This window comes from Streptomyces atratus (genome assembly GCF_014648655.1).
Lineage (GTDB): Bacteria > Actinomycetota > Actinomycetes > Streptomycetales > Streptomycetaceae > Streptomyces > Streptomyces atratus.
This window is the reverse complement of sequence record NZ_BMRN01000009.1, coordinates 1-227633: the sequence shown is the minus strand read 5'-3', so window position 1 is coordinate 227633 and position 227633 is coordinate 1. Positions and strand designations below refer to the sequence as shown.

Sequence of the window (227633 nt, the reverse complement as noted above, 5' to 3'; positions counted from 1 at the left end):
ACGGGGGTAGGCGCCGCAGCGGCACAGGTTGCCGCTCATCCGCTCGCGGATCTCGGGGGCGTCGAGCGGCGCCGGGGCGGATACGGGCGCGGTGCGAGTGGTGACATGGGACGGGAAGCCGTCCGCCGCCTCGCCGAGCATGCCGACGGCGGAGCAGATCTGGCCGGGTGTGCAGTAGCCGCACTGCAGGGCGTCGCGGTCCAGGAAGGCTTCCTGGACGGGGTGGAGCCGGTCGCCGTCGGCGAGGCCCTCGACGGTGGTGATGCGGGCGCCGTCGTGGGCGACGGCGAGCAGCAGGCAGCTGTTGGCGCGCCGTCCGTCGACGATGACGGTGCACGCCCCGCACTGTCCGTGGTCGCAGCCCTTCTTCGCGCCGGTGAGGCCGAGGTCTTCGCGGAGCGCGTCCAGGACCGTGGTTCGGTGATCAAGCGTCAGGGTCTGCTCGGTTCCGTTGATGTGCAGTGTCAGGGTGGAACGGTCGCCGGTTGCTCCCGGCTGTTGCGCACCGTCGTCCCGCCCGCGAGAGGGGTCCACTCACTCGCACCTTTCAGGGGTGGCCTTTTGTCCGCTTTCTATCAGATATGTAATACCTTCCTGCTTCATTGCTCCGTCGTCGGGCCGTGGCCTCTCGACTCTCTCGGCTCTCTCGGCTCTCTCGGCTTTTCAGCTCTCCCGGCTTTTCAGGCGGAGGCGTACCTCTTCCTCCTGATCTCCGGAGACCGTCCCGACGACCCGTACGTCGAAGGCATGGGCCAGGCTCCGCCGGAGCCGTTCGACCGCCCAGTAGCCGCCCTGCACATCGATCGACACGGGTCCGCCGAGTGAGACCGGCCCCGAGACCACTCTCTCCTCGGTGACATCGACGGTCGCCACCCATGCGGTGGGGCGCCTTTCCGCGAGTTTCTTCGGTACGTCGACCGAGGCCCGGTCAGTGGTGAAGGCGGCCCGCAGCGCGTCGAAGACCATCCGCGCGTCGCCCGTATCGCACCCGCTGATGACGACAGAGACGTCCTCGACGTGCGGGCTCTCCTCCGTCTGCTTCTCCTTGATGCTGTTCACCGCGGTTCCTTCCGCTCTGCGTTGTGTGATGCGTCCCCGCGCTGGGGGCCGACGGTGTGGACGGGTCCTCGACGGAGGCGATGCCTGCCGCGAAGATCCCGAAGCGTGTGCATGCCGAACCGGCGAGCAGTCCGAGCCCGGCCCCGACAGCGGCCGGTCGGCTGCGGCCGCCGAGGAGCGTCGCACCCACCCCGCCGACCGCGGTCAGGGTGCGGGCGGAGCGCAGCAACGCGCCGGCCCACCCCTGTCGGCAGGTCTCGCCCACCATGCAAAGCCGACGCTCCGCGGCCCAGCGGATCACCCCCGGTCAACTGTTGGTGGACCGGCCACCGGCCGAGCGGATTCGGCGCTCCCATCGGTTCCCTCCAGCGGTTCGAGGATCCTCTCCAGGCTCACCCCACGGCTGGGTGACGGCGACACGAAGCCGTCGGCAAGCGGATGACCCAAGGCACCGGGAACCCCCGCTGATCGCCCTCGTGAGACCGAAACACTTTTAGGTTTATATCCACTTAAAACATGAATTCACAGTCATTACCGAGTGATGCCTCCTCCTCGGGGTATCCGGGAGGCATGGACGTATCGAACGGAGATCTCAGTTCGCTGGCCCTCACCCTCGCCGACGGGCGGGGCGCGACCGGCGTGATCATGGGAATTGTCGGAGTGGCGCTGGTGGGCGTGCTGATCGGTGCCGTCTGGCTGGGCAGGCGGCGCCGAGCCCAGGAGCTGCCTCCGCCCCGGCCCGAGGAGCAGCCGCTGCGGCCCGACCACCGGAGCCATATCGAGCAACGCGACGTCCACGGCGACGACAGCTTCCCGCCCGACGGCCGGGGCCTGTCCCCCTATGAGCTCGGTGACCACGGAAGCGAGACCATCCATCGCGACAGCGACGAGCAGCGTGACAGGCCTCAGGGAGACCAGGGGACGCAGACGCCTCAATGAGCGCTGCGGCGAGGCAGGCGGCAGTGCCGCGTGTTGCGGGAGCGACCGCTCGCGGTGAGGCTGGTGAGGCTCCGACGGCCGCCGTCACGCGCGGGCCGCAGAACCGATGAAGGCAGTAGGACCATGACCGGAAGCCATCCTGGAACGGCGTCGATGCCGGCGCCGCTGACCGGATCCGCAGCGCCCTGCTGGGTCAACCTCATGACCCGCGACCTGGAATCCGCGCAGAAGTTCTACGCCGCCGTGCTGGGCTGGACCTTCCGGCCGGGCAAGCTGGGGCAGGAGTTCTCCGTCGCGCGCCGCGGGGATGTGCCGGTCGCCGGCATCGGCGCGGTGGCGACCGCCTACCGGGTGGCCGTGGCCTGGACCCCGTACTTCGCCGTCCCCGACGCCGACGCGGCAGCCTCACGCATCCGTGAGCGCAGCGGCACGGTCGCGGTGGGACCGCTGGCACTCGGCAAGGGGCGCGGGGCCCTGGCGGCGGACCTCGACGGTGCGGTGTTCGGTATCTGGGAGCGGACCGAGCCCGCGACGTCGCCCCCCGCGCCGGACGACCGCTCGCACGCCTGGCTGCGCCTGCACACCAGGAACGCCTTCGATGCGGCGATCTTCTACGGCGGGGTGCTCGACTGGGCGAGCGGGCGGCCCGGGTGCTGCGAGGTGTCGTACGAGAAGGACGAGGTCATCGTCGAGTGCGAGGGGCGTCAGCTCGCCCGGATCAGCTCCGGTGCGGTGGAGGCGGCACCCGATCCGCTGGTCCGCCCGCACTGGCAGGTCCACTTCCCCGTCGCCGACCTGGCGGCCACGGTCGAGGCGGCGCGGCGGCACGGCGGCAGTCTGGTCGAGCAGCGTCCGCTGGGGCAGGGCAGCGAGGCGACTCTGCTGGACCCGGACGGCGGACTCTTCACGGTCACGGACGTCCCGGGCCCCACTGCTGGCGATTCCGGCTGAACGGACCACCCTCGCACAGCGGTCATTTCTCGTGTTCGGGTGAGGGTGAGGAGCGGGCCGGCGCCCAGGCCGGGAACACGAACCAGCAGACCAGGAACCACAGCGCCATGCCGCCGACCAGCCACAGGGCGAGTGGGTTGTGCAGGGCCACCCGCAGGATGAGCAGCAGCGCGGAACACATGGTGCACAGCAGCAGGACCAGCCCGAGCACCGTCAGCCGTGACGCCCAGGTGACCGTCTGCGGCTTCAGCCGTCGTCCGGTGAGCAGCCGGTGGTACGACACGGGCCCGATGAGGGCGGCGACGGTGGCGGAGCCCGGCATCACGGTGACCACGTAGATGGTGCGGTCGGTGTCCGACAGCTCGGTGAAGCGCGGCTGGCAGACGACGGCGAGCAGGAAGCCGAACAGGATCTGGACGCCCGTCCGGGCCACCCGCAGTTCCTGGAGCAGTTCGTTCCACTGCCGGTCCGCCCGCTCCTCCGGCGTCTCGTGGCGGCCTGTGTCGCGGCCCGGGCCGCAAGGCAGGTGGGATGCCGAGGTCACCGTGAGCCTCCGTCCGAATGCGCGGAGTACTGCGCCTTCCCCTCCTTTCCCACCGTAGACCTCACAGCGGGCGCACCGGGCCTCGACGACCGGCACGACCCCGCCTAGGATCTTGAGTACGGCATCGCGCGTCGGTCACCGGCCGGGTGAGGCGTGGAGGTGCCCGTGAGATGCCCGTTGGAGGCATTCCACAGTGTCAGTCGAGTTGAATCACACCATCATTCACGCCCGGGACAACCGGGAATCAGCCGAGTTCCTGGCGAACATACTGGGTCTGGAAGTCGGCGGGGAATGGGGCCCGTTCATACCGGTCGCCACCGCGAACGGGGTCACCCTGGACTTCGCGACCATTCCCGAGGCGTCGATCGTCATGCAGCACTACGCCTTCCTCGTCTCGGAGGCGGAGTTCGACACGGCGTACGCCCGCATCAAGGAGCTCGGGATCACGTACTACGCGGATCCGCATCAGAAGCATCCGGGCGAGATCAACCACAACGACGGCGGCCGAGGCGTCTACTTCCTCGATCCCGCCGGTCACGCCATGGAGATCATCACGCGTCCGTACGGGGGCTGGACCTCATAACACGACGTACTGGAAGGGGGGTTCGGCCGGGTTCCGTGCACGGGTTCCGGCCGGGCCGTTCCGCGTCGGGTCAGGCGATCGGCAGTACCAGTTCGGGCCGGTCCCACATCACCGCGGGTGGATTGGCCGCGAGGGTGCCGGTCCGCCGGGCCCCGACACTGCGGTAGAAGCCCTCGGCGGGCGGGTGCGAGACGATGCGGACGCCGGGCAGGCCGACGCGCTGCGCCTCGTCGCGCAGATGCCCGATGAGCAGCCGCCCGATGCCGAGCCCCTGCGCATCGTCGGCGACGAACATGAGGTCGAGTTCCGGCGGGGCGAGGATCAGCGAGTAGAAGCCGAGGAGCCGGTCGGTGCCGGGCTCGATGGCCGCGAAGACCTGGTGGGTCTCGATGTAGTCGGGCCCCACCCGGTATCCGGCGACCATGGCGGCGTAGGGCCCCTCATAGGCGCGGGAGGTCCTGACGAGCCGGGTGAGCCGTTTCGCGTCCCGTGCGGTCGCCCGCCTGATGCGTACGGTCTCGCTGCGCGCCCCGCCACCCGGACGCGTAATGATCGGTGTCATGGAGTGAGTATTACGCATCCGGCTGCGGGGCACCCACTTCCGGGTCCGCGGGCTCCCGACTGTCACGGGGCTCCCGGGCTCCCGACTGTCACGACGGTCCGCGTGCCGCGCGCCACTCCTCGACCATGGCGTCGATGTCGAACGGTTTGAGGTTCAACAGGGGACCCGGCGGCGGCCGTCTGATGGCTGCCCGGATCTTCTCGTTGACCTCCGTCAACATGCGCCGCACCTCGGCCTCCGTCCGCGCCCCGGGCACGGCGTCGCACACCTCCTCCGCCTCTTTGCGCAGCGCCAGTGTCGGCGGGAGCACCGACACCCCTTCCCGCTGCATCTTCTGCTTGATCCACCAGGTCTCGTCGTAGGGAGCGTCGAGCCCGTCGAGCGGCTTGCCGAAGCCCGGCAACTGCGAGAAGTCGCCGCGCTGCTCGGACTCGCGGATCTGCTTGTCGACCCATGATTCGAAGCTGACGCCCGCAGGCTTGCGTTCGGTCAACGTACGCCCCTCTCGGAGGATTCGTGATCCTGCCCTTTCACGATACCGAGGGGCCACAGGAGCACCCGCTGTGCCCACGTCGTCACCTCGCAACGGGCGTCGCCGCAACGCCGCTTCGGGTTCCGGGGAGGGTCACGACCCCGCACCCGCTTCAGTGCGCGTGCCCGCCGGTTGCCCCCGCCCCGCTCTCCTCATGGCCGACGACACCCTTCCCCGATGCCGCCACCGGGACGGTGAACGCCGCGGTGCGGACCTTCCCCTCGTGCTGGAAGTCGAGGAAGAGCCGGTACGTACCCGCACTGGGCGCCGTCGCCGTGAAGGACACCACGGGCCCCGGGCCGCCCTCGTTCGGGTGGACGTGCAGATAGGCCAGGTCGCCCGAGCGCAGCGCGACCAGGTGCCCGTACGCGCCGAGGTAGGGCTGCAGATCGGTGACGGGCCGGCCTTTCCTGCTGACGGTCAGCTTCAGCTCTCCGCCCTGGCCGGCGCGGAGTTCGCCGTCGAGTGCGACGCGGTAGCCGTCCACCTCGGCGGCGGCGCGCGGAGCCGGCAGAGCCGTGGGGCGGTAGGTGCCGGAGACGGCCAGATCCGCGCCCAGCGTGAGGTTCTCGGCACCCTCGGCGGCCGGCGTGAAGTCCGCGAACGCCCGGTAGCCACCGGCCTTGGGCAGGTCGACGGGGGTCGACCAGGTGCCGTCGGCCGCGCGGACGGGGTGCAGGTGCCGGAATTCGGTGAGGTCGCTCGACGCAAGGATGAAGTGCAGTTCCTTGCCGTGCTCGCGTTGATAGGCGGTGACCTTGCGGCCGCTCTCATCCGTGACGGCGAACCTGATCTCGGTCCGGGTCCTTGCTCGTATCGTGGGTGTTTCGAGGGCCAGCGCGTAACCGCCGTCGGAGATCTGCAGTCCGCCGGCCACTTGATCCGCCGCCCCCTTCGCCCCGCCCTCCTCTCCCGCGCCGTGGCCGGCGTGCTGCCGCGCGGGGCGGTCCTCAGCGGCCACGAGCGGGTCGATACCCCTGCCCACGCCGTACGCGGTCCCGAAGGTCGCGGCGAGCGCGGCGGCGAAGGCCGTGATCCTCAGTGCGTTGTTCATGACGGTGTCCTCCATCGGGTCCATCGGGAGGCGACTCTTCCCGACGGGACTCAACATACCCCCTGGGGGTATCAAGTCAACCCGGGAGTGCGCCATTGCTTCCCGATTGCCCACGCCTCCGAGCCGGACAGGCCGACGACACCGGGAGGCCGGGGTCCCGGCGCCCGGCTCAGGCGGACACCACGAGCCCGCCGCGCAGCCGCTCCACCGCGGCCTCCGGAATCCTCAGGCCGTCGCGCACATACCCGTCGAGCCCGCCCCACCTCTCGTCCATGGCGTCCAGCGCCATATCGAGATAGCGAGGGCGGACCTCGGTGATCGCGGACGCGATCTCCGGGTCACCGCCCGCATCGAGGAAGCCCTGTACGTATGGGGCGTAGGCGACCCGAACGACCGGGTTCACCGCGAGGAACTCGGCCCGCACCACATCCCGTGACGCACCGACCAGCATCAGCAGCAGCGCGGTGGCCCAGCCGGTACGGTCCTTGCCGGCCGTGCAGTGGAAAAGCACCGGGCGGGCACGGTCGTCGGCGGCCGTCTCCACGAAGGCCCGGTAAGCGGCGGCGGCACGCGGCGAGAGCACCATCTGCCGGTAGGTCTCTGCGAACATCCCCTCAGCCTTCCCGCTCCCCAGCAACCGCTCCGCCGCGACCGGATCGGCGAGCAGTGCACGCAGCCGGGCGGGCGCCACGCCCGGGTTGTCGCCGAGCACATCGGCGACGAAGAGCCGCGCACCGGGCGGCAGCCGGTCGGGGGCAGCCGCACGCTCGTCGGCAGTGCGCAGATCGACGACGGTACGGATACCGAGCGCGGCCACCGCCATGTCCTGCGCCGCGTCCAGACCGCTGAGCTGGCCGGAGCGCAGCACGGCGCCCGGCCGGACCCGACGGTCAGGGCCCAGAGCGATGCCGCCCAGGTCGCGAAGATTGACGACGGTGGATGCCGGGACGGCCCTGGCGGTTTGCACGATGAATTTCCCCTTTTCCCGACACGTATCCGAATTGATTCGGCCTGGCCGGATCAAACGTCGCACGCGGTCGGGAGATCGACAAAGTAAAACGCCGGAGAAGCACCGATCGACGACATCGAAGGAGATAAAGGAAATGTGAAATTGCAACCCCCCCCCTCCAGGTCAGGAGCACAGGACATCGAGATGGTGTCCTGGTCTTAATGGGCCGCGCTTCCGCAGTAAATCGCTCGACATGGAACCTCGACATGGAACAGTGAGCCCTTTCCAACCTCACGTTGATGCGCGGTGAAGGACGAGGACGGCCATGCCGAGGTCGGTGATGCGGTTGGTGCTGCAGCGGAGCTTTCGCAGGACTCGCCGGCCCTTGAGAGCGGCCATGGCCTGTTCGCCGAGGCAGCGGATCTCGGCGCGGGTGCTGTTGTTCCGGCGCTTCCACCCCTTGAGCCGCCGGCCTCGGCAGGGTACTCGGATCGGGCGGCCGGCACCCTGGTACGCCTTGTCGGCCCAGCACTTGAGTTCCATACCAACGAGCGCGTCGATGATGCCGTGGGTGCGGGCGGCGGCGGTCAGGCCGTGGTTCGCCCCCGGGAGTGCGGGCGAGGCCCGCAGCAGCCGCCCGAACGGGTCGGTGAGGACTTGGATATTCATGCCGTGGCGCTTGTGTTTGCCGGAGCGGTACGGGGTGTCGGCGGCGATCCGCTCGATGGGCAGCAGGGTTCCGTCGAGGACCACGAAGGCCGGCCGGCTTGCGGTCCGCATCGCCTCTGCCGAGCTCGGTGCGAGCGCGGCCGGGACCTCTGTCGCCTCGCGCACATAGCGGTGGACCGTCGCGATCCCGACGCCGAACCCGGCGGCGAGCTGAGCAGCGCCGGTGCGACGGCGCGTTACCGGCGGGCGATGATGCTGCTCGCTTCGGCGGGCGGAAACCGGGTGCCGGTGATCGCCCAGCTGGTCCAGGCCGATGAGGACACCGTGCGCGACGTGATCCACCGCTTCAACGAGATCGGCCTGGCCTGCCTGGACCCTCAGTGGGCGGGAGGCCGTCCCCGCCTGCTCACCCCTGACGACGAGGACTTCGTCATCCGGACGGCCACCACCCGCCCCACCAGGCTCGGCCGGCCCTTCACCCGCTGGTCGATCCGCAAACTCGCCGCCTACCTGCGGGAAGTGCACGGACGTGTCATCCGCATCGGCCGTGAAGCCTTACGGTGCCTGCTCCGGCGCCGCGGCATCACCTTCCAGCGCACCAAGACATGGAAGGAATCACCCGACCCTCATCGCGACGCCAAGCTCGACCGGATCGAGCAGGTTCTGGACCGCTTCCCGGACCGGGTCTTCGCCTTCGACGAGTTCGGGCCGTTGGGGATCCGGCCCACCGCAGGCTCCTGCTGGGCGAAGCAGGGCAAGCCAAACCGGCTGCCGGCGACCTACCGCCGCACCCACGGCGTCACCTACTTCCACGGCTGCTACTCCGTGGCGACGACCGCCTGTGGGGCGTCAACCGCCGCCGCAAGGGCACCGCCAACACCCTGGCCGCGCTGAAGTCGATCCGCGCCGCCCGACCCGACGGCGCCCCGATCTACATCATCCTGGACAACCTCTCCGCCCACACCGGCGCCGACATCCGCCGCTGGGCGAAGAAGAACAAGGTCGAGCTGTGCTTCACCCCGACCTACGCATCCTGGGCCAACCCGATCGAGGCCCACTTCGGCCCGCTGCGGCAGTTCACCCTGGCCAACTCCCACCACCGCAGCCACCCCACGCAAACCCAGGCACCGCACCGCTACCTGCGCTGGCGCAACGCCAACGCCCGCCACCCCGACGTACTTGCCGCCCAACGCAAGGAACGCGCCCGCATCCGCAGCGAGAAGGGCATCCGCTGGGGCGGACGCCCCCTCAACGCCGCAGCCTGACCGACCGCGAACCGCAGCCCCGGAGTGCCGAAAGGGACAAGTTCACGAGAAGGACAGCGACAGAAGGACGACTCAGGAGGCGGACGGCTCGATCTCCCCCGCAAAGACGATGACCTGGTCGATGAGGCTCCGCCGCAGATGGACGACGTCCGTTCCCGCCAGGCGGGGGCCTCCATCCGGCGTGGTGAAGACCCACTGGTACCGGGCCCACTCGTCAGGCATGTCCACCGCTGAGCAGCGCACCATCGTGCCGGTCCCCGCCGGGTGGCGCCGGATGTCCAGCACGAACCCCTCGACCGCCGCGATTCCGTCGCTGCGACCCAACGGCCCCCAGAAGACCACGTCTGAGGTCAGGGCCTGGGAGAGCAGGGCTGTCACATAGCTGTCGTCCGAGGCGTTAAAGGCGGAGATGAACGTGTCGATCGCGGAGCGTGCCGTCTCTTCCTGCATGCCCCAGTAATACCAGCCGTTGCGCGTGCGCTCGTCCCGCGAGCCGCCTTCCGATCACGGTGGACCATCCCGGTCACAGCACTAGCGACGGGCCGTGTCGGGGCTGACCCCCAGCAGACGCGCCGTCTGCCCGATTGTGCAGGACTGCATGTGCGACAAGACATTCGGACTGATATCGCAACTGCAATCCATACACTCGATCCATGGAGCAAATACCAGGCTCGTTGGAGGAAGCGCCAAGTCACCGGAGCCACGCCGGGTACGCGACGGTGTGTGAAGGATCAAGTGCGTTCGGAGAGGGCAAGGTCACAGACGGAGCCCCTGCTGCTCGTCTGAGACCTGACCTAGCATCTGGGCATGACGGTCCTGCCTGCCGACGGGCTTTCGTTGGCCGCTGAATTCCCTCACCCCGCCCATGAGCAGTGGCAAAGCCTTGTCGAAGGTGTGCTGCGCAAATCGGGCAAGGATGTTGCGGGTTCGGCCGCCGAGGAAGCGCTGTCCACCACGGTGGAGGACGGGCTCATCACCCGCCCCCTCTACACCTCGCGCGACAGCGCGCCCGATGCCGGATATCCGGGCTTCGCCCCCTTCACCCGCGGCGGCAAGGCCGAGGGCAACGCGGCGGGCGGCTGGGACGTACGCCAGCGGCACACCCTGTCCGATCCTGCGCGTCTCAACGAGGCGGTGCTCGCCGATCTGGAGAACGGTGTCACCTCGCTGTGGCTGACCGTGGGCGGTATCGGCGGCGTTCCGGTGTCCGCCCTGGCGGGGGCGCTGGACGGCGTATATCTCGATCTGGCTCCCGTGGTGCTGGACGCCGGAAGCGAATTCGACGCTGCGGCGGCGGAGTTGCTACGGCTCTACGCGGAGCGGGGCGTCGGTGCGCAGACCGCGCGCGGCAACCTCGGCGCCGACCCGCTCGGGCAGGCCGCCCGCAGCGGTGCCGAACCCGCCCTGACGGCGGCGGTCCACTGGGCACAGCGGTGCGCGCAGGAGTTTCCCGGACTGCGGGCCCTGACCGTCGACGCTCTGCCGTACCACGAGGCCGGCGGCTCGGCCGCCGAGGAGCTGGGCGCTTCGCTGGCGACAGGTGTCGCCTATCTGCGGGCGCTGACGGAGGCCGGGCTCTGTGTCGAAGAGGCCTGCGCGCAGATGGAGTTCCGGTACGCGGCGACGGCCGATCAGTTCCTGACCATCGCCAAGCTGCGGGCCGCTCGGCGGCTGTGGGCCCGGGTGTCCGAGGTGTGCGGGGCCGCCGACGCCGGGGCGCAGCGCCAGCACGCGGTGACGTCCCCGGTGATGATGACGCGGCGCGATCCCTGGGTGAACATGCTGCGGACGACGCTGGCATGTCTGGGCGCGGGTGTCGGCGGGGCCGACTCCGTCACCGTGCTGCCGTTCGATCACGCCCTGGGTCTGCCGGACGCGTTCGCCCGGCGCATCGCCCGCAATACGTCGACGATCCTGCTGGAGGAGTCGCATCTGGCCCGGGTGATCGACCCGGCGGGCGGTTCCTGGTACGTGGAGCGGCTCACCGCCGAACTCGCCGACGCCGCCTGGGCGTTCTTCCAGGAGATCGAGCGGTCGGGCGGCCAGGCGGCCGCCCTGCGGTCGGGGATGATCGGCGAGCGTCTCGCGGCCACCTGGGCGGCGCGCAGCAGGGATCTGGCGCGCCGCAAGGAGCCGGTCACCGGCGTCAGTGAGTTCCCGCAGCTGACGGAGCGCCCGGTGGAGCGCGAGGCGGCCCCCACCGAGGCGTCCGCCACGGGATCGGGCGGTCTGCCCAGGGTCCGTCGTGACGAGGCGTTCGAGGTGCTGCGCGCCCGGTCGGACGCCCATCTCGCGGCGACCGGGCAACGGCCACGGGTGTTCCTCGCCGCGCTCGGCCCGGCCTCGGCGCACACCGCGCGGGCGTCCTTCGCCTCGAACCTGTTCCAGGCCGGCGGGATCGAACCGGTCCACGGCCCGGTCCCGGTCGACGCGGCAACGGCCGCCGACGCGTTCAGGGCCGGCGGGGCCACCGTGGCGTGCCTCTGCTCCAGCGACACCCTGTACGCCGAGCAGGCCGGGGCGGTCGCCGAGGCACTGGGCTCGGCCGGTGCCCAGCGGGTGTTCCTCGCGGGCCGACCCGGCGGGTACACCGGTGTCGACGAGTACGTCTTCGCCGGCTCCGATGTGGTGGCCGTGCTCTCTTCCCTTCTCGACCGTATGGGTGTGGCGTAATGCGTATCCCTGACTTCTCCGACATCGAGCTCGGACCGGGCGGCGCCGCCGAGGTGTCCGAAGACCAGTGGCGCGCCTCGGTGAAGGAGTCCTCCGGCCGTTCCGACGGCGACCTGCTGTGGGAGACACCGGAAGGCATCACGGTCAAGCCGCTGTACACCGGGCGCGACCTGGAGGGGCTCGACTTCCTCGGTACATATCCAGGCATGGCCCCGTTTCTGCGGGGCCCCTATCCGACGATGTACGTCAACCAGCCCTGGACGATCCGGCAGTACGCCGGGTTCTCCACCGCCGAGGAGTCCAACGCCTTCTACCGCCGCAACCTCGCGGCCGGCCAGAAGGGCCTCTCCGTCGCCTTCGACCTGCCGACCCACCGCGGCTACGACAGCGACCACCCGCGGGTGACCGGCGACGTCGGGATGGCCGGCGTGGCGATCGACTCGATCTACGACATGCGTCAGCTCTTCGACGGCATTCCGCTGGACAGGATGTCGGTTTCCATGACGATGAACGGCGCGGTGCTCCCCGTACTCGCGCTGTACATCGTGGCCGCCGAGGAACAGGGCGTCGGGCCCGAGAAGCTGGCCGGGACCATTCAGAACGACATTCTGAAAGAGTTCATGGTCCGCAACACATACATCTATCCGCCGAAGCCCTCGATGCGGATCATCTCCGACATCTTCGCGTACACCTCGCAGAAGATGCCCCGCTACAACTCGATCTCCATCTCCGGCTATCACATCCAGGAGGCGGGCGCGACAGCCGATCTGGAGCTGGCGTACACCCTCGCGGACGGGGTGGAGTATCTGCGGGCCGGGCGGGACGCCGGTCTTGATGTGGACGCGTTCGCACCGCGACTGTCGTTCTTCTGGGCGATCGGCATGAACTTCTTCATGGAGATCGCGAAGTTGCGGGCGGCCAGGCTGCTCTGGGCCAAGCTGGTCAAGGAGTTCGAACCGAAGAACGCCAAGTCGCTGTCCCTGCGCACCCATTCGCAGACGTCGGGGTGGTCGCTGACCGCGCAGGACGTGTTCAACAACGTCACCCGGACCTGTGTGGAGGCGATGGCCGCCACCCAGGGGCACACCCAGTCGCTGCACACCAACGCGCTCGACGAGGCGCTCGCCCTGCCGACGGACTTCTCGGCTCGGATCGCCCGGAACACCCAGCTGCTGCTCCAGCAGGAGTCGGGCACCGGCCGGGTCATCGACCCGTGGGGCGGCAGCGCGTACGTGGAGCGGCTGACGTACGACCTGGCGCGCCGGGCCTGGCAGCACATCCAGGAGGTCGAGGCGGCGGGCGGCATGGCGCAGGCCATCGACGCGGGCATCCCGAAGCTCAGGGTCGAGGAGGCCGCGGCCCGTACCCAGGCGCGCATCGACTCCGGGCGCCAGCCGGTGATCGGGGTCAACAAGTACCGTGTGGAGACCGACGAGCAGATCGATGTGCTCAAGGTCGACAACTCCTCGGTGCGCACCCGGCAGATCGAGAAGCTGCACCGGCTGCGCGAGGAGCGCGACGAGTCGGCGTGCCAGGCCGCGCTGCGGGCGCTGACGGCGGCGGCCGAGCGGGCCCCCGGCCCCGGTCTCGAAGGCAATCTGCTGGCACTCGCCGTCGACGCGGCACGCGCGATGGCGACCGTGGGTGAGATCTCGGACGCCCTGGAGAAGGTGTACGGGAGGCATGCGGGCCAGATCCGTACGATCTCCGGTGTGTACCGCAACGAGGCAGGTGAATCCCCTTCCGTGGACCGGACCCGGGAGCTGGTGGACCAGTTCGAGCAGGCAGAGGGGCGCCGTCCGCGCATCCTGGTCGCCAAGATGGGGCAGGACGGTCACGACCGCGGCCAGAAGGTGATCTCGACGGCCTTTGCCGACCTGGGCTTCGACGTCGACGTCGGCCCGCTGTTCCAGACACCGGCCGAGGTGGCACGGCAGGCGGTGGAGGCGGACGTGCACATCGTGGGCGTCTCCTCGCTGGCCGCCGGGCACCTCACGCTCGTACCGGCGCTCCGCGAGGAGCTGGCCGCCGAGGGCCGCGACGACATCATGATCGTGGTGGGCGGGGTGATTCCGCCGCAGGACGTCGAGGCATTGCACGAGGCGGGGGCGACGGCGGTGTTCCCGCCCGGCACCGTGATTCCGGATGCCGCGTACGACCTGGTGACGCGGCTCGGTGCCGCGCTCGGCCACGAGCTGTGAGCCGCTGACCCGATGCCTCCGAAAATCGACATCGACAGCTATGTGAAGGGGGTGCTCGACGGGAAGCGGGCGTACATCGCGCGCGCGATCACTCTCGTCGAGTCCACTCGCCCCGATCACCGGGCGCTGGCCCAGCGGTTGCTGCGCGAGCTGCTGCCGCACTCCGGAAACGCCCGGCGCATCGGCATCAGCGGCGTGCCGGGGGTCGGGAAGTCCACCTTCATCGACGCGCTCGGCACGATGCTCACCGGGCTCGGTCACCGGGTCGCGGTGCTGGCCGTCGATCCCTCCTCCAGCCGTACCGGCGGCTCCATCCTGGGCGACAAGACCAGGATGGAGCGCCTCGCGGTGGACCCCGCGGCGTTCGTACGTCCCTCTCCGACCGCCGGGACGCTCGGCGGGGTGGCCAAGGCGACCCGGGAGTCCATCGTGGTGATGGAGGCCGCGGGGTACGACGTGGTGCTGGTGGAGACGGTCGGCGTCGGCCAGTCGGAGACGGCGGTGGCCAATATGGTCGACACGTTTCTGCTGCTGACCCTGGCCCGTACCGGCGATCAGCTCCAGGGCATCAAGAAGGGCGTCCTGGAGTTGGCGGATGCCATCGCGGTCAACAAGGCGGACGGCCCGCACGAACGCGACGCACGAGCGGCCGCGCGCGAACTGGCGGGCGCACTGCGGCTGATGCACCCGGTCGACGCGGCCTGGACGCCTCCGGTCCTCACCTGCAGCGCCCGGGAGTCGACCGGTCTCGACACGCTGTGGGAGCGGCTGGAGCAGCACCGTGCGCTCCTCGGATCGACCGGCCGGCTCGCCGCGAAACGGCGTGACCAACAGGTCGACTGGACCTGGACGATGGTGCGGGACGAGCTGCTGGAGAGCCTGCACGGCCATCCGGAGGTGCGCGCGCTCACTCCGGAGCTCGAACAGCGGGTACGGGACGGCGAGTTGACGGCCACACTGGCGGCCGAGCAGATCCTGGGGGCGTTCCGGGGCACGGCCCCGTCGGCAGAGGGCGGTGCCCCTGGGGGGTGACGGGCGACGCGCGGGCGCCCTTCGCGCGACGACGGCAGTTCGACGACAGGAGCTACAGATCGAGCTGGTACTCGACCGACTTGTGAGTCGGCTCGTAGCCGAGCGCGTCGTTGACGCTCCGCATGTACGTGTTGCTGTCCGCGGTGTCCGCCAGCAGCCCGTCGAGGGCGGGGTGGCGTTCACGGGCCTGCAGGATGGACTGCGCCTTCATCCACCGTGCGAGGCCGTGCCCCCGGTGTTCAGGGAGGACTCCGGTGCCGTAGTGCAGGCCGTCGCCCTTTCCGTCGCCCGGGACGACCAGTTCGGTGAAGCCCGCGATCGTGGAGTCGGACTCGGCGACGGCTGCAACGGTGTGGAGCAGCTCGCCGCGTGCCGCGACGGCAGCTGCGGCGGCCCGGACCCGGTCCACGTCCCAGACGACCGTGCCGTAGTCGGTGTCGTCCATGGGCATGTCGTCCATGGCGCGGCGCGATCCGGTGAACGTCGCCTCGAGGTCGTGCGGTACGGCGCCGTCCCAGGCCACCAGCCGGTAGCCCGGGTGCGGCTGTCCGACGATCCCGCGGAGAGCACCGGTGTCGGCCTTCGCCAGCGGTAGGCGGGCGTACGTCAGGGTGAGGACCTTGCGCAGCCCCTTGGCCCGCAGAAAATGATCGCCGGAGGAACCGGCCTCGACCTGTGCGATGACGCTGCGTCGGCCCTCCTCGCGGGCACCGGCGACGGCCGCGTCCAGCAGCTGTGAGCCGATGCCGTTGCGGCGCTCCGCCGGGTGGACGTGGAGTTCCAGTTCGGCGAGATGGTCCTGGCCCTCACGGGTGAAGACGCGCAGGAACGCCGAGCCGACGGGGCTGCCCGCGGGGTCGGACGCCAGCCACACCAGCCGGTGGCTCGCGCCGGCACGGTCGGGGTCGGTCAGTGCGGTGATGCGTATCGACAAGATGACTCCTCCGCGCCGAGGGCGCCGGTCAGGACGGGTGAGCGGGCGTGCGGCCCGGAGAACCACATCACTCCGCGAGCGCCGCGGCAACCGGATATCGCAGCCGTGGCCGGTGCGCCGTGGTACGGTGCGGTTGGTACTTGTGTACGCCTCGTTTCGAGGCGCCGGTGCCGATTCACTCTCGTAGAGCTGCTGTGCCAGTCCTTTCCTGACCGGTGATCCAGCTTTCCCGCACCACTTCTTCCTGTCCGGTACGGGCTTCCCCCCGTCCGGGCTTTCCTGCCCGGCGTCCGGGGCGTGATCTCTTCCGCCCCCATGCCGACCGGGCCCCTTCATTCGCCATGTCCGCGAAAGGACCACCCGTATGACCAGCACCCTCGAACACCCCGTTGCTCAGCAGGAATTGCCCACCGAGGCCGCCGGTGTCCTCGACATCACGCACCAGGGGAACGGCGCACTGCGCGTCCGTGGCGGCCACCCCTCCCCCGGCGACGTACAGGTCTCCCCCGCCCTGATCCGCCGCCACGGCCTGCGCAAGGGCGATGTCGTCGAAGGCTCCTGCGACCGGCCCCGCACCCTGTCCGGGGTCGTACGGGTCAACGGCCGCTCGCCGCAGGCGCTGCGCGGCCGGCCCCACTTCCGCGACCTCACCCCGCTCCACCCCCGGCGTCGGCTGCGTCTGGAAACACCGTCCGGCAGTCCGGCCATGCGTCTCGTCGACCTGGTCTCCCCGATCGCCAAGGGGCAGCGCGGACTCGTCGTCGCACCGCCCAGGACCGGCAAAACCGTGCTGCTGCAGCAGATCGCGGCGGCCGTCGCCGCCAACCACCCCGAGTGCCATCTGATGGTGGTGCTGCTCGACGAACGCCCGGAGGAGGTCACGGACATGCGCCGGTCCGTACGGGGCGAGGTTCTCTCCTCGACGTTCGACCGGCCCGCGAAGGAACACATCGCGCTCGCCGAACTCGCGGTCGAACGCGCCAAGCGTCTGGTGGAACAGGGCCAGGACGTCGTCATCCTGCTGGACTCCCTCACCAGGCTGTGCCGCGCCCACAACAACGCGTCAGCCGCGGGCGGACGCACCCTGAGCGGCGGCGTCGACGCGGCTGCCCTGCTCGGCCCCAAGCGGCTCTTCGGTGCCGCACGACTCACCGAGGAGGGCGGCTCCCTCACCATCCTGGCCACCGCGCTGGTGGAGACCGGCTCCCGCGCCGACGACTACTTCTTCGAAGAGTTGAAGAGCACCGGCAACATGGAACTCCGGCTCGACCGCACGCTGGCGGACAGGCGCACCTACCCGGCCGTGAACATCCAGGCGTCCGGCACCCGGCGCGATGAACTCCTCGTCCAGGAAGCCGAGTTGCGGGTGGTGCGCGGACTGCGCCGCGCGCTGCACTCCCGGGGCCCGCAGACGGCGCTCGAAACACTGCTGGACCGGATCCGGCACACTCCGGACAACGCGGCATTCCTCCGTACGGTCCACCGCACCCTCGCGGATACCTGAGCCTGCCCGAGCCGCGCCGGACGGCGCAATAGCATGGACCGCCCTTGCACGATCCGTCCCTCACGAGCACAGGGAGAGCAGGCACATGGAATTCCGCCGACTCGGCCGCAGCGGTCTGACCATCAGTGAGATCGCCTACGGAAATTGGCTCACCCACGGCTCCCAGGTGGAGGAGGACGCAGCGGTCGCCTGTATCCGCGCCGCCCTCGACGCCGGGATCACCACCTTCGACACGGCGGACGTCTACGCCGAAACGCGGGCCGAAGCCGTCCTGGGCCGGGCGCTCAAGAACGAGCGCCGCGACGGACTCGAGGTGTTCACCAAGGTCTACTTCCCGACCGGTCCCGGGCACAACGACCGGGGGCTCGGCCGCAAGCACATCATGGAGTCCATCGACCACTCGTTGCGCCGCCTGCAGACCGATTACGTGGACCTCTACCAGGCGCACCGCTATGACCACTCGACCCCGCTGGAAGAGACCATGGAGGCATTCGCCGACGTCGTCCGCTCCGGCAAGGCCCTCTACATCGGTGTTTCGGAATGGACGGCCGACCAGCTCCGCGCCGCACATGGGCTGGCCCGCGAACTGCAGGTGCCGCTGATCTCCAACCAGCCGCAGTACTCGGCGCTGTGGCGGGTCATCGAAGGCGAAGTGGTGCCGGCGTCCGAGGAGTTGGGCATCGGTCAGATCGTCTGGTCACCGATCGCTCAGGGCGCCCTCACGGGCAAGTACAAGCCCGGTGCGCCGCTCCCGGCCGGCTCTCGGGCGACGGACGACAAGGGCGGCGCGAACATGGTCGCCGGCTGGCTCCGTGACGACGTGCTGGAGCGTGTCCAGCGGCTGCGGCCGCTCGCCGACCAGGCCGGTCTGAGTCTTGCCCAGCTCGCGGTCGCCTGGGTGCTGCAGAACTCCAACGTCTCCGCCGCGATCATCGGCGCCTCCCGGCCCGAGCAGGTGGCGGAGAACGTCGGGGCGGCGGGTGTGACGCTCGACGCGGAGCTACTGAAGGGCATCGACGACATCCTGGACCCGGTGGTGGAACGGGACCCGGGGCTGACGGCCGGGCACGAGAGCAACAGCTGATTCGACCGGCCCGCTTGTGTGGGGCAAGGGCCTCCGGAACAGCGGCCCCTGCCCACACCTCGGACGCCCGGGGCGAACCGGCGGCCTGTCGCCGCCCGGCATCGGTCACAACCCTTCGACGAGATCGCGCCCGTCGTGCAGCGCACCCCGGCCCCGACCGGACAGCTCGCCGGCCGGGCGCGCCGACGCGTTCAGGGCAGGGCCCCGGACCCCGGGGCCGACGTGGCCCTGAAGCGCAAGGTCGTCTCCGCGTTCCTCGCCGCCTCGCGCGCCGGGGAGCCTTTCTTTCCGAGTTGTACGAGGTCAGGTACCGGTGTGCAGCGCGGCGGTGTGCTCGCGGACCTGCGCCGGTGTGAGGTAGGAGTCCGTGTACTCGAAGTCGCGCAGTTTGGCCGGGTTCCGGGACTGGAAGCCGGTGCGTACGAAGTCGTCGCCCGCGATGGCGTTGAGCATCCAGTTGGTCATGACCCGCGCCTTGGCCACATTGGTCCGCAGCGCGGACCAGTGGTAGCCACGGGCGACGGCCTGCGCGACGATTCCGTGCATCTCGATGCCGATCGGCTTGGAGACCGCGTCCTTGCCGCCGAGGTCCACGACAAGACCGAGATCCTTGTGGACGTACGGCTTCAACGGCTGGTGCCGCAGCGTGGCGATGAGGTTGTCGGCGAGCCTGCGGCCCTGGCGCATGGCGTGCTGCGCGGTGGGCGGGCAGACCGCCCCGTCGCCCTTGCTCAGGTCCGGTACGGCCGCGGCGTCGCCGAGCGCGAAGATGCCGTCGAAGCCCGGCAGCCTCATCTCGGGCGTCACCGCTAGGCGGCCGCGTACGGTCTCCGCCTCGAATGTGGCGACCAGCGGACTCGCGGTGACACCCGCCGTCCAGATCAGTGTGCGGCAGGGCACCACCCGGCCATCGGTGAAGGTCACCTTCTCCCGCCCGGCCTCGGCGACCGAGACTCCGAGTGACACCTCGATGCCTCGTGCGCGCAGCACCTCCAGGGCGCTCCGGCCGAGCTTGTCCCCCAGTTCGGGCATCAGCTTCGGGGCGATGTCGATGAGATGCCACTTGATCAGCTTCGGGTCGAGCCGCGGGTAGTGCCTGACCGCGTTTGTGGTGAGGCGCTGCAGACAGGCTGCCGTCTCGGTGCCCGCGTACCCGCCGCCGACCACCACGAACTGCAGGCGCGAAGCCCGCTCGTTCTCGTCGTGGCTGGCATCCGCGAGATCGAGCTGAGCGATCACGTGGTCACGCACGTACGCCGCCTCGGCCAGCGTCTTCATACCCCGGGCGTTGTCGAGCAGGCCGGGGATGTCGAAGGTACGGGTGACGCTCCCGGGGCTGAGCACGATGTAGTCGTAGGGCTCGTAGACGACCTCGTCGGTGATCTTGCGAATGACGCAGATCTTCGCCTTGGGGTCCACTCCGATGGCCCCGCCCGGGATGATCCGGGTGCGGTGCTTGCGACTGCGGCGCAGCGACACCGCGACCGATTGCGGGGTGAGCACCCCTGCCGCCACCTGTGGCAGCAGGGGCAGGTAGAGCTGGTACGAGAACGGGGCGACGAGCGCGATCTCAGCCTCGCCGGGGATCAGCCCGCGCTCCAGACGGCGTACGCACTCCACCCCGGCGAATCCGGCGCCGACAACGAGAATCCTGGGTCGTGCCACAGTGTTCGTCCCTTCTCGGCCCCGCACGGTCGTCCGTTCGCCTGCCCCGTCGCACGCGCCCGTCACGTCACATCTTTGCGAGCCGCATCCGACTTCGCCTGCTGGGGACAGCGGACGGACGACACCACCGCGTCAGCGGGCCAGGAAAGTGACGGCCGTGCAGGTGCCGCCGACCGCGCCCACGAGCACGACACCGGCGGCCACGCAGCGTGCCTTGAGCCTGCGGTAGCGCGCCTCGTATTCGCCGCGCAGTCCGATGGCGCGGGCGGCGACACGGCAGAGCATGGCCCGCGACGTGGCGAGGCGATCCGCGGTGTAGACCCGTTCCACGTCCTCGCGCTGTGCCGTGGTGAGCCAGGGCAGCTCGTCGGTGAAGCGGCCGGCCTGTCGTCGCGCCTCCTCGACCTCGGCGTTCCACAGCAGATAGCCCTCCAGTTGTGCCAGACCGCGGGCACTGTCCTTGTCGGGGTCCACTCGATCTTCCTCTCCCGTCGCCGCGGTGCTCACGCCTGCCTGTCCCCCGGGGTCCACGTCGTCCCGGTGCCGGGATGGTTGAGGCCTTCGTCGAGGGAGCGCACCGAGGGGTGGTGCAGGTCGAACGCCGGGGATTCGGAACGGATCCGCGGCATCGTGAGGAAGTTGTGCCGCGGTGGCGGGCAGGAGGTCGCCCACTCCAGCGAACGACCGTAGCCCCAAGGGTCGTCGACCCCTACGTTCTTGCCGTACTTCGCGGTCTTCCACACGTTGTAGAGGAACGGCAGCATCGACAGGCCGAGCAGGAACGAGGAGATCGTCGAGATCGTGTTGAGCGCGGTGAAGCCGTCGACGGCGAGGTAGTCCGCGTAACGACGCGGCATGCCCTCGGCACCCAGCCAGTGCTGCACCAGGAACGTGCCGTGGAAGCCCACGAACAGCGTCCAGAAGGTGATCTTGCCGAGCCGTTCGTCCAGGATCTTGCCGGTGAACTTCGGCCACCAGAAGTGGAATCCGGCGAACATCGCGAAGACCACGGTGCCGAAGACGACGTAGTGGAAGTGCGCGACGACGAAGTACGAGTCCGAGACGTGGAAGTCCAGTGGAGGCGACGCCAGGATCACACCGGTCAGACCACCGAAGAGGAAGGTGACCAGGAAGCCGATCGACCAGAGCATCGGCGTCTCGAAGGACAACGATCCCTTCCACATCGTGCCGATCCAGTTGAAAAACTTCACACCGGTCGGTACCGCGATGAGGAAGGTCATGAACGAGAAGAACGGCAACAGCACACCGCCGGTGACGTACATGTGGTGCGCCCACACGGTCGCCGAGAGGCCTGCGATCGCGATCGTCGCGCTGATCAGGCCGATGTAGCCGAAGATCGGCTTCCGGCTGAAGACCGGAATGATCTCACTGACGATCCCGAAGAACGGCAGCGCGATGATGTACACCTCCGGGTGACCGAAGAACCAGAAGAGGTGCTGCCAGAGCAGCGCGCCGCCGTTGGCCGCGTCGAAGACGTGCGCACCGAACTTGCGGTCCGCCTCCAGCACCAGCAGGGCCGCCGCGAGGACCGGGAAGGCCAGCAGGACCAGCACAGCGGTGAGCAGGACGTTCCAGACGAAGATCGGCATGCGGAACATCGTCATGCCGGGGGCGCGCATGCAGATGATCGTGGTGATGAAGTTGACCGAGCCGAGGATCGTGCCGAAGCCGGAGAAGGCCAGACCCATGATCCACAAGTCGCTGCCGATGCCCGGCGAGCGGACCGCGTCGGTCAGCGGGGAATAGGCGAACCAGCCGAAGTCGGCCGCGCCGCTCGGGGTGAGGAAGCCGGCCAGTACGATGATCGAGCCGAAAAGGTACAGCCAGTACGCGAACATGTTCAGCCGCGGGAACGCCACATCGGGCGCGCCGATCTGCAGCGGCATGATCCAGTTCGTGAATCCGGCGAACAGCGGCGTCGCGAACATCAGCAGCATGATCGTGCCGTGGATCGTGAACGCCTGGTTGAACTGCTCGTTCGAAAGGATCTGGATCCCGGGACGGGCCAGCTCGGCGCGCATGACCAGGGCCAGTACACCGCCGACGATGAAGAAAGCGAACGATGTGAGCAGGTACAGCGTGCCGATCGTCTTGTGATCGGTGGTGGTCAGCCACTTGATGACGACGTTTCCCGGTTCCTTCGCCCGGACCGGAAGCTCGTTCGCGTACGCCTCCTCTTCCTCGGCTGCCCCTGTTGTGCCCGTCGTCGTCACTGGGACGCTCCTTCGATTGTCATTCGCGAGTGGACTGAGCACTCGGCAGGGGCGCCGCCTCCACCGGCCGGCCGACAGGCCGATCCCGCGCGCGTCACACCAGATTCCAGGTGCAGCAAATCAGCCGCAGGGCCACTATGTGCGGCCCTGCGCCCGCCGTCGCGTGACTTTCACTCGTCAGGGCGTCCTGGGGTCCGGGCCTCGGCCCGCTCGCACACGGCCGATGCCGGTGCGGACTTCCGCAGCAATGACGGACGTCTCGGAGCAGCCCGAACTTCCGCACCGTCCAACGCTGTTACCGCCGAATCGGGTGAACGCCCGGATCGATGACCGATCCCGGGCGGCCCGGCTGCAGCTCAGGCCAGCCCGCCCGTCGCGCGCACGTTCTGGCCCGTGATCCACCGGCCGTCGTGGCCGGCCAGGAAGGCAACCACATCGGCCACATCGGAAGGTTCGCCCAATCGGCCGAGAGGGGTCATGCCCGCGACTGCCTCGAGCGCCTGCGGCTGGTTGGTTCCGCGCAGCAGATCGGTGTCGGTCGCGCCGGGCGAGACGGTGTTGACCGTGATCCCGCGTGCTCCGAGTTCGTGGGCGGCAATGGTGGTGAGTTGCTCGACCGCACCCTTGCTGGCGGCGTACGCAGAGATGCCGGGGCCCGGCCGCACGGTGTTCGCAGTGGAGATGTTCACGATGCGGCCGCCGTCGCGCATTCGCCGGGCCGCATGGCGGATCGTCATGAAGACCGTTCTGGTGTTGACCGTCATCACCTTGTCGAACACCGCCGGGTCGGTATCCGCGATGAGGGACGGGGTGAGGCACAGTGCGGCATTGTTCACCAGGATGTCCAGGCCGCCCAGCTGTGCCTCGGCGGCTTCCATCAGCTGCTCCGGCGCATCCGGGTCCGCGAGATCGAGCCGGATGGCCCAGGCCTTGCCACCGTTGTCCTGCACCGTGCGGACGACCTCTTCGGCCGCGTCGTCGCTGGTGGCGTAGTTGAAGACCACATGGGCCCCGTCTCGGCACAGTCGCTCGACGATCGCGCGGCCGATGCCCCGCGACCCTCCGGTGACCACAGCGTTCCTGCCTGTCAGCACGGTCTCTCCCCCTCCAGGAGCGGTTGACCCGGGTCCTTCGAACCTACCGGCACAGCGGCTCCTTGTACCCGATTACGCGGAGAATCATCGGCGCCGGCCCAGCGCCTCCGGTGCCGGCTCGGGACACGGAACCGCCCCGGCCGGGCATGGTGCCGACCGGGGCGGGAGGGGTGAGGGGGCGCCGGTATGCGCCCCCTTCCGCGACTGTTTCGTCAGCCGATGGTGGCGATGGCCTGCGTGAACGTCGCCGACGGGCGCATGACAGCCGAGGCCTTGGCCGGGTCGGGCTGGTAGTAGCCGCCGATGTCGGCCGGCGAGCCCTGCACCGCAATCAGCTCGTCGACGATGGTCTGTTCCTGCTCTCCCAGCGTCTTCGCGAGCCCGGCGAACGCCTGCGCAAGCTGCGCGTCGTCGGTCTGCTGCGCCAGCTCCTGGGCCCAGTAGAGGGCCAGGTAGAAGTGGCTGCCGCGGTTGTCGATGCCACCCAGCTTGCGGCTCGGCGACTTGTCCTCGTTGAGGAAGGTGCCGGTCGCGCGGTCGAGGGTGTCCGCGAGGATCTGGGCGCGCGAGTTGCCCGTGGTCGTCGCCAGGTGTTCGAAGCTGGCCGCGAGCGCGAAGAACTCACCCAGGCTGTCCCAGCGGAGGTAGTTCTCCTTGACGAGCTGCTGGACGTGCTTGGGCGCGGAGCCACCGGCACCGGTCTCGAACAGTCCGCCGCCGTTCATGAGCGGGACGATGGAGAGCATCTTCGCGCTCGTGCCCAGCTCAAGGATCGGGAACAGGTCGGTCAGGTAGTCACGCAGCACATTGCCGGTGACCGAGATGGTGTCCTCGCCGCGGCGGATGCGCTCCAGCGAGAACGCGGTCGCCTTCACCGGCGACATGATCTCGATCTGCAGGCCGTCGGTGTCGTGGTCGGCGAGGTACGTCCTGACCTTGGCGATCAGCTGCGCGTCGTGGGCGCGGTCCTCGTCGAGCCAGAACACGGCCGGGACGCCGGTGGCGCGGGCGCGGGTGACGGCGAGCTTCACCCAGTCCTGGATCGGCAGGTCCTTGGCCTGGCACATGCGGAAGATGTCGCCCGCGCCCACGACCTGCTCCAGCACGACATTGCCGCTGCCGTCGACGACCCGCACCGTACCGGTGGTGGGGATCTCGAAGGTCTTGTCGTGGCTGCCGTACTCCTCGGCCTTCTGCGCCATCAGGCCGACGTTCGGCACCGAGCCCATGGTCGACGGGTCGAAGGCGCCATTGGCGCGGCAGTCGTCGATGACGACCTGGTAGACGCCCGCGTAGCTGCTGTCGGGGAGCACCGCGAGGGTGTCGGCCTCCTTGCCGTCCGGGCCCCACATGTGACCGGAGGTGCGGATCATGGCCGGCATGGAGGCGTCGACGATGACATCGCTCGGTACGTGCAGGTTGGTGATGCCCTTGTCCGAGTCGACCATCGCCAGCGCGGGGCCCTCGGCGAGCTCGGCCTCGAAGGATGCCTTGATCTCGGCGCCCACGTGCGGCACCGAGTCCAGGCCCTTGAGGATGCCGCCGAGGCCGTCGTTCGGGGAGAGACCGGCCGCGGCGAGCACCTGGCCGTACTTGGCAAAGGTGTTCGGGAAGAAGGCACGGACCACGTGGCCGAAGATGATCGGGTCGGAGACCTTCATCATGGTGGCCTTGAGGTGGACGGAGAACAGCACGCCCTCGGCCTTGGCGCGGGCGACCTGCGCGGTGAAGAACTCGCGCAGGGCCGCGACACGCATGACCGCCGCATCGACGACCTCGCCCGCGAGCACCGGCACCGACTCACGCAGAACGGTGGTGCTGCCGTCGTCGCCCGCGAGCTCGATGCGGAGCGAACCGGCCTCGGCGATGACCGTGGACTTCTCGGTGGAACGGAAGTCGTCGACGCCCATGGTGGCGACGTTCGTCTTCGAGTCGGCCGACCAGGCGCCCATCCGGTGCGGGTGCGCCTTGGCGTAGTTCTTGACCGAGGCGGGGGCGCGGCGGTCGGAGTTGCCCTCGCGCAGCACCGGGTTCACCGCGCTGCCCTTGACCTTGTCGTAACGCGCGCGAACTTCCTTGTCCTCGTCGGTCTGCGGGTCGTCCGGGTAGTCGGGAAGCGCGTAGCCCTGTGCCTGCAGCTCGGCGATGGCAGCCTTCAGCTGCGGGATCGAAGCCGAGATGTTCGGCAGCTTGATGATGTTGGCCTCGGGCTTCTTCGCCAGCGCTCCGAGCTCGGCGAGCGCGTCGTCGATGCGCTGGCTCTCCTCGAGGTGCTCGGGGAAGCTGGCGATGATGCGCCCAGCCAGCGAGATGTCACGGCTCTCGACATTGACCCCGGCCGTCGAGGCGTAGGCCTGGACCACGGGCAAGAACGAATACGTCGCCAGGGCCGGGGCCTCGTCGGTGTGTGTATAGATGATGGTCGAGTCAGTCACCCTGTGCTCCGCTCCACGTCTGCAACATTGCTTGACATCAAGATATCTCGTGATCGCTGCCGACTCGACAGGGCCCTGCCCCCTCATTCGGCGGGGGCCGCCGTGGCCGCCGGGTTCAAGGACGCCCCGACGGGGGGACTACCTCCCCGGGCGGCACCGGACCAGGCGCGGAGCCGTCGCCGAACGGGCGGCCGCCCAGCTCTTCCCGGTGGTGCGGAGTCAGCCAGCCCGACAGATCGGGGCCGACGGGCACGATGCCGGTGGGGTTGATGCCCGTGTGGACCCGGTAGTAGTGCTGCTTGATGTGGTGGAAATCGACCGTGTCGCCGAAACCGGGGGTCTGGTACAGGTCTCTGGCGTACGCCCACAGGACGCGGTCCTCGGCCAGCTTCGAACGGTTGCACTTGAAGTGTCCGTGGTAGACGGCGTCGAAGCGCACCAGTGTGGTGAACAGCCTGATGTCGGCTTCGGTGAGGGATTCGCCGACGAGATAGCGCCGGTCCGCAAGACGCTCGGACACCAGGTCCAGGCGGCCGAACACATCCTGGTAGGCAGCTTCGTATTCGGACTGCTGCGCCGCGAAGCCCGCGCGGTACACGCCGTTGTTGACATCACGGTAGATGCTCTGCATGACCTCGTCGATCTCGTCACGCAGGGCCTCGGGATACAGGTCGGGGGCGCCCTGCCGGTGCAGCGCGGTCCACTCGGTCGCGAAGTCCAGCGTGATCTGCTGGAAGTCGTTGGTGACGAGTCTGCCGCTGGGTACGTCGACGATCGCGGGCACGCTGACCCCGCCGGGGTAGTCCCGCTCCCGTGCGTTGTACGCCTCGCTCAGGTAGCTGATGCCGAGCACCGGGTCCCTGCCGCCCTCGTCCAGGGTGAAGCGCCAGCTGCGGTCGTCCTGGATCGGATCGGCGACGGCCAGCGAGAGGGCGCTCTCCAGCCCGAGGAGCCGCCGGGACACGAGTGCGCGGCTCGCCCACGGGCAGGCGCGGCTGACGACCAGCCGGTAGCGGCCGGCCTCGACGGGCCAGCCGTCCCGGCCGTCGGCGGTGATGCGGTCGGCGAAATGGCTCCTGGACCGTTTGAAGGCCTTGTGCCCGTACGCCGCGTTGCTATCGGTCCCTGCGCTGGTGGTCGCGCTCATCTCGCTCTCCTTCATGGCGTTCTCCCTACGGACGGATTACGGACGGACCGATGTGCGCGACTGCGGCCGCGACGCTCCCCGCGTACGTCTGCCAGCCCGACGAGCAGAGCGACCAGGACGAAGGCGACCGCGACGACGAGCCCGTGGTCGTACGCGGTGGCCCACCCGTACCCACCCACTTGCGCGAAGAACATCGAGCCGACAGCGGCGATCCCGATCGCCGAACCGACGCGCTGGCCGGTCTGGAGGGTTCCGCCGGCGCTCCCCGCGCCCGCCACCGGCACCTGGGACAGGGTCAGTGTCTGGTTCGGGGCGACGACCAGACCGCTGCCGACACCGGCCAGGAGCAGTGGGGCCACCATCGCCCACCCCGCGCCCCGCCCGGGCACCAGATGCGCGGCAAGCGCGGTGGCCGCCAGTCCGACGGCCACTGTGGACAGCCCCGTCAGGACGAGGGGGCGTCCGAACCGACCGACGAGCCGGCCGCCGGGGCTTGCCGTGAGGGCGGCGCCCACGGCGAAGGGCGTGATGGCGAGTCCCGCCTGCAGGGCGGTGTAGTGCAGTCCGCTCTGCAGGTAGAGCGTGGTGATGAAGAAGATCGAGGTGAATCCGGCGAAGTACAGCAGACTCAGCAGACAGCCCAGCCAGTAGGAGCGGACCCGGAAGAGCGACAGGTCGACGACCGGTCGCGTGCCCCGCCTGCCGCATCGGGATTCCCAGCCGACGAAGGCGGCAAGCAGCGTCACGGCCGCCACGAGCAGCAACCACTTCAGGTTGCCGGGCCACTGCTGCGACTGCACGAAGGGCAGCAGCAGAGCCAGCACACCCGTGCCGAGCAGCAGCACGCCGAGGGGGTCGAGGTCACGCAGCCGCACCCGGCCGGCCGAGGGGGTGTCCGGGAGCAGGCGCCGGGCAAGCAGAAGGCAGACGGCGCCGAGCGGCAGATTGACGTAGAACACCCAGCGCCAGCCCTCCTCGGCACCGGCCGCCTGGATCAGCAGGCCACCGGAGAGCGGGCCGACAGCGGTGGAGATGGCGACCACGCTGCCGAACATGCCGAAGGCCCGGCCGCGCTCCTGGCCGGAGAACATCTGCTGGATCAACGCGGAGATCTGTGGCGAGATCAAGCCTCCGGCGAGGCCCTGCACCAGACGGGCGACCACCAGCCAGAGGCTGGACTGAGCGGCTCCGCAGGCTGCTGATGCCAAGGTGAACAGGGCGAGCCCGGCCATGAACACCACACGGCGTCCCCGCGCGTCACCGAGTCGTCCCGCGGGGATCAGGAACAGGCCGAAGGCGAGCGAGTAGCCGGAGAGGACCCATTGCAGGTCGGACTCCGGGGTGTGGAGCCCTTCCCGGATCGACGGCAGGGCGACATTGACGATGGATACGTCCAGCAGGGTCATGAACCCCGCGATCAGACACACTGCGAGCGCCTGCCACCGGCGCGGGTCGGGCGTGCCGGGGCCGGGGGCAGAGTGAGTATCCCACCCCGCAGCACCCGAGTGAGCTGCACTCTCTGCCATGGCTCGCACCCTAGGACCAAGGGCCCCGATACTCATCCCGGCAGGGCCGCGACGGCAGTTTTCCGGCATCCGTTTCAGTGGACGGGAGGCACCGGGCGCAGGGCACGGCCGTGTCCCAGGGGCAGGACACGGCCGTCGACGGTCCGCACGGGCTCCGGACTGTGGCGTTCGAGAACCGGTCGGCCGGACGCGCCGCCCGCAGCGGCGGTGCGGTCACACCCCCGGCAGGCGGTGCGCGGACCGTCGCAGGTAGAAGGCCCAGGTCGCCACCAGGCAGAGGCCGTAGTACCCGAGGAACGCCAGATAGGCGGCCTGTCCGTTGTGTGTCTCCAGGAAGGACTGCCGGAAGGCCAGGTTGACCAGCACTCCGCCGAAGGCGCCGATCGCCCCGGCCACCCCGATCAGTGCCGTGGTCCGCCGCTGTGACCTCTGCTCGGCCTCGGCCGGCGACGTGCCGCCCGCGATTTCGGCCCGCGCCCTGGCCCGGAAGATCGCCGGGATCATCTTGTACGTCGACCCGTTGCCCGCGCCGCTGAGCACGAAGAGGGCGACGAACCCGCACAGGAAGAGCGCCAGCGAGTGCTGCCGGGACGCCTCCAGCACCACGCCCGCGCCCAGCGCCATCGCCGCGAAGGTCCAGAAGGTCACCCGGGCGCCGCCGAACCGGTCCGCCAGCAGCCCGCCCAGCGGGCGGGAGAGCGAGCCGAGCAGCGGCCCGAGGAAGGTGAGGGAGGCCGCCTTCACCGGGGTGTCGAACTGCGCATGGAACTGCACCTGGAGGACCTGACCGAAGGCGAAGCCGAAGCCGATGAACGAGCCGAAGGTACCGATGTAGAGCACCGACATCACCCAGCTGTGAGCGTCTCCCAGCACCTCGCGCATCGCTCCGCGTTCGTTGCGCGCGCCTGTGAGGTTGTCCATCCGCAGCGCCGCACCGAGCGCCGCCAGTACGATCAGCGGCAGATAGACCAGCACCAGCAGGCGTGGGTGGCCGGCACCCGCGGTGGTCAGCACCAGCAGGCCGAGCAGTTGCACCACCGGTACCCCGAGGTTGCCGCCGCCCGCGTTCACCCCCAGGGCCCGGCCCTTGAGGCGCTGCGGGTAGAAGGCGTTGATGTTGGCCATCGAGGAGGCGAAGTTACCGCCGCCCACCCCGGCCACGGCGGCCACCGCGAGCAGCGTGCCGTAGGAGACGCCGGGCCGCAGCACGATCCCGGCCAGCACGGTCGGTACGAGCAGCAGCAGCGCGCTGAAGACGGTCCAGTTGCGCCCGCCGAAGCGCGCCACCGCGAAGGTGTACGGGATGCGCAGCACCGAGCCGAGTGCGGTGGGCACGGCGGTGAGCATGAACTTCCCGGCCGCGTCGATGTGGTACTCCGGGCCGAGGAAGAGCACCAGCACCGACCACAGGCTCCAGATGGAGAAGCCGATGTGCTCGCTGAGCACCGAGTAGACCAGGTTGCGCCGGGCGATCCGGGCGCCCGCCAGGGTCCAGAAGTCGGTGTCCTCCGGATCCCAGTCCTTGATCCGGCGGGTGCCGGCATCGGCGGCGGTCGCGGTGACGCTGCTCATCGGCACACCTCCGCAGGCGTCGCCGCGACCATGCGCACCGGCCAGACCCTGAGGTGGGCCGTGGAGCCGTCGGGAGCGTGGTCCTCGTCCAGGCAGCGTCCGGTGCGCAGGTCGAAAGCCTGCTTGAGCATCGGCGAGATCACCACCGGTACGCTCCCCCGGCTGCCGAGCAGGCCGCGCGAGATGACGTGGGCACCGCTGAACGGGTCACGGTTCGCCAGCGCGTGCACCGCGCCACCGCGTTCGCGGAAGACCGCCACCTGCTCGTCCTGCGGGCCGACGAGCACCGCGACGCCGCGCCCCGGGAGCAGGTCCTGGTACCGGCAGACCGGTGTCCATGCCCGGCCGTCGTCGACCTCCACCGTGTGCTCGGCGTTCTCGGGCGCATTGGCCTCGCTCATCGTGTGCGTACCTCCGGGGCAGGGCCGGTGATCAGGGCCGGTGCGAGGGGGAACCCGTCCTCCTCGGGACGGGCGGGGCGGATCCGGTCGCGCTCGTGGACGAAGCGCACGGTGGGGTCGGGAGTTCCCGGGGCGTTGGCGAAGGAGACAAAGCGGCGTACCCGCTCGGGGTCGGCCAGGGTCGCCGCCCATTCGTCCTCGTAGGTCTCGACGTGGCGGGCCATCAGTTCGTCCAGCTCCGCGCAGATGCCCAGCGAGTCGTCCATGACTACCGCGCGCAGGTGGTCGAGTCCGCCCTCCAGGCGGTCCAGCCAGGGAGCGGTGCGCTCCAGGCGGTCGGCGGAGCGGATGTAGAACATCAGGAACCGGTCGATGGTGCGGATCAGGGTGTCGTGGTCCAGGTCCGCCGCCAGCAGATCGGCATGACGCGGCGTCGTTCCGCCGTTGCCGCCGACGTAGAGGTTCCAGCCTTCCGAGGTGGCGATCACCCCGAAGTCCTTGCTCTGCGCCTCCGCGCACTCCCGGGCGCAGCCGGAGACCGCGGACTTGAGCTTGTGCGGTGCCCGCAGGCCCCGGTAGCGCAGCTCCAGTTCGATCGCCAGGGCCACCGAGTCCTGTACGCCGTAACGGCACCAGGTCCGACCGACACAGGACTTGACCGTACGCAGCGCCTTGCCGTACGCGTGGCCGGACTCGAAGCCGGCGTCCACCAGACGGCGCCAGATGCCCGGCAACTGGTCGACTGTCGCACCGAACAGGTCGATCCGCTGGCCGCCGGTGATCTTGGTGTAGAGGCCGTAGTCCCGTGCGATCTCGCCGATGGTGATCAGGCCGTCGGGGGTGATCTCGCCGCCCGGGATCCGGGGCACCACCGAGTAGGATCCGTTGCGTTGCAGGTTGGCCAGGAAGTGGTCGTTGGTGTCCTGCAGGGCGGCCTGTTCCCCGTCCAGCACATGACCGTTGCCGAGGGCGGCCAGGATCGAGGCCACGGCCGGTTTGCAGATGTCGCAGCCCTCGCCGCTCCCGTGCTCGTCGATCAGGCGGGAGAAGCCCGTGATGCCCTTGACCCGGACGATCTCGTAGAGCTCGGCGCGGGTGTGGGTGAAGTGCTCGCAGAGGCCGCGGGCCACCTCGATCCCGCCCGCCTCCAGCTCCTCGGTCACGATGGATCCCAGCAGCTTGACGCAACTCCCGCAGCCGGTACCGGCCTTGGTGCACTTCTTGACCTCGGGGACGGTGCGCATGCCCTGCTCGGAAACGGCCGCCCGGATCGTACCCTTGCTGACGTCGTGGCAGGAGCAGACCACCGCTTCGTCGGGCAGCACCAGCGGGCCCTGCCGTCCGTCGGCGGCCGGCACGAGCAACTGTTCAGCAGGTCCGGGCAGTTGAGACTTTCCGACAGCGAGCGGGCGGAGCGTGGCATAGGACTCGGCGTCGCCGACCAGTACGCCGCCGAGCAGTCGGCCGTCCGCGCTGACCACCAGCTTCTTGTAGATTCCGGCCCGGCTGTTGGCGTACAGCACCTCCAGGGCGCCCTCGGCGGTGCCCAATGCGTCACCGAAGCTGGCCACGTCCACGCCCAGCAGCTTGAGCTTGGTGGAGGTGTCCGCGCCGGTGAATTCGGCGCCCGTACCGGCGAGCTCACGGGCCGCCGTGTCGGCCATCGCGTAGCCGGGGGCGACCAGAGCGTAGACCCGGCCGTCGACGGCGAGGGCGCACTCGCCGATCGCCCAGATGTGCGGGTCCGAGGTGCGGCAGTGCTCGTCCACCGCGATACCGCCTCGCTCGCCGACCGGCAGGCCGCAGTCGCGGGCGAGCTGGTCGCGCGGGCGCACACCCGCCGAGAAGACCACCAGGTCGACGGCCAGGTCGGTGCCGTCGGAGAGCGCCATGGTCCGGGCCCGGCCGTTCTCGTCGGCATCGATCCGCTGGGTGCCGGCGCCGGTGTGCACGTGAACGCCGAGGTCCTCGATCTTGCGCCGGAGCACTGCTCCGCCGCCGTCGTCGACCTGGAGGGCCATGAGCCGGGGTGCGAACTCCACCACATGGGTCTCAAGACCCATGGCCCGCAGCGCTCCGGCTGCTTCCAGGCCGAGCAGGCCGCCGCCGACCACCACACCGATCGTGGCGTGCTGGGCGCTCGCGGTGATCGCCTCCAGGTCCTCGATGGTCCGGTAGACGTGACAGCCTGCGGCGTCGTGGCCGGGCACCGGCGGCACGAACGGGTAGGAGCCGGTGGCCAGCACCAGGGCGTCGTAGCGCAGTTCGGCGCCGCTGCGAGTGGTGACGGTGCGAGCCCCGCGGTCGATCGTGGTGGCCGGGTCACCGAGACGCAGGTCGATGCCGTGCTGTTCGATGAACCCGGGCGGGCACAGGGTCAGTTCTTCTGCCGATGTGCCGGAGAACCAGCTGGTCAGGTGTACTCGGTCGTAGGCGGGACGGGACTCCTCGGCGAGTACGGTGACTCGCCAGCGGTGTGGTTGTCCGGCGGCCGGCTGCTCGAACAAGGCTTCCAGGAAGCGCTGTCCGACCATGCCGTGGCCGACCAGGACCAGGGACTTCTCGATCACGGGCGGGCTCCTCGGGTGACGGTACAGACGGTCATGGGGCGGAGGTGAGCAGATCGAGGGGATCCGGCGGCAGCGGATCGTCGCGCTCGTAGGCCCGGGTCAGAGTGCCGACCGCGGCCAGGTCGCCCAGCAGGATGCCGCCGACGAGCCGGTCGCCGCGCAGCACGAGCTTCTTGTACGAGCCGCGGGTCGGGTCGACCAGGCGCAGTACGTCGGTGCCGGGAAGGTTCTCGCCGACTTCGCCGAAGGCCGCGTACTCCACGGGCCCTGCGCTGAGCCGGGTCAGCGGGCGTGAGCCGGTGTACCGGGCATCGTCGTCGGCGCCCGCCAGCCGGGCCGCCAGCAGATCGGCCTGGTCCCAGGCCGGGCCGGTCAGCCCGTGGACGATCCCCCGGTGTTCGGCGCAGTCGCCGATCGCGTGCACCCCGGGGGCGGAGGCCGCCAGCCGGTCGTCCACCACCACTCCCGAGCGCACCGTGAGCCCGGCCGCGCCGGCGAGCCCGGTGCGAGGGCGCACCCCGCAGGCGAGCACCACCAGGTCTGCCTCCAGCACGTAGCCGCCAGCCAGTTCGACTCCGGTCACGCGTGCTTCCCCGTGCAGGGCGCGGGCCCGGTTGTCCGGGTAGGTCTCCACACCCAGCGCGGCAAGGGATCCGCGCAGCGCGTGCCCGGCCTGCTCGTCGAGATGGCGGTCGATCAGATGCGGTGCCTGGTGGACGATCTCCACCGGGAGGCCGAGCGCGGCCAGTGCCCGGGCCGCGCTCACCCCGAGCACCCCGCCGCCGATCACCACGGCGCGCTCGGCACCGGCGGCGTCCTCGGCGAGCCGGGCGCAGTCGGCCAGTGTGCGGAACGCGTGCACCCCGGCCTTCAGACCGTCCGGCGCGTGCAGCCCGCGCAGCGGCGGGAGGACGGGGTTGGCGCCGGTGGCCAGGACCAGCTCGTCGTAGTGGACCGACTCACCACCGGCCAGCCGCAGTTCGCGCTCGGCCGGGTCCAGAGCGACCACTTCGCAGCCGCTGCGCATGAGCGTCCCGGCGCCGTAGGGCAGTGCGATGGCCTCCGGGTCGTAGCGCCCCGTCAGGACTTCGGCCAGCAGTACCCGGTTGTAGGGGCCACGCGGCTCGGCGCCGTACAGCACCACTTCCCCGTCCCCGCCCAGTGCCCGGTACTGCTGCGCGAAGCGGGCGCCCGCCATGCCTGCGCCGACCACTGCGATGCGCCGGCTCATCGGACCCGCTCCACACGCACGGCGCACACCTTGAACTCGGGCATCCGGGACACCGGATCGAGTGCTGGGTTGGTGAGCGTGTTGGCCCGCCCGGCACCGGCCCAGTGGAAGGGCATGAAGACGGTGTCGGGCCGGATCGTGTCGGTCACCCGGGCGGGGGCCACCGCACGGCCGCGCCGGCTGGTGACCGCAAGCGCCTCCCCGTCGGCCACGCCGAGCCGCGCGGCCAGCTGGGGGTGCAGCTCCACGAACGGCCCGGGCGCGGCACGGTTCAGCTCGGGCACCCGGCGGGTCTGGGCACCGCTCTGGTATTGCGACAGCACCCGGCCGGTCGTCAGGTAGAGCGGGTACTCGTGGTCCGGCTCCTCGGCGGCCGGACGGTGTGTGACCGGGGCGAAGCGGGCACGGCCGTCCGGGGTGGCGAAGCGTTCCAGAAACAGCCGGGGCGTGCCGGGGTGCTCCTCTCCGGGGCAGGGCCAGAAGACCCCCTCCTCGGCCCGGATCCGCCGGTAGCTGATCCCGGCGTAGTCGGCCGGGCCGCCGGCCGAGGCACGGCGCAGCTCCTCGAACACCTCCTCCGCCTCTTCCGGGAAGCCCTTGTCGACGCCGAGCCGCGCGGCCAGCTCCCGCAGCACATGCAGGTCGGTGCGTACGCCCTGCGGAGGAGTGAGTGCGCGCCGGCGCAGGATCACCCTGCCCTCCAGGTTGGTCAGCGTGCCGGTCTCCTCCGCCCACTGCGTGGCGGGCAGCACCACGTCGGCGAGGTGCGCGGTCTCGGAGAGCACCAGATCGCTGACGGCAAGGAAGTCCAGGGCCCGCAGCCGTTCGGTGATGTGCCCGGCGTTCGGCGCGGAGACCACCGGGTTGGAGCCCATCAGCAGCAGCGCCCGCGCACCGCCCTCGGTCCCCAGGGTGTCGAGCAGTTCGTAGGCCGAGCGGCCCGCACCCGGCAGGTCGTCGGCCTCGACCTCCCAGACGTGGGCGATGTGCGCGCGGGCGGCCGGGTCCTCGATCGAGCGGTAGCCGGGCAGCTGGTCGGCCTTCTGGCCGTGCTCGCGTCCGCCCTGTCCGTTGCCCTGGCCGGTGAGGCAGCCGTAGCCGGAGCCCGGCCGGCCGGCCTTGCCCAGTGCGAGGCAGAGGTTGATCCAGGCTCCGACGGTGTCGGTCCCCTTGCTCTGCTGCTCGGGGCCGCGCGCGGTGAGCACGATGCCGCCTGCGGCGTCCGCGAAGAGCCGTAGGGCCTCGCGCAGTTGGTGCACGGGGACACCGGTCAGCCCCTCCACCCGCTCCGGCCAGTGCGCCATCGCCGCGGTGCGGGCCGCTTCGAAGCCGGTGGTGCGCTCGGCGACGAACGCCTGGTCCACCCTGCCGTCGGCGACCGCCAGGTGCAGCAGGCCGAGCGCGAGCGCCAGGTCGGTGCCGGGGACCGGTTGCAGGTGCAGGTCGGCCTGTTCGGCGGTGCGGGTGCGACGTGGGTCCACCACGATCAGGGTGCCGCCGTTCGACCGGAGTTCACGGAAGTAGCGCAGCGCGGGCGGCATGGTCTCGGCCGGGTTGCCGCCGACCAGGATCACGCAGTCGGCCTTCGCGATGTCCTCCAGCGGAAAGGGCAGTCCGCGGTCCAGGCCGAAGGCGAACCTGTGCGCGGCGGCCGCCGAGGACATGCAGAACCGGCCGTTGTAGTCGATGTTCGGAGTGCGCAGCGCCACCCGGGCGAACTTGCCGAGCAGGTACGCCTTCTCGTTGGTCAGGCCGCCTCCTCCGAAGACCGCGACGGACTCCCGACCGTGGCGCTGCGCGGTCGCCGCCAGACCGGCGGCCACCCGGTCGAGCGCCTCGGTCCAGGACGCCTCGCGCAGCTCGCCGCCCCGCTTGTCGCGGACCAGCGGCGCGGTCGGGCGGACACCCGCGCCGAGCACCGCGGTGGCCGATTGGCCCTTCCCGCAGAGTGCGCCGCGGTTGACCGGGAAGTCGGGGCGCGCCAGCACCTGCGCCTCGCCGCCGTCGTGCGGCGCCTGCAGGCGCATGCCGCACTGCAGTGAGCAGTACGGGCAGTGGGTGTCGGTCGTCGTCATGTCTCTGAGCGTCGGTCCGCACCATTACGCAGCCGGGTCGCACATGTTGCGCCGGGGGTACGGCTGCTTCACTTCCCGTCGGGCCCAAGGTGACACGGCGGAAATCTTGCGTAACGCCGGGGCGGCCTCCGCTTACGCCGGTGTGATCGGCGCGCAACCAGGACGAAACAGCGCCGGCCGAGCCTGCACGACATGGACAGCACTCAGCCCTCGGGCCCTTTGGTCGGCTTCACGGTCGGAGTCACCGCCGCGCGCCGCCGTGAGGAACTCGTCGCGCTGCTGCGCCGACGGGGCGCCAGGGTGGTCGAGGCGCCGGCGCTGCGGATCCTCCCGCTGGAGGACGACGCGGCGCTGCGCCGGGCCACCGCACGCTGCCTGACCGGGCCGCTCGACTACGTTGTGGCGACCACCGGGGTCGGCTGGCGCGGCTGGCTGAGTGCGGCCGACGGCTGGGGGTACGGCGCGCGGCTGGCCGAGGTGTGCCGGGAGGCCGTGGTGCTCACCCGTGGCCCGAAGGCGACCGGTGCGGTGCGCGCCGGAGGCCTGAGCGAGACCTTCTCCCCGGTCAGCGAGGCCACCGACGAGCTGCTGACCTGGCTGCTCGCGCGCGACCTGCCCGGCAGACGGATCGCCGTGCAGGAGCACGGTGTGCCGCTGGACGCGTTCACCGCCGCGCTGAGCGAACGCGGAGCCGAGGTGATCCCGATTCCGGTCTACCGCTGGGGCCCGCCCGAGGATCCGTCGCCGCTGCGCCGACTGGTCGAGCAGACGGTCCGCCGCGAACTGCACGCGCTCACCTTCACCAGCGCCCCCGCGATCACCGCATTCCTCGCCGTCGCGGACGAACTCGGTCTCCACGAAGAGGTGTTGACCGGTCTTCGGGAGGATGTGCTGTCGGTCTGCGTCGGTCCGATCTGTGCCCGGCCGCTGGAGGAGGCAGGAGTTGCCGTGCTGTGCCCAGAGCGGGGCCGGCTCGGGGCCATGGTGCGGACCATCGAGGCCGCACTGCCCGCCCGTGGCAGGCGTGAGTTCCGCTCCGGCGCCGGCGTGTTGGTGCTTCAGGGGAACGCCGTACTGATCGACGGCGGGCCGGCCGTGCAGCTGCCTCCCCTGCTCGCGGCGGTATTGCGCGCGCTGGCCGAGCAGCCGGGGCGAGTGCTCAGCCGGGCCGAACTGCTGCGCCGCGTCTGGGTCACCGGCCAGGCCGACCAGCACGCCGTGGAGGCGGCCGTCGCCCGGTTGCGCGCGGCACTGGGCGGACACGCCCGGCTGGTCCGTACGGTGCCCAAGCGCGGCTACAGCCTGGCGGCAGCGATATGACGGACGCGCCCACAGCCCCCACCCTGCTGGCCGTCGCACACGGCACGCGCGACCGGGCAGGCGTCGCCACTTATCACGCGCTGCTCGACGAGATCCGCACCCAGCGGCCCGGCCTGACGGTCCGCCTCGCCTTCCTTGACCTCGCCCCGCCCACGCCGGCCGAGGTGCTTGCCGACGTGCACGGCCCGGTGGTGCTGGTACCGCTGCTGCTGAACACCGGCTACCACATCCGGGTCGACCTCCCCGCCGTACGGGCCACCGCACCGCAAATGGACGTTCGGATGGCCGCAGCGCTCGGTCCCGATCCGCTGCTCGCCGCCGCTCTCGGCGACAGACTCACCGAGGCGGGCTGGTCCCCGACGCGATCCGGCTCGGATGCCGTCGTGCTCACGGCCGCCGGGTCCACCGACCCTGCGGCCGGCGCGGACACCGAGCTGATGGCCGGCCTGCTCCGGCAGCGGCTCGGCCGGCCGGTCGTCCCGGCCTACCTCTGCGCGAGCACGCCGACCCCGGCCGACGCGGTGGGTGCCCTGCGCGCCGCGGGCCACCGCCGGGTGGCGGTGGCCCGCTATCTCATGGCTCCCGGCCACTTCGCCCTCCGCGCGCAGAGAGCCGGTGGCTGCCTCGTCTCCGCCCCGCTCGGCGCGCACCCCGATGTGGCGCGGCTGGTGCTGAAACGCTTCGACGAAGCGTCCGGGCATACGGCGTAGCAGCGAAGTACCGCTTGGCCGTTCCCGTTACGGGCCGACTGGTCGAGTGCTCGTCAGCCGCGTGGCATCCGCACCGGAGCCGTGCTCACACCGCGGCGCCGGCGGTCGCTGTGCCTGTGCAGATTCTCGATCTGCTGGACGAGGCGGTCCACGCGGTCGGCGAGTTCGCGGCGGTCCTCCACCCGGGGGCGCACGTCGGCAAGTGGCCCGATGGGGCGTGCCGGGTCGTTGTCGCCGAGGGCGTCCCGCAGCAGCAGGAGCCCGTCCAGAGCCTCTCCAGGACCGACTACGGCGCCTGCGGGCCTCTGTGCTGTCGGGTGCGCCTGTCTGATGCACGGCCTCCTCGATTGCGCTCAACGCAGTCGAGGCCGCGAGGAGGGAGGCCGGCAGACCGGCGGTACCGGGCGCCTCCGAGGCGGCACGCTGATCGCATTCGGGCATTTTCAACCTTTCAGGATGAAATCAGTGCCATCGTTCGCATGACATCGCACCTGTTCACCTGGCCGATGCGGTCAGCCTCGCTGTGGCAGGGTGGACGGTGCTGCAGGCCATCGGAGGCTGACGTGACCGTGCTCGTCTGGATCAATGAAGGCACCTGGCGGGCCGCGGTGGACGCCGCCCGCTCCCACGCCCGAGCCGGGGACGAGATCACCTTGCTGCACGTCACCGGCGACGACGTCGCCGAAGCCGCCCACGGCGCATTCGTCGGTCTGCTGGGCCGTGGCCACCGCGAGCGCGACCCCGGCGACCAAGTGGCGGCCCTGTCCGCGAGCGCAGCCGCCGAACTCATGGATGCGGCCGCCGACCGCCTGGGTCGGCCCGCGGTGCGCCTACAGGCCCACGGCCACGCCGAAAGGGAGGTCGTCCACGCCGCCGAGGGCGCGGGCCTGCTCATCTGCGCCCGCGACGGTGACCGGCACCGTCCGGGGCCCCGCAGCCTGGGCCCTGCGACGCGCTTCGTCGTCGACCACGCTCCTTGCCCGGTCCTGTTGGTCTGGCCGGAACCGCCGCCCGGCATCGACTCGCTGCCACAGCGGCCGCACCCTTGACGGCTCGGCCTTCTCGTCCAGTGGTCAGCCGACGAGGCCTTGTCGACTGCCGGGGGCTTCACCTGACTGCCCGGTTCACCGGGTGATTCTCCCGCCGGAGCGCGGGCTCCGGCACGGTCGGCAGTGCGGGATCGGGAGCACGGACAGTGGCGCTGAGGTGCGGTGCGGCCCGGCCGGGTACAGGGTGAGGGCATGAGCCCGACCCCGCCGTTCGTGAGGCACAGGTCTCGAAGACCCGGGGCGGTCGTCGACAATCCGATGGGGGCGAACGGCGAGGAGCCGAAGCCCACCCGTACGAGCTGAAAGCCCAACAGGCCCCAGGAAAGCAGGGCCCGCTCAGGCGTGTCCGGGGCAGCGAAACCGAGGAGGTGTTCGTCATGGGACACGGTGGCAACGTGATCGCGGAACTGACGGCCGATCATCGTGAAGTGGAGGAGCTGTTCCAGCAGATCGAAGCGCAGCCCGTCGACCATCCGCAGCGGCGGGACCTGGCTGACCGGCTGACCGCGGAACTGGTGCAGCACTCAGTGGCCGAGGAGATGCACCTGTACCCGACCGTGCGCAAGCACGTCCGCAGCGGTGCGGAGCTGGCGGACAAAGAACTCGCCGAACACACCAAGATCGAGCGCATGCTCAAGGACCTCGAAGACCTGAACGCCGACGATCCGCGGTTCAACGACATCGTCGCGAAGCTGAAGCTCGAGTTCGCCGCCCACCTTCGCGAGGAGGAGAACGACCTCTTCCCGAAACTCGCAGCCACCTGCTCACCCGAGAAGCTGGACGAGCTGGGGCAACTGGTCCGCCGGGCCAAGGAAACCGCACCCACCCGCCCGCACCCCGCCCTCCCCCACACCCCGCCCGCCAACAAGTTGATCGCGCCCGGTGCAGGGCTCGTGGACCGCGTACGCGACCTGCTGAGCGGCCGCAAGACCACGGGCTGAACCGTCCCGGTGGCTCGACCTGGACCCCGAGCACTCGGCGTACTCCGACTGCACCCACTGGGACTGGTTCACCCTGCCCCGCGACACCGGACAACGGGCGGTCGCGGGACCGTACGTCGACTACCTGTGCTCCGACGAGTACAGCCTCACCCTCTCCGCACCGGTGCCGGTCGGGGGACGCTTCATGGGAGTGGCCGCTGCCGACGTCTGCCTGCGGCGCTTCGAAGCAGTCGTCATGCCGCTGCTCCAACGCCTGCCGGGACCCGCCCGCCTGGTCAATGCGCGCGGCCGGGTCGCCGCCTTCACCGACCCCCACCACCTGGTCGGATCACTCACCAAGGACCCGGACCTCGCGGCGGTACTGGCCGGACCGGCAGACGGCGCCGAACACGGCGGGCCGCGAATGCGGTCCTGCGACGGCGTCCCCCTCGTCCTGGTGACAACGGAACTCCCGGCAGAACGCCCCTGAGCCCTGTTCTGCCGGAGGCCATCAATGGGTGCTCCGGCCCGGGGCCGAGTCGCCTGCGGGCCGGCACGTGCCGCGCCGCTCTGTGCTGCGACAGCTGCGGCGCGCTGCCGCCGCGGTCACCGACGCACTCACCCATGTCGACCGAGGTCGCCCCACCCCGGTATCCACCCAACCGGCCCGGCATGACCTACCGTTCGAGCGCGGACGCCTCCGCTCGCCCCATGGCCGCAGTGTCGCCGACGAGCCCGCGCTGTTGCGCCACGCTGCCTCTCTCAGGCCAGGATCACGTGAGCTCGCAGACAGACTGTCGGAATTCCTCTGAAACTCCGGCTGCCTCTGGGTGCCACGGAGACCGGAAGGCCCAGCCCGCCGACGGAACAGCAGGCAGCAACAGCCCCGTTACTTCCTTACGAATCCCGAGCGGCACTGTCCACCGCGTCCGTAGGGGGCCACAGCGCGGACCTCGCGTCTGCGGGATCTGCTCGCGGGTATCCACCCCGGCCTGGAACGCGCCGTGGATCCCACGACGAAGTCCGGACTCATCCTGCCGGGCCGCTACGTCACCGCGGGCGAGATCCGACGCGCCGGAACCACCTGGGCAGGCACGGCGTCAGCAAGCAGACCGTGGCGCAGGCCCTGGCGGACGCCGCCGTGAACTCCGCGCAGGCCCACCGCGTCGCGCCTCCCGGCGAACGGCGCACCGCCGAACTCATCCGCGAACTCGCCGCCGGGCCGGCGGCCGGCAGGGCCCGCCTCAAGGCACCGGAAGACGAGATCGAACAGCTGGTCACCGCCCACCCTGACGGGGCCCTCATCCCCAGCCCGGCGGGAAGTGGGGCCGGCCTCACGGGCGACGGCGACTGAGACCCAACCGTCCCCTCGGGTGGGACGTCCCATTTTCTCCCGGAAACGCGTGGGACGGAATCTTTGTCCGACGGCTGGGAAACGCTGAGCGGCACAGGGTCTCACTCAGCCGATCCTGAAGACACCCGCATAGGAGAGTCCATGAATCGCACGATCCAGCGCAGCCTCGTGGCCGCGATTGCGGCGATCGCTGTGTTGCCCGCTGCAGTCGTTTCCACCGACACCGCCGCCGCACAGCAGCGGCACACGGCGCCTCACCAGCAGATCCCCCACCGACGCACGGCCCCGCCCCGACTGTGGGCGCCCAGCCACTCCACGACCCGGCCCGTTACCTTCACCGGCTACGTCCAGGGCCGTGTGGTAACCCGCCACATGCCGCTCAGGATCCGCTCCGGCCCGGGCACGGGCTACCGGGTCATCGGCTCGCTGCGTCCCGCCAGCACGGTCCACATCTCCTGCAAGAAGTACGGGCGCAACGTCCGCGGCAACCACCGCTGGTACAAGCTCTCCCACAGCAAGGGCTACGTCTCCGCCCGCTACGTCCGCAACGTGAGCGCCATTCCCTGGTGCTGAGCCGCTGTGCCCGCCCGTCCCGCTCACGGGGCGGGCGGGCCCGTTCCACGAAGCTCACGAGCAAGCGAGGAGACCCCCATGTCCCTTTCCCTTCCATCCAGTCCGGGCCGCAGAGCCGTCCTCGGCTTTGGAGCTGCGGTCGCACTGGCCGCCACACTCCCCACCGGCAGGGCAGAAGCCCGGCCGAAGGCTCAGCCGGCCAGCCTGGCTCCGGCGGGCAAGCCGTGGATCCAGGGTGTACGGCTGCACCACTCCACGGTGCTGCAGTCCTTCGCCTTCGACGAGCGGCACGGTCACATGTACGCGCTCCAGGTCATGGAGGGCGGCGTCCGGCTGCCGGGCGAGCCGCGCGCGTACACCCGTGCCGAGCGCGCGGCCCGCGGCGACATGTGCCTGAACCGGCTCACCATGGGCGGCGCGCTCACCGGCGATATGTACCTGCTGGGCTTCGGCCACGGCAGCGCCCTCGGCGTGGAGGACACGGCCCGCCGCGCCGGCGCTCTGTGGACGGAGTGGGATGCACAGCCGGCCTCCGGCTACGGCCGCGGCATCTGCCGCTTCACCTTCACCGCGGGCCGGGTCCTGACCCGCTCCAGCCGCAGGATTACCACGCATCGCCCGCTCCCCGGCTCCACGAATAACCAGGTGGCCCTCGACCCGGCGCACAACCGGCTGCTGCTGCGGTACAAGGTGGGCGGCAGACCGCGCTACGGGGTGTACGGGCTCAAGCAGTTCGCGGCCGGGGACTTCCGGCCGGTCACCTGCTTCGCTCAGCCCGGCGCCGAACTGGGGCTCCCCTTCCAGGGCATGGCGCTGTACGGCCCGTACGCCTACCAGGTGCTCGGCCACGGATACGGCGCCGACAACCCCGCCGGCTCGGCCGGCGACGTCCGTCTGTTCCGTATCGACGTGCGTACCGGCCGCGTGGTGCAGCAGGTGCTGGACCACACTGCGAGGGGGCTCTACCCGCGTGAGCCGGAGGGCCTGGCTGTGCTGCGCCGGGGCGGGCCCTGGCTGTGCCTTGGCTTCACCCAGGGCCCGCCCTCGGACCGCACCTTCTCTCTGTACTACAAGCCGATCGCCCGATGAATCCGGCCGTGCGTGTGGCCACCCTGACCCCAGGGCACACATCACGCGATCCGGAATGAACCGGATGCCTGATAGAAGGATTGGGAACGGCATGAAGGAGCAAGCGACGGCCCGCCGACAGCAACTGCCCGACTCGCTCGGCCCCGACGGACTGCTGCTGGTGGAGCGGCTGCGCGACCTCAAACAGCAGACCGGGCTGAGCCTGGCCGCGCTGGCCACACGCACCGCCCACAGCAAGTCCTCATGGCACCGTTATCTCAACGGCGTCAAGCTCCCGCCGCGTACCGCTGTCGAGGCGCTGGGGCGACTCGGGGGCACGGAGATGGCGCCGCTGGTCGCCCTGTGGGAGAACGCCTGCCGGGCCGAGACCAGACCGCTGAGCGCGGCGCCCCAGCCCCCTGCGCCGCGGCTGCCGCTCGCGGCAGCTGCCCGGATACGACGGCTGCGGACGGCCGTCGTGCTGGCTGTCTCCGCCGCGCTGGGCGCCGTGGCCTGCGCCGTGGGTGTCCCGGCCCTGTCGGGCGGCAGCCCGGAGCGGCAAGCGGCGTCCTGCCGCAAGGAAAGCTGCCGGGGGCAGTATCCGGGCTCCTCCCGCTGCAACCGGGATGCCCGCACCGAGAGCACCGTCACTGAGGATGCCTACGCCGTACGGCTCCGGTTCAGCCCGTCCTGCGCCACCGTCTGGTCCGAGGTGGAGACGGACGCGCGCGATGGCGCCCTGGAGATCTCGATCCGATCCGGAGCGGACGAACTGCTCGCCTCGCACCGGGACAGGGTGACGCACGGCAAAAGCAGCCCGATGCTGCCCGCGACCAGCCCGAAGGGGGCCGAGGCGTGCGTCGAGGTGGCGGACCGGCTGGCCTGCACCGGGGCCGTACAGCTCTCCGCCGATCTGCGGGAGGCCCACTGACGCTCTCCTCCACCCATGTGCCTTGTGTGGGTAGGCCCGTGAAGCTTTCATGCGGAGCAGGGCCCGTCACGTAGGCCTTCGCTCTAGTCGATGAAGACGCTCCAGGCGACCGCGTTGAGGTTGTCCCGCAGGAAGATGTCGGTTCCTGCCAGGCGCTCGTCCCAGGAAGGCATCAGCTCCGCCGCGCGCGTGACGACCGCGTCCATCCAGACCTTCAGTTCGGCCTGTCGGTTGTTGTGTGGAACCTTGGCGGCGGCCGCGCCTTCCTTCAGGTCGACCGTCCGCAGCGCCTCGGCGGCGGCGGTGCGCAGGTCGCGGATGAACTCGCGGTTCGTCGCCACGTCCTCGGGGGTGCCGGGCAGGGCCATGTGGCCGGTCACGATGGTGTCGAAGTCGTACTCGAGCAACTCATCCATGGCGTCGTAGTACGCGGGCACGTGCGCGGAGAAGTACAGCCGGAAGAACGGTGCGCTCTTCGGCGTGAAGCTGTCGATCGCTCCCATGAGCCTCTGCTGCGGGAGGTGGATGAACAGGTTGCCGGCCACGTGCCAGTCCCCCGTGCAGTCGAGGACGAACCGGACCCCGTCGATGTCCATCTCCTTGTGCCGGCCGCTGAAGGTCTCGGTGGGCAGCGGGCGCCGGTCGTCCTTGGCCTCCTTGATGAGGTCACCGGTGATCTGGTGCGCGATGATCTTCAGTCCGTCCCGGTTCAGCAGGCGAGCGGCCCCGATGTGGTCGGCGTGCGCGTGGCTGTAGATGAGGTGGGTGAGGGGCTTGGGGGTGACCGACTCTATGGCCTCCAGCAGTTTGTCCCCGAGGAACGGTGAGGCGTCCACGAGGACAACGCCGTTCTTGGTCAGCAGGAACATCGTGTTGATCATCCCTTGCGTGACGAGGCAGGCATCGCCGCCCAGGTCGGTGACGGCATACCCGGTGGACTCCGGGATGTCCGGTCCGAGGGCGAAGTCAGGCACAGGCTTGAACTCGGTCACGGCGATCTCCTCTTTGCGGTTCCGTCCGGCGGACGGGCGTGGCGATGCGGCTGCGAACGGAGGGCGTTCGGGGCCTGTTCGACCCCAGGAGGTCGAGGCCCGGGACGGCGAGCTCGCCGATGGCGGCGATGGGCGTTCCGGCTTGCCGCCACTCTTCGAGGCCGAGTCGGCCAAGCGGGCGGCGTTCCTTGAGCCCGCACCCCGTCGGCCAGCTGGACGGTGCGGGCGCAGGCCCCTGCGGAGTCCCGCCGTACAACGCCGAGAGGCCGACGGGGCCATATCCAGAGTGGCAGGCGATACGCGGCTGCGCAGGAGTTGTTGGAGGCATCGGGAGATCCTCGATCCATGCAGATGCCTGCTGCCTCGATGGGCTCTTACGGCGGCGGCCTCTACAGGGGGCGGGGGCGCCTTGAGGCACAACGGAACGCGACACCGCCCTCGGAGCGGGCTGCCGCTGGAGGTTTTCTTGAGCCGGTATACGCCCGGGGCGAGGTCGGGGAAGGTCGGCTTGCCCTGGGTGTCGGCCTTCCCGCGCCCGGCCTCCCGGCCTGCGGTGCCCAGGAGGAGGAACGAGGCTCCTGCGCTCCGACTTCGTCAACGGCATCAAGAAGTTGCCGGTCGAGGTCACTCCGGCCTGAGACGGAGCAGCCGCACGGCCACCTCGCTACACACATGGCGGCCCGTCAGAACGAGTGTCGTCCGGACGTCGAGACGACCTGCCGCCGTCCGGGCCGAGATCGAGGGAACACGCCCACCATCCCGGTACGGACCCACGGAACGGCAGGTCAGCGGCGTTCGTGAGCGCACGACGCGCTTCACGTCGTGCACCCCTGAAAACAGGTCGACCCAATCCACCCGATATCGCAGAAACCAGAAGCGCCAGCAGGTCAGAGGCCCTTTGCTTCCGGCCCCATCAACCGGCACGAGCGTGAAATAACCGAAAGATCATTCGCGCAGGTCAGCGGCCGTCGACCACCCATCGTGGCAGGTCACCGCGCTGACCGGTCGCTTCCGGGACATCTGATCAGCCGGAATCGGCAGCTCTGCGCTCCAGCGTCAAATGCCTTTGCCACCCCGTCGACACTTGCCACCTCGACAGGACCTGACCTGCCCAACAGTGCTCCTGACGCCTCATCAGAACGAGCGTCATTTCAGCGTCAAGATATCGCCCGTAGCGCCCACACCGCACATAATGCGCACGAGCAAAATCGCAGGTCAGGCCGCCTTTGCGACAGGTTCAAGGATCGCAACGCACTCCACATGGTGCGTGATCGGAAGCGCGTCACCGGAAGTGACATCCAGGGAACCTGGAGGTCAGACGCAGTATGACCGCTTCCGAGAAGCGGCCCGCATGTGCCCGGAGCGTCAAACGAGTCACGGCCGAGACGGGTCGGCCCTGCTCGACGGGTGTCGAAGGCAGTCCCGCACACTGCCGGAAACAAGGACGTCAGATGTGCGGAATCACCGGTCGATGCTCACCCCCGGGCGCCGGCCGCCGTCGACCGGATTCGGGGTCGTAGTGGCGGAAGTAGTCGTAGTGGAGTCCTGTTTCCGAGTCGAAGTACTGACCGGGGAAGCGCAACGGTGTGTACGTCGAGCTTGTCGCTGTCCAGACAGTTGTGCCCCACAGAGTGCTACGGGTGTGCCACGTGACGTCGCCTCTTTCGTCGACGAGTTGGCGGCCGGGAGCGGTTCGGGGACACGCCCGACGCACTGCCCGCGCCGCCGGACCCGGGGCTCCGATTGACGGCACGGCCGGGGCGGTGTGACGATGCGCCGATGTCGGACCTGCACGCCCGGATGGCCGCCCGGGTCGGTGACCTCACGGCCGTCGTGGTCGCGCGCTGCGCGGCGGAGGCGCCGTTCTACGGGGCGCTGCCCCGCGCCACCCTCCAGGGCGAGGTGGCGCGGTCCATCGCGGCTGTGCACGCGCTGTTGCTCAGGGCACTGCGCGACCGCGACGGGGGTCCGATGGGGCCGGGCGACCTGACCCGGCTCATCGAGTGGTCGGCGCGCCGGGCCGAGGAGCGCGTCCCCCTGGAGGCGGTGATCGCCGCGTACCTGATCGGCGCCGAGGTGTGGTGGCAGACGCTGACCGAGGTCGCGGAGCCCGGTGAGCTGGCCGGTGCGGGCGGCAAGCTGCTCGCCTGCCTGCACGCCGCGCTGCCCGCGGTCGTCCTCGCCCACCAGAACGCCCAGGAGGACCTCCACAGCGAGGACAAGCGCGTACGGCGGGCCCTGCTCGGCGCCCTGCTGGCAGGACGGCCGTACGAGGAGCTGGCGGGCATGGCGCGGGTGGCTGTGGTGGGTGAGTACGAGGTGGTTGCCTTCGCGTTCGAGTCCGACCCGCCGAGCAGATTGGTGCAGTCCTCGCTCGACGCCTTCACCGGGATCCCTGTGCTGATGGACCACGTCGCTCGGATCGCCTTGTTGCCGGGCAGGTCCGACGTGCCGGGCCTGGTGGCCCGGCTGGAGAAGGACGTGGGGCAGCCCGTGCGCGCCGCCGCCGCCCGCTCCTCCGTACCGGCGGCCATCTCCTCGGCGGCGCAGGAGGCCGGCCGCGTGCTGGATCTCGTCCGGCGCCTGGGACGCCCGCCCGGGTGCTACCGCCTCGACGACGTGCTGCTGGAGCACCAGCTCGCGCGCCCCGGGGACGGCCTGGTGCGGCTGGCGGCCAAACTCGACCCCTTGGAGGAGCATCCGTACCTGCTTGAGACGCTGCGCGTGTTCGTGGAGCGGGGGCTCAACCGCCGCCAGACGGCGTTGGAGCTGTGCGTCCACCGCAACACCCTGGACTACCGGTTGCAGCGAGTGAGCGCGCTGACGGGCCTCGACCTCGCGGTTCCCGCGCAGGCGCGGCTGATCCAGGCGGCGCTCGTCGCCAGGGACCTGGCCGGGCCCGCGGATCACCGCGGGGTCACCGGATGGCAGGGATCCGCAGGAGCAGCGGAAAGCGGATGAACCACGGCCGGCGTCGGCGAGCGCTCGGCCTGTCATCTGTCAGAGCCAGGCGCCGAGTTCCTCGTGCCGGGGTGCGAGGACCGGGCCGGCGCCGGGGTGGTCGAAGACCATGACGGGCCGGTCCGCGTTCCAGCCGGACCAGCCCGGCTGTCCGGTAGCGGCGAAGGCGACCCAGGCCCGGTGCATGGCGTCGGCCAGTGGCTGGGGCGCGCCGGGCCCGGTCAGGTCCTCGGCGGCGCGCAGGTTGTCGAAGACGAAGCCGAGTTCCAGCGCATGGCACGCGCCGAGCCCCATCACGGGCGAACGCCAGCAGAATTCGTAGACGAAGGTGCGGGCGGGCCGGGAGTCGGCGAGGCGGTTGAGCGGCCCCCGCAGCAGCAGGTCGGTGGCCATCTCTCCCAGGATCTCACCGGGTTTGGCGTGCGGCCGGGTGGCTCGGTACAGGCGTGCCACGCGTTGCGGGACACGGATCTTCAGCAGTGCCAGCCGCAGGGTGAGCCGGCTGATCTGGTCCACGGTTCCGCCGGGTACGAACCACAGCCGGTACTCCTCCCGGTTGCAGCCCAGCAGCAGGTCGGCCTCGGGAAGGGGCGGGGCGGCGGGCACCACGTCGCCGTCGACCACGATGTGGAAGCCGGGACCGCCGCCGATGGGGTCGGACCGGTCGACGACAGCGGCCTGCGCGTCCAGCAGCAGGTCTCGGTCCACCGCCGCGAACGCCTCGGCGGTGGCCGGGATCCGCAGTCTCTTCGCCATCGACCGTACGGTCTTCGCGCCCTCGCGGCGCGACACCGTGTGCGGCGGGCCGCTCTGCAGGATCGCCCGGCGGAACAGCCCGGCCGCGCCGGGGCTGGTCATGAGGGCCGCGACGCTGATCGCGCCGGCGGACTCCCCGCACACGGTGACGTTCGCCGGATCTCCGCCGAAGGCGGCGATGTTGTCGCGGACCCAGATCAGGGCTGCGATCTGGTCGAGGAGGCCCCGGTTGACGGGGGCGTCGGGGAAGACCCCGAACCCCTCGACGCCGAGCCGGTAGTTGACGGAGACGAGGACCACCCCGTCGCGCGCGAAGGCGCCCCCGTCGTAGAGCGGCAGGTTCGCCGAGCCGTTGCGCAGGGAACCCCCGTGGATCCAGACCATGACGGGCAGCCGGCCCTCGCCGACGGATGGGGTCCAGACGTTGAGGTTGAGACAGTCGTCCCCGGCGATGCTCGGATCGGGTATCAGCCGGTCGAGGGGCGGGCGGTAGGGGCGTTTGGGGGCGGTCGGCCCGTACTCGAGAGCGTCTCGTACCCCTTCCCAGGACTCGACCGGGGCGGGAGCGCGGAAGCGGTGGGCGCCGAAGGGCGGGGCGGCGTAGGGGATGCCGAGGAAGGTGGCGATCCCGTTGTGGAAACGGCCTCGGACCTTGCCCTGCCCGGTGGTCGCGATGAGGTCCATGGCGGTCCTTCCATGTGCGAACGGGGGCCGGCCGCCCCTGGTCGCGGGAGCGTCAGGGGCGGGCGGCGTGGATCGGGACGGCCGCCGGTCACGGCGGAAGGGATCTCCGGGAGCGGGTCACCGGTTTGCGAGGCCGTTGCGGCGGACGTCGGACCAGGTGTCGCTGTCGGTGCAGATCCCGCAGCCGGCCCCGAAGAACTGTGCTCTCGCCGTCTGGTCCCCCATCAGGTGTGCCTTGAACCAGGCGGTGGTGGGCGCGGCGAACGGGCCGGGGTCGCCCACGACCGTGAGGTGATCGGCGCCGCGCAGTTCCCCGTAGATGGCCGGTATGTGGTCGGCGTCGTTGTAGAAAGCCTTGACCAGGAAGGGGAAGACGATGCTGTCCTTCTGCCCGGCCAGGAGGAGCGCGGGTACGTGTACGTCGTCGATGTCGGCGAGCGGCCCGGGCTGGATGGGCAGGATGGTGTCGATGCGCGGGTCCGCGCCGACGACGATGGCGGCGGCGCCGCCCTGCGAGTGACCGGACGCGCCGATGTGCTCCAGGTCGACACGGTCGTGGAAGGGGCTGCCGGGGTCGGCGTTGCGACGGGTGAGCAGGTCGATCCCGGCGCGCATGGAGATGCCGAGGTTGGACTGCGGGGTGTTGGCGGCGGCGACGATGAAGCCCTGACTGGCCCAGTGGAGCAACAGGTCGCGGTAGACGACCGGGAAGGCGAAGGTGCCGTTTCCCCACACGATCACGGGGTGGCGGCGGTCGCTGGTCGCGATGTCACGCGGGTAGTACAGGGTGGTCACCGCCCCGACCTCCACCGCGGTGGCGTAGGGGCCGGGAGCGCCGTAGTCGGCCGCGGCCGCCTCGGCACTGGCACCGGCGGGGGAACCGGTGGACGCCGCTGCCGCTCCCGCGCCGGCAGAAGCCGTCAGCAGGAGCAGGAGCGAGGTCAGGGGGACGAGCAGTTTTCTCCAGAGCACAGCGGACTCCCGATGTCGTCACGGTGAACTGGATGTTTCATCCGGCTCACGCCTTGTCTGATCGCACATCCTGAAGCACGGTTCGAGACCCGTCTCTGCGCAATCGCGGCAAGCAGCGACGTCGGAGTTTGTGCAACATGCCGAGAGGCCTGAGCGTGGTGAGGGTGCCATGCTCGGTTCCGCCGCTACGACAAAGAGCCCGCCGCCCGGTCCCGAGAGGAGAACGCCGGGAACGGAGAAAGCCCCGCGCACCGTCCGTCCCGCATGACCTGCACGGTCAATCAGGTGACGCTCCATCAGAACGAGCGTCACATGAGCGCCACGAGCGTCATTTCAGCGTCCAGATATCGCCCGTAACACCCACAGCGCGCCACCTTCTCCGGCCGCCAGGCGAAGACGACGGCTTGGACGCGGTCGCGCAGGTCCAGCTTCGACAGGATGCGGCCGACGTGGCTCTTGACCGTGGTCGGGCTGAGGAACAGCCGGGAGGCGAGTTCGGCATTACTGAGGCCCGTCGCGAGCAGGCGGAGCACCTCGAGCTCGCGCGGGGTCAGGCCGGACGGATCGCGGTGTGGGGCGATGGTCTGCGGTTCGTCGTGATGGGCGAAGCGCTCGATCAGCCGACGAGTGATCGTGGGCGCGAGGAGAGCGCCGCCGGTCTGCACCAGGCGTAAGGCGGAGACCAGATGTTCGGGGGTGACGTCCTCGATCAGGAAGCCGCTGGCGCCGGCCGCGAGCGCGGCATAGACGTAGTGGTCGAGGTCGTATGTGGTGAGGATGATGACCCGCGTTCCGTCCGGGCAGGCGTCGCCGATGATGCGCCTGGTGGCCTCGATGCCGTCCATCTCCGGCATCCGGATGTCCATGAGGACGACGTCGGGCCGCGTACGGCGGACCGCTGCGACAGCCTCGGCCCCGTCGGCCGGTTTTGGTGCGCCTCGAGCGCAACCAGCAGAGCAGCACTGCGCAAGCCTATGAGCGTGTACGCACGTGACCTTCGCTGCCGCAAGGTCGATACTGCCGATGGCAGCTTCTCACCGACCCGCGTCCAACCGCTGCGGGAACCTGACAGCCCGTCGCCGAAGTCAGCATTGAGTCAGCATCAATACCGTCGGAGTCCGCTTCCGACCGCCGCATAGCGCCGAGATCAACAATCTGAGCCGGATCATCCGACCAGCCAGAACACAGGCCAGAGACCCACCTGCTAAGGTCCCCAGGAGGTACCCGTGAGGATGCTCATCAACGTCCCAGAAACCGTTGTCGCGGACGCGCTGCGCGGTATCGCCGCCGCTCACCCCGGGCTGACCGTGGATGTCGAGAATCGTGTCGTCGTACGGCGTGACGCGCCCGTGGCCGGGAAGGTGGCGCTCGTCTCCGGGGGCGGGTCCGGGCACGAGCCGTTGCATGCGGGGTTCGTCGGGCCCGGGATGCTGTCCGCGGCCTGCCCGGGAGAGGTGTTCACCTCGCCGGTGCCGGATCAGATGGTGCGGGCCGCCGCTGCGGTCGACAGCGGGGCGGGGGTGTTGTTCATCGTCAAGAACTACACCGGTGACGTGCTGAATTTCGAGATGGCCGCCGAGCTCGCCGAGGACGAGGGCGTGCAGGTCACCCAGGTGCTCGTCAATGACGACGTGGCGGTGACCGACAGTCTGTTCACCGCCGGGCGGCGGGGCACGGGCGCGACCCTGTTCGTCGAGAAGATCGCCGGGGCGGCGGCCGAGGAAGGTGCGCCGCTGGAGCGGGTGGAGGCCATTGCCCGGTCGGTGAACGAGGCATCGCGGAGTTTCGGCGTGGCACTCAGCGCCGTCACCACGCCCGCGAAGGGGTCCCCCACATTCGATCTGCCGCCGGGCGAGCTGGAGCTGGGTATCGGAATTCATGGCGAGCCGGGACGGGAGCGACGTCCGATGATGACGTCGCGGGAGATCGCGGACTTCGCCGTGGACGCGGTCCTGGAGGATCTGCGACCGCGTGGACCCGTGATCGTGCTGGTCAACGGGATGGGCGCGACGCCGCTGCTGGAGCTGTACGGGTTCAATGCCGAGGTCCAGCGGGTGCTGTCCGAGCGGGGTGTGGTGGCGGCTCGTACGCTCGTGGGGAACTATGTGACCTCGCTCGACATGGCGGGCTGCTCGGTGACGCTCTGCCAGGTGGACGAGGAGCTGCTGCGCCTCTGGGACGCGCCGGTGGAGACGCCTGCGCTGCGCTGGGGCCGTTGACCCGCCGGACAAGGAGATCATGTGCTCGACGCCGATTTCTTCCACCGCTGGATGACCGCGGCTGCGGATTCCGTGGACCGCGAGGCGAACCACCTGACCGAGCTCGACTCGGCGATCGGGGACGCCGATCACGGCAGCAATCTGCACCGCGGATTCGCCGCGGTGAGGGCAGCCCTGGACAAGGAGCCGCCGCAGACTCCGGGGGCCGTGCTGATGCTCGCCGGGCGGCAGTTGATCGCGACGGTCGGCGGGGCTTCGGGCCCGTTGTACGGAACGCTGTTGCGACGTACCGGCAAAGCTCTGGGCGACGCGCCCCGGGTGGCACGGCAGCAGTTGGCGGAGGCGCTCGGGGTGGGCGTCGCGGCCGTGGCCCAGATGGGCGGGGCGCAGGCCGGGGACAAGACGATGCTCGATGCGCTGCTGCCGGCCGCCGAGGCGCTCGGTACCTCGTTCGGCGCCGCCCGGGAAGCGGCGGACGCGGGGGCGCTGGCGACCGTACCGATGCTGGCGCGCAAGGGCAGGGCGAGCTATCTGGGTGAGCGCAGTATCGGACATCAGGATCCGGGTGCGACGTCCTCCGCCCTGCTGATCACCGCACTGGCCGAGACCGATGGTGCGAGTGGCGGTGACGCGTGAGCGGCGGGAAGCAGGTCGGGATCGTGCTGGTCTCGCACAGCGGCCCGGTGGCCGAGTCCGTCGCCGAGCTGGCCAGGGGTCTCGCGGCAGGTGGTGCGACGGCTCCGGTGGCCGCCGCCGGTGGCACTCCCGCGGGTGGTCTCGGGACCAGTGCCGAGCTGATCGCCGAGGCGGCCAGGTCGGTGGACGGCGGAGCGGGGGTGGCGATACTGGTCGACCTGGGCAGCGCGGTGCTCACGGTCAAGACGATGCTGGCCGAGGGGGACGAACTGCCGGACGGCTCGCGGCTGGTGGACGCGCCGTTCCTGGAGGGCGCAGTGGCTGCCGTGGTCACCGCGTCGGCAGGCGGCGATATCGCGGCGGTGGAGGCTGCCGCGTCGGAGGCTCACGAGTACCACAAGGTGTAGGCAGACGGGTTCCGCGGTCGTGAGGCCGCCCAGCCCCTGCGTCCATGGGTGGTGCGGGGCGGCCCGGGGCCTGTCCGGCTGTGATCGCCGGACAGGCCCGTGGTCCGTCAGGCCGCCGACGCGGCCCCGGCTGCCCCGATTCTGATCTGCACCTTCTGTGTCGTTCCGTTGACCGTCACAGCGAGCGTGATCGTGCCCGGTCGGAGCGCGGTGAGGGTGCCGGTGGACGGGTCGAGGACCGCCGTGTGGCGGTGACGGGCGTCGTCCCGGTCGCCGATGTGGACGTTCGGGGATCCGTTCCAGTCCGCGGCCAACGGGAAGCCGACCGGAATACTGCGCGTTCCCTGGGTGACGGTCGCCGTGACTCTCGCACGGCTTCCGGTGCCGAGGACCGGGGGTGCTTCGATTGCCAGGGCGTCGACATGCGCTCGGGTCTGTACGGAGACCCAGTCGGGCTCGCCCTGCCACGGCCGCTGCCGCTCCGCGGCCTGTTCACCGGACGTGATGTGGTCGGCGCCGACCAGCGACCAGCCGGTGAAGCCGCCCTCGTCCGTCGGTCCGGCCGGTGCCTTGCCGGAGTTGCCGTTGATCAGATACGGCACTCCGTCGACGTGCGAGGCGTGGAAGACGCCGACATGGCTGCCGATGAAGGCCGCGCCCTTGCCCGTCGTACGGCGGAAGTCGGCGAGCCACTGTTCGACGAGCGCTGCCTCCTTGCGGTCCCCGAGCTGGCTGCCCTTCTGTACGGTCGGGTCGCGCGGCGGCACGTGCTCGATCAGCATGACCGATTCCACGGTCCGGTCCTTCGCCGCCGCGTCCAGCTGGGCGCGGAGCTGCTTGATCTGGGCGAAGCCTCCGCCGCGCAGGCTGAGGCTGGATGTGTCGAGCGTGACGAAGCGGGTGCCCTTGTGGTCGAACGTCCGCTGGGCGGGCCCGAATTCGGTGACGAAATTGTCGATCCTGCCGCCCATCACTTCGTGATTGCCCGGTACGTAGTACCAGGGCAGCGAGTCACCGAGTTCCTCGGTGAGGATCCGGTGGGCGAAGGCCAGGTCGGCGGGCGATCCCTCGTCCACGAGGTCGCCGTTGATCACGAGAAAGTCCGGGCCGGCCGCCTTGATCTCGCGCAGGGTGCGCCGTGCCTGGGTGACGATTGCGCTGTCCGGGTCACGGGCGACGAACTGGGCGTCCGACATCACCGCGAACCGCCAGTCCCTGCGCTCGGTCACGGCTGCCGGGTCGATCAACGGGTCGGTGGCAGCCGCCTGTTCGGGAAGGTCGACGGTGGGCGGCACCTGCGCGGTGAGCTCGTCGATGACGATCTCACCCGTGTACTGCTTGGCGGCCGCGGTCTCCGCGAGGTAGAAGCGGGACACGGAGAGCGGCATGGCAGCTCCCGGCGGTACTGCGAAGGTGACTTGCCGCCAGCCGGCCCAGGTGACGTACGGTCCGCGCAACAGCTGGTCGGAGCCTGCGGCGTCCTTGAGGTGCAGGGTGGGCCAGGCGCCCTTGCCGTCACCCTTGATCCACAGCTTGAACGACTGGGGCTGGCCGGGCACGGTGACCGGCTTGGGCGGGGTGGCGTAGGCGGCGCGGGTCGCGGTGGACTGGGTGAAGTCGTAGGTGAGCTTCAGTCCGGTGCCGGTGTGGCCGTCGGGCGTGGCGGCGAGGGAACCGCTCGCCCGGGCCTGGCTGAACTTCCAGGACCCCGCGTCGTCGAAGGAGGAGACTGCCTGCTCGGTGAGGCCGACGCTGACGGCGAGGACGGTGGTGGTACCGGCCACGGTTGCCTTGATCTGTCCGGCGCCGGTGCCGGTGCGTGAGGTGACGGTGAAGGAGCCCCGGCCGTCGTCGCGGATGTCGAAGAGTGCGTGGTCGTAGTCGAGGGTGATGTCGTGCGGTTCGACGGGGGCGCTGGTGCCGTGGGCGTCGAGTCCGACGATGCCGAACGTGCCGGTGGCCCCGGCGTCGGCGAGGCCCACCCGCTGGGTGGTCGGCTGGATCCGGGCGAGCTTGTCGAGGACGGTCAGGGATGTGCTGCCGCGCGCCGGTCCGTGTTCGGCGCGTACGTCGGTGGTGCCGCTGCGGCGCGCGGTGAAGAGCCCGTCGCCGTCCACCGTACCGACGGTGCCCCGCATCGTACGCCAGCGCGGGTCGCCGTCTGCGGGGCCGTACGTCTCGTCGTATCCGGTCGCGGTGAGGCGTCGGGTGAGTCCGGGGAAGACGCGGTCGGGGTGACCGCCCTTTACGGGGTCTACGCCCGGTGCGGAACCGGCGGGTGTACGGGGCTGGACCCAGAAGCCCTTGAGCCGGCCGCTGCCGTCGGGAGCGGTGAGGGCGAGGCCGTTGGGGACGGTGCGTTCGCTGCCGTCGGACGGGCTGTTCTCCACCCGGAGAGCGTCGCTGCCGGGCTCGCGCGCGACCAGGGTCGACGATCCGCCGCCGTCGAGATTCAATGCGCTGTACGAGCCGGCGCGCTGCATCATCAGACCGAGTTCGGTGAGGGTGACGCCGCCGCTGTCGGCCTGCCGCCCGTCGACGGTGAGGATCTGCATGGTCCGGCCGTCCTTGGAGAAGCCGACGGCGGTACGGGGCGCTGCGGTGTTGTTGCCCTCGCCGTCGTGGTTCTGTGCGACTCCGTCGACGACGAGAAGTTCACGGCCGCCGACCGCGGTGCGCGGCACGGGTCCGCTGTCGGTGCGTGCCCGGTAGGTCAGGGACACCGGGTCGCCGGGCTTCAGGGCGTCGAGTGCGACGGCCCCTGCTTCACGGCCGACCAGGACGGTGGTGTCGTCTGGGACGGCTCCCGATCCGGGGGTGTCCGAGACGGAGAGGACCTTGCCGTCCCGCACGACCGCTTCGGTGACCGGGGTCGCGTTGTCCACGGTCAGGGCACGGTCGGCGGTTCCCCAGGCGGAGGTGTAGGCGCCGACTCCCCCGGCAGGCACATTGGCGGCGTTGTACGCGGCGAGCGGCTGCTGCCCGGCGGGCAGGGTGAGCGTCCCCTCGAAGTACAGGTTCAGGATGCGGCCGGCGCCGTCGGGGCCGATGCCGACGGCCCGGTTGATTCCCGGGGCGGGCGACTGGACGGTGATCCCGTCCTTGATGCCGATCCCTTCCGGTGCACCGGTCTGGTTGATGTCGAAGAAGTCGGCGTTGATCGCGGCGACGGTGCGGCGGCCACGGCCCGCGTCGTGGCCGGCGGCGAGTTCGGAGACCGTGTGCCGGTCGGAGACCTTGCCGGAGGAAAGGTAGTCGGCGTGCACGCCGGTGCCGGTGAGGTCGACGGAGAGGGAGTCGACCCGCAGCCACTTGTCGGATTCGAGCCGGTCGTACGAGTCGATACGGACACCCGGGGCGATCGGGCGCGACGTACGAGCGGTCTCGATGCCGTCGCCGTCCGCGACCGATCTGGATTCCCCTGCCGGGTTGCTCGCGGGTGGTGGGGCGACCGGTCTGAGGATTTCGGCGGAGGTACGGGGACGGGGGTCGGGGGTCGAATCGGCGAGCGCGGGGGAGATCGCGCCGACCGTCATCGCGGATACCGTCGCGAGCAGCACGAGCGGTCGCGCGACCGTTCCGTACCCTCGCGCCGCCCTCCCACGCGGTCCGGTCGTCCTGCCGACTATGCCAAGGACCACAAATCCTCCTGGAATCCCGATGGTTGCGCGGCTCGGCCCGCGGGCAGAAAGCGCTGTCGGCGGACAGCATGGCCGTGCGAACAGCCGCGCACCAGGGGGCATCGGGAACCTCAGGGGAAACAGGGCGCGTCGACTCGATGGCGGCGGTGATCACGGGAAAGGGGTGTCGTCCGTGGCGGCGTTCGGTACCGGGACGCAGACTTGGCGGCATGCCATCCCAGAAACGTGCCACGCGCAGTGCGGGTCTCCTTCTGTTCCGCCGACCGGACGGGGCCTCGTCCGGCAGTGCCGGTTTCGAGGTGCTCATCGGACATATGGGCGGCCCGTTCTGGGCAGGCCGGGAGAACGCGGCGTGGTCGATCCCCAAGGGTGAGTACGGCCCTGCCGAGGAACCCGCGGCCGCAGCCCGCCGTGAGTTCGAGGAGGAGTTCGGCCGTCCGGCGCCGGACGGTGAGTGGGTGGCGCTGGGTGAGGCCCGTCAATCCGGCGGCAAGACCGTGACGGTGTGGGCGATGGAGGCGGATCTGGATACTGCGGCGGCCGTTCCCGGGACGTTCACCATGGAGTGGCCGAGGGGGTCCGGTGTGCTGCGCGAGTTCCCGGAGATCGACCGGTTCGCCTGGTGCACGCCCCAGGAGGCCGCGGAGCGGCTCGTCACGGGTCAGCGGATCTTCCTCGACCGGCTGCGGGAACACGTGGAGTACGGACGGGTGACGCCCGCTCAGGACGGGCCCTGAGCAAGGGTTTCGCCGTCTGTGCGGTTGATCTCCGGGCTGTGCAGGTGGTGTTCAACCGCGTCCTGGCTCACCCGGAGCCGTTCCCGGCCGGACGGCCGCCGTGCAGGGCGGGGCTGCCGGACGGGCGGAAGGGACTGCGTCACGCGAGGGTGGCCCCTGGGGTCCCCCGGCGACGCTCAGCGTCGCGCGGCAGCGTCCGTGCCCGGAATCGGCGAAAGAAGTAGTACGAACCCATGGCGTTCGGTGCAGCCAAGGCCGTTGGAGCCGCCCACGGGCTTTTCGGGCAGCTCCGGCCGACGGCCCGGCCCAGGAGAATCGGCGGCCTGCGGCGGCAGCCCGCCGGGCGAGGTCAGTGCTGTGGGTTCTCGCCCTGGGCCGCTTCGATGCTGTTGTGCAGATCGCTCGTCGCGTCGAGCGCAGCGGCGCCGGAGACGACCAGGCAGGCCAGCAGAGCCGCAGCGGCCGCCCGGCCGACGCGGGGTCGCGAGGCGCTCCGGCCGAGGAGTGCGGCGACGCGGCGCGGTACGGGCCCGGCCGCTGCGGCGAGGGCCACTCGTGGGCGAGACCGCGCGGCGCCTTCGGCGGCGCGTGCGGCGAGGGCTGCTCGGCCGATGGCCCGGGCGGCGACCCTGCGGTCGCCGACGGCGGAGGCGGCAGCCTCGTCGGCGCAGCGCTCCAGGGCGTAGCCCATGGGCGCGCGCAGGGAGCGCAGCGCGGGGTGGCAGAGTGCCGCCACTTCGGCGGCGGCGATGAAGAGGTGGTGGTGGCCCGCGAGATGGGCGCGTTCGTGTGCCAGCAGGGCGTCGCGTTCGGCGGGGTCCAGGGCCCGCAGCATCCCCGTGGTAACGACGATCCGGCCGGGAGTGCCGGGACGTCCGGGCAGCGCATACGCGTCGGGGCGGCTGTCTCGCAGGACGGCCAGCTCGCCACCGCTGTACTCGGACGGCTGCGCGGACCGGTGCAGCTCCGCCCAGTGGCGGCGGGCGGTGCGGGTGACGGCGGCGGCGCAGCCCGCGAGCAGAGCCAGTGCGGCAGCCGCGAGGGGCACTGCGACGGCGGGAGCGGCATCGGAGAGCGGCCTGACGAGTTCACCGAAGGCGGAGACGGCGGAGAACCGGGTCGCGCCGGGCACCACCAGCAGGGCCAGGGCGAGCAGGCTGCACAGGGCGAGGCCGATGCCCGTCGAGGCAAGCAGTCGTACGGCCCGCACCGGCGACAGGGCGTCTGCCAGGCGACGGGCTGCGGGTACCGCGACGAAGGGCATCAGCAGCGGAACCCACACGGCATAGATCACCGGGCTTCTCCGTCGAGCAGGTCCCGGAGCAGTTGCTCGTCCTCGTCGGTGAGCTGTGACACGAATCGGGCCAGCACCGTGCTGCGGTCCTCCTCCTTCTGCAGTTCGCTGTGCATCCGGCGGGCGGTCAGTCCGGGTGCGTCCTCGGTGGGGGTGTAGGCGAATCCGCGGCCTGCGCGGGTTCGGGTGACCGTACCCTTTTCGTAGAGACGCGACAGGATCGTCGTGACGGTGGTGCGGGCGAGAGCCGCCCCGATCGCACCCTGCACCTGGCCAGGAGTAAGCGGGGTTTCGGCCGCCCACAGGGCCGCCAGGATCGTGGACTCCAGCTCGCCGGAGGGGCGCCGCTCCGATGCGGCGTGGTGCGGCGACGGGCGCTCCGGTCCGGCCTCCGTTGCCGGTCCGGGGGCCGGTTCGCGGTACGAACGGGGGGCGGGTTCTCCGCTCGATATCCCCTTCACCTGGGACATGGGAACTCTCCTCCGCCTTCGGGCGTCTACAGTGATGTAGACCGTCTACGTCACTGTAGTCAGTCCGGGCGTTCCCTGGAGCCGCCCGCTCACCATTATGGGAGAACTTCCACCGTGCCCGTATTCTCACTGGCGGCTGCGCCACAAGCGGTGAACCTGCTCGATGCAGGTTCACTGCTCGGAGCGTTCGGTGCACTCGGCATCGCCGTCGTGCTCTTCGCCGAGACAGGACTTCTCGTCGGCTTCTTCCTGCCCGGCGATTCCCTCCTGTTCACGGCGGGCCTGCTGTGCGTGTCGGGCACCCACGGCCCGGTCCAGCTGTCGTTGCCGCAGGTGCTGATCGCCGCCGTGGCCGGCGCGCTGCTCGGTGCACAGGCGGGCTACTGGATCGGTCGCCGCGGTGGCCGGGCCCTGCTGGCCCGCAGTCGCGCCAAACGGCTGCACGAGGGCGCCGCCCGCGCCGAGGAGCTGCTCGGCAGATACGGCCATGCGCGGGCGATCGTGCTGGCCCGCTTCGTACCCGTCGTACGCACGGTGCTCAACCCGCTGGCCGGGGCGCTCAACGTCCCTGCCGGGCTCTTCACACTGTGGCAGGTCGTCGGCGGGGCGGTCTGGACCGTCGGACTGGTCCTCGCGGGATACGCACTGGGGTCCTCGGTACCCAACGTCGACCGCTACCTACTGCCGATCGTCGCTGTCGTGGTCGTGGTCTCCCTCATCCCGCTCGCCGCCGAACTGCTCCGCTCCCGCGGCCGGGGCACTGCCGAAGGAGACAACAGCTGATGCTTCTCGCCTCCACCGCCACCTCGATCGACGGCGGCCTGTACACCTGGATCACCGAGCTGGCCCAGCGGTCCCCGACCGCTCTGGATTCCGCCATCCGCGTCTGGTCGGACTACGGACTGGCGCTGTTCGCCCTGCTGATGCTCGCGTCCTGGTGGCGCTCCCGCTCCGCAGGCCCCGCCCGTACCGCCATGGCGCTCTGTACCCCGCTCGTCGTGGTGGCCGCGTACATCGTCAACGATCTGGTGAAGTCGGCCTTCCATGAGCAACGGCCGTGCCAGACCCTGCATGTCGTGACGGTGGAGGCATGTCCCGCACTCGGTGACTGGTCCTTCCCCAGCAACCACGCCGCCATCGCGGCGGCCGCGGCGATGGCGATCTGGCTGACCGATCGCCGGCTCGGGGCGCTTGCGGTGCCTGCCGCTCTGCTGATGGCGGCGTCCCGGGTGTGGATCGGTGTGCACTACCCGCACGATGTGCTGATCGGGCTGGCCACCGGCGCGCTGGTCGCCTGGCCGCTGACGGTCGCGGCGCGGCGCTGTGCCCCGGCGGTCGTCCGGCTGCGCGAAAGCCCGCTGCGCCCCCTGGTGGCGACACGGTGACCGAAGACGCTTCGGCGGTCGCGCGCGCCCGGTCCGTGCCCGTCGCGTTACCGCTACGTGCACCACTGGGAGCCGTTGTGATCGGGCTGCTCGGACTCATCGCGCTCGCGGCTCTCGTCCTGGCCACCCGGCACGGCTCCCCGCCCGCCCTGGACCGGGCCGGCCACGACTGGTCTCTGCGGCATCGGCCGCCGGGCCTCGTGACGACCGCCCGGGCCGTCACGGCCACCGGTACCGGAGTGTTCGCGTACGGGACAGCGGTGGTCGCCGGGCTGATCGCCGGCCGTGACACCCGCCGACGGCTGGGGTACGCGGCAGGCGCCCTGGCCCTCCTGCTGCTTGCGCAGGGTGTCCGCTACGCCCTCATGGAGCTGATCGCCCGGCCCCGCCCGCCGCTGGGCGACTGGGCCACGCACGCCTCGGGCTTCGCCTTCCCTTCCGGGCACGCGACGACGTCCTCGCTGATGGCCGGCCTGCTGCTCACGGCGCTCGGTCTCCGGACGCGCGGCGGGACCGGGCCGCGTCCCCTCCGTACCGTCGTCGCCGCGCTGGTGGTCTGCTGGGCCGCGGCCGTCGGTCTGAGCCGGGTTCTGCTCGGCGTTCACTGGGTGACGGATGTACTCGCCGGATGGCTGTTCGCCACAGTCTGGATCGGGCTCGGGACCGCGCTGATACGGAAGACACTGCCGCTCCCGCAGTGACCGGTCCGTTCAGGCCCCACCCCCATAGAGGTTCCGTGTGATGCCACTCATCTCTCCCGCACGTGCCACCCGTGTCATCCGTCCACCGGTCGTGCCGCGTCTGCTCCCGCTCCTCCAGCGACGGCTGACCTGGCAACCGGAATGAACAACAGCAGCGCAGGCGCGGTACTGGCGGCGACCAATCCGCCGAGCAGCCCTCAGGTGCTCCTGCCCGTTCTCGGGTACAGCCTGTTGCAGAAATGCGGGGCGGGGCCAGCGGACTCGGTGCTGCGCCGCAGGGCCGTCGCCTCCTGGGGTCTTTTGTTCGGACCCCGGTCCGATCCAAATGAGAGGCCCTGGCTAGCTCCCGTGGCCGGGCAGGCGGATGACGGCGAGGCCGCCGTCGAGGTCGACGCTGGAGCGGTGGGGCGGCGCGCCGTCCTCCTCGTCGTCGCGCAGCAGCAGGGCGCTTTGGCGCTCCTTGAGTTCGCTCTGTTTGCCGGGCGAGAAGGTCGCATGCAACTGCTCGAAGCCGGTCGCCGACACCTGGCCCCGGCGTGCGCCGTTGCGCCAGGGCAGCAGACCGGCACGGCCTGCGCGCAGCATCAGCTGGTCGAGGAAGGCGACGACGGTCAGCCCGATCACCAGTCCGGGCAGCGTCATCAGCGCGACGAATTCCATCTGCCCAGTCTCATCGCTGTACGGTGCGGTGCACATCGGTCGCGGGTATGACCGTGCGGGCCGTCGCACTGCTCGACGGCCCGCACGGTCCTGGGGATCAGGGCTGTGGCCGGTCAGCCGTTGGGGAGGATGACCGCGCGGCCGTTGATCTTGCCGTGATGCAGCCGCTCGTACGCCAGGGGCGCCTCGTCCAACGTGTAGGTCTCGACGTGGACCTCGACCGATCCGGCACGGGCGAGGTCGAGTACCTCGGCGAGCTCGGAGCGCGACCCCCAGTACGGGGAGGTCACCGTCGTGCTGTACGGCAGTGAGCCGAAGCCGACCGGCAGCGCACCGCCGCCGAGGCCGACGATCGTGACATCGGAGTCGATGGCGGCCGCGGCCCCCGCCGTGGCGACGGTGGGAGGTGCTCCGACGAAGTCGAGGACGACCTGTGCGCCGGCACCGCCGGTCAGCTCACGGATCGTCGCCGCGGCGTGTTCGTCGGAGAGCACGGTCTCGTGGGCGCCGACAGCGCGGGCCAGGGTGAGCTTGTCCTCCGAGACGTCCAGGGCGATGACCCGGACGGCCGTCATGGCGCGCAGCAACTGGATCGCGACGTGGCCGAGGCCACCGGTGCCTATGACGACGGCGGTGGCACCGGGCACCAACTTGGGCAGGGACCGCTTGATCGCGTGGTACGGGGTGAGGCCCGCGTCGGTGAGCGGCACGGCCTGGACCGGGTCGAGGTCACCGAGCGGCACCAGGTGGCGGGGGTCGTCGACGATCATGTACTCGGCCATGGCGCCGGGCGAGCCGAGTCCGGGCGGGGTGATACCGAGTGCCTTGGCGCGCAGGCAGTAGTTCTCCTTGCCCTCGGCGCACTTGATGCACGTACCGCAGCCCCAGGGTCCGTAGACCGCGACGGACTCGCCGATCGAGAGGCCGCTCACTCCGTCGCCGAGTGCGGCGACGGTGCCGACGCCCTCATGGCCGAGGGTGAGCGGCAGCGGGAAGGGGATCTGCTCTGCGGGCCGGCTCATCACGGCGATGTCGGAGTGACAGACACCTGCGGCGGTGACCTTGAGCAGCACCTGGCCGGGGCCGGGCGACGGGTCGGGCACGGTGACGACTTCGGGTGCTGAGCCGACGGCGCGGTACTGAACGGCCTTCATGGGGTTCTCCTCACTGCTTTCTTTGTGTTCTGTCGCTCGCCCCCGTTCCCCCGTCCGCCGATCAGGAGGCGGAGTAACCGCCGTCCACCAGGTGGTAGCTGCCGTGGATGAAGGAGGCGCGGTCGGAGAGGAGGAAGGCGGCGAGTTCGGCGACTTCCTCCGCCTTGCCGAGGCGTCCGGCCGGGTGCAGCGAGATGAGGTGGTCGCGGTCCTGGCCGTCCGTGTTGCGCAGCAGCGGCGTGTCGATGAAGCCGGGGCCGACGGCGTTGACCCGGACGTTCTGTGCCGCGTATTCGAGGGCGGCCGTCTTGGTGAGGCCGACGACACCGTGCTTGGCTGCCACGTAGGCGGGCGATCCCGCGAAGCCGTTGGTGCCGAGGATCGACGACATGTTGACGACGGCGCCGCCGCCCGCCGCGACGATTGCGGGAAGCTCGTAGCGCATCGAGTGGAAAACGCCGCTGAGGTTGGTGGCGACGACCCGGTTCCAGTCCTCGATCGCGTACTCACCGGTGGGGTTGCTGGGGCCGCCGATGCCCGCGTTGTTGACGGCGAGGTGCAGGGCACCGAACGTGTCGACGGCGAATCGCACGCCGGCTTCCACGGACGCCGGGTCGGTCACGTCCATGGCGACCGCGGCGGCCTTGGCACCGGCGCTCTCCAGTTCGGCGACCGCCTCGCGGGCGTTGGCCTCGTCGTAGTCGGCGACGACGACGGACGCGCCGCCTGCGGCCAGCCGGTGGGCCAGGGCCAGTCCTATGCCGGAGGCGCCACCGGTTATGAGAGCGGTCCTGCCGGCGAACTCTTGGTCGGCGGGGGTGAGGGGGGTACTCATCGGATTGCGTTTCCTTCCGTGGTGCTGTGCGGCGCCGGCCCGGCGGGAAGCTGCGTGAGCAGTTCCCCGGAGAGGGCGTCGAAGGCCTGCCCGACCAGTCGGGGCAGGTTGTCCGGTTGTCCGCCGCGGGCCCAGGCGGCCTGGGCCGCGAGGAGTGCCCCGGCGCCCGCGGCGACCGTGACGGCGGGACGGATGTCCAGCCGCGGGTCGACTCCGAGCCGGTCTGCGACGATGGCGACCGAGTCCTCCTGGGCGTCCACCCGGATGTGGTGGAATGCGGCGTAGAGGGTCGGCTCCTGCTCGGCGAGGACCAGCAGGTCGAAGATCCGGTCGCGGCGGTGCCACGGCTGTGCGTCGGGGTCGTCGAGCCAGGCGAGGACGGCGCGGCGGTAGGCGGTGAGCGGGGGCTCCTCGGCGGGGCGTGCGCGCAGGGCGTCGTTGATCCGGTCGCCGTCGCCCCGGAGCGAGTCCAGGACCGCGCCCTCCTTGCTGGTGAAGTACCGACTGAAGGTCCGCCGGTCGACGTCCGCGCGTTCCGCGATCTCCTCGACCGTCACATTCTTCAGGCCTCGGTCGAGTACGAGCTCGAACGCGGCCTGCGCCAGTGTGTCCCGGGTCCTGCGGGCCTTGCGGCTCCGTCGCTCCGGGGTCTTTCGTTCCGGATTCATGAGTGCACCGTACACCTAAAAAATGTCCCGACGCGACAGAAGTCTCGTCAGGACATTGGATCAGTGCCCGGTTACCCCGCCGGCTGCTCTACCGGCCGCTGAAGGTCTCAGCGGCCCGACGAGCACCGTGGCCGGTCGTCACGGGCCGGTGGCGGCTGCCTGCCGGTGCCCGGCGCAGGGCGAGGGCGGCGATGTCGTCGCGTCGCACACCTCCGGAGAAGGACTCCAGGTCGGCATGGAGCGCGTCCAGCACCTCGCGCGGCCCGCGGCCCGCCCAGTGGCCCAACCGGGCGTCCAGCGGATAGAAGGCGCCCGATGCGTCGCGGGCCTCGGTGACCCCGTCGGTGAAGGCCAGAAGCGTCGCGCCGGGCGGGAAGTCCAGCCGTTCCGCGACCCGCGCCTCCGCGCTGAGCTCCGCCATGCCCAAGGGAACGGATGTGCGCCGCAGCGGAAGCGGGCAGGCCACGCCGTCGTGCAGCAGCCGTGGCGGCAGATGGCCGCAGTTCACGGCCTGAACCCGGTCCTCCCCGTCGAAGCCGAGCACCAGAGCGGTGACGAAGCGTTCGATCTCTCCGGTCTGGGCGGAGAACGCGTTGTGCCGGGCGACCGCGTCCTCCAGCGCATCGACCACTCCGGTCAGGGTGGGCTGGCGAATGGCCGCTTCCCGGAACGCTCCGAGCACGGCGAAGCCTGCCCCGATCGCGGCGAGCCCCTTGCCCTGGACATCCCCGATGATCACCCGGGTTCCGTAGGGCGACTGCACGACCTCGTAGATGTCACCGCCGACCAGGCGGTCCTCCTCGATCGGCGTATAGATGCCGTGGGCAAAGATCTGCTCGGTCAGGATGGGCAGCGGGCGCAGAATCTGCCGCTGGAGCGCAACGGCGGCGGAGCGCAGTCTGGCTATTTCGGCGGCATGACGGAGCCGCAGCGCGCAGGAGCCGACACCCAGGAAGCAGGCCAGCACGGTGAAGGCGACGCTGCTGGTGATGTCCCAGAACGTCCCCCCGGTCACCAGCCGAGAGCAGACGACGACGGTCATGATCCAGGTGGCCACGCCGACGGTCTGCCGGATCGTTCCGAAGACCGAAACGAGTGCGGGCACGACCACGAGGAGCGGTATGAGGCGCAGCTCGTCGCCGGTCCGGACGTCGAGGACGGCGACCAGGGCGGTCAGCAGCGCCAGCCCGCCGAACAGTGCCCCATTCCCGATCCGGGGGGCGAAAACGGCTTCCTCCCCCGCGTCCGTACCAGGGAGCGCCGCTCCACGCGTCGCCGCTCGCTGCTGGAGCCCGATCGTCACGGCCCATTCCTCCCGGGATCTGCCGGCCCCGCGCCGACGTTCGCTCCCAGTCCATCCGGTTCACAGGAGGCAGCACACGAGGCTTACGGCCCCTTGGAGCGCGCCGAAGGTCCCGGAACCGGGAATGGCAGTGACCTTCGGCCCGGAAGTCCCGGGACGAAGGTCACTGTGTCGCGGTTCAGCGCACGGCTGCCGCACGGGCCTCACCGTCGCGGCGGGCGCCGCCGGTTCCCGGCAGGCGTGTCGGCGGATGTTCCGGTACGAGCGCCGAGAGGAAGGACGTCCGGCGGCGGAGCACGAATCCCAGCGATTCGTAGAGCCGGACGGCATTGGTGTTGGAGGCGGAGGCGTGCAGGAACGGTGTTTCGCCGCGCTGCCTGATCTCGTGGGCGACGGCGAGGACGAGCCCGCTGCCGAGTCCCTGCCCGCGCACGGACCCGTCCGTGCAGACGCCACTGATCTCGCTCCAGCCGGGTGGGTGGAGGCGTTCGCCCGCCATCGCGACGAGCGCTCCTTCGCGGCGGACGCCGAGGTAGGAGCCGAGCTCGACCGTACGGGGCAGGAACGGCCCCGGGCGGGTGCGGGCGACCAGGTCGAGCATCTCGGGCACATCGGTGGGTCCGAGCCGTACGGCCTGCGGAAACGGGGCCGCCGCGACCCCGGCGTCGACGAGCTGGACACCCTCGGCGTGAAAGGTGATCTCCCAGTCGTCCGGCGGCGGTTCACGGAAGGCGGTGATGGTGACGGCGCCACCGGGGCCGGCGAGCGCTGCTGCGTCGGCCCAGTCCTCGGCCTGCGGCACGTCCGGGATCGCGACCCAGGGGGCCACGTCCGCCGGGTAGCGCAGGATGCGGCCACGCTCCTCGGCGAAGTGGGCGTGCGGGCCGGTCAGTGCGGCGCGGACCGGGTTGTCCAGCGGATGCGTGTCATCCCCGGTGACATCGGGCGCGCTCATGCGATCGCCTCGATCACGATCTTCCCGCGCGCATGTCCGCTCTCCACGGCGCGCAGCGCTTCTCCCGCCTCAGCGAGCGGGAAGGTCCCGGTCACATGCGTCCGCAGGGCGCCGGTGACGACGAGGTTCGCCACCTCGTCGAGGACCGCCGCGGTGCGGGCCCGTGCGACGGCCGCCCCGCCGAGCTCCACAGCCAGTGGCTTGCCTCCGGCGCTGATCAGCGTGGCCGGGTCCGTGAGCAGCGGGGCCACGGCCCTCAGGGTGTCGCCGCCGACCAGGTCGAAGACCGCGTCGATGCCGTCTGGTGCCGCTGCCCGGACCCGGTCGGCGAGAGCAGCGCCGGATTCGACATGCACCGCGCCGAGCGACTCGATGAATTCCTTCTTGGCCGCGCTCGCGGTACCGATGACATGGACACCAGCGTGGCGGGCGAGCTGTACCGCGGCCGTTCCGACACCGCCTCCGGCCCCGGTGATCAACAGGGTCGACCCGGGGGCGAGTCCGAGCTGGCGGATGCCGTCGTACGCGGTGGCCACCGCGACCGGCAGCACGGCCGCGTCGGTGAACGACAGCTCGGCCGGCTTGTGCGCTGTCACGGCGACGGACAGCAGCGTGTACTCGGCGTACCCACCGGTCAACGGGTTGCCGAAGACCTCGTCCCCGACCGCGAATCCTTCGACCCCCGGACCCACGCCCTCGACGACTCCGGCGGCCTCGCTGCCGAAGACGGTGGGGAACGGCTGCGGCTCACTGCCGGGCCTGGTGTACCCCGTACGCAGCTTCCAGTCGACCGGGTTGACCCCGGCCGCCCGGACGGCGACGAGCAGCTCGCCGGGGCCCGGCACCGGCACGTCCTGCTCGATGAGGGCCTCCACCTCCGGTCCGCCGTTGCGGGTGAACACGTACGCCTTGGGCATGAGCTCCCTCTCTCCTGGTCATGGCAGCGACGGTTCACGGCACCGACGGCCGGGCCGGTCACCGGTCGCTACAGCAGCAGGAAGGTCCTTTTCCGTGCACGTATTCCCGGGCCGGTGAAGTGTTCATCGGGCCGCAATGATTCAGCGGACGCCGCCCGTGACCGGGTCCACGACCTTGTTCACGAGGAGTTCGAGAAGCCGCCGGTCGTCACCCGCGGTGCGGCGTTCGGCGGGTGTGTCCGGGTTGACGTCGAGCAGCACGTGGGTGGCGCCCAGCTCGCCGAGTTCCGCCAGATCGGCCCGGATCCGGTCGATCGTGCCGTGCCCGGCGGGGCGTTCACTGCCGAGGAGTGCGTCGGTGACACGGATCTGTAACCGGGGCACGAGCGCGGGAGCCGGGCGCCGGACCCGTTCGGCCTCCTCGGTGATCACCGGCAGCCCGGCCCGGATCGCGTCGAGCGGCAGCCGGTACGGGTGCCAGCCCTCACCGAGCCGGGCGGCGCGGCGCTGGGCAGCGGCCGAGTTGCCACCGACCCAGACGGGCAGGCAGGGGGCGGATGCCGGCGCGGGCGCGGTCCGTACCCCTTGGTACGAGACGTGCTCACCCCGGAACGTCGTGGGGTCCTCGGTCCATGCGGCGCGGATGGCGGCCAGGTATTCGTCGGTGATCCGTCCCCGCTCGGCGAAGGGCACGCCCAGCGCCTCGTACTCGGCCCTGGACCAGCCGATCCCCGCGCCGAGGATGAACCCGTCGGCGTTCAGGTTGTCGATATTGGCTGCGAGCCGGGCCGTCTGCAGAGGGTGCCGGTACGGAATCACGGTGACGGTCGTACCGAGCACCAGACCTGGTACCCGCCCGGCGATGTGCGCGGCAAGTGCGAACTGGTCGTAGAACGGGGCGGGATACGTCTCGTGCACGTCGGGGGTGACCGCGATGTGATCGGAGATCATCGCGAAGGAGTACCCCAACTCACGTGCGTCCACGGCCTGTTGAAGGAGACTTTCCGGGGTGGTGCCGACACCGAAATTGAGTGTGTTCACGCCGAATTTCACGATCGGAGCCTAACAACCGGACGTGTGCGGACGTCGATGCGGGGAAGGTGGGGACGGCCGCCGACTCGCCCTTCGCCTGGAGTCGGTTCGGCATGCTCGGTCGACCTGGAAGCAGCTCTGCCGCTCCTGCGCCACGGTCGCCATGTCCGGTCTCGACGCACTCGTCGACAGCCTCGCGGCTCATGGGTCGACGAGCACGGCACCGGAGGGAAGGCTCGAGTTCTGAAGGTCGTCGAAACTCCGCGTGATCGGTCACTCCACAGACATGGGCTCGGCAGACATGGGCTCGGCACGCGGAGTCCTTCGGGCGGAGCCGATGCGCCGGTGTTGCGCGCCACCGGGGGGGGCGAACAACCCCCAGGGTTCTGCAGTCCGGGCATCGGGCCGCAGTCGGGGCACCGTCGATTTCGACTCAACTACCGCTGGATATAAGCCGGTCGGTCCCGATGCGCCGTCGGCTGTGGCAACCTGGAGGCGACCGCCCCACCGGGCTCCCCCGTACCGGTGGGGCGGTTCTGGTGTCCGGTGCGCCTCGCCTGCACAGACATGACGAGGGATCACGACGATTCCCGGCCATTGATGCCGTGTGACCTGATCGACTTCCGCTTTTCCGCATGGGAGCCCCCTCCGGGGGCAGACGCATACACCTCACCTACGACCAGGGGAGCGTGACGAGATGACGGCGCACACTGCGCAGACTGCCGGTGCGGAGCGAGCGGAGAGTGCACGGTCGACGCCGACGCGGGAGCCTGTCGGGGACATCGGCGACCTGCCGTGGATCGAGGACGCGGGGAAGATCGCCCCGCCGGATGCGCGTGAACTGTCCAGGCTGTTCTTCGACCGGCTCCAGGTCCTGGAGGAGGGAACCCCCGCCCATCAATACGCGCGCAGCACCCTCATCGAGATGAACCTCTCCCTTGTACGGTTCGCCGCAGGACGGTTCCGCAACCGGGGCGGCGGCGACATGGAGGACATCGTCCAGGTGGGCACCATCGGGCTGATCAAGGCCATCGACCGGTTCGATCTCTCGCGCGAGGTCGAGTTCACCTCCTTCGCGGTCCCTTACATCACCGGCGAGATAAAACGGTTCTTCCGTGACACCAGCTGGGCGGTGCATGTCCCGCGCCGGCTGCAGGAGTTGCGCGTCGACATCGCCAGGTCCAAGGAGTCCCTGGCCACGCAGCTCGACCGCGACCCCACCGTTCCGGAGCTGGCCGAACAGCTGGGGCTCAGCGAGGGCGAGGTCACCGAGGGCATCGTGGCGGCCAACGGGTACACGGCCGGTTCGCTGGACATGCCGGCCGATCCGGCGGACGCGGGCCGGCGAAACGCACCGGGGCGCACCTTCGCCGATGTCCTGGGCGGACCCGATCCCGCCATGGAGACGGTCGAGAATCTGCATGCACTCGCGCCGCTGCTCGGCGATCTCGACGATCGTGAGCGTCGCATCATCGACATGCGTTTCGGCCAGGAGATGACCCAGTCCCAGATCGGCACGGAGCTCGGCATCTCGCAAATGCATGTGTCGCGGCTGATAAGCAGGATTCTGCGGAAGCTCCGCAGCGGAATGCTCGTCGAGGAGTGATCTGAGCGGATTCAGCACCGAAGAGGGCGTCCGGTGGCGGCGTGCGCGGCTGCGCGACGGGCCGAGGAGCGGGAGCTGGGTCCGCCGGTCGGCCGACTGGCTACCGAGGGACCGTGGTACGGCCGTCCTGCCGGCGCGGGCGACGGACCGAACGGGCCTTACTCGGCCCGGGGTTGCCGTTCACAACACGCAGGGCTACCTGTTCGATGCCGTGGTACGGCACGAGGTGCAGGTTCTGACGGCTCTACGGGCCCGGCGGTGCCGGAGCGGATTGCTCCGGCACCCTGGGCGGACCGTCCGGCGGGACTCAGTCACCGTCCTTCTCCGGGGCGCGGCCCGCGTAGTAGGTGGCGATCATGTCCTCGCCGCCGTGCCCCGCCGCCTCGGCGCGGGCGAAACGGTCGGCCGACGCGGCGACCAGGTCCAGCCGCACCCCCGACTCCTGCGCCGCGTCCAGGATGAGGCGGCTGTCCTTGAGCGCGTTGGACACGGAGAAGCTCGGGGTGAGGTCGCCGGACAGAAGGGCGGCGGACTTGCCCTGAAGGTAGGCGGAGTCCAGCGGGCCGCCTCTCATGACGTCGAGGAACGTCTGCGGGTCGATCCTCAGTCCTTCGGCGAGGTTGAGGCATTCCGCGATGTTGTTGACCATGGTGATCACCCAGGTGTTGACCACGAGCTTCAGCCGCGAGGCCGCTCCGGGAGTCTCCGCGACCCAGACCGTTCGCTGCCCGATCGCGTCCAGCACCGGGTTCACCGACGCCCGGGCGGTGGAGGGACCGGACACGAAGACCGTCAACGTGCCCTGTTCCGCAGGTTGTTTGGTACCGGAGACCGGTGCGTCCAGATAGACCAGACCCGCGTCCGCCGCACGCCGGGCGAGATCGGCGGTGGCGTCGAGCCCGACGGTCGAGCTCTGGAGGAGCACCTGGCCGGTACGCAGCCCGGGCGACGCGGCGGTCAGCGCGGCGGCGACGGCAGGGCCGTCGTTGAGCATGGTGAGGATGACATCGGCACCGCGTACGGCTTCCTCGGCCGTCTCGACGACCGTGGCGCCGTCGGCGGCGAGCGGGGCCGCCTTGGCCTGCGTACGGTTCCAGGCACGGACGTCGAGTCCGGCCCGGAGCAGACTCCGGGCCATGCCTGATCCCATGATTCCGGTGCCCAGGACGGCGACCGTCGGCCGCCGCGGGGCGGCATCGGCAGCGCTTGAGGTCATGAGAGGACTCCCTTCATCGGCCGCGCCCCGGTCGGCTCGCGGCGCAGTGGGCTCTCAGGATTGCCGCAGCGCGCCTTCGAGGACGGCAGCGTGCACGGCCCTGGCGAGTCGTGCACCCCAGCGGGAGCGGGGCCCTGCGAAGGGTTCGCCGGGGGTCGCACCCGGGGAGGGGGCGGCGATGCAGACGGCGTCGGTGGGGGTGCCGGAGCAGTCGAGTCCCGCATCCAGGAGTGCCTGGACCTTGGCCTCGGTCGCAGTGGCGACCGCGTTGACGAGTGCGGCGTCGGAGAGGGCCACCGGCAGGGTGACGACGATATTGACCGTGCCCGGCCGCGACGGTCCCTCGGTGCCCTCGGTCGGGGCCGCCGCCCAGCCGCGTACGCCGAGTCCGCAGGTCGCGGTCGCCGTCACCCCCTCGTCGGCCGCGACTGTGTACGCCGTGACGTCGGCGGCCGTCATCATTCCGGCGCCAAGTCCGCCGAGGTGTTCCGCGGCGGCGATCTCGGCGAGGTGACGGTCGGGATCCAGACGCGGATAGCCGCCGGGCACCTGGGCGTTGAGGATCCAGGAGCGCGGGCCGATGCCACCGCCGAGCACGGCGCTGCTGCACACCCGCCACCCCGGCCCGAGGCGCCACACCAGATGGTGAATGTCCAGGCCGTCCTCGTGCCGGGTCAGCAGTTCACCGCGCTGTTCGGGCAGCCGGATGCGTACGGAACGGATGAGGCACCCCCGGTGGCACGGCAGGAGACGGCAGGACGGCGCAACGACGGTCGGCCCTTGGCCCGTCGATCATATGCGCCGGGGATCTTCGGTCAGTGACGGGCACGCTGCCGGGCCGGAGACGTACCGGAAGCGTCTCCGCGCTGTTGCCCACGAAGCCCGCACGGCGGGGCAGCGCGGTCCCGGGGACGGCCGGATCCAGCTGGGGGAAGCGGGTGAACAGCTGCTCCAGGGCGATCACGGCCTCCATCCGGGCGAGCGGCGCGCCGAGGCAGTAGTGCGGTCCGTGGCCGAGCGAGAGGTGCCGGGCCGCAGTGGCCCTGACCGGTCTGGTCACGTCGAACCGGTCGGCGTCGGGGCCGTGTGCGGCCATGTCCCGACCGGCGGCCGAGTATCCGGCAAGCACGGGTGTGCCTTGCGGTATGACGGTGCCGTCGAGGGTGAGGTCGCGGGTCGGACAGCGGAACGGGAGGTAGCTGACCGGGCTGTCCCAGCGCGGTGTCTCCTCCACCACGTCCGCCCGGCGTGCCCCGCCGGACCTGACCAGACCGAGCTGGTCGGGGTGGGTGCACAGCGCCCGTACGGCGTTGGTGATGAGGTTCGGCGTGGTCTCGTGTCCCGCGGTGATCAGCAGGAGCGGAGTGCCGATGAGCTCGTGCTGACCGAGCCTGCCGCCGCCCTCGTCGCGGGCGGCGATCAGGGCGCTGGTCAGGGCGCTGGTCAGATCGCCGCCCGGCTGCTCCGCGCGGGCCGCGGCCACCGCTCCGAGCAGGGCCACCAGCTCCCGGTTGGCGGCCATCGCCTCCTCGGGGCCGGTATCCGTCGCGACCATCTGGCTCGACAGATGGTGCCGGTCGACAGCACCGGCAGGAAGGTGCCCTGCCGGTGTTCACGCGGTTTTCCGCACGGTCAGGAGTCCGAGCAGTTACCGCTCGGTGATGCCCCCTCCGTGCTGCGCGTCGATCGGAGCCCGGATGCGGTTCTCCGGCGTCGCGCCCGCCCTACCGGCCCCGCCACGGCACCTGCCGCGCCGGATCCTCCGGCCGCTACGGCCGCTCCGGCAGGAAGCGCACCGAGGGCCGTCCGTCCGGGCCGTCGGGAGTGACCCGCGCCCTGACCCGGTAGACGTCGGCGATCAGCTCCTCGGTGATCACTTCCGCCGGGGTCCCGGCGGCCACTACCCGCCCCTCCTTCATGACGACGATCCGATCGCAGAACATCGCGGCCAGATTGAGGTCGTGCAGAGCGATCACACCGGTGAGGGGCAGCGAGGTGATCAGCGACAGCAGGTCCAACTGGTGCTGGATGTCGAGGTGGTTCGTCGGCTCGTCGAGCAGCAGTTCACGCGGCTGCTGGGCCAGTGCGCGCGCTATCTGGACACGTTGCCGCTCACCTCCGGAGAGGGTGTGCCAGGACTGCTCGCCGCGATCGGCGAGACCGGTCCGATCCAGGGCTTCGCGCACCGCGTCGTCGTCCGCCCGGCCGGGTGCCGACCAGGCCCTGCGGTGCGGGATGCGCCCGAGGCGTACCACGTCCAGGACGCTCAACTCGACCTGGGTGACCGCATGCTGGTCGACCACGGCGACCCGCTGGGCCACGGTTCGGCGACCGATCTCGTCGAGCCGCCGGCCGTCGAGGGTGACCACGCCCGCATCCGGGGCGAGGACTCCTGCCAGCACCCGCAACAGGGTCGACTTGCCGGAGCCGTTCGGCCCGATCAGCCCGACGGTGGCGCCGGGCGGCGGGGTGAGGTGGACCCCGTCGAGGATGAGGCGGCCGCCCGCCTCCCGGCTGACCCGCTCGGCACGCAGCCCCTCAGTGGCTCCACGCGTCATGTGATCCTCCGGCTGCGGTACAGGACCAGGACGAACGCGGGCACGCCGATGAGGGCGGTGACGACTCCCACGGGCACTTCCTGCGGGTCGAGGACCGTCCTGGCGAGGGTGTCGACCCAGACCAGGAACACTGCCCCGGCCAGGGCGGTGACCGGCAGCAGCCGCCGGTGCCCGGAGCCGCTGAGCGCACGGGCGGCGTGCGGCAGGACCAGACCGACGAAACCGATGGCGCCGGCCGAGCTGACGAGCGCGGCGGTCAGCAGCGCGGTCGTGCAGAGCAGCACGATCCGGGTGCGCGCGACATGGACGCCGAGTGTGGCGGCGGCGTCCTGGCCGAACGCGAAGGCGTCGAGCGTACGGGCGTGGCCGAGGCAGATCAGCAGCGTCACGACGAGAACGGCGGCGCAGATCCACACATCGCTCCAGCCGACCCCGCTGAGCGAGCCGAGCAGCCAGAACAGCACCCCGCGGGTCTGCTCTGCGTCGGCGGCGGTCATCACGACGAACGAGGTGAGCGCGGAGAACAGTTGCATGGCCGCGACACCGGAGAGGACGACCCGGTCGGTCGTGCCGCCCAGGGTGTGACTCAGCAGCAGAACGAGGGCGAACGAGCACAGTGCGCCGATGAACGCGCCGGTCGAGATCGACATCGCTCCCCCGCCGACACCGAGGACGACAACCACGACCGCGCCGGTCGACGCACCGGAGGAGACGCCGAGGACGAACGGGTCGGCGAGCGGGTTGCGGAGCAGGGACTGCATGACGGTTCCGCACACCGCGAGCCCGGCGCCGCACACCGCGGCGAGCAGGGTGCGCGGCATGCGCAGGTTCCAGATGATGCCGTCCCGGATCGGGGTGAGCCGTGACCGGCCCCAGCCGAGGTGGGAGGCGACCGTGGACCAGACATCGGCGACGGAGATACGGGCGGGGCCGACGGTGACGGCGACCGCGACGGACAGCACGAGCAGTGCGATGCCACAGGCCCACAGGGCTCCGCCGCGCAGCTTCCGTATTCCCGTGCCACTGCGCACGGCTGCTCGGGAGGCCCGTGGCGCGTCCACCGCCGTGGCCCGTTCGGTGTCCGTCACCCCGCGAATCCGAATGTGCGCAGCCCGGCGGCGACGCGTTCCACACCCTCGACCGTCCGGATGGACGGGTTCATGGCCTGGCCGCTCAGCAGGACGTATCGCTTGTGCCTGACGGCGTCCATGTTCTTCGTGACGGGGTTGGACTCCAGGAATTCGATCTTCTTCGCGGCACTCTCGGCGGTCTGTGCCTTGCGGGTCAGGTCGCCGATGACCAGGACGTCGGGGTTGCGGTCGGCGACGGTCTCCCAGCTGATCTGGGGCCATTCCTCATGGGTGTCGTCGAAGACGTTCTTCGCGCCGAGTTCCCTCGTGATGATGCCGGGAGCTCCGCAGCAGCCGGCCAGGTACGGGGCCTTGGAGTCGGAGAACCAGTAGAGGAGGGTGGCGTCGGAGGCGTCGACGCCCTCGGTCGCCTTCTTCACCCGGGCCCGCAGCTGCGCCACGAGCGTGTCGCCGCGTTTCTGCACGCCGAACACCTTGGCCAGGTCGCGCACTTCTTCGTACACGCTGTCCATGGTCAGTGGCGCGGTACGGGCTCCGTCGCCGCCGCCGCTGTTGTCCTTGCCGGTGCAGTCGGCGGGCGAGACATAGGTGGGGACGCCGAGATCCTCGAACTGTTCGCGGGGCGCGACGCCGCCCTTGGCGAGCGTCGACTCGAACGACGCGCTGATGAAGTCGGGTTCCTGGTCGAGGACCTTCTCCGACGACGGCCGGTTGTCCGCGATCCTGGGAACCTTGGCGTTGGCCTTCTCCAGGCCCTTCATCACCGGGTCGGTCCAGGTCGAGGTGGCGGCCAGCCGGTCAGCGAGGCCGAGGGAGAGCAGGATCTCCGTCGAGCCCTGGTCGACCGAGACGGCCCGGTGCGGTGCGGCTTCGACGGTGACGGTGCGTCCACAGTTCTTCAGCGTCACGGGATACCCGTCGGCGGAGCCGGACTTCGCGGCGGAGCTGCTCGTTCCGCCCCCGCAGGCGGTCAGCAGGACGAGTCCCGCCGAGAGCAGGGCGATGGTGCGGACAGGGCTGGCTATGGACGGCACGGAGTCCCTCTGCGTCTCGGGGCTCATGCGCGGAGCCCGCTGTACGGAGTCCTGCACCCGGTACCGGGTCGCAGGTGCCAGCAGGTCTTCGGACTCGGGCTCCTACGGACGGGACGCCTTCCCAGGACACCCGCGGGTGGTCCCAGTGGCCGTGGCCCCGCCCGTCCCCCTCACCGCTGCGCGTCAGTTCCGGATTCTCACCGGATTCCCTGACCCCTACGTGGAGTTTGACTGGCTTCGGCAAGTTATCACGAGCCTCCGCGCAGCTCATGGGCGGTGTGGCCGGTGGTACGCCGGGCTGGGCTCCCGTCGCACCACCTGCCCGATGCCTACGGACGCTGAAGAGCGATCACGGCGTTGTGCCCGCCGAAACCGAAGGAGTGGCTGACCGCGCGCCGGATGGGCTGCCGCAGGGGTTGCCTGGTGACGCAGTTGATGTCGAACTCGGGCGCCGGGGTGTCCAGATTGGCGATCGGCGGTACGACTCCGCGCTGGAGCGTCAGGACGGTCAGTCCGGCCTCGATCGCTCCGGCCGCGCCCATGCAGTGGCCGAGAACGCCCTTCGGGGCGGTGACGGGCGGCCGGTGCGGGTAGACCCGGCCGATGAGGGCGGCCTCGGTGGCGTCGTTCATGGGTGTCGCCGTGCCGTGCGCGTTGACGTGCTCGACGTCCTCGGCCGCCCAGCCCGCGTCGTGCAGCGCCGCCTCGACCGCGGCCTGGGCGACCGCGCCGGAGGGGTGCGGGCTTGTGGGGTGGTGGGCGTCGGTGGTGGCACCGGTCCCCACGAGCAGTGCCCGCGGCGCGGCGCCCCGGGCTGCGGCGTCGTCCGCCCGTTCCAGCACCATGACGGCGGCGCCCTCGCCCATGACCAGCCCGGCACGGTCGGCCGCGAAGGGCCGGCACCGCCTGGCCGGTTCGCCGTCCGCCCGGGCCGCGGCTCCGGACCGGGCGAATCCCGTCATGGCAACCGGGTAGACGATCGACTCGGTGGCTCCGGCGATCGCGATGTCGCACTGCCCGGTGACCAGCAGATCGCGAGCCACGGACAGTGCGGTGGCGCCGGACGAGCAGGCGGTGCACGGTGCCATGCTGGGGCCGGTGGCCCGCAGCTGGATGGCGATCTCGGCCGCGGGCATGTTCGGAATGGTGAGCAGGATGCCCGACGGCGAGGTGGCATCCGGTCCGTGCCGGTCGAGTACGACGGCCTGCTCGGTCAGTGAGGCGGAGCCTCCGCTGCTGGTGCCGACGACCACCGCGACCCTGCTGCCCTCCCACTGCGCCGGGTCGAGGCCGGCGTCGGCGACCGCCTCCCGGGCGGCGAGAACGGCGAACTTGACGTACTTTCCCATCCGGAAGGACGTGCGGCCGCCGATCGCGGCGTCCAGATCGATACCGTCGACCGTGCAGGCGAAGTCGATCGCGCACCCTTCGAGTGCCGCGACGGTACGCACCGGCGAGACTCCGGCGCACACACCTTTCCAGGTGGATTCGGTGTCGTTGCCGACCGGGGTGATCATTCCCAGGCCTGTTACGGCGATCGCGGGCCTGTTCATCGGGCGTTGCTCGTCGGTGCCTCGCCGCCCAACGGCGCCCCGCTGCCGGCTGCCGCGTCGATGTATCGCGTGATGGCGGCAAGGGTGGCGTCCTTGGAGAGCTCGTCGAAGTCCCTGTCGCCGCCCATCGTCTCCCGGATGAGGACGGCGAACTCGGCGACGGCGAGGGAGTCCATCTCCAGGCTGTCCATCGTGGAATCCGGGCGGATCTCGGCGACGGGCACTTTGAAGGTGTGTGTCAGAACCTCGGTGATCTTGGGATGAATCGCACTCATGAGCTTCCTCTCCGTCATTCGGTACGGCTGCCGGGGACGGCGGGGCACCGTCCCGACGCCGAATCAACTGGGTGACGTGCCTCCAGTTACGCCTTGTGCCGAACCGATTCGCCACCGCCCTGCTGCGGCTGCGTGATCCACCGGGCCAGAACGGCGGCCGTACCCCAGAAGACCAGCAGCACAACGCGGACACCGAGCGCCTCGGCCGTCTCCCGTACCCGCTGCGTCCGCACAGCTGTTCCCGTCCCCGTCACGGCCCTCACCGCCCCCCCGGGGTCGTCGCCCGGTCCCCGTCCGGCTGCCAGGCCCCCGCCGGATCGTCGTACGCATCGACGTAATCGGCCCCCGCGATGGGCCAGTCGGCGAGCAGTTCCTGCGGCAGCGCGAACGAGTCGGCGAGGGCGGGCAGATGAGCGGCGACGACGGTGATCACCTCTTCCAAGGCATCCGGCAGTCCATTGACCTGATCGGCCGTCAGGTATCCGGCGGCCAGCAGATCACCGCTGTTCCGGGCGATCCGGTCGAGTGCGAACAGCCGCTGCAGCTCGACCAGGCGCCCACGGGCGGGCCCCTCCGGCAGACCTGCCACCGCGTCCGCGTACGCCTCGGCCGCCTGCCGGTGGGCGTGGGCCTCGACGCCGCGAAGGGCGGGGCCGGATGCGATGTTCCACCGCTCCAGCGAGTCACCGTGCGGTGCGCGGCCCAGCCTTTCCCTGGCCCGGCCGAACCAGATCTCCTCCAGCACAGCCAGGAGCCTGCCGAGGAACCCGGGGTCGGTGAGATCACCGGGTTCGCCGCCGAGGGGAGCGCCGTGCGCGGCCGGTTCGGTGGCGAAGAGCATTTCCGCGGCCGCCTTGGCGTGGATGGCCAGGTTGTCGCCCTCGGCGGTGATGACACCTTCCACTCCGGTGATGAGCTCGGTCATGCCGTTGTTCTCCAGGAGCGCCTGGGCACCGCACCGTTCACGGCATTCGACGATCACGGATCTGGCCTGCCAGCTGATCCATCCCTTGGCGACGGCGACCAGCCGCTCCGCCTCCTCCCGGCCCGGGCCCGAGCCGTCCTTCCGTCCCTCCCAGCGGTTCAGGGCCCTGCGGTGCAGCAGACTCATCGCGAAGACCGTGGCCATGGCCCGGGCGAGCGGGCCGTGGTGGCTGCGGTGGGCCATCACCGGTACCTGACGCGATCCGCGGGGCCCGGAGATGTACCGATGGCCGCCGTAGCGGACGGCGACGGCGAGCGTTGCGCGCGCGGAGCCGACCGCGCAGGCACTCATGGAGATCTTGCCGGAGGTGACGCGCCCGATCGACGCGAGGAGGCGACGTCTGCGGCTGCCGACGGCGCTGCTGAACCCGCCGTCGTCACCGATCCGTCCGTGGTCCCCGCCGAGCAGCGCGTCGCGCCCCACGAAGACCTGGTCGAAGGAGGTCAGGCAGTGGTCCACCGGGCTCCCCATGCGTGCGGGAAGTCTGCGGACCCGTACGCCGGGCAGGGCCCGTACGGCATCGGTGAGCGGTACGAGGAAGAGAAAGACTCCGTGATCGGCGCCGTCGACGAGCAGACGCGCGGCCACAAGACCGGTCTTGGGGCCGCCTGCCGGACTGGTGTTGGGCATGAACTTCTGGGCGCCGGCATGCGGTGTGTGCAGCACAAACCCGTCACGTGCGCGGTCGTAGGCGGCCGTGGTCTCGACGGCCGCCGCGTCATTGCCGTGCGCCACCTCCGTACAGAGAAAGGTGCCGATGCTGCGCAGTCGGAGGAAGTCCGACAGATCGCGCCGACCGCCTTCTTCGTGATCGAGGAGGCTGCCGAGGAAGAGGTTGTAGTGAATGCCCGCGACCGTGGTGAGGGCCGGGTCGACCGGGCCGAGCCATTCGTGCAGGGCCGCGAGGGCGCGGGGGTCGGCGGCGAGCCGGGCGCCGCTGTCGAGGCAGTCGTTGAGGATGCGCAGCCGCTCGTAGGCGAGACGCAGGCGTTCGTCGGGGGCGCGGTGGCCCGGGCGGCGGAACGGTTCCGTGCTGATCATCCGCTGCCAGAAGCCGTGCTCCTGGCGGAAGTTGTCGCCCAGGAGCACACCGGTGAGGAGTTCCATGGACCGTTCGGTGGAGAGGTCGTCGATCGATGCGGTCATGGGACAAGAACGATCAGCCGGCGGCGAGGACACCGGGGGCCCTCTTCGACGGGCCGTCCGCGTCGACGCGCTGGAAGGCGAGCGCGACGTTGTGTCCACCGAAACCGAACGAGTGGCTGAGTGCCCGCTCGACGTGCTGCGTGCGGGGCTCCTTGACCACACAGTCGAGGTCGAACCCGTCCGGCAGCGAGTCCAGGTTGGCGATCGGCGGGACGAGACCGTGCTCCAGAGTCAGTACGGTGGCCACCGCATCGATCGCCCCGGCCGCGGCGAGGGTGTGCCCGAGCACACCTTTCGGGGCGGTCACCGACGGCCGGTGAGGGAAGAGCCCCGAGATGAGCGCTGTCTCCATCGCGTCGTTCAGCGGGGTCGATGTGCCGTGCGCATTGATGTGGTCGACCTCGTGGGCCGCCCAGCCCGCCTCGTGCAGCGCCACCTCCACGGCCCTGCGCGCACCGGCTCCTTCCGGGTCCGGGGCCGTGGGGTGGTGGGCATCGGTGCCGGCACCCGCACCGGTCAGCAGGGCGCGCGCCCGTCCCCCGCGGGCTCGCGCATCGAGTGTCCGCTCCAGCACGAGCACGGCGGCACCCTCACCGATCACGAAACCGTCCCGGTCCGCGGCGAACGGCCGCGACGCGCCCGCCGGATCGCCCGTACGCAGGGAGAGCGCTCCCATTCCCGCGAAGGCGCTCACCACCAGCGGAGTCAGTACGGACTCCGCACCGCCTGCCACCACCACATCGCACCGGCCACTCGTCAGCAGGTCACGGGCCACGGCGATCGCGGTCGCCCCGGATGCGCAGGCCGTGGCCGGTGCCAGGCTGGGACCGTGGGCCCGCAGGGCGATGGCCACCTCCCCGGCGGCGGCGTTGGGCATCATCATCGGGACCAGGAGCGGCGACACCGCCTCAGATCCGCCGCCGTCCAGCTTGCGCAGATTGTCGACGAGCACGGACACCCCGCCCACACCGACGCCGAGCACCACTGCCACCCGGTCGCCGTCCCACCGCTCCGGTGACAGCCCGGCGTCCGCCACCGCCTGCCGGGCGGCGACCAGCGCCATCTTCACGAACCGTGCCATGCGCCACGCCGAGCGTCCGCCGACGGCCTCGTCCAGGTCGATCCCGTCCACCGGACAGGCGAAGTCGACCGGGAGACCTGCCAGTTCCTCACATCGCCGTGCCACGGACACACCGGCGCACAGTCCCGCCCAGAAGGTGTGCTCGTCCGCGCCCGCAGGGGTCACCAGCCCCACTCCCGTCACCGCGACACCCATGTCGACCCGCCCCATGATCCGCCCCTCCTCCGTAATCGATCACGTCTACCGGATGTCGAACGGCAGTCGCCCCGGCGAGGATGCGCCCACTGAGCCGAACGGGTCACCGACGCCGAGTGGACCGAACCTCGCCGCGCGCCCGGGGAAGGCGTTCACCCGTCCGCAGCAGTCCACCGCGCTGTGTGCATCGGCAGGGCATCCCCTTGGGACATGGAAGCGGACGGTAACCAGTCTCAGTCCCCAAAAGCGCGCGCGGAACTGGAGGCGCTGCGCGCCAGGGTGGCGGTGCTGGAGGCCCGTGCCCCGGCACGGCACCGGCTGCGGGCCCGTTCGCTCTTCGCCGTGCTGCTCGTTCTTGTCGCGGCCGTCCTCACGCCGCTGAGCATCGTGGCCACCTGGGCGAAGAACGAGATCGGCGACACGGACAACTATGTGGCGATGATGGCACCGCTCGCCTCCGACCCCGATGTGCAGTCCGCGGTGGCCGATCGCGTGACCGGCGCCGTCATGAAGCACCTCGACGTGAAGGCGCTGCTGGCCGACGTCGCCCCGGCGGACCGGCCGGTTGTCGACAAGGCGCTCTCGCGACTGAGCGGCCCCCTGACCACCGGGGTTTCGGACTTCGTGCGCGGGACCGTGGAGAAGTTCGTCGCAGGCGACGCCTTCGCGACGATCTGGACCGACCTCAACCGGGCCGCCCAGTCCGCGACGATGAAGGCACTTTCCGGGAGCGGCGGCGGGGCGGTGAAACTCACCAATGACACCGTCACCATCGACCTGGCACCGGTGATCGACCGGGTGAAGCAACGCCTCGTCGACCGGGGGCTGACGGTCGCCGCGAAGATCCCGGAGATCCACACCGACTTCACGGTGCTGACCTCCGACTCGGTCGGCAAGGCCAAGAAGTGGTTCCGGGCCCTTCAGATCATCGGCTTCTGGCTGCCGTTGGTCACTCTGGTCCTTGCCGCGGGCGGGGTGCTTCTCGCGGTACGCCGCCGTCGCGCACTGGTCACGGCGGCGCTCGCGATCGCGGCGGGTGCCGCGGTGCTCGGGCTGGCCGTGTGGGTGGGGCGTGCCTTCTATCTCGACAGTCTCCCGTCCGAGGTGTCCCAGCCGGCCGCCGGTTCCGTCTTCGACGCCCTGGCCGGCCCCGTACGCGCCTTGGTCCGCCTGATGGTCACGCTCGGCATTGTGGTGGCCCTCGCCGCCTGGCTCACCGGTGACGGCCTCACCGCCACCCGCGTCAGGGCGATGTGGAGCGGCGGCATCGGTGCCGTACGGGACGCGGCCGGTGTCACCGGCGGCCCGGTCGGCAGGTGGGTGCACCGCGCCAGGCTCTGGCTGAACTGGACGGTGGTCGTGGTGGCCGCCGCGGTCCTGGTGGCGTGGGACCGGCCGACGGGCCTGGTCACCGTATGGATCGCGCTGTGCGCGCTGTTCGCCCTCGCCGTCATCGAGTTCCTCGACGACGACAGCACACCGCATCTGGCGGCGCCCGGGCAATGAGCGGTTCCTCGAGCACGGTCGACAGCCTGCGCAGGCTACGGGCCCGGGTGACCTCGGACGGTGGCGTCACCGGCAGCAGGTCTCGGTGCACCGGGTCCACGACGGTGGCCGCCGGTTCCCGGCACCGCGTTCCGCGCTGAGGTCCGGTGGCTTCGGGCGTCCGTGTGACGGCGGAGGACCGGCACGGCAACACCGTCGACTCGGTGCTGCCCCGGGCCGTCCCGGCCGGCTGACCCGGGCCGGCTCCATGACGGTGCCACCGCCTCGCGAGGGGCGGTGGCACCTTCGTGTTCAGCCCCGGGCGAGTGCCTCCTTCAGCTCCGCCTCGTCCGGCGGGTTGGCACCGGCCCGCGCGACGGTCACGGCGGCGGAGGCCGCGGCGTGACGCAGGACATCGGTCGCGGTGTCCCGGTCCAGCGCACGCAGCCGTTCACGGCCGTCCGCACCGAGCAGCCCGTGCGAGGCGAGGGCGTGCAGGGTGCCGGACATGAAGGCGTCGCCCGCCCCCACCGTGTCGACCACGTCGGTGGGCAGCGCGGCGACCGTCACCTGCCCGTCGGGAATGACGGCCAGGGCACCGTCGCCTCCTCGGGTGACGAGGACGACGGCCGGGCCGGTGGCGCGCCACCGCTCGGCGACCTGCTCCGGCTCCTGGCCCGGATACAGCCACCGCAGGTCCTCGTCGCTGGCCTTGACCAGATCGCTGAGCGCGACGCAGCACTCGACCTTGCGGACAGCCGCGTCGTGGTCCCCCATCAGCCCGGGCCGCACATTGGGGTCGTAGCTGACGGTCGCGGACGTCCGCAGCGACTCGACGGCGGCGAGGACGGTGGCCGCTCCGGGCTCCATCACCGTGGCGATGGAGCCGGTGTGGACGTGGTGGGGCGCCCGGTCCAGGGAGACCGCGTCGAGCGTCCAGGTGATCTCGAAGGTGTACGCGGCCTGGCCGCCGTCGTCCAGGGTCACGGCGGCGGAGGGGGTGGGCTCCGTGGCACCGTCCGTGCGGATCTCGACCCCGGCGCCGGTCAGATGGTCCCTGATCAGCCGCCCGTTGTCGTCCGGGCCGAGCTGGGTGAGCAGGGTTGCGCCGTGCCCGAGCCGGGCCAGACCGTACGCGACGTTGGCCGGGCTGCCTCCCGGGTGGATCTGGTCGGCCGCACCCGGCAGCCGGACGATGTCGGCGACGCATTCGCCGATGACCAGCAGGTCGAGTCTGTCGAGCATGAGCTGGGGTCTCCTGGAGTGCGGTGACGAAGGTGTCCTGGTAGGCGGTGCGGCCTCCGAACACATTGAGCCCGATCCTGCCGCCTGCATAGCGCGTCCGTCACATCGATGACCGGACGGCCGTCGATGAACGCCTCGATCCGTTCGCCCCGGGCCCGGATCCGCAGCCGAAGGGTCACCCCGGTGGGCAGCAGCAGGGGCACTTCGGCGAGTACGGTCGTCCGTCCGCCGTCCCTGCGCAAGAGCCGGGCCGTCCGCAGATTCGGGTCGAGGTTCACGGCGTAGCCGTCGGCCGTGTCCTGCGTGGCGCAGAGCAGCACGGAACCGGTACCGCTGGTCCTGTCCGGGCCGCCGAACCGTACCGGCGTCGTCAGTTCCAGGTCGCCGTACACGGTGCTGGAGACGGCGGTCGAGTCCCGGTCGAAGGTTGCGGTGCGACCGGCGCCCGTGGTCGTCCAGTGCCCGGCCGGGACCACGGCGGGACCACGGGGAGATCGCCGAGCCCGCCGCTGCGGAACTCGCCGCCCGACGGGATCGTGGGCGGTTGCGGACGGAACACGCGGCCCGTACGGCGGGCGGGGCGGGCGCACCCTGTGGCCGCGTACGTCAAAGCCGCCGGGTGGCGGCCTCCAGCGCCTCGGTCACGAGTGTCAGGAACCGTGCATGGGCCTGCGGACTGCAGACCGGCTCCGGATTCCAGGGCAGCACCCGGGCGACGCCCTCGATCGCCGACCACTCCTCGTTCGTCCGGAGCTCGTCCAGGGGTGTGGCATTGGCGCGGATGTCGGCGAGCACGATGGCGGGGCGCAGCGCCGCGGCGTCCGCCCAGCCGCCCGTGGACCAGTTCACGCCGGGCCCCTCGGCCGGCTCCACCAGGTCGACGCCGAGCTCTGCCAGCACACGCAGCTCGGGCCACATGCGGGGGCGGGCAAGGTGCGTCCGGTCCTGTCCGGCCGGGGAGAGGGCGACCACCCTGGGCCGGTCCGGTCCGGCGGCGAGCGTGCGCAGCCGGTCCCGGGCAGCTTCCAGGTCCTGTGTCGCCGTCGTGGCTTCCTCGGCGCCGAGTGAGCGCGCCAGCTGCGCGAACCGGTCACCGATCTCCGCGAGGGTGCGCGCCTGGCCCACGTCGATGACGACGACCGGGACGTGCTCCTCCAGATGCTTGGCGGTCTCCGGGGCGAGCCCGTAGACATGACCGCCGCCGTAGCTGACGGCCACCACGAGGTCCGGCTCACCGCTCAGCAGGGTGTCCACGTCCAGGGTGCTGCCCGCACCGAGGTAGCCGACCTCGGCCAGCGACATCGATCCGGTCTTCGCCGCGTCCGGCACGGCTCGGTCGTCGTGATCGGAGCCGAATATTGCGCTCGGGCGCATCCCGTGGTCCCACAGGGTCGCTCCGGCCTGGACATAGGCAAGCACCCGCGCCGGGCGCCGCCCGGCGGTCGACAACTGCCCACGATCGTCGGAGAACTGCCACACGGTCTGCTCCCTCACGTCACACACCCCTCGACACCGCCGCTTCGCCCCGTTTTCCGGGTCGTACACCAGTACCTGCCCAGCCGGCCCCCGTGACACCCCCTCCCATGGCCGGTCCGGTACAGATGACGCGAAGACGCCCGCCGGTGGCCGGGGCCGGCGCCCCGGCACCGATCCGGCCCCGGTCGAGGACCTCCCCGCCGCCCGTCAGGGCGTGCGTGTGATGCTGATGGGATGACTGGCCGATCCGACATCGTCGTCGTCCGCCGGCCGGGTCGGCGCGGTGGCACCGAGGACGGGCCGGCCCGTCTGCTGACGGCCTGCCATCGGCGGACCCGGGCCGAGAAGGGCGAGGCCGTCGTCGGCTCGGCCGAGCTGCCCGACCGGTACCGGGCCGAGATCTCGGACCCGCGGACGGCGTTCCACGACGATGTCGTGCTGCCGGCCCTGAACGGTGACACCCCTGTGGGCTGTGTCGTGGTCACCGCCGACGCGGCGAGGGGCCCTCGCCGCGTCGGCGTACGACGCCGCTGTCGACCGCACGGAGAACACGGCCGAGCGGGACTTCCTGCGGAACCGCCGCCGGTCGCTGCCGAAAGGCTGAAGGGATTGTTCAGCCGGCGTCGACACCGAGTCCGGTCAGGAATGCCGCAGCGGCCGGGGCGGGGCGGAAGCGGCTCCAGACCAGCCGCTCCGTGCGGGCGGGCGCGTCGCGGACGAACAGCACATGTACGCCGGTCAGTTCCGCCGCGAAGGCGGCCGGAAGCATGGCGATGCCGAGCCCGCTGCGGACCAGCCGGACGATGAAGTCGGTGCCGCTGACCTCGAAGGCCACCTCGCGGGTGAGCCCCATCGCCGCGAACGCCTCCTCCGACTGCGCCCGGGCCGCGGTGCCGTCGGGGTAGTCGACGAACATCTCCTTCGCCAGCCGTTCCAGACCCACTTCCGCCTCGCCGGCCAGGGAGTGGGTGGGGGCCACGACGGCGACCAGTTCGCCCGTGGCGAGTTCGTGATCGCTCACGCCCTTAGGCCGGTAACTCGGCAGCACGCCCAGGAACGCCACGTCGAGCACGCCGTCCCGCACCTCCTGGACCAGGTCCTTGCTCGCCCCGTCGCGCAGGACGATGTGCACCTTCGGGTAGCGGAGGTGGAACGCCCGCAGCGCGGCCGGGATATCGACCGCGGCGACGGTCGGGATGGCTCCGACCGCCAGACGCCCGCGGACCTCCCCCGCCGTGGCGGCCACTTCGGCACGGGCCCGCTCCGCCGCGTCCAGCGCCTGCCTGGCCTCCGGCAGGAACGCCTCGCCCGCCGCGGTGAGCCGCACCTGACGGCTGGTGCGGTCGAAGAGCCGGGCCCCCAGCTCCTTCTCCAGTCGCGCGACCTGATGACTCAACGCGGACTGGACGACCAGACACCTCTTCGCGGCGCGGGTGAAGTTCCCCAGTTCGGCCACCGCGACGACGTACCGCATCTGCTGAAGTTCCATCCATCCATCGTGAACCACGATCGATGGAATGAAAAACATGTGTTGGACTCATGGATGGTGGATCCCCGACGCTGAGGGACATGGCTCATTCCACACACGGGACCCGAAGCCGGGCCGTCCCGCGCACTCTCCCCGATCCGCCCGCTCTCGGGCGCGGTCTGGTCCTGCTGATGGCCCTCGCTGCCGGACTCTCGGCCGCCGGCAACTACTTCGCGCAGCCGCTGCTCGACATCATCGAGGTGAATCTGCACATCGGTGTCACCGCTGCGGGGCTGATCGTGACCGCCGCCCAGGCCGGTTACGCGCTGGGCCTGATCCTGCTCGTTCCCCTCGGGGACGTCATGGAACGCCGACGACTCGCCGTGATTCTGTTCGCGCTGACCGCTTTCTTCCTCCTGGCCACGGCCGCTGCCCCCACCGGCCCCCTGCTGATCGCCGGGACCCTGCTCACCGCACTGACCTCCGTCGGCGCGCAGGTCGTGGTGCCGTTCGCGGCGACGCTCGCGGCCCCGGCCGAACGCGGCAGGATCGTCGGCGTCGTCATGTCCGGTGTCCTGCTCGGCGGGCTGTTCGGGCGGATGGCCTCCGGCGCGCTGTCCGAGCTCGGCGGCTGGCGGACCGCGTACTGGGTGAACGCGCTGCTCATGGCCGTCATGGCGATACTTCTGCACAAACGGCTCCCCCGGCTGCCCCGGCAGCGCGACGCGGCCCCGATGTCATACACCGGACTTCTGCGCTCCACACTGTCCCTGCTGCGGCAGGAGCCTCTGCTCCGCTGGCGGGCAGCCATCGGCGCGTTCTCCATGGCCTCGTACAGCGTGCAGCTGACCGCGCTGACGTTTCTGCTGACCCGGCCCCCTTTCCGCTGGAACGCGGCCGCCATCGGACTCTTCGGTCTGGTGGGCGTCATCGGTGTGGTGGGCATGAACTTCGCGGCCCGGTTGAGCGACCGCGGCCGGGTACAGGCGGTGTCGGGAACGGCGGCCGCGCTCCTCACGCTCTCCTGGCTGCCGCTGCTGGCCGGCGAGTCCTCCCTGCTGTGGCTGGCCGTCGGGGTGATCTCGCTGAACATCGCCCAGCAGGCGGGGCTCAACAGCGCACAGAATGTGATCTACGCGCTCCGCCCGGAGGCCCGCAACCGGATCAACTCGGGATTCATGACGCTCTTCTTCATGGGCGGGGCAGCCGGAGCCGCACTCGCTTCGGTGGTCTGGGCACGGGCGGGCTGGAGCGGTATCTGCATCCTGGGCGGTTCGCTGGCCGCCGGAAGCCTCGTGCTGTGGGTCCTGGAACGCGTCCGGATGACCTCCGCCGCACGTCCCGGGTCCATCGCCGTCACTCGTTGACGGTCGTCAGCAGCACTACGGCGTCCTCCAGCGCCAGCAGCCCGTGCCGCTCCTGCGGGATCGGGTGGAGTCCTCCGGCACTCAGCTCCACATCGCCGGAGGGCGCCGTGAGACGCACTCTGCCGCGGAGCACCTGGAGAGATGCCGCGGCGGGTGCGTTGTGCTCGTCGAGGGCGGAGCCGGAGGTGAGGGCGATGACGGTCTGGCGCAGGGGTTCCTCATGCAGCAGGCGGTGGGCGCTGCGGCCGTGTGCTGAGGTGCGGGCCGCGGCCAGATGCTCGTCGGCGAGGGCATTCAGATCGTCCATATGCCCACTGTGCCGCAGCCCTCGTCCCCCCGCGATCCTGCCGCAGGCCCACCGCACGGATTACCCGGGCGCCCCCTCCGGCTCCCGCGCGGTGGTGGGCAGCATCGGGCAGGGCCAGTGACAGCAGGGCCACGGCGCGGGGCCGTCGGGTGCCAGGTGCCAGGTCCGTCGGTGTGCCGAAGACTTCGTCCCGGACGGGGCGGGCCGTCAGCGGTTCGCGGTCCACCGGTACCTGACGTCCGGTTCCTTCTCCTCGTTGCGGCTGCCGTCGTCGAACCCGACCGCGGTGAAGCCGTGCCGCTCGTAGAAGGCCCGTGCGTCGGCGTTGCGCTGGAAGACGTACAGAGTGAGCTCGTCGGGGGCGATCTCGCGCGCCTTGGCCAGGAGCAGCGAGCCGATGCCCCGACGCCGTACATCGGGTCGCAGATACAGGTGTTCCAGCTCGCTTCCGTCGAGGGAGGCGAACCCCAGTACCTCCCCGGTCCCGGTCTCGGCGATCCACACCGTTGTTCCGGGCAGGACGACATGGGTCATCCAGGCCAGCGTGTCCTCGTCGCTGTGCACCTTCGGCAGGTACGGCATGGCTGCGGCGCGGGAGGCGAGGAAGAGCCGGGTGAGCGGCTCCGCGTCCTCGGCGGCGGCCTCGCGCAGCAGGACACGGTCGGCCTCCGCGGACCCCTTCGGTGCCATCTCGTCTCTCCCTGTTCGTCCGGAACCCGCCTTTGACGTCATCGGCGGTGAACTGCTCGTCATCCTGGACGAACATATGTCGGGCCGAGCCAAGCCTCCACAGGATTTGGGCTGTTCATCGAGCCGGCCCTCCCCTCCGCGCCGGTGGGTGTCCACGGCGGGGCAGTGGCGGACCGGCGCAGGCCACCCGTGAAAATAAGGGGGAGGAAGATCGCAAGGACCGATACGGAGGAGTGGGCAGATGCCGCACGAACGAGCTGGACAGCGGGCCCGGCCGGAGGATCTCACCGATGTGGCCCGGCTGGTCACGGCTTATTACACGCTGCACCCGGATCCGGCCGAGCCCGGCCAGCGGGTGGCCTTCGGTACCTCCGGCCATCGCGGGTCGTCCACGGCCACCGCGTTCAACGAGGACCACATCGCCGCCACCAGCCAGGCCATCAGCGAGTACCGGGCGCTGCAGGGCACGGACGGGCCGCTCTTCCTCGGCGCCGACACCCATGCGCTGTCGGAACCGGCCCGGATCACCGCCATCGAGGTGTTCGCCGCCAATGACGTGACCGTGCTCATCGATCCGGCCGACGGCTACACCCCGACCCCGGCGGTGTCGCACGCCATCCTCACCCACAACCGGGGCCGGACCTCGCAGCTCGCCGACGGTGTGGTGGTCACTCCGTCCCACAACCCGCCCGGTGACGGCGGGTTCAAGTACAACCCGCCGAACGGCGGCCCGGCCGGCTCCGAGGCCACCGGCTGGATCCAGGAGCGGGCCAACGAGATCATCGCGGCCGGAATGAAAGACGTACGACGGCTGCCCTACGTCCGCGCACGGGCGGCGTCGACCACCAGGACGTACGACTTCCTCGGCAGCTACGTCGCGGACCTGCCGTCCGTGCTCGACCTGGACGCGATCCGCTCGGCGGAAGTACGCATCGGTGCCGACCCGTTGGGCGGAGCGTCGGTCGCGTACTGGGGCCGCATCGCCGAACAGCACCGGCTCGATCTGACCGTGGTCAATCCCCTGACCGACCCCACCTGGCAGTTCATGACGCTGGACTGGGACGGAAAGATCCGGATGGACTGCTCCTCGCCGTACGCGATGGCCTCGCTGATCGGGCAGCGCGACCGCTATCAGATCGCGACCGGGAACGACGCCGACGCCGACCGGCACGGCATCGTCACACCCGACGCCGGGCTGATGAACCCGAACCACTACCTCGCCGTCGCCATCAACTACCTGTACGCCCACCGCGAGCAGTGGCCGGCGGCAGCGGGCATCGGCAAGACTCTGGTCTCCTCGGGAATGATCGACCGGGTCGCCACCGGCCTCGGCCGTGAGCTGGTCGAGGTGCCGGTCGGCTTCAAGTGGTTCGTGGACGGACTGGTCGACGGATCGCTCGGGTTCGGCGGCGAGGAATCGGCCGGGGCGTCCTTCCTGCGCCGAGACGGGTCGGTATGGACGACCGACAAGGACGGCATCATCCTGGCGCTGCTCGCCTCCGAGATCCTCGCGGTGACGGGCAAGTCCCCGTCCGAGCACTACTCGGCGCTCACCGGCCGGTTCGGCGAGCCCGCTTACGCCCGGATCGACGCTCCCGCCGACCGCGAGCAGAAGGCGGTTCTCGCACGGCTCTCCCCCGAACAGGTCACGGCCGACACCCTGGCCGGTGAACCCGTCACGGCCGTGCTGACGGAGGCGCCCGGCAACGGCGCACCGATCGGCGGCATCAAGGTGACCACCGAGAACGCCTGGTTCGCCGCCCGTCCATCGGGAACCGAGGACGTGTACAAGATCTATGCCGAGTCGTTCCTGGGCGCCGATCATCTCGGCCGGGTGCAGGAGGAGGCCAGGGCCGTGGTCTCCGCGGCGCTGGACGCCTGAGTCCGGCCGGGGCCGCCGCCTCGGGCGGCCCCGGCTGTTCGGCGGGCTCAGCGCACGATGTCCACGAAGACCGGGTTGGTGTAGAACCAGGTGTCGAGCCATGGGTTGCCCTTGCCGGGCTCGTGCGGGAGCGGGCCGTGCGGGTCGACCGACGCACCGAGGAATCCCGTTCCGTGGCGCTCGCCGTCGCTGCCGCGCAGCCGCAGGTAGAACGGCTCGTCCGCGCGCCCGACCGGGATGCGCAGGGTGTACGTGCCGCGTCGGCCCGCCACGTCGGCGGTGTGGGCGAGCAGGGTGTCCGGAGCGTGCCAGTCGTCGCGGTCGGCGGCCGGACCGCGGACCGCGCCGCGGATGACGTCGACGTGCTCCAGGCGCGGCAGCACACCGTACGGATTGCGGCGGGAGGCGGCCGTCACCGTGACGGTGAGGGTGAGCTTCTCGCCGCGCCGGGCGCGCAGCCGGCCGCCGAGTGTGGCGCTGTTGCCGTGCTCGCCGCGCACCTTGACGTCGATGCCGTCGATGAGATGGCCGTGGTCGACCCAGACCCGGCCGGCACGCAGTCCCTCCATCACGTGCCGGTAGCCGTACCGGGTGACGCCGACATGCGTACGGCTGAACTGGCCCGGCCAGAAGTCGCCGCCGGGCTGCGGCTCGGTGGTGTTGTACGGGTCGGGGACGTGGCCGGTGTTGTCGAAGTTCTGGCCGGGCGGCCAGGCGCCGTTGACCCAGGTGTCCTGGGCGACGCGGTGGACGTCGGAGTTGGAGGTGATCGTGAAGAGCTTTCCCTCCGCCAGCATCGCGTCCCACAGGCCGCCGACGGTCGCGGTCGCCCAGTCGAAGCCCCCGTAGGTGACGTACGCCTCGCGCGGGTAGCCGGGCCAGGAGTCGGCGGAGGGTGAATTCGTGTACTCGCCGCGGATGTTGGTGTCCGGGTGCCAGCCCGGGATCGCCCCGGCCTGGGCGCCCGGGGCGCCCTCCATGCCGATCATGATCTCGGGGGCCGCGTCGCGCCAGCCGCGCATCTCGTGCGGGGAGTCGATGCCGAGCCGCATGGGATGGTTGGCGAGGACGAGCACGTCGTCGACGTACCGGGTGCGGCGCTGTTCGGCCAGCCACTTGAGGGCCTTGACCGCGTGCGCCTCGTTCCGCTGGGTGTCGGGGTGCGTGGGGGCACCGGCGGTGTAGCCGAGCAGTTTGCCGTCGAAGGCTTCCTCGAAACGGGTGAGGAGGTCGACTTCATGCCGTCCGGGCGGCGAGAAGACGGTGCAGTGCTCGGCACCGGGGATGTACCACTCCAGGCCCTGGAAGATCAGCATGCGCTTGTTGTCGGCGCGGGCTTGGAGGATCTCCCGGTGTTCCTGAGCGGCGCCGAGCTCGGCGTGCCCGATGTTGCTGTGCTCGGTGAAGACCATCCAGTCGAGGCCGAACTTCTGCCCTGCCGAGGCCAGCTGGGAGAAGGTGTATTTGGCGTCATGGCTGTAGACGGAGTGGTTGTGGTGATCGCCGACCAGATAGACCAGGTCGGGGGCGTGTCCGTGACCGTGTCCCTGGGACCGGCCTCCCCGGCTCTCGGCCAGCGCGGGCAGCGGCAGCGACGCGGCGGCGAAGGCCGCACCGAACAGACCGGCTCGGCGCATCAGCCCTCGGCGGCTGAGCCCCTGGGGGTCGAGCGACTCCGCGGGAACCTGGGGGTCGGCCCATTCGGGCACGGGGTGGGACATGGCGCGACATTCTCCTCAGTACAGGGCGGCAACGGCCCGAGGCCCGGATCGCGACGCCGCTGTGGTGAGGGTTTCTTGATTCCGGAAATGCCGGGTGAACCCGGCCTGAAGGGCGGGGGGCGCACCTGTGGCGCGCCGGATGCGGTGGCTGGGGGCCGGCTGGGCGGAGTCCGTTCAGCGCGATACGCCGGGCATATAACAGCACGTATCGCTACAATTTGGGCATGGGAGAACGGCCTGTCACGCCGACTGCGCCCGAACTCGTTCTCGAAACCGACGCAGGACCGACTGTGATGAGTCCGAGCCGGGATTACCACGTCGGGCGCGACCCCATGAGCGACATCGTCTTCGACGACGCACGGGTTTCGTGGCACCACGCGGTACTGCGGCCCGTGGCCGACCACTGGTCACTGGAGGACGAGGACAGCACGAACGGCACATACACGGAGGGCAGACGCATCCATGAGTCGGGCGTGGGCCCCGGCAGCGTCATCCGGTTCGGTCATCCCGCGGACGGGCCCTGCGTCGTTCTGGTGGGTCAGGAACCCCCGGCCCCCGCTCTGCATCCGGCGGACCGCCCGTCCGCCGTCTCCATGCCCGCCGCCACCGTTACGTTCCGGCAGCCGACCACCGTGCGCCCGCGGCCCGTCCACACCGTACGCATCGGCCGCAGCGCCGACAACGACCTCGTCGTAAACGACCTGACCGTCTCGCACCGGCACGCCGAACTGCGGGCGCATCCGGACGGCACATACGAGATCGTCGACCTCGGCTCGCACAACGGGACATATCTCAACGGCCAGCTGGTCGGCCGCGCCCCGGTCGCCGCCGGTGACATCGTCGGTATCGGTCACTCCGAGTTCTCCCTGGTCGGCGACGTGCTGCAGGAGTTCGTCGACACCGGTGAGGTCTCACTCGATGTGCAGGACTTGGCGGTCACCGTGGACCGGGGCCGCAAGACGTTGCTCGACCATGTCTCCTTCCCGGTCGGCGAGAAGTGTCTGCTCGGCGTGGTGGGTCCGAGCGGCTCCGGTAAGTCCACCCTGCTCAACGCACTGACCGGCCTCCGCCCGGCCGACGAGGGCAGCGTCCTCTATGACGGCCGCGATCTGTACCACGACTACGCCGAGCTGCGCCATCGCATCGGGCTCGTCCCGCAGGACGACATCCTGCACTCCCAGCTGACCGTGTGCCGCGCCCTCGGATACGCCGCCGAGCTCCGCTTCCCGCACGACACAGCCCCGTCCGAACGCCGGGCCAGGGTCACCGAAGTGATCCGGGAGCTGGGTCTGAAAAAACGGTCGGAACAGTCGATCCACAGCCTCTCCGGCGGCCAGCGCAAGCGCGTCAGCGTCGCGCTGGAGCTGCTGACGAAGCCGTCGCTGCTCTTCCTCGACGAGCCGACCTCGGGGCTCGACCCCGGCATGGACCGCTCGCTCATGCATGTGCTCCGGGGGCTCGCCGACGACGGGCGTACGGTCATCGTCGTCACGCACAGTGTGCTCAGCCTCGACGTCTGCGACCGGCTGCTGGTTCTCGCCCCCGGCGGGAAGACCGCCTACTTCGGGCCTCCGGAAGACGCACTCGCCTTCCTCGGGTTCGAGCAGTGGCCGGAGGCGTTCGAGGCATTCGAGCACGACCGGGACCGGGATTGGTCGGCGGAGTACCGCGCGTCCCCGTTCCACCGGCAGTACATCGCGAACTCCACCGCGCAGCCGCGGCTGCCCCACGCCGCGGTCGCCCCGGTAGCGCCGCCGCCGAAGACCCGGAGCTGGGGCGCCCAGCTGTGGACGCTCGTGCGCCGGTACGCCGCCGCACTGAGCGCCGACCGGACCTTCCTGGCCGTCATGATCGCTCTGCCGTTCGTGATGGGCGCGATGACCCGGGCCCTGGCCGGCAGCCGGCTGACCCAGGACACGGCGATCAACGCGCTGCTCATCCTCTGTGTGGGCGGCGTGCTGACCGGCGCCGCCAATGCCGTGCGGGAACTGGTCAAGGAACGGGCGATCTACCAGCGGGAGCGGGCCGTCGGGCTGTCCAGATCGGCGTATCTGATGTCCAAAGTGGTGGTCCTGGGCACCGTTACGGTCCTGCAGGCGGTGGTTCTGACCCTGGTCGGTCTGGTGGGCGTCGACCTGAACGCCCCGGGCGGCAAGGGCGTCCTCCTGCCGCCGCTGGTCGAAGTCACGCTGGCCGTGGCCATGTTGTCGTTCACGGCGATGATGCTCGGTCTGCTCATTTCCGCGCTGGTGCGCAAGGAGGAGGTCACCATGCCACTGCTGGTGCTCCTCGCCATCGTTCAGGTCGTCTTCTGCGGTGCGCTGCTGAAACTGCACGGGGTGCCCGGCCTGGAGCAGGTGGCGTGGCTGGTGCCGTCCCGGTGGGCGCTCGCGGCGATGGGCGGGACCATCGGGCTCGCCAGGATCGTGCCGGGAAAGGTGAGCTCGGATCCTCTGTTCGAGCACTCCGCATCGGTGTGGCTGCTGAACATGGGGATGCTGGTGGTGCTGTCGGTCGTCTTCGGACTGGTGGTCGCGCGGCTGCTGCGCCGGCACGAACCCGCCGTCATGCGGAAGTAGCGGAAGCAGGCACCCATGGTGACTCCGGAGTTCCGTCCCACCCATGTCGTCCCCCGGGACGGGCTGCCCGCCTGGGAGGGGCCGGATGTGTCCCGCCCCACCGAACCTCTCGACCCGCTGCTCCCCGTGCAGCTCATCGACCGGCGCGGGGACTGGGGGCAGGTCCTGTGCGCCAACGGCTGGTCGGCCTGGGTCGACGGCCGCCTACTCGTCTCCGTACCGCAGGGGCCGCCGCTCGCCGGGCAGCCACTCGCCCGTACGGCGGATCCGCGCCCCCTGCTGGCCCGGGTCCAGGAGTCGCTCGCCCAGTACCGGCGCGCCACGGAGGAGCTGGCCGATGGGCGTATCGACGGGGAGACCTTCCGCCGCCGTACGCAGGGGCTGCGGGTGGGGATGGTCGTGGACAGCGAGGCGGTGTGGCTGTACGACGCCGAGCACGAGCGCTGGGTGTACTGCAACGGGACACGGCTGAGCACCTACGCGGCCTCGGCCGGACCGGGCAGGCCGAGCGGGGCCCCGGCCAACGGGCCGGCGGAGGCGGTCGAAGCGGATCCGACACAGGTGGTCACGCCCGAGCAGTCGGCCGACGCCCGAGCGCCGGAAGAGCACGACGAGGAACCGACACAGATCGTCCACCCGGTCGATGAATCCGGCCCACCCGCCTCGCATCCGCCCACCCGGGCGGGTGACGGGTGATGGCCGGCGAGCCGCGGCCCCCGGCTGCCGCGCACTCCTCGCGGGGTACCGAGCCGCCCGTCGGCAGGCCTTCCGGTCTGATCGGGAAGCAGATCGCGAGCTATGTGGTGGAGAGCGAGATCGGTCGCGGTGGCATGGCGGTGGTCTACCGGGCCAGGGATCTGCGACTGGACCGCACGGTCGCTCTCAAGCTGCTGGCACCCGAACTCGCGCGCAACGACACATTCCGCAAACGCTTCACCCATGAGTCGCGGGTCGCGGCCGCGATCGACCATCCGCATATCGTGCCGGTCTTCGAGGCCGGTGAGACCGAAGGCATTCTCTATATCGCCATGCGTTACGTCGCAGGTCAGGACCTGCGCGCTCGCATCGACCGCGAGGGGCCGATGCCGATCGGCACGGCGGTCCGGATCGCTGCGCAGGTGGCCTCCGCACTCGACGCCGCCCACGATCACGACCTGGTGCACCGGGACGTCAAGCCCGGCAACATCCTGGTCGCGGCGGGCACGGACAGCGACCACCCCGAGCATGTGTACCTGACCGACTTCGGTCTGACGAAGAAGTCGCTGTCACTGACCGGATTCACCTCGGTGGGCCAGTTCGTCGGAACACTCGACTATGTGGCGCCCGAGCAGATCTCCGGCCGTCCGGTGGACGGCCGGTGCGATGTCTACAGCCTGGCGTGTGTCGTCCACGAGACCCTGGCCGGCGGACCGCCGTTCCGGCGCGACGACGACATGGCCCTGCTGTGGGCCCACCAGTTCGACCCGCCGCCGCCCCTGAGCGGGCTGCGCCCCGATCTCCCGGCCGCGGTGGACGACGTCCTGGCGAAGGCGCTGGCCAAGAGCCCGGACGACCGGTACGACTCATGTCTGCAGTTCGTGGCCGCCCTGCGCTCGGCCGCCCGGGCCGGTGCCCGGGACAACCATCCGCCGCCCCTCGTCGACCGGCGGGTCGCCGCACGGACCCCGGAGCCCGAGCCACCGCCCGGGCCGCCGCACTGGGCGCTGCCGGTGTTCCCCGGGCTCCGGCGGTAGGCGCGGTGGTCAGCCGGCCACTTCGCCGCGCCGGAGGACCCTGGAGCCGAGCAGGCTGCCGAGGAACCCGGTGACCAGCCCCCAGAGCGCGGCCAGAGCGAGTGCGCTCCCTACCCGGGGGCGCAGGGTGACCTGCCCGCCGAGGCTGCCGTCGACATCTCCGATACCCAGCAGCGACAGTCCGAAGTGCGCGGAGATCCGGGCGGTCAGGCAGATGGTCAGCACGGTGAGTACGAGCCCCACCGCCATGTGCATGGCGTGCTGCCGGGGCGGCATCCGAGCGGGCGAGCGAATCGCCATGAGGAACGCGGCGGACAGGGTCAGGACCGCGGCGACGACCACCAGCCACCAGGACCGCGCGTCGGCATCGGCCAGCGTGGTGACGTCGAGGGTGGAGATGTCCGGGGAACGGAGTACGGAGTCGAGCACATGCGGCACGGGCAGCCCGAACGGACCGTCCACCCGTCCCTCCCACGACGCCCCGAGCCCCAGCGTGAAGGCGAGCCACACAAGGTTCGGCAGCCCCAGGAGAATCACGGCGAACGTCTCGGCCGGGTGACCGCGGGTCACCGCGACGACGAGCCCGACGACCAGTCCCAGTACGACGTATGCGAGCAGCAGAGCCACCATGGCATACGCGGCAGGGCGCACCGACTCCTGGAAGCGCACCAGCCGGGCGGGGAGCGGCGCCGCCCGCGACACGAGGAGAGCGAGGACGAGGACCCCTGCCAGCCAGATCAGGCCGAGGACGAGGGTGAGGAGGACATCGGCCCGGAATCCGACCTCGGGGGACGCGTCGAACACGTCGCTGATGACCGTGCCGGTCGGGCCCCCGACCGCGACGGCGAACGTCTGGCGGGCGAGCAGCGAGAGGCCGATGAGCACCAGCGCCCAGAGCACTGCCACCCGGGCGGCCCAGCCCGCCAGTTCTCGGGTGCCCGCGACGGCCCGGTGACTCAGCGGGCGCAGAAAGCCCGCGGCAATCACCAGCGCTCCGGCGAGGGTCACCGAGAGCGGCAGCACCGAGAGGTCCGCGCGGGTCCTCGCGAGGTCACCGGCGTTCCCGGAGAGGTCGACCGTGCCGCCCGCCGCCATCACGACGACAGCCGCGACGACGCGCGGGAAAGCACCGTCCGGCAGAGCGGTCGCGCCGGCCGCCCACAGTCCGAGCGCGGCCGTGACAGCCATGACCACCAGCCCGGCGAGCACCATGACGAGGGCATCGCCCCAGCCGTGTGCGGCGCTGCGTGCCGTGCCGCTCCGGTCCCCGGCTCCCTGTTCGCTCACGGGGCCACGCTAGGCACGGCGCCGGGCACTCCGCCCCTTGGGAGAGCCGGTCGGCGTCGGCTTGCGGGCCTCGCGAGCACGGGGCACACAATGTGCATGTAAGGGAAAAATCGTGACAGATCCCTACCGCCCGGAAGAAGAACCGTGAGTGACCGACCCCCGCCGTCCGGCCGCCCCGAAGGACCCCCCTCCGGCCCTCTCTCGGGCCCCACGCAACAAGGACCTGTGCCACCGCCACCGCCGCAGCGTCCCTCCGGACCACCGGCCGCAGGCGGCTCCGGCGGCGCGGGCGGACCCGGCGGCCCCCGTCATGCGGCGCAGCCTTCCGGCTCCGGCGGGGGTCCCGGGCGTCCCTGGTGGCGGTCGGTGCCCCTGGTGGTGTCGATCGCCGCTGTGATCGTGGCCGCTGTGGTGCTGACCGTCGTCCTCACCCGCCCCGACGGCGGATCGGTGGCGCGCGGCGAGGTCTTCCTGCAGGCGGCCGGCTCGACCGGCCCCGATCCGTACACCCCCTCGACGGCGCGGTCCAGTTCCGGGGCGACGACACCGACCCCGCTGCCCAGCCTCTCCGGGACAGCGGCGAACGTCACGCAGGCGGTGCGGGGCTCGACGCCGGGGCTGTACGGAGGCACCCGTAACGTCTCCAGCTGTGACGTGGAGCATCAGATCACCGCGCTCACGGCAGATCCCGGCAAGAACAGTGCGTTCGCGTCGGTCCTGGGGATCGATCCCTCCGGCGTCCCCGGCTATCTGCGCTCGCTGACCCCGGTCCAGCTGCGGCTGGACACCCGCGTCACCAACCACGGGTACCGCAACGGTGCACCCACCGGCTTTCAGGCAGTGCTCCAGGCCGGCACGGCCGTCCTGGTCGACGACCGCGGCGTGCCACGGGTGCGCTGTGCCTGCGGAAACCCGCTGCTCCCGCCGGTCGCGGTGAAGGGCGGCGTGAAGCTGATGGGCGACGCGTGGCCCGGTTACCGCTCCTCGAACGTCGTGGTGGTGGAGCCCGCGCCGCAGACGGTGAAGGCGTTCATCATGTTCGACCCGAGGAGTGGCGACTGGTTCAGGCGCGACGCGGGTGACACCGGCGGCCATGACAAGAAGACCGCCCCGCCCTCGAAGACGATCTTCCCGCCCTGCTCGTCACAGCCTCCCGGCGCCTCCACCGGGCCCTGCCCTTCGACGTCGGCCTCGGCCTCGGCCTCGTCGAAATCCCCCTCTTCGGAACCACCGTCCGCGTCCTCTTCCTCGACCACCGCGCCGCCCTCGCCGTCTTCCGCCTCCTCGCCACCCACCACGGCAACGGCCACCGAACCGCAGGCTCCGGTGCCCCCGTCCACCGGGACGCCGCCCCCACCGCCGTCGTCGGACACGGGGTCGGCCCCCGAGTCCGTGGCGACGCCCGCCCGGCCTGCCTCCGGTGGCACCCCGTCGGCCGGCGGGCCGGCGGGCGCCCAGGACGGGCGCGGAGCGGCGTGAGCCGTCGTTCTTCCTTGATCCCGGCGGCTGTTCATCCGTCTGCCACTGAGCAGTGGCGAAGCGGGGAGGGTACGCCGACGCTTGTCCCTACCCGCCGATACGCGCGGTGGACGGAGCCCGATGGGGGTGAATCCGTGGCAGAGCCGGACACCGGTGCACCGGACCCCGGGTCGACTCCGGTCGACGATTTGGGGGCGGCGGTCCTCCACACGCTGTTCGCCCAGTCCGCGGTGGGCCTGCATGTTCTGGACACGCAGTTGCGGGTGGTGCGGGCGAACCCCCTTTCCGACGTCGTCCCCGCCGAACTCCTTGCGGGGCGTCACTTCACCGACGCGTACCACCTCGAACAACCGGGCAAAGCGGAGCGGATACTGCGCGGAGTGCTGGACACCGGCGTGGCCTCGCGCGACCAGGTGATCCGCGGCCGGCTCCAGGACGCCCCCGGCCCCAGTCGCAGCCTCAGGGTGTCCGTCTACCGTCTGGACGATGCGGACGGTCGCACCCTCGGCCTGCTGGCCGCGGTCGTCGATATCAACGAGCAGGAGAAGGCGCGCGTCCGGGCGGCGTGTCTCGCCGCGGTACGCACGCGGGTGGGCAGGTCACTCGATGTGGCGGCCACCTGCGAGGGGCTCGTCGAGGCCGTCGTTCCGGTGTTCGCCGACGTCGCCGTGGTCGAGGTGGTGGACGAGGTCCTGCGCGGTTCGGATCCGCCGACCGGACCCCTGGGGAGCGATGTCCCACTGCGCCGCGCGGCAGTCCGGGGCCTCGGCGCCGACGGTCACCGGGACGGCCTGGTCGGAGAGATGCGCAGGCTGCCCGCCCGTACCCCCTATGCTCTGTCCGCGTCGGATCTCCGGCCCCGTCTCGTCCAGATCGGTCCCCGGACACCGTGGCTCGACGCGGATCCCGACAGCGCCCGGATGATCGAAGCGACCCGGGCCCACTCGTTGATCGTGGTCCCGCTGAAGCTGCACGGCACGGTCCTCGGTCTGGTGAGTCTCTACCGGTGCCCGGGGGCGGAGCCCTATGAGGAGAACGATGTCCCGCTCGCTCTGACCGCAGCCGCTCATGTCGCGCTGAGCGTCGACAACGCACGGCGCTACGAGCGCAACCATGTGATCGCGTCGACGGTCCAGCATCGGCTCCTCCCCCAGCGCGACGGTGACCGGATCGCCGTGGAGACGGCACACGTCCTGCTGCCCGGGCGCAACAGCGGCTGCTGGTTCGACACCATCGGTCTCTCCGGTGCGCGCACCGCTCTCATCATCGGCAATGTCGAGGGTCCGGGCCTCCAGGCGGCCATCACCATGGGGCAGCTGCGGACCGTCATCCACGCGCTGGCCGGTCTCGACCTGGAGCCGGACGAAGTGCTTGCCCGGCTGAGCGACATCGCCGGCCGCCTGGCCGTCGAACGGGCATCGCTTCCGCCCGACGACCGGCTGCACCGGGAATCGCCCGAGGCAACCTGCATGTACGCGGTCTACGACCCGTTCTCCCGTACCTGCACCATCGCACGGGCGGGGCATCCGACACCGGTTCTCATCACGCCCGACGGCACCACGACCATCCTGGACGTACCCGAAGGGCCCTCGCTCATCTCCACCGACAGTTCACCGTTCGCCACCGCCGCCTTCGAGCTCGACGAAGGCAGCGTTCTGGCGTTCTTCACCGGCACCCTCCTGACCGGCCACGGATCCTCCAACCTGGTACGGGAAGCGCTCGCGCAGCCCGGCCGGAGTCTGCAGGACCTGTGCGACGACGTCGTCTACACCCTCCCGGCCGAGGACTGTCCCGAGGGCGCCGCCCTTCTCCTCGCACGTACCGGCGTCGTCCCGGCCGAACGGGTCGCGACCTGGGAGCTGGCCCACGACCGGACCACACCCGCCATCGCCCGTACGCTCGTGCGCGACCGGCTCGACGGCTGGAACCTCGACGAGGAGACGGCCGAGGCGACCGAACTCATCGTGAGCGAACTGATCACCAACGCCGTCCGCTACGGCACCCCTCCACTGCGGCTGCGGCTGATCCTGGACCGCTCGCTCACCTGCGAGGTGCACGACAGCAGTCGGGTGTCACCCCATCTGCGCCATGCGCGCACCGTCGACGAGGGCGGACGCGGACTGTTCATCGTCTCCCAGCTCGCCACCCACTGGGGCACCCGTTACAGCAGCGACGGCAAGGCCCTGTGGACCGAGCAGGAGATCCCGTCCGTGGCAGATGAGTCCTGACCTCGGCGTGCGGCACCCGCTGCGCACGGCCGCCTTCCTCGTGGCGGCCATGTGCACGCTGGTGATGGCGGTGACCGCGACGGCGCGCAGCACCGTGGTGTCCCGTCGCTAAAGACGCCGTTCGCCTTCCGGAGTCCGCAGGAGATGAGCTGCGTCCCGCACCGCGGCGGCACCGGCAAGCGGCTCTTCCTGCTCGACCACTTCATCACCGTCGCGGGCGGGAGCGGGATCGACGCGGGCAAGGTCAACGCCCGTGACCGGGTGCTCGAGCGTGCGCACCGGTGCGAGCAGCAGCGGGGCAGTCCGGTGAATTTCGTCGCCGTCGACTGCACGACGACCGGAGACGTACGCGGGGCGGTCGACGCGCTCAACGCGGAGCGCCCCGCTCGGCGGCCGACGATCACTGAGAGGTGCGGCGCCCCGCGGCCGGGTCGGCCGCGGGGCGCCGCGATCAGGGTGGTGACGGCCGTTCGCGGGACGGGGAGCGGTCGCCGGTCGGGTCAGTCGCGACCGTCGTGGTGGTTACGGCCGTCGTGACCCTTGCGGCCATCGCGGCCGTCGTGGTCCCGGCCATCGTGGTGGCGGTCCCGGTCGCGGCCGTCCCGGTCGCGGCCGTCGTGGTCCCGGCCGTCGTGGTGCCGGTCACGGCCGTCGTGGTCCCGGCCATCGTGGTGACGGTCCCGACCGTCGTGGTCGCGGCCACGGCCATCGCGGTCCCAGCCCCAGCCGTCGCGGTCGCGGCCCCAGGACTTCGAGTCGATCCTGCGACCGTACGCGTCCCGCAGAGTCGCCGTGTCACTGGCGTCCCATACGTAGTTGCGACGGTCCTGGTAGACATCGCGGCCGGTGTCGCGGCCGACTCCGGTGTGCACACGCACCGAGGAACGGCCGGCCAGCCGCAGGTCGAACCGGTAGGTGCGGCGGCTCTCGTCGCTCAGGGTCCAGCCGCGGAGGTTGACCGAGTGACGGCCGGTGTTGGTGACGGTGACCCACTCACCGTTGAGGCTCTGGTTGGAGCCGTTGTCGTAGCCGGGGCTGTTGTACTGGATCGCGCCCAGGACCACGGCCGAACGCAGGTCGGTCCGGGTGTGGCCGTGACCGCGGTCGCGACCGATCCCGTGGTCGTGTTCGTCTGCGATCGCCGGTAGTGCGGCGGCGGCCACCAGTGCGCCGGAGGCGAGAACGGCAGCGGTGAACCGCCGTGCGGAACGGGACATGAAGACCCCTCAGATGCGGGCCCGGACCGTGCGGTCCGAGCGTTTTTCGGTCTCGGCCTGTTGCCGAGAACGCACACTGTGGCCCGACTGCCCGAGTCACGAAAGACGCACCGATACGTGTTACGAAGTACGGATATTTCCGTCACACACGTCTGTAACCGGCACGCATCCAACCCCTCCGAGTACCTGTCAACCCCTGCCTGCTGCACCCATCCGCGCGACACCGAACCGACGCAGCCAGTGGCGGCATCCCATACCCGGCACACACCCACGCACCCCCTGCGCGACCGGTCCGGGAAATCCGTAACAGCCACCGCCCATACAGCCTTGAACACCCGTTCCCTTACCCGAGGAAAGAAGAACGACAGTTCTACCGCGGAGCCATTGCACCGCGAGAACAACAGTGGTTGAGTGACAGAGAAAGATATGAATCGAGGTTCAGAACATCGCTTGCGCGCCCCGCCGAGCCGGCCATCGTCGCGGGTATCGCCGCAGGTGAGCTGCCTGCGGCGCATACACAGCTGTCGGCCGCCGCCGCGATCGGGGCGGTCGGCGAGGCACTTCTCGGCCCGTTGTCTCCGGTCGGCGAGCGGACCGACCCGGGACCGGTCGTGGAGGGCATCGCCACGCTGCGCCTCAGAGCCGTCGTGGCCGACGGCACCTGAGCGCGAGCCGCACACCGCCGCACCAACTCCCCCGCAACCCCGCCCATCGACCCAGGACAGGAACCGCGATGACCGTCACCCCGCACCGGACCGACGTTCGGCCCGAGGCCCCCGCGCCTCACCCCACTCATGCGGTCACCAACCAGGCCCCGCCGCGGACCGGCCTCGACGAGTACGGCACGAATCTGCCGCTCGCACAGGCCGTCCGGACGTTCGGCGCTGCCTGGCACGAGCCGGAGCTGCACGGCATCGGCACCCTGGTCGGTTCCGAGCGGTTCCAGATCAGTGCGGAGCTCGCCCACACCTCCCCGCCCGTCCTGCGCACCCATGACCGTTACGGCAACCGCGTCGACGAGATCGACTTCCACCCCGCGTACCACGAGGTCATCGGCGCGGCAGTGAGTCATGGCACGCACACCGCGGGCTGGGCCGACCCGAAGCCCGGAGCAGCGGTGGCGCGGGCGGCTTCGTTCATGCTGTTCGCCCAGATCGAGCCCGGCCACGCCTGCCCGATGTCCATGTCGCATGCCGTGGTCCCGGTCCTGCAGCGCGATCCGGACGTGGGACGGAACTGGCTGCCCGGCCTGCTCAGCCGTTCCTACGACCCCCGGCCGATCGCCCCGGGCAGCAAGTCCGGGCTGACCTTCGGCATGGGGATGACGGAGAAGCAGGGCGGCTCCGACGTGCGAGCCAACACCACGCGGGCCGTCCCGCTGGCCTCCGACCCCGAGGGCCGGGCCCATCTGCTCACCGGCCACAAGTGGTTCCTCTCGGCCCCGCAGTCGGACGCCTTCCTGGTCCTGGCCCAGGCCGAGGCCGGGCTCACCTGCTTCCTCGTACCGCGGGTACTGGCCGACGGCACCCGTAACACCGTCCGCATCCAGCGGCTGAAGAACAAGCTCGGCAACAAGTCGAACGCCTCCTCCGAGGTGGAGTTCGACGGCACCTGGGCGGTACGGGTCGGCGAGCCCGGCCGCGGCGTCCCCACGATCATCGAGATGGTCAACCACACCCGGCTCGACTGTGTGCTCGGCACCACCGCAGGCATGCGCCAGTCGGTGTCCGAGGCGATCTGGCACGCGCACCACCGCAGTGCGTTCGGTGCCCGGCTGGCCGACCAGCCGGCCATGACGGCGGTCCTTGCCGATCTGGCGCTGGAGACGGAGGCCGCGACCTGGACCTCACTGCGCCTGGCCCATGCGTACGAGACCGACAGCGGCGAGTCCGAGGTGATGTTCCGCCGGCTGGCCACCGCGGTGTCCAAGTACTGGATCTGCAAGCGGGGCCCGCACCACGCCTACGAGGCGCTGGAGTGCCTGGGCGGCAACGGCTACACCGAGGACTGGCCGCTGGCCCGGCGCTACCGCGAGCAGCCGGTGATGGCAGTGTGGGAGGGGTCCGGAAACGTCGTCGCGCTCGATGTGCTGCGGGGCATCGCCAGGACCCCGCAGTCGCTGGACGCCTTCTGGGCCGAGCTGGAGACCACGGACGGTGCCAATTCCGTACTGGACGCACACATCCGTCGGGTACGCCAGGAGCTGACCGCGGACCTGCGCGACCCGATGGCCGCGCAGACCCGCGCCCGGGCGACCGTCGAAGGCATGGCGCTGGCTCTGCAGTCCTCGCTGATGCTGCGTCACGCCCCCGCGGCGACGGCCGAAGCGTTCGTCGCCGCCCGGCTCGGCGAGGCCCGTGGCCATCAGTACGGCATCCTGCCGCGCGGCACCGATGCCGCAGCGATCGTGGAGCGGCACTTCGGCGGGACCATCTGAGGCCGTCGCCGCCGATCCCCTGGTGCGGCAACGACGGGTGGGCGGGGGCCGAAGAGAGCCCCTGCCCGTCGTCGTACTGTGTATCCGTCGGCACGGGCGTTAGGTTGGCTCCCATGGAGTCGAGACCCCGCACGCTGTGGCTGCGCACCGAACCCCTCCACGCAGTGATCTACTTCGACGAGGAGTGCCGGGGCATCGGCCGGTCCGTGGGCCTCAAGGGGTTCTGGATGGGCTACTTCGCCACCCGTACGGCCCCCATGGGGCCGGTCCTCCCCGAGACCGCGACCGCTGCCCTTGCCGTCTTCGCCCCGGGCATGGTGGCCCGGGCGCTGCCCGCCGCTTGGCAGATCGTCACCCCCGAAAGACTCACGGACCTCCGCGCACAGCTTGCCGCGCGGGCGCTGCGCAGGCTGGTCCCCGGCATCGACACTCTTGCCGAACAGCTCACCCCGCCGCTCGCAGCGATGGTCGAGGACGCATCGGCCCTCGCGCGTCCGCTGTTCTCCGCGAACCGCCCGCTGTGCGAGCGCGCCGACCCGGTGGAACGTCTGTGGCAACTCACCACCGCACTGCGGGAGTTCCGGGGCGACGCACACGCCGCCGCCCTTGCCGACCACGGTCTCGACGCCCCCGAGGCGCTCGTTCTCGCCGCCGCCACCGACCGTGTTCCGCGCGAGGGCATCCAGCTCGACCGGGGCTGGAGCGACATGGAGTGGGCGGCTGCCGAGGAACGGCTGCGCTCCCGCGGGCTGATCGACGCGGAGTCGGCTGTCACGCCGCGCGGTCGTGAGGAACGAGACCTGATCGAGGACGCCACCGACCGGCTGGCCGCCCGGCTGCTGCGCCCCCTCACCGACAGCATGGTGGACGCGCTGCTCGCCGCTCTGGAGCTGCCGACCCGGCAGGTGCTGGAGGCTGAACTGCTGCCGTTCCCGAACCCGATCGGCCTGCCCCGGTCCGTCTAGACGAACTGCTCCGCAGGGCGTCGGCGGGTCCAGCCGAGCAGGATCACCGAGCACACCGCCGCGAAGGCACACCAGGTCGAGACGAACTCCAGCCGCCAAAGCGCCGCACAGACGGTGGCCCCGACCGCGACCAGCACCCCGAGCCTTCGCAGCAGGCGGTCCCCGGCCAGTAGCAGTGATCCCACCGTGGCCAGGAGGTACCCGCCGACGAGCAGCCCGGAGCCGGGGAGGTCGAGGACGTAGCCGAGGGTGTGCCCACGGATCTCTGCGGTCACGGGACGGGTCGCCAGACAGTACGCGAGCGGGACGGCGGTCGCGATTCCGGCCGCGAGGGGCACCAGCAACCGGCGTCGGGCGTGCGGCGGCGCGGCGCACAGCACACCCAGCGCGGTGGGCCGAGTCGTCCTTCTCCAGGAAGGTCGCCGTGCCCCGGTACGTCACGGTGATCGGTCCCACCCGCACCTTCACGAAGCTCTTGATGGTGTCGCCGTCGAACTCCTCCACGGTCGCACCCGGCATGCAGTGCGAGACTCGTTCGATGTCGATGGGCGCCCGCCAGGCCTCGTCGACCGGGACCGGCACGGTGAATGAGTTCTGCAGCTCCATGGTCTGCTCCTCACATGAATCACAGGTTCACGAATCACAAGGGTCACGACGTCATACGGATTTCAGCCGCGGCGGGTGGATCGCCCCGACCGTGTCCGCGAGCGGGCTGCCGGTGCCGCCCCAGCGCAGTGCGATGATCTCCGCCGCGATCGAGACGGCCACCTCCTCGGGGGTACGCGCGCCGAGGTCGAGGCCGATGGGCGAGCGCAGCCGGGCCAGTTCCGCTTCGCCGAGACCGGTCTCGCGCAGCCGGGCCAGGCGGTCCTCGTGGGTCCGGCGGCTGCCCATCACGCCGATGTACGCGGCCGGGGTGCGCAGGGCCACCTCCAGCAGCGGGACGTCGAACTTCGGGTCGTGGGTGAGTACGCACATCACGGTCCGCCCGTCGATCTCCGTATCGCTCAGGTACCGGTGCGGCCAGTCGACGACCACCTCAGCAGCGTCCGGGAAGCGGCGGGGGTCGGCGAAGGCGGGGCGGGCGTCGCAGACGGTGACGCGGTAGCCGAGGAACACACCGATCCGGGCCACCGCGGCAGCGAAGTCGATGGCGCCGAAGACCAGCATCCGGGGCGGCGGGGCGAACGACTGGAGGAACACGGTGACGTCGTCCTCGCGCCGTTCCCCGTTGGGGCCGTAGTGCCGCAAGCCGGTTGCGCCTTGGGCGAGTTCGCCTCGCGCGTCGGCGGTGACGGCGGCGTCGAGACCGCTCGCGCCCAGCGATCCGGAGACGGTGTCCGGCCGGACGGCGAGGGCGGCGCCGCGCGGGGCGGGGCCGTCGGTCACGGTGGCGACCACCACCGGGCGGTGCTCGGCGACCGACACGGCGACCTCGCCGAAGGAGGTGTCGTACACCGCCGTCACGGGACGCACGAGGAGTGTGATCTCGCCGCCGCAGGTGAGGCCGACGGCGAAGGCGTCCTCGTCGCTGTAGCCGAAGGTCTGGAGCTGGGCCCGGCCCGTTTCCACGACCTCCTTGGCCAGTTCGAAGACCGCGCCCTCGACGCAGCCGCCGGAGACGCTGCCCACGACCTCGTCGTCCGGGCCCACGGCCATCGCCGCTCCGGGGCCGCGCGGTGCGCTGCGGCTGACCGCGACGACGGTGGCGAGCCCGAACGCTTCCCCGGCGGTGTACCAGCGGCTGAGCACCGGAAGGATCTCACGCATCGGCGGCCGCCCCTCGGACCACTGCCGCCAGCCGCTCCAGGGCGGCCGGGCTGTGGCCTTCGACGAAAGCGTCCACGTGCGGCAGCGCCGCCGCCATGCCTGCCGCGAGCGGTGCATAACCCGGGCGCGTCTTGCGGGGGTTGGCCCACACCACGCGGTGCGCCAGCCGGTGCAGTCGGTACATCCGGGCCGCGAGCAGTGCGCGGTCGCCCCGCTCCCAGCCGTCGGAGAGGACGACCACCACCGCTCCCCGTGCGCAGGAGCGCTGCCCCCAGCGGTCGAGGAAGTTTCGCAGCATCTCGCCGAGCCGGGTGCCGCCGCTGCGGTCGGGGACCGCGTCGGCGACCGCGGCCAGTACCGCGTCCGGATCCCGGTGGGCCGTCTCGCGGGTCACCCGGGTCAGCCGGGTGCCGATCGTGAACACTTCGGTGGGTGTGCGAGCCGCCGCGGCGTGTGCGAGGCGCAGCAGGGCATCCGCGTACGGGTCCATGGAGCCGCTGACGTCCAGCGGCAGCACGACCCGTCGCGGCTCGGTGGTGGGGGTGCGGTGGCGCAGCCGGGCGGGTTCGCCAACGTGCCGCAGGACTTCGCGCACCGTGCGTCGGGGGTCGACATCGCCGCGCCGGGACGGGCGCAACCTGGGGGTGCGGCGCGGCTCGCCGCTGAGTGCGAACGCGGTGTCCATCCGCCGTCGGAGGCGAGCCCCTGGACGGTCGTCACTTCGCCGCCGTCGGCCTGCACCTCCAGTACGGAGCAGCTCGTGACACTGTCGCCGTCGAGTTCGACGGCGCACGCCCCGCAGTTGCTCGTGTCGCAGCCGACGGGCGTGCCGGTGAACCCCAGGTGGTCGCGGAGGCAGTGGATCAGCAGCAGCCGGGGCTCGACCTCGTCCTCGTACCTCGTGCCGTCCACCGTCATCGAGATGCGGGTCATATGCCCTCCCCAGGGCTCAGGCCGTGGTGTCGGACCATGCGTACGGCGGTGCGACGGGCCCGCTCGCGGGTCCGGCTCCGACCGTTTCCAGTTCATGGTCGGCGGCCTTCATCAACTGCGCGGCGACGTCCTTCATGGCGCGGCTCGCCGCGAGTTCGTCGCCGATGACGGGAACATCCACGTCCTGCGGGTTGCAGCGGGCGACACCGTGTCCGATGAGCTTTTCGGAGCCGGTGTCCAGTACCGCCTCGGCCCTGGTCGTACCGTCCTCCTCGGACAGACCGACGCGGACCTGCCACTCCAGCGTGCGAGTCATCGCGCACCTCCTGTGACCGCGCCCGGCCTCGGTCCGCCGCCACGACGCGGTCCTGTGACCAGGATCCACCCGGCCGGGGCCGTTCGCGCGTTCCGGCTCGTCCTGCGGGGATCACACCACCGCAATAGGATGCGTGGAGTCACTTCCACCGAGTGCGGAGCGGCCCATGAACCGGCGTCGTCCTTCTCGTTCGGCGAGCGCCGGCGAACTGCTCCCCACTCCGCCACAGCTCACCTCACGGGCACGCCGTGAGGTGAGCTGCATCAGGCGCGGGTGAAGCCGGGCGAGGCACTGCAGCGCGGGATGCTCCCTTCGGCGCTGCCCGCCCTGCCCGGTCTGCGAACCGCTGGCCGGCGTCCGCCATCGAAGCCGCAGCAGGGCCATGACGTGGAGGCGGCCGCCTCCAAGGGCCGGATCCGCATCGCCATGCGGGCGACGCGGTGGGCGTGCTCGTGGTCACTCCGCTGCTCGGTGGAGCATCTGGCGCCGGGAAGTGTGGCCCCCTTCCGGCCGGCCCCGACCGGGAAAGACCTCGACAGCCTCTGGCCTCGCTCCCCCGGGCGGCCGGGACACCGCTGCACAGGCCCCTCAACGGAGGAAGTGGCGCGCCAGGAAGTCGTTCCGGAATTTGCCCTCCGGGTCGAACCGGGCCGCCAGCCGCTCAAAATCGGCGTACTTCCCGTACAGCGTGCGCAGTGTCCCGGGCGTGGTGGTGAACACCTTTCCCCAGTGCGGCCGCGCACCGAACGGTGCCAGAGCCTCCTCGATCGCCCCGAGCACCGGTGTGACAGCGGCCGTGTCCGGTACCCAGGTGAAGTGGAAGGCCACCGAGTCCCTGCCGCCCGCCGGGCTCAGCCACAGATCGTCGCGGGCGACGGTGCGGATCTCGGTGATCTGCAGCAGCGGGGCGATCCGCTCCCGGAGCCGGCCCAGTGCCGCGTACGCGGCAGGCGCGTCCTGCCGGGCCACGAAGTACTCCGACTGCAGTTCGTCCCCATTGCTGGGGGTGAACTCCAGACGGAAGTGCGGAAGGCGCCGGTGCCACGGTCCGGCAACGCCCTGCTGGCGGGTGCAGTTCTCGGCCGGCATCCCGGCGATCGGATGGCGCGGCCCGTCCGCGAGCCGCGCGCCGAACCACTCCTCGGGCGCCCGCTGCGGCCCCTCGGAACCCACCCGCTGCTTGAGCCACACCTGATTGAGCGGCCCCTCACGCCAGTCGGTGAAGACACTGACGCTGTACGCGGCCGACATCACCTCGTCGAAACTGCTCGTGAGCCGGGCCTCCTGCAGATCCTCGTAGACCCACTGCTGTACCTCGAAGGCGGGCACCACGTCCAGCGTCAGCGCGGTCACCACGCCCAGCGCGCCCATGGCCACCACGGCTCCGGGAAAATCCGCGTCGCCACGCCTCAGTGACACGTTCCGGCCGTCGGCCGTGACCATGTCCAGCGCCCGGACGGCCCCCGCAATGGAACCGTTACCGACTCCCGAACCGTGGGTTCCGGTCGCGCAGGCCCCGGCGACCGAGATGTGCGGCAGCGAACCGAGGTTGTGCAGGGCGTACCCGTTCTCGTGCAGGACGTCGGCGAACTCCCCCAAGCGCAGCCCCGCGGCGACGGTGACCGCCCCTGCCTCCCGGTCGATCTCGACCCTGCGGGGCAGCCCGGCCACCGACACCAGATCGCCGCGGGTGTCGGCGACGGTGTTGAAGGAGTGCCGGGTGCCGAGCGCGTGCAGCGCGGCCGAGGCGGACACCGTCTCCCGCAGCTCGGCCTCGGAACGGGGCATACTCAGCCGCCGCGCCCCGAACGTGATGTTTCCGGCCCAGTTCTTCTCCGCGGGAGTCACCGCACGTCCCCACTTCCGGTCATGGCCGGGTGCCGTGATCCCGACGGTGCATCCTCCCAGACAAACCTGTTGGTAAGGCCATACAACTGGTGACGTACATGTCCGCACACCATCCGATTCCGGCACCTTCCAAATGCGAACAGTCGCCCACAGACCGAGAGATCCAGCCCGGAACGGGACGAGTTCCGAGCCAGTGCGCATGTCTGAACTTCACTGGAACTCCAGCGAAATGGCACGTGTGTGGATATCGTGCAGCCAGCGAGGGCGCATCCGTCAGTCCATGGGATCGGCGGATGCGTCCCGTTTATGGCGATGCAACTGTGACTGGGGGGTTCATGGGGCATGTCGAGCTACCCGATTCGGACAGAACAGGACCTGTGGGACTGGCAGGGGCGCCTCCTCCACGGACTGCTTCAAATCGGCCTCGCAACAAGGAACTCAACGATCTACGGAGGGCGCCGACCGTACAGCGCGAACGTTCAGGACCGGCCGCGACGAAGAGAAGGACGGGCCGGTGTCTGCCGGTCGTCATCGGGGCCGAACTTGTCGGCCTGGGGATTCCGGCATGGCTCGTGCTGGGGGCCGGAGGGCAGTCGCGGGCCGCGGTCGCCGCGGCCGTGGCCGCGCTTGCGTGGTCGGGTGTGCGGGCCGCGCGCGGCCGGTACGCGGACCGGCCTCCGGGCGATCCGCCCGGGGTGCTGAGCACGACAGGCGACTGGCTGCTGCTCATCGGCGTACTCGCCGTGCTGAGGACCATGACCGGCGATTCGGCCGATCCTGCGACGGCGGTCGTGGCCCTGCTGCCCGGCCTGCTCGTGGGCATTGCCATATGGGGGGTGCGGCGGCTGCCCTGGCCGGGGTGGCAGCAGCGGGCGGTCCGGCGGGTACTCGTGGTCGGTGAGGCTCCGGGTGTGGAACGCGCGGTGCAGCTGCTCGGTTCCCGTGCGGACCATCCGTACTCGGTCGTGGCCGCCATACCGGTGGGGACCACGCCGCTGGAGTGCGAGGTCCAGGTGCCGGGCCGGCTCGCACCGGCACCGGCCGACGACGATGCGTCGACCGTACTGGGCGGAGCCTTCGCCCATGACGCGGACCTGGCTCTGGTGGTACCCGGGCCGCAGCTCTCCGAGGAGCGGCTGCGCCGGCTCTCCTGGGGCCTGCACGACGGCGGGCTCCCGCTGTCCGTGCTGTCGGAACTCTCGGGCATCGCGGCCGGCCGGGTACGGCCCTCCGCGGCGGCCGGGCTGACCCTGTTGCACATCGCACCGCCGCTGCGCCGGGGACCACAGATGGTCCTGAAGGCCGTGGTGGACCGTACCGGCGCCGCACTCGGTCTGCTGGTTCTGGCACCCCTGCTGCTCCTGATCGGGGCGGCGGTGCGGCTCGGCTCGAACGGGCCGGTCTTCCACCGCCAGATCCGCCACGGGCAGCACAACCGGCCGTTCACGATGTGGAAGTTCCGGACGATGGTGGTGGACGCCGAGAGCCACAGGGCGCAGCTGGCCATGGCGAACGAGAACGACGGCCCGATGTTCAAGATGCGTCGCGACCCCCGGGTGACCGGGATCGGCCGTCTGCTGCGCCGGACATCTCTCGACGAGCTGCCGCAACTGCTCAATGTGCTCCGGGGCGACATGTCGCTGGTCGGTCCGCGGCCTCCACTGCCGGATGAGGTGTCCCGCTACGACGAGCGCGAGCTCCGGAGGCTCGCGGTCAGGCCGGGGCTGACCGGTCTGTGGCAGGTCAGTGGGCGCTCGGACCTGTCCTGGCAGGAGACCGTCTCGCTCGACCTGTGGTACGTCGACAACTGGTCGGTGGCCACGGACATGGGACTCATGGCCCGTACGCTGCGCGCCGTCACCGACGGCCGCGGGGCGTACTGAGTGCGGCGGCCGTCGATGCGAAGAGTGCGAAACCTCCGGCCGTGCGGGGCCGGAGGGACGGGCGGCCGTCGCGTTGCGGCGGCCGGCCCGTGCCGGTCGGCCCGTCGGGTCCGCTCAGACCTGTGCGGTCTGCCGCTCCAGCCACCATGCGTAGGTACGGGCGATCCCGTCGCGCAGTGGAATCTGCGGTGCGAAGCCGAGGGAGGTGAGCCGGGAGACGTCGAGCAGCTTACGCGGGGTGCCGTCGGGCTTCGATGTGTCCCATTCGACACGACCCTGGTACTCCGTCACATCCCCTACAATGTCGGCGAGTTCATGGATCGTCAGGTCCTCACCGCAGCCGACGTTGACGGGCTCGTCACCGTCGTAGCGCTCCAGCAGCAGGAGGCACGCGGCGGCCAGATCGTCGACGTGCAGGAATTCGCGGCGCGGGCTGCCGGAGCCCCAGAGCGTGACCACGGGCGAGCCGTCGCGTCCCGCCTCGTGGAAGCGGCGGATCAGCGCGGGCAGTACGTGCGAGGTCTCCAGGTCGAAGTTGTCGCCCGGACCGTAGAGGTTGGTGGGCATGGCACTGATGTACGAGGCGCCGAACTGCCGGCGGTAGGACTGGGTCTGCACGATTCCGGCGATCTTGGCCAGTGCGTATGCCTCGTTCGTCGGCTCCAACGGGCCTGTGAGCAGGGAGCTTTCGGGGATCGGCTGCGGGGCGCGCTTGGGGTAGATGCAGGACGAGCCGAGGAAGAGCAGCCGCTCGGCCCCGGCGGCATGTGCTCCGGCGATGACGCTCAGCTGGATGCGCAGATTGTCTTCGAGGAACTGCACCGGATACGTGTTGTTGGCCATGATCCCGCCGACCTTGGCGGCGGCCAGCACCACTGCGTCCGGACGGACCTCGCGGAGAAACGCCTCGGTCCGCGCGGCGTCGCGCAGATCGAGGTGATCCCGATCGCGGGTGATCACCTCGTGTCCGGACGCGATGAGGCGGCGTACCACCGCCGAACCGACCAGACCGCGGTGGCCCGCGACGAATATGCGGGCGCCGGGTCGTAGGAGGGGGCGGACGGATTCCTGGGGAGGGCCGAGGGGATCAGTCGTCATGGCTCGGATTGTGCCAGCAGCCGCGGGCCGCGGTGACGTTTTGCCGCAGATCACTCAATTCCGATATTTCGGTGAGAACCAACAGCCTTTCAGGCGAACACAGAGGGGGAGTCGTGGCGAAGACCGCGCTCATCACCGGCGTGACCGGACAGGACGGTTCGTACCTGTCCGAGCTGCTGCTCGAAAAGGGGTACACGGTCCATGGACTGATACGCCGCTCGTCGAGCTTCAACACCGAGCGGATCGACCACATCTACCAGGGGCCGGAGGAAGAGAACCGTTCGTTCGTCCTGCATCACGCCGACCTCGCCGACGGGGTCGCGCTGGTGAATCTGCTGCGCGACATCCGGCCGGACGAGGTCTACAACCTGGGTGCGCAGTCGCACGTCCGCGTCTCGTTCGACGCTCCGCTGTACACCGGTGACATCACCGGCCTCGGCACCATCCGGCTGCTGGAGGCCGTCCGCGCGAGCGGTATCGACACCCGTATCTATCAGGCGTCCTCGTCGGAGATGTTCGGCGCCACCCCTCCGCCGCAGAACGAGAAGACCCCCTTCCATCCGCGGAGCCCGTACAGCGTCGCCAAGGTCTATTCGTACTGGGCGACCGTCAACTACCGTGAGGCGTACGGGATGTTCGCGGTCAACGGGATTCTCTTCAACCACGAGTCCCCGCGCCGCGGCGAGACGTTCGTGACCCGGAAGATCACTCGTGGGGTGGCCAGGATCAGGGCAGGTCTGCAGACACACCTCCACCTGGGCAATCTCGATGCCGTGCGCGACTGGGGCTACGCCCCCGAGTACGTCGACGCGATGTGGCGCATGCTGCAGTGCGACAACCCGGACGACTATGTGGTGGCCACCGGCGAGGGTGTCAGCGTCCGGCAGTTCCTGGAGTACGCCTTCGCACACGCCGGCCTGGACTGGCGGGAGCACGTCCGCTACGACGCCAAGTACGAGCGCCCCAGCGAGGTCGACGCGCTGATCGGTGATGCAGCCAAGGCCGAGGAACTGCTCGGCTGGAAACCGGCCGTGAAATCGCGGGAGCTCGCCAGGATCATGGTCGAGGCGGACATCCGTCAGCTGTCCGACCAACTCGCCGGAGCGGCTGTGCGGGTGGACCGATGAGAGATCCGGGCACATCCGACAGCCGCACCGCCCTGCCGGTCACCTGTGTGTGGACCGGTTCGGCAATCACCCACAGCACCCGGCCGTCGCACCCCACGACCGTGCCGGGGACCAATACGGGCACGACCTCGCTCTCCACCGGCTGCCCGGTGGTCCCGAGGGCGTCCGTACCGGTCCGGGCCCCGGGCCCGGACCACTCACTCGCCCATGCCGGCAGCGGGACGGACATTTTCCGCCGCCGGTCGGACGAGGCAGGAACCGCGGCCCTGCGGCCGCAGCTCGTTCTCACCTTCGGAGCTGAATGATGAACGGAAGTACGGGGCGCAGACCCATCGGACGCGGCAGGGCACGTGCCGCGGCCGCCGCGCTCTGCCTGCTCGCCGGAGCCCTGACCGCCGCCGCGTCCGGGGGCTCCCCGGCCGCGGCCCTCACACCGCCGGTCTCCCTGACCGCGGACGACCTCACCACCTGGCAGACCAACGGCATCGTCTGGTCGATGGCCGCGTCGGACGCCGGTGTCGTGTACACCGGCGGGACCTTCTCCACCGTCCGGCCGCCGGACGCGGCCGCCGGAACCTCCGAACAGCCCGCGGTGAACTTCGCCGCGTTCGATGCGGCGACCGGTGCACCGACCGGCTGCAGTCTGTCGTTCACGCTCTCGTCGGGGACAGCGACCGTACGGGCCCTCGCACTCTCCCCCGATCAGAAGACCCTTTACGTCGGCGGGCAGTTCGGGGCGGTGAGCGGGGTCGGAGTGAGTAATATCGCCGCGATCGACACCGCGACCTGCACCCCGCGCCAAGGCTTCAAGGTCTCCGTCTCCGCGACGGTACGGGCGCTGGCCGTCACGGCCGACACCGTCTATCTGGGCGGTGACTTCAACACAGTGGCGGGGCAGACCCGGAACAAGTTCGCCGCGGTCACCACGGGCGCCGCGCTGAAGCCGTGGACGGCCAATACCGACGAGGTGGGCCGGGCCGTCGAGCTGACGCCCGATCAGAAACACGTGCTGATCGGCGGTGACTTCTTCACCGTCAACGGCACCGCCTCGCACGCACTGGCCGTCGTGGACGCCACCACCGGAGCCGTCGCCAAGAGCTACCCGGCCGGCTTCATTCCGAACACCTCCACGGTGCAGGACCTGACCACGGACGCCACCGGCTTCTACACCGCCAACGAGGGCACCGGAGGCGGTGTCTTCGACGGCCGGATCGCGCTGAACCTCGGCAACTTCGAGCAGCGCTGGCGGGACACCTGCCTGGGCGCCACCCAGGCCGTCCTCGTGCACAACGGCGTTCTGTACAGCGGCAGTCACGCGCACGACTGCGCCAGCATGGGTGAGTTCCCGGACCAGCCGCGCAAGCATCTGCTGGCCCAGTCCGTCGACGACCCGAAGCTGCTCCCCTGGTTCCCGGACACCAACGACGGCATCGGGGAGCCGGTCGGACCGCGAGTGATGGCGCAGACCGACAAGGGCGGCCATCACTATCTGTGGGTGGGCGGCGAATTCACCACCGTCAACGGCTCCGCGCAGCAGGGCCTCACCCGGTTCGCCGACGGCCCCGACACCGGGGCGCCGTGGGTGCCGAACGTCAGCCTGTCCACCGTTGCCGCGGGCGAGGTCGAGGTCAATTGGCAGACGAGCTTCGACGCCGACGACGGTGAGCTCACCTACCGGATCTACAAGGACGGTGCGAGTACCCCGGTGTACACCACGACGGGGTACTCGCTGTTCTGGGACCGGCCACAGCTGAGGTGGACCGATACGGACGTGGCCGCGGGTGAGACCCACTCGTACCGGATCAGTGCGAGCGACGGCACCAACACCAGTGCCAAGTCGCCCGCCCTGTCCGCCACCGTGGCGTCAACCGCCCAGAAGTACCCCGCCAAGGTGCTGGCGGACGGTGCTTCGCTGTACTGGCGGTACGACGAAGGCACCTCGACCTTCGCCGCAGACACCGGCAGCGGGCTGGACAACGGATTCCTGCGCAACTCCCCCGCCTACCGGCAGACTCCGGCCGCTGTGGCGGGTGCTTCGACGGCGATCGGCTTCAACGGTTCGAACCAGTACGCGTACAGCAACAAGCGTCATGCGCAGCCCACCAGGTTCTCGGTGGAGACATGGATCAAGACGACGACCACGAGGGGAGGGAAGATCATCGGCTTCGGCAATGTGACCATGCAGAACAGCACCCAGTTCGACAAGCACGTGTACATGCGCAATGACGGGCGGCTGATCTTCGGGGTCTACAGCGGCGGTGCCAGGACCGTCACGACACCCGCGGCCTACAACGACGGTGCCTGGCACCATGTCGTCGCCACGCAGGGCACCGGAGGCATGGCTCTGTACGTGGACGGACAGCTCCGCGCCTCGAACGCCCTGTACACCGCCAATCAGAACTACAGCGGCTACTGGCGGGTCGGCGGGGACAATCTGAACAACTGGCCGAACCAGCCGACGAGCAGCTTCTTCGCCGGGCAGATCGACGAGACCGCCGTCTACCCGACCGCGCTGAGCGGCTCGCAGGTCAGCGCCCACTACGCCCTGAGGACGGGTGGATGAGGTATCCGTTCCCGGCCGGCGCCGCCGTCGTCGTACTGACGGCGGCGCTGGCCGCCTGCAGCTCGTCCTCCGACGGGCACAAGGCGGCGAGCGATGGAAGGCCATCGGCCACCCGGACCCCTGTCACGGCTCCGTCGGCAGGTCCCGGCGCCGTCTCGCCCAGTGACCCTTCGGCTCCGCGGACGAGCGAACCACCGAAGCTGCCCACCGATGAACTCACCCCGGCCACCGGCTCCTTCAGCAAGAAGCAGAAGGAGTATCTGGTCGACCGCGTGCCCAGGGGCATGGACCCGGCGGCCGTGCTACAGACCGGTCAGGAGACCTGCGACAAGCTGACGTACCTCGTGAAGGTCGACCGGGACACGGCGGTCGGCGCGATCGTGACGGGCGAGATCGCCGATGCGAAACCCGCCGTCGAGCACCTCTGCACCCAGCACGAAGAGCTGGTGCGGGAGGCTTCGCAGGGGTACGCGGACGGTACGTACAAGGACGAGCAGATCCGGCCCGGGCGCTATCACGACGTCACTCCCACCAAGAACTGCACCTGGCAGATCACCGGGGCGAACGGCAAGAACCTGGTGTCGGGCTCCTCCGCCTCCGGGAAGCGGGCCGAGATCACCGTCCCGGAGGCGGCCCGCGCGTTCACCTCCACAGGCTGCTACGCCTGGCTGCCCGAAGGAGACCATGGATGAGCAAGCTGCCGATAGCCGTGGCGATCCCCACGAAGAACGAGGGGCTGAACATCGCCGAGGCGGTGAATTCGGTGCTCGGCCACTTCGAAGCGGTCGTCGTCGTCGACTCGCACAGCACGGACGACACGGCGAAGATCGCCGAGGAGTGCGGGGCCGAGGTGATCACGTACACCTGGGACGGCGGCCATCCGCGAAAGAAGCAGTGGTGCCTGGACCATGTCCGCACGGACCTGGACTGGATTCTGCTGCTCGACGGGGACGAGCGGCTCAGCCCCGGTCTGCTGGCAGAACTGCGCCAGATCTTCGCCGATCCCGGCGCGCCGAAACCCGCGGCGTACGACATACCGCTGGGTTACTGGTTCTCCGGGAAGCGGCTGCGGCACGGCTACACCATCCGCAAGCGGTCACTGACCGACCGCACCCGCTGCCGGTACCCGGAGGTCGGGGATCTCGAAGCGCCGGGCATCGGTGAGGTCGAGGGCCACTACCAGCCGGTCGCCGAGTCGGCCGGCTCGCTCCGCAATCCGATCGAGCACCAGGATCTCGACCCGGTCACCGCCTGGTTCGAGCGGCACAACCGCTACTCGGACTGGGAGGCGTGGCTGGAGCACCACCCCGAGGTCAAGGAGCAGGTGCGGAGGGTGAAGTCGCGCCAGGGGCAGCTTTTCCACAAGGCGCCCTTCAAGCCCCTGGTGTCGTTCGCGTACATGTATGTGTACCGGCGGGGATTCCTCGACGGGCGGGCGGGCTTCGACTTCGCGCTGGCGATGAGTTTCTACCGCTGGCAGATCGCGCTCAAGTCCCGTGAGGGGAAGACCGTTTGAATCAGCGGCCCTTCCGGCGGACCACGTCCTCGTAGGTCCGCCGGAGGGTCCGGGTCACGACCTCGATGGTGAACTGCTCATTGACCAGGTCCCAAGCGGCCTTTCCCGCCCGGGCGTTGGCCTCGGGTTCGAGGAGTTCCAGTATCGCCCCGGCGACCTTGAGCGCGTTCTTCCCGTCCTCGCCGACCCGGCTGTCGATCACCCGGCCCGCCCCGGCCCGCGCGACATCGGGGCCGAGGCCACAGGTGCGGGTGATGACCACGGGGGTACCGACCGACATCGCTTCGAGGACGGATACGCCCAGGGGTTCCTCGATCGACGGCAGTACGTACACATCGGCCTGCCGCCCCGCCGCGAGGACCTCTTCGTGGTCGAGCGCTCCCACATGGTCGAGGGAGTCCATCACCTCGAGTCTGCGGGCGAGTTCGAGCGTCGCGGGCAGCGCTCCGGTGTCGGGGCCGGCCAGTACGAACCGGGCGTCCGGGTGCTCGGCCAGGACCGTCGGCATCGCGGCGACGAAGTCTTCCGGGCGCTTGCGCTCCTGGATCCGGGCCAGGAAGAGGACCGTCGGCGGCCGCCCCGACTCCCTGGCCGGCCCCAGCTCCTGCGGCCGTACTCCATTGACCAGCCGTACGGTGCGGGTCAACGGCACCGGTGCGGCAACAGCGTTCACATCGAGGCGTTCCCTCTCGGTCAGGTGCAGCACGGCGTCGGCGTCCCGCAGCACCTTGCGCACCCCCAGCAGGTCGGTCAGCTGGGCAACCCGCTTCTCGGTCGGGTCCACCATGCCATGGGTCTGGACGACCAGGGGTGTGCGGGAGGCCAGCGCGAGCAGTGCGACGGGCAGCGTCACCAGGTCGCGCATGAGATGGACATGGACGAGATCGGCGCCGCGCATCATGCGACGGGCGGCGAGCAGGAGCGCACCGGAGGTGATTCCGCTGACCTCGAACATGGGGAGCAGATGGCGGGCCCGGAAGAGATGGACCGGCACTCCCTCGACCTCGCGCGGCAGCCGGCCTTCGAAGCCGTCACCCAGCGCCATGATGCGGGCGTCGTCGCCCCCGGCCCGCTGGACCTTCGACAGGTTGAGCGCCACCCTTGTCGGGCCGCCGAACGCATGGTCCGGGGTGTGCAGTGTGACGACGTGCAGGATCTTCACCAGGGTTCCCCTCAACCTCGGCCGACCTTTTACAGACTAGTCATCCAAACCCCCCAAGTGGGCTGATTCGTTAGAGTGTTCACAGGTCCACGGAACGGGGAGCAGATGACGTCCGTGCACGAGGCGGCGTCGTCCGCACCCGTACCGGAGCACGGCCCGCGAGACCCGGTCCAGCCGCCGGCGAAGCCCATGTCGTGGGCGATGCTGTCGCGGGCCCTGGCCGTGCCTCTCATCCTCGGCCTGGTGTGCTTCCTGCCCGCGGTGATCGCGGCGCAGCCGGGGACGGGCGTCCGGGACACCGCGTACTGGCTGCAGTTGGTACTGACGTGTTACGCGGGAGCCCGGCTCGCCACGATGATCCTGTCCACGCGGCGGCGTCTGCTGCAGGGCGTGTTCTGGATGTTCGTGTACATCGCGATGGGGGTGGCCCCGTTCGCCCAGACGGTCATCGGGCAGACCCCCACCCCGATGGTGGGACCGCGGTCGGATCTGATGACGGCCATCGCGCTGATCCTGGTGGGGTGCGCCGCGTTCGACCTCGGGGCGCTGCTGGCGTCCCGGCGTCCGCTGCGCCGCCGGGTCACCGCACACGCCGGAAGCGGTCCGGCCACCGCGCACCGGATGCGGCTCAGGCTGCTGGTGGTGCTGGCCTTCGCGGCGAGCGGCTACTACATCCTGAAGCTCGGCGGGCCCGCGATCTTCTTCACCAGCCGCCAGGAGATCAGCGCCTCGGTCGCGGTCAGCGGGGTTGCGTCGAGCCAGTCCAACGTGGGATCGGCCTTCCTCAAGGGCTTCGGTACGGTACCCGCGCTGCTGGGGCTGCTCTTCTGCACCCGCCGCCTGGTGACCTCGCGCAGGGCCCGGCGTTCCCCCTCGACGGTTCTGGTCTGGTGCGCGCTGGCAATCCTCAACGTTGTCGTCAACAACCCGATATCCAATGCCCGTTACTGGTTCCTGACCGTACTGGTCTCGCTCCTGTTCACCGCGTTCCCGAGCAGCGCGGCGATGTACCGGTCGGTGCTGGCCATGGGGGTGGTCGGGGCGCTGGTGCTGTTTCCGTACGCGGACCGGTTCCGCTACGACAGCGCCGGGTACCGGCCGGTGGATTCGTCGTCGGTCTTCGAGCCGCTGGCCACCAAGGACTACGACCAGACGGTGATGTTCGCCAACACCATTACCTGGGTCGACACCCGCGGCCACACCTATGGGCGTCAGCTGGCGGGCTCCGCCCTCTTCTTCGTGCCCCGGTCGGTGTGGAGCGGCAAGCCGGAGGACACGGGGGTCCGCGTCGGCCAGTGGATGGGGATGAACATGACCAACCTGTCGGCGCCGCTGTGGACCGAGCTGTGGGTCGACTTCGGTGCTCCGGGCATGGTCGGCGGTCTCGCACTGATCGGGTACGTCGCCGCACGCACCGACCGGCGATACGCGCGGGCGGTGTCCCGGGACGGCCCGGGCCCCGGCAGTGTTCTGGCCATCGCCGCGCCGTTGATCGCCGGGTACACCTTCATTCTGTTGCGCGGACCGCTGTTGCAGTCCGTCGGGAAACTGGCGATCGCGGCGCTCTGTCTGCTGCTGATCACAAGCTTCAGGAGCTGGAGCGGACAGCGCTCGCACTGACGGGCACCTGTTCCACCGCGGTGCGGCGCCTGAGCCGGGCCACCCGGGTCCAGGTGGCCACCGCCTTGCAGACGGATCCCAGGCACAGGCCCCAGGCCGCGCCCGGCACCCCGCCGAGCACATAGCCGCCGGTGAGGAAGGCGACGGCGGCGAGCGAGAAGACCACCTGGATGGAGAGAGTGGTACGGGGGTCGAGCATCCGGAGCGCCAGCAGCCCGCAGGTGCCGACAGCCATCGCCGCGTACTGGCTGCCCGTTGCCGGGAGCAGGGCGGCGGCCGTGGGCCAGGTGTCGCCGAGCAGATGGCGGCCGATTCCGTCGGGCAGCAGGGCGAGTGCGGTGGCCCAGGCGGCGGCTGTGACGGCCAGGACCGCGGCGAGCGTCGCTGTGGCACGTATCCTGCGCCGTTCGGAGGCGAGCCGTCCGAGCAGTGGCGGGCCGAAGCCGGTTGCCGAGGTGAACAGCACGTTCAGCGGCCCGAAGACAGTGGTGGCACCGCGCAGGGCGCCCACCACGAGTGGATTGCCGACCATGCCGAGCCCGAGCACGGAGAGCTGGCTGGTGGCGTTTCCCACCCCGAACTCCACCACGAAGCGTCGTCCCAGATGCCCTCTCCGCAGCAGGACCTTGAGCCGCAGGGGCGTACCGGCCACTCTGCGGTGCAGCAGGGCGGCCGACAGCAGGAGAGCGGGCAGCGCGGACAGCCCCCAGACGCTGACGAGCCGGGCCGCCGCGGCACCGTACGGCTGTACGGCCAGCGCGCCCAGCACACAGACCAGTCTGAGTACATCGCCCGCCAGCGCCAGGTGCGGCAGGTGCAGGGTGGAGAAGGCGTAACGCATGGTGTCCTGTCCCAGCACCACCGGCAGGACGAGCCCCAGCATCATCAGGGCATGTGCGGTGGCTCCCGGCAGCGTCAGGCAGACGGTGGCGAGCAGGGCGCCGAGCGCGGCCGCGGTGAGCAGGGTGAAGGCGACCGCCGACCGGCACGCGCCGCGCACCTCGTCGCTCTCGCCGCGCCGCAGCACCAGCGGCTGCCCGGTGTAGGCGCCGGATACCCCCAGCAGCACGGTGAAGACGAGGTAGACCGCCGAGAAGCGGGCGAAGTCGGCCACCGTGGAGAGCCGGGCGGCGGCCACCAGTACCAGGATGTTGGTGAGCGCCGCCACGCCCTGGTCCGCGACCGAGCAGACGATCGCGGTCCGTGCCTTCATCTGTGTCCCGCGGTGGGATCGAAGGTGCGCAGGCCGAGCGTCTCGGCCGGGTCGCCGGTGTGCTCCCGGCCGCCGCGGCCACCGTCGTCCCGGCCGGTAGCGGAGCCGGACCGGCCGCCCCCCGTGCGGCGCCGGCCGGCCTTCTTGCGGGCCCGGCGCTCGTAGCGGCTCCGGCCGGGGTGCAACAGGGCGCCGAGCACGGAGCCTCCGGCCGCCCCGATGATCTCGCGGATCCGCTCCAGGTCGCTGCGGTGCACCTCGCGCGGGTCGCAGACCACCACGACACCCTCCACCCGGTCGATCAGTGCGACGGCATCCGCGTACGAGAGCACGGGCGGGGCCAGCACGATGACGACGGCGCCCGGCCGGTCGCCCTCGGCGACGATCCGTCCGACGGGCGCGGAGGTCAGGGCACGCGGGACGTTGTCCGTGCGCCGGCCCGCTATCAGGGTGAAGGCGCCCGACCCGGGTACGTCCACATTCATCCGGCTGTCCGACGGCCAGGCCCGTTCGCTCCCCGATGCCCAGCGCGGCCCGGCGCCCTGCACGGCCGGGCCGAGGTCCCTGGCCAGTGAGGGGGTGCGCAGATCGGCCTCGACCAGGAGTACGTCACGTCCCATCTCGGCGAAGGCCGCGGCCAGGTTGACCGCGGCGGCGGCCGCCGCGGCGTTGTCCCCGCGCGGGGCCGTGACCAGGAGTCTGCGGCGCTGGGCGAACGACGGGTCGTAGGCGAGCCGGAAGGCGACCGCCCGGTACTCCTCGGCGAGTCGGCTACCGCTCCGCCCGATGGCGAGCAGCGCGCCCGCGGATGCCCGTTCCCTGGGCAGGGTGCCGAGCAGCGGCGCGCCGAGCGAACGGACCAGCTCCCGGGTGGAGCGCACGGCCGGGTCGAAGACCAGGCGTACCCACGAAAGGAGCAGGCCGAGCGCGAGGCCGACGACACCGCCGAGTCCGAGCAACAGGGGCAGCCCCGCACCGGTGGGGTCCGTGGGCGCGACGGGCTTCTTCGTCAGATAGCCGGGCGTGGTGTCCAGGGCCCGCAACTCCGAGATCTTCCTGCTCAGTTCGGAGATCGAGACCACGAGGTTGGCCCGCGCGCTGGTCACGTCGTTGCTCGTCCCGGCCTGCTCCGCCAGCTCATCGCGCTGTTCGGTGAGGGGCTTCAGCTGGGCGCGGTAGCCGTCGACCATGTTGGCGATGCTGTCCTCGGTGCGCTGTCTGCGGATCTCCAGATAGGCGTCGGCGAGCGCCTCGGCCCGCGCCTTCGCCAGCGCGGGGGTGCGGCCGGTGTAGGAGAAGCGGAGCACGAGCGTGTTCGGCGGGTTCGTGACCTGGAGACCGGACAGCAGGGTCCCGACCTCCACCCGGTCGCCCTGCCTGGCCAGGGAGCCGACGGCCAGGGTGCCCACGGTGTCGCTGACGGCGGTCTGCCGCTCGGAGCCGATGTTGATGCCCTTGTCGGCGGAGGCGCCCGCGGCGAAGGGGTCCGAGACGGCGGAGCGTACGACCACCTCGCCCGTCGATGTGTAGTTCTCCTCGCCGCTCAGGGCGAGCCAGCCGCCGCCGAGGAGTCCGAGGACGACGCCGGAGGCGAGCAGTGCGCGGTAGCGCAGGAGCTGACGGAACTGATCCCTCAGCAGTGCGGGTTCGTCCTGGTCCTCCAGGGCGCGGAACGGCTGGGTCATCGGCGTGGTCTCCCTTGTGCGTCCGCGAGGACCTCGGTGAGCAGAGCGTCGAAGCGGGCCAGGCCCGCCTCCCGGCTCAGGTGACGTGCGACGTACTGCGGTCCGTTGGCGCCGATCCGGTCCGCTTCGGCCGGCGCTTCGAAGAGCTTGCGTACGGCTGACAGCAGCGCGGCGGGATCCTCCGGTGCGACGAGGATCCCGGCGCCGGACCGGTGGACCTCCTGGGCGGTGCCTCCCCCGTCGGCGACCGAAGCGACGACAGGGCGGCCCGAGACGAAGTACGAGGTGAGTTTGGACGGGACGCTCATGTCGAGCACGGATGCCCGCTGGGTCACCGCCAGCACATCGGCGGCAGCGAGAATGTCCGTGAACTCGTCCGCGCCGGCCGGCGGCAGGAAGTCGAGATTGCGCAGGCCCGTCGCACGCCCCAGCAGCGCCGCGCGCTGATTCCCGTCCCCCATCAGTACGAAACGTATCTCCGGTGCCAGCCGGGCCGCGTCGATCAGGACCTCCAGGCCCTGTTTGAGTCCCATGTTCCCGGAGTGCAGGACCACGGGAGCGCCCTCGCTCCAGCCGAGTCTTGCCCGGGTCCCCGCACGGTCTGCCGAAGGCGCCTGCACATGCGACCAGTTGGGAACGATACGGATACGCCCCGGGTCCACGCCGTACTCGGTGACACGCGGGACGAAACTCTCGTGGATGACTCCGACGAGGGCGGCGCCGCGCAGCGCGTAACGTTCGGCCGCCGAGGCGACGGCTGCCGCCCGGCCCCCGCCCCGGATACCGCTCTGTGCGGCGGCGGCGCCCATCAGATCCTGCACGACCGGTATGTGCGGGACTCGGTGGCGGCCCGCCAGCCGGGCCCCGATGACACCGCCCGCAAGGCTCGGCATCTGGGAGATCACCGCGTCCGGCGGACGCGAAACGGGCGGCGACAGCAGACCGTGCCCGAGCACCGTGGCCTCGAACGCCGCTCTGCGCAGGGCCGTCTGGCGCGGCGGCACATAGTGTCTTCGCCGGTGGACGGTGACCCCGGCCCGCTTCTCGGCGACCCGCCACACGCCCCGGTACTCCGCTTCGGTACGCCAGGACGGATAGTGCGGCATGCCGGTCAGTACATGGGTCTCTGCCCCGGACGCGGCCCAGTGCTCGGCGAGCTGCGCGGCGTACGGACCGATGCCCGTCAGCTCCGGTGCGTAGTTGGTCGAGACGACCAGCAGAGTGCGGTCTTCGAACGGCTTGTGACGATCGGCATCGGACATGGACGCTCGCCCTTCCCCCCGGACATTCTGTGTTCCCCCCAAGGAACAGCCCCAAAAGTGAGCTTATCCGTTCACGAGATGCGCAAGTGGTCTTCACAGTAAGGTCGTTGCACCATCAACACCGATACCGATATCCCGCAGCACCGGATGCCATGTCCGGACAACTGCCGCTGGACACGGACATCACGTTCACCGTGGGGGGAGAGAACGGATGGTGCACAGGGTCGGCTACGCGCCGGGGGTCTACGACCTCTTCCACATAGGACACCTCAACATCCTGCGGCATGCCCGCAGCCAGTGCGACTACCTCGTCGCGGGCGTCGTCTCGGACGAGATGGCCGCACTCGCCAAAGGCCACAAACCGGTGATTCCGCTGCCGGAACGGCTGGAGATCGTACGCAGTGTCCGCTACGTGGACGCTGCGTTCGTCGAGACCGTGCCCGACAAGGTCGAGACCTGGCAGCAGGTCAGGTTCGACGTCATCTTCAAGGGGGACGACTGGCGGGACACCGAGAAGGGCAAGCGGCTGGAGCGCGACTTCGCCGAGGTCGGCGTCGAGGTGGTCTACTTCCCGTACACCGTGCACACGTCCAGCACCCAGCTGCGCCGGGCGCTGGACACGCTCGTCAGTCCGCAGTCCGGAGCGCTGTCAGCTCCCTGAACCACTTGGCGAGGAACGCCACCAGGAACAGTGCGTGCACGACGGCGAGCACCGCATAGCCGATGCGGAACGCGGTCCGGTCGCCGAGCAGCAGGAACACCAGACAGAACACCCCGTAGTCGGCAGGCAGCAGTGCCACGGCCCGCACCCGGGACACCGGGGCCGCGGCACCGCTGCCCGCCGTGGGCAAGGCGGCCGCCTTCCCCAGCTGTTCGCGCAGCAGCCCGGCGCAGAAGGTCAGCACGGCGGTGAACAGGAAGCCCAGCGGCAGGAGCAGCCAGCCCTCGGCCGGCAGATCGAAAAACCGCTGGAACGAGATCAGCACGGCGGTGTGTACGAGGATCATCTTGGCGCAGTCGACGACATGGTCCAGCCACTCGCCGTCCGGACCTCCCCTGCCGGTCAGCCTGGCCAGCTGCCCGTCGGCCGAATCGAAGGCGAAGCCGATGACGAGCCCCGCGTACACCGCGACCGCGAGCCCCCAGGACGGCCGGACGAGAGCCACCGAGGCGATGGCGGTGAAGGTGAATGCCGCGCTGATCAAAGTGACTTGATTGGGTGTCAGTCCGATGCGGTATGCACCTGCCGCGAACACCCGTCCGGCCGGGCGGTTCACGTACCGCGAGTACAGCGACACCCCCTTGGCCGTCTTCTGTGCGCCGCGCAACTCGCGCAGAACCGTTCCCGTGCTTCCCATACGCCCCCCAGCGTGTCGCCGTTGCCGGCGGCATCGGCAGAGCACTGCGGACGCTGCCGTCGGAGCCGCATCATGGCACGCGGGCCTCATTTCGCGTGGCCACTCGCCCGCTCCGGCCGGCGCTCCGCCTCCGTCGGGCCCGCACCGGGTGCGCAGGCCCGACCGACCGTGCCTCAGGCGGGCGCGGTGCGGCACTCCGGGTGGCCCCAGCCGTTCGGGTTCTTGGCGATCATCTCCTGTGCCGCGTAAGGTTTTCCGCAGTGGCAGCGGCCCGCGAACTTGGCCCGGATGGTTCCACCCAAGCGTGCGGAGCGTGCCGCGCCCCCTGCCTTCTTCGCCGGGGCACTCCTGCCCCGCCCCTCGGTCGCCCGGGCCGGAGCGGGCGTCGGCAGCTGCGAGCCGTGCGCGGTACCGGCCGGCCGCTGCGCCACAGCAGCCTCGCTGGCCGCCTGGTCGGCGAGGGCGTTGAGCGGATCTCCGTCCACCTGATGGGCGGGCACATAGACGAAGTCCACGGTCCGGCCGGTCAGCAGGGCGTCGATGCGGGACACCAGGTCACGGTTGGCCACCGGCTTTCCGGCCGAGGTCTTCCAGCCGTTGCGCTTCCATCCCGGCAGCCACTTCGTCACCGCGTTCATCGCGTACTGCGAATCCATCCGTACTTCGATCGCCACGGACGGATCCGTGGACTCCAACAGCTCCTGCAGTGCCGTGAGTTCGGCGACATTGTTGGTGGCGGTTCCCAGCGGACCCGCTTCCCAGCGCTCCGGTCGCCCCTGCGCATCGGCCACGACCCACGCCCAGGCCGCAGGCCCCGGATTGCCCTTCGATGCCCCGTCACACGCGGCGATGATGCTCTCGTTCATGCCCTCGATCATGCCAGCGCCACACCACCCCCACGGCACATCGTAACGCTGAGTGACGATTCGAGGTGCGGTGAACCGGCGACGCTGGTTCTCTGATGGAGCAAGCTCTTCCCAACCGCACAAGGAGCGATGATGAGCGTTGCACGTGAATCCGGTGACCGTGCGCAGCAGCTGCGCGAGAAGGCCCGGCACATGACCGAGGCCGCTGAGCGCACCACCGACCCTGAGCAGCGCCGGCGGCTCCAGGAGAAGGCCCAGAAGCTGCAGGAGCAGAGTGACCAGCAGGGCACCAAGGGCAGCGAGAAAGTCCGCCCGCCGAAGTAGTACCTGCGTCACGTAGCACCTGTGTCACGTAGTACCTGTGTCACGCAGTACCTGCCTCAGAGAAACGGCCGGCGTCTTGCTGCCCTTCCATGAGTGAGTGGCAAGCCGTCGGCCGCTCGGCCCCCGATACCCCGGCACATCGGCAACGAACCGATCGGTTTCTCGTTCCTATGCCGTTTCAGTACGGGTGTCTGTTCGCCTTGTTCACCCAGGCCTCGTAGGACGTTGCCCCCAGCTCGGGGTGGAGCTGTTCGAGAGTGCCGCTCCGCCGACCCGGGGGTTTCGCGAAGTCTTCGTACTGGAAGACATCGTCAAAGCCGATCTCCTGAGTCGCCTTCCAGTCGCAGCCCCGTGTGGTTCGCCGAGCCGGGGACTGCCCCCGAAGCGGACGCACGTGCGGTCGCCGTTGCCGACATCGCGCACCGCGGTATCGACGAACTCTCCGGGCTGCGCGCCCGCGGCACACGGGCGAAGTTGTACGCCTTCCGCGGTGATGCCGTCCACCGCTGTCCGGCCACGATGCCGCCGACCGCGCCGGGTAGATGGAGCACGGACTGACCGAGGGGCGGCAGGACGTTCCCGGTGCCGGGTTTCCTATTGCGTGCGCAATGGGAAAACGCTTTCAGTGCAGCTATCGTAGCCCTATGCAGAGCCAGGTCAAGCGACGTTCCGCCCGTCCCCGCCCGCCGTCCGCCGTGACGCTCCAGCAGGTCGCGCAGGTCGCCGGGGTCTCGCTCGCCACGGCTTCGCGTGTCCTCAGCGACAGCAACCGCAACGTCACCCAGGAGCTGCAGGAGCGCGTCCTGGAGGCGGCCGCCCGGCTCCGCTATGTGTCCAACGCGCCGGCCCGCGCGCTCGTGCAGTCCACGACGTCCATCGTCGGTCTGATCGTGCACGATGTGAACGACGCCTACTACTCCGCCATCGCGGCCGGCGTCATGGAGGTCGCCCGCGACCACAAGCTCCTCGTGATGCTGGCCGGCACCTTCCATGAGCCCGGACTCCAGGCAGAGTACGTTGCACGGCTGCGGGCTCAGCGGGCCCGCGCCGTCGTCCTCGCCGGCTCGGGCTTCACCGGCGGGAGCCCCGCGCTCACCCAGGAGCTGGAGGCGTTCGCGGCGCAGGGCGGCCGGGTGACCGCGGTCGCGCACCAGGATCTTCCGGTGGACACGATCGTGCCGGGAAACCGCGAGGGCGGCCGGGCGGTCGCCGAGCATCTCGCCCAGCTGGGGCACACGGAGATCGGCATCATCTGCGGACCGCTGGCGCTGGTCTCCGTGCAGGACCGGCTGCACGGCTTCCTGGAGCGGGCGGCCGAACTGGGCATCTCCGTTCAGGAGCGCCATCGCGTCGAGGCCGACTTCACCCGGGACGGCGGGCGGGCCGCTGCGGTGCGGTTGTTCCGCAGGTCGCCGGGGATCACCGCGCTCTTCGCACTCAATGACGCCATGGCGCTCGGGGCGCTCGCGGCGCTCCGTGACGACCTCGGGCGAAGCGTGCCCGCCGATGTCTCCGTCGTCGGCTTCGACGATCTTCCGGTGGCCTGCGACGTCACACCCGCGTTGACCACGGTGCGGCTGCCGCTAGAAGAGATCGGCCGCCGGGCGCTGCTGCTGGCCCTCGGCGACGCGACGGCTTCGCCGCGCACGCTCGCCGTGCCGTCGCGACTGGTGGTGCGTGCCAGCACGGCACCGCCACCCCGCCCGACCGGCTGAGGCCCTCGTCCGGACCACTGGATTGACGATTGACGCATTGAATCGACAACTCCCCTGCTTAGCGCACTGAGTTGCCGATCGGTTCGCTGCAACCCCCTTGAAATAATGCGTTAACCGCCACCACGCTGTGATCAACGCCGATTGACGCGTCAAATCCGAGAGGGTGGCGGCTGGATGGGTACGTCCGGACCCAAGTACCAGCGCATCAAGGATGAGTTGCGGGCCGAGGTGGCACGTGACGAGTACGTGGCCGGCGCTCCGTTCATCACTCAGAACCAGCTGCACGAGCGCTTCGGGGTCAGTTCCACCACCGCCGTCCGGGCACTCAACGACCTTGTCGCGGAAGGATTGTTGGTACGCCGCCGGGGTCTGGGTACCTTTGTCGCCGATCCTTCGGACCGGACCGCGGAACCCGCCTCGGCCCACAGATCCGGTGTGGTCGCCTGCATCATCAGCGGCCAGGGGCCGTACCAGTCCGAAGTGCTGCGCGGGGTCGATTCCGGCTGTTCGGAGCGCGGGCTGCGGCTGTTCTTCTCGGACTCCGCGGTCCGGATGACCGACACGGCGCACGCCGATCACGCCGCTTCCCTCGCCCGCCAGGACCAGGCGCTGCACCAGGCCGTCGAGGACCGGGTCGACGGCATCATCCTCTACCCCGTCCGGGGCGCGCCCGATCTCGACGTGCTGAACGAGACCGCTGGCACCAGCTGCGGGCCCTCGCCCGGAGCCGGTATCTGCCCAGCACCTTCGACAGCGACATCACCCTGGTCGACTGGGAGCGCACTTTACCGAGGTGCTGGAAAACGCTTACCAACCTCGGTGGCTCACGCCCTCGGCCTGGGCGGCCCCCTGTGACTGTGTCTCCCCATCGTGTACTGCTCGTCGGCGCGGGCAACATCGCCCGCGCCGTCCATATGCCGACGTTCCTCGAACTTCCCTCGGACTTCACAGTGGTCGGCGCCGTCGATGCCGATCCCCACCGCGGCCCGCGCCTTCGCCGCCGACTTCGCGCTCCCCTACCACTCCACCGATCTCGCTGAGGCCAACCATGTGACACCGGCCCGGCTGGAGAAGCTCCTGGCCCTGGCCGACGGGATGTCACTGCCCTGCGTGGGCTTCGACGAGCTCCCGTGAACCACCACCGCGCCGCACACATTTCATTCAGAGGGGCCCTTCACTCATGCATGAGGACCGCACACTGACCGAGGAACGGCTCGGCCGCGCCCTGCGCGAGCGCATCCGCCCCGCTGTCCATCCCCGTACGGCACCCCTTGACTTCGAGGTCTGGCACGCCTCCGCGAACCGGTGCCCTTCGCCGAGGCGGTGGCCGCCCCCTACGAGCCCGGCGCCATCGGCGAGGACTGGGGGCCTGCCTGGGGCACAAGCTGGTTCCGGCTGACCGGCCGCGTCCCGGCCGACTGGGCGGGTGAGACCGTCGAAGCGGTGATCGACCTCGGTTTCGCCCGGGACCGGCCGGGGTTCTCCGCGGAGGCGCCGGCCCACCGGCCGGACGGCAGCGTGGGGATCGTGACGCTGCGGCTCACGCCGAGCGAAGACGCGTGAGGGGTACGGGGTGGCTGCGCACCGCTGCGGACCCGCCCAGTACCCTCCTTTCCATGAACGCCGGGGGGCCTGTGCGCCGAGTGATCGACGACCGTTTCGAGCTGGTGAACCGGCTCGGCAGTGGCGGTATGGGCATGGTGTGGCGAGCCCATGACCTGGCTCTGCATCGCGATGTGGCGCTCAAGGAAGTACGGCCTCCGGACCCCGCGCTCGCCGAGAACGATCCGGAGGCGGCCCGGCTGCTGCGGGCGCGGGTGCTGCGCGAGGCCCGTGCGCTGGCCCGGCTCGACCACCCTGGCGTCGTCACGGTCCACCACATCGTGGACGGCGGCGAGCACACGTACCCGTGGATAGTGATGGAGCTGGTGCCCGGCGCCTCGCTCGCGGAACGCCTCGCCGAGGGCACCCTCACCCCCGTCGAGGCCGCCGACCTCGGACGCGGAGTGCTGTCCGCGTTGCGCGCCGCCCACGCCGCCGGTATCCACCACCGCGACGTGAAACCGGCCAACGTACTGCTGCGGGCCGACGGCCGTCCGGTGCTCACGGACTTCGGCATCGCCGCGATCCGTGAGTCCACGAGCCTGACGGCGACCGGCTCCATCATCGGTTCCCCCGACTACATGGCGCCCGAGCGGATTCGCGGCGAGGAGGGCGATCCGTCGTCGGACCTGTGGTCGCTCGGCATGATGCTGTACGTCGCTGTGGAGGGCCGGCATCCGCTGCGCAAGGCCACCACGCTGGCGACGCTGGCGGCCGTGCTGAACGAGGAGATACCCCCGCCCCGGCAGGCCGGTCCGCTGACTCCCGTACTGAACGCGCTGCTGACCCGGGACACGGCCGCGAGGCCCGGGGCCGAGGAACTGGACCGGATGCTGGCGTCGGTGAGCGCGCCGGTCGGGGCGCCTCGGCAGAGCCCGGCGGCCCCGCAGGACTCCGTACCGCCCGGCCAGGAAACGCCCACACGGCAGGACGCGGTGCCGCCCGGCCACGGCCCGGCCGGCCCGACCACCGTCCTGCCCACCGCCCCCGTCCGGCGCCCGGCCACCGCGCCCGAGACCGGTCGTCGGCCCGTCGCCGCGCCCGCGCGGCCCGAGCCCGCGACGCTGGGGACGCACGAGATCCGCCGCCGGGTCCGGCGGGGCCGCGCCATCACGACGGCCACCGCCCTCACGGGGACCGCCCTGACCGGTGTCCTCGTGTGGTCGCTGCTGCCCGCCCCGGACACGAACGCTTCCGGCGGCACGCCGCCCGTTTCGGACCGCACCTCCAGCAGCCCGTCGGCCACCGGGACAAAGAAGGCGAAGGAGACGGAGACGGCGAACGAGGCGAAGACCAAGGACCTGCTGACGCCGACCGGGGCACGGTCCGTCATCGCCGCGCTCAAGCCGGTGATGGGCGGCAGCCGGGTCACCTCGTTCTCGCTGTACGAGGAGCACGCGCGCGTCGAGGCCCCGGTCAGGACCGACAAGGGCCTGTACGACGTCTACGAGTACCGGGACGGCGAGGCCACCCGCGAACGAGCGGGCGGCACCCTCATGCCGGGCGCCAAGGCGGTGGACCTCGACAAGTTCGCCTGGGACGCCCTCCCGGGGCTGATACGCCGGGCGGACAAGGAACTCGGTGTCACCGAACCCACCAGCCACTACGTGGACATCGATCCGGCATCCCCGTTCGACGACTACCAGCCGACCCTCAGCGTCTATGTCTCGGACGAGTACGGCGGCGCCTATCTGCGGGCCGACATCAACGGCAAGGTGCTCAAGAAGTATCCGCGCAACGGCTGAACCGGGCGCGGGTCAGCCGAGCAGCCGCACCAGCACCAGCAGCACCGCCGCGAGGGCCACGCCCATCACCAGCGTCCAGAAACCGGCCGGGAACCCGCCGACGCGCTCCTTGACCTCGGCCGGCGGGGAGACGCTGTTCGCGCGGGCCAGCCATTCGCGCGGCGGGTTGCCGGGGATGACGACCCGCCAGGGCTGCTCGGGGTCGTACTCGACGACGGCCCTGGACCGGTGCAGCAGGCCCTGCAGGTCGAGGGGGTGAATGACCTGGACCCGGTACGCGGGGAGCTCGTCGGGCATCACGGTCAGGTCGAAGGCGAACACGGACTCCACCGACCGCCCGTCGAGGACCGGCCGGCCGGTCCTCTTGTCCACGGTCTTCACTCCGTTGACCACGGCGGGCGCGAAGGCCCGCGGCCCGCCGGAGCGCAGCCCCGACATCGCGATGTCCGTCCGCAACGGCTCGGCCACATCACCGAGAATCGTCAGGACCAGGACCGTCGCGGGGATGCCGGCCAGCAGCAGCCAGCGGGGGCCGTCCATGGCGCCCTGGATCAGCGCGGCGAAGGAGAGTCCGATACAGAGGGCGGCCACCAGCCTGAGCGAGGAGAAGAGCCTGCGCAGTGACGATATCGATCGGTTCATCAGCGGCGCAGCAGCTTTCGGTGGGGAACCGCGACCCGGGTTCGGGCGGGGTCGCCGGGGCGGTCGGTGTCGTACACGGCGAGGACGTCTCGTCGCAGGGCGCTGCGTTCCACGACGGCCGGGACCTCGTGGCGCACCCCGGCCTTGTCCTCGAACACCACGGTGACCTCGCCGTACCTGCGACCCACCGGCCGCCACCCCTCGAGCACCGCATCGGCCGTGGTGTAGCGGCGGGAGAGCCTGCGCAGCCCCGCGGTGCGACGCAGGCTCACCGCGGCACCCCACCAGGCGGCGAGGCAGCCCACGCCTGCGGCGGACCACAGGAAGGTGAGCCAGTCGGAGACGGAGAACCGGCCGACCGGGAAGAAGATGTGGAAGTCGGTGACGGTGCCGTACTCGACCCGGCCGTCCGCCACCGCGTCGTACCAGCCGGCGGCACAGGCGACCGCGGAGAGTGCGATCATCGCGCCGGGCACCGCGCGGTGCAGGAACCGGGCGGAGAGCAGACCGAGGGCGGCGGCGCAGAGCATTCCGGCGAACGGGGCCACGGCCGCGAACTGGTCGCTCGCGCAGCCGCCGGTACCGTCGCAGCTCCATTGCACTGTGGACGCCTCGTAACTGGCGATGTGCCACATCATCCAGACCTGCCACACCATCAGCGCGCAGGCGATGACCCGCATCGCCTGTGCGTAGGCTCTCTGCCGCACTGTCCGCCCTCGTCCTTGCCACGTCCCGGGGGCATGACGTGCCCCGGCGGACCATATACGTGCTGTCCACACTCTGTCCGTGATCCACAACACTCGGCCGGACCGCACCAGGGCTCAGTCGGCCCTCTCCAGCGCCTTCGTGCCCGGCCGGTGCCGTAGACGCCCAGGAGCTCCGCCTCGGCCCGGGGCCGGAGCGGAGCTCCCTCGGCAGAGCCGGCGAGATCACCGCGCTCCACGCCTTCGTGTCACAGGGCCGCGTCGGGACCGCCCTTGGTGACGCGGCGCCTGCGGGCCGCCGCCACCAGGCCCGCGCCTGTCAGGACGGTCACGCCCGTGAATCCGCCGATGCAGGCCAGGACCACGGCGCTGGTGCCCGTCGGGGCCATGAGCGACTTCGCGGGTGTCCGGTCTCCGGCGGCCTGCCGGATGAGATCGGCGACGACATCGGGGTGCGACATCATCGCGACATGGGAGGAGTCGACCTCGACGGTATGCGACTTGGCGCGCTTGGCCTCGAAGCGTTCGAGATCCGGGGCGATGGCCTTGTCCCGGGTGGCCACCAGTGCCCAGGACGGAATGGTCTTCCAGGCCGCCGCAGCCGCCGTTTCCATGAACGCGGCTCCGTTGATGGGGCGTTGAGTGGCGGCCATCACGGCCGTGGTGCCCGACGGCACGTCCGCCGCGAAGACGTCGTGGAACCTGTCGGGCTGGATGTACAGATCGACCCCCTCCTTTCCGTCGGCCTCCGGGAACGGCATCGGCTTCAGAGCCGCATTCAGCTCGCTTCCCGCGAACCTCGCCGACAGATCCGACAGCCTCTCCCCCTTGTCCGGCATGAGCGCGGACACGAACACCAGCGACTTCACCTGCGGGTTCCCCGCGGCGGCGTTGCTGATCACCGCACCGCCGTAGGAATGCCCGGCCAGCACGATCGGGCCCCTGATGCTCTTCAGCACGCCGGCTATGTACGCGGAGTCACCGGCGAGCCCGCGCAGCGGATTGGCCGGGGCCATGACCTTGTACCCGTCACGCTGCAGGCGTTCCACCACACCGTTCCAGCCCGAGGCATCGGCGAACGCGCCGTGTACCACCACCACCGTGGGCTTGGTGCCGGCCGGATCGGCACCGCCATCGGCTGCGGCAGGTCCGGCGGCCGCGGCAAGGGAGGCTGCGGTGAGCGCCACGGCGACGGTCCGCGCGCGCCGCCCGCGTATCCACATCCGCGGGGCGAGGAAGGCTGAGACGGTCATGCTGTTCTCTCTTCGTCCAGAGGCGGTTGGTGGGCTCAGCGTTGCCAGGCCCGGCCCGGACGGCGCGGCGCGCGAAGCAAGTGAGTGAAAACGGGCGACCGTCCGAGTGAGCGGTATGCAGCACGGAGTGACGGGGCCGTGCCGTGCCGATCAGCCGTACGGGGAGCGGAGGCGGACCGGGTGAGGTATCCCGGAAGCATGGCTTCCCGGCGGTTCCTGCAGTCGTTCCCGAAGACCCCAAGGCGCAGGAAGGCTCTCGTGGCGATGCCGTTCGCGCTGATCGCCGTCGTCACGGTGGTTGACGTCATCGCGCCGCCGGATGTGCACCTCGGTCCGTTCCTGGTGGCGGCTCCTGCGGTGGCTGCCTCTTTCACCGGGCCGCGCATGACCGCTTTCGTCGGTGCGGTCGCCGTGCTGGCCCAATCCCTGGTGGCCGTCGCGCGCACGAGCATCAACGACCTCAATCACACCTACCAGATCATCGCGCTCATTCTCATCTCTGTCTTCGTCACCTTCTTCGCCCATCTGAGAGAAAGGAACGAGCAGGCGGTGTCCCAGCTCCGTTCGGTGGCCGAGGCGGCGCAGCGAGTAGTGCTGCGGCCGCTGCCCAGGCGCAGTGGCCCCCTGCGCATCGCCTCGGTCTATCTGGCCGCGGAGGCGGAGGCGCAGATCGGCGGCGATCTGTACGCGGCCGCACGCACCACCGACGGAACCCGCCTGATCATCGGCGATGTCCGCGGTAAGGGACTGTCCGCGATCGGTGAGGCAGCCAGCGTCCTGGGTGCCTTCCACGCTCTTTCCCGCCAGGAGGCGCAACTGCCCGATCTGGTGGCGCATCTGGAGGCGAGCATCGCACTGGACGAGAACCACGCCGTTCACGAAGGCGTGGACAACGACCGGGACCTTGCCGAGTCCTTTGTCACCGCGGCCGTTCTCGACATCCCCGATGCCGCCACCGAGCTCCAGCTGGTCAGCTGCGGTCATCCACCGCCGCTCCTGCTGCGCGCGGGAGAGGCGAACCCGCTCAATGTACGGGCGCCCGCCCCACCGCTCGGTCTGACGCACCTGCTGGTCACCGAACACACGGCGCAGACGTTCACCTTCGGCGTCGGCGACACCCTGCTCCTGTACACGGACGGTGTCATCGAGTCCCGGGACCGGTCAGGGGCCTTCTATCCGCTCCCGGAACGGGCCGCATCGCGGTGCGGCCAGGGCCCGGACTCCCTGCTGGAATCTCTGTGTGCCGACCTCGTCCGCCACGCCGGCGGCTGCCTGGGCGACGATGCGGCGCTGGTCGCCATCGAACGGCTTCCGGCCTCCGGGTGACACCGTCCGCCCGCATGGTTTCAGGCCCGGCTGCCTCGCAGCCGGCGCGATACGGCGCGCAGCCAGGGGTGGCGTTCGTGGAGTTGCGCCGCGCGCCGGTCGAGCTCCTTGCCCAGGCGTTCCGTGCGCTTGTCGATGTCGAGTTCGTCCAGAATCCGGTCGACCTCGGCAAGCAGGGCTCCGTGCAACTGCCAGTCCCTGGGATGCTCCTGAACGTCTTCGAGGAGCAGGTTCGCCACCCGGTCCCTGGTCGCACGGCTGATGGCGAGTGCGCGGGCGAGCCGGTCCTCAGCCTCCTCGGCGTTCTCCGCGACCGGAGTGGTGATCAACTCCGAGAAGCTCTCGATGGCACCGGCCATCTGCCCGAACAGCTCCGTCAGGGATTCGGCCACGTCGGCGGGGAACAGCGTCTCCTCGGTGCGGGCCTTGGCCAGATCGGTCAGGGTGCGTGACAGCACCCGCAGTACGACGGCGCAGATCTCCAGGGTGTCGAGACCTGTACGCAGCACGACCCGGTAGACCAGCCCTTGCCGGACGCGCGGGTTGAGGGTGAGGCCTTCCTCCGCCTGTCGCAGCGAGGCGTCGACCTCCACGATGTCATGGTCCAGCCGGCGGGCCTGGTGGAGGCGGTCGGCCGCCCGCTGGACCGGGATGTGACCGCTCACGTCCTCCCCCATCGTGCGGAACATGTGTCCCATCGCGCGGGCCAGACTGTCGATGGAGGCACCCGCGGACTGCACCCACACGGGTGGCGCGAAGAGCAGGTTGAACAGCAGTCCCACGCCCGCACCGATCAGTGTCTCCAGCACGCGGTCCCAGGCTGTGGAGGCGACCTGCGAGACGCCCAGCACGAGCATCGCGCTGATCGCCACCTCGGGTACGAACTCATCGACCCGCACCAGCCGTCCGATGATCAGCGAGGCGAAGATCGTCAGTCCGAGGCTCCACCAGTTGAGCCCCACCAGGGAGCTGAGCGCACTGGCGATGAGCACCCCGACGATGACGGAGTTCACCCGGCGGATCCCCGTGGTGAGGGTCGCGTAGAGGGTGACCTGTACGACGAGGAGCGCGGTGAGCGGTGCCGTGAGCGGTGCCGGATGCGGAAGGGTCCACACCGCCACGACGTAGGCGATGACCGCAGCTGCCGTGGAACGCAGGGTCTGCGCTCCGACGGGCTCGGTCGTACGCCGGACGAGCTTGATCACGGGTTCGGATACTCGTGCCATCTCTTTCCCATGCCCGCCGGTACGCCGCAACAGCGCCTCGGCGCACCGAACCCCACCGTACGGGCGTGCCGATGGGCGGAGCTGCGGATGTCGTGGCTCAGGAGGGCGGTTCGACGGCGCCGATCAGTTCCCCGCCCGTGGCGGTGGCCCGCATCTCGTCGGACAGGCACTCGGCTCGCGCCCGGTACGAGGGTTCCTCTTCGGTGGCGCGACGACGAGGACGTCGTCGCCCCGTGCCGTGCACGCGTCGATGAAAGGAAGGAGCGGGTGGAAGTGACCCGATCCGCTGGTGGCGAAAAGTGCGCGCATGGGGCCGAGCCCAAGGGCGGCCGCCCCCTGCCCACAGGCCCACTCTCCGCCTGATTCCAGCGCCTTGCCCGGGTACGTACACCGCCACCGTCAGGCCGGACGGTCGTCGCTCCCGTGCCGGTCCTGCACCTTGATCCGGTACAGCCACAGCAGTACGGCCACGACCAGAACGGCAAGTGCCACTCCCAGTTCGGTGTAGCCGCCGTAACCGGTGATGGAGAAGCCGGTCGCACCCACCACCAGCACCACGGTGAGGAACCCGGCCAGCGTCCAGGCCAGGGGCACGAAGAAACGGGGCAGCCGGATGGGCCGCAGGGCGTCGGGACGGTCCTTGCGCAGAAGCGCGAAGCCGGACACCGCCAGCACATGGGTGAGGATGTACCCCAGGTTGCCGGTGACGATGATGGCCAGCGGGGTCTGAAGCACCGTCAGCACGAAGACGTTCAGCACCAGGGCCACCAGCAGTGCCCGGGCCGGCACCCCGCGCTTGTTCAGCACCCCCACCTGCTTGATGGTGAGCCCCGCCTTGCCCATCTCGTACAGCACCCGGGAGCCGTCGGCGAGACCGGTGATCATGATGAGCAGCAGCGAGGCTATGAGGAAGACCACCATGAGGTCGGAGGCGCCGCCCACCAGGTCCTGGAAGGCGCCGACGAAGAAGGTGGTGGGTTCCTCGCCGATGGCCTTCTCACCGACGTACCCCGACAGGGTCAGCGGCAGCAGGATGAAGACGCCGAGGGAGAACAGCACACCGGCGCGCAGGGCCCGGGTGGTGTCGCGCACCGTGTCCTTGTACTCGGGGGCGAAGGTCGCGCACACCTCCACGCCGAACGACGTCCACGCCATGACGTACAGCCAGACCAGCGCCTCGCGCAACCCCGCGGCGCCGTGCAGGTTCCAGTGCAGGCCCTGCGCGCTCCAGTCACCGGAGAACAGCGGCAGGACAATGAAGACGGCGAGCGGCACCAGCAGCGCACCGCCGGTGACGTAGACGACCCACATGGCGACATGGAGGCCGATCATCGCGGCGCCGAACAGCAGCAGCATCACGAGAAGTCCCACCGCTATGGGGAAGTCCACTTTCACCGGCCCGAACTCCACGCTCCAGTCCTGGCCGGGGAACCACTGGGCCTGGACGAAGGAGCCGATGAGCCCGGAGTAGACGGCGAGGGCCGTCGTCCAGGGGAACCAGTAGCCGATGCTCGCGATCGGGCCCACCACGGGCGCCCGTTTCTTCCAGCCCTCGGTCGCGTAGTGCGCGATCCCGCCGGAGGAGTCGGGGAACATCGCGGCCAGTTCGGTGTAGATCCAGTTGGTCGCGGTGGCCAGCACCATCGAGGCCGCCCACAGGGCGATCGCACCCCAGGCGCCGAGGCCGCCGATGGAGGCGCCGAGCGAGGCGATGAGTGCCGCCGGCATGGTCAGCGACATCGCGAATCCGTCGAACCAGCTCATCTTCTTCGGCAGTGCCGGGGCGGACGCACCCGCCGATGCCGAGGAATCCGAAGGGTCCGGTGAGGGTGGGGCTGGGGTCTTTGGCTGGGATGACATGGGCTTCCCCTCAGGATGGGCGCAGACAGGAGAGTCGTTGGGGCCTGGTTATAGATGAAGCGAAAAACACCTGTCAATACTCATGAACAAGCAATGATCGACTTCCCATTTTGCTGATTCAGCAGTCTTGACAGTTCCTGATTGCTCAGCGAGTCTCCAGTCATCGCTTCGCACCCGACCCGGGCCGGCGCGGTCCAGAGCCGACGCGCCCGTTCCCGGTCAGGAACAGGACAGAGAGGCCAACGCATGACCACCCCGACCGCCGACCGGCACCAGCTCTTCATCAACGGCGCCTACACCGACGGCACCTCCGGGACCACCCATGAGGTCATCAGCCCCGCGACGGGCGAACTTGTGGGCACCTTCCCGCTGCCCGCGGCCGCCGACGTCGACACGGCTGTACGTGCCGCGAATGCGGCCCAGCCGGCCTGGGCCTCGACCAATGTGTGGACCCGTGCCGAGCTCTGCCACCGCATCGGTACGGAACTCGGCAAGCGCGTGGACGAACTCGCCCGCCTCCAGTCCCTGGAGCAGGGCAAGCCGCTCGCCGAGTCCGTCGCCGACATCGAGGAGGCGGCCAAGCTCTTCCACCTGCACGCCGAGGACGCCGTTCGGCTGCACGGCGAGACGCTGCCCTCCACCGACAACACCAAGCGGATGTTCACCTTCCAGCGCCCGGTGGGCACTTGGGGGATCATCACGCCGTGGAACTTCCCGCTGCTGATGCTCGCGGAGTTCGTCGCCCCCGGTCTCGCCACCGGCAACGCCCATGTCGTCAAGCCGCCGGCCAACACCCCGCTCACCGTCCTCAAGGCGATGGAGGCGTTCGTTGCCGCCGGACTGCCCGACGGCCTCGTCAACATCGTGCCCGGAGAGGGCGACACCGGCGATGTGCTGGTACGCCACGAGGGCATCCACGCGATCGGCTTCATCGGCTCCACCGCGACCGGTGCGAAGATCCAGTCCGCCGCCGGACTCAAGCGCTCCATCATGGAGTGCTCGGGCAACGGGCCGCTCGTCGTCCTCGCCGACGCCGATGTCGAGGCCGCAGCCAAGGCCGCCGTCGACGGCGCCTACCCGTGCGCCGGACAGGTCTGCTGCGCCACCGAACGCGTCATCGTGCACGCCGACATCCACGACGAGTTCGTCGAGGCCGTCCTCCGCGAGGCCCAGCGCATCACCCTCGGCGACCCGTTCGACCCCAAGACGGTTCTCGGCCCCCTCAACAACGAGGGTGTCGCGGCCAAGATGGACCGCCACATGGCCGACGCACGTGAGCGCGGCGCACGCATCCTGCTCGGCGGCAAGCGCGCTTCAGGGCACCCCACGGACCTCTACTACGAGTTCACCGTGGTGGACGGGGTGCCCGAGGACAGCCTGCTGTCCCGCGAGGAGTCCTTCGGCCCGGTCGTCCCGATCATCACCGGGCGGGACGAGGACGACCTGTTGCGCATCGCCAACGACGACAAACTGGGCCTCCAGGGCGCCGTCTTCACCCGCAGCATGACCTCCGCCTTCCGCTTCATCGAGGAAATGGCCGTCGGCCAGGTCGTCGTGAACGAGAGCAACAACTGGTGGGACATCAACATGCCCTTCGGCGGCGCCGGCAGCCGCTCCACCGGCTGGGGTCGCATCGGCGGCAAGTGGACGCTCATGGACATGACCGACACCCGTACCGGTGTCATCAGTCTCTGACCGTTCCTCGCCCACTCCACCGTCCGCCGACCGGGGTCCCGACCAGCGTCGGGGCCCCGGCCCGCACTGCCCCACCACGCCGGCAACGAGGTACCCGCCAGATGACTACCGCAGCCCCCCGCCCCACCGACCACCGCAACCGACTGCGTGACACGAAGGCCGCCCCCTACTGGCTGGACCGGCCCGAGCACCCCACACCGTTGCCACGGCTGACCGCCGACACCACCTGCGATCTCGCCGTCGTCGGCGGCGGTTACACCGGGCTGTGGACCGCCCTGCTCGCCAAACGCGCCCGCCCCGAACGAGACGTCCTCGTCCTCGAACAGAACACCTGCGGCCACGCGGCCAGCGGCCGGAACGGCGGTTTCTGCTCCCCCAGCATCACCCACGGTCTCGCCAACGGCGCCGACCGCTGGCCCACCGAGGCCCGGCTGCTGCACCGCCTGGGCATGGAGAACTTCGACGCCTTCCAGCGCGACCTGGACACCCATGGCATCGACTGCGGGTTCATGCGCAGCGGCAAGGTCACCACCGCCGCCACCCCCTGGCAGGCCGAAGGGCTCAAGGGCGCCCATGCGCTCGCCCGCCGGTACGGCGAACAGGCCATGCTGCTGGACCGTGACGAACTGCGGAGCTACGTCGACTCCCCCCTCTGGACAGCCGGCCTGTGGTCCCCCGACTACGCGCTCCTCGACCCCGCCCGCCTCGTCTGGGGCCTGCGCGCCGCCTGCCTCGACCTCGGGGTCCGCATCGCCGAGCGCACCGAAGTCACCGCCCTGACCACCCGTCATGCCGGCCGGGTCCGCCTCACCACCCCCTACGCCGCGGTCGGTGCCCGGCAGGTCGCCCTCGCCACCAACATCTACCGGCCCCTGCTCAAGCGCCTCTCGCTCACCATGATTCCGGTCTACGACTACGCGCTGACCACCGAACCCCTGAGCAATGAGCAGCTCGCCGCCATCGGCTGGAGCGGCGAGCACGGAATCACCGACGCGGGCAACCAGTTCCACTACCTCCGCAAGACCGACGACAACCGCATCCTGTTCGGTGGTTACGACGCCATCTATCACTACGGCAACCGGGTCGAGGAGCGTCTCACCCAGCGCCCCGCCACCTTCGACGTCCTCGCCGCCCAGTTCGCCGAAGCCTTCCCTGCCCTCGCCGGCGTCCGCTTCTCGCACTCGTGGGGCGGCGTCATCGACTCCACCACCCGCTTCTGCATGTTCGCGGGCACCGCCGCGCGCGGCCGGATCTCCTACGCCCTCGGCTTCACCGGGCTCGGCGTCGGCGCCACCCGCTACGGCGCCCAGGTGATGCTCGACCTGCTCTCGGGCCGGCGCACGGAACGACTCCGGCCCGCCATGATCCGCCGCCCCCCGGTGCCCTTCCCCCCGGAGCCGGTCCGCTATCTCGGCGTCGAGGCCACCCGGTGGTCCATGGCCCGCGAGGACACGCACGGCCACCGCAACCTGTGGTTGCGCACCCTGGACCGGCTCGGCCTCGGCTTCGACTCCTGAGCCGGGCAGGATAGGCCCGTACTACCGAAGATCCAGGCCCGCACACCGTGGTGGGCCGTACATGAGAGCCGGAGCAACATCATGAGCACGCTGGGTGGCAGCCCCCTGGACGACACCGACCGTCAGATCATCGCCGCGCTTCAGGCGGACGGCCGCCGCCCGTACAGCCAGATCGCCGAGGAACTGGATATTCCGGCCTCCTCCGTGCGTTACCGCGTCCAGCGCATGGAGGAGAACGGCACCCTCCAGATCGTCGGCATCGCCAACCCGCTGACCATCGGCTTCGACCGGTTCGCCATGGTCGGCATCCGGGTGAGGCCGGGCAGCGCCCAGGAGGTCTGCCGACGGCTGAGGGATTTGCCCGAGACCTCCTACGTCATCATGACCGCGGGTACCTACGACGTGATGGCGGAAGTGATCTGCCGGGACACCGATCACTTCACCGACCTGATGAACCGCAGGCTGCATCTCATCGACGGAGTCGTCTCGACCGACTCGTTCTTCGTACTGGAAGTGCACAAGTTGGCCTACGGGTGGGGGGTCGGCGAGGTGGACACCTCGCTGCTCGACGCCCCGCAACCGCCTCTGAGCGCCGGTCTCGACCAGCGCGCCTGAGAGCCTGTCGGGTGACCTCCGACCGGGCGGCCACGCCCGGTCGGAGGTCACCCGACAGGCTCTGAGCCGTGCCGCCGGCATCAGCTCGCGAATCCCACGTGCACATGGTCGTGATGGGTGTCGTCGGTGAAGAACTGATTCACCGTCGCGCCCCCGGAGAGCTGGATCGGTCCGCCCACGTTGTACGAGCCGGCCGCCGCCGCATCCCGCATGAAGGACTCGGTCAACCGGCGCGGAGTGGCCGGATCGACGACCTTGTGCCCGTCGATCCGCCATACGTCGAAGGCCCGGCCCGGTGGATGATCGCTGGGCCGGTCGGTGCCGAACACGTACAGCGGATGCCCGGAGCGGAATACGGAGACGTCCATCCGGTAGGTACCGGCCAGTCCCAGCAGGGCCCGTAGGACGGTCGGGTGGATGCGCCCACTGCGGATGTCGGCCTCCGCCGCGGGCGGCAGGCCGATCCGCGGGTTTTCCAGCACCTGCCTCGCCACCGTGGGCAGCGACGCCGCAGCGGCGCCAGGACGGCCGGGGTGGAGCGCGGTGACCTCCCAGCGGGGCCGCGCCCGGCTCAGCCGTACGTCGACGGTCGTGCCGCCCGCATGCCCGGGGGTCCATTGCCGGCACACCACCATCACACTGGCCGAGTCCGCCAGAATCCCGCCGTACTGCGCGTCGATCACCTGGAGCGCGGCCTCGTCCGCGTCGGGCCGCAGCGGGCCCGCCCGGTCCACCAGTGACGGCGCCGCGCCCAGCGCGGCCACCCGTCTCTTCGCCGCCGCCGCACCGCCCTGCCCGGCGGGCCACGCACCGATTGCCTCCACCACCTGTACGGCGCGCAGTTTCACGGTGGGGTCCACGTCGGCGCGGTCGGGGCGCCAGGCCGTGGTCGCGGGCAAGGACGCGAGTGGAGACGCGGACGCGGACGTCCGGGACACCGACTCGGACGGTCCGGCCGCAGTCCGGGAGGTTGCCGAGCAGCCCGTGGATCCCGTGAGCAGTGCACCGGTTCCGAACAGCAGTGCACGCCGGCCGAGTGGTTGTCGCATGCGTTGCCCCGTTCCCGATCGGGGCCCTCATCCACGGAGATTCGGACCCGTACAGATTTCGATGGTCAGGCATGAATAGCTTCATCATCTTCCATTCACCCGGGCGCGACTGCCAGCATCGGCGCACCGCCACCCCGTGAGGGAGAAATCCGATGAATCGTCCCCGTTCTCTGCGCTGTCTGGCCGCTCTGGCCGTGGTGGCCCTCGCGGCCACCGCGTGTGGTCGCTCCGGCCAGGGCGACGCCCCGTCCGGCAGTACCTCGCAGGCCGCCGCCGGCCGGACCGCAGCCGAGCTGCTCCCGGCGGAGTACCGGCAGAAGGGTGTGCTGCGGGTGGCCACCGCGGTGGGATATCCACCGATGGAGATGTACGAGCCCGGGACCACCCGGCTCACAGGTGTCGACCCCGACCTGGCCAAGGCCATCGCCACGCGGCTCAAGCTGAAGCTCGAACTCACCAATGCCGCCTTCGACGGGCTGATCCCCGGTCTGGCATCCGGACGCTTCGATCTGGTCATGTCGTCCATGACGGACAGTGCCCAGCGGCGCCAGGCGGTCGACTTCGTCGACTACTTCCGCACCGGCGGCGTCATCATGACGAAGAAGGGCAACCCGCAGGGCATCAAGTCCCTCAACGACCTGTGCGGAAAGACCGTCGTCCTCGCCAAGGGCAGCTCGAACCTCCACATCGGCGAAGAACAGAACGCCAAGTGCGAGGAGAAGATGCGGATCTCGCAGAGCGAGGACGCACCGACCGGGCTGCTGCAGCTGGACAGCGGACGCGCAGTCGCGACCATCGTCGACTATCCCGTCGCCAGGATGTTCACGAAGAAGAGCAGCGCTTACGAGGTTCTGCCGACGCAGTACGGCACCGCCCCCTGGGGCATCGCGACCGCGAAGAGCCAGGGCGGATTGCGCGATGCCGTCCACAAGGCCCTGCAGGAACTGATCGACAACGGCGATTACAAGAAGATCCTCGACACCTGGGGAGTCGGCGACAGCGCCGTGCCCGAGGCCACCGTGAACGACGGGCAGTGAGTACGGACATGACCCACCGGAAAATGCCCGGCGCCGCCCTCGGCGCGGCACCGGCAGCCGCAACAACGGATGCGATACCGCCGGAGGAGGACCTCTCCCTCCAGGTGACCCGGCGCCCCCGTCCCGGGCGCTGGCTGGCGGTCCTCGCCGCCGCACTGTTCGCGGTGTGGCTCGCCTACACCGTCATCGTCAATCCCAACCTGCACTGGGACATCGTCGCCAAGTACCAGTTCGACGGCGTGATCCTCAAGGGTCTCGGGGTGACCATTCAGCTCACGCTCGTCTCGATGGCTCTCGGCATCGTCATCGGGGTACTCGTCGCGGTGATGCAGCTCTCCGACAGTCCGGTTCTGCGTCTCACCGCCGGTGCGTACACCTGGTTCTTCCGGGGCACACCACTGCTGGTCCAGCTCATCTTCTGGTTCAACCTGGCCCTGCTCTTCCCGGTGATCAGCATCGGTGTCCCGTTCGACGGCCCGAAACTCATCAGCTGGCAGTCCAACCAGGTCATCACCGGATTCGTGGCGGCCCTGCTCGGCCTCTCCATCAACGAAGGTGCCTACATGGCCGAGATCGTGCGGGCGGGCATTCAGAGCGTGGACCCCGGACAGCGCGAGGCCGGTGCGTCCATCGGCATGTCCAACCGTCAGATCCTGTCCAGGATCATCCTTCCGCAGGCGATGCGGGTCATCATCCCGCCGTTCGGCAACCAGTTCATCTCCATGCTCAAGACGACCTCGCTGGTCTCCGTCATCGCGGGCGCCGATCTGATGACCGTCTCCCAACACCTCTATCTCGCCAACTTCGAGGTGGTGGCGCTGCTACTGGTGGCTTCCCTCTGGTACCTGGTACTCACCACGATCGCCAGCATCGGCCAGCACGCCGTCGAACGCCGCTACAGCCCCGGCGCCGCCCCGCCGCTGCGGCGCAGGGTCCTGGCGAATCTCGTACCCGGGCGTGCCAGGAAGGAGGCAACGGCATGAACGACGTAATCCTCAGGGCCCGTGGGGTCCGTAAGCGATTCGGTGCCACCGAGGTGCTGAAGGGCATCGATCTCGATGTCCGCAGCGGAGAGGTGCTGTGTGTCATAGGCCCTTCCGGGTCCGGGAAGTCGACACTCCTGCGCTGCTTCAACCACCTTGAACAGATCGACGCGGGGCGGGTGTGGATGGACGGTGAACTGATCGGTTACGAACAGCACGGCCCGTCCGGCCACGTCCTGCGCGAACGGCGCCCCCGTGACATCCGGCGCCAGCGCGAGCGGATCGGCATGGTGTTCCAGCGGTTCCACCTGTTCCCGCACCGCACTGCGGTGCAGAACGTGATGGAGGGGCCCGTCGCCGTCAAGGGACTCTCCCGTGTGCAGGCCGAGAAGCAGGCCCGGGAGCTGCTGGACCATGTCGGTCTCGCGGACCGGGCGGACCACTACCCGGGGCAGCTGTCCGGCGGGCAGCAGCAGCGCGTGGCAATCGCCCGCGCACTGGCCATGGAGCCGGCACTCATGCTCTTCGACGAACCCACCTCCGCTCTCGATCCCGAACTCGTCGGCGAGGTCCTGGGCGTCATGCGCGACCTGGCCCGCAGCGGGATGACGATGGTCGTGGTCACCCACGAGATGGGCTTCGCCCGCGAGGTCGCCGACCGTGTCCTGTTCATGGATCAGGGTGCCGTCGTCGAAGCCGGGACCCCGGAGCTTCTGTTCACCGACCCGCGGCACGAGCGCACGCGGGCCTTCCTGTCGACGGTGCTGTGATGGGCCGCCCCCTCGATCTGCTGCTGCGCGGCGGCACACTTGTCGACGGAACCGGCGCACCCGCCAGGGAGGCGGACATCGCGGTGACGGACGGACGGATCGCCGTACTCCCCGCCGGCACCCCGGCCGCGGCGGCCGAGACGCTGAACGTGACCGGCCAGGTCGTCACTCCCGGCTTCATCGATGTGCACACGCACTCCGACGCCCTCGCGGCACCTCACGGCGCCGACGGCACCGCGGAGCCGGTCGACGACCTTCGCCTCGCACCATTGCTGCAGGGCGTCACCACGGAGATCTGCGGCAACTGCGGGACGAGCCTGTTCCCTTCGCTGCCAGAGCGGCTGCCTTCACTCGCCGAGCATCTCAGAGTGACGTTCGGGCTCGGACCTGTACGGCCCGCGGTGGACTTCGACGCATTCGCCGCCGGACAGGACCCTGCCCTGCGCCGCAACCACATCGCTTCGCTGGTCGGACACGGCACGCTGCGCGCCGGGGTGATGGGCTTCGAGGCCCGCCCGCCCCGGCCCGACGAGCTGGACACCATGTGCGCGCTGCTCGACCGGGCGCTCGGCCAGGGTGCGGCCGGCCTGTCCACGGGGCTGATCTACCCGCCGGGCACCTACGCCGACACCGAGGAGATCGTCGCGCTGGCCGCGGTCGCCGCGCGTCATGGCAAGCCCTACGTCACCCATCTGCGCGACGAGATGTCACAGGTGGAGACCGCCCTGGAGGAAGCCCTGGAGATCGCGGTGCGCTCCGGTGCCCCGCTGCAGATCTCCCATCACAAGACCGCGGGCCGGCACGCCTGGGGCGCCACGCTGCGCACCCTGCCCCGGCTGGAAGAGGCCCGTGCCGAAGGCGTGGACGTGCTGTGCGACGTCTACCCGTACACCGCGGGCAGCACCGTTCTGCACGCCATGCTGCCACCTTGGACGAGCGAGGGCGGCGTCGGTGCCCTGCTGGAACGGCTGCGCCGGGCCGATACGCGCGACCGGATCCGGACGGACATCGCTCAGGGCGTCAAGGGGTGGGAGAACACCGTGGGCAACGGTGGCTGGGACCTCATCACCGTGGCCGCCGCGCAGGCGCACCCCGAGGCCGAGGGCCGCAGCATCGCCGACCTCGCCGCCGGGCGCGGCGTCCACCCGGTCGACTACGCGTGCGACCTGCTGCTGGCCGAGCAGGGCGAGGTGACCATCATCAGCCACTCCATGCGCGAGGACGACGTCGAGCGGGTGCTCGCCAGCCCGCTGTCGATGATCGGCTCGGACGGCGTCCCCAAACCCGGTCGCCCGCACCCTCGTTGGGCGGGAAGTTTCGCCCGTGTACTCGGCCATTACGGCCGCGACCGGCAACTGATCCCGCTGGAGATCGCGGTGCACAAGATGACCGGTCTGCCGGCCCGGCGGTTCGGGCTCACCGGCCGCGGTGTGGTCCGCGACGGGGCCCTCGCCGATCTGGTGGTCCTCGACCCGGCGTCGGTGCGTGACACCGCCACCTTCGACCGGCCGCTGCTGGCCCCCGAAGGCATCGATACCGTCGTGGTGGCGGGGCAGGTCGCGGTAAGGGGCGGCTGCCCGACCGCGGCGCGGGCGGGAGAAGTGGTGAGGATCCGATGAGTCTGGCCCAAGTGGCTGCGGCGGCGCGGCGCTCGGCAGCGCTGCCGCTCACCCTCGCCGTCGCCGCCGTCGACATCGATATCGACGGCGGCGAGACGGTGGGGGTCGACGACCGCACCGTGCTGCCGGTCGCGTCCGCCTCGAAGCTGCTGCTGCTCGCCGAGGTCTCACGCCGACTGGACACCGGGGAGCTGCTCGCCGACCGGCCCGTCGAAGTCCTCGACGAGGACATGGCGGACGGCACCGGGCTGCTGCGCCGGATGAGCAGGCGCGGCTGGACCGTCGAGGACCTGGCCTGGCTGACCGCTTCGGTCAGCGACAACACCGCCACCAACGCGCTCCTGCGCCTGGTGGGGCGCGAGTCCACGGCCCGGCTGGCGGAGGAACTCGGGCTCGACCGCCTCACACTGCACGACAAGGTCCGTGACATCCGGGGCCCTGATGTGCCGCCCCTCTTCGCCACCGGCACCGCCCGGGACCTGGCACGGCTGGTGACACATGCGGTGCGCGGCACGATGAGCTCCCCGGCAGCCTCCGCACGGTTGCTGGAGTGGATGCGCGCCAACACCGACCACGGGCTGGTCCCCGCCCTGGTGGATCACGACCCGTACGCCCCCGGCTTCCCGAACCCCTTGCCCGACGGGCTTCTGGTGGCCAACAAGACCGGTACCGACACCGGGGTCCGCGCCGATGCCGGTGTCATCGTCGGTGCGCGCCGGCTGGCGTACGCGGTGGTGGCGCACTGGGACCCGGCGCTGGGCCCCAGCACGGAGCGGGCGGCGGTGCACGCCATCCGGGACGTCGGCCGCACCCTCGCGGCCTGTGCCCGACGCCGCGCCGCCGAATGAGAGCGGCGCTCCCCGCCCGTCAGGACCACTGCACCTCCAGCAGCGACCGGATCTCCTCGGCGGCCGACCGCAGCTCCGCGAGGAAGATCCGCAGCAGCGGGTTGCGGTTGGTGGGCCGGGTGGCGACCCCGATCCGCCGGTGCAGTCGGGGATGGTCCAGTCGGCAGACGTGCACACCCGTGGCGTCGCCGAGCCCGAGGGCCGGGACGAGCGCGATACCCATGCCCGCGCGGGCCAGGTTGATCGTGACCTGGTAGTGATCGCTGCGGCAGCGGACCCGCGGCCGGAACCCCTCGGCCGCACATGCGCGTTCCAGGACCGGTTCGCCGGTGTGGCCACCGTGCGTACCGATCCAGCTCTCCCCCTCCAGAGCGGCGAGCCGGACCGCGGTGCGCCGACCGAGGCGGTGCCGCAACGGGAGGACCACCAGCTGCGGCTCGTCGAAGAACATCTCCACGTCCACGGCCGCCTGCCGGCACCAGGGGTCCAGCGGATGCTCGAAGACGACCGCCGCATCCAGCCGGCCCGCCTCCAGATCGGGCACCAGCTCGTGCGGCTGCCCCAGGATCAGCTCCACCTCGACCTTGGGCCTCTCGGCCGCGAAGACCGACAGCGCCCGAGGAAGCAGCTCCAGGCCCGAGGAAGCGAAGAAGCCCAGCCGCAGTACCCCGGCGCCGCCTTCGGAGTGCGCCAGGAGATCGTCCCGTGCGACGGCCATCAGGTCGGCGACGGCCTGCGCGTGCTCGGCCAGCCGCTCACCGGCTGCCGTCAGCCGCAGGCTCTGCGGCTGACGTTCCACCAACGCCACCGCGAGTTCCTGCTCCAGCCGGGCGAGTTGATGCGAGACGGCGGACGGGCTCAGATGCAGCGCCTGGGCGGCGGCCACGATGGTGCCTGTGCGGGCTATTTCCAGCAGGACGAGCAGTCTGGCACTGTTCAGCATCGGGTCAGGTTAGGCCGTGCCGACGCACTGCGTCGCCCCGGCACCCGACCGCAGGGCCGCCGGCGGCGCGACGGGCCCGGCGGGCTCGTCCACGTCCAGGCGCAGCAGGTCCTCCTCGGTCTCCCGCCGCACCACGGTGCGGGCACGGCCATCGGACACGAAGACGACCGCGGGGCGCGGCAGCTTGTTGTAGTTGGACGCCATGGCATATCCGTATGCGCCCGTGACCGGCGTGGCCAGGAGGTCACCCACCGCGACCTCGGCCGGCAGGGCGGCATCGTCGACGATCACATCGCCGCTCTCGCAGTGTTTGCCGACCAGCCGTGCCCGCAGCGGTCGCGGGGCGCGGGGGCGGCCCGGCAGGAACGCCTCGTAGCGGCTGCCGTAGAGGGCGGGGCGTAGATTGTCGCTCATCCCGCCGTCGACGCTGACGTATGTCCGCACGCCCTCGATCCGCTTGATCGTGCCCACCCGGTACAGGGTCAGTCCCGCACGGGCGGCGATGGACCGGCCGGGCTCCACTGTCACGTCGCCGCCCCAGCCCGCATCACGCACCGCAGTGCGCACCCGGGCCGCCCAGTCGGCGAACGAGGGTACGGTCTGCCCCGCCTCGTACGCGACTCCGAGGCCGCCGCCGACGGTGAGCCGGTGCACCCCTGTCTCCGCGGCGAACCGTGCGACGGCCGCGGCTCCTGCCGCGAGCTCCGCCGTGTCCAGCACCTGCGAGCCCACATGCGCGTGGACGCCCTCCAGAATCATCGCCGGGGAGCCTGCGGCCCTCCGCACGGCGGCCGCGGCGGCTGCGTCGACGAGGCCGAAGCCGAACTTCGAGTCGTTGCCACCGGTCCGGATCGCCTCGTGTGCGCCTGCGGCGACACCGGGCGCCACCCGCAGCTGGACTCGGGCGGGCGGAAGTTGTTCCTCGGCGTGCAGGAGCTCGATGCGGTCCATCTCGTCGAAGCTGTCGACCACCACGTGCCGCACCCCGGCTGACATGGCCGTGCGCAGCTCCGCCTTGTCCTTGTTGTTGCCGTGCAGCACGATCCGTCCGGCCGGAACACCCGCGTGCAGCGCCACCCGCAGCTCGCCGCCGGAGGCGACATCGAGCAACAGTCCCTCCTCATGGGCCAGCCGTGCCATGGCCGTGCACAGGAATGCCTTGGAGGCGTAGGCGACGTTGTCCCGGCCGAAGGCCGCGACCGCCTCCCGGCAGCGTCGGCGCAGGTGCTCCTCGTCGTACACGAAGAGCGGTGTTCCCCAACGCTGTGCCAGTTCGGTGAGCAGGACCCCTCCGACGGCGAGCCCTTCCGGGCGGATCTCGGAAGTGAAGGGCAGCAGACCCGCTTCGATGGCTGACGACATGATTTCTCCCCCGTAGGCCGGTTCTCCGCCATCCTGCGGCCTGCACGAGGGGTCATAAAAGCGCATTCTTCTGTGGCTGAGCCTCGCTGTTTTCGATGCTTGTGCCGCGTCGAGAGCCGCGGGATGGCCTCCCGGGCCGGGGAAACCCGTCACAAGGTCGTGATCAGTCCGCCGTCGATGACGAAGTCCGATCCGGTGACGTTGCCCGAACGGCCGCTCGCCAGCAGCAGTACCAGATCGGCGACTTCTTCCGGCCGGGTGAACCTCCCGCTCACCGCTCGGGCCGCGAACTCCTGGGCGACGGTGTCCGGCGCGGTGCCGTCGGTCGCTGCGACGGTGGCCGCGATGCCTCCCTCCCCCAGCCAGAGATCAGTGGCGACGGGTCCGGGGCTGACGGTGTTCACCCGTACCCCGTGCGGGCCGACCTCCTTGGACAGGGCCTTGCAGAAGTTGGTCAGGGCAGCCTTGCTCGCGCAGTAGTCGATGACCGAGGGGTCGGGCAGAAAGGCGCTGACCGAGCTGACGGTGACGACAGAGCCCGAGCCGCCCTTGATCAGGTGCGGCAGAGCGGCACGCGTGGCGCGGACCGCGGTGAGGAGGTTGACCGTCATCGCCCACATCCAGTCGTCGTCGCCGACGGAGAGGAAGCCGCCCGCTCGCGGACGTACGGCCCCGACGTTGTTGACCAGGATGTCCAGCCCGCCGAACCGGGCGACCGCTTCCGCCACCGGTTCCGCGGAGCCGTCGGGCTCGGTGAGGTCCACCTGCACGAAGTGGACGTTCTTGCGCTCCGCCAGCTCGGACAGGGGTTCGGTGGGATTGCGGGAGGCGGCGACCACACGCGCGCCCTCGTTGGCGAGCGCTTGTGTCACCGCAAGGCCGATTCCCTTGCCGGCGCCGGTGACCATGGCCACTTTGTCTGTCAGGTGCAGATCCATCACGGTCTCCTAGCAACGAACGGCACCGACGGCGGCGAGTCCAGGCGTGCCATGAGAGGCACGACGGACTCAGCGTTTCCGGTGTCGGCAGTGATGGCGCGGCCCGGACAGCAACGGAGTGACGCAGGCCGACCGTCCGGGTGAAACCGGCTGTCGGGAGGGTCCGCCCCTCTTCGCTGCTACCTGACACCTTGGTGTGTCGTCGTCACGCGTTCTTCAGCAACGTCCAGGGCATGGCGCACCGCCCCCATCGCAACGGCTCGTTCGCCGAGCACCGATGCGTTCAGCTCGACCGGCACCAGGGTGTGCGATCGCAGATGCCTGCGCACAGGGCCGAGCAGGGTGTCCCCCGCTCGCGACACCCCGCCGCCGATGACGACCCTGCCCGGATCGAGGACGAGGAGAAGTACGGCGAGTCCTCGGGCGAACCGGGCGGCCACGCGCTCCACCGCCTCGACGGCGGCCCGGTCGCCCGCTGCCGCCGCTGCGAAGAGCGGTGCGATGTCATGGGCATCACCCACAGGAGCGCCGGCCTCCAGGGCCAGCCGGTGAATGGCCTCGGCGCCGACGAGCCGCTCGAACGGCCCCATGCCGTCGGCCGGGCGCGGTCCGGGACGGGTGTCGGGATCACCGACGAGGTCGATGAAGCCCAGTTCACCGGCGGCGGCCGAATTTCCCCGGTAGGGCCTGCCGTTGATGACGATGCCGGTGCCGATGCGCCGCCCCCACTGAACGAAGACCAGGCAGTCGGTGCGGGTGTCCGTGCCACTGCCCGCTCCGGTGGGGGCAGCGGCGCCGCGCCAACACTCGGCGAGCACCGCGAGGTTGACGTCGTTGTCGATGGACACCGGGCAGTGCAGCCAGTCGCGCAGCAGCGAAACAGCGGGCAGCCCAGCCCAGTCGGGAATGCTGGGAGCGAGCAGCACCTCGCCCCGCTCGCGGTCGACGATGCCCGGGGTGCCCGTACTCACCGCCCACAGGCTCGACAACGGCACACCCGCCTCCGCCACTGCCGCCGTCAGTGCGGCGCGGACGGTGGCGAAGAGCTGCGGCCCGGCCGCTCCCTCGTCCACGGCTGCACGATGAGTGGCCAGCACCTGACCTGCCAGGTCCGCGATCACCACCAGCACCTTGTGCGCACCGATGTCGACCCCGGCAACATGTCCCGACTCGGCACGGAACCTGGCGTACTGGGCGGGGCGGCCGAGCTGCTGCGGTCCCGCAGCCGCGGTGAACTCCACCAGGCCGCAGTCCCTCAGCTCGGTCAGGGCCCTGGTCACCGCGGGCCGTGACAGCCCGGTGAGCGATGCGAGGTCGGTGACGCGGGCGGTGGGCGTGTCCCCCTCCCGCAATGCGGCCAGCACCGCGGCCACGTTCATCCGGCGCAGGACGTGCGGACCGGTGGCCGCTGCTTTCCGGACTGGCATGTGCTTCAACTCCCTTGCCCGACCGTGCTGTCGGCACTGTACCCAGCGCTTCGAGAACCCGGGCTGTCGGCCCTCTTGACGGCCGCGGCACACCCACCCATATTAACGAATGCTCCGTTAGTAAATCTGATGTCTGTCCGCACCATGTCCTCGGCAAGCCCCCGCATCCCTACCCCGGACGAGGTCAAACCTTGAGAAGCCTCAGATCCTGGATCGTCGCCTGCACGGCCGCCCTCGCTGTGCCGGCCGCGGTGCTGAGCACTCCTGCCGCTCCCGCAGAAGCCGCCCCCAGCGACAGGCCCGCCTTCGCCCCCGGGCCGGCCGAGGCAGCACTGCGCCGCCTCCTCCCCCGGCACGCCGGGCAGTTCGACCTCGTACCGGTGAGCCGACCCGCATCCGGTGACTACTTCACCGTCTCCGGGACCACGGGTCATGTGCGCATCCAGGGCACCAGCCCCGCCGTGCTCCTCAGCGGCGTCAACCGGTACCTCAAGTACACGGCCGAGGTGGACATCGGCTGGCCCGGTGACAGCACGTCGAAGCTTCCGAAAAAGCTCCCGGCACCTTCCGGCACGGTCCGCCAGGACGCCTCGGTGCCGCACCGGTTCGCCCTCAACGACACGGACGACGGCTACTCCGGTGCGTACCGGAACTGGGCCTCGTACGAGAAGCAGATCGATGTCCTCGCACTGCACGGCGTCAACGAGGTGTTCGTGCAGATGGGCGCGGATGCCGTGTACTACGACACCTTCCAGGAGTTCGGGTACGCGAAGAAGGAGCTCACGTCCTGGATTCCGGGACCGGCCCACCAGCCGTGGTGGCTGATGCAGAACATGTCCGGGTTCGGCGGCCCGGTCACCGAGAAGCTGCTGGATCAGCGGGCCGCACTCGGCCGCAGGATCGCCGACCGGCTGCGCCGACTCGGCATGACGCCGGTCCTGCCCGGCTATTACGGCACGGTCCCGCCCGGGTTCACGGACCGCAACCCCACCGGCCCCGTGGTCCCGCAGGGCGGCTGGGTCGGTTTCGAACGGCCGGACTGGCTGGACCCGCGCAGCGAGATGTTCCCTAAGGTCGCCGAGGCCTTCTACCGTCACCAGCGCAAGCTGTTCGGCGACTCCGCCATGTACAAGATGGATCTGCTGCACGAAGGCGGCAGGCCGGGCAACGTGCCCATCGCTGACGCGGCCAAGGCCGTCATGAACGCCCTGCAGACCGCGCACCCGGGTGCCACCTGGGTCCTGCTCGGCTGGCAGAACAACCCCTCCACGCAGCTCATCGACGCGGTCGACAAGAGCAAGCTCTTCATCGTCGACGGACTCGCAGACCGCTACAACGGCCTGGACCGCGAGGCCGCCTGGCACGGCGCACCCTATGCCTTCGGGACCATCCCCAACTTCGGCGGCCACACCACGATCGGGGCCAACACCGCTGTCTGGACAGCCCGGTTCAACGAGTGGCGTACGAAGCCGAACAGTACGCTCCAGGGAATCGCGTACCTGCCGGAAGGTACCGGCGGCAACCCCGTCGCGTACGAACTCTTCACCGAACTCGCCTGGAGCACCGCCCCGTTGGACCACGCGGCCTGGTTCGCCGACTATGCCGAACGCCGTTACGGCGGCGCCGACCCGCATGCCGCCAGGGCCTGGGAACTACTGCGGACCGGCCCCTACAGCACTCCGTCCGGCACTTGGAGCGAGTCCCAGGACAGCCTCTTCACCGCACGCCCCGGGCTGACCGTCGGCACGGCGGCCAGCTGGAGCCCGTCGTCCATGCGGTACGACGCGACGACGGTGCAGCAGGCGCTCACGGAGCTGCTCCGAGTCGCCCCCGATCTTCGGAAGTCGGATGCGTACCGCTTCGATGTGGTGGATGTGGCCCGACAGGCCCTGGCCAACCGCAGCCGTACGCTGCTGCCGCAGATCAAGTCCGCGTACGAGGGGAAGGACCTCGCCCTCTACCGGCAGCGGACCACGGAGTGGAAGCAGGACCTTGCCCTGCTCGACCGGCTGCTGGCCACCGACCGGCGGTTCATGCTGGGGCCCTGGCTCAAGGACGCCAAGTCCTGGGGCAGCACCGATGCCGAGCGGGCCGCCGCGGAATTCGACGCCCGCTCGGTCCTCACCACCTGGGGCCATCGGTCCGGCAGCGAGTCCGGCGGGCTGCGCGACTACGCGAACCGCGAATGGTCGGGCCTGGTCTCCGACTTCTATGCCAAGCGCTGGACGCTCTACCTCGACTCCCTCGACACGGCCCTGGTCACTGGGCAGCCGCCCGCAGCGATCGACTGGTTCGAGCGGGACAACGCCTGGAACCTGGAGCTCAAGAGCTACCCGGCGAAGCCCACGGGCGACCCGGTGGCGCTGGCCGAAACTGTACGCGCAGCACTTCCGGCACCTGTCGTTCCGGCTGCCGGTGACTGATTGACCGGGGCGGGGTGCAGACATTCGCGCTCGGGCGCGGCCACCGCAGGGGGGCCGCGTCCGACCGGCCTGCGTGCAGGCAGGCTGCCGCTTTCCGGTCTCAGCGGAGTCTGGCCGTTGTTCCCAACGGGCTGGTGTGGCCCGGAGAGGGCGGCGTCAGAACGGGGGTTCGGTGGAGAATGTCCCCGTCCAGACGGGTGTGCCCGGCTCGGATTTGCGCTGCTGAAGGAGGGCCACAGCGTCCTTGACTCGGCCGAGGCCGATGAGGTGGCCGGCCAGAGAACCGCTGTTGGCGGGGGCGTGCGGTTCGAGGACTGCGACGGCCTCCTCGGTCCGTCCGGTCTCGGCGAGCAGGTCGGAGATGGTCCAGGCCGCGTACCATGTGTCGCCCTCGGGATGCGCCCGCGCCTGCTCGATTGCTTCATCGAGCAGGCCGCAGTCGGCCATGAGTCGAAGCCGCATCCTGAGGAAGTCCCACTCCTCCTCGCCGTCGCGGCGCACCTTGAGGGCGTCGAGACAGGCCAGGCCGTCCTGGGCGCGGCCTTGGTCGGAGTACAGGGTGCACAGCATGTCGACGATCCAGTCCTCCGCGCCGCCGGGTGAGTCCGCGAGCCTGCGCATCACCTCGATCGCCTCGTCGCCCCGGCCATGCCGGGCCAGGAGCTGCGCCAGTTGCACCGCGTCGTGGCACTGCTGGGCCGGTGAGTCGTCCGGCTGCCGGTACGCGGCGATCGCGCCTTCCACGTCACCGCGCTCCTCCAGCACCTCGGCGAGGCGCTGCGCGGCGTGCCCGTGGTGTTCGGATGCCGCGTACGCGCGCAGTTCGACGATCCGGTCATGCCTCGCGAGCAGGTCGGCCAGCTGGTCGTGGTTGTTGACGGAGGTGACGTGCCGGGTGTGCAGCAGGGCGATCGCTTCGTCGACGCGGCCCTGGCGTTCACGGATCACGGCAAGCAGCCCGATTGCCGTGTCGGGGTCGAGTCCACGGCAGCACCACGGGCTGTCGCACCGGTGCTGGGCGGGGATCCGGGCGGCCAGCAGCGCGGCGATGTCCTCGTCCCGGCCCGTCCCCTCGGCAATGTCGACCAGAGCGGTGGCAAGGAGCCAGTCCTCAATTCCGGCGCTCAGCAACACGACCGCCTCGTCCTTGCATCCGTGCCGGTCCAGCAGACGCGCGAAGAACTCCAGCGCCGGCCCTCCGGCCTCTGCGTACGGCCGGGCCAGCGCGATCGCCTCCTCTGCCCGCCCCCAGCTCTCCAGTAGTTCCGCCTGGGCCCGGGCGGCCGGCCACCAGCCTGTGGCGACATACGGAGCGAGCACCTCCAACGCCTCTGCCTGCCGCCCTTGGTCACCGAGCAGCCGTGTCCACTCACGCGCGCAGAACCATTCCCCACGGCCGGCCTGGCACTCCACCTCCTCCCCATAGCCGAACTCAAGAAGCCGGGAGACGAGAAGCGGAGGTATGCAGCCGGACAAAGTCCGGGCCTGGTGGTCGAGATCAGCAGCGTCCATGGCACTGCACCCTAGCCACCGCCCCCGACATCGGCTTGCAGCCTCTGCTGGGAGTGGTCAGGCCCCTGGACAAGGCCCCGGCCGGGACGTCGGGCCCCGGCTCAGACGGCCCAGGCCTGCCGCGACGGCCGCTTCCCCGACCTGGCCGGCACCCTGCGCCCGCTGCCGCCCGCGCCGCCAACCGCGAGCTCATGGCCCAGCTCAACCGCGACCACAGCCCGCCTGTGCCTCCCGGGTATCCATGACGAGCACCTCGGCGGCACACCCTGCCCTTACAGGTTGAACAAAGGCCGCCATGGCTTGAGTTGAGCGTCACTTCTGGTGGCGCCCCATTCAGACACCGGCCACCCGGTGCGCGTCGCGGTCGATGCGGCGGCGCTGGGGGCGAGGCGGCTCACTGTCGGTGCGCAGCGCCAGCTTGACCGCCGCACGGTCTCGCTTGTGTGCCGACCGCTGAAGCCAGGTCCGACTGCCGTCACCGAGGAAGGCGCACGAAGCTGGCTGCGCCACCTCGCGAGCGGCCCTTTCCTCGCGGCGATGACGTTGTACATCGTGGTGGCCGAGTCGTGAGCCACCGTCATCGCGCCGTCGGCGGACGTCAGCCGGGCCGCGCCGGGCGCTCCGAGCCCGGGCGTTCCGCTTCATCGTTTCGGTTGCTGCCGCCGCGGGCAACGTGAGGTGGTCGCTGCCCGCGGCGTCCGGGGCCGCCCGGAGGTCTACTGACTCCTGCTCCGGACCTGATCCGACGCCAGAAGGGCCTCCTGGGCAATGAGGGCGGTGGAACCCGGAGCCGTGCAGGCATGGGCGCCCGCCACCGCGCCCAGGCGGGCGCATTCCAGGGCGTCCCGGCCCACGAGTCTCCCGTAGAGGAAGCCGCAGACGAAGGCGTCACCCGCGCCGTTGGAATCCACCACCGGTCCGGGCGGAACGGTCGCCGGAATGTGGTGCGGGACCGAGCCGCCGTTCCGGGTGAGAACGTAGGAGCCGTCTGCGCCGGCCGTGACGACGACGGTGTCCGCGCGGCCCTCGCGGAGGATCTCCCGCATCAGGGCGGTGGCGTCCTGGCCCGCGCCCGCCGCGCTGAGGAAGACGAGGTCGGAACGGAGCGCGAACTCCCGGTGGTGGTCGGCCAGTCCGTCCCAGTCGTGCAGATCCGTGGAGACGGGGACACCGAGATCCTCGATGTCGTCGTAGAGGAAGCGCGCGAAATTCATGATGGAGAGGTGGACGTGGCGGGTGCGCCGCAGCCGGGGAAGATAGAAGTCCCGGGGCATCCGCAGACCGGCCGGGTCGCGGGCATCGTAGAAGGACATCCGGCGTCCGGTCGCGTCCACCAGGTTGACCGCGCGGCGGGTGCCCGCCGACGAGATCAGCGGGGCGAACTCCACGTCCCCCTCGGCCATTCGCTCACGCACCTGCGCACCCGTCCAGTCGTCGCCGATGCAGTCGAGGAGTGCGACCTTCAGGCCGAGCGCCCGGGTCCCGAGGGCCACATTCCCGCCGGTATGGCCGGGCCACTCCTCGATCGGCCCGACATGGACCGAGTCGGCGAGCGGGACCGGCAGTGCGTCGACGCGGACAATGGTGTCCACTCCACTGCCTCCGACCACCAGGACGTCGTATTCCGTGTGTTGTTGCATCACCGTTCCGCCTCTCTGTTCCCGCCGCGCCCAGTATGGCGTGGCTACGAGATGCGGTTCGGCCCGTCGCACACCGACCCCTTGGAAGTCGCGCCCGTCGAGCGGGGGTTGTCAGACCTGTCTGCGACGGTGCGGGGGTGCGAGGCGCCGCCCGAATCAGCGCTGGGGAAGACGAAAGTGAAAGGTCGGAATGTCGGCTGGGAAGGCGTGGGTCGGCAGGACCGGCAGGGCCGGCACAGGACCTGTTCGTGCTGCCTGACGGGGAACGCGGACTGACCGAGGCGGAACGCACGACGGCGCAAGAGGGCAGAAGGCCCGTCGCGGCGCCGGGAAGCTTCCCCTACGAGGGCTCCGCCGGGCAGCGGGCACCAACCCGGTGTCCGGTCCGGGGGCCTCACGCAGGATTCGTGGCCCCGACGAGCCACTCCCTGCCCGTCGGCAGTCCCGACTCCTCTGTTACCGGATACTTGCCGGTGCCGCAGCGGCCGGCGCGGTGAGCCTGGTCGCCATGGCCGCCTGGCAGATCGCCCCGTTCGGCGGCGGCGATCGGGCGCAGGCCCTCCAACTGGCGTGCGGGAACGGCGGGTGGCTGCCGTGGCGGGCATGATGGCGCCGGCCGCTCAGCGGTCCCCACGGCCCACAGCGCACTCAACTGGCCGAGTGAGATGACTTCTTACTGACGCGCTCTGGTTCAAGCTTGGAACGGTGGTCCAATCCTGTCCATATGGATGGCGTGTTGGCAGGCCAACCCGTGCAGGCTACGCGTGCCGTGCGTCGGCGAGCTTGTCCAGTTCGCGCATCGCCTCCGCGTGGGCACTCATCCGGCTGCTCACACTGCCGCTCGTGAAGAGTGCCACACCAGCGACCGACACGGGCACGGCCAACCCGAGCACAGCCAGGGCCTCAGGCCAGTCGCGTTCGTTCTGACACCAATCTCCCCTTTGCAGGCCGTCGTTGGCCGTACCGCGCTCGGTCAAAAGCCTTGACTCGCACTTCTCGGGGTAGCGGTCGCCGGGCTCCTCATCGACCTCGTACGGCGTGAGCAGCAACAGAGCACACCATGTCCACTGGAGCGCCGCCACAGCCAACAGACCGATACCCCAGGCGTGGCGTGTGTTCGCCGGGCCCTGTCGCGGAAGTCGAGGTCGTACTCACGTGATCGCATGGCGAACGAATCAAGCAGCGTGTTGTCGCAGCTCGGGCGCCCGCCAGGCCCATCCCTGAGTCCGTCTCACGTGACGTTGTCCCTGACGTGCGAACCGAACAAGGCCGGGTGGGACGGAGGCAAGGTGTCATGAGACGGGACACCGAAGCAGCAGGTCAACTCACGGTTGCCCGATATCGGGTTTTTGGGGGCGAGCGTTCGCCGGTCACGGTGACCGTTCGGCGAACGGAGCCGCAACAGGCACTCAGGCAGTGGGCGGGTGGTCCGGGAAGGGGACCGCATACCGCGGGTCCCGGTTCGCGGTGATGCGGGCGTGGCGCAGGAGCTCACGGATGATGCCCGCGTTGCCCATCGCCCAGCCGGTGGCGGGGGCGAGGTCACTGGGCGTTTCGCGGTGTTCGAAGTTGGACCAGCGGATGCCGTTGGCATCGGTCGTCGCACGGGCCGCGAGGTCGGCGACGAGGACGTCGGCGAAGTCCTGGCCGTCGCCGCGTTCGACCTGGCGATCGCAGGCGAGGGCGAGGACGCCGGCGGTGCCGCAGCAGCGGCCGTTGTTGTCCCAGAAGCCGGGGCGGATCCGTCGTGGGATGCCGGAGTTGACCACGGTGTGCCAGCAGCGGTCGGCGAGGGCGGGCCAGGCGGGGTCGTCGGGCAGGATGTGGCTCAGGAAGCGGAACGCCTGGGCGTCGCCGGCCGTGCCGTGGCACCAGCCGTAGCTATGCCGTTCGATCTTCTCGTGTTGCTGTTGCGGGTCGGAGTGCGCGACAAGGAAGCCGTCCGGACCGGCTTCGTTGCGGGAGACGACGTCGGCGGCGCCGGCCAGTGCGAGGTCGACAAGGTCGGAGCGGTCGGCAGCCCGGCCGACGGCGGCGAGCGCGTAGACGATGCCGAGGGTGCCGTGCGACATGTGGTGCATGCGGGGGACCGCGCCGGCCCGGATCTCCCACTGGACGCCGGCAGCGGTGGGTTCGGCGGTGTGCGGGTAGCGTTCGACGGCCAGTTGGGCGAGGTCGAGATCGCCGCACTCCAGCGCGGCGAGCGCTACGCCAGCGTTGCCGACGATCAGTTCGAAGCAGTCGTTCCACCCTGCGCCGTCGTAGCGGGACCGCAGGACATCCAGGGCACGGTCGGCGGACGCCCCCGCCGTGGTGTCGCCGAGCACACGGTGCACACCCCGCAGGGCGACGGCCATTCCGGCCACCCCCGTGTAGAGGCCGCTGGGCTCCCAGTCTTCGACCGCGTCAGCGACGCTGCGGGCAGCGCGCAGGGCCGCGTCGGCGTACCGGTCGTCTGCGAAGTACCGCCATGCGTCAAGGAGGGTTGGCAGCACCCCCGAAGTCCCGCTGTACAGAATCGGCGTGACCTGGTCGTCGGCGAGGGTGTCCGGCCAGGCCAAGCCGTCGTCCACGTCCCGGGCAGCCTTCAGCAGCCACTCAAGGGCCCCGACGGCAAGTGACTCCGCGTTGTCCGGTGCACTGGTGATCACCGCCCTAGCGTTCCACAGAGTTGGGGTGCCCGACGACCCCCGGCAAGCGGCATTTCCCCACCCGCCCGCCGACCCGCGGGCTCCGGATCCACCCCGGCGCGGCCGCGGCCGCGCTCGCCGCATCGACAACGACCCCAGCCCCACGGCGCCGAAACGAGCCCGCCGCCGGACGTCAGCCGGTCTGGCGGGGCGCACCGGGTCGAATGGTTTTCACAGCGAGTACCGGGTCGAGAGGCTCAACGAGTTCCTTGGTGGCCACGGCCACAAGGCGCGCTGGGGCATCACCTTCCAGCACAGCGCTCACGTACTCGATGGCCTCCGCAGGCGACAGTACCGGCAGACTCCGGCGCAGGGTCCGCACAGCGTGCATGCGTCCGTGTGTAGCGGCGACTGCGTGTATTGCGGCGTGCAGATCGTCCACTGCGGTGCGTACCGGTAGCCCACGTATCCGGGCTCGATAGTCGGCCTCCCACTCTCCGGTTACCGCGGAGACGACGCCGATCCGGTGCAGTCCTCCGTCGACACGGTCGACCAGGTACGGCCCGTTGCCGATCAGCATGAACTTCGAGTTCTGAGTCCGTACGAATTCCTCGGACTGCCAGGAGACGATCCAAACCAACTCGTGCGCCCTGACACGGACCACAGCCATCCGCATCGCGTCCCCATCCGCAGCTCGCCACTGCTGATAGTCGTGCTCCAGCTGTTCTTCGACAGCCTGAACGGCGGTTCCTCGCGCAATCACGTGTGCAGCATCCCGTACGAGTCCGGTCTCAATCAGTGCATTTCCACGGCTCGCGGCCACCTGGAAGGGTCTGACGGACCTTCGGAATACGGCAGCCACGGACCGCCTACGTGAAGCGGGACTGGTTCGGCTGCATGGCGTCCCGCAAGGAGATCTGAAAGGCCCCTGCGACACGGCTCTGGCTCCGGGCAGCGTCATTCGCCGAGCGTGACTGGACCAAGGTGTGCGATCCCGCGACGGGCGGTCCGGTCGTCCACCGACAGTCGGCCGGATGCCGACGGCGACGCCGCGTCAGGCGACCAGAGGCCGGTCCTGTGGGGCGATGGGCGCCGGAAGCGCCGTGGATCCGCTCAGATAGCGGTCCGTTGCGGCCGCTGCGGACCGCCCCTCTGCGATGGCCCACACCACGAGGGACTGGCCGCGTCCCGCGTCACCGGCGATGAACACCCCGACGGTCCCGGCGCCGGCTGCCCGCTCGGCCGACTTTGCCGTTTCGGCCGCGAAGGCAGCATTCCGGGCGAAGTTCCCCCGGTCGTCCAGCGTGAGTCCGAGCTGCCGCGTCAGGCCGGTGCCCCGTTCGGGACCGAAGAAGCCGAGGGCGAGCAGGACCAGATTCGCCGGAATCACACGTTCCGTCTCCAGCCGCGGCCTTCTGTCCTCGGGCTCCACTTCCGCCAGTCGCAGCGCGCGCACTTGGCCGGACCGGTCCCCTTCGAAGCTGAGGGTGGCGGAGGAGAAGACTCTCGGATCCGTGCCCTCTCGCCCCCGGGCCTCTTCATGAGCATGGGATATCCGATAGACCTTCGGATACACGGGCCAGGGTTCGGTGTCCCGCCGGATGTCACCGGGCTCCGGATTGATGTCCAACTGCACGACGGAGGCGGCGCCCTGACGCAGGACGGTGCCCAGACAGTCCGAGCCGGTGTCTCCGCCGCCGACGATCACCACGTTTTTGCCCTCGGCGGTGACGACGGGCACGTCGTGGTCGCCCTCAGCGACCCTGTTGGCCAGGGTCAGGTAGTCCATGGCCTGGTGGATGCCGTGGAGCTCACGGCCCGGGACGGGCAGTTCCCGTTGCCCCGTGGCTCCGACGGCGATGACGACCGCGTCGTGCCGCTCCACGAGCTCGGTGGCGTCGAGATCGCTGCCGACGTCCACACCTGTGCGGAACTTGGTGCCCTCCGCCCGCATCTGCTCGATGCGGCGGTCCAGGTGGCGCTTCTCCAACTTGAACGCGGGGATGCCGTAGCGCAGCAGCCCGCCGATGCGGTCGGCGCGCTCGTAGACCGCGACGGTGTGACCGACGCGGGTGAGTTGTTGTGCTGCCGCCAGTCCCGCGGGGCCGGAGCCGATGACTGCGACGGTCTTGCCGCTGAGCCGCCCGGGCGGTTGCGGCGTCGCGTATCCGCGCGCCCAGATCTGGTCGGCGATCACCTGTTCGACATTCTTGATCGTCACCGGATCGGCATTGATGGTGAGCACGCAGGCGTCCTCACACGGCGCCGGGCACAGCCGCCCGGTGAATTCCGGGAAGTTGTTCGTCGCGTGCAGCCTCTCGGCCGCTGCCCACCAGTCGCCCTTCCTCGCGTACGCGTTCCACTCGGGGATGAGATTGCCCAGCGGACAGCCGCTGTGGCAGAACGGTATGCCGCAGTCCATGCAACGCCCGGCCTGCGCGGACACGAGCGGAAGTCGCGCCTGCCCCGCGTAGACCTCGTTCCAGTCGCTCAGCCGCTCCTGGACAGGACGCGCCGGGACGGGCCGGCGGGATGTCTTGAGGAAGCCGTAGGGGTCGGTCATGCGCCGCCTCCGTCGCTCACTCGCGGTACACAGGCGTTACGGCCAGACTACGCCCGCACACCACTACGACCACCTGCTCGGTGCAGCGGTTTCAGCGCAAGCCGGGGGGTGCCGCGGACAGGTTGTCGATCACTCGTCGAAGGCCAGCCGTTGCCGGCGGAGCGGACTCCTTCCGCTTCTGCTCTGCCTGGCTGTCGCCTGTACGGGTGGTGCATCCCTGGCCACGGTCGTAGCGTCGATTCAGGAACAACTGCGGAAAGCACGGCGCCACCGCCACCGACACATGCTTCTGGCGCGCAGCGCGCGGGGCGAGTGAGGCGTACCCGCGGGGTCGCCCGGGCTCGGAAGAGAGGCAGCTGGGGAGCTGATATGCAAAGAGACAAGTTCACAACAGCGGTCATGCTGTGTGCTGCCACAGCGCTCGCGGCAGCGGTAGCACCAGCGTCCGCATCCGCAGGGTCACCCGCGGCCGCCCATGCAGTGGTGGTCGACTGTTTCTCGAATTCGCAAGTACGCCCCGGCGACTTCTTGCTCGCCTGCGGCGATGGCAACAACCGCCTCATCGAACTTCGGTGGTCCACTTGGGGACACACGTCCGCTGTGGGCAGAGGACTCGACGCAGTGAATGACTGTCAGCCCTTCTGTGCCGCCGGCAGGTTCCACTCCTACCCCGTCATCGTCAGGCTCGACCGCCCGGACTCCTGGAAGAAGCACCCTGAGCTGAAACGCTTCACACGGCTGCAACTCACCTACACCGACGGCAGGCCGTCGCAGACGCCGCGGGACGTGACATACAAACTCTGGGACTGATGATCCTGACGTCCCTCAATCCGCCTCGTCACCTCGTGCCGGGTGCCTCTTCAGTGGGTGGCCGCTCATAGGGTGGCGTGCGTGATCGTTCGCGCGGACGCAGTGGACGCAGGCGACGGCCGACGGCCGGGTTATCCGGCTGCGGCAGTGGTTTTCGCCATCGGGATGGCCGGGACCACCCTGCCCACACCGTTGTACGGGCTCTACCAGGAACAGATCGGGTTCTCCGAGCTGGTGGTGACCGTTGTGTTCGCCGTGTATGCCGTCGCGGTCATCACCGTGCTTCTGGTGGCGGGAAACTACTCCGACGAGGTCGGCCGCAGACCGGTGCTCCTGTGCGCCATGGCTTTGTCGGCCGCGAGTGCGGGTTGCTTCCTCCTGCAGAGCGGTCTGCCTCTGCTCTTCGCGGGGCGGCTGTTGTCCGGCTGCGCGGCCGGCTTGCTGAGCGGTGCGGCGACAGCGGCCGTCATCGAGCTGGCCGGTCCGGGGCAGAAGGCGCGGGCCGGGTTCGCCGCCACCGCGGCGAACATGGGTGGTCTGGGCTGCGGGCCGCTGCTCTCCGGCCTCCTCGCGCAGTACACGCCCTGGCCGCTGATGCTGCCGTTCTGGGCCCACCTGGGGCTGGTGGCTGTGGCCTGTGGGATCACCTGGTTCCTGCCGGAGACCGTGGCGGAGCCGAAGCGATGGCCTCCTCTGACGCCGCAGGGAGTCACGGTGCCTCCCGAGGTGAAGGGCGTGTTCGCGCCCGCCTCGCTGGCGGCGTTCGCCGGCTTCGCGCTTCTCGGGCTGTTCACGGCGGTCGCGCCGAGCTTCGCTTCGCAGACGCTGGGTGTACGCAACCTGGCTGTTTCGGGCGCCGTTGTGTTCTCCGTGTTCCTTGCTTCGACCGTCGGGCAGTCCTTGACACACCGGATCGGCGCGCGCCTCGCGCTCCCCGTGGGGTGCGGCATCCTCGTCGTGGGCCTGCTGCTCGTGGCGTCATCGCTGATCGCCGAATCCATGCTCCTGCTCGTCCTGGGGGCCCTGTGCGGCGGCGCCGGCCAGGGGCTGGCCTTTCGCGCGGCGCTCACCCTGGTCAGCGATGCGGCGCCGGCACAGCATCGTGGCGGCACGATTTCGGCGTTCTTCGTCGTCGCCTACGCCGGGATCTCGGTACCGGTGGTGGGGGTCGGCGCCATGGCCACATGGCTGGGGCTGCGCCAAGCCGGGCTGATCTTCGCGGGCTGTGTGATGCTGCTGGCGGCGGGGGCGGGAACGTACGCTGCGCGCAGGCCGCCGACAGCGGTGTAAACGGTCACGACGACGGTCGGGACGCCGGACAGCCACCGCATCCGGAATCGATACCCCGAGGCGGCCGGGCCGCCCCGGGGTCTTTGAGGCGGCCCGGACAGGATGCCAGTGTCTTCCCGCTGTGGGTCACGGCACGGCAGGCTTGAGCACGACAGGCAGCTCCGCGAGGCCGCGGAAGGCCGGGAACGGAACCTCCATCCAGGGCGCCTCGCGCCCGGGGTCCGCCAGAGCCGCCCTCGGGAAACGGCTGAACAGACCCGTGAGAGCGAGTTGCACCTCCAGTCTGGCCAGAGGCGCTCCCAGGCAGTAGTGGATGCCGTGCCCGAACCCCAGATGGGCACTTTGCGCATTCGCCGGTCGCGTCACATCCAACTCGTCCGGAGAGTCAAATTTCAGCGGGTCGCGATTGGCCGAACTGAGCGCGATCTGAACCAGGGAGCCCTTCGGAATCCGCGTCCCGGCGATCTCCACGTCCTCGGTCGCGAAGCGGAACGTCGCGCTCTCCACCGAGCCCTCGAAGCGCACCAGTTCTTCCACAGTCTGTCCGATCAGCTCCGGGTTCTCCTGCACGGCGCGGAGCTGGGCGGGATGGGTGAGGAGATGGTGGACGGCGTTGCCGATGAGGTAGGCGGTTGTCTTGTGCCCCGCGAACATCAGCAGGAACGCGGTCGAGATCAGCTCCTGCTCGGTGAGCCCGCCATTTTCGTCCTGGGCCGCGGTGAGCGCGCTGAGCAGGTCCTCACCCGGGCGGCTGCGCTTGCGCGAGAGGAGATCCGCGAAGTAAGCGTGCAGGTTCTCTTCCGCCTTCTGCTGGGCCTGCTTGGATTCCTTGCTGAATCCTGTCTGCGCCACCGTGGTGGACAGGCGCTGCAGCTCCGACCGTTCGTCCGGCGGCACGCCGAGCAGGTCACAGATCACGATGATCGGCAGCGGGAACGCGAACGCGGTCAGCAGGTCGACCGGTTCGCGGGTCGCACAGTTGTCCAGCAGCGTGTCGACGATGTCCTGGATCCGCGGCCGCAGCGAGTCCACGCGACGCGGGGTGAACGTGGAGCTGACGAGTCTGCGCAGCCGGGTGTGCTTGGGCGGGTCGGAGTTGAGCATGTTGTCGTCCAGAGCCACGGACGAGTCACCGAAGATCCTCCGGTAGGCGTCCATGGCCCCGTACATGTCCTTGCTGAGCCGCGGATCCGCCAGGGCCGCTCTCGCGTCCTCGTACCGCGTGATCAGGTACGTATCGATGCCGTGCGGCGGCCGCATGGGGCAGACGGGTGCCGTGTCCCTGAGGCTCGCGTAGACCGGGTGCGGGTTCCGTCGGAACTCGGGGGTGCACCGCTCGGCTGCGGCGACCGGATCGTCCACAGTGGTCACGGACGGCTCCTGAGGTCGAAGAGGGCCTCGGCATTGCCGCCGAGGATGAGCTGCTGGGACGCCTTGTCGATCGGCAGCTTCTCGATCATGTGCATGAACTCCTCCAGGGGCACGGACATCGGTGGCGAGTCCGTGCCGAACAGCATCCGCTCCGGCCCCAGCACCTCCGCGTTGAGGCCCAGGTGCGCCGGACTGAATGTGCTGGTGTCGACATACATGCGCTGCAGTGCGCCGCCCGGGTCGGCCGACGGCGGAGTGGAGGATGGAGCCGGGGCCGAGGACGGCGCAGGCGGTTTGCCCCCGCCCCAGTGCCGGGGACGCGCCGCTGTCTGCAGGCGTTCCGGCAGCAGCGCCAGGGCACCGCCGCCGGTGGCACCGATCAGCCGCAGGCCCGGATATTTGTCCAGCCACCCCGCGAACGCGATCATCGCCATGCCCATGGTGACGTCGCCGAACCGGCCGATCTGCTCGACGAAGCCGAAGTCGTCGACCCGGTCCGTGCCGATCGGTTCGGCCGGGGCGTGCACCAGGACCGGCACTCCCGTCTCGGCGGCCAGTGAGAAGAAGGAGTCGGCTCGCGGGGAGCCGAGCAGTTCGCCGTGGACGCTGGAGGTGGTGATCAGGCCGACGAAGGCGGGATCCGCCAGCGTCTCCCGGACTCCTTCCAGGTGATCGTCGTCGCCGAACGGGTTGGCGTACACGTACCCGCGCAACTGGTCCGGGAAGGTGGCGATCAGGCCCGACATCCAGGCGTGGAAGCTTCGGAGCCGGTCTCGTGGTTGCGAGTAGTTGTCGACGCCCGGAACCCGCGCCATGGCGCCGGCGCCGACCGGGCTGCCGATGATGGTGAGGTCGATGCCGGCCTGGGCGCGGGCGGCCAGCATTCCGTCGACGTCGGTCAGGCTGGGAGGCATGGGAAAGCTTCGGGCGGCCTCCGGTGGGGACAGATGTCCGTGGATGTCGATGATCACGTGTGAGTTCCCGGGTTCGGTGTGAGTGCGTGGGCGACGGCGACACAGTCCTCGTCGCCGTGTCCCTGGTCGGTGGCGCGGACGTGGGTCTGGGCGGCTGCGTCGACGAGGGGGAGCCGCAGTCCGGCCGCCGCAGCCTGCTCGGCAGCGAGCAGGAGGTCCTTGGCCATCAGGCTCAGCCGGAAGTCGGGCTTGTCGAAACGCCCGACTGCCAGCCGCTTGGACTTGAACGCCATGACGGGCGAGGCGAAGCCGCTGCCGGCAATCGTTGCGAGGACGAGCTTCCGGTCGAGTCCGGTGGCGGCCGCCAGCTCGACGGCCTCGGCCAGAGCCTGCACCTCGATCCCCATCAGCAGGTTGAGGAGCAGCTTCATCCGCATGCCGGAACCGAGTTCGCCGAGGTGGACGACCTCCTTGCTCAGCAGTTCGAGCAACGGCCGCCGCGCGGTGAAGACCCGTTCCTCGCCGCCGACGAACAGCCGCAGCTCACCGCTGCGGGCGTGCTCCCGGTTGCCGAGCATGCCGACGTCCAGGACGGAGTGCATGCCGCCGGTGAGGCGGACGACCTCTTCGGGGGCGACCGTGCTGGCGCAGACCAGGGCTCCTGGGTACGCGCCCCCGGCCTGGATCCCGTCCGGTCCGTGCAGCACGGCGGCGAGGGCATCGCCGTCGGCCACGGTGCAGATGGCAGCGCTCGTGCCCTCGACGGCGTCGGCCGGATGGGCTGCGGCGACGGCGCCGGCCCGGGCGAGCGGTTCGGTCCGCTCCGCGGTGCGGTTCCAGACCCGCACCTGTACGCCCTGCTCGAGAAGGCGAGTGGCCAGGCCGGTGCCCATCGTGCCGAGCCCCAGGACGGCGACGGGGCCAGTGGTGGGGTGCGTCATGCCTTCACCCCCACGGTCTCCTGAATGACCCGGTATCGCAGCGACTGGGTCTGGTCGACCCAGGCGCGCAGCGGAGCCAGCAGTGCGCGATGGTCCTCGCTCTGTTGCCAGGCGAAGAAGTGGTCGGGCGTCTCCCACTCGCTGGTGATCACCCACTGGCGGGAGTCGTCGACGGGTTCTCCGAGCCGGTCGATGATGTGTCCCGGGACGCTGGCTACGGAATTCCGTATTTGATCGTACGCCTTCAGAAACCCCTGCTCACCGCCCTCGATGACGTGGACCGTGTACACCACGGAAAGCCTGTCGGCCGAGCGGCCGTTCTGCTCAGCGTGCATGTCTTCTCCTGAAGGCTGAGATCTGTAAGAGCACGATTCCCACAGACTCATGACCCACGTGGCCACGCAACTCCGGCGTGGCCGCAGCCCAATGGAGAGAAGGCAGCCCCCACGTTTGCTGACGCGGACGGGTGAGATCGGAAGGGCCTGCTCGGCGCCCACCGGAACCGCTCCTCCGGGCCGGAGCCCGCTTCGGACTCGGCCGACTCGTCGAACGCCCCGGGGCCCGGACGTCCCTGCACGATCTGTCGGGACGGGGCCGGGGCGCCGGGGCTCGTCCGGGGTCAGTCGGATGTACGGCGCAGGACCAGACCGACGAAGCCCCACATGTCCCGGTAGACGCGCAACCATTCGGTGCGGCGGATGGCGGCTGTCTCGAGCACGTGCGAGCTGTCCGGGTCGGCAGGGTGGTCCAGAGCCCAGGAGGCGAGTGCTCCCCAGCAGGCCCACTCGTAGTCGTCCAGCTCGCGGCGCGTGCTGATATGCCCGTGGACGGGAGTCCACCCGTCGGCGACGACACGGTCCACGGTGGTCGCCAGGTCGGTGAGGTCCCCGAACATCTCGACGGCCTCCGGTGACGGCTCACGTTCCCAGAAGCCCTCGCCGATCAGGACACGGCCGCCCGGGGCCAGGTGCTTGCGCGCCGCCGCGAGGGTGGGCAGCAGGCCGCCGAAGGCGTGCGTGGCCCCGACGCTGAGTACCAGGTCGAACGAGTACGTGGAACGGAAGTCCGCAGCCTCCTGGTGGTGCAGTGCAAGGCGCGTGTGGACGCCGAGGCGGCTCGCGGCCTCACGGGCCTGCCGAAGCGCGTGCTCGGAGGTGTCGACGCCCTCGGCGAGCAGGTTCGGGTGCGTGTTCAGGGCGCGCAGAAGCCACTCCCCGCCGCCGCAGCCCAGGTCGAGTACCCGCTCGTCGCCACGCGGGACGCCCCGTTCCAACAGTTGTCGCACCGAGTCGTCGTCGAGAGGGGACTTGATCGGGTGGTCGGCATGGGCAATTCCGGATATCTGTTCACGGTTCACCGGCAAAGCCTGACAGCGCCGGAGATCGCGCGCATGTCGTTTTCCTCTGGGACTCGACTCCCCGTCAGACAACAATGGGGAAACGGGATCCGGACCGTCGGACCCGTGCCGCCCACCCCCAACGGGCGCGCGGGGTGCAGACTCGGGACTGTGACGGCGTGCCCTGGGCTCAGCAGCAGCGGTGCAGGGTGTCCGCAGCTGGTCATGCGGCTGATTCGGCCCTGGTCGGGTATCTCCAGCAGCAGGACGGTGGCGAAGCGTTCCCCGGCCTCCTCTTCCGGCTCGAAGTCGGCCTGGTAGGGGGAGATGCTCTGTTCGAGGGCCGCGGCCAGTGCGGGCAGGCCGGTGTGCTGGTGGGCGGCCTCGCGGAAGGCGCCGAGCAGAAGGGCGGCTTCTCCGATGGCGGCCAGGCCCTTGCCTCTCACATCACCGATCAGCACCCGGGTCCGCCGTCGATGCGGGTGGTTGCGTACAGGTCGCCGCCGATCTGGGCCGCGTCCTCGGCAGCCAGGTACAGGCAGGCGATCCGTAGCGGGCCGATACGGTCCGGGAGGGGCCACAGCAGGACGTGCTGCGCGGCTTCGGCCACCGACCGCACCTGGTCGAGCTCCCGTCTGCGCCGCTCGCGTACCACGCAGAAGAACACGATCAGGACCGAGAGCCCAGCGAGGGCGGCAATCTGCACCACCACGTTCCGGGAGGACAGTAGGCCGAAGTACAGGCCGATGTATGTCTGGGCCGCCACGGCCAGGAGCCCGATCGCTCCGGTCAGCAGGGGCCCGGCGAATGAGGCAGTGATCGCGGGCGCGATGACCAGCAGCGGTCCCAGATGGATGTCCTCAGGCACGAAGAGGTCCACGACTGTGATCACGATGATGAGCACAACGGGAATCGCCAGCAGGGCATGGCCCGGCCGCCATGACCCCCGCAGACGTGCAAGACGTTCACTGAGGCCCACGTCTTCCACAGTGCACCGCCCCCGGGCGGCTGACGAGTCGGCCGGATGCGGTCCGGCCCGGTGAGCTCCTCGCCACGTGCTGGGGCTGAGCGCGGAGCTCCCGCTGAGCGTCGTGGACGTGCTGCCCGGCCGGACAGCGCGTTACGCTCATTTTGTATGCATACGTTCCGACTGTGGAGGCGGCCATGAGCGAGAACGACGAGTACCCGACGCCGTCGCAAGCAGAGGGCGAGAGGCTGGAAGAGGACATGAATCCGGCCGAGGAGCGGCACCCCGCCACGACACGGACCCAGCCGTCCCAGGCGGAGGGTGAGCGCCGCGCGGAGGACACGGAGACCTGACGGAGGCGGCAACTGTACGGTGGCGGCTCCTTGCCGGTTCGCGCCGCAGGGGCCCCAAGCGCATGCGTGCGCCTGCGCCGCGAGAAACGGCCCCTCACACGCCTGCCTCCCAGGCCGGGGCACCGTCACACGCTGACAGCCGTGGTAAGTGAGCAGCGCAGCGGCAGCGGCCGCTCCAAGCTGCGATTCCCCCCTCCCCGGCCGACGTCCGCCTCCCCGAGGGCCGCGGCGGTCGGCGCCGCCGGGCTGGGCACCCTGACCACGCCGCTCCGAAGGCCCCTGCCTTCACCAAGCGGTCGTCCGCGCACCGCCGACCGGCCTCCGGGCCGGCCAGTGCACTTCGCGCGGGCGCGGCGGTTCGAATGCGCGGGACGACGCTTGCGCCCCCATGCTTGGTGGAGGCGCAGATGCCCATATGGATTGGAGTGCCCGACATGATCCGTCGCAAGTGTGCGGCCCTCGGCACAGCACTGCTGACCGCCGGGGCTCTGGCGACGACGACGCACGATGCGGCCGCCGCCGAGGAGACATGTTCCTACACGTCCTCCACCGATCGTCCCGTGCTCACGTACGTGAACACCGGTCCGTCCGTGAAACAGGCGCAGTGTCTGAGCAATGTGTGGGGCGGCGTTCCGAAACTCGCCGTCGACGGGGTCTTCGACTCAGCCACGTCGAAAAAGATCATCTGGATTCAGGGGTGCCACGGCCTGGACAGGACCGGGGTTGTCGAGGAGAACACCTGGCAGGTGCTTTACCACCCCGCCCTGGACTGCTACGACCCGTATCCGGGATGAGCTGCCCAGGTTTGGCCGGGACTGCTGTCGCCGGAGCTGCACCACCGCAGGCGGACTCCAGGGAGTGGCCATCACGGTGAGCTGAGGGTTGAGCTGCTTCGCCTGGCGCAGCAACGACAGTATCTACTGGTGGTCGTGGCGACGCTGAAGCGTCTCAGTCTGCCGCGCGGCATCGAACCGACGACCGACCCGAGGCTATGAAGCCGCGGGTGAACTCCTCGACCTGCCCGAACGCCCCACCGCGCTGATCGCGTTCGACGACAGGACCGCGGTCGGGGCTCTGCGGGCCGCGTACGAACGAAAACTGCGGGTTCCTGACGTACGGCCAATTCCGCTGCCGGTGGCGGGGGCGGTGGGGCGGCAACCGATGCCGCCCCACCGCCGCCCCGTCTGCCGGGACGCCGGACCGGATCGTCCGCCGAGATCAGACCGCCGGGACCGGGTAGGTCGGGTACTCCACCCCGGAGACGTGCTGGACGACGCGGATGACCTGGCAGGAGTAGCCGAACTCGTTGTCGTACCACAGGTAGAGGATCGCGTTGTCGCCGTCGACCTTGGTGGCGCCGGCGTCGACGATCGAGGCGTGGCGCGAGCCGATGAAGTCGCTCGACACCGCGTCGGGGGCGGTGGTGAAGTCGATCTGGCGCTTGAGCGGCGAGGTCAGCGACACGTTGCGGAGGTAGTCGAGAACCTCCTCGCGGGTGCTCTCGCGCCCGAGCCGCAGGCTGAGGATCGCGATCGAGACGTCCGGCACCGGGACGCGGATCGAGCTGCCGGTGATCGGCGCCTTGAGTTCGGGCAGCGCCTTGGCGACGGCGGAGGCGGCGCCGGTCTCGGTGATGACCATATTGAGCGGCGCCGAGCGGCCGCGGCGGTCGGAGCTGTGGTAATTGTCCAGCAGGTTCTGGTCGTTGGTGAACGAGTGGACGGTCTCCACGTGGCCACGCAGGACGCCGTACTCATCCGCCATCGCCTTCAGCGGCGGGACGATCGCGTTGGTGGTGCAGGACGCGCAGGACAGGATCTGCTCATCCGGCTTGATCGTGTCGTGGTTGACCCCGTGCACGATGTTGGGGACGTCGCCCTTGCCCGGCGCGGTCAGGACGACCTTGCCGATGCCGGGGCGCAGGTGCTTGGACAGACCCTCGCGGTCGCGCCACTTGCCGGTGTTGTCGATGAGGATGGCGTTTTTGATGCCGTACGCCGTGTAGTCGACCTCCGACGGGTCGTTGGCGTAGATCACCTTGATCTCGTTGCCGTTGGCGATGATCGTGCTGTTCGCCTCGTCGACGGTGATCGTGCCCTGGAACTGGCCGTGGATGGAGTCGCGGCGCAGCAGCGAGGCGCGCTTGACGAGATCCCCGTCGGCCCGGCCGCCGCCCCCGCGGACGACGATGGCGCGCAGGCGCAGGCCGTTGCCCGAGCCGGCCTTCTCGATGAGCAGGCGGGCGACGAGGCGGCCGATGCGGCCGAACCCGTAGAGCACGACATCGCGCGGTTCGCGGCGCTCGATCTTGTCGGCACCCGTGGCACCGGCGACGGCCTCGGCGGTGAACTCCGCCACCGAGAGACCTCGGCCGTCGGTCCTGTACGTCGCGGCGAGCATGCCGATGTCGATCTGGGAAGGGCCGAGATCGAGCGTGGCAAGAGCCTGCAGGAACGGCAGCGTCTCGGTGACCGAGAGTTCCTCACCGGCGATCTGCCGGGCGAATCGGTGGGTCTTGAGAATGCTGACCACCGACTTGTTCACCAAGGAGCGGCTGTGAAGCAGGACTGTGACGTCCCGCTCCCGGTGCAGCTTCCCGATGACGGGGATCATCGACTCCGCGATCTCCTCGCGGTTCTTCCAATTGGTGAACGAGTCGTCATTGACAGTCACAGGTTTATCTTTCGAGCTAGGCGGCGCTCATATGCTAACCCCCCGCCACTTTGATCATTCAATCGGTGCCACCTGAGTGGGATGTCGCGAGCGAGTCCCCCGGCCCACCGCGCGGTACCGGCAGCCATCACCACAGCCTCCGCCGGAACGGCACCCGGGCGCGGGGTGCGCCGGACCGGAACGGACTCCGGGCCCACGCAGCAGCGAGTCGGGGATCCCCGACAGGACCCGGCCGGCGCGAGCCGGCCGACTGCGGGATCGAACGCTCCCGGAGCGGGCCGAGCATCACGATGCGCCCCGTCGGCGCGCCCGCGCATCCCGGGCAGGACATGGACCGCCCTGCCGCCTCGGCGTTCGGGGGCGCCGCCTCAGGGGCTGCCGATTTGACGAACGTCACATATCGACAAAGTACTCATATCGGGCATTTCACCCCAGATTTTCAAGATCGCTGATCCGGGGCCACGTATCGTCGCCGTGGCCTATGAATTGGGATCCGATCCGGTATCGCTGAGCCCCGATTCCCATTCATCGATTCTCCGCGGCCCGTACAGACGCCAGGGCCGCGACCCGCTGCAGCCCACTTCGCTGAGCGGTTGTAAGCAAGCGCAGCGGGATTCCGGCTCTCGGTCGGCCGCGCGAGGTCCGGCGAGATGACCCACGGCACACAGCGAGACAGGACACAGCCTTCATGCATGGATCTGACATATTGACCTGCTCGCGGCGTGGTCTGGCCACTGCCCTGGCCGCAAGCTCGTTGCTCACCGTATTCGCCTTGGCAACCCCGGCGTCGGCCGGCACCGCCAGTGCCACGGCGGGTGGTTCGAAGGTCGTCTGTACCTCGAAGAAGCCAGGACTGGCCTCCGAGCTGTCCCACGACATAGCCGGGGCTCTCAACGGGCGACAGGGCACATGGTCGCTGGCCCTCTACGACCGGATCACCGAAACCAGCTGCGAGCTCAAGGCCGACACGCATTTCGACTCCGCCAGCGTGGTGAAGGTTTCGGTGCTCGGAGCACTGCTACGGCAGGCCGAGGAGGCACACCGGAAGCTGACTCCGCGGGAGGTGAAGCTGGCCACTGCCGTGATCACCAAGTCGGACAACGAATCGACCTCCGCACTCTGGCACCAGATCGGTTCCGCCGGCTTCAAGAAGTTCCTGACGCTCGCACAGATGCGGCACACCGTTCCTGGTGCAGGTAAAAGCTGGGGCCTCACCCAGATCACCGCCGGCGACCAGCTCCGGCTCATGCAACTGCTGACAACGGAGAATGCGGTGCTGACCCCCACCTCGCGCAGCTACGCTCTCGGTCTGATGAATCACGTCACCCCCGGCCAGCAGTGGGGGGTGCCCGCCGGATCACCCGCTACGGCATCCGTGCACGTCAAGAACGGCTGGCTGCCACGCACCACCGGCGGATGGCGGGTGAACAGCGTGGGCGCCTTCACCGGCGGCGGTCACGACTACGGCATGGCTGTGCTCTCGACCGGCAATCGCACGATGGACTACGGCGTCGGCACGGTCGAAGGCGCGGCGCGCGTCATCCATCGTGATCTGACGGGTGCCGCTTGACGGCGAGCCGTTGCGCGGGAGGCGCCTGCTCCGACTGTTCCTCCGGGCATCGGCTCTCGTGGCTCCTCCCCGCTCTGAAGAGCGGGGATTCTCGCTATGCCGGTTGGGCTTCGCGACGGACCGGCCCGGCCCGTAGGACGTCGAGAGCCCCGACTGTGTCGGCGTGTGCGCTGTGGCCGCATTCGACGCAGTGGAACTTCTCCTGTGTGGGCCGGTTTTCCTTTGCGGTGTGCCCGCATTCGGGGCAAGTACGGGCGGAGTTGCGGGGTCCACGGCGATCACTTCCCGCCCGGCGCTTTCAGCCTTTGCACGCCCACGGGCCACGCGACCCGCGCTGGACCCTGTGGATCGAACTATGGCGCGCACGGAGTCGAACGAGCCGCTGCGCCAGGCCCGGGCCGAGATCGATCGCGGCTGGCAGGAGACCTCGAATCGCTCCTCGCCAAGGGCGTGCGGCAGGGCCACTTCGCTGCGGACCTGGATGCGACGGCGCGCGCTTGCGAACTCCTGGCCCTGCTCGACGGGTTGAGTACGCGCGTCGTCCTCGGCCGGCATGGGGCGGACCGAGACAGAGCGCTGCGCATGGCACTGTCGGTGACCGAGCGGCTGATGGAGCAGGGGTGAGCCGGCCGCTCAGGAATCGGTCCGGAGGGCCCCGGCCCAGGACACCGCCCACCGGGCGGGGCCTTGACGCAACGCGTCGGTCACTACCCGCGCGGCCCGCTCACTCGTCCCGGCCGCAGGCGCGCTGACCCTGCCTCGAGATCCACGCCGCGGGACAGCCGTCCGAACAGCGTTGGAGGATGCCCGGCTGAGCGGGATGCCGACAGCCCGTGCGGGCCGGAACGGTGCTGGGACGAACGCATCCCTCCCAGCACCTCTCCGAGCGGCGGTTGCGACCAACGGCGGCGCACGACCGGAACACCTCAACAGGCCTGCGGCGAGACGGTCTCCGCAGTCCGTCCGTGCCGGGCAGCGGGCCCGGACACCATCGTGCGATCGTCAGACGCCCGCGGCTCGCGCTGCCTCGTACACCTCGGCCGCCACGTCGATCAGCTCCGCGGCGTCGCGCGTCGCGCCCTGGAGATCCAGCAGGAATTCCGTTACGCCCGTTTCGGCGTGTGCCACCAGGTCTTCGACGATCTGCGCCACGCTCCCGTGGAAGGGCTGTCGGCCCGCACCCTCGAACGGCTTGGCGCTGTAGCGCGCATTGGCACGGGCACAGACGTCGACCGGACGCTCCCGACCGCGCTCGGCTGCCACGTCCTGTACCCGCCGCCACTCCTCGGCCAGCCGAGCGGCGCCCATGGCCACGGGCATCCAGCCGTCCGCCCGGTCGACCAGACGGCGGGTGGCACGCGGGCTGTTCGCGGGCAGGTAGACCGGAATGGGGCGCACCGGCTTGGGGCCGACCTCGGACGGGGCGATGGTGGTCAGCTCGCCCTCGTAGGAGACAGGGTCCGGGCCCCAGACGGCCGCGCACACGTCGAGCAGCTCGTCCAGGACCGCACCACGCCTCTCGAAAGGCGCGACGGAGGCGGCTGCATACTCGTCCAGAGACCATCCCGTGCCGAGACCCGCGATCACTCGCCCACCGCTGGCGACGTCCAGCGAGGCCAGGGAACGGGCCAGTTGGAACGGCACGTGCAAAGGCGCGACCAGGACGCTGGTGCCGAGCCGGGCCCGGCCGGTGGCCGCGGTGGCCAGCGCGAGCGTGACGAGTGGGTCGGCGACGCTGCGGTACTGGTCGGGCCACGGAAGCCCCGGTACGCCGTACAGCCCCTGAGTGGCGGGCTCAGGAAACAGGACACGCTCGAAGACCCAAAGACTCGCGTATCCGGTCTCCTCCGCCGCGCGAGCCACGCCGGCCACATCGCGGCCGATGTCGTACTGCTTCATCTGCGGGAGACCGAGACCGAGTGAGATCGTCATGTACGCACTCCTTCATGATGACTGCTGGACAACTGACGCAGGACACCCATTTGTCCCTTATCCGGTGTCCGTCGAAACGTTCGGCGAAAGGGGCAGGGGCGCCCCCGCTGCCAAGTCTCGTCGATCGGGCACGGCAGCAGCCCAGGCTGCTACCAGGTGACGGGGAGTTCGTGACTCCTCCACCCCGTGAACAGGGTGGCTTCTCGCTATGCCAGGGAATCGGCCTGTACTCGGAGTACCGGGGCGCGGTCGCCACGCTCGTCGAGATCGGCTGTCGGCCGCAGACCGTCAACCGGAAGGTCCGGGACGCGGTGACGGGACCGCGCGTCACAAGGGCCCTGATGGTCGTCGACGCGGGATTCGCCATCAACCCCCGTGGCCTGGACACCCAGATGATGGGCCGTCTCAACGACGCCCCCACCATGGCCCTCACCACCAGCCTGCACATCAAGAACGGCATCCCGCTGGAGGGCAGTTGGGACAACTACTTCTACACACGGCAGTGGAACACCCCGCCCGAACTACGGGTCGTCGTCATGCCGAGCACCAGCGACAAGCCTTCCGGAGCAGGAGAGTTGGGGGTCGCACCCGCGTTCGCCGCCATCGCCTGCGCGTACGCCCGCGCGACGGCACGATGCCGACGAGCTTCCCGATCAACCATGGCACCCTCGGCTTCGAGCCGTTGCCCCTCGAACCGTCCACACCCCAGTCCCCCACCGACGGTCTTGACCGCGCCTACTGAGGAGCCCTGATTCCAGCCATGGCAAGCCACACTTTCAAGCTCAACGGCGAGCAGATAACCGTCGAGGCCGAGGACGATGTACGACTGTTGTGGGTGCTGCGCGACCTGCTCGTCGTCACGGACCCAAGTACGGCTGCGGTCTCGGCGTGTGCCACGCCTGCACGTCGCACATCAACGGCAAGGCCTTCAGCCCGTGTTCGGTTCCCGTGTCGAAGATCGCGCCGGACGACGAGATCACCACGATCGAGGGGCTGCCCGCCACCGTCGGCAAGGGCCTGCACCCGATGCAGGAGGCCTGGCTGGACCTGGACGTCGCGCAGTGCGGCTACTGCCGGCCGGGCCAGATCACGGCCGCCGTCGCCAACGTCCGGCAGGCCACTGCCGATGGACGCGAGATCGAGGACCGCGACCTCGACGAGATCCGCAACATCTGCCGCTGCGGCACGTACACGCGTATCCGGGAGGTCATCAAGGAGGGCGCGAAGAACATGTGACCCGGGCCGTCAGCCGCTGTACACCCACTGCTGAGGAGGCGACCCGTGCGCGACCTGGCGGCAGAGCTGCTGTGCCGCCGGAACGACGGCGATCCCGCCGCAGGCGGCAACCCGGCACGCCAGGTCGGGGCGACCCTCGCCGCGCGCGCCGACAGTACCGTGCTCGGCAATGTCCGCGGCGGCCGCGCCGAGAGCGCGATCCACGGGCCGGACCTGGAGGTCGTGTCACTGGGAACACCTCGTCCGCCCGGTCTCGAACCTCGGACGGCACCACCCCGACAGCTGATCTTTTGGGCGCGGGACCATGCCGCCCCGTTCTCCGGGGCCGACCGATTCCTGGGGTTCCACGTCATCGTGTGCGATGCCCTCGCGGCCTTCATCAACGCCTGTACGCGAAGCTGCTCGCCTGCCGGCACCACCCGATCGGCCCCGGCCCGGGCGCCGTCACCCCGGAGGACACCGCGTTCTCCATCACAGTCGAGATCTTCTCCGTACGACGCGGCGGTACGGGCCGATCGCTGACCCGGACATGTCCGTCCCCCAAGCGGCGCCCGTCCCGGCTTCACCCGGTTCGCCCAGCGTCCCGATCAGTCTTCCGTCGCGGTGAGCGAGTGCGAAGAGGGCGGGCGCGTTCGGCATCGGTCCCGACTGCCTTGTCCATATCCACGCGCTCCTGCGGGCCGGTCACCCTCTTTTGGCGGATATTGCGCGCCCCGGCGCAGCTCCCTCCCGGATCAGGCACACGCCACTCGCATGCAGTAGGACGAGACCCGTGCGCAGCTCGTCGCCGCCCATTGGGCGGAATCGTGGATGAGGAATTTTCCGGGCAGCGAGCTCTCCGTGCTGCGGACGCCAGGCGCTCGGCAGCGAGGGATCCCTGGCCGCCATCGAGAGCCACTGCCGCGCCAACGCGATCGAGTTCGAGTGGCAGCCCGGCAGTGGACGGCTGAGACTAAGGCGACGGTTTGGGAATCGGACAACGGATCCCGACCTCGTGACTTCCGGACCACTCGCTCCGGCCATCGAAATAGCGCGAGTACGGGCGCCGACCGTAATGGCCGACGACACTCGAAAGTTCGCTTCAAGGAGCCCGCATGCAGGAGAAATCCGTCGAGGTCTTGATGTCCGGGCCGGATGAATCTGCGCTCAGCACACGCAGGTACACCGGCCCGGGGACCGGCATCGAGACAGACCTCGCCGAGGTGCTGGCTGACGTCATGTGCGTCGAACGGGTGTCGGTCGACAGTCACTTCTTCGATGACCTCGGCGCCAACTCGTTGGTGATGGCCCATTTCTGCGCACGGGTCAGGAAGCGTTCGGACCTCCCATCGGCGTCGATGAAGGACATCTACCAGTACCCGACGATCCAAAGCCTGGCGACGGGTCTCGCGGACGCCGCGCCCGCCCCCGTCGAGTCGTCGGTGCCGGCACCGACCGAGGTGGTGACTCCGGCCGGCACGGTGCAGTACGTCCTCTGCGGAACGCTGCAGTTCCTGCTTTTCCTGGGATATTCGTTCCTCGCCGGCCTTGTTGCCGACCGGGGCTATACGTGGGTCACCGCCGGCTCGGATTTCATCGGTATCTACCTGCGCTCGTTCGTCTTCGGCGGCGTCGGCTTCGTCGGTCTGTGCACCTTCCCGATCGTGGCCAAATGGCTCCTCGTCGGCCGGTGGAAATCGCGCGAGTTCCCGGTCTGGGGCCTGACGTATCTGCGCTTCTGGACCGTCAAGGTGCTGATCCATGCCAATCCGATGATTCTCTTCGTCGGCAATCCCCTGTACGTGCTGTACCTGCGAGCCCTGGGCGCACGGGTCGGCAAGGGAGTCACGATCCTCTCCCACAGTGTTCCGGCCTGCCCCGACCTGCTCACGATCGGCGACGGCACGGTGATCCGCAAAGACTCGTTCTTCCTCTGCTACCGGGCGCACGCCGGCCGTATCCAGACCGGTCGGGTCACCCTTGGCCGGGACGTTTTCATCGGCGAGAAGACCGTGCTCGACATCGACACGTCGATGGGTGACGGGGCGCAACTCGGTCACACATCGACGCTGTACAGCGGGCAGGTGATCCCGAACGGCCAGCACTGGCACGGATCCCCGGCACAGGTCACGGAGCACGACTACGTGACGATCGGGCCCGCCAAGTGCGGCACGCTGCGCCGGGTCGGCTTCGGCCTCATCACCGTGCTTCAGCTGTTCTTCCTCTACGTGCCACTGGTTGTCGGGGGCGCGTACATGCTGGTGACCCAGGTCCCGGCGCTGCACAACCGGCCGGGCCCGGGCACGGTGGGGTTCACATCGCCGGATCTCTACATCGACGCGCTGATCCTTTCCTCCATTCTGTTCTTCGGCTTCGTCGCCGTGGGCCTGGCCGCGCTGTTCACCGTTCCGCGCCTGCTGAACCGGTTCGTCGAGCCGGACAAGGTCTATCCGCTGTACGGGTTTCACTACTCGGCGCACCGGGCGATCGGGCGCATGACCAACGTGAAGTTCTTCAAATGGCTGCTCGGTGACAGCTCCTACATCGTCCACTATTTGCGCGGCCTCGGATACGACTTGTCCCGGGTCGAGCAGACAGGGTCGAACTTCGGCACGGAAGTGCAACACGAGACCCCGTATCTGTGCTCTGTCGGCAGCGGAACGATGGTCGCTGACGGGCTCTCCATCGTCAATGCCGAATTCTCGAGCACGTCCTTCCGGGTGTCCCGGGCCTCGATCGGGCCACACAACTTCATCGGGAACAACATCGCCTTTCCCTCAGGGGCCAGGACGGGCGAGAACTGCCTCCTCGCGACGAAAGTGATGGTTCCGCTCGACGGCGAGGTACGCGAGGGGGTGGGCCTGCTCGGCTCGCCGTGCTTCGAGATTCCCCGTTCGGTCGAGCGTGACTCCCGGTTCGACCATCTCCGGAACGGCGACGAGTTGGGCCGCAGCCTCGCCGCAAAGAATCGCTACAACATCCGCTCGATGATCTTCTTCCTGCTCGTGCGGTGGCTGCACTTCTTCGTGCTCACGTTGATCGGTCTGGCGAACTTCGATCTCTACGATTCCTACGGGCATCTGCTGATCGTCGCGTACCTGGTGTTCAGCCTCGGGTTCACCGCCGTCTACTTCGTACTGGTGGAGCGCGGCATCGCGGCATTCCGCTCGCTGCAACCGCAGTTGTGTTCCATCTACGCGCCGTACTTCTGGTGGCACGAGCGCCTCTGGAAGGTGCCCGACACGTACCTCGACGTCTTCAACGGGACCCCTTTCAAGAACGTGATCTGGCGGATGCTGGGTGTTCGGCTCGGCAGCAGGGTCTTCGATGACGGCTGCTATCTGACGGAGCGGACGCTCACCACCATCGGGAGCGACTGCACGCTCAATGCGGGAAGCAAGATCCAGTGCCACTCGCAGGAGGACGGCACCTTCAAGTCCGATCGCAGCACGATCGGCGCCGGCTGCACCCTCGGTGTGGGGTCCCACGTCCATTACGGCGTGACGATGGGCAGCGGCGCGGTGCTCGCCCCCGACTCCTTTCTCATGAAGGGCGAGGAAGTCCCCCAGAACGCACGCTGGGGAGGAAACCCCGCCGCGGAAATGCGAGATGCCCCCGATCAGCCCGAAGCGTTGACGCGGGGATAGCAGCGCCGCCCTTGTCAGCGCTGAACAGCACGGTCACGACGGTGATTGGAGAGGGACAACCAGATGGAATTGCAAGTGCAGGCCGACCGGGAGTTCTGGCGCGTTGTGCTCGTCGCCGGTGGATTCACCGCAATCCCGCGGTGGACGCTCGAACCGGTGACGGGCGTCGGCGAACACGAGGTGGCGGTGCCCGACGACGTCGTGGCGGCTTTGGGGCGGTTGGCCGAGGAGCTGGCGGTGCCGCTCGACTCGGTGCTGCTGGCCGCGCACGCCAAGGTGCTCGCCGCGCTGTCCGGCGAGCGCGAGGTCGGGACCGGCTACGTCGCCACGGAGGGCGGCCCGCTGCTGCCCTGCCGACTGACGACCGATCCCGACTCATGGCGGACGCTGTTGCTGGACACCCATCGAGTCGCGTCCGATCTGCTGTTGCACAAGGACTTTGCGGTCGATGAGCTCAGGCGCGAGCTGGGCCTGGCCGAACCGTCGATCGAGACCGTGTTCGATCCGCACGGCTTGGGCGGCGAACTCCCCGGTGACACCGTGCTGTGGGTGGGATTCCGGCAACGCGATGGCCACCTCGTGCTGCGGCTGCGGTACCGGACCGACGCGCTCGATGCGGACTACGCCGTCAGGATCGCCGGTTACCACCTGACAGCGCTCGCGCTGATCGCCGCGGATCCGGACGCCGAGCACGGGCGGCAGAGCCTGCTCTCCGCCGAGGAACTCCGCTTCCAGCTCGAAGGGCTCGCCGGTCCGCGGCGGGAGCTGCCGGACCGCCGGTTCCACGAGCTGTTCGAGCAGCGGGTGGCAGCACACCCGGACGCCATCGCGGCGGTGCATGGCGAACGGCAGCTGACTTATCGAGAACTCAACGCGCGTGCCAACCGGTTGGGACGAGCCCTGCTGGCGCGGGGGCTGCGCACCGAGGGTGTGGTCGCGGTGGTGACGGAGCGCAACCTGGACTGGATGGCCGCCGTCCTCGCGGTCTTCAAGGCCGGCGGCGTGTACCTGCCCATCGAGCCGCATTTCCCGGCGGATCGCCTCGCGACCATGCTCTCCCGTGCCGCATGCGGGCTCGTGCTGACCGAACCCGCCAGCACCTCCACGCTGGACCAGGCCCTCGACTCGCTGTCCGGGGTCCAGAAGCTCTTCGTCGGCGCAGCCTACGAAGAGGACCACGCCGACGATGATCTGGGCCTCCGCGTAGCACCGGACCAGCTCGCCTACATCTATTTCACCTCCGGCTCCACTGGTGAGCCCAAAGGCGCGATGTGCGAGCACGCGGGCATGCTCAACCACCTCTACGCCAAGATCGACGACCTGGAGATCGGCGAGGGGCAGGTGGTCGCCCAGACCGCGCCCCAGTGCTTCGACATCTCGCTGTGGCAACTGGTCTCCGGGCTCCTCGTCGGGGGGCGGACCCTGCTGGTGGAGCAGGAGGTGATCCTGGACGTCCAGCGGTTCGTCGACAAGATCATTGACGGACGGGTCGCCGTCCTCCAGGTCGTACCCTCCTACCTGGACGTCGTCGTGTCCTGTCTGCAGCAGCACCCCCGCGAGCTGCCGGACCTGCGGTGCGTGTCGGTCACCGGCGAGGCGCTGAAGAAGGAGCTCACGCAGCGCTGGTTCGCCGCCCAGCCCGGGATCAAGCTGGTCAACGCCTATGGGCTGACCGAGACTTCGGACGACACCAACCACGAGGTCATGGACCACGTTCCCGATGGGGACGGGGTCCTGCTGGGTCCCGCGGTCAACAACGTGCACGTCTATGTCGTCGATGAGCACCTGACTCCGGTGCCGCTCGGCGCCCCCGGTCTGATCGTCTTCTCCGGCGTCTGCGTCGGCCGCGGATACGTCAACGACCCCGAGCGCACCCGGCAGGCCTACCTGGCCGATCCGCACCGTGAGGGCGCCCGGCTCTACCGGGGCGGCGACTACGGCCGTTGGCGGCCCGAGGGCAAGCTGGAGTTCCTCGGACGCCGGGACACCCAGGTGAAGATTCGTGGCTTCCGGATCGAGATCGGCGAGATCGAGAACACCCTGGTACGGGTGCCCGGTGTTCGCGACGGTGCGGTGGTGGTCACCGAGCGGGCCGACCAGAGCAAGCACCTGGTGGCGTTCTACTCCGGTCGGCAGCCACTCGAGGCCGACGTCCTGCTGGACCGGCTCGCCGATTCGCTGCCCGAGTACATGGTCCCGTCGGCCTTCCACTGGCGGGAAGGTCTGCCGCTGACGGCCAACAGCAAGATCGACAGGAAGACTCTGCGGGCGCTCGCCGAAGAACTCGACGTCGTCCAGGACGACTACCACGCGCCGAATACGCCGACCGAACAGCAGCTGGCGGCCGCATGGGCGAAGGTGCTCGGCATCCCGCAGAACCAGATCGGACGGCGGGACCACTTCTTCGACCGGGGTGGCACGTCGCTGTCGGCAGTGAAGCTGGCGATCACCCTGGACCGTGCGGTGTCCCTCAAGGACGTCACCCGTCACCCCGTCCTTGCCGACCTGGCCGGACTGGTCGACGGCAGGTCCGGGCAGCGCTCCGGGCTGCTTCAGCCACTGTCGGAATCGGACGATGCGCAGACCGCTGCCCTGGTGTGCTTCCCCTACGCCGGCGGCAACGCGGTGAACTTCCAGCCGATGGCCAGGGCGCTGGCGGGCGGCGGACCGGCGGTCTACGCCGTCGAGTTGCCCGGTCACGACGTGACCGCCGCAAGCGAGTCGATCGCGCCGATGACACAGGTGGTCGAGCAGGTCGTCGACGAGATCATCCGACGCGGCCTGACCAGTGTCCTGCTGTGGGGCCATTCCTCGGGCACCGCGTTGGCCGTGGAGACGGCCAGAAAGCTGCAGGAGCGCGGGGTGGACGTCCAGCGCGTGTTCCTCGGCGCACAGCTGCTCGGTGACGCCGCCCACCGGCGTGCCGCCATCACTGAGCTGACCGGGCTGAGCAACGCCGAGATCGCCGCGGAGCTGAGCGCAGACGGCGGGTACACAGAACTCGTTGAGCTGGACGCGCAGCACGCCGAGCACGTCGGTGCCGCCTACCGGCACGACTGTGTGTCCGCACACCACTATTTCGCCGACGCCCTGGAGAGCCCGCCTGCGGTGAAGCTGTCCGCGCCGGTCACCGTGGTCGTTGCCGCCGACGACCCGAGCACTGCAAAGTACCCGCGCCGGTACCGCGACTGGCAGCTCCTGGCCGAGCAGGTCGACCTGCACGAGCTCGCCGACGGCGGCCACCACTTCCTGCGCACCCGTCCGACCGAGGCAGCACAGGCCGTGCTGCGCGCCGCCGACTTGTTCGCTGCTTTCTGAGTGGCAACTGAAAGGAAATCGAGATGTCGTTCATGTCCACGGCGTCGCTGGTCGACGTGGAACCGGAACCCGGCAAACCGCCGCTGCTGCGGGCCGAGGCCAACGGTGACGCGCCGAGCTGGGCGGTCGAGCACCGGGACGCGCTACGCGCTCTCGTCGCCGAACACGGTTCGGTCCTGGTCCGCGGCCTCGGGCTGCGCGACGCGGCCGAGACCGGCGCCGTCTTCTCGAAGCTGGCCACCGGTCTGATGACCGAGAAGGAGGTCTTCGCGCCCCGACGGACCTATTCCGAGGGCGTGTACTCCTCATCGCCGTGGCCGCCGAACCAGCCGATGTGCATGCATCACGAACTGAGCTACACGCTTGAGTTCCCCAGCCTGATGATGTTCGCCTGCCTCAGCGCGCCCACCGATGGCGGGGCGACGGCGGTGGCCGACTCACCGACCGTGCTCGACGCGCTGCCCGCCGAGTTGACAGAGCGGTTCGAGCGGGAGGGCTGGCTGCTGGACCGCAGCTACAACGAAGAGATCGGGGCGTCCATCGCCGAGGCGTTCGGCACCGATGACCGTGGCGCCGTCGAGAGTTACTGCCGCGCCAACGCGATCACGTTCGAGTGGCAGCCCGACGGTGGGCTGCGCACCCGGCAGCGCCGCAGCGCCGTGGTGCGTCACCCCGTCACAGGTCGCCGCTGCTGGTTCAACCAGATCGCGTTCCTCAACGAGTGGACGATGGCCCCCGAGGTGCGCGAGTACCTGGTGGATGTCTACGGCCCCGATGGGCTGCCCTTCAACACCCGCTTCGGCAATGGCGACCCGATCGGCGAGGACGTCGTGCAGCTGCTCAACAGCGTCTACGAGGCCAACACCGCACGCGAGCCGTGGCAGTCCGGGGACCTGATGCTCGTCGACAACATCCGCACCGCACACAGCAGGGAGAGCTTCGAGGGACCGCGCGAAGTGCTCGTCGCCATGGCCGACCCGGTGCATCTGGCCGATTGCTCGCCGACCGTCGAGGTGACCGCACGATGACCACCATCACTTCCTCGGCGACAACGTCCGCGACGGCCGCGCCGATCACCGTGCCACCGTTCGCGGTGATCTCCGGTGCCCAGGTCCAGCGGGCGCTGCTCGGATGCGAGAAACAGATCGTGGAGCTGGTCGAGGCCACCTACCGGGCGCACGGTGCCGGTGATTCGGTGAACCCGCCGTCCTACTTCCTGCGTTTCCCCGACCGCCCGTCCTCCCGGATCATCGCGCTGCCCGCCTCGATCGGCGGGGAGATGCGGGTGGACGGCCTGAAGTGGATCTCCAGCTTCCCGGGGAACGTGACGGCCGGCGTCCCGAGGGCCTCGGCCGTGCTGATCCTCAACGACCACGACACCGGCTACCCGTTCGCCTGCCTGGAGAGCTCGATCATCAGCGCCACCAGGACAGCCGCGTCGGCAGCGTCGGCGGCCGACTGGCTCAGCCGCGACCGGCCGCGACCGACGCGTGTGGGGTTCTTCGGCGTGGGCTTGATCGCCCGCTACATCCACACCTTCCTGGCCGGCACCGGCTGGTCGTTCGACGAGATCGGCGTGCACGACCTGTCCGCCGACAGCGCGGCAGGCTTCCGGTGCTACCTGGAACAGTCGGGCACCGCCGGCCGGATCACCGTGCACGACAGCGCCGAGCAGTTGATCCGCAACAGCGACCTGGTGGTCTTCGCCACCGTCGCCGGTCAGCCGCATGTCAGCGACCTGTCGTGGTTCGCACACAATCCGCTGGTGCTGCACGTGTCGCTGCGCGACCTCGCGCCGGAGATCCTGCTCGCCTCGACCAACGTCGTCGATGACATCGAGCACTGCCTGAAGGCCGACACCTCGCCGCATCTGGCCGAGCAGCTCACGGGCAACCGGGACTTCCTGCACGGCACGCTGGACGACGTGATGGCCGGGCGGGTGACGGTGCCGGCGGACCGGCCGGTGGTGTTCTCGCCCTTCGGCCTCGGGGTACTCGACCTCGCGGTGGGCAAGTACGTCCACGCCGAAGTGGTCCGCCGCGGAGAGTTGCACGTCATCGACGACTTCTTCCACGAACTCAGCCGGTACGGATGAGCCGGCCGAGAGCCCAGGAGGCATATCCACGGCTGATCCCTGAAGATCACCACTCACGTCTCAGCAGGTCCTGACGCACGAGACAGCGGCCGCTGACGCAGGGCCCCGTCCGGCTCGGTCGGGCGCAGGCTTCCGCCCGCAGAGCGAGAAGCCCGCCCACGGTCGGATGGACGTTTTGAAAGTGCTCTGCTCCAACAGAGGAGACCATCGTGCCCGTCGTATCCGTTCCCTACGCCTTCAACGAAGAGGATCTCTATGTCGACCTTCGGTCGATCATCGGTCACTCGCTCTTCCTGAAGTGTGAGGGCTTCAACTTCGCCGGCTCGATCAAGTTGAAGGCCGCGCTCGAGATGGTGGAGGCCGCCGAGCGGGATGGAGTCCTGACGCCGGAATCGATCCTGGTCGAGTCCTCGTCCGGGAACCTCGGCGTGGCGCTGAGCATGATCGCGGCGAGCAAGGGCTACCGGTTCCTGTGTGTGACGGACTCCCGCGGCAACCTGTCGACCAGGATGATGATGGAGGCTTTGGGCAGCCAGGTGCACATGATGGCCGGGCAGGAGGCCAATGGCGGCTTTCTCGGCGCGCGGATCGAGTACGTCCGCGCACTGTGCGCCTCCGACGACCGGTACGTGTGGCTCAGCCAGTACACCAATCAGGGCAACTGGAAGGCGCACTACCGCACGACGGCGCCGGAGATCGCCCGCCAGTTCCCGCAGCTGGACGTGCTGTTCGTCGGGGCCGGCACCACCGGGACCCTGATGGGCTGCGCACGCTACTTCCGGGAGTGGCACCGGCCGGTGCGGATCGTCGCGGTGGACAGCGTCGGCTCGGTGTCCTTCGGCGGTGTGCCGGGCCGCCGGATGATTCCCGGCCTGGGGATGAGCATGCGCCCGCCGCTGCTCGACGAGTCCTATGTGGATGAGGTGATTCATGTCGCGGAGGCGGACACCGTCCGCACCTGCCACCGTCTGGCCAGGCGCGGATTCCTGTTCGGCGGCTCCACCGGCACGGTGGTCAGCGGAGCAACGGACTGGTTGACCCGGCATGACGCGCGCGAAGTCATGGCAGTGGCCATCGGCCCGGACCTCGGCGAGCGCTACCTCGACACCATTTACCAGACCAACTGGCTGCAGGATCTCTACGGCGAGGACGTGCTCGACTCCGACGAGGCGGCTGCCGGTTCCTGGGCAGCCACCCCCGCGCCACCACCACGGTGGGGCCGGCGGCTGGACCCTGCAGACCGGCAACCGCAAGGGCAACCAGCACCATCAGCTCCAGGATCGTGAGACCTGGGTGTTGCCGGGCATTCCTACGGTGCAGCGACACAGGAACGCCCCTACCGGTTGGCCGCCCGGCGCGCATCCGGAGCCGGGCAGACCAACCACCACCGGGCCGGTGGATGGACGGAACGGCTGCTCGGCATGCGACGTGCGCCATGCCGGAGCACTCTGATCGTGAAGCTGCCTGTCCCCCGACCGGCAGCCGGCCAGGAAGGGGTGGCAGCCATGTTCGCGAGGCTGAGCACCTATGAGGGGTCACCGGTTCCTGCGCAGGGAGACCTGACAGCGAACTGGGAAGAGACTCTCGAACAGGTCCAGGAGGTCCCCGGCTTCCGGGGCGTGTACTACCTCGTCGACCGAGCCTCCGGGAAGGCCAAATCGCTGACCTTGTGGGATGACGAGCAGACCATGCAGGCCAGCGAGGAAAGGACAACGCGGCTCCGCGAAGAAATCGCAAAGAGGGAAGGCCAACGAGTTGTCTCGGTCGAGCGCTTCGAGGTGGGATTCAGTCACCTGGAGCCATAGCAGTCATCGTTCCGCGTGTTGACGGCGCCGTAGGGTCGGTGGGCCGAGGCCACGGCCGTTGGCACCAAAAGAATTGCACGAGCGACTGGATCCGTGTGCGATCGCGGCCGGCCCGAGGTTTCCCTGTCTTGCTGACGCTTCTGGAGAGCGGTGTTGAGCCATTCGTGTTGTGATCGATGGCGGAGGACACAAACGCTGTCGAGAACGGGAGGAAATCATGGCTGAGAAGCTGCGAGCGCGAGACATCATGTCCGGCGGCGTGCAGTGCGTCGGCGCACACCAGTCGCTGTTCGACGTGGCGAAGATGATGCGCGATCTGAACGTCGGTTGCCTGCCCATCTGCGGCGACAACAACAAGCTCACAGGCTTGATCACCGACCGTGACATCGTGGTCAAGTGCTGCGCCGAGGGCGTCGACCCGGCAACCGTGCAGGCCGGATCGCTCAATGCCAAGGTGCACTGGATCGATGCCGAAGCGGACGCCACCGATGTCCTGACGACCATGGAGGAACATCAGATCAAGCGGTTGCCGGTGATCGACGTCCAGGGCGGCCACCGTCTGGTCGGCATGATCACGGAGGCCAATCTTGCGAAGAATCTGAGCGACGAACAGATTGCCGAGTTCGCAAGCCGCGTATACGCGGGCGCTGGAACGTCCGGTCAGTCCGCACCCTGAGGCGTCACCTCGAACACCGGAAGACAGTCACCGACCGGGTTTCCGATCCGCACGGAGCTCAGCCACCGCGCCGATGAGGTGGTAGATGCCGCATACGCAGAGTGCATGGTCCGCGATGCATGCACGGACCATGCTCCTGGCGTCGATACGGCTTGTGCGAGTCACCCGCGCGCGAGCTTCGGCTCTGCCGAGCGAGCATCGTGAGCTGCCTCGGAGCCCGACCGGGCCAAGTCGTGGCCGACGCTGCGCGGGGCGGGGCGGGAGAGCCCACTCGGCGGATGCCGGCGGCGCAGGCGAACAGTGAACTCTTCGGTCGCCCTTCAAGGCCGTCAATGCGCCAAAGTCAGTCCACTTATCCCAGATTGGACTTGGTTGGGCTCTGAATGGCATTGCTACGGTCCTCGCATGAGATTCCATGTCGTCAACGCGTTCACTGATCGTCCGTTCTCCGGGAACCCGGCAGGTGTGTGTCTTCTGCCTGCCGGGGAATGGCCGCAAGACACCTGGATGCAGCAGGTTGCAGCCGAAATGAACTACTCAGAGACCGCATTCGCTCTCCCGCTGCCTGCTGAGTCCGAGGCCGACTGGGCCATCCGTTGGTTCGCACCGCTCGTCGAGACCAATCTGTGCGGCCATGCCACATTGGCTACAGCACACGTCCTGCGCGCGGAGCGGGGTCTCCTGGGCACCGTGCGGTTCAGCAGTCGGCAGAGCGGCATCCTGGTCACACACGCCGACGAGGGAGGCAGCGTCACTCTGGACTTTCCGGCCGCGCCCGGCACCGAAGTCCCCGTACCGGAAGGACTGGCCGAGGCACTGGCGGTCAGGCCTGAAACCACCTTCCGTACCGGCGCGCTCGGCGATCTGCTGACAGTCCTGCCCGACGAAGCCACCGTCCGGGCCGTGACTCCCGACCTGGACGCGGTAGCCAGCCTGACGCGCCGCGAGGGCCTGCGCGGCGTCATCATCACGGCCCCGGCGGCTGGGCCCGGTCTGAAGTACGACTTTGTGTCCCGCTTCTTCTCCCCTGCCGAGGGCATTCTCGAGGACCCGGTCACGGGCAGCGCCCACACCGCGCTCGCCCCGTACTGGTCGACGCGACTCGGCCGCGACGAACTCACGGGCTTCCAGGCGTCCGCGCGTCCTGGTCTGGTCCACACTGCCGTGCACAGCGACCGCGTCCACCTCACAGGAAAAGCCGTCACGGTCATGGACGGCACCCTGCACGCCTAGAACTCGTTTCGACCGGTTCCGCTGCTCATTGGAGTGCGCCGGTGCCGAAGTCGCCCTGAGACCACCGGCAAATGGGGGGAGACGGAACGGGGCCGGGTGCGTGCAGCTGCAAGGCGGAGGAGGGAGGCAACGCGAAGGGGGTTCCCCCATGCCTTTAGGGCCCTTGAGGGCAAGGCCGTGAAGTTACGGCTTGAGTGCGACTGTCCAGGCGGCTGTGATCTGTGGGTTTGCCGGACGTAGGAAGCGGAGCCCCGGTAGAACCGGCAGTCGACCAAGACAACCGCTCACTCACCGGAGGCTCCGCTGTCCGGACAGTCTGCCATCGCGCGTGTCGTCACGGTGGCCGAAGGGCTCTATGCGCCGGGCCACCTGGGCGAGTTGACCGGGATCGTTCCGTTCGAGCTGGTCGATGCCGTGCTTGTCGAGTGCGGAACCGTCCAGCAGCGGCTGCGGAATCTGCCCGCACGGGTCGTGGTCTGCCTGCTGGTGGCCGCGGCCCTGTTCGAGGGCTGCGGATATCGCGAGGTACGGCGCAAGCTCACCGGTGCCCTGGTGGGCCTGCATATGACGTGATCGTGCTCGGCGCAGGCCCGGTCGGACAGAACGTCGCCGACCACGCCCGTGCCGCCGGCCTCACCGTCGCTGTCGTGGAACGTGAGCTCGTCGGCGGTGAATGCTCCTACTGGGGGCAGATCCACAACCTGCCCGCCGAGTACGAACGCCTCGTCGTAGGGCTGCGGCGCGATGACGAGCCGGGGCCGTCGTCCGGGCGCCGCGGCGGCCAGGGCACGGGCGCATCGGCCCACGGGGGCGTCGACGCGGCGGCCAGTGGCCATCCTGCGGGGAGCATGGAACACGTTCGGCTGCGCCCTTGACCTGGGGCCCGGTGGGCCCGGGCCGGTTCGCCGGTCGCGACGAGTCCTCCGAGGACGGCTTTCCGGGCCGGGCCTCCGCGGCAGGCCCAGGCGCTGCCGGTCGTCACCCGTTCGATCCGGCAGGATCCGGCACCGGGCCCCTTCTACGACGCGCTCAACCCGCGAACCGGGCCATCCACGCCTCGACATCGTCCGCCGACCGCGGCAGGCCCGCCGACAGGTTCTCGTGACCGTCGTCGGTGACGACCAGGTCGTCCTCGATCCGGACGCCGATGCCGCGCCACTCCTCGGGCACGGTGAGATCGTCCGGCTGGAAGTACAGACCGGGCTCGACGGTGAGCACCATGCCCGGCTCCAGCACGCCGTCGACGTACTCCTCGTGCCGGGCCTGCGCGCAGTCATGGACGTCCAGACCGAGCATGTGACCGGTGCCCGCCATGGTGAAGCGGCGTTGGAGGCCGAGTTCGTACGCGCGGTCGGCCGGGCCTTCGATGAAGCCCCACTCGACCAGCCGGGCCGCCAGGTGACGCTGGGACGCCTCGTGGAAGTCGCGGTACGCGGCGCCGGGCTTGACGGCGGCCATGCCGGCCTCCTGGGCCTCGTACACCGCGTCGTAGACCTTGCGCTGCAGAGGAGTGAAGGTTCCGCTGATCGGCAGCGTGCGCGTGACGTCGGCGGTGTAGAGGGTGTGCGTCTCCACGCCGGCGTCGAGCAGGAGCAGGTCCCCCGGGCGCACCGGACCGTCGTTGTCCGTCCAGTGCATGATCGTGGCGTGCTCGCCCGCGGCGCAGATCGAGCCGTAGCCGACGGAGTTGCCCTCGAGCCGTGCGCGGCGGAAGAACGTGCCCTCGATCCACCGCTCCGACGACGCGATCGCCCGCGAGAGCTCACCGATCACATCGGTGAATCCGCGCACGGTGGAGTCCACGGCCTCGCGGAGCTCGGCGATCTCCCAGTCGTCCTTGACGAGGCGGAGGTCACTGAGTGCCTCCTCCAGTTCGGCGTCGCGCTCCTCGTCGGTGGTGACGGCGGCCTCGAGCGACTGGGCGAGACCGCGGACGATCCGGGTCGGCGCACCGGAGGCGGCGGCCAGGTCACGGGCCGCCGTGCGGACGTCGCGGCAGGACAGGCCGAGCACGAGCTCCGACTCGGCGAGGGAGCGCCGTCGGCCCATCCACAGCTCCGCCGTGGAGCCGGTCCAGAACTCGTCGTTGTCCCTGCTGTCCCGCGGCAGCTGGTAGCAGTAGGCGTCATGGCCGCCGTCCGCACGGGGTTCGAGGACGAGCGCGCCGTCCCGGGCCTGGTCTCCGGTCATGTGCACGTAGCCCGAGTACGGGCGGAACGGGTAGGTGTCGTCGTTCGAACGGACCTTGAGGTTCCCTGCGGGAATCACGAGGCGTTCGCCGGGGAAGCGCGCGGAGAGCGCGGCGCGGCGGCGGGCCGCGTACGGAGCCTGCTCGCCGAGCTGCAGGTCGTGCCGCTCGGTGTCCGCCCACCCCGTCCGCATCAGAGCGGACAGTTCCTCGGAGATCCCTGAGTAGAGACCGTTCTTTCGGCCTTTCGCCACGTCATACACCTTCTTCTGGGTGGGTTCCTCAGCGGCGAGGGGCAGAGGGGCCCTACGGACAGGCCGAGCTCCCTCCCGGTGCGGCCGGGGCGCCCTCGCTGCCGCCGGTCGATGGCGGCTCCCGGACGGTATCCCGCACCGCGCGCGCTCGGTGCCGAAGACTGCCACTGGCACAGATCGGCCATAACGCCGACAGGAGCCGTCGATAATGCGGAGTATGACGAACGCGAAACTCGGCGAGGCCCTTCGGCTTCTGGGAATCGATCACGCAGCGGGCCGGGTCTATCTGGCGCTGCTGGAGCTGGCCCCCGCCCCGCTGAGTGCCATCGGAACCGCGGCCGGTCTGGGCGGTGCGGAACTCGCCACGGCGTACGGCGCACTGGTCGACGCCGGTCTGGCCAGTGCCGCCGAGGAGGGCGGGGACGTGGTGGCCCCGGTTCCGCCCGCCGCGGGCCTGGAGATCCTCGCCCGGCATCGGGCGGCCGAGGTCGAGGAATCGCGCATCACCGTCGGGGGCGCGTTCGATTCGTTCCGGCGACAGCGGCTCGCCGCGTACAACGACAATCTCGTCGAGGTCGTCACCGGCGACGCCATCGGCCCCAGGATTCGTCACGCTTGGGCGAGCGCCCGTGATCAGATCCGGCAGTTCGAGTCGCCACCGTACTTCCCCTTGTCCGAGGCCACGGACGACGCGCTGGCCACGCTCGCCCGCGGTGTGACTCAACGTGTCGTGTACTCGCGGGAGTCGCTGGAGCATCCGGGCCACTTGAAGGACGTCATCGAACCGTGCATCAAGGCCGGCGAACAGGCCAGGGTACTTTCGTCGGTGCCGGTCAAACTGGTGATCATCGACGAGGCGTACGCGCTCGTGTCGTTGTCGATCAAAGAGGCCGACGTGCACAACATCATGCTGGTCGTGCAGCCGTGCGGCCTGCTCTCCGCGCTCGTGGCACTGTTCGAGCAGTCCTGGCAGAATGCCCTGCCGTTCCACGGCCGCACCACCCGCCCGGGCGGCCTGCCCCCCGCCGACCGCCGCCTGCTGTGGCTCCTCGCGGGCGGCGCGAGCGACGACGTCATCGCCCGCGAGATGGGAATCAGCCGCCGCACGCTGTTTCGCCGCCTGCAGATCCTGATGGCCCAGCTGGGTGCCGCGAGCCGCTTCCAGATGGCCTTGCAGGCACAGCGCTGCGGCTGGTTGTGACCCGCACACCGCCGGACGAAACCGAGGCGAGCAGTTCGAACGTGCTCGGCCGGTGGCGCCGAGGGCTGTCGCCACATGGCGGACCGCGTCGACCCGGCCAACCCGCAGCCGTCGTCCTCGCACAACGCCGTGTGCAGCGCCTCGTGCCGCCGGACGACGCCGCTCAGGCAGCCGGCCGACGCCCCGGCGTCCAGCCGACCGCGGAAGTGGACCGGCAGCGGCACGTGGTAGGCCCGGGCGCCTTCCTCCAACTGGCTGACCAGCCAGAGCCGGGTCTGGGCGTACGGGGCGGGAACCGGCCCGCTGCCCGTCCTGCGGATGATCTCGGCCGGTGTCGCGCGGCGACGGGCGAGTTCACCGAGCAGTGCCTGGCGTAGCGGAGAACGTCGCGAACCGGGGGCCTGCAGCTGGATCATCCTGATCGCTCCTCGGTTGTCCGGGCAGCCCGTCATCGCCGACGACGGGGCGCACCGTCAGCCGGGAAGCCGGACCCGCCCGGTCAGCCGCGGTGGTCATGAGCTCCCAGCCGGTCCCGTCCCGAGGAACCGGGCGATGTCCGCCTCCTCGGCGGCGATGCCCGCGAGCACGTCGTCCGTCAACTCTCCGAAGGGGGTGAGGGCCACGGCCCTGCCGCGGTTCCGTTTACTCCAGGTCGCACAGGCCAGGCCGTCCACCGTGACCGTCGGCCGGATCTGCCCGCCGCCGGGCCGGACCTGCCGCTCGTGAGGCACAGCCACGGAGAGCACGCGGGTCCCCCGGAGCTGTTGCGCGCCGATGGCATCCGGGCGGCGGGTGACCGGGGGACTTCCTGGCCGCCCACGTCCTGGTTCGGATCTGCGCCGCACGGCTGCTGGACCTCCCGGTGCCGGGTCTCACCGTGCCACGTACTGAGGCGCGCAGCCTCTCGCAGGAGTCGCCCCGATGCCCTCTCGCAGGAGTTGCCCCGATGCGGGGGCCCGCAGTACCGGCAGCACAAGAAATCCCCGGTCCGCAATTACGGACCGGGGATTTTCCCGGGTATATTGAGCATTTCTGTGTGCCCACAGAAAAACCCCACAAATGTGGGGCAACTAAGAAACACCATATCCGGCAGGGAGCCATTTTGTCAACTCGGGAAAGTGCCGAATTGCAGAAGGAGCAGGAATTCATCGGCCGGCTCTATGACCGTGTCGACGTGCTGCGCGGAGTCGCCGCACAGCACGTCGAGGACGCGCTGACGCCGGTCGGGACCGGGCTGCAGGCCCGTCTCGAACGCGATGTGCTCGTCGCCGAACGCTCGGGTCTGCTGGCCGCGCTGAATGCGGTGGACGGCTCGCTGTGTTTCGGCCGCATCGATCTCTCCGACGGCACCGCGCACCATATCGGCCGTATCGGAATCCGCGAGGACGACACCGCGCATACGCCCCTTCTGATCGACTGGCGTGCGCCGGTCGCCCGCCCCTTCTATCTCGCCACCGGTCACACCCCGATGGGGCTGCGCCGGCGCAGACACATCACCACCGAGGGCCGCGTCGTCACCGAACTGCACGACGAGATCCTCGACGTCGGGGACCGCGAGCGCACCGGTTTCGAGGACCCGAGCGGCGACGCGGTGCTGCTCGCCGCCGTGAACTCCGCCCGCACCGGCCGCATGGGCGACATCGTGCGGACCATCCAGGCGGAACAGGACCGCATCATCCGCGCCCCGCACCAGGGTGTGCTCGTCGTCGAGGGCGGCCCCGGTACCGGCAAGACGGCGGTGGCACTTCACCGGGCGGCCTTCCTGCTGTACGAGCACCGTGAGCTGCTCGCCCGGCGCGCCGTCCTGATCGTGGGCCCCAACCCGGCCTTCCTGAGCTACATCGGCGAGGTGCTGCCCGCGCTCGGCGAGACGGGTGTCCTGCTCGCCACGCAGGCCGAACTCTTCCCCGGGGTCCATGCCGACGGCATCGACACGCCCCGTGCCGCCGCCGTCAAGGGCGGTGAGCCGATGGCGGAGGCGCTCGCGCTCGCCGTGCGCGACCGGCAGCGGCTGCCCGAGCCGGGCGCCCCGCTGGTCATCCCGCACGACGACGGGGACCTCCTCCTCGACCGGGAGATCGCCTACGAGGCCCGCCAGGCGGCCCGCGACACCCGCCTGCCGCACAACCTCGCCCGCCCGCACTTCGCGTTCCGGATCATCGATGCCCTCACCGCGCAGCTCACGGAGCGCATCGGGGCCGACCCGTACGGCGGTCCCAATTTCCTCGGCCCCGACGACATCGCCCAGCTCGGCAAGGGTGTCGCCGTCAGCAAGGCGGTGCACTCGGCCGTCGACGAGCTGTGGCCCGCGCTCACCTCGGAGGGTTTTCTCACCGACTACCTGGCCGACCCCGTGTACGTACCGGACGAGGACGCCGAAGCCATCCGGCGCGCACCCGGCCGCGGAAAGTGGACCTCCGCCGACGTTCCGCTGCTCGACGAGGCGGCGGAACTCCTCGGGGTCGACGACAGCGCCGAGCGGGCCGCCGCCGAGGCCGAGCGCCAGGAGCGGATCGCGTACGCGCAGGGCGTTCTGGAGCTGTCGAGGGGCTCGGAGACATACGAGTTCGAGGACGAGGAGTCCGAGATCCTGGCCGCCCACGACATCATCGACGCCGAGCGGATGGCGGAGCGGCAGGAGGAGGCCGATCACCGCAGCGCGGCCGAGCGGGCCGCCGCCGACCGCTCCTGGGCATTCGGGCACATCATCGTCGACGAGGCCCAGGAGTTGTCGCCGATGGCGTGGCGGTTGCTGATGCGCCGTTCGCCGACCCGCTCGCTGACCCTGGTCGGCGACCCCGCGCAGACCTCCGAGGAAGCAGGCGTCGGCTCGTGGGCGAAGATCCTGGAGCCGTACGTCGGTGACCGCTTCGAGCACGTCGGACTCAAGGTCAACTACCGCACGCCCGCCGAGATCATGGAGCTGGCCGCCAGGGTCGTACGCGTCGACGCCCCTTCCTTCGAGCCGCCCGTCTCGGTGCGGTCCACCGGCGAGGTGCCGTGGACGCGGGACGCCGGGGAGGACCTGGCGGGGGCGGTGGCGCAGGCGGTCTCGGAACTGATGCCCGAGGAGGGACGCCTTGCGGTGATCGCGCCGCGGGCGCTCCACGAGGAGATCGCCGCTCCACTGGAAGGAGTCAGGGCCGGTGCCGAACCCGATCTGACCCGCACGCTGGTTCTGCTCGACCCCCGGCAGGCGAAGGGGCTCGAATTCGACCATGTGCTGGTCGTGGAGCCCGCCAGGTATGGGACAAGCGACCTGTACGTAGCTCTGACCCGCGCCACGCAGCGCCTGGGCATCGTCCACCGGGAGGAGCTGCCCGAGTCACTGCGCTGACGGCGCCCGGGCGCGGCGCTCGAACGGCACCGGCCGTGGGTGCCGCCGCTCGGGGTCCCGCTCCCGGGCCCGTGACCGCGGGTGTCCGGGTGGGCCGGGGGACGATGCCGAGTCGCCCGCAGGGCACCAGGACGATCCTGAGCGGCCGGTCGTCCCGCTCGTCGTCGGCCGCGAGCCGCGCCTCCACACCGGCGAGGACGGGGCCGAGAACCTGGAAGGCCCGTCGCAGAGCGCGGCAAGGGCCTCCTCCCACGCCTGTTCGACGGACGGGTGGCGCCTTCGCGTGCGGCGTCGCGTATGGCGGCGTCACGGGGCCTTTGGCAGGTCCGGTGTTCCTGGCGCACCCGGATGCCGGCATTGCCGCCGGCTTCCCTGGCCTGTGCGTGCTGTCCGAAGCGCGGGTCCTCGCCGAAATCGGCGACGGATGGCGAGCGAGGCAGGGAGGTTCACCGGGAGGGCGTCATCAGCATACCGAGTATGCTCACGGAATGAAGATCATGGTGCGCGGCCTCGCGATAGGGGCCGGGTTCGGTGCGGCCACCTCGCTCACCAACGCGCTCTCCTCGCCGTACTCAACACTCGGCGCCCCGCTGGCGGGCACTGTCTGGGCCAGCACCGCCAAGGTGCTCAGCCTCCTCGTGGGCCTCGGCTGGGCGTGGGCCGCGCTCGCTGTGGCGATGGGGTGGCTGGCCAAGACATGGACGCGAGGTGCCATGGCCGCGGTGCTCGCACTGGTCGCGGCCACAGCGGCGTACTACCCGATGGACGCGTTGGTCCGAGACGAACCGCTCGCCGGGTACTGGCCGGAGATGCTCACGTGGTGGGCGGCGAGCGTGCTGTTCGGATCTGTCCTGGGGGTGGTGGGTGCGGCCATCGAGCGCCCCGGCGTGACCGGCTTGCTTGCCGGGCTGACGGTGCCCGTGGGTGGCGCCGCACAGATGATCGCACTGCCACCCCGGCCGGGCCTCGCTTTCACCCGGGAAGCCGTTCTGGCCGAGGCTGTCATCTGGACGACCTTGGGAATTGGTGCCAGTTGGGCCGTCTACCACTTCTGGGCCGCGAAGCGTGCGAGAACCGTCGGATAGCTCATCGCGCGCACGCTGTCGTGCCCGACCGGCTACCACGGACTCAACCACGACTACGCACGCCACCTCCGCGACCACCTCGCCTTTTCGGACTCGCCACCCTCTGTCCTTTACGGGGTGACCTTGCACTTGTCAGCTCTGCGCTGCATCCGGTCTTGCATGGGTCAGCATGACCTCGTCGGCGGCGGCCGGCAGGCCGCATCTGGCGTGCTGCTGCGGTGGCGCAGGACGCACCATCTGTGACCTACGGCAGGGCCCCACGGCGGATCACCGTGGGGCCCAGTACGTCTACGGAGTCACGTCGGTGGCCTTCCACAGTTGGTTCGCCCCGGAGTTCGGCTGCCAGGTGGTGACGGCAGCGCCGTCGTTCGTGGCCTGGCCGCCGACTTCCAGTAGCTTGCCGGTCCCGGCGTTGACGAGCGTCCAGGTACCGTCGCCGGTCGACGACGTGATCCACTGGGTGGCCGCGTCACGCCGGCCGGTGTCGGGTTCAACGACCGGTGCACCGTTGCGTACGGCAAGACGCTTGCCGCTCGACGCGCTGATGAACATGTACCGCTTGCGGTTGTCCGCGTCGTTGCCGCTGATCTGCTGGAGCTGCCACTGTCGGCCTGCGGCGGAGGCGCCGGTCTTGATGACGAGCTTGCTGCCGTCGTCGGCGACGGTCAGGTCCTTGCCGCTCTGCACGCCTGTCAGCTCGTAGGTGTGGCCCTGGCGCAGGGTCGCCGCGTCCTTCGCGACACCGGACACCCCGTCGACGACGAACGAGGTCACCGACTGCGCGGGCACCGTGAAGGTGGCCTTCTTGTCGCCGACCGGGACGGTGTCGTGCCGCTCCAGCTTGCCGGCGGCGCTGGTCACGACGGGCGTGACCGTGGCGTCCTGATCGATCCGGGCGAACTTCGACAGGTCCAGCGTCACAGTGCGGGCGTCCGGGGTGCGGTTGACGTGGACGACGGTGGCGCCCTTGCCGGACTGCGCGACGGCGGCGGCGCTGGAGGTTTCGTCCGTCTTGATCAGCCGGTCGCCCGGCTTGATGTAGTGCGTGAAGTTGCGGGCCGTGTCGAACTTCGTGTTCGTCCGGACCGGGCAGCTGGCAAGGGTGTCCTTGGAGGTGCAGCTGAACGGGACCTGGATGCTGCCCCAGTTGCCGCCCTTGGCGGACTCTCCGCCGGGCTTCATGTTGTCGTAGTCCTCGACCGGTTGCCAGAACACCCAGGCGGTGGGCTCCAGTTCGCGCAGGTCGTCCACCATCTGCTGGGCGAGGCCGAGGCCGGGCCGCATATCTGTGAAGGACTGTCCGTCGCCCCAGTCGCCCTCGACCTCGCTCATCCACAGCGGCTTGTCGGCCGCCTTGGCCAGGTCGCGGACGGTGGTGCGCCCGCCCGTGCCGTACGTGTGGACGTTCATCTGCCCGACGAGGTTCTTCACGTCGGCCGGGTAGCTGTTCCAGTTCGTCGAGAAAATACCCGGGTTGGTCTCGTCCATGGCCGAGATCTCCGCACCGGCCTTCGCCTTCTTCAGTGCGGGGGCGAGGGCCCTTATGACCTTCTGCTGGAGCTCGGGGCCTATGTGCGCGCCTTCCTGACGGCCGCCGGTCGGCTCGCCGTCGGCGCCCAACGTGGTTTTCCAGTAACCGGTGTTGGGCTCGTTGAACGGGTCGACGGTGTCGACGTCGATGCCCTCCGCCTTCTCCAGGCGCTTCGTGGCTCCCGCCATGTACGCAGCGAAGTCGTCGACCGACTCGGCCTTGAGCTGATCCTTGGTCGCGTCGAAGCCGCCGGAGACGTACCCGCTCTCCGTCATGAAGTACGGCGGCGAGTTGCTGAACGTCTCCCAGTGGTCGATGTCGTCCTTGATCCGGTTCACCCACCAGCGCTGCGTCGCGTCGGCGTCCGGGTTCCAGTCCGCCGGGTCGTCGGCGTTCCACCAGTCGGTGTCGTCGCGGGTGGTGCCCTCGGGGGCCTTCCACCACCCGTCGACCGCTCCCCCGGCCCTCAAGTAGTCCTTCACATCAGGGGCGTTGCCGCCGCCGATGTTGTAGCGGGCGATGTTCAGGGCTAGCCCGTCGTCACCGAAGAGGAGGTCGGCGAGCTTCTCGCGGATTTCCTGCGGGTAGCCGCCGGTGACGTTGGCGAACCAGACGAGGCTGGTGCCCCAGCCCTCGAACTTCTGCTGCCGGTACGAGGGGTCCGGGGTCACCGTGACGGCGGCTGTCGACGCTGCGGCCGTCACGGGCGGGGCGGTGGTGAGGGCGGCTCCGGAAACCAGGGCGGCGGCGCCGAAGAGGCCGAGGAGTCGTCGTGTGCGGGTACGGCGTGCCAACGTTTTCTCCCAAAATCAGTTATATGGGCGGATAGTTGGTACTGCTGTGGTGCGATTCAGGGGGCGGGTTGCCGGATCACGGCGACTTCCCGGGGCGACAGCACGAGGCCGCCCTCCATCGCGGGACCGACGAGCAGCTCACCGGTCACGCCGGGCAGCGGCACCGGCACGTCGCCGCGGTTGACCAGGAAGAGGTAGCGGCTGCCGGCGTCGCGGCGCACGGTCAGCTCGACCGACCCTCGTGCTCCGTCCGGGAGTTCACTGGACACGCCGGCCGGTCCGAGCAGTTCCGGCAGCAGTGCGGCGAGGCCTTCGGCGCCGAGGCGGGTTGAGACGTACGCGGCCGAACCGCGGCCCGTCGTACAGCGTGTGACGGCCGGGCGGGAGGCGTATGTCCCGCTGCGGTAGCTGGCGAGCACCTCCACGTCCGGCCCGGTGACGGTGATCCGGTCGGTCCACAGGCTGCCGGTCGTCTCGTTGTCGAGGTCGACGGTGACGCCGTCGAGAAGCGGCCCGAACTCCTCGATACGGATGCCGAGCAGCTCGCGCAGGGCGCCAGGGTAGCCGCCGAGCCAGATGTGGTCGTTCTCGTCGACGACGCCGGAGAAGTACGTGGTGACGAGGTGTCCTCCGTCCTCGACGTACCGGGCCAGCTCCTTGCCGAACGGCTGGGGCACCACGTGCAGCACGGGCGCGATCACCACGTCGTACGAGGTGAGGTCGGTGCTGTGCGCGGGCACCACGTCGGCGCGGATGCCGAGCCGCAGCAGCGCGGAGTACCAGTCGAGCGCCTCGCGGTGGTAGTCGAGCCGCGAGGTGGGGTGGGAGTCGTGCTCGCTGGTCCACCATGAGTCCCAGTCGAACAGGACGGCCACGCGGGCGGGTTCGCGCTCGGCTCCGGCGATCGGCGCGAGCGCTTCGAGGGTGCGCCCCAACTCGGTGACAGAGCGGAAGAGTGCGCTGTCGGTACCGGCGTGCGGCACCATCGCAGAGTGGTACTTCTCGGCTCCGGCCGCCGACTGGCGCCACTGGAAGAAGCAGACGGCGTCGGCGCCGTGCGCCACGTGCAGCAGCGAGTCCCGCGCCAACTCTCCCGGCTTCTTGGGCAGGTTGACCGACTGCCAGTTCACGGCACCGGTGGAGTGCTCCATCAGGAACCACGGGCGGTGGCCCGCGATGCCGCTGGTCAGGTTGGCGGCGAAGGACAGCTCGTCGCGGTCCTGCGGGCCGGGGATGACGTAGTGGTCGTTGGCGACGAAGTCGATCGCGCCGGAGCCCGCCCAGTCCGCGTAGTCCATGCCCTTGGTGCCGCCCATCACCATGAAGTTGGTGGTCACCGGTACGTCCGGGGTCAGCTCGCGCAGCACCTCGCGCTCCGCGAGCAGATGGTCCTTGAGCGCGTCCGACGAGAACCGCTTGAAGTCGAGCTGCTGCGTAGGGTTGGGGTGCGAGGCGGCGAGGCGCGGCGGCAGGATCTGGTCCCAGTCACTGTAGCGCTGGGACCAGAAGGCCGTCCCCCAGGCATGGTTGAGAGCATCGAGAGTCGTGTAGCGGCGGCGCAGCCAGGCGCGGAAGGCAAGGGCGGCGTCGTCGGAGTAGTCGTAGACGTTGTGACAGCCCAGCTCGTTGTTGACGTGCCAGGCGACCAGGGCCGGGTGTCCGGCGTAGCGCGTGGCCAACTCCCGGACCAGGCGCAGCGCGTGGGTGCGGAAGACCGGAGAGGTGGGCCGCCAGTGCTGGCGCGCGCCCGGCCAGAGCGTATCGCCGGTAGCGGTCACCGGCAGGATCTCCGGGTGGGCGGTGGTGAGCCACGGCGGTGGGGACGCGGTCGCGGTGGCCAGGTCGACGCCGATGCCGCCCGCGTGCAGCAGGTCCATGACCTCGTCGAGCCATCCGAAATCCCAGGTGTCGGCGGTGGGCTGGAGCCGGGCCCAGGAGAAGATCGCCAGGGAGACGATGTTCACGCCGGCCTCGCGCATCAGCCGGACGTCCTCCTCCCACACCTCCCGCGGCCACTGCTCGGGGTTGTAATCGGCGCCGTAGCCGAGGCGTCGGCCGCCGTCGCTGCCCGCGGGGTACGGGAAACGGGAGGTGAGGGGGGAGGTCATGCAGGTCCTTCCGAGGTTCGATGAGGCGAAGGCACTTCAAAGGCTTCAGGTGCTACTTCTCGACGGTGAAGCCCTGCTCCGTGCCGTACTTGACGGATGCGTCCTGCCACGCCTTCAGGCCCTGGGCCAGCTTCGTGCCGGAGATGTAGGCCTTGCCGACGGTGTCATTGAAGATCGAGTTGGCGTACACCTGGTACGGCAGGTACTTCCAGTCGGCGGGCACGTTCTTCGCGGACTCGGCGAAGACCTTGTTGGCCTTCTGGCCGCCGAAGTACGGGAATTCAGTGTTCTGGAACGCCTCGGAGTTCAGGTCCTTCGTGGTCGCAGGGAACGCGCCGTTCTCGATGCGGGTCTGCACGCCCGCACCGGAGTTGACGTACTCGACGAAGGCGTAGGCGAGTTCCCTGTTCTTGCCGAGCTCGGGCAGCGCGAGCGAGCTGCCGCCGTTCTCCGAGCTGCCCGTCGCCCCCTTGGTCCACTGCGGCAGCGGGGCCGCGCGCCAGTCACCGGAGGCGCCCTTCACACCGGAGGCGAAGTTGGCGGGCATCCACGCACCGCTGGGCAGCGTGGCGATGGTGCCGTCGCCGAGCCCCTTGTACCAGTCGTCGCTCCATCCGGCGATCGGCGAGACGAGCTTCTCGTCGATGAGCTTCTGCCAGGTCTCGGTGTACTTCGTCGCGCCCGCGTCGGTGAAGTCGATGCCGACCTCGGTGCCGTCGACCTTGTACGGGTGCGAACCGGCCTGCCACAGAAGGCTGGTGGTCAGGCCCGCGTCACCGAGGTCGCTGGTGATGTACGCCTTCGGGTCCGCCTTGTGCAGCTTGCGGGCCGCCTCGACGTACTCGTCCCACGTCGTCGGCACGGCAATCTCGTACTTGTCGAAGACCCTCTTGTTGTAGAAGAGCGCCATCGGGCCCGAGTCCATGGGCAGGCCGTAGATGCCGTCACCGGCCTGCACCGAGTTCCACGGGCCGGGAGAGTAGGAGTCGGCGAGCTTCTCGGCTCCGTACGGCTTGAGGTCGGCGACCGACTTCGTCAGCGCGTACTGGCTGAGCGCGTAGTACTCGATCTGCGCGACGTCAGGAACGCCCTTCCTCGCCGAGATCGCGTTCTGCAGGGCCTTGTACTGGTCGTTGTTGGTGCCCGCGTTGACCAGCTTGATGTCGACCTTCGGATACTTCTTCTCGAAGTCGGCAACGACTTGCTTCAAGGTGGGCTCCCACGCCCACACGGTGACGGTGCCGCCCTTCTTCAGGGCGGCCTGGATGTCGGCCGAACCGACCTTCTTGTCCCCGGAGTTGCCGTCGTCGGAGCCACCGCAGGCGGTCGCCCCGAGGGCGAGGGCGCAGACGAGAACTGTGCCGCGCAGCAGGCGGCGGGGGTGCTTGGACATGGCGATGCTTCCACTTCGTCGTGGTCCTACAGAGGGTTTTCAGAAACGGTGAAGGCTGAACTGGAGTGCTGGGCCTACTCCTTGACGCTTCCGGCGGCGAGACCGGACTGCCAGTACTTCTGGAGCAGCAGGAACGCGGCGATCAGCGGCACGATGGTGATCAGTGAGCCGGTGATCACCAGGTTGAACACGACCTCGCCGCCGGCCGCGTACGCCTGCTTGTTCCACGCGTCGAGTCCGACGGTCAGCGGGTACCAGTCGGGGTCCTTCAGCATGATCAACGGCAGGAAGTAGTTGTTCCACGTCGCGACCGTGGTGAAGAGCAGAACGGTGACCGTGCCGGGCGCGAGCAGCGGCAGCGCGACCTGGAAGAAGGTGCGCACCTCGCCCGCACCGTCGATGCGGGCGGCCTCCATCAGCTCGGTGGGGATCGCCTCGACGGCGAACACCCACATCAGATACAGGCCGAACGGCGAGATCAGCGACGGGATGATGACCGCCCACGGGGTGTCGGTCAGGCCGATCTTGCTGAACATGAGGAACGTCGGGACGGCGAGCGCCGTGGTAGGTACCGCGACCGCGCCGATGACGACCGCGAACACGGCGCGCTTGCCCGGGAAGGGGAACTTGGCGAGCGCGTACCCGCCGAGGACCGCGAGGAAGGTGGCGCCGCCCGCGCCGACCACCACGTACAGCAGAGTGTTGAGGAGCCAGCGGCCGAAGACGCCGTCCTGGTACGTGAAGGTCTGGGTGATGTTGTCCCACAGCGCGAAGTCCCCGTCGAACCACAGGCCGAACGAGCCCGCCAGGCCCTGCTGTGTCTTGGTGGCACTGATCAGCAGCCACAGCAGCGGTACGAGGCTGTAGAGCAGGACGACGACGGTGAGCACGGTCAGCAGGACACTCCGCTTGGGGCGTCCCGGGGTATGGCGGCGCGGGGCGCGAAGGCGGGGGGCGGGGGACTTCGGCGGCGCCGCGGGCCGGGAGGCGGCGGTGGTGGTGCTCAGTCCAGTCATTGGGCTCACGCTCCCTTGCGCATGCCGCGCAGCTGGACGACATAGGCGACGATCATGGTGATCACGCCCATGACGATGGCGACCGTCGCGGAGTAGTTGTGCTGCTGGCCGGAGAAGGACAGCGAGTACGTGTAGTAGTTCGGGGTGTAGTCGGTGGTGATCGCGTTCGGTGCCAGCTTCTGGAGGATGGCGGGCTCGTTGAAGAGCTGGAAGCTGCCGATGATCGAGAAGATGGTGGCGATGACGAGCGCGCCGCGGATGGCCGGCAGCTTGATCGCCGAAATGACGCGCCACTGTCCCGCGCCGTCGATCTCCGCGGCCTCGTACAGCGAGTGCGGTACGACACGCAGCGCGGCGTAGAAGATCAGCATGTTGTAGCCGACGAACTCCCAGGTCACGATGTTGCCGATGGACGCCAGGATCAGGTCGGAGGAGAGCGGGTCGGGCAGCTTCACGCCGAACGCGTCGTTGATGTCGCCGACCAGTCCGAAGCGGGTGCCGTAGATGAAGCCCCACATGAGGGAGGCGACGACGGCGGGCACCGCGTACGGCAGAAAGACGGATATCCGGAAGAAGTCCTTTCCGTAGAGGCGGCCACTGTCGAGGGCGAGCGCGATCAGCAGGGCGAGGCCCAGCATGATCGGTACCTGGATCAGGAGGAACAGGCCGACGCGCCCGACCCCGCCCCAGAACTGACTGTCCTGCAGGGCCTGTTGGTAGTTGTCGAGGCCCACGAAGGTGGTGCCGCCGATGAGCTGGGTCCTGAAGAGGCTCAGATAGATCGAGTACCCGAGCGGCGCCAGGAAAACCAGCGCGAAGACGAGGACGAAGGGGCCGATGAACCCCCATCCCGTCCATGAGCGGCGCGCCCGTCGCGCCGGTGGTCCGGCCGGGCGGGGCCCTGTGGCCGCCGACGGTTGAAGCGTCGTCATCTCGCGTCCCTCGCTCGTACATCCCTCGCGGGTGGTGACCCCGATGTTTGCGTAACCATTCCGAATCGCAAGGAGCCGACGGCTGTTATGGTTACGTAAACATTCGGTGGCGGCATGTCTACACCGCCCCGTTGATCACGGTCAAGAGTCCGTCTCTCGGTATACGAACGAGACAGCTGGTGAGGGAAAACGGTGGGAGCAACGGACAGTGCCCCGGCGCGAGGCACGGCCGGTGGCCGACGCCGTACACAGAACGCTTCGATGGCGGACGTCGCCCGGGTCGCGGGTGTCTCCTCGCAGACGGTGTCCCGCGTCTCAAACGGCTTCCCCGGCGTCAACGAGGAGACGCGGCAACGGGTCCTCGCGGCGATGAAGGAGCTCGGCTATCGGCCCAACAGTGCGGCCCGCGCGCTCAAGCGGGGCGATTTCCGCACGATCGGCGTGATCACATTCACGCTGTCCACGACGGGCAACGTGCGCACACTGGAGGCCATCGCAACATCGGCCGCACAGGAGGGGTATTCGGTCACGCTGCTGCCGGTCGCGGTCCCCACCCAGGACGAAGTACGCGGCGCCTTCTCCCGGTTGGGCGAGCTGGCGGTGGACGCGGTCATTGTCATCATGGAGGTCCATCTGCTCGACTCGGCGAGCCTGTCGCTGCCGCCGCACGTGAAGATCGTGGTCGCGGACTCGGACGCCGGAGACCGGTACGCGGTCGTCGACACCGACCAGGCGGGCGGCACGCGGGACGCCGTGCTGCATCTGCTCGACCTCGGGCACCGCACGGTGTGGCACCTCGCCGGACCGGAGACGTCGTACGCGGCGCAACGTCGAACGGACGCCTGGCGCAGGACACTTGAGGAGGCGGGCCGCATGCCACCACCCCTCGTGCGCGGCGACTGGTCAGCCGAGTCGGGCTACCGCGCGGGCCTCCACCTGGCCGAACAGGCAGACTGCACAGCGGTGTTCGCCGCCAACGACCAGATGGCGCTCGGTCTGCTGCGCGCCCTCCACGAGCGCGGCCGCAAGGTCCCCCAGGACGTCTCGGTCATCGGCTTCGACGACATCCCGGAGTCGGGCTCGTTCCTTCCCCCGCTGACCACGGTCCACCAGGACTTCGCCGAGGTCGGCCGCCGCTGCGTGGAGAGCGCCCTGCGCCAGGTACGGCAGGGCGAGGCGGAGCGGGGAACAACGCTGGTGCCCACACGGCTCGTGGTGCGGGACAGCACGGCGCACGGACGCGGCTGACGATGCGCCGCGCCCTCGTCGATGAGGCCGTGCACGAGGACCTCGAGGACGTGCTCCGCCCGCACGCGGACCTGGACGACACCCGAACCGCGGAACCCGCTCAATCGATGGATCGTCAAGCGCTCCCGACTGACCGAAGTGATCGACCGTCCTCGCGATCTCGGATGGAGCCGGCCGTCACCGGCCCGGTCCCTGCCGGCCGTTGCCTCCGACGAGGATCTGCGTGAAGCAGCAGATCAACCAGCATCACTCAACGTTGCCGCAGGCCACACCGCAGCCGGAGCGCCCCTCCCCGTTTCCCGATCAGCGCGCAGGGTGGCAGAACTGCACCCGGCCACCCGTCTGCGGATCACCGGTCGCCTCCGGTAACTGCCGGGCTCCCGACCGCCGGCCGGATGCGGACCGCATCTGCGCGGTACGCCACTTCAATTGGCGCCCGGGTGTCCTGGACGGCCTCCGCCGGCGGCTCCACCACTTCAGCTGCGACACATGACAGGAACACATCCCCGGCCGTTCGCGACAAGGCCGGCCGCCTGCTTGCCCACGTCGCACAGCATGGCGGCGTGGCCGAGATCAGCCACCCGCGGTTCCGCCTCCACCGCACGCAGCGGGCCTGGCTGAGTACATCGGCGCCCGCCGCCTCCACCCAAAGACCCTGCCATCCGGACATGGCAGCGCCGAAGCCGCGGCATGGATCGCCCGGGCCAACCGCCACGTACAACGCCTCGACTCCCTCGGTACCGGGGCTGCGCCACCATCTGCTCGGCGCGCCAATACCGGCAGTGTCGGCACCACGGCCCACCCCGCGCAACGCAACGCACCGCACCGGCGCACCAGGCGTTGACCGGCAGTCAAGACGGAGCACCAGCACGGCAAAACACCCTCGTCAAGCGGCTGCCCGGACCGTCTGGGCGATCCTTTTCGGACTTTCCCGCACCCTGCGCCCGTGCGGCTCTCAAAGCCTCCTCGCCGGCCCTATGCTTCTACACGACTGTAGAGCTTGGGCGTCTCCCATGACGTTACCGGGCTCCCCCGCAACCCTCGTACACACGTAAGGAAGTGAACGCCTCGATGGTGTTCAAACGACTGCTCGGCTCACTCGGTGTGGGCGGCCCCACCGTCGACACGGTCCTCACCGCCGGGGCAGCTGTACCCGGCGGCCCCCTGTCGGGCCAGGTCCAGCTCAAGGGCGGCAGCTCCGACTTCGACATCGAGCACATCACGCTGGAACTCGTCGCACGGGTGGAGGCCGAGCTCGAGGAGGGAGAAGGGGAGGGCGTCGTCGTCTTTGACCGGTTCACCGTCGGCGGCGGCTTCCGGCTCGCCGAGGGCGAGCAGCGCAGTGTGCCGTTCTCGATCGCGCTGCCGTGGGAGACGCCGGTCACCGAGCTGTACGGGCAGGGCCTGGGCATCGTCCTCGGCGTGCGCACCGAGCTGTCGGTGGCCGGGGCCAAGGACAAGGGCGACCTCGACCAGCTCATCGTGGGCCCGCTGCCGGTGCAGGAGGCGATCCTCGAAGCGTTCGGGCAGCTGGGCTTCGGCTTCAAGTCCGCAGATCTGGAGTACGGCCGCATCGGTGGCACCAACCAGCAACTCCCCTTCTATCAGGAGATCGAGCTGACCCCGGCGCCTCAGTACGCGCACACGGTCAACGAGATCGAGGTGACTTTCCTCGCCACTCCGGGCGGCATGGACGTGGTCCTGGAGGCCGACAAGCGCGGTGGGCTCTTCTCCGGCGGGCACGACGCGCTCACCCGGTTCACCGTCTCGCACGACGGAGTCCATCACCAGGACTGGCGCGCGCTCGTCGACGACTGGCTGCGGCAGTTGACCGAGCACCGGTCGGCGTACGCGGCGGGCTCCTCGTACGGACACGGTGATCCGTACGCCGGGAACCACAGCCATGGTCAAGGGCACGGTCATTACGAGGAGCGTCATCACGACGGTGGTCACCGCTCCGGTCCCGGTATGGGCACGGCCGTCGCGGCGGGCGCGGCCGGGCTCGCGGTCGGCGTCGTCGGAGGCATGGTCGCCGCCGAAGTCGTCGACGAGGTCGGGGACTTCTTCGAGGGCGACGACGAGGATGAGGGCGGCGACGACTGATGTTCGGAATCAGTGAGATCGCGATCATCCTGATCGTGGCCATACTCGTGCTGGGCGCCAAGAGGCTCCCCGACCTTGCCCGTTCCGCGGGCAAGTCGGCCCGCATCCTGAAGGCCGAGGCGAAGGCGATGAAGGAGAGTCAGGGCGCCGAAGGGGAGGCCGGGGCGCCTCGTGTGATCCGCGGCGAGGCCGTCGACCGGCAGGACTCCGGGGACTCGAAGACGGATATGGGGCAGTCTCCTGGCCGCACATGAGGCACGCCGTCCGGGCCGCGCCTGCGCCGGTTCGGCGCCCTGCGAAGGGGCTCGGTGTGCGGCGGCGCCGACCAGTCCGCTCTCGTAGGCGACGACCACGGCCTGGACGCGGTCGCGTAGTTGGAGTTCGCCGCCTGGGCCTTCCTGCCCCCGGCAGACCCAAACATCCGCGCCGTGGTCATCACCGAGCTCTATCGGCACCACACGGGCAGCCATCCCGTCCGGAGGCCGAGGGCCATTGGCCAGGGCTGGGCTGACGGCCTCGGCGTACGCGCCCGCGCACACGGAGTCGACATCGAGTGCCAACCCGGTCGGCTCACTCGGCCACGACTGGAGATCTCAGTCCCCGACATGCTTCTTCCTGGCCACACGCAATCCTGGTAGCGGCATCTCGTGCCGAATGCGCACACCGAGCACCGACGACGCGCAGAACCTCGGAACAGAAGGCCCGCACATCATGCACTCCCGACGCCCTGTCGCCCGTCGTGCCGCTCTCACCACACTGGCCGGGCTCGCGGCCCTGCCACTCTCCGGATGCACGGCCACGCCGGATGCCGCCTCCCCGGGCCCATCGGGCAGGACTCCGCCCGCCACCGAGCCCGCCGCATCGACACCGGTCGATCCCCATACGGAGCACGCATTCGGCGAACTGGAGCGGAAGTTCGACGCCCGGTCAGGGGTGTACGCCCTCGACCCGGCAGCGGCAGGACCGTCACCCACGGCCCGACGAACGCTTCGCCTACGCCTCCACCTGCAAGGCGCTGCTTGCCGCCGCCATGCTGGACAAGCACTCCCTCCGGCAGATGGACCGGCTCGTGCGCTACGGCCGCGACGATCTCATCAGCAACTCGCCGATCGCTGAGAAGCACGTCGCCACCGGACTGACCCTGCGTGAGTTGTGCGACGCCGCCGTCCGAGGCGTATCCGCGGCTGTTCCATCGTCACCCTCCGACATCCGTGCCTGGGCACGAGGTCCTATTGGGCAGATCTCCGTCGTCGCACGCCATCCGCCCTCCCAGCAACCCGGCGAACCTTCCCGGTCAGAGCACTCACCGGGTGGGGTGCCGGCGGTGATCGAGGCGACGGGGACGAACGAGTGGAATGCGGTCTCGTCTTGGCGGCGAGACCCCTTCGAACACCAGAGGACCGAGGTCCACGTCGCATTGGATCTCTTCCTTCGCTTCGCGGATCGCAGAGTCCGGTCCGTGTTCGTCGATCGCTGGCAGCCTCCACTACTCGGTGATACAGTATAGTGGTACTCGGTAGTACGCAGTACCGATTGCACGGAGGAGGACTCGCGATGGACGACCTGACGGAGATGCTGAAGGGCACGCTCGAAGGGTGCGTGCTCGAAATCATCGGCAGCGAAGAAACCTACGGGTACGCCATCACCCGACAGCTGAACGAGCTCGGCTTCGCCGACGTCGTCGAGGGGACGGTGTACACCATCTTGCTGCGACTGGAGAGGAACAGACTCGTCCAGGTGACGAAACGACCGTCCGGGGTCGGCCCGCCGCGCAAGTTCTACGCGCTCAACGACGCCGGACGCGAGGAACTCGCGAAGTTCTGGGCGAAATGGCAGTACGTCTCATCACGCATCGACAGGCTCAAGGAGGGCGGGAGATGAACTTCTGGGAGACCATCACAGGCAGCGATCTCACCAGGGAATGGAAGGCGTTCGAAGCCCGGGCCGAAACCCTGCCAGACGAATACCGGGCGGCGTGGGAACAGATCAAGGGCCACCTCTTTCCCCATGGGAGCTTCACCGGCCGCAACCTGATGCCGATCCTCGACGCCACCCTGGGGCTGCTCGAAGAAACAGCGGCGGACGGGCAGAGCGTCCACGAGGTGCTCGGCGACGACATCCGAGGCTTTTGCGCGGCGCTGGCCGGTGGAGAAGGGGCTCGAACCTATCGCGACCGGTGGCGCGAGCAGTTGAACAGGAACGTCGCAAGGAAATTGAGCCGGCTGGGAGGCTGACGTGGGCATCCAGGACATCATCGAGGGCAAGAAGCAGTGGCGGGCGCACATGGCTCGGGTCAAGGCGCTCCCGCCGGACTACCAGATCGTCTACAAGGAGATTCAGAGGTACCTGTTCAAGGTCGGACCGATCGGCCTGCCTGACGGGCCCCTGCTCCCGGGGATCGTCGACTTCTTCGAGGAGGGCGCGGCCGCGGGCAAGGGGGTCTTGGAACTCATCGGCAAGGACGTCGCCGCATTCTGCGACGACCTGGTCAAGGACTCCCCCACCTATGCAGACGTCTATCAGGAGTCCATCAGCGGGGAACCCGGCACAGCCGAGAAGTAACACCCGTCGCATCATGTAAGTGGGTGTAGCCCGCACGCGCGGTCCGCTCGCCTCCGCACAGCGCGAACAGGCGCGGGCCGACCTGCCACCAGACGCCGCCGCAGATCCTGTCCACCGATCCGGTAGAGACGGCCTGGCCCAGCCCTGCCAATGCCCCCGGCGAGCAGGTCTCCGACTGCGGGCCGCTCGACACCATTTTCCAGGATGAAACGACTGACGTGCAGTCACGGACAGTCACTCAATCCGAGTTTCGAAGCAGCTTCCACTCCCCCTGTGTCTTCAGCCTTCGAAAGGAAGTCACCATGGCTTCATTTGTCATGCCCACATCCAGGCAGGGTGACGGTCACCCGTCGCCGACCGCAGTCTCCGCCGTCGGGCTACGCAAGTCATACGGCGAAAAGCTCGTCCTCGACGGTATCGATCTGCACATCCCGGCCGGGTCTGTGTTCGCGCTGCTCGGCCCGAACGGCGCCGGCAAGACCACCGTCGTCAAGATCCTGTCCACGCTCATCAATGCGGACGGCGGGCAGGCCCAGATCGCGGGCCACGACGTCGCCACATCACCGGACGGGGTGCGTGCCGCGATCGGCGTCACCGGGCAGTTCTCCGCGGTGGACGGCCTGATCACCGGGGAGGAGAACATGCACCTCATGGCTGACCTGCACCACCTGTCCAAGCCAGAGGGCCGGCGCACCGCAGCCGAACTCCTTGAGCGGTTCGACCTGGTGGAGGCCGCGAAGAAGCCCGCCTCCACCTACTCCGGCGGCATGAAGCGCCGCCTCGACCTCGCCATGACTCTGGTCGGCAACCCGCGGATCATCTTCCTTGACGAGCCGACCACCGGGCTCGACCCGCGCAGCCGCCACAACATGTGGCAGATCATCCGTGAGATGGTCTCCGGCGGCGTCACCGTCTTCCTCACCACGCAGCACCTCGAAGAGGCCGACGAGCTCGCAGACCGCATCGCGGTCCTCAACAACGGCAAGATCGCCGCCCAGGGCACCGCCGACGAGCTCAAGCGGCTCATCCCGGGCGGGCATGTACGGCTCCGCTTCTCCGACCCAGCGGCGTACCGGTCCGCCGCCGTCACCCTGCGCGAGGCCGCCCGCGACGACGAGGCACTCGCGCTCCGGATTCCCAGCGACGGCAGCCAGCGCGAACTGCGCTCGCTCCTCGACCGGCTGGACTCCGCCGGCATCGAGGCGGACGAGCTGGCCATGCACACACCCGACCTCGACGACGTCTTCTTCGCCCTGACCGGCGACACCAATGTCCCCAACCAGCCCAAGGAGAACGTCCGATGAGCGCCCTCTCCCTCGCCGTCCGCGACTCGAACACGATGCTGCGCCGCAACCTGCTGCACGCGTGGCGCTACCCGTCCGGGACCCTGAACCTGCTGCTCACGCCGATCATGATGCTTCTGCTCTTCGTCTATATCTTCGGCGACGTGATGAGCGCGGGCATCGGTGGCGGCGGCGCCAACCGCTCCGACTACATCGCCTACATCGTCCCGGGCATCCTGCTGATGACCATCGGCAGCACCGTGATCGGGCCCGCGGTGTACATCTCCATGGATATGGCCGAGGGCCTCATCGCCCGCTTCCGCACGATGGCGGTCTACCGCGGCTCGGTGATCATCGGGCACGTCGTCAGCAGCGTACTGCAGTGCATCGCCAGCGTGGTCCTCGTCGGCGCCGTCGGCGTGGCCATCGGCTTCCGGTCCACGGACGCCACAGCCCTGGAGTGGCTGGCGGCGTTCGGGCTGCTCGTGCTGTTCGCCCTGGCGCTCACCTGGATTGCGGTCGGGATGGGTATGGCCGGCCCGAACCCGGAGGCGGCCAGCAACATGGCCATGCCGCTGATCCTCCTGCCGCTCATCTCCAGCGCTTTCATCCCAGCCGACACGATGCCGGGCTGGTTCCAGCCCATCGCCGAGTACCAGCCCTTCACCCCGGCCATCGAGACCCTGCGCGGACTCCTCCTCGGGACCGAGATCGGCAACAACGGATGGATCGCGATCGCCTGGTGCGTCGGCCTGTCCGTGCTCGGCTACCGCTGGTCGATGGCGTTGTTCAACCGCGACCCGAAGTAACGGTCGCCTCCCACAGCTCGCTCGCTCGAGGGCGGTGTGCTCCGACATCGCGTCGGCGTACGCCGCCTGTCCGCGTGGAGCCCTTGACCGTGACGACCTTCTGGAATCCGCGCCAGTCGCTGTACGTACGCAGCGCGGGCTTGCTGAACTCGTCGTCACTCTTGCCCCAGGCCGCGCCCGAGTAGGAGTACTTGGTCGTGATCCGGTCCGAGACGCCGGTGATCTTGTCCGTCTCGGTCACCGAGTCCACGACGTACTTGTTGAACCAGGAGAGGGCGGGCTTGTCCTCCTCGCCGTCCGGCGACCAGCGGGTCGGGTAGCAGGTACCGGTGTTCTTGGACTGGTCGACGTCGGGCTGGGTGCGGCAGCCGCCCTTGTAGACGACCTCGACGTCCGCGCCGTTCTCCGTGGAGACGGCGCCGATGCGCGGTCGCGTGAAGCCGGGCCGCGAGTCGCCTGCCGACTTGGGGACCAGGTTCGGCAGCTGGCGGTCCTTGAGGTAGCTGCCGAGCGGATGGTCACGGTCGACGACGTACGGACCGAAGCTGACGCCCGCGTCGGACAGCAGGGTGCCGGTGGAGTCACCCGCGCCGAAGCCGCGGCGGGTGATCTTGGTCAGCCAGAGTCCGGGAGAGGTGTCGTACCAGTCGCGCGGGAAGCTCTGCTGCAGGGTGTAAGTGTCCACCTTGGCCAGGCCGGTGGCACCGGGGCGGGCCGCTTCCGTCGTGACGGACTCCAGCCGCTTGGTCGTCCAGAAGGACGGGAAGGCGGGGCAGAGCTTCGAGTCCGACTTGCAGTTCAGGTTGCCGGGCGCGTCCCACCACGGACGATAGGAGGCCGGGTCCTTCGTGTTGTTGAACTTCGCCTCGTCGCACACGGTGGCGGATTCGAGGCAGCGTTCCTTGGTGTTGAAGACGACGCGCGCCGAGGGCGAGGTCAGCGAACCGGTGCGCAGACCGTACTCGATGGCGGTGGGGTAGCCCCCGCGGATGTACTGCTCGGGAGACTTGAACTTCTTGTTGGGCGCGTAGTAGTTGGTCTCCTGCTTCCAGTTCACGATCACCGCGTTGCCGTGGACGTCGACGATCTTGTCCAGGCCCCACTGCCAGGCCTGCTGCTTCTTCACCGAGCCCTCGGTGCAGCGGGAGCCCGCGAACGCCGTGGCATGGCAGGGCTCACCGGGGTGGTTGCCGTAGACCGGGACGGTCAGGACCGACTTGGTGTCCGCGTGACCGCCGCCGACCTTGTTGAGCCCGAAGGAGAACTGCGTTCCGTCCGAGGTTGTGACGACCCAGTACTCGCCGTCGTTGTCCCCGTTGTCCCCGCCGGTCTTCAGCTCGACGCGCGTGCCGTCGTCGTTCTTGAGACGGTAGAAGTTCGAGGTCTTGCTCTCGCGGACCAGTTCGGTCGTCTTGCCGCCGAGAGACATGACCGCGTTGTAGGACACCCAGCACAAGTCGGAGGTCTTGTACTTCTTCTCCTTGTTGTTGGGCGCTCCGGCCGCGATGTCCGCCCGGTCATCCTGGCAGGTGCGGTAGCGGCGTTCGATGTGGCCCGGTTCGTAGTTCCAGCCCTCACCGATCCAGGATGCCTGGGGCGAGGTGCTGGAGGTCTTTCCGTCGACGGTCTGGGAGGAGTAGTCGAAGGAGATCTCCGGCGCCGGTCCCGCAGGAGCAGGCGGGACCTCCAGCGGATAGGACCAGTTGAACGCGCCGGACGAGCCGCCCGCCGTCCACTTGCCGTCGCCGAGCAGCGGGGTCGCCTTGAACGAACCGCCTTCTCCCGCACCGGAGTCGACCGCGCCGACGACCGCCTTGTCGCCGCCCGCCGCCGCTGCCGCCGTGGCGGACCGGACGTACGAAGCCTGCATCGCCGTGGAGGGCTTCTTCGCCAGTGGAGCCGAAGCCGGGGTCACCGTGCCGTCGGCCGCCGTGTCGACCGTCGCCGTGATCGTCTTGGCGTCGGTGTCGTTGACGGTCCCCAGCTCTTCGTACGTACGGCACTCCTCCAGGTCCGGAGTATCGAGATAGCACTCGGGGAACTGGACGAAGCGCAGGCGGGAGGCCCAGTCCGCGCCGTAGAGGTTCTGGTACGCCTAGTAGTCGAGTTCCACCGCGATAGGCACCGAGGCGCCGGGCGGGGCCGTGACGGTGACGACCGCGCCGTCCACGCCCTCCGACTGGGGGGCGGTGCGGTCGGGGATCTCGACCTGCCAGGTCCCCGTGGGCATGGCGGCGCCCGGCGCCTGTCCCAGCTTCACGGGGAGGGTGCCGACCGGTTCGGGCTCGGCCGCCGCGAGCCGCGTGACGCCGGCGCGGGAGGCGGAGGTGAGGCCGGTCTGCTGCGCCGCGCCCTGGGCTGCGCCGCCGAAGGTCACCGAGCCCGTACCGACGGGCGGTGTGGTGGTGCCGGCCAGCGCCTCCGTGGTGTTCGCGGGCTCCTCCACCGCGATGCTCTCCAGGTTGGCATCGCGCGTGGTGCCGTCGATCAGCTCTTCCTGACCGAGTTTCTCCAGCACGAGCTCCTCACGCGGCACCTCTGCCTTCGAGGGGTCCGGAGGGAGTGCGAGTGCGTCGGTCGGCAGCAGTGCCACCGCCAGCGCGAAGACCATGGCCGAGACCATGGTGGAGCGGCGGCCCTTGAGGCGCGCGGACAGCGATACGGACACGGTGTGGTCCCCCCGGACGACAGGAGCGGCGCCTGACAGACCACAGGCGGATGCCACTTCAAGAACGCGCTGATTCTGTGACCACGCAGTGAAGAAAGCCAGACCTTCCCGTGACCAAGTGATCACCATCATGCCGCGTTTAAAGACAAATGTGATAGGTCGTCAAGAAGTGGATCTTGGTGGCCATTTGACGTGCGAATCAGACACGGAAGGCGATTTGGTGGCATTCGATCCGTTCGGGCTGAACCGCTGCCAAGCGACGCATCGAAAGGCCCTGATTGGGGAATTTTAGGGCGAGTTGTCGTGGCAGCGGCAGAGGTATGCCGCCTCTCCTGGTCGCGCGAGCCGGACTTCCCCGTTCGCCACGTCGCGTCGTCCGGCGCACGCAGCCCGCTCCCGGGGCGCGTGACGGCACGGGATTCGTAGGCCATGATCTGCTCGCATCTTCACGTCCTGCGCACAACTGCGTCGTGCGTGGTGGCTCAAGGGGGAGGAACTCGCGCACATGTCGAGCAGCTGGCGCCATACGGCCAGGGGCAGAGCCACCGCGGCAGTCGCGGTGGCCGTCGTCGTGGCATCCGGTCTGACCTACGTCGGACTCAACACTCCGGACACGGAACGGAGCACCGACCGGCCGGAGCGTGCCACGCACGCACCGCTCGACGAAGCCTCCGCGGCGGCGGAGGCCGCCAAGTCGGGCAAGGCCGTCGAGGCGACGGCGCTTCGCACCGCGTACTCGACCACCTGGGCCAGGCCGGACGGCAAACTGCAGCGCCGTATCCACGCAAGTCCCGTGCGCGCCAATGTCGGTGGCGAGTGGAAGTCGATCGACCCGTCTCTGGCCCGGGTGAAGAACGGTTGGTCGCCGAAGGCCACCAACGTCCGGATGGTGTTCTCTCCCGGCGCGCAGGCCGAATCCCGACGGGCGTCGCGCGACCGTGTCCGGCGGGTGTCCCTGCTCGCCCCCGCCGCCGCCTCGGCGAACGGCAACGCGCTGGTGACGCTGTCGACCGGTGGGCACGACATCGTGCTGACCTGGCCCGGCGCGATCCCGCAGCCCATCATCGATGGATCCCGTGCCCTCTACCCGGAAATCCTGCCCGGCGCCGACCTCGTACTGACGGCCGACGACGGGGGGTTCGCCCAACTCCTGATGGTGAAGAACCGTCAGGCCGCTGCCGATCCACGCGTCGCCCAGCTCTCGTACGGGCTGTCCTCCCCGGACCTGAAATTCCTGCTGGACCCGACCAGCAGGATTCTCAGCGCGGAGGACGACGAGGGTGACGAGATCGCCGTTTCGCCGAGTCCGCTGATGTGGGACAGCTCCGGCACCCCCGCCCTCACCGATGGTGCGGGCGCCGGCACGGCTCCGCCACCGAGCGCCGAACCCGAGCCGACCGACACACCTGGCGGAGGAACCGGTGGGGATTCGCCCTCACCCTCCGCAGAGCCCTCCGACACCATGAACGACGGTGAGATGGGCGACTCGTGGAACGAGGTCCTGCCCGGGGCGACGGACGAGGCGCCCGACCCCTCCACCACCGAGCCGGCCGGCACCGCTCCGCCGGTTCCGGCCGAGCCGACACCCGAGCCCTCCCAGTCCGGTCCCGCGGCGACCCTCTCGCTGCCCGCACTCGCCGGTCCGCAGCCCGACTCCCACGGCACCCTCGTCGATGCCGACCTCTCGGGGTCGGACTGGGTCCTGATTCCCGACCAGGACTTCCTGACCGACTCGAAGACGGTCTATCCGGTCTTCATCGACCCCTCGATCAAGAAGCACACCAACGACTGGACGACCGCGTACAGCGGTCACCCCAGCGCGAACTTCTACAACGGCCGGAACTTCAACAAGGGCGGCACCCACGAGGCTCGCGTCGGCTTCGAGTCCGACACCTGGGGCACGTCCCGCTCCTTCTTCACCATCGACTGGGACGCGAACCTGAAGGGCGCCACGGTCCACGAGGCGACCCTGCGTGTCCTCGAGACGTACGCGTGGTCCTGCAGCGCGCGGCGGATGGACATCTACCTCACCGGGTCGATCAGTTCCAAGACGACCTGGAAGAACGCCCCAAAGATGACCAGCGCCAACAAGCTGGCGAGCCGCAGCTTCGCCCATGGCTACAAATCCGCCTCGTGCCCGGACGCGTACGAGGCGTTCAACGTGAAGCCGACAGCCCAGAAGGCCGTCACCGGTGGCTGAAAGACCATGACGCTCGGCTTCCGGGCCACCGACGAGAGCTCGCAGTACTCCTGGAAGAAGCTCCAGGCGGACAACGGCAACGACCCCTACGTCGACCTGCTGTACAACCGGCCGCCCGCCGCACCCACCAGTCTCGATCTCGACCCCGAGCTGAGCTGCGACACCACCTCCCCGTACATCAACCTCGGCGCTTCCCAGATCACGTTCTGGGCCAACAGCTCCGACAAGGACGGCAATCTCGCCAGTGTCCGCTTCGAGCTGTGGCCCACCGGCGGCTCCGGGAACCTGCTGGGCTCCAAGGCGGTCGTCTCGGTCGGGAGCGGTACGTCCTCCGCCCGGGTCCACACCGATCCGCTGAACACGAGCGTCCTCAAGAACGGCACCACCTACTCGTGGAGGGCCCGGTCGGTCGACAAGTTCGGTGCCTCGTCCGCGTTCGCACCCGCGTCGGTGCCCTGCCGCTTCGTCTTCGACACCTCGAAACCCTCCCCGCCCACCGTCACCTCGACACAGTTCCCGGACGCGGACGCGAGTGACAACGGCTTCGCCAACGAGCCCGAGGACGCGAAGTGGAGCACCGTCAAGTTCGGCACTGCGGGATCGTTCTCCTTCAAGGCCGCGCAGGCGGACGTGGTGAAGTACGAGTACAGCTTCAACCAGGGCTCGTACGCCTTCTCCGCCGCCCGGACCAACGGCGCGCCGGTCACCACGGTGACGACGGTCTCCAACGCGAAGCCTCCGGCCGCCGGCCCCAACGTGCTCTACGTGAGGACCGTCGACGACGCGGGCAACAAGTCCGAACCGCGCAAGTACCTCTTCTACGTCACCCCCCGCGACCAGGCCGACGCCCCAGGGGACTTCACCGGTGACAAGCTGCCGGACCTCATGGTCGTGGACGGCAACGGGAACCTGCGGTCCTACGCGACCGAGTACACAACGGACCTGACCAAGGGCAGCGGTCGCATCGGCTACTCCGCGTCCGGCGCCTACCAGGGCAACCCGACCAAGGACCCGAATGGTGAGGACGACGAACCCCAGTACGTCGGCCCGCCTTCCGGTTACTGGAAGAACACCCTGATCACCCACATCGGCGACATCTACGGAGGTGACGGGCTCCAGGACCTCGTCGCCCGTCGCGAGGGCAAGCTGTGGGTGTACCCGGGCGACGGGTACGGCGGCGTCAACGTCGACAAGCGCCAGGAGATCCTGCTGCCGTCGAACGCACCTGCCCCCGACAGCATCAGCCAGATCGTCTCCGCCGGAGACGCCACGGGCGACGGCAAGAGCGACTTCTTCCTCACAGTCGGCGACGCCATCTGGGCCTTCGTCGGATACAACGGCGCCACCGTCGACAAGGCCGTACAGCTCTCCAGCTCCCCCTGGACCGACCGCGACATCGTGACCGTCCAGGACATCACCGGAGACGGAGTGACCGATCTGCTCTACCGCTCCACCAGCGGTCGCATGCTGCTGCGGACGGGTATGAAGGCGACAACGGGTGGAGTGGACCTCACCTCCCTCGCCTCGGCGGCGAACTCCGCGGGCGGAGTCGACGCCGTGTACGGCTCCGGGGGTTGGGAACCGGCCAAGATCCGTCTGCTGTTCGGCACCCCCGACCTCAACGGTGACGCGATCCCCGACATCTGGGCTCTCAGGGTCGACGGAACGCTGAACGTCTACACGCCCTCGCGCACCGACACCGGTGCCGGGACGCAGATCACCACGGGATGGCAGAACAAGATGGCCATCGGCTGACGCCCTGTCCGCCTCCAAGCGCCGGGCCCGGAGACCGTCTCCGGGCCCGGCGCGCGTGTTCCGTGCGGGGGCGGGTCAGTGCAGGAGACGGAGGGGGACGGCACCGGCCATCGCCTCGGCTCCCCGGTCGTTGGGATGGAGACCGCCCTTACTGGATCGGCTTCCGCAGCGTGCAATGGACTGAACCCGACCACCCCGTCAAGGTCGAGTTCACTGGCTCATGGGACCTGCGCCAGCTACGTCCGCACTTCTTCCCCCGTGCCGCCGCCGTCATCTTCGGCCGCCGCCGCTCCCTCGCTATCGGGCAGCAGGGCAACAACGCCGTCCCTCTGCCGCGCAAGACAGAGATTTGGACTGGGAAGATCCCGAACCCGGAACGGTTCACTGCACCGCTGGATGTACGAGAAGGCGATCGGGGGCGCTGTCACGTTGTTGGGTGTGTACGTGCCTGACGGGGCGTCGGGGCAGGGTGGGCCCCCCGGGTCCGGGCCTGTGTTCAGGCCGTGGTGGGCCAGCCGACAGCGCCGGTGCTCTCGTCCCAGATGGCGAAGCGGTGGCGGATTTCGGCTCGGTAGTCGTGTGTGGTCATCAGGTGGCGGCGGGGTCGGAAGTGGGGCGAGATCCCGCTGAACACGGACAGGAACCGTTGGGCCCCACCTACGGAGCGGAAGCCCTTCATCGCCCGTTCACGCTGCCTGGTTGGCTGGTGGCTGTTCTCCGCCCGGTTGTTCAGACCC

The 227633-nt window shown here is 69.9% G+C and carries 195 protein-coding genes, 17 pseudogenes and 1 riboswitch (1 of these 213 running past the window's edge); of the genes and pseudogenes, 100 read left to right on the top strand and 112 right to left on the bottom strand.

Translation table 11 applies throughout. The annotated features are described in order from the left end of the window. Together IEZ15_RS18135 and IEZ15_RS18130 are read right to left on the bottom strand one after the other, a co-directional pair. On the bottom strand, window positions 1-534 hold the 5' portion of the coding sequence (locus IEZ15_RS18135; RefSeq protein ID WP_189278046.1) for a 2Fe-2S iron-sulfur cluster-binding protein. It extends 33 nt beyond the left edge of the window; 534 of the gene's 567 nt are visible here — the first part of the coding sequence; its start codon is at window positions 532-534; its stop codon lies off the left edge, out of view. A gap of 129 nt (window positions 535-663) precedes the next feature. Further along, complete coding sequence (locus IEZ15_RS18130) at window positions 664-1059, bottom strand: hypothetical protein (RefSeq protein WP_114242819.1); 396 nt, start codon at window positions 1057-1059, stop codon at window positions 664-666. Between the two features lie 570 nt (window positions 1060-1629). On the opposite strand from IEZ15_RS18130, the gene IEZ15_RS18125 reads away from it, so the two are divergent. Then, on the top strand, window positions 1630-1998 hold the full coding sequence (locus tag IEZ15_RS18125) for a DUF6479 family protein (RefSeq protein ID WP_114242820.1): 369 nt from the start codon (window positions 1630-1632) through the stop codon (window positions 1996-1998). Window positions 1999-2121: 123 nt separating this feature from the next. Then, entirely contained in the window at window positions 2122-2949 is an 828-nt protein-coding gene (locus IEZ15_RS18120) for a VOC family protein (RefSeq protein WP_189278044.1), read from the top strand. A 22-nt stretch (window positions 2950-2971) separates the two neighbouring features. Here the strand turns inward: IEZ15_RS18120 and IEZ15_RS18115 are convergent, their stop codons facing one another. Further along, complete coding sequence (locus IEZ15_RS18115) at window positions 2972-3493, bottom strand: DUF6328 family protein (RefSeq protein ID WP_229845946.1); 522 nt, start codon at window positions 3491-3493, stop codon at window positions 2972-2974. Between the two features lie 193 nt (window positions 3494-3686). On the opposite strand from IEZ15_RS18115, the gene IEZ15_RS18110 reads away from it, so the two are divergent. Beyond that, the gene (locus IEZ15_RS18110) at window positions 3687-4076 is read left to right on the top strand and encodes a VOC family protein (RefSeq protein WP_114242823.1); all 390 of its coding nucleotides are present in this window, start codon (window positions 3687-3689) and stop codon (window positions 4074-4076) included. Between the two features lie 70 nt (window positions 4077-4146). On the opposite strand, the gene IEZ15_RS18105 is transcribed toward IEZ15_RS18110, so the two are convergent. From IEZ15_RS18105 to IEZ15_RS18085, 5 genes and pseudogenes are all read right to left on the bottom strand, one after another. Beyond that, complete coding sequence (locus tag IEZ15_RS18105; RefSeq protein WP_189278042.1) at window positions 4147-4638, bottom strand: GNAT family N-acetyltransferase; 492 nt, start codon at window positions 4636-4638, stop codon at window positions 4147-4149. An 88-nt stretch (window positions 4639-4726) separates the two neighbouring features. After that, window positions 4727-5131, bottom strand: coding sequence for a DnaJ family domain-containing protein (locus IEZ15_RS18100; RefSeq protein ID WP_189278040.1), 405 nt, complete (start codon window positions 5129-5131; stop codon window positions 4727-4729). A 151-nt stretch (window positions 5132-5282) separates the two neighbouring features. Continuing rightward, window positions 5283-6224, bottom strand: coding sequence for a DUF8832 domain-containing protein (locus IEZ15_RS18095; protein WP_189278039.1), 942 nt, complete (start codon window positions 6222-6224; stop codon window positions 5283-5285). Window positions 6225-6393: 169 nt separating this feature from the next. Continuing rightward, window positions 6394-7191 (bottom strand): tyrosine-protein phosphatase, encoded by a 798-nt coding sequence (locus tag IEZ15_RS18090; RefSeq protein ID WP_189278037.1) that lies wholly within the window; start codon window positions 7189-7191, stop codon window positions 6394-6396. Window positions 7192-7464: 273 nt separating this feature from the next. Next, window positions 7465-8058 (bottom strand): annotated as a pseudogene (locus tag IEZ15_RS18085) (transposase family protein); the annotation flags it as partial. 9 nt (window positions 8059-8067) lie between these two features. Here IEZ15_RS18085 and IEZ15_RS18080 point away from each other — a divergent pair. Beyond that, a pseudogene (locus IEZ15_RS18080) lies at window positions 8068-9107 on the top strand (IS630 family transposase); the annotation flags it as partial. A 72-nt stretch (window positions 9108-9179) separates the two neighbouring features. Here the strand turns inward: IEZ15_RS18080 and IEZ15_RS18075 are convergent. Then, window positions 9180-9557: a nuclear transport factor 2 family protein gene (locus tag IEZ15_RS18075; RefSeq protein ID WP_189278035.1), complete on the bottom strand. Its 378-nt coding sequence runs from the start codon at window positions 9555-9557 to the stop codon at window positions 9180-9182. 84 nt (window positions 9558-9641) lie between these two features. Then, window positions 9642-9716 (bottom strand): annotated as a pseudogene (locus IEZ15_RS44755) (MerR family transcriptional regulator); the annotation flags it as partial. Between the two features lie 198 nt (window positions 9717-9914). Between IEZ15_RS44755 and mutA the strand changes: the two are divergent. The 3 genes from mutA to meaB are packed head-to-tail and all read left to right on the top strand — an operon-like array spanning window position 9915 to window position 15013. Further along, complete coding sequence (gene mutA, locus IEZ15_RS18070) at window positions 9915-11780, top strand: methylmalonyl-CoA mutase small subunit (protein ID WP_189278033.1); 1866 nt, start codon at window positions 9915-9917, stop codon at window positions 11778-11780. Continuing rightward, window positions 11780-13981, top strand: coding sequence for a methylmalonyl-CoA mutase (gene scpA, locus IEZ15_RS18065; protein ID WP_189278031.1), 2202 nt, complete (start codon window positions 11780-11782; stop codon window positions 13979-13981). The genes mutA and scpA overlap by 1 nt, the downstream gene beginning before the upstream one ends. A gap of 12 nt (window positions 13982-13993) precedes the next feature. After that, entirely contained in the window at window positions 13994-15013 is a 1020-nt protein-coding gene (meaB, locus tag IEZ15_RS18060; RefSeq protein ID WP_189278029.1) for a methylmalonyl Co-A mutase-associated GTPase MeaB, read from the top strand. Between the two features lie 52 nt (window positions 15014-15065). Here meaB and IEZ15_RS18055 read toward each other — a convergent pair whose 3' ends face one another. Continuing rightward, a complete protein-coding gene (locus tag IEZ15_RS18055; RefSeq protein WP_189278027.1) occupies window positions 15066-15947 on the bottom strand; it encodes a GNAT family N-acetyltransferase in 882 nt (293 codons plus the stop codon). Between the two features lie 364 nt (window positions 15948-16311). Between IEZ15_RS18055 and rho the strand changes: the two genes are divergently transcribed. Both rho and IEZ15_RS18045 read left to right on the top strand, forming a co-directional pair. Next, on the top strand, window positions 16312-17451 hold the full coding sequence (gene rho, locus IEZ15_RS18050; protein WP_189278026.1) for a transcription termination factor Rho: 1140 nt from the start codon (window positions 16312-16314) through the stop codon (window positions 17449-17451). A gap of 85 nt (window positions 17452-17536) precedes the next feature. Beyond that, the gene (locus IEZ15_RS18045; RefSeq protein WP_189278024.1) at window positions 17537-18535 is read left to right on the top strand and encodes an aldo/keto reductase family protein; all 999 of its coding nucleotides are present in this window, start codon (window positions 17537-17539) and stop codon (window positions 18533-18535) included. Window positions 18536-18838: 303 nt separating this feature from the next. Here IEZ15_RS18045 and IEZ15_RS18040 read toward each other — a convergent pair whose 3' ends face one another. From IEZ15_RS18040 to IEZ15_RS17985, 12 genes are all read right to left on the bottom strand, one after another. Then, the gene (locus IEZ15_RS18040) at window positions 18839-20200 is read right to left on the bottom strand and encodes an NAD(P)/FAD-dependent oxidoreductase (protein ID WP_189278022.1); all 1362 of its coding nucleotides are present in this window, start codon (window positions 20198-20200) and stop codon (window positions 18839-18841) included. 132 nt (window positions 20201-20332) lie between these two features. Then, on the bottom strand, window positions 20333-20674 hold the full coding sequence (locus IEZ15_RS18035; protein ID WP_114242834.1) for a hypothetical protein: 342 nt from the start codon (window positions 20672-20674) through the stop codon (window positions 20333-20335). Between the two features lie 29 nt (window positions 20675-20703). Beyond that, window positions 20704-22434, bottom strand: a complete 1731-nt coding sequence (gene ctaD, locus IEZ15_RS18030; RefSeq protein ID WP_189278020.1) for an aa3-type cytochrome oxidase subunit I — start codon at window positions 22432-22434, stop codon at window positions 20704-20706. 356 nt (window positions 22435-22790) lie between these two features. Beyond that, window positions 22791-23528, bottom strand: a complete 738-nt coding sequence (locus IEZ15_RS18025; RefSeq protein WP_189278018.1) for a glucose 1-dehydrogenase — start codon at window positions 23526-23528, stop codon at window positions 22791-22793. Window positions 23529-23740: 212 nt separating this feature from the next. Continuing rightward, window positions 23741-25963 carry an NADP-dependent isocitrate dehydrogenase gene (locus IEZ15_RS18020; RefSeq protein WP_189278016.1) on the bottom strand — a complete coding sequence of 741 codons (2223 nt, stop codon included), beginning with the start codon at window positions 25961-25963 and terminating at the stop codon, window positions 23741-23743. 115 nt (window positions 25964-26078) lie between these two features. Continuing rightward, entirely contained in the window at window positions 26079-27110 is a 1032-nt protein-coding gene (locus IEZ15_RS18015; protein ID WP_189278014.1) for a glutathione S-transferase family protein, read from the bottom strand. An 11-nt stretch (window positions 27111-27121) separates the two neighbouring features. Beyond that, the gene (locus IEZ15_RS18010; RefSeq protein WP_114242838.1) at window positions 27122-28636 is read right to left on the bottom strand and encodes an MFS transporter; all 1515 of its coding nucleotides are present in this window, start codon (window positions 28634-28636) and stop codon (window positions 27122-27124) included. 213 nt (window positions 28637-28849) lie between these two features. Then, window positions 28850-30208, bottom strand: coding sequence for a nitrate/nitrite transporter (locus IEZ15_RS18005; protein WP_189278012.1), 1359 nt, complete (start codon window positions 30206-30208; stop codon window positions 28850-28852). Then, the gene (locus IEZ15_RS18000) at window positions 30205-30609 is read right to left on the bottom strand and encodes a nitrite reductase small subunit NirD (RefSeq protein ID WP_189278010.1); all 405 of its coding nucleotides are present in this window, start codon (window positions 30607-30609) and stop codon (window positions 30205-30207) included. The genes IEZ15_RS18005 and IEZ15_RS18000 overlap by 4 nt, the downstream gene beginning before the upstream one ends. Continuing rightward, window positions 30606-33179 carry a nitrite reductase large subunit NirB gene (nirB, locus tag IEZ15_RS17995; protein WP_189278009.1) on the bottom strand — a complete coding sequence of 858 codons (2574 nt, stop codon included), beginning with the start codon at window positions 33177-33179 and terminating at the stop codon, window positions 30606-30608. The genes IEZ15_RS18000 and nirB overlap by 4 nt, the downstream gene beginning before the upstream one ends. Window positions 33180-33210: 31 nt before the next feature. Continuing rightward, the gene (locus tag IEZ15_RS17990; protein WP_189278007.1) at window positions 33211-34410 is read right to left on the bottom strand and encodes an NAD(P)/FAD-dependent oxidoreductase; all 1200 of its coding nucleotides are present in this window, start codon (window positions 34408-34410) and stop codon (window positions 33211-33213) included. Next, window positions 34407-36485, bottom strand: coding sequence for a molybdopterin oxidoreductase family protein (locus tag IEZ15_RS17985; protein WP_189278005.1), 2079 nt, complete (start codon window positions 36483-36485; stop codon window positions 34407-34409). Before IEZ15_RS17985 ends, IEZ15_RS17990 begins: the two co-directional genes overlap by 4 nt. Before the next feature lie 192 nt (window positions 36486-36677). Here IEZ15_RS17985 and IEZ15_RS17980 point away from each other — a divergent pair, with 192 nt between their 5' ends. Continuing rightward, window positions 36678-37805 (top strand): uroporphyrinogen-III synthase, encoded by a 1128-nt coding sequence (locus tag IEZ15_RS17980; protein ID WP_114242843.1) that lies wholly within the window; start codon window positions 36678-36680, stop codon window positions 37803-37805. Continuing rightward, window positions 37802-38515 carry a sirohydrochlorin chelatase gene (locus IEZ15_RS17975; RefSeq protein WP_189278003.1) on the top strand — a complete coding sequence of 238 codons (714 nt, stop codon included), beginning with the start codon at window positions 37802-37804 and terminating at the stop codon, window positions 38513-38515. Before IEZ15_RS17980 ends, IEZ15_RS17975 begins: the two co-directional genes overlap by 4 nt. 53 nt (window positions 38516-38568) lie before the next feature. On the opposite strand, the gene IEZ15_RS17970 is transcribed toward IEZ15_RS17975, so the two are convergent. Then, window positions 38569-38709 carry a hypothetical protein gene (locus IEZ15_RS17970; RefSeq protein WP_157987017.1) on the bottom strand — a complete coding sequence of 47 codons (141 nt, stop codon included), beginning with the start codon at window positions 38707-38709 and terminating at the stop codon, window positions 38569-38571. A 369-nt stretch (window positions 38710-39078) separates the two neighbouring features. Between IEZ15_RS17970 and IEZ15_RS17965 the strand changes: the two genes are divergently transcribed. The 7 genes and pseudogenes from IEZ15_RS17965 (at window position 39079) to IEZ15_RS17935 (ending at window position 44410) form a co-directional block, all read left to right on the top strand. Continuing rightward, a complete protein-coding gene (locus IEZ15_RS17965; protein ID WP_189278001.1) occupies window positions 39079-39564 on the top strand; it encodes a universal stress protein in 486 nt (161 codons plus the stop codon). A 377-nt stretch (window positions 39565-39941) separates the two neighbouring features. Further along, on the top strand, window positions 39942-40505 hold the full coding sequence (locus tag IEZ15_RS17960) for a hemerythrin domain-containing protein (RefSeq protein ID WP_189277999.1): 564 nt from the start codon (window positions 39942-39944) through the stop codon (window positions 40503-40505). Between the two features lie 13 nt (window positions 40506-40518). After that, window positions 40519-40974 (top strand): annotated as a pseudogene (locus tag IEZ15_RS17955) (PDC sensor domain-containing protein); the annotation flags it as partial. A 624-nt stretch (window positions 40975-41598) separates the two neighbouring features. Next, window positions 41599-41838: a hypothetical protein gene (locus IEZ15_RS17950; RefSeq protein WP_189277997.1), complete on the top strand. Its 240-nt coding sequence runs from the start codon at window positions 41599-41601 to the stop codon at window positions 41836-41838. A 141-nt stretch (window positions 41839-41979) separates the two neighbouring features. Next, window positions 41980-42411: an SH3 domain-containing protein gene (locus IEZ15_RS17945; protein WP_189277995.1), complete on the top strand. Its 432-nt coding sequence runs from the start codon at window positions 41980-41982 to the stop codon at window positions 42409-42411. Between the two features lie 78 nt (window positions 42412-42489). Further along, window positions 42490-43500, top strand: a complete 1011-nt coding sequence (locus tag IEZ15_RS17940) for a phage baseplate protein (RefSeq protein WP_189277993.1) — start codon at window positions 42490-42492, stop codon at window positions 43498-43500. A 91-nt stretch (window positions 43501-43591) separates the two neighbouring features. Continuing rightward, window positions 43592-44410 (top strand): helix-turn-helix domain-containing protein, encoded by an 819-nt coding sequence (locus IEZ15_RS17935; protein ID WP_189277992.1) that lies wholly within the window; start codon window positions 43592-43594, stop codon window positions 44408-44410. Between the two features lie 83 nt (window positions 44411-44493). On the opposite strand, the gene IEZ15_RS17930 is transcribed toward IEZ15_RS17935, so the two are convergent. Both IEZ15_RS17930 and IEZ15_RS17925 read right to left on the bottom strand, forming a co-directional pair. Continuing rightward, window positions 44494-45402 (bottom strand): MBL fold metallo-hydrolase, encoded by a 909-nt coding sequence (locus IEZ15_RS17930; protein ID WP_189277990.1) that lies wholly within the window; start codon window positions 45400-45402, stop codon window positions 44494-44496. A 1498-nt stretch (window positions 45403-46900) separates the two neighbouring features. After that, window positions 46901-47080 (bottom strand): annotated as a pseudogene (locus IEZ15_RS17925) (RHS repeat-associated core domain-containing protein); the annotation flags it as partial. 101 nt (window positions 47081-47181) lie between these two features. Here IEZ15_RS17925 and IEZ15_RS17920 point away from each other — a divergent pair. Beyond that, window positions 47182-48363: a PucR family transcriptional regulator gene (locus IEZ15_RS17920; protein WP_189277986.1), complete on the top strand. Its 1182-nt coding sequence runs from the start codon at window positions 47182-47184 to the stop codon at window positions 48361-48363. A gap of 39 nt (window positions 48364-48402) precedes the next feature. Here IEZ15_RS17920 and IEZ15_RS17915 read toward each other — a convergent pair whose 3' ends face one another. The 3 genes and pseudogenes from IEZ15_RS17915 to IEZ15_RS17905 all read right to left on the bottom strand — a co-directional run. Next, entirely contained in the window at window positions 48403-49803 is a 1401-nt protein-coding gene (locus tag IEZ15_RS17915) for a carboxylesterase/lipase family protein (RefSeq protein ID WP_189277984.1), read from the bottom strand. Window positions 49804-49920: 117 nt separating this feature from the next. Next, entirely contained in the window at window positions 49921-50775 is an 855-nt protein-coding gene (locus IEZ15_RS17910) for an alpha/beta hydrolase family protein (RefSeq protein WP_189277982.1), read from the bottom strand. A 308-nt stretch (window positions 50776-51083) separates the two neighbouring features. Continuing rightward, window positions 51084-51698, bottom strand: a pseudogene (locus tag IEZ15_RS17905) (LuxR C-terminal-related transcriptional regulator); the annotation flags it as partial. Between the two features lie 309 nt (window positions 51699-52007). Between IEZ15_RS17905 and dhaK the strand changes: the two are divergent. Genes dhaK through IEZ15_RS17890 form a run of 3 tightly spaced genes read left to right on the top strand, consistent with a single transcriptional unit; the run spans window position 52008 to window position 54037 of the window. After that, on the top strand, window positions 52008-52994 hold the full coding sequence (dhaK, locus tag IEZ15_RS17900) for a dihydroxyacetone kinase subunit DhaK (RefSeq protein WP_229845959.1): 987 nt from the start codon (window positions 52008-52010) through the stop codon (window positions 52992-52994). 21 nt (window positions 52995-53015) lie between these two features. Further along, entirely contained in the window at window positions 53016-53630 is a 615-nt protein-coding gene (gene dhaL, locus IEZ15_RS17895) for a dihydroxyacetone kinase subunit DhaL (protein WP_189277980.1), read from the top strand. Continuing rightward, window positions 53627-54037 carry a PTS-dependent dihydroxyacetone kinase phosphotransferase subunit DhaM gene (locus IEZ15_RS17890; RefSeq protein ID WP_114242856.1) on the top strand — a complete coding sequence of 137 codons (411 nt, stop codon included), beginning with the start codon at window positions 53627-53629 and terminating at the stop codon, window positions 54035-54037. The genes dhaL and IEZ15_RS17890 overlap by 4 nt, the downstream gene beginning before the upstream one ends. A 107-nt stretch (window positions 54038-54144) precedes the next feature. On the opposite strand, the gene IEZ15_RS17885 is transcribed toward IEZ15_RS17890, so the two are convergent. After that, a complete protein-coding gene (locus tag IEZ15_RS17885) occupies window positions 54145-57573 on the bottom strand; it encodes a phosphodiester glycosidase family protein (protein ID WP_189277978.1) in 3429 nt (1142 codons plus the stop codon). A gap of 314 nt (window positions 57574-57887) precedes the next feature. On the opposite strand from IEZ15_RS17885, the gene IEZ15_RS17880 reads away from it, so the two are divergent. After that, complete coding sequence (locus IEZ15_RS17880) at window positions 57888-58415, top strand: NUDIX hydrolase (protein WP_189277976.1); 528 nt, start codon at window positions 57888-57890, stop codon at window positions 58413-58415. A 349-nt stretch (window positions 58416-58764) separates the two neighbouring features. Here IEZ15_RS17880 and IEZ15_RS17875 read toward each other — a convergent pair whose 3' ends face one another. After that, window positions 58765-59709, bottom strand: coding sequence for a M56 family metallopeptidase (locus tag IEZ15_RS17875; protein ID WP_189277975.1), 945 nt, complete (start codon window positions 59707-59709; stop codon window positions 58765-58767). Beyond that, a complete protein-coding gene (locus IEZ15_RS17870; RefSeq protein ID WP_229845958.1) occupies window positions 59706-60038 on the bottom strand; it encodes a BlaI/MecI/CopY family transcriptional regulator in 333 nt (110 codons plus the stop codon). The genes IEZ15_RS17875 and IEZ15_RS17870 overlap by 4 nt, the downstream gene beginning before the upstream one ends. A 255-nt stretch (window positions 60039-60293) precedes the next feature. Here IEZ15_RS17870 and IEZ15_RS17865 point away from each other — a divergent pair, with 255 nt between their 5' ends. From IEZ15_RS17865 to IEZ15_RS17855, 3 genes are all read left to right on the top strand, one after another. Next, window positions 60294-60962, top strand: coding sequence for a DedA family protein (locus tag IEZ15_RS17865; protein WP_114242859.1), 669 nt, complete (start codon window positions 60294-60296; stop codon window positions 60960-60962). Beyond that, window positions 60962-61564, top strand: coding sequence for a phosphatase PAP2 family protein (locus IEZ15_RS17860; RefSeq protein ID WP_189277973.1), 603 nt, complete (start codon window positions 60962-60964; stop codon window positions 61562-61564). The genes IEZ15_RS17865 and IEZ15_RS17860 overlap by 1 nt, the downstream gene beginning before the upstream one ends. Window positions 61565-61641: 77 nt before the next feature. Then, window positions 61642-62265: a phosphatase PAP2 family protein gene (locus IEZ15_RS17855; RefSeq protein WP_189277971.1), complete on the top strand. Its 624-nt coding sequence runs from the start codon at window positions 61642-61644 to the stop codon at window positions 62263-62265. Between the two features lie 339 nt (window positions 62266-62604). On the opposite strand, the gene IEZ15_RS17850 is transcribed toward IEZ15_RS17855, so the two are convergent. The 8 genes from IEZ15_RS17850 to IEZ15_RS17815 form a co-directional block, all read right to left on the bottom strand. Beyond that, the gene (locus IEZ15_RS17850) at window positions 62605-62925 is read right to left on the bottom strand and encodes a DUF6191 domain-containing protein (RefSeq protein WP_189277969.1); all 321 of its coding nucleotides are present in this window, start codon (window positions 62923-62925) and stop codon (window positions 62605-62607) included. Window positions 62926-63038: 113 nt separating this feature from the next. After that, window positions 63039-64079, bottom strand: a complete 1041-nt coding sequence (locus IEZ15_RS17845; protein WP_189277967.1) for an NAD(P)-dependent alcohol dehydrogenase — start codon at window positions 64077-64079, stop codon at window positions 63039-63041. A 61-nt stretch (window positions 64080-64140) separates the two neighbouring features. Next, complete coding sequence (locus tag IEZ15_RS17840) at window positions 64141-64914, bottom strand: SDR family NAD(P)-dependent oxidoreductase (protein ID WP_189277966.1); 774 nt, start codon at window positions 64912-64914, stop codon at window positions 64141-64143. Further along, window positions 64911-65582 carry a TetR family transcriptional regulator gene (locus IEZ15_RS17835; protein ID WP_189277964.1) on the bottom strand — a complete coding sequence of 224 codons (672 nt, stop codon included), beginning with the start codon at window positions 65580-65582 and terminating at the stop codon, window positions 64911-64913. Before IEZ15_RS17835 ends, IEZ15_RS17840 begins: the two co-directional genes overlap by 4 nt. A gap of 88 nt (window positions 65583-65670) precedes the next feature. Then, window positions 65671-66885 (bottom strand): PP2C family protein-serine/threonine phosphatase, encoded by a 1215-nt coding sequence (locus IEZ15_RS17830; RefSeq protein ID WP_189277962.1) that lies wholly within the window; start codon window positions 66883-66885, stop codon window positions 65671-65673. Window positions 66886-67063: 178 nt separating this feature from the next. Further along, window positions 67064-67840 (bottom strand): GNAT family N-acetyltransferase, encoded by a 777-nt coding sequence (locus IEZ15_RS17825; RefSeq protein WP_189277960.1) that lies wholly within the window; start codon window positions 67838-67840, stop codon window positions 67064-67066. Beyond that, complete coding sequence (locus IEZ15_RS17820; protein ID WP_189277958.1) at window positions 67837-68757, bottom strand: NADP-dependent oxidoreductase; 921 nt, start codon at window positions 68755-68757, stop codon at window positions 67837-67839. Before IEZ15_RS17820 ends, IEZ15_RS17825 begins: the two co-directional genes overlap by 4 nt. Before the next feature lie 141 nt (window positions 68758-68898). Beyond that, window positions 68899-69810 (bottom strand): TIGR03619 family F420-dependent LLM class oxidoreductase, encoded by a 912-nt coding sequence (locus IEZ15_RS17815; protein WP_189277956.1) that lies wholly within the window; start codon window positions 69808-69810, stop codon window positions 68899-68901. A 676-nt stretch (window positions 69811-70486) separates the two neighbouring features. Here IEZ15_RS17815 and IEZ15_RS17810 point away from each other — a divergent pair. After that, entirely contained in the window at window positions 70487-71395 is a 909-nt protein-coding gene (locus IEZ15_RS17810) for an RNA polymerase sigma factor SigF (protein ID WP_189277954.1), read from the top strand. Window positions 71396-71408: 13 nt separating this feature from the next. Then, window positions 71409-71633 (top strand): annotated as a pseudogene (locus IEZ15_RS44740) (sulfite oxidase); the annotation flags it as partial. A 69-nt stretch (window positions 71634-71702) separates the two neighbouring features. Here the strand turns inward: IEZ15_RS44740 and IEZ15_RS17805 are convergent. The 11 genes and pseudogenes from IEZ15_RS17805 to IEZ15_RS17755 all read right to left on the bottom strand — a co-directional run bounded on the left by IEZ15_RS17805 (window position 71703) and on the right by IEZ15_RS17755 (window position 82544). Continuing rightward, a complete protein-coding gene (locus tag IEZ15_RS17805; RefSeq protein ID WP_189277952.1) occupies window positions 71703-72611 on the bottom strand; it encodes an NAD(P)-dependent oxidoreductase in 909 nt (302 codons plus the stop codon). Window positions 72612-72665: 54 nt separating this feature from the next. Next, window positions 72666-73250, bottom strand: coding sequence for an adenosylcobinamide amidohydrolase (locus IEZ15_RS17800; protein WP_229845944.1), 585 nt, complete (start codon window positions 73248-73250; stop codon window positions 72666-72668). A 199-nt stretch (window positions 73251-73449) separates the two neighbouring features. Next, window positions 73450-74184: pseudogene (locus IEZ15_RS17795) on the bottom strand (cytochrome P450); the annotation flags it as partial. Window positions 74185-74380: 196 nt separating this feature from the next. After that, window positions 74381-75169: an ABC transporter ATP-binding protein gene (locus tag IEZ15_RS17790; protein WP_114242872.1), complete on the bottom strand. Its 789-nt coding sequence runs from the start codon at window positions 75167-75169 to the stop codon at window positions 74381-74383. Then, window positions 75166-76257 (bottom strand): FecCD family ABC transporter permease, encoded by a 1092-nt coding sequence (locus IEZ15_RS17785; RefSeq protein ID WP_373302580.1) that lies wholly within the window; start codon window positions 76255-76257, stop codon window positions 75166-75168. Before IEZ15_RS17785 ends, IEZ15_RS17790 begins: the two co-directional genes overlap by 4 nt. Further along, the gene (locus tag IEZ15_RS17780; RefSeq protein WP_189277949.1) at window positions 76254-77321 is read right to left on the bottom strand and encodes an ABC transporter substrate-binding protein; all 1068 of its coding nucleotides are present in this window, start codon (window positions 77319-77321) and stop codon (window positions 76254-76256) included. The genes IEZ15_RS17785 and IEZ15_RS17780 overlap by 4 nt, the downstream gene beginning before the upstream one ends. Window positions 77322-77356: 35 nt before the next feature. Then, window positions 77357-77545, bottom strand: a riboswitch (cobalamin riboswitch). A gap of 78 nt (window positions 77546-77623) precedes the next feature. Next, window positions 77624-78847, bottom strand: coding sequence for a beta-ketoacyl-[acyl-carrier-protein] synthase family protein (locus IEZ15_RS17775; RefSeq protein ID WP_114242873.1), 1224 nt, complete (start codon window positions 78845-78847; stop codon window positions 77624-77626). Continuing rightward, complete coding sequence (locus IEZ15_RS17770) at window positions 78844-79122, bottom strand: acyl carrier protein (RefSeq protein ID WP_189277947.1); 279 nt, start codon at window positions 79120-79122, stop codon at window positions 78844-78846. Before IEZ15_RS17770 ends, IEZ15_RS17775 begins: the two co-directional genes overlap by 4 nt. Window positions 79123-79208: 86 nt before the next feature. Then, window positions 79209-79355 carry a hypothetical protein gene (locus IEZ15_RS17765; RefSeq protein ID WP_189278187.1) on the bottom strand — a complete coding sequence of 49 codons (147 nt, stop codon included), beginning with the start codon at window positions 79353-79355 and terminating at the stop codon, window positions 79209-79211. 26 nt (window positions 79356-79381) lie between these two features. Next, window positions 79382-81253, bottom strand: a complete 1872-nt coding sequence (locus IEZ15_RS17760; protein WP_189277945.1) for an acyl-CoA dehydrogenase family protein — start codon at window positions 81251-81253, stop codon at window positions 79382-79384. Window positions 81254-81266: 13 nt separating this feature from the next. Continuing rightward, window positions 81267-82544, bottom strand: coding sequence for a beta-ketoacyl-[acyl-carrier-protein] synthase family protein (locus IEZ15_RS17755; RefSeq protein WP_189277943.1), 1278 nt, complete (start codon window positions 82542-82544; stop codon window positions 81267-81269). Between the two features lie 195 nt (window positions 82545-82739). Between IEZ15_RS17755 and IEZ15_RS17750 the strand changes: the two genes are divergently transcribed. Beyond that, complete coding sequence (locus IEZ15_RS17750; RefSeq protein ID WP_189277941.1) at window positions 82740-84035, top strand: coiled-coil domain-containing protein; 1296 nt, start codon at window positions 82740-82742, stop codon at window positions 84033-84035. A 291-nt stretch (window positions 84036-84326) separates the two neighbouring features. On the opposite strand, the gene IEZ15_RS17745 is transcribed toward IEZ15_RS17750, so the two are convergent. From IEZ15_RS17745 to IEZ15_RS17730, 4 genes are all read right to left on the bottom strand, one after another. Further along, window positions 84327-85259 carry a carbohydrate kinase family protein gene (locus tag IEZ15_RS17745; RefSeq protein WP_189277939.1) on the bottom strand — a complete coding sequence of 311 codons (933 nt, stop codon included), beginning with the start codon at window positions 85257-85259 and terminating at the stop codon, window positions 84327-84329. Window positions 85260-85865: 606 nt separating this feature from the next. Continuing rightward, a complete protein-coding gene (locus tag IEZ15_RS17740) occupies window positions 85866-86753 on the bottom strand; it encodes an ABC transporter substrate-binding protein (protein ID WP_189277937.1) in 888 nt (295 codons plus the stop codon). Window positions 86754-86942: 189 nt separating this feature from the next. Beyond that, complete coding sequence (locus IEZ15_RS17735; protein WP_189277935.1) at window positions 86943-87278, bottom strand: hypothetical protein; 336 nt, start codon at window positions 87276-87278, stop codon at window positions 86943-86945. Window positions 87279-87348: 70 nt separating this feature from the next. Further along, complete coding sequence (locus IEZ15_RS17730; RefSeq protein WP_189277933.1) at window positions 87349-88224, bottom strand: LysR family transcriptional regulator; 876 nt, start codon at window positions 88222-88224, stop codon at window positions 87349-87351. A gap of 80 nt (window positions 88225-88304) precedes the next feature. On the opposite strand from IEZ15_RS17730, the gene IEZ15_RS17725 reads away from it, so the two are divergent. Further along, window positions 88305-89570 carry an MFS transporter gene (locus IEZ15_RS17725; RefSeq protein ID WP_229845943.1) on the top strand — a complete coding sequence of 422 codons (1266 nt, stop codon included), beginning with the start codon at window positions 88305-88307 and terminating at the stop codon, window positions 89568-89570. On the opposite strand, the gene IEZ15_RS17720 is transcribed toward IEZ15_RS17725, so the two are convergent. Further along, window positions 89560-89877 (bottom strand): cupin domain-containing protein, encoded by a 318-nt coding sequence (locus IEZ15_RS17720; RefSeq protein WP_114242880.1) that lies wholly within the window; start codon window positions 89875-89877, stop codon window positions 89560-89562. The genes IEZ15_RS17725 and IEZ15_RS17720 overlap by 11 nt on opposite strands. Before the next feature lie 207 nt (window positions 89878-90084). Next, on the bottom strand, window positions 90085-90567 hold the full coding sequence (locus tag IEZ15_RS17715) for a GNAT family N-acetyltransferase (protein ID WP_189277931.1): 483 nt from the start codon (window positions 90565-90567) through the stop codon (window positions 90085-90087). Between the two features lie 241 nt (window positions 90568-90808). Here IEZ15_RS17715 and pgm point away from each other — a divergent pair, with 241 nt between their 5' ends. Then, on the top strand, window positions 90809-92449 hold the full coding sequence (pgm, locus tag IEZ15_RS17710; protein WP_189277929.1) for a phosphoglucomutase (alpha-D-glucose-1,6-bisphosphate-dependent): 1641 nt from the start codon (window positions 90809-90811) through the stop codon (window positions 92447-92449). 47 nt (window positions 92450-92496) lie between these two features. Here the strand turns inward: pgm and IEZ15_RS17705 are convergent, their stop codons facing one another. Continuing rightward, on the bottom strand, window positions 92497-94170 hold the full coding sequence (locus tag IEZ15_RS17705) for a PHP domain-containing protein (RefSeq protein ID WP_189277927.1): 1674 nt from the start codon (window positions 94168-94170) through the stop codon (window positions 92497-92499). Window positions 94171-94394: 224 nt separating this feature from the next. On the opposite strand from IEZ15_RS17705, the gene IEZ15_RS17700 reads away from it, so the two are divergent. From IEZ15_RS17700 to IEZ15_RS17690, 3 genes are read left to right on the top strand one after another with little or no spacing between them, the layout of a single operon-like run. Continuing rightward, window positions 94395-96749 carry an FHA domain-containing protein gene (locus tag IEZ15_RS17700; RefSeq protein WP_189277925.1) on the top strand — a complete coding sequence of 785 codons (2355 nt, stop codon included), beginning with the start codon at window positions 94395-94397 and terminating at the stop codon, window positions 96747-96749. Between the two features lie 15 nt (window positions 96750-96764). Beyond that, window positions 96765-97445 carry an SH3 domain-containing protein gene (locus IEZ15_RS17695; protein ID WP_189277923.1) on the top strand — a complete coding sequence of 227 codons (681 nt, stop codon included), beginning with the start codon at window positions 96765-96767 and terminating at the stop codon, window positions 97443-97445. After that, a complete protein-coding gene (locus IEZ15_RS17690; protein WP_189277921.1) occupies window positions 97445-98482 on the top strand; it encodes a serine/threonine-protein kinase in 1038 nt (345 codons plus the stop codon). Before IEZ15_RS17695 ends, IEZ15_RS17690 begins: the two co-directional genes overlap by 1 nt. A 9-nt stretch (window positions 98483-98491) precedes the next feature. Here IEZ15_RS17690 and IEZ15_RS17685 read toward each other — a convergent pair whose 3' ends face one another. Then, entirely contained in the window at window positions 98492-99769 is a 1278-nt protein-coding gene (locus IEZ15_RS17685) for a streptophobe family protein (protein ID WP_189277920.1), read from the bottom strand. 144 nt (window positions 99770-99913) lie between these two features. On the opposite strand from IEZ15_RS17685, the gene IEZ15_RS17680 reads away from it, so the two are divergent. From IEZ15_RS17680 to IEZ15_RS44735, 4 genes are all read left to right on the top strand, one after another. After that, window positions 99914-101248 (top strand): DUF6777 domain-containing protein, encoded by a 1335-nt coding sequence (locus IEZ15_RS17680; RefSeq protein WP_229845942.1) that lies wholly within the window; start codon window positions 99914-99916, stop codon window positions 101246-101248. A 134-nt stretch (window positions 101249-101382) separates the two neighbouring features. Beyond that, complete coding sequence (locus IEZ15_RS17675) at window positions 101383-103476, top strand: SpoIIE family protein phosphatase (RefSeq protein ID WP_189277918.1); 2094 nt, start codon at window positions 101383-101385, stop codon at window positions 103474-103476. After that, window positions 103466-103588, top strand: a complete 123-nt coding sequence (locus IEZ15_RS46410) for a hypothetical protein (RefSeq protein ID WP_268250395.1) — start codon at window positions 103466-103468, stop codon at window positions 103586-103588. The genes IEZ15_RS17675 and IEZ15_RS46410 overlap by 11 nt, the downstream gene beginning before the upstream one ends. Before the next feature lie 32 nt (window positions 103589-103620). Then, window positions 103621-104013, top strand: a complete 393-nt coding sequence (locus IEZ15_RS44735; protein WP_229845941.1) for a PI-PLC domain-containing protein — start codon at window positions 103621-103623, stop codon at window positions 104011-104013. Here IEZ15_RS44735 and IEZ15_RS17665 read toward each other — a convergent pair. After that, window positions 103977-104693 carry a lamin tail domain-containing protein gene (locus tag IEZ15_RS17665; protein WP_189277916.1) on the bottom strand — a complete coding sequence of 239 codons (717 nt, stop codon included), beginning with the start codon at window positions 104691-104693 and terminating at the stop codon, window positions 103977-103979. The two genes, IEZ15_RS44735 and IEZ15_RS17665, sit on opposite strands and share 37 nt — an antisense overlap. A 407-nt stretch (window positions 104694-105100) precedes the next feature. Between IEZ15_RS17665 and IEZ15_RS17660 the strand changes: the two genes are divergently transcribed. The 3 genes from IEZ15_RS17660 (at window position 105101) to IEZ15_RS44730 (ending at window position 108095) form a co-directional block, all read left to right on the top strand. Beyond that, entirely contained in the window at window positions 105101-105358 is a 258-nt protein-coding gene (locus IEZ15_RS17660; protein ID WP_189277914.1) for a hypothetical protein, read from the top strand. A gap of 68 nt (window positions 105359-105426) precedes the next feature. Continuing rightward, window positions 105427-107130: an acyl-CoA dehydrogenase family protein gene (locus IEZ15_RS17655; RefSeq protein WP_189277912.1), complete on the top strand. Its 1704-nt coding sequence runs from the start codon at window positions 105427-105429 to the stop codon at window positions 107128-107130. 113 nt (window positions 107131-107243) lie between these two features. Next, window positions 107244-108095 (top strand): SCO6745 family protein, encoded by an 852-nt coding sequence (locus IEZ15_RS44730; protein WP_229845940.1) that lies wholly within the window; start codon window positions 107244-107246, stop codon window positions 108093-108095. Here IEZ15_RS44730 and IEZ15_RS44725 read toward each other — a convergent pair. The 6 genes and pseudogenes from IEZ15_RS44725 to IEZ15_RS17630 form a co-directional block, all read right to left on the bottom strand. Next, window positions 108092-108475, bottom strand: a complete 384-nt coding sequence (locus tag IEZ15_RS44725; protein WP_373302579.1) for a DUF6629 family protein — start codon at window positions 108473-108475, stop codon at window positions 108092-108094. The two genes, IEZ15_RS44730 and IEZ15_RS44725, sit on opposite strands and share 4 nt — an antisense overlap. Window positions 108476-108548: 73 nt before the next feature. Next, a pseudogene (locus IEZ15_RS44720) lies at window positions 108549-108701 on the bottom strand (hypothetical protein); the annotation flags it as partial. Window positions 108702-108752: 51 nt separating this feature from the next. Beyond that, a complete protein-coding gene (locus tag IEZ15_RS17645; RefSeq protein WP_189277910.1) occupies window positions 108753-109865 on the bottom strand; it encodes an XdhC family protein in 1113 nt (370 codons plus the stop codon). Next, window positions 109858-110553: pseudogene (locus tag IEZ15_RS17640) on the bottom strand (VWA domain-containing protein); the annotation flags it as partial. The pseudogene IEZ15_RS17640 and the gene IEZ15_RS17645, both read right to left, overlap by 8 nt. After that, a pseudogene (locus tag IEZ15_RS17635) lies at window positions 110543-110798 on the bottom strand ((2Fe-2S)-binding protein); the annotation flags it as partial. The pseudogenes IEZ15_RS17640 and IEZ15_RS17635, both read right to left, overlap by 11 nt. A 16-nt stretch (window positions 110799-110814) precedes the next feature. Further along, window positions 110815-111114, bottom strand: a complete 300-nt coding sequence (locus IEZ15_RS17630; RefSeq protein WP_114242894.1) for a DUF1876 domain-containing protein — start codon at window positions 111112-111114, stop codon at window positions 110815-110817. Window positions 111115-111280: 166 nt separating this feature from the next. On the opposite strand from IEZ15_RS17630, the pseudogene IEZ15_RS44715 reads away from it, so the two are divergent. Then, window positions 111281-111472 (top strand): annotated as a pseudogene (locus IEZ15_RS44715) (serine/threonine-protein phosphatase); the annotation flags it as partial. Between the two features lie 230 nt (window positions 111473-111702). On the opposite strand, the gene IEZ15_RS17625 reads toward IEZ15_RS44715, so the two are convergent. Then, window positions 111703-112962, bottom strand: coding sequence for an FAD-binding protein (locus IEZ15_RS17625; protein WP_308427416.1), 1260 nt, complete (start codon window positions 112960-112962; stop codon window positions 111703-111705). A 335-nt stretch (window positions 112963-113297) separates the two neighbouring features. On the opposite strand from IEZ15_RS17625, the gene IEZ15_RS17620 reads away from it, so the two are divergent. Continuing rightward, window positions 113298-114845: a sugar transferase gene (locus IEZ15_RS17620; protein WP_189277908.1), complete on the top strand. Its 1548-nt coding sequence runs from the start codon at window positions 113298-113300 to the stop codon at window positions 114843-114845. Window positions 114846-114959: 114 nt separating this feature from the next. Here IEZ15_RS17620 and IEZ15_RS17615 read toward each other — a convergent pair whose 3' ends face one another. Further along, complete coding sequence (locus IEZ15_RS17615; protein ID WP_189277906.1) at window positions 114960-115943, bottom strand: GDP-L-fucose synthase family protein; 984 nt, start codon at window positions 115941-115943, stop codon at window positions 114960-114962. A 113-nt stretch (window positions 115944-116056) separates the two neighbouring features. Here IEZ15_RS17615 and gmd point away from each other — a divergent pair, with 113 nt between their 5' ends. Genes gmd through IEZ15_RS17590 form a run of 5 tightly spaced genes read left to right on the top strand, consistent with a single transcriptional unit; the run spans window position 116057 to window position 121149 of the window. Then, window positions 116057-117070 carry a GDP-mannose 4,6-dehydratase gene (gene gmd / locus IEZ15_RS17610; RefSeq protein WP_114242898.1) on the top strand — a complete coding sequence of 338 codons (1014 nt, stop codon included), beginning with the start codon at window positions 116057-116059 and terminating at the stop codon, window positions 117068-117070. Next, entirely contained in the window at window positions 117067-117375 is a 309-nt protein-coding gene (locus IEZ15_RS17605; protein WP_189277904.1) for a hypothetical protein, read from the top strand. Before gmd ends, IEZ15_RS17605 begins: the two co-directional genes overlap by 4 nt. Beyond that, a complete protein-coding gene (locus IEZ15_RS17600) occupies window positions 117372-119633 on the top strand; it encodes a LamG domain-containing protein (RefSeq protein ID WP_229845938.1) in 2262 nt (753 codons plus the stop codon). The genes IEZ15_RS17605 and IEZ15_RS17600 overlap by 4 nt, the downstream gene beginning before the upstream one ends. Beyond that, window positions 119630-120325 (top strand): Rv1352/Rv1906c domain-containing protein, encoded by a 696-nt coding sequence (locus tag IEZ15_RS17595; protein WP_189277900.1) that lies wholly within the window; start codon window positions 119630-119632, stop codon window positions 120323-120325. Before IEZ15_RS17600 ends, IEZ15_RS17595 begins: the two co-directional genes overlap by 4 nt. Continuing rightward, entirely contained in the window at window positions 120322-121149 is an 828-nt protein-coding gene (locus tag IEZ15_RS17590) for a glycosyltransferase family 2 protein (protein ID WP_114242902.1), read from the top strand. The genes IEZ15_RS17595 and IEZ15_RS17590 overlap by 4 nt, the downstream gene beginning before the upstream one ends. A gap of 1 nt (window position 121150) precedes the next feature. Here the strand turns inward: IEZ15_RS17590 and IEZ15_RS17585 are convergent, their stop codons facing one another. Next, window positions 121151-122311 carry a glycosyltransferase gene (locus tag IEZ15_RS17585; RefSeq protein ID WP_189277898.1) on the bottom strand — a complete coding sequence of 387 codons (1161 nt, stop codon included), beginning with the start codon at window positions 122309-122311 and terminating at the stop codon, window positions 121151-121153. 105 nt (window positions 122312-122416) lie between these two features. On the opposite strand from IEZ15_RS17585, the gene IEZ15_RS17580 reads away from it, so the two are divergent. After that, window positions 122417-123931, top strand: a complete 1515-nt coding sequence (locus tag IEZ15_RS17580) for a hypothetical protein (RefSeq protein WP_189277890.1) — start codon at window positions 122417-122419, stop codon at window positions 123929-123931. Here the strand turns inward: IEZ15_RS17580 and IEZ15_RS17575 are convergent. The 3 genes from IEZ15_RS17575 to IEZ15_RS17565 are packed head-to-tail and all read right to left on the bottom strand — an operon-like array spanning window position 123900 to window position 128091. Further along, window positions 123900-125144 (bottom strand): MATE family efflux transporter, encoded by a 1245-nt coding sequence (locus tag IEZ15_RS17575; protein WP_189277888.1) that lies wholly within the window; start codon window positions 125142-125144, stop codon window positions 123900-123902. The genes IEZ15_RS17580 and IEZ15_RS17575 overlap by 32 nt on opposite strands. Then, window positions 125141-126829: a lipopolysaccharide biosynthesis protein gene (locus IEZ15_RS17570; RefSeq protein ID WP_189277886.1), complete on the bottom strand. Its 1689-nt coding sequence runs from the start codon at window positions 126827-126829 to the stop codon at window positions 125141-125143. Before IEZ15_RS17570 ends, IEZ15_RS17575 begins: the two co-directional genes overlap by 4 nt. Next, window positions 126826-128091, bottom strand: a complete 1266-nt coding sequence (locus IEZ15_RS17565; RefSeq protein WP_189277884.1) for a glycosyltransferase — start codon at window positions 128089-128091, stop codon at window positions 126826-126828. The genes IEZ15_RS17570 and IEZ15_RS17565 overlap by 4 nt, the downstream gene beginning before the upstream one ends. A 211-nt stretch (window positions 128092-128302) precedes the next feature. Between IEZ15_RS17565 and IEZ15_RS17560 the strand changes: the two genes are divergently transcribed. After that, the gene (locus IEZ15_RS17560; RefSeq protein ID WP_114242908.1) at window positions 128303-128752 is read left to right on the top strand and encodes an FAD synthase family protein; all 450 of its coding nucleotides are present in this window, start codon (window positions 128303-128305) and stop codon (window positions 128750-128752) included. On the opposite strand, the gene IEZ15_RS17555 is transcribed toward IEZ15_RS17560, so the two are convergent. Both IEZ15_RS17555 and IEZ15_RS17550 read right to left on the bottom strand, forming a co-directional pair. Continuing rightward, entirely contained in the window at window positions 128718-129449 is a 732-nt protein-coding gene (locus IEZ15_RS17555) for a CDP-alcohol phosphatidyltransferase family protein (protein WP_189277882.1), read from the bottom strand. The two genes, IEZ15_RS17560 and IEZ15_RS17555, sit on opposite strands and share 35 nt — an antisense overlap. Window positions 129450-129622: 173 nt before the next feature. After that, window positions 129623-130315: a ribonuclease H family protein gene (locus IEZ15_RS17550; protein ID WP_114248809.1), complete on the bottom strand. Its 693-nt coding sequence runs from the start codon at window positions 130313-130315 to the stop codon at window positions 129623-129625. 132 nt (window positions 130316-130447) lie between these two features. Here IEZ15_RS17550 and IEZ15_RS17545 point away from each other — a divergent pair, with 132 nt between their 5' ends. The 7 genes from IEZ15_RS17545 to IEZ15_RS17515 all read left to right on the top strand — a co-directional run bounded on the left by IEZ15_RS17545 (window position 130448) and on the right by IEZ15_RS17515 (window position 135701). Further along, window positions 130448-130639, top strand: a complete 192-nt coding sequence (locus IEZ15_RS17545) for a DUF6381 family protein (RefSeq protein ID WP_157987020.1) — start codon at window positions 130448-130450, stop codon at window positions 130637-130639. A gap of 351 nt (window positions 130640-130990) precedes the next feature. Further along, window positions 130991-131197, top strand: a complete 207-nt coding sequence (locus tag IEZ15_RS17540; RefSeq protein WP_189277880.1) for a hypothetical protein — start codon at window positions 130991-130993, stop codon at window positions 131195-131197. An 86-nt stretch (window positions 131198-131283) separates the two neighbouring features. After that, window positions 131284-132354, top strand: a complete 1071-nt coding sequence (locus IEZ15_RS17535; protein ID WP_189277878.1) for a LacI family DNA-binding transcriptional regulator — start codon at window positions 131284-131286, stop codon at window positions 132352-132354. Window positions 132355-132528: 174 nt separating this feature from the next. Next, the gene (locus IEZ15_RS17530) at window positions 132529-133209 is read left to right on the top strand and encodes a GntR family transcriptional regulator (protein ID WP_189277876.1); all 681 of its coding nucleotides are present in this window, start codon (window positions 132529-132531) and stop codon (window positions 133207-133209) included. Window positions 133210-133320: 111 nt separating this feature from the next. After that, complete coding sequence (locus IEZ15_RS17525) at window positions 133321-133488, top strand: hypothetical protein (protein ID WP_189277875.1); 168 nt, start codon at window positions 133321-133323, stop codon at window positions 133486-133488. A 171-nt stretch (window positions 133489-133659) separates the two neighbouring features. Next, entirely contained in the window at window positions 133660-133917 is a 258-nt protein-coding gene (locus IEZ15_RS17520; protein ID WP_189277873.1) for a hypothetical protein, read from the top strand. 53 nt (window positions 133918-133970) lie between these two features. Then, window positions 133971-135701: a serine/threonine-protein kinase gene (locus tag IEZ15_RS17515; protein ID WP_189277871.1), complete on the top strand. Its 1731-nt coding sequence runs from the start codon at window positions 133971-133973 to the stop codon at window positions 135699-135701. Window positions 135702-135713: 12 nt separating this feature from the next. Here the strand turns inward: IEZ15_RS17515 and IEZ15_RS17510 are convergent, their stop codons facing one another. The 3 genes from IEZ15_RS17510 to IEZ15_RS17500 all read right to left on the bottom strand — a co-directional run bounded on the left by IEZ15_RS17510 (window position 135714) and on the right by IEZ15_RS17500 (window position 138300). Next, a complete protein-coding gene (locus IEZ15_RS17510; RefSeq protein ID WP_189277869.1) occupies window positions 135714-136343 on the bottom strand; it encodes a hypothetical protein in 630 nt (209 codons plus the stop codon). After that, on the bottom strand, window positions 136343-137050 hold the full coding sequence (locus IEZ15_RS17505; protein WP_229845937.1) for a hypothetical protein: 708 nt from the start codon (window positions 137048-137050) through the stop codon (window positions 136343-136345). Before IEZ15_RS17505 ends, IEZ15_RS17510 begins: the two co-directional genes overlap by 1 nt. A 245-nt stretch (window positions 137051-137295) precedes the next feature. Continuing rightward, window positions 137296-138300 carry an alpha/beta fold hydrolase gene (locus IEZ15_RS17500; RefSeq protein WP_229845936.1) on the bottom strand — a complete coding sequence of 335 codons (1005 nt, stop codon included), beginning with the start codon at window positions 138298-138300 and terminating at the stop codon, window positions 137296-137298. A gap of 198 nt (window positions 138301-138498) precedes the next feature. On the opposite strand from IEZ15_RS17500, the gene IEZ15_RS17495 reads away from it, so the two are divergent. Further along, window positions 138499-139626, top strand: coding sequence for a PP2C family protein-serine/threonine phosphatase (locus IEZ15_RS17495; protein WP_189277867.1), 1128 nt, complete (start codon window positions 138499-138501; stop codon window positions 139624-139626). Between the two features lie 20 nt (window positions 139627-139646). On the opposite strand, the gene IEZ15_RS17490 is transcribed toward IEZ15_RS17495, so the two are convergent. The 3 genes from IEZ15_RS17490 to IEZ15_RS17480 form a co-directional block, all read right to left on the bottom strand. Then, window positions 139647-140852: an FUSC family protein gene (locus IEZ15_RS17490; RefSeq protein ID WP_189277865.1), complete on the bottom strand. Its 1206-nt coding sequence runs from the start codon at window positions 140850-140852 to the stop codon at window positions 139647-139649. A gap of 97 nt (window positions 140853-140949) precedes the next feature. Next, window positions 140950-141096 carry a hypothetical protein gene (locus tag IEZ15_RS17485; protein WP_189277863.1) on the bottom strand — a complete coding sequence of 49 codons (147 nt, stop codon included), beginning with the start codon at window positions 141094-141096 and terminating at the stop codon, window positions 140950-140952. A 155-nt stretch (window positions 141097-141251) separates the two neighbouring features. Continuing rightward, entirely contained in the window at window positions 141252-142712 is a 1461-nt protein-coding gene (locus IEZ15_RS17480; RefSeq protein ID WP_189277861.1) for an APC family permease, read from the bottom strand. 246 nt (window positions 142713-142958) lie between these two features. Between IEZ15_RS17480 and IEZ15_RS17475 the strand changes: the two genes are divergently transcribed. The 3 genes from IEZ15_RS17475 to IEZ15_RS17465 all read left to right on the top strand — a co-directional run bounded on the left by IEZ15_RS17475 (window position 142959) and on the right by IEZ15_RS17465 (window position 146539). Then, window positions 142959-144407 (top strand): aldehyde dehydrogenase family protein, encoded by a 1449-nt coding sequence (locus IEZ15_RS17475; RefSeq protein WP_114242920.1) that lies wholly within the window; start codon window positions 142959-142961, stop codon window positions 144405-144407. A 101-nt stretch (window positions 144408-144508) separates the two neighbouring features. Continuing rightward, a complete protein-coding gene (locus IEZ15_RS17470) occupies window positions 144509-145924 on the top strand; it encodes an NAD(P)/FAD-dependent oxidoreductase (protein WP_189277859.1) in 1416 nt (471 codons plus the stop codon). An 81-nt stretch (window positions 145925-146005) separates the two neighbouring features. Next, entirely contained in the window at window positions 146006-146539 is a 534-nt protein-coding gene (locus IEZ15_RS17465) for an Lrp/AsnC family transcriptional regulator (RefSeq protein WP_114242922.1), read from the top strand. Window positions 146540-146619: 80 nt separating this feature from the next. On the opposite strand, the gene IEZ15_RS17460 is transcribed toward IEZ15_RS17465, so the two are convergent. Further along, the gene (locus IEZ15_RS17460) at window positions 146620-147438 is read right to left on the bottom strand and encodes a hypothetical protein (protein ID WP_229845935.1); all 819 of its coding nucleotides are present in this window, start codon (window positions 147436-147438) and stop codon (window positions 146620-146622) included. Window positions 147439-147740: 302 nt separating this feature from the next. Between IEZ15_RS17460 and IEZ15_RS17455 the strand changes: the two genes are divergently transcribed. From IEZ15_RS17455 to IEZ15_RS17435, 5 genes are read left to right on the top strand one after another with little or no spacing between them, the layout of a single operon-like run. Then, window positions 147741-148625, top strand: coding sequence for an ABC transporter substrate-binding protein (locus IEZ15_RS17455; RefSeq protein WP_114242923.1), 885 nt, complete (start codon window positions 147741-147743; stop codon window positions 148623-148625). A gap of 8 nt (window positions 148626-148633) precedes the next feature. Next, entirely contained in the window at window positions 148634-149608 is a 975-nt protein-coding gene (locus IEZ15_RS17450) for an amino acid ABC transporter permease (RefSeq protein ID WP_229845934.1), read from the top strand. Beyond that, on the top strand, window positions 149605-150378 hold the full coding sequence (locus IEZ15_RS17445; protein WP_114242924.1) for an amino acid ABC transporter ATP-binding protein: 774 nt from the start codon (window positions 149605-149607) through the stop codon (window positions 150376-150378). The genes IEZ15_RS17450 and IEZ15_RS17445 overlap by 4 nt, the downstream gene beginning before the upstream one ends. Next, complete coding sequence (locus tag IEZ15_RS17440; protein ID WP_189277857.1) at window positions 150378-151997, top strand: N-acyl-D-amino-acid deacylase family protein; 1620 nt, start codon at window positions 150378-150380, stop codon at window positions 151995-151997. Before IEZ15_RS17445 ends, IEZ15_RS17440 begins: the two co-directional genes overlap by 1 nt. Further along, on the top strand, window positions 151994-152845 hold the full coding sequence (locus IEZ15_RS17435) for a serine hydrolase (protein WP_114242926.1): 852 nt from the start codon (window positions 151994-151996) through the stop codon (window positions 152843-152845). Before IEZ15_RS17440 ends, IEZ15_RS17435 begins: the two co-directional genes overlap by 4 nt. A gap of 19 nt (window positions 152846-152864) precedes the next feature. Here IEZ15_RS17435 and IEZ15_RS17430 read toward each other — a convergent pair whose 3' ends face one another. The 4 genes from IEZ15_RS17430 to IEZ15_RS17415 all read right to left on the bottom strand — a co-directional run bounded on the left by IEZ15_RS17430 (window position 152865) and on the right by IEZ15_RS17415 (window position 157515). Further along, a complete protein-coding gene (locus tag IEZ15_RS17430) occupies window positions 152865-153788 on the bottom strand; it encodes a LysR family transcriptional regulator (protein WP_114242927.1) in 924 nt (307 codons plus the stop codon). A 9-nt stretch (window positions 153789-153797) separates the two neighbouring features. Continuing rightward, a complete protein-coding gene (gene lysA / locus IEZ15_RS17425; protein ID WP_189277855.1) occupies window positions 153798-155150 on the bottom strand; it encodes a diaminopimelate decarboxylase in 1353 nt (450 codons plus the stop codon). Between the two features lie 149 nt (window positions 155151-155299). Further along, window positions 155300-156088 carry an oxidoreductase gene (locus IEZ15_RS17420; protein WP_189277854.1) on the bottom strand — a complete coding sequence of 263 codons (789 nt, stop codon included), beginning with the start codon at window positions 156086-156088 and terminating at the stop codon, window positions 155300-155302. A gap of 179 nt (window positions 156089-156267) precedes the next feature. Continuing rightward, window positions 156268-157515, bottom strand: a complete 1248-nt coding sequence (locus IEZ15_RS17415) for an ROK family transcriptional regulator (RefSeq protein WP_229845933.1) — start codon at window positions 157513-157515, stop codon at window positions 156268-156270. Window positions 157516-157706: 191 nt separating this feature from the next. On the opposite strand from IEZ15_RS17415, the gene IEZ15_RS17410 reads away from it, so the two are divergent. After that, entirely contained in the window at window positions 157707-159938 is a 2232-nt protein-coding gene (locus IEZ15_RS17410; protein WP_229845932.1) for an alpha-N-acetylglucosaminidase, read from the top strand. Between the two features lie 156 nt (window positions 159939-160094). Here IEZ15_RS17410 and IEZ15_RS17405 read toward each other — a convergent pair whose 3' ends face one another. Then, on the bottom strand, window positions 160095-161450 hold the full coding sequence (locus IEZ15_RS17405) for a tetratricopeptide repeat protein (RefSeq protein ID WP_189277848.1): 1356 nt from the start codon (window positions 161448-161450) through the stop codon (window positions 160095-160097). A gap of 351 nt (window positions 161451-161801) precedes the next feature. On the opposite strand from IEZ15_RS17405, the gene IEZ15_RS17400 reads away from it, so the two are divergent. After that, on the top strand, window positions 161802-162020 hold the full coding sequence (locus IEZ15_RS17400) for a hypothetical protein (protein ID WP_189277846.1): 219 nt from the start codon (window positions 161802-161804) through the stop codon (window positions 162018-162020). Between the two features lie 146 nt (window positions 162021-162166). Here the strand turns inward: IEZ15_RS17400 and IEZ15_RS17395 are convergent, their stop codons facing one another. The 5 genes from IEZ15_RS17395 to IEZ15_RS17375 all read right to left on the bottom strand — a co-directional run bounded on the left by IEZ15_RS17395 (window position 162167) and on the right by IEZ15_RS17375 (window position 168283). Beyond that, window positions 162167-163090: a carbohydrate kinase family protein gene (locus IEZ15_RS17395; protein ID WP_189277844.1), complete on the bottom strand. Its 924-nt coding sequence runs from the start codon at window positions 163088-163090 to the stop codon at window positions 162167-162169. Between the two features lie 758 nt (window positions 163091-163848). Beyond that, on the bottom strand, window positions 163849-164139 hold the full coding sequence (locus tag IEZ15_RS17390) for a hypothetical protein (protein ID WP_308427415.1): 291 nt from the start codon (window positions 164137-164139) through the stop codon (window positions 163849-163851). Between the two features lie 360 nt (window positions 164140-164499). Beyond that, window positions 164500-165741, bottom strand: coding sequence for a lanthionine synthetase LanC family protein (locus tag IEZ15_RS17385; protein ID WP_229845931.1), 1242 nt, complete (start codon window positions 165739-165741; stop codon window positions 164500-164502). A 172-nt stretch (window positions 165742-165913) separates the two neighbouring features. Continuing rightward, window positions 165914-166483: a YrhB domain-containing protein gene (locus IEZ15_RS17380; RefSeq protein WP_189277842.1), complete on the bottom strand. Its 570-nt coding sequence runs from the start codon at window positions 166481-166483 to the stop codon at window positions 165914-165916. Between the two features lie 291 nt (window positions 166484-166774). Continuing rightward, window positions 166775-168283: a glutamate synthase subunit beta gene (locus IEZ15_RS17375; RefSeq protein WP_189277840.1), complete on the bottom strand. Its 1509-nt coding sequence runs from the start codon at window positions 168281-168283 to the stop codon at window positions 166775-166777. Between the two features lie 621 nt (window positions 168284-168904). Here IEZ15_RS17375 and IEZ15_RS46765 point away from each other — a divergent pair. After that, window positions 168905-169093, top strand: a complete 189-nt coding sequence (locus IEZ15_RS46765; RefSeq protein ID WP_308427414.1) for a hypothetical protein — start codon at window positions 168905-168907, stop codon at window positions 169091-169093. 81 nt (window positions 169094-169174) lie between these two features. Then, window positions 169175-170383, top strand: coding sequence for an MFS transporter (locus IEZ15_RS17365; RefSeq protein WP_373302578.1), 1209 nt, complete (start codon window positions 169175-169177; stop codon window positions 170381-170383). 126 nt (window positions 170384-170509) lie between these two features. Here the strand turns inward: IEZ15_RS17365 and IEZ15_RS17360 are convergent, their stop codons facing one another. The 7 genes from IEZ15_RS17360 to IEZ15_RS44705 form a co-directional block, all read right to left on the bottom strand. After that, complete coding sequence (locus IEZ15_RS17360) at window positions 170510-171754, bottom strand: cytochrome P450 family protein (RefSeq protein ID WP_189277838.1); 1245 nt, start codon at window positions 171752-171754, stop codon at window positions 170510-170512. Continuing rightward, window positions 171751-172668, bottom strand: coding sequence for an amidohydrolase family protein (locus IEZ15_RS17355; protein ID WP_229845930.1), 918 nt, complete (start codon window positions 172666-172668; stop codon window positions 171751-171753). The genes IEZ15_RS17360 and IEZ15_RS17355 overlap by 4 nt, the downstream gene beginning before the upstream one ends. A 53-nt stretch (window positions 172669-172721) precedes the next feature. Then, window positions 172722-173609, bottom strand: coding sequence for an NAD(P)-dependent oxidoreductase (locus IEZ15_RS17350; RefSeq protein WP_189277836.1), 888 nt, complete (start codon window positions 173607-173609; stop codon window positions 172722-172724). Further along, window positions 173606-173944 carry an antibiotic biosynthesis monooxygenase family protein gene (locus IEZ15_RS17345; RefSeq protein WP_114242941.1) on the bottom strand — a complete coding sequence of 113 codons (339 nt, stop codon included), beginning with the start codon at window positions 173942-173944 and terminating at the stop codon, window positions 173606-173608. The genes IEZ15_RS17350 and IEZ15_RS17345 overlap by 4 nt, the downstream gene beginning before the upstream one ends. 284 nt (window positions 173945-174228) lie before the next feature. Next, window positions 174229-174966 (bottom strand): SAM-dependent methyltransferase, encoded by a 738-nt coding sequence (locus IEZ15_RS17340; protein ID WP_189277834.1) that lies wholly within the window; start codon window positions 174964-174966, stop codon window positions 174229-174231. Continuing rightward, window positions 174963-175391 carry a SpoIIE family protein phosphatase gene (locus IEZ15_RS44710; RefSeq protein ID WP_229845929.1) on the bottom strand — a complete coding sequence of 143 codons (429 nt, stop codon included), beginning with the start codon at window positions 175389-175391 and terminating at the stop codon, window positions 174963-174965. The genes IEZ15_RS17340 and IEZ15_RS44710 overlap by 4 nt, the downstream gene beginning before the upstream one ends. An 8-nt stretch (window positions 175392-175399) precedes the next feature. Then, window positions 175400-175837, bottom strand: a complete 438-nt coding sequence (locus IEZ15_RS44705; RefSeq protein ID WP_229845928.1) for a hypothetical protein — start codon at window positions 175835-175837, stop codon at window positions 175400-175402. 272 nt (window positions 175838-176109) lie between these two features. Here IEZ15_RS44705 and IEZ15_RS17330 point away from each other — a divergent pair, with 272 nt between their 5' ends. Further along, window positions 176110-176265 (top strand): hypothetical protein, encoded by a 156-nt coding sequence (locus IEZ15_RS17330; RefSeq protein WP_189277832.1) that lies wholly within the window; start codon window positions 176110-176112, stop codon window positions 176263-176265. 434 nt (window positions 176266-176699) lie between these two features. Continuing rightward, complete coding sequence (locus IEZ15_RS17325; protein WP_189277830.1) at window positions 176700-177059, top strand: peptidoglycan-binding domain-containing protein; 360 nt, start codon at window positions 176700-176702, stop codon at window positions 177057-177059. A gap of 424 nt (window positions 177060-177483) precedes the next feature. Here the strand turns inward: IEZ15_RS17325 and IEZ15_RS17320 are convergent, their stop codons facing one another. Next, the gene (locus IEZ15_RS17320; protein WP_114242943.1) at window positions 177484-178938 is read right to left on the bottom strand and encodes a glyceraldehyde-3-phosphate dehydrogenase; all 1455 of its coding nucleotides are present in this window, start codon (window positions 178936-178938) and stop codon (window positions 177484-177486) included. Between the two features lie 772 nt (window positions 178939-179710). Between IEZ15_RS17320 and IEZ15_RS17315 the strand changes: the two genes are divergently transcribed. Next, a complete protein-coding gene (locus IEZ15_RS17315) occupies window positions 179711-180508 on the top strand; it encodes a serine hydrolase (protein ID WP_308427413.1) in 798 nt (265 codons plus the stop codon). Window positions 180509-180602: 94 nt separating this feature from the next. Here IEZ15_RS17315 and IEZ15_RS17310 read toward each other — a convergent pair. Further along, a pseudogene (locus tag IEZ15_RS17310) lies at window positions 180603-180817 on the bottom strand (zinc ribbon domain-containing protein); the annotation flags it as partial. A 141-nt stretch (window positions 180818-180958) separates the two neighbouring features. Between IEZ15_RS17310 and IEZ15_RS44700 the strand changes: the two are divergent. Then, on the top strand, window positions 180959-181132 hold the full coding sequence (locus tag IEZ15_RS44700) for a TetR family transcriptional regulator C-terminal domain-containing protein (RefSeq protein WP_229845927.1): 174 nt from the start codon (window positions 180959-180961) through the stop codon (window positions 181130-181132). Window positions 181133-181510: 378 nt separating this feature from the next. On the opposite strand, the gene IEZ15_RS17300 is transcribed toward IEZ15_RS44700, so the two are convergent. Beyond that, window positions 181511-182440, bottom strand: coding sequence for an LLM class F420-dependent oxidoreductase (locus IEZ15_RS17300; protein ID WP_189277826.1), 930 nt, complete (start codon window positions 182438-182440; stop codon window positions 181511-181513). A 212-nt stretch (window positions 182441-182652) separates the two neighbouring features. On the opposite strand from IEZ15_RS17300, the pseudogene IEZ15_RS17295 reads away from it, so the two are divergent. Further along, window positions 182653-183182, top strand: a pseudogene (locus IEZ15_RS17295) (xanthine dehydrogenase family protein molybdopterin-binding subunit); the annotation flags it as partial. An 18-nt stretch (window positions 183183-183200) separates the two neighbouring features. Next, window positions 183201-183676, top strand: a pseudogene (locus IEZ15_RS17290) ((2Fe-2S)-binding protein). 9 nt (window positions 183677-183685) lie between these two features. On the opposite strand, the gene IEZ15_RS17285 reads toward IEZ15_RS17290, so the two are convergent. Continuing rightward, complete coding sequence (locus tag IEZ15_RS17285; protein ID WP_189277823.1) at window positions 183686-183880, bottom strand: hypothetical protein; 195 nt, start codon at window positions 183878-183880, stop codon at window positions 183686-183688. Between the two features lie 890 nt (window positions 183881-184770). On the opposite strand from IEZ15_RS17285, the gene IEZ15_RS17280 reads away from it, so the two are divergent. From IEZ15_RS17280 to IEZ15_RS44695, 10 genes and pseudogenes are all read left to right on the top strand, one after another. Further along, window positions 184771-187302, top strand: coding sequence for a Pls/PosA family non-ribosomal peptide synthetase (locus IEZ15_RS17280; protein ID WP_189277821.1), 2532 nt, complete (start codon window positions 184771-184773; stop codon window positions 187300-187302). Window positions 187303-187365: 63 nt separating this feature from the next. Then, the gene (locus IEZ15_RS17275) at window positions 187366-190620 is read left to right on the top strand and encodes a non-ribosomal peptide synthetase (protein ID WP_189277819.1); all 3255 of its coding nucleotides are present in this window, start codon (window positions 187366-187368) and stop codon (window positions 190618-190620) included. 23 nt (window positions 190621-190643) lie between these two features. After that, window positions 190644-191648: a TauD/TfdA family dioxygenase gene (locus IEZ15_RS17270; protein ID WP_114242949.1), complete on the top strand. Its 1005-nt coding sequence runs from the start codon at window positions 190644-190646 to the stop codon at window positions 191646-191648. After that, window positions 191645-192715, top strand: coding sequence for a 2,3-diaminopropionate biosynthesis protein SbnB (gene sbnB, locus IEZ15_RS17265; RefSeq protein ID WP_189277816.1), 1071 nt, complete (start codon window positions 191645-191647; stop codon window positions 192713-192715). The genes IEZ15_RS17270 and sbnB overlap by 4 nt, the downstream gene beginning before the upstream one ends. A 209-nt stretch (window positions 192716-192924) precedes the next feature. Then, window positions 192925-194001: a 2,3-diaminopropionate biosynthesis protein SbnA gene (gene sbnA, locus IEZ15_RS17260; protein ID WP_189277814.1), complete on the top strand. Its 1077-nt coding sequence runs from the start codon at window positions 192925-192927 to the stop codon at window positions 193999-194001. Between the two features lie 219 nt (window positions 194002-194220). Then, entirely contained in the window at window positions 194221-194520 is a 300-nt protein-coding gene (locus IEZ15_RS17255) for a hypothetical protein (RefSeq protein ID WP_114242952.1), read from the top strand. Between the two features lie 217 nt (window positions 194521-194737). Then, window positions 194738-195196: a CBS domain-containing protein gene (locus tag IEZ15_RS17250; protein WP_114242953.1), complete on the top strand. Its 459-nt coding sequence runs from the start codon at window positions 194738-194740 to the stop codon at window positions 195194-195196. Window positions 195197-195601: 405 nt separating this feature from the next. After that, window positions 195602-196429 carry a PhzF family phenazine biosynthesis protein gene (locus tag IEZ15_RS17245; protein WP_189277813.1) on the top strand — a complete coding sequence of 276 codons (828 nt, stop codon included), beginning with the start codon at window positions 195602-195604 and terminating at the stop codon, window positions 196427-196429. Window positions 196430-196768: 339 nt separating this feature from the next. Next, window positions 196769-197002 carry a transposase domain-containing protein gene (locus tag IEZ15_RS17240; protein WP_373302577.1) on the top strand — a complete coding sequence of 78 codons (234 nt, stop codon included), beginning with the start codon at window positions 196769-196771 and terminating at the stop codon, window positions 197000-197002. Then, a pseudogene (locus IEZ15_RS44695) lies at window positions 196945-197115 on the top strand (pyridine nucleotide-disulfide oxidoreductase); the annotation flags it as partial. The gene IEZ15_RS17240 and the pseudogene IEZ15_RS44695, both read left to right, overlap by 58 nt. A gap of 343 nt (window positions 197116-197458) precedes the next feature. Here the strand turns inward: IEZ15_RS44695 and IEZ15_RS17230 are convergent. Further along, a complete protein-coding gene (locus IEZ15_RS17230; protein WP_189277811.1) occupies window positions 197459-198871 on the bottom strand; it encodes an aminopeptidase P family protein in 1413 nt (470 codons plus the stop codon). A gap of 217 nt (window positions 198872-199088) precedes the next feature. On the opposite strand from IEZ15_RS17230, the gene IEZ15_RS17225 reads away from it, so the two are divergent. Beyond that, window positions 199089-200072: a helix-turn-helix domain-containing protein gene (locus IEZ15_RS17225; RefSeq protein WP_189277809.1), complete on the top strand. Its 984-nt coding sequence runs from the start codon at window positions 199089-199091 to the stop codon at window positions 200070-200072. 512 nt (window positions 200073-200584) lie between these two features. On the opposite strand, the gene IEZ15_RS17220 is transcribed toward IEZ15_RS17225, so the two are convergent. Then, the gene (locus IEZ15_RS17220) at window positions 200585-200809 is read right to left on the bottom strand and encodes a hypothetical protein (RefSeq protein WP_189277807.1); all 225 of its coding nucleotides are present in this window, start codon (window positions 200807-200809) and stop codon (window positions 200585-200587) included. A 389-nt stretch (window positions 200810-201198) separates the two neighbouring features. On the opposite strand from IEZ15_RS17220, the gene IEZ15_RS17215 reads away from it, so the two are divergent. Both IEZ15_RS17215 and IEZ15_RS17210 read left to right on the top strand, forming a co-directional pair. Further along, window positions 201199-203409 carry a HelD family protein gene (locus IEZ15_RS17215; protein WP_189277805.1) on the top strand — a complete coding sequence of 737 codons (2211 nt, stop codon included), beginning with the start codon at window positions 201199-201201 and terminating at the stop codon, window positions 203407-203409. 488 nt (window positions 203410-203897) lie between these two features. Continuing rightward, window positions 203898-204494 carry a hypothetical protein gene (locus IEZ15_RS17210; protein ID WP_189277803.1) on the top strand — a complete coding sequence of 199 codons (597 nt, stop codon included), beginning with the start codon at window positions 203898-203900 and terminating at the stop codon, window positions 204492-204494. 288 nt (window positions 204495-204782) lie between these two features. Here IEZ15_RS17210 and IEZ15_RS17205 read toward each other — a convergent pair whose 3' ends face one another. From IEZ15_RS17205 to IEZ15_RS17185, 5 genes are all read right to left on the bottom strand, one after another. After that, a complete protein-coding gene (locus IEZ15_RS17205) occupies window positions 204783-206819 on the bottom strand; it encodes an RICIN domain-containing protein (protein ID WP_189277801.1) in 2037 nt (678 codons plus the stop codon). Between the two features lie 56 nt (window positions 206820-206875). After that, complete coding sequence (locus tag IEZ15_RS17200; protein WP_189277799.1) at window positions 206876-208927, bottom strand: beta-galactosidase; 2052 nt, start codon at window positions 208925-208927, stop codon at window positions 206876-206878. 52 nt (window positions 208928-208979) lie between these two features. Then, a complete protein-coding gene (locus tag IEZ15_RS17195; protein WP_189277797.1) occupies window positions 208980-210320 on the bottom strand; it encodes an ABC transporter substrate-binding protein in 1341 nt (446 codons plus the stop codon). Window positions 210321-210394: 74 nt separating this feature from the next. Further along, on the bottom strand, window positions 210395-211336 hold the full coding sequence (locus IEZ15_RS17190) for a carbohydrate ABC transporter permease (RefSeq protein ID WP_189277795.1): 942 nt from the start codon (window positions 211334-211336) through the stop codon (window positions 210395-210397). A 5-nt stretch (window positions 211337-211341) separates the two neighbouring features. Continuing rightward, the gene (locus tag IEZ15_RS17185; protein WP_189277793.1) at window positions 211342-212268 is read right to left on the bottom strand and encodes a carbohydrate ABC transporter permease; all 927 of its coding nucleotides are present in this window, start codon (window positions 212266-212268) and stop codon (window positions 211342-211344) included. Between the two features lie 261 nt (window positions 212269-212529). Between IEZ15_RS17185 and IEZ15_RS17180 the strand changes: the two genes are divergently transcribed. From IEZ15_RS17180 to IEZ15_RS17140, 9 genes are all read left to right on the top strand, one after another. After that, the gene (locus IEZ15_RS17180) at window positions 212530-213516 is read left to right on the top strand and encodes a LacI family DNA-binding transcriptional regulator (protein WP_114242966.1); all 987 of its coding nucleotides are present in this window, start codon (window positions 212530-212532) and stop codon (window positions 213514-213516) included. A gap of 1071 nt (window positions 213517-214587) precedes the next feature. Beyond that, window positions 214588-215619 carry a sporulation protein gene (locus IEZ15_RS17175; protein ID WP_189277791.1) on the top strand — a complete coding sequence of 344 codons (1032 nt, stop codon included), beginning with the start codon at window positions 214588-214590 and terminating at the stop codon, window positions 215617-215619. Beyond that, on the top strand, window positions 215619-215873 hold the full coding sequence (locus tag IEZ15_RS17170; RefSeq protein WP_189277790.1) for a twin-arginine translocase TatA/TatE family subunit: 255 nt from the start codon (window positions 215619-215621) through the stop codon (window positions 215871-215873). The genes IEZ15_RS17175 and IEZ15_RS17170 overlap by 1 nt, the downstream gene beginning before the upstream one ends. A gap of 551 nt (window positions 215874-216424) precedes the next feature. Further along, on the top strand, window positions 216425-217126 hold the full coding sequence (locus IEZ15_RS47055) for a serine hydrolase (protein WP_229845926.1): 702 nt from the start codon (window positions 216425-216427) through the stop codon (window positions 217124-217126). Between the two features lie 47 nt (window positions 217127-217173). Next, window positions 217174-217500, top strand: a complete 327-nt coding sequence (locus tag IEZ15_RS17160) for a PadR family transcriptional regulator (RefSeq protein ID WP_114242970.1) — start codon at window positions 217174-217176, stop codon at window positions 217498-217500. Beyond that, entirely contained in the window at window positions 217497-217853 is a 357-nt protein-coding gene (locus IEZ15_RS17155; RefSeq protein ID WP_189277788.1) for a DUF1048 domain-containing protein, read from the top strand. Before IEZ15_RS17160 ends, IEZ15_RS17155 begins: the two co-directional genes overlap by 4 nt. Before the next feature lies 1 nt (window position 217854). After that, window positions 217855-218181: a DUF1048 domain-containing protein gene (locus IEZ15_RS17150; protein ID WP_189277786.1), complete on the top strand. Its 327-nt coding sequence runs from the start codon at window positions 217855-217857 to the stop codon at window positions 218179-218181. Window positions 218182-218498: 317 nt separating this feature from the next. Continuing rightward, the gene (locus IEZ15_RS17145; protein WP_373302582.1) at window positions 218499-219485 is read left to right on the top strand and encodes an ATP-binding cassette domain-containing protein; all 987 of its coding nucleotides are present in this window, start codon (window positions 218499-218501) and stop codon (window positions 219483-219485) included. Beyond that, window positions 219482-220273, top strand: a complete 792-nt coding sequence (locus tag IEZ15_RS17140; protein ID WP_189277783.1) for an ABC transporter permease — start codon at window positions 219482-219484, stop codon at window positions 220271-220273. Before IEZ15_RS17145 ends, IEZ15_RS17140 begins: the two co-directional genes overlap by 4 nt. Here IEZ15_RS17140 and IEZ15_RS17135 read toward each other — a convergent pair. Beyond that, window positions 220254-222188 (bottom strand): hypothetical protein, encoded by a 1935-nt coding sequence (locus tag IEZ15_RS17135; RefSeq protein ID WP_189277781.1) that lies wholly within the window; start codon window positions 222186-222188, stop codon window positions 220254-220256. The two genes, IEZ15_RS17140 and IEZ15_RS17135, sit on opposite strands and share 20 nt — an antisense overlap. A gap of 180 nt (window positions 222189-222368) precedes the next feature. Beyond that, window positions 222369-222941, bottom strand: coding sequence for a hypothetical protein (locus IEZ15_RS17130; RefSeq protein WP_189277779.1), 573 nt, complete (start codon window positions 222939-222941; stop codon window positions 222369-222371). 505 nt (window positions 222942-223446) lie between these two features. Here IEZ15_RS17130 and IEZ15_RS46760 point away from each other — a divergent pair. After that, window positions 223447-225141 (top strand): hypothetical protein, encoded by a 1695-nt coding sequence (locus IEZ15_RS46760; protein WP_308427412.1) that lies wholly within the window; start codon window positions 223447-223449, stop codon window positions 225139-225141. 6 nt (window positions 225142-225147) lie between these two features. Next, window positions 225148-226896, top strand: coding sequence for an FG-GAP repeat domain-containing protein (locus tag IEZ15_RS46755; protein WP_308427411.1), 1749 nt, complete (start codon window positions 225148-225150; stop codon window positions 226894-226896). Between the two features lie 496 nt (window positions 226897-227392). On the opposite strand, the pseudogene IEZ15_RS17120 reads toward IEZ15_RS46755, so the two are convergent. Beyond that, window positions 227393-227633, bottom strand: a pseudogene (locus tag IEZ15_RS17120) (IS6 family transposase); the annotation flags it as partial.

What these genes read in the sequence shown, in the direction of transcription:
- IEZ15_RS17450 (WP_229845934.1), top strand. Translation starts at nt 148,634, where the DNA reads ATGACCCACCGGAAAATGCCCGGCGCCGCCCTCGGCGCGGCACCGGCA.
- IEZ15_RS18005 (WP_189278012.1), bottom strand. Translation starts at nt 30,208, where the DNA reads ATGAGCAGCGTCACCGCGACCGCCGCCGATGCCGGCACCCGCCGGATC.
- IEZ15_RS17550 (WP_114248809.1), bottom strand. Translation starts at nt 130,315, where the DNA reads ATGAACGAGAGCATCATCGCCGCGTGTGACGGGGCATCGAAGGGCAAT.
- IEZ15_RS17160 (WP_114242970.1), top strand. Translation starts at nt 217,174, where the DNA reads ATGGACGACCTGACGGAGATGCTGAAGGGCACGCTCGAAGGGTGCGTG.
- meaB (WP_189278029.1), top strand. Translation starts at nt 13,994, where the DNA reads ATGCCTCCGAAAATCGACATCGACAGCTATGTGAAGGGGGTGCTCGAC.
- IEZ15_RS46760 (WP_308427412.1), top strand. Translation starts at nt 223,447, where the DNA reads ATGTCGAGCAGCTGGCGCCATACGGCCAGGGGCAGAGCCACCGCGGCA.
- IEZ15_RS17490 (WP_189277865.1), bottom strand. Translation starts at nt 140,852, where the DNA reads ATGGCACGAGTATCCGAACCCGTGATCAAGCTCGTCCGGCGTACGACC.
- IEZ15_RS18000 (WP_189278010.1), bottom strand. Translation starts at nt 30,609, where the DNA reads ATGAGCGAGGCCAATGCGCCCGAGAACGCCGAGCACACGGTGGAGGTC.
- IEZ15_RS17775 (WP_114242873.1), bottom strand. Translation starts at nt 78,847, where the DNA reads ATGAACAGGCCCGCGATCGCCGTAACAGGCCTGGGAATGATCACCCCG.
- IEZ15_RS17495 (WP_189277867.1), top strand. Translation starts at nt 138,499, where the DNA reads ATGGCTTCCCGGCGGTTCCTGCAGTCGTTCCCGAAGACCCCAAGGCGC.
- dhaK (WP_229845959.1), top strand. Translation starts at nt 52,008, where the DNA reads ATGCTCATCAACGTCCCAGAAACCGTTGTCGCGGACGCGCTGCGCGGT.
- IEZ15_RS17985 (WP_189278005.1), bottom strand. Translation starts at nt 36,485, where the DNA reads ATGACGACGACCGACACCCACTGCCCGTACTGCTCACTGCAGTGCGGC.
- IEZ15_RS17180 (WP_114242966.1), top strand. Translation starts at nt 212,530, where the DNA reads ATGGCGGACGTCGCCCGGGTCGCGGGTGTCTCCTCGCAGACGGTGTCC.
- IEZ15_RS17445 (WP_114242924.1), top strand. Translation starts at nt 149,605, where the DNA reads ATGAACGACGTAATCCTCAGGGCCCGTGGGGTCCGTAAGCGATTCGGT.
- IEZ15_RS17395 (WP_189277844.1), bottom strand. Translation starts at nt 163,090, where the DNA reads ATGCAACAACACACGGAATACGACGTCCTGGTGGTCGGAGGCAGTGGA.
- IEZ15_RS17545 (WP_157987020.1), top strand. Translation starts at nt 130,448, where the DNA reads ATGAGCGTTGCACGTGAATCCGGTGACCGTGCGCAGCAGCTGCGCGAG.
- IEZ15_RS17750 (WP_189277941.1), top strand. Translation starts at nt 82,740, where the DNA reads ATGGAAGCGGACGGTAACCAGTCTCAGTCCCCAAAAGCGCGCGCGGAA.
- IEZ15_RS17665 (WP_189277916.1), bottom strand. Translation starts at nt 104,693, where the DNA reads ATGTCCCGTTCCGCACGGCGGTTCACCGCTGCCGTTCTCGCCTCCGGC.
- IEZ15_RS17595 (WP_189277900.1), top strand. Translation starts at nt 119,630, where the DNA reads ATGAGGTATCCGTTCCCGGCCGGCGCCGCCGTCGTCGTACTGACGGCG.
- IEZ15_RS17645 (WP_189277910.1), bottom strand. Translation starts at nt 109,865, where the DNA reads ATGCGTGAGATCCTTCCGGTGCTCAGCCGCTGGTACACCGCCGGGGAA.
- IEZ15_RS17850 (WP_189277969.1), bottom strand. Translation starts at nt 62,925, where the DNA reads ATGGAATTCGTCGCGCTGATGACGCTGCCCGGACTGGTGATCGGGCTG.
- IEZ15_RS17525 (WP_189277875.1), top strand. Translation starts at nt 133,321, where the DNA reads ATGCCGATCCCCACCGCGGCCCGCGCCTTCGCCGCCGACTTCGCGCTC.
- IEZ15_RS18045 (WP_189278024.1), top strand. Translation starts at nt 17,537, where the DNA reads ATGGAATTCCGCCGACTCGGCCGCAGCGGTCTGACCATCAGTGAGATC.
- IEZ15_RS17605 (WP_189277904.1), top strand. Translation starts at nt 117,067, where the DNA reads ATGAGAGATCCGGGCACATCCGACAGCCGCACCGCCCTGCCGGTCACC.
- IEZ15_RS17790 (WP_114242872.1), bottom strand. Translation starts at nt 75,169, where the DNA reads ATGACGCGTGGAGCCACTGAGGGGCTGCGTGCCGAGCGGGTCAGCCGG.
- IEZ15_RS17555 (WP_189277882.1), bottom strand. Translation starts at nt 129,449, where the DNA reads ATGGGAAGCACGGGAACGGTTCTGCGCGAGTTGCGCGGCGCACAGAAG.
- IEZ15_RS17280 (WP_189277821.1), top strand. Translation starts at nt 184,771, where the DNA reads ATGCAGGAGAAATCCGTCGAGGTCTTGATGTCCGGGCCGGATGAATCT.
- IEZ15_RS17435 (WP_114242926.1), top strand. Translation starts at nt 151,994, where the DNA reads ATGAGTCTGGCCCAAGTGGCTGCGGCGGCGCGGCGCTCGGCAGCGCTG.
- IEZ15_RS17920 (WP_189277986.1), top strand. Translation starts at nt 47,182, where the DNA reads ATGTCGGACCTGCACGCCCGGATGGCCGCCCGGGTCGGTGACCTCACG.
- sbnB (WP_189277816.1), top strand. Translation starts at nt 191,645, where the DNA reads ATGACCACCATCACTTCCTCGGCGACAACGTCCGCGACGGCCGCGCCG.
- IEZ15_RS17275 (WP_189277819.1), top strand. Translation starts at nt 187,366, where the DNA reads ATGGAATTGCAAGTGCAGGCCGACCGGGAGTTCTGGCGCGTTGTGCTC.
- IEZ15_RS17190 (WP_189277795.1), bottom strand. Translation starts at nt 211,336, where the DNA reads ATGACTGGACTGAGCACCACCACCGCCGCCTCCCGGCCCGCGGCGCCG.
- IEZ15_RS17140 (WP_189277783.1), top strand. Translation starts at nt 219,482, where the DNA reads ATGAGCGCCCTCTCCCTCGCCGTCCGCGACTCGAACACGATGCTGCGC.
- IEZ15_RS17780 (WP_189277949.1), bottom strand. Translation starts at nt 77,321, where the DNA reads ATGAGCCCCGAGACGCAGAGGGACTCCGTGCCGTCCATAGCCAGCCCT.
- IEZ15_RS17720 (WP_114242880.1), bottom strand. Translation starts at nt 89,877, where the DNA reads ATGGACGATCTGAATGCCCTCGCCGACGAGCATCTGGCCGCGGCCCGC.
- IEZ15_RS17620 (WP_189277908.1), top strand. Translation starts at nt 113,298, where the DNA reads ATGGGGCATGTCGAGCTACCCGATTCGGACAGAACAGGACCTGTGGGA.
- IEZ15_RS17960 (WP_189277999.1), top strand. Translation starts at nt 39,942, where the DNA reads ATGGGACACGGTGGCAACGTGATCGCGGAACTGACGGCCGATCATCGT.
- IEZ15_RS17760 (WP_189277945.1), bottom strand. Translation starts at nt 81,253, where the DNA reads ATGACCGCATCGATCGACGACCTCTCCACCGAACGGTCCATGGAACTC.
- IEZ15_RS17415 (WP_229845933.1), bottom strand. Translation starts at nt 157,515, where the DNA reads ATGCCAGTCCGGAAAGCAGCGGCCACCGGTCCGCACGTCCTGCGCCGG.
- IEZ15_RS17690 (WP_189277921.1), top strand. Translation starts at nt 97,445, where the DNA reads ATGGCCGGCGAGCCGCGGCCCCCGGCTGCCGCGCACTCCTCGCGGGGT.
- IEZ15_RS17225 (WP_189277809.1), top strand. Translation starts at nt 199,089, where the DNA reads ATGACGAACGCGAAACTCGGCGAGGCCCTTCGGCTTCTGGGAATCGAT.
- IEZ15_RS17255 (WP_114242952.1), top strand. Translation starts at nt 194,221, where the DNA reads ATGTTCGCGAGGCTGAGCACCTATGAGGGGTCACCGGTTCCTGCGCAG.
- IEZ15_RS17560 (WP_114242908.1), top strand. Translation starts at nt 128,303, where the DNA reads ATGGTGCACAGGGTCGGCTACGCGCCGGGGGTCTACGACCTCTTCCAC.
- IEZ15_RS17175 (WP_189277791.1), top strand. Translation starts at nt 214,588, where the DNA reads ATGGTGTTCAAACGACTGCTCGGCTCACTCGGTGTGGGCGGCCCCACC.
- IEZ15_RS18125 (WP_114242820.1), top strand. Translation starts at nt 1,630, where the DNA reads ATGGACGTATCGAACGGAGATCTCAGTTCGCTGGCCCTCACCCTCGCC.
- IEZ15_RS17885 (WP_189277978.1), bottom strand. Translation starts at nt 57,573, where the DNA reads ATGACGGTCGGCGCGATCTCCCCCGCGCTCGCCGATTCGACCCCCGAC.
- IEZ15_RS46410 (WP_268250395.1), top strand. Translation starts at nt 103,466, where the DNA reads ATGAGTCCTGACCTCGGCGTGCGGCACCCGCTGCGCACGGCCGCCTTC.
- IEZ15_RS17810 (WP_189277954.1), top strand. Translation starts at nt 70,487, where the DNA reads ATGACGGCGCACACTGCGCAGACTGCCGGTGCGGAGCGAGCGGAGAGT.
- rho (WP_189278026.1), top strand. Translation starts at nt 16,312, where the DNA reads ATGACCAGCACCCTCGAACACCCCGTTGCTCAGCAGGAATTGCCCACC.
- IEZ15_RS17705 (WP_189277927.1), bottom strand. Translation starts at nt 94,170, where the DNA reads ATGTCCCACCCCGTGCCCGAATGGGCCGACCCCCAGGTTCCCGCGGAG.
- IEZ15_RS17805 (WP_189277952.1), bottom strand. Translation starts at nt 72,611, where the DNA reads ATGACCTCAAGCGCTGCCGATGCCGCCCCGCGGCGGCCGACGGTCGCC.
- IEZ15_RS17330 (WP_189277832.1), top strand. Translation starts at nt 176,110, where the DNA reads ATGAGCGAGAACGACGAGTACCCGACGCCGTCGCAAGCAGAGGGCGAG.
- IEZ15_RS17405 (WP_189277848.1), bottom strand. Translation starts at nt 161,450, where the DNA reads ATGGACGCTGCTGATCTCGACCACCAGGCCCGGACTTTGTCCGGCTGC.
- IEZ15_RS17420 (WP_189277854.1), bottom strand. Translation starts at nt 156,088, where the DNA reads ATGGATCTGCACCTGACAGACAAAGTGGCCATGGTCACCGGCGCCGGC.
- IEZ15_RS17515 (WP_189277871.1), top strand. Translation starts at nt 133,971, where the DNA reads ATGAACGCCGGGGGGCCTGTGCGCCGAGTGATCGACGACCGTTTCGAG.
- IEZ15_RS17375 (WP_189277840.1), bottom strand. Translation starts at nt 168,283, where the DNA reads ATGACCGACCCCTACGGCTTCCTCAAGACATCCCGCCGGCCCGTCCCG.
- IEZ15_RS17345 (WP_114242941.1), bottom strand. Translation starts at nt 173,944, where the DNA reads ATGCACGCTGAGCAGAACGGCCGCTCGGCCGACAGGCTTTCCGTGGTG.
- IEZ15_RS17820 (WP_189277958.1), bottom strand. Translation starts at nt 68,757, where the DNA reads ATGCCCAAGGCGTACGTGTTCACCCGCAACGGCGGACCGGAGGTGGAG.
- IEZ15_RS17700 (WP_189277925.1), top strand. Translation starts at nt 94,395, where the DNA reads ATGGGAGAACGGCCTGTCACGCCGACTGCGCCCGAACTCGTTCTCGAA.
- IEZ15_RS17440 (WP_189277857.1), top strand. Translation starts at nt 150,378, where the DNA reads ATGGGCCGCCCCCTCGATCTGCTGCTGCGCGGCGGCACACTTGTCGAC.
- IEZ15_RS17940 (WP_189277993.1), top strand. Translation starts at nt 42,490, where the DNA reads ATGTCCCTTTCCCTTCCATCCAGTCCGGGCCGCAGAGCCGTCCTCGGC.
- IEZ15_RS17600 (WP_229845938.1), top strand. Translation starts at nt 117,372, where the DNA reads ATGATGAACGGAAGTACGGGGCGCAGACCCATCGGACGCGGCAGGGCA.
- IEZ15_RS17355 (WP_229845930.1), bottom strand. Translation starts at nt 172,668, where the DNA reads ATGCCTCCCAGCCTGACCGACGTCGACGGAATGCTGGCCGCCCGCGCC.
- IEZ15_RS17715 (WP_189277931.1), bottom strand. Translation starts at nt 90,567, where the DNA reads ATGGCACCGAAGGGGTCCGCGGAGGCCGACCGTGTCCTGCTGCGCGAG.
- IEZ15_RS17470 (WP_189277859.1), top strand. Translation starts at nt 144,509, where the DNA reads ATGACTACCGCAGCCCCCCGCCCCACCGACCACCGCAACCGACTGCGT.
- IEZ15_RS17825 (WP_189277960.1), bottom strand. Translation starts at nt 67,840, where the DNA reads ATGAGCGCGCCCGATGTCACCGGGGATGACACGCATCCGCTGGACAAC.
- IEZ15_RS17755 (WP_189277943.1), bottom strand. Translation starts at nt 82,544, where the DNA reads ATGGGGCGGGTCGACATGGGTGTCGCGGTGACGGGAGTGGGGCTGGTG.
- IEZ15_RS17845 (WP_189277967.1), bottom strand. Translation starts at nt 64,079, where the DNA reads ATGAAGGCCGTTCAGTACCGCGCCGTCGGCTCAGCACCCGAAGTCGTC.
- IEZ15_RS17725 (WP_229845943.1), top strand. Translation starts at nt 88,305, where the DNA reads ATGGCTCATTCCACACACGGGACCCGAAGCCGGGCCGTCCCGCGCACT.
- IEZ15_RS17185 (WP_189277793.1), bottom strand. Translation starts at nt 212,268, where the DNA reads ATGACGACGCTTCAACCGTCGGCGGCCACAGGGCCCCGCCCGGCCGGA.
- IEZ15_RS18010 (WP_114242838.1), bottom strand. Translation starts at nt 28,636, where the DNA reads ATGGCAGAGAGTGCAGCTCACTCGGGTGCTGCGGGGTGGGATACTCAC.
- IEZ15_RS18105 (WP_189278042.1), bottom strand. Translation starts at nt 4,638, where the DNA reads ATGACACCGATCATTACGCGTCCGGGTGGCGGGGCGCGCAGCGAGACC.
- IEZ15_RS17465 (WP_114242922.1), top strand. Translation starts at nt 146,006, where the DNA reads ATGAGCACGCTGGGTGGCAGCCCCCTGGACGACACCGACCGTCAGATC.
- IEZ15_RS17455 (WP_114242923.1), top strand. Translation starts at nt 147,741, where the DNA reads ATGAATCGTCCCCGTTCTCTGCGCTGTCTGGCCGCTCTGGCCGTGGTG.
- IEZ15_RS17430 (WP_114242927.1), bottom strand. Translation starts at nt 153,788, where the DNA reads ATGCTGAACAGTGCCAGACTGCTCGTCCTGCTGGAAATAGCCCGCACA.
- IEZ15_RS44730 (WP_229845940.1), top strand. Translation starts at nt 107,244, where the DNA reads ATGGAGTCGAGACCCCGCACGCTGTGGCTGCGCACCGAACCCCTCCAC.
- IEZ15_RS17510 (WP_189277869.1), bottom strand. Translation starts at nt 136,343, where the DNA reads ATGAACCGATCGATATCGTCACTGCGCAGGCTCTTCTCCTCGCTCAGG.
- IEZ15_RS17475 (WP_114242920.1), top strand. Translation starts at nt 142,959, where the DNA reads ATGACCACCCCGACCGCCGACCGGCACCAGCTCTTCATCAACGGCGCC.
- IEZ15_RS17745 (WP_189277939.1), bottom strand. Translation starts at nt 85,259, where the DNA reads ATGCTCGACAGACTCGACCTGCTGGTCATCGGCGAATGCGTCGCCGAC.
- IEZ15_RS17630 (WP_114242894.1), bottom strand. Translation starts at nt 111,114, where the DNA reads ATGACTCGCACGCTGGAGTGGCAGGTCCGCGTCGGTCTGTCCGAGGAG.
- IEZ15_RS44735 (WP_229845941.1), top strand. Translation starts at nt 103,621, where the DNA reads ATGAGCTGCGTCCCGCACCGCGGCGGCACCGGCAAGCGGCTCTTCCTG.
- IEZ15_RS17300 (WP_189277826.1), bottom strand. Translation starts at nt 182,440, where the DNA reads ATGACGATCTCACTCGGTCTCGGTCTCCCGCAGATGAAGCAGTACGAC.
- pgm (WP_189277929.1), top strand. Translation starts at nt 90,809, where the DNA reads ATGCCGCACGAACGAGCTGGACAGCGGGCCCGGCCGGAGGATCTCACC.
- IEZ15_RS17480 (WP_189277861.1), bottom strand. Translation starts at nt 142,712, where the DNA reads ATGTCATCCCAGCCAAAGACCCCAGCCCCACCCTCACCGGACCCTTCG.
- IEZ15_RS17880 (WP_189277976.1), top strand. Translation starts at nt 57,888, where the DNA reads ATGCCATCCCAGAAACGTGCCACGCGCAGTGCGGGTCTCCTTCTGTTC.
- IEZ15_RS17245 (WP_189277813.1), top strand. Translation starts at nt 195,602, where the DNA reads ATGAGATTCCATGTCGTCAACGCGTTCACTGATCGTCCGTTCTCCGGG.
- IEZ15_RS17575 (WP_189277888.1), bottom strand. Translation starts at nt 125,144, where the DNA reads ATGAAGGCACGGACCGCGATCGTCTGCTCGGTCGCGGACCAGGGCGTG.
- IEZ15_RS17325 (WP_189277830.1), top strand. Translation starts at nt 176,700, where the DNA reads ATGATCCGTCGCAAGTGTGCGGCCCTCGGCACAGCACTGCTGACCGCC.
- IEZ15_RS17210 (WP_189277803.1), top strand. Translation starts at nt 203,898, where the DNA reads ATGAAGATCATGGTGCGCGGCCTCGCGATAGGGGCCGGGTTCGGTGCG.
- IEZ15_RS17250 (WP_114242953.1), top strand. Translation starts at nt 194,738, where the DNA reads ATGGCTGAGAAGCTGCGAGCGCGAGACATCATGTCCGGCGGCGTGCAG.
- IEZ15_RS17145 (WP_373302582.1), top strand. Translation starts at nt 218,499, where the DNA reads ATGCCCACATCCAGGCAGGGTGACGGTCACCCGTCGCCGACCGCAGTC.
- IEZ15_RS17730 (WP_189277933.1), bottom strand. Translation starts at nt 88,224, where the DNA reads ATGGAACTTCAGCAGATGCGGTACGTCGTCGCGGTGGCCGAACTGGGG.
- IEZ15_RS17840 (WP_189277966.1), bottom strand. Translation starts at nt 64,914, where the DNA reads ATGAGTACCCCCCTCACCCCCGCCGACCAAGAGTTCGCCGGCAGGACC.
- IEZ15_RS18120 (WP_189278044.1), top strand. Translation starts at nt 2,122, where the DNA reads ATGACCGGAAGCCATCCTGGAACGGCGTCGATGCCGGCGCCGCTGACC.
- IEZ15_RS17655 (WP_189277912.1), top strand. Translation starts at nt 105,427, where the DNA reads ATGACCGTCACCCCGCACCGGACCGACGTTCGGCCCGAGGCCCCCGCG.
- IEZ15_RS17975 (WP_189278003.1), top strand. Translation starts at nt 37,802, where the DNA reads ATGACGGACGCGCCCACAGCCCCCACCCTGCTGGCCGTCGCACACGGC.
- IEZ15_RS17695 (WP_189277923.1), top strand. Translation starts at nt 96,765, where the DNA reads ATGGTGACTCCGGAGTTCCGTCCCACCCATGTCGTCCCCCGGGACGGG.
- IEZ15_RS17860 (WP_189277973.1), top strand. Translation starts at nt 60,962, where the DNA reads ATGCTTCTCGCCTCCACCGCCACCTCGATCGACGGCGGCCTGTACACC.
- IEZ15_RS17590 (WP_114242902.1), top strand. Translation starts at nt 120,322, where the DNA reads ATGAGCAAGCTGCCGATAGCCGTGGCGATCCCCACGAAGAACGAGGGG.
- IEZ15_RS17945 (WP_189277995.1), top strand. Translation starts at nt 41,980, where the DNA reads ATGAATCGCACGATCCAGCGCAGCCTCGTGGCCGCGATTGCGGCGATC.
- IEZ15_RS17170 (WP_189277790.1), top strand. Translation starts at nt 215,619, where the DNA reads ATGTTCGGAATCAGTGAGATCGCGATCATCCTGATCGTGGCCATACTC.
- IEZ15_RS17915 (WP_189277984.1), bottom strand. Translation starts at nt 49,803, where the DNA reads ATGGACCTCATCGCGACCACCGGGCAGGGCAAGGTCCGAGGCCGTTTC.
- IEZ15_RS17615 (WP_189277906.1), bottom strand. Translation starts at nt 115,943, where the DNA reads ATGACGACTGATCCCCTCGGCCCTCCCCAGGAATCCGTCCGCCCCCTC.
- IEZ15_RS17195 (WP_189277797.1), bottom strand. Translation starts at nt 210,320, where the DNA reads ATGTCCAAGCACCCCCGCCGCCTGCTGCGCGGCACAGTTCTCGTCTGC.
- IEZ15_RS17770 (WP_189277947.1), bottom strand. Translation starts at nt 79,122, where the DNA reads ATGAGTGCGATTCATCCCAAGATCACCGAGGTTCTGACACACACCTTC.
- mutA (WP_189278033.1), top strand. Translation starts at nt 9,915, where the DNA reads ATGACGGTCCTGCCTGCCGACGGGCTTTCGTTGGCCGCTGAATTCCCT.
- IEZ15_RS17570 (WP_189277886.1), bottom strand. Translation starts at nt 126,829, where the DNA reads ATGACCCAGCCGTTCCGCGCCCTGGAGGACCAGGACGAACCCGCACTG.
- IEZ15_RS17500 (WP_229845936.1), bottom strand. Translation starts at nt 138,300, where the DNA reads ATGACCGTCTCAGCCTTCCTCGCCCCGCGGATGTGGATACGCGGGCGG.
- IEZ15_RS47055 (WP_229845926.1), top strand. Translation starts at nt 216,425, where the DNA reads ATGCCGCCTCCCCGGGCCCATCGGGCAGGACTCCGCCCGCCACCGAGC.
- IEZ15_RS17270 (WP_114242949.1), top strand. Translation starts at nt 190,644, where the DNA reads ATGTCGTTCATGTCCACGGCGTCGCTGGTCGACGTGGAACCGGAACCC.
- IEZ15_RS17990 (WP_189278007.1), bottom strand. Translation starts at nt 34,410, where the DNA reads ATGAGCCGGCGCATCGCAGTGGTCGGCGCAGGCATGGCGGGCGCCCGC.
- IEZ15_RS17350 (WP_189277836.1), bottom strand. Translation starts at nt 173,609, where the DNA reads ATGACGCACCCCACCACTGGCCCCGTCGCCGTCCTGGGGCTCGGCACG.
- IEZ15_RS18095 (WP_189278039.1), bottom strand. Translation starts at nt 6,224, where the DNA reads ATGAACAACGCACTGAGGATCACGGCCTTCGCCGCCGCGCTCGCCGCG.
- IEZ15_RS46755 (WP_308427411.1), top strand. Translation starts at nt 225,148, where the DNA reads ATGACGCTCGGCTTCCGGGCCACCGACGAGAGCTCGCAGTACTCCTGG.
- IEZ15_RS17980 (WP_114242843.1), top strand. Translation starts at nt 36,678, where the DNA reads ATGGACAGCACTCAGCCCTCGGGCCCTTTGGTCGGCTTCACGGTCGGA.
- IEZ15_RS17535 (WP_189277878.1), top strand. Translation starts at nt 131,284, where the DNA reads ATGCAGAGCCAGGTCAAGCGACGTTCCGCCCGTCCCCGCCCGCCGTCC.
- IEZ15_RS17155 (WP_189277788.1), top strand. Translation starts at nt 217,497, where the DNA reads ATGAACTTCTGGGAGACCATCACAGGCAGCGATCTCACCAGGGAATGG.
- IEZ15_RS17835 (WP_189277964.1), bottom strand. Translation starts at nt 65,582, where the DNA reads ATGAATCCGGAACGAAAGACCCCGGAGCGACGGAGCCGCAAGGCCCGC.
- lysA (WP_189277855.1), bottom strand. Translation starts at nt 155,150, where the DNA reads ATGTCGTCAGCCATCGAAGCGGGTCTGCTGCCCTTCACTTCCGAGATC.
- IEZ15_RS18075 (WP_189278035.1), bottom strand. Translation starts at nt 9,557, where the DNA reads ATGCAGGAAGAGACGGCACGCTCCGCGATCGACACGTTCATCTCCGCC.
- IEZ15_RS17935 (WP_189277992.1), top strand. Translation starts at nt 43,592, where the DNA reads ATGAAGGAGCAAGCGACGGCCCGCCGACAGCAACTGCCCGACTCGCTC.
- IEZ15_RS17530 (WP_189277876.1), top strand. Translation starts at nt 132,529, where the DNA reads ATGGGTACGTCCGGACCCAAGTACCAGCGCATCAAGGATGAGTTGCGG.
- IEZ15_RS17580 (WP_189277890.1), top strand. Translation starts at nt 122,417, where the DNA reads ATGACGTCCGTGCACGAGGCGGCGTCGTCCGCACCCGTACCGGAGCAC.
- IEZ15_RS17200 (WP_189277799.1), bottom strand. Translation starts at nt 208,927, where the DNA reads ATGACCTCCCCCCTCACCTCCCGTTTCCCGTACCCCGCGGGCAGCGAC.
- IEZ15_RS18015 (WP_189278014.1), bottom strand. Translation starts at nt 27,110, where the DNA reads ATGAGCGCGACCACCAGCGCAGGGACCGATAGCAACGCGGCGTACGGG.
- IEZ15_RS17565 (WP_189277884.1), bottom strand. Translation starts at nt 128,091, where the DNA reads ATGTCCGATGCCGATCGTCACAAGCCGTTCGAAGACCGCACTCTGCTG.
- scpA (WP_189278031.1), top strand. Translation starts at nt 11,780, where the DNA reads ATGCGTATCCCTGACTTCTCCGACATCGAGCTCGGACCGGGCGGCGCC.